This is a genomic window from Chlamydia buteonis, from assembly GCF_900634605.1.
In the GTDB taxonomy this organism is placed as follows: Bacteria; Chlamydiota; Chlamydiia; order Chlamydiales; family Chlamydiaceae; genus Chlamydia; species Chlamydia buteonis.
In genome coordinates this window covers 133,383-364,068 of record NZ_CAAAFM010000002.1, presented here as the reverse complement: position 1 = coordinate 364,068, position 230,686 = coordinate 133,383, and the positions used below count along the sequence as shown (strand labels likewise).

Genomic DNA, 230,686 nt, shown 5'->3' with positions numbered 1-230,686 from the left:
CCATCCAGAAACATCCTGACAATCAGCGTATTAGAATTTTGAGCTCTATAAACCAACTGTTAAACTTAGTAAATAAGGATAGTTGGGGGGCTATATCCACGAAACCTGTAGAAGAGATTCTCCAAGAAAAGAATGCAATTATTCAAGATTTAGGAAAAGCCCGCCAGAAGGTCGAAGAGTGGAGTGAGAAGTATAACACCTTTAAATCTCAAAAGATGACTCTAGTCTTGATGAATGATTTCTCAGAGAACTATGCTACTATAGAGCGTGAAATCGATAAGTTAAAGACATCGCATCATCAAGCTGAGGATGTAACAGACTTTATCCACGGATGTCGTACTTTCTTAGATAAGACCCACAGTGCTCTTGGAGGTGCTAAAGCTCTTCCTACTAAAGAAGATATAGCTGCATGGGCCGAGGAGTTTAAAGCTCTTATGGGGGAGTTGCACTCTATTGTTCCTGAAATTCAGGGTATTGGGCAAAGAATTCAAGTTGAAGGGACAACTACAAGATCCTTGTTATGGCAGGCACTGACCAGTAAGGAGTCTTCATTAAAGACGGCATCTAAGAAGAAGGGATTAGATCTCGTAGCCGCTATTAAATCGAATCAACCGAGACCTCAGGAAAATATCGATGTTTTACTTGATTCAGGTATTGATCATATACAAGCGATCCTTGCGGAGATGGCTCATTTAGAACAATCTTTAAGTTCTCCCAATAACATTGCTGTTGAAGAGGTAATACGTGCGTCTAATCAGCTATTTTCAGTTATGCATGATCCTAGATCTGGTAAGTTAGCAGATTTAGAAACAGTATTGTCATCATATAGTGAACAGGATGTCCCCATAGCGGTTGCAGAACTTGGAGAGATAGTAGAAAGTACTGCTCAAACGGTTAGTGATGCTCAGAGTGTAAGCAAGAGTTTCTGGGAAACACGCAATCAGGACTTAAGCAGTTTCTTGAGTCTGGTACAAAAAATAGCCAGTAAGTGGAACAAAAGACAGGCTGTGGTGATGTTCGCCTTGGGGCTAGGTGTGCTTATCATTAGCTTATCTCTATTGTCTCTGCAAATGGTATGGTTGCCGATAGGTCTTATTGCTACGGCACTGGTCTTACAAATCGTGCCTATGATTTTTGACCGCATCATCGAAAAGAAAACTTTTGATGTGCGTGTAGCATCATTAGCAAAAGATTTACTACCTTCAACAAAGATTCTCCCTTCAGAATTTAACAATCTCGATGTACAGCGTCTTTCTCGAGTTCAAGATATTTTACAACTAGAAGGTTTTGAGTATAGCTGGGCTAGGGAAATAATTCGTGATTTAGATGGAGATCCTTCTAATAAGAAGGACGATTTCAAAAAATCTATCCAAGATCTTAAAAGTTTTTCAAAATCTTTAGATAAAAGGATTCAGAGACGCTTCGGCACCACAGATCTTCAAGGTGTTATAGATCGCAAAAAAGCGTCTGAGGAAACCGTTAGAGTCCAAGCGTCATTAACCTCTGGTCAATGTGAGGCTGTAGATAACATAGGTCGCATTGTTTCGCAACCCATAGATTCTGCTAGAGAAATTGTCTTAGCTCGTGGTCAGCGACGTTTGGATGAGATTACTGTAGAGATCGGTCGACTAGAAGAAGAGGAAAACAAGATAGTAAACTATCGCATGCGTTATGATAGTGAGCTGCTATGTTATCGTCAGCAGGTGTCTTATAAAAATCAGCTACAACAGCGTCTTGAGAATACTAGAGCACAGCTCCCTGAATTAGAACAAACGCTTGTTGAGAGTCAAGGTATGGCGGATGTCCTATCTCAAATAGTGTCTCAAATATCAGATCAGCAAGTCGATGCTAATGAAGTAAAGAGTAGGGTAGATGCTCTTACTCAACTTATGTTTAAAATTGATGACCCAAATGCGTCTGATGATATTGTCAACGAAGCTAAACAGTTATTCGATAACCTAGTTAAAGAATCTGCTGAATCTGGGTATCTGCAGGAGATTCAAAATACATTAGAACTATCTTCTTGCTTAGGGAAAAATGACGTCAGACTTGATCAACACCGTAGGGATCAGCTAGCACGTTTTGAAGTCTCTAGAGCAAGAACTTTAGAAGATTTATCTCAAAGGACGATTGTAGGTGAGCAAGAGCTCCAAGTGCGTAAGAGAGCATTGGATTACTTAGGTATTGGTCACATCTCCCCATTCTTGGAGTTTTCTTCTCCTATTCCCGGTAAAGGATGTTCGCTAGCTCAAGGTGCTCTAGAAGAGCTTCGGCTCTTAAAGCAAAAAATTTCTAACGGAGAAGAAGTTTCTATAGAAGAGTATCGAAAAGCAAAAAGACTACTTTCTTCTTACTTAAGAGTAGAAAGAAACTTATCCCCACTAGCTTGTGGGACGTTGCTAGGAGACGAAAACTTTGTTAGAAGTACACAAATTATAAGAGAAGGAAAATCTCTCCAAGCGGTTGTGGCGGTAAACGCAACCATGGGTAGACACCACTTGTGTTCTTTAGCATTGCAACGTATTGATAGTTGGATAATGAAGAATGTAAATAAGAGAAAAAATACTCGATTAGTTGCCAGTTTACTAGAACATGTCCGTGCTAATGAGAGTTTAGATGGTCAGAATCAGGATCTATTTCGTGATTTGTACGGAAAACTATTGCAACAGCCGAAGTATATTTTGACACGTTTGGTGAAAGACTTCAAAGTCAAAGCACTGACGGTCACACAAAAGATACAAAATGCTAAAGAAATCGAGAAAAAATACGCCATGGCCTCTAGTGTAGTTAGAGAAAAAGATAAGATGTTTGCCCAAGAACGTACTGAATGGGAAAAAGAATTGGAAGCTTTGTCTCAAACTCTTCAAGAGTTACAGGAAAGAAAACGGGCATTAATTCAAGAAAAAGTTGCGCTAAGTAATACGTTATACTCTAGCGATCTCTAGACTTTCTTGGAGTATAGTACAGAGTGGTCAATTTGGAAGAGTTATACTGTATTTAGAAAAGTAGAAAAATGTTTAGATAGAGAGCTCGCTTAATCTATTTTTTCTGCTGCGAATATCCGCAATAGATAGGAGATAAGTTCATGTAACTTGAATTTATGAGTTCTATAGCCGATATAACAATCAGGACGGATAATAAATAATGAATCCGGATTCGCATGATAAAGATTAGCAATCTTTTGATCTTTAGTAACAATTACCTCTAACCATTCACTATACTCTTCTTTAAGAGCTTGCTCTAGATCAGTACGTTCTTTAAAGAAGATTAGCAAGTGTTTGGTACTTTTTAAACGATCTAGTAGATAGCTGCCATTATCAAGTTGAGCATTAATGGCTCGCATTCCAGGACCTGGACCAAGAATTTCTTTATCTTGTGAAGACATCTTAATAATATCGCTATTTTGATATTTTAATGCCTTATGGGGGGGATAGTAATATTCTCCTCCAGAAACATCCAATTGACGGCAACCCTTTAGGAAATAATACATCAGAGCGGGCACATAAAGATTGGAGAATAATAAATTTTTAGCTCGTCCTTGCCTCTTTTCGCTAAGATGAGGAAGAATGTTCCCAACCTCACGTTCTTTAGCTGTTATGAGGTATTTTGAGGCAGCCTTTTTTACCACAGGGATAAGCTTCCATGTTAAATTAAAAGCTGTATGGATATTGGAATTTATTCCTGTAAGATAAGAAAAATTCAGATTATTAGCTAAATTGCCAACAAATAGAAAGTTGTTATGGTCTGCAGGATACTGATGAAAAACAGATTTTATATGGTGATGTTCATCAGTAACAGCAAGATTATAATTATAGAGTAATTTCTGCTTTTGCTTTACTGATAAAGGGTAAGAAATGTTGCTAAGACACAACTGTTTGGTGCCTTTCTTGTGATTATAGAAAACAAAATTCAAGAAACTTTTTGAGCTGGGAACTAGGTGAATATGGCTTTCTTCAAAAGGTTCCCCTTCATCACAATCAACAAAAAGGACTTCTTTTACTTGCTTCCTGGGTTTTAATTGATTTTTAAATAGATCGCGAATGTCAGGATCGCTGTCAGCTTCGCTGGCAATAACCCATTTAGGGTTGTAAATTTCCCGATTTTCGAAATTTTGTGATGTTTTCGTACTCTCAATAAAAATACTATTGTCTACTAAAGTGACAGGACGTGTTCCCCAATGGATGGCTCCACCATTTTCCTCAAACTTACGAATCAGGTGTTTGGTGAACTCTTGATAAGAAGTGGATAAAGCAAACGGAAAACGCGATTCTGATGCTTGATTAAACTTAAACAATACAGTACGTTTTTTCCAGTGATAACGGGCGCCGAAGAGCTTGTGCCCTTTTTCTACGAAATCATCGATTAAACCTGCATTATCTAGAAGTTCTAAAGAAGAGCATGATAAAACAACAGGGAGATCCCTAAAATCTATAAAATCGGGCTCGTCTGCAGAATCCCGATGGTCTATCACTTTTGCAAGAATACCGTGCTGAATGAGCATGTTTGCTAAAATGAGACCTGTGGGGTTGGCGCCTATGACTAATACATCTGTCATATCGATCTCTATGAGTAGAAGACACGAATAAATCCCAGTATAAGGAAAAGGATCTGATGAATCAAGCAGGGAATATTTTTAAAAAAGCTCACAAAGCCATTTCTTTCTGAGAAGTATATTTAGAGATATAAGCCAAAGTCAAAACAGTCTATAGATGGGTGTAGAAGTATTTGACTATATCTTGAATGATTTCCTGCATATGGGGAGACGTGCCTAAATTGTGATCTGTATCTTCATAGATTTTAAACTCTGTATTCCCTGGAGCTGTATTTTTAAATAAGTCTCTTTGAGTTAAAGATACTAAGTTATCTTCGCTACCCTGTAGATGCAAAATAGGGATTCTTGTAGGAAGAGAGTTCAAAACAATATGATCTTGAAGGGAGAGAAAATCTTTAACGTCTTCTTCGCAAACTACTAAGGGTGCAGGGCCAAATCCAAAATCTTTTCCTAGGTTATCAACAATATTCGTATTGTTTTTCACCGACTCATACATTTCTTTAAATAAAATTGCTCCATCAGCAACTGGAGCCCAGAGGCTGATTGCACGAATCTGAAATTGGGAAGGACAGTAAAATCGTGCGAGATGGAAGGCAGTGTGGCACCCTAGAGAGAAGGCTGCAATACCCAGTCTAAAAGGATTAACTTCAGGATACTGTATTACGGTATCAAGAATATCCTCACCATTTTTAAGATAGGTTTTAATAGGCACTTCAGTAGCAATGCCCTCGCTATTTCCGCACCCAGCCATGTCAAAGCGTACACAAGCTATACCCAAATCAACTAGAGCTCGTGCGAGCTTTCTATAAGATCCTGTCAAGCCACCGACTGTACTTCCCCGGAATCCATGAAACAAAATGACAGTAGGATAACCACCTTCAGGCATAGGAGTCATTGGTAGGTGGAGCGTGCCTACAAGGTTATGCTTACCACTTTGTATATTTACAGCTCGGCAGATTTCGTTTTTTGGAGTCTGTGTTCTGTTAATCACAAGCAAGCTATCGGGGATTTCTGGGAACCCGGGGATTTTAATTGATTCAGCTTGAGATGCATTAGCTACTATGAAAAACAAAAAAATAAATGCGAATAGTTTGCTCATTTTAACTAACATGAAAAGCAACCTAATTAAAAGATAATTAAAATAGGGTTTTATATTTTTTTTGTCAATGTCTTGGGTGGGGGCAGAAATATAACAGAAGTTAGTTTTTTTATAGAAAAAAATTTAATGTTTTGCGGGCTTTGATTAGAAGATTCTTGTCTTTTCATTGAGTGAACGATACACTAGCCTCTATTTTGTTTTAAAAAGATCTCTTTGTCAGGATATTATGCGGTACGATCCTAGTTTAATAGAAAAGAAGTGGCAGCAATTTTGGAAGGAGCACAAAAGCTTTAAGGCAGACGAAGCTGCGGATAAGCCTAAATATTATGTATTGGACATGTTCCCCTATCCTTCTGGATCAGGCTTGCATGTCGGACATCTAATAGGTTATACCGCTACAGACATTGTAGCTCGATATAAGAGAGCTAAAGGATTTTCAGTTTTACATCCTATGGGTTGGGATAGTTTTGGCTTGCCTGCAGAACAATATGCAGTTAGAACAGGAACACATCCTAGGGAAACTACAAAAAAAAATATAGAGAATTTTAGAAAGCAACTTTCTGCTATGGGGTTTTCCTATGATGAGGCGAGAGAGTTTGCTACTAGTGACCCCGATTACTATCGTTGGACTCAAAAACTCTTCCTCTTTCTATATAAAAAGGGGCTTGCCTATATGGCAGATATGGCAGTCAACTATTGTGAAGAGTTGGGGACTGTTTTAGCTAATGAAGAAGTAGAGAATGGTTTATCCATAGAGGGAGGGTATCCTGTAGAGCGTAGAATGTTGCGTCAGTGGATTTTACGTATTACAGCTTATTCAGATCAGCTATTGAAGGGTTTAGAGGATTTAGATTGGCCAGAAAATGTTAAACAGCTTCAGAGAAATTGGATAGGGAAGTCAGAAGGTGCTCTGATACGTTTTGAAGTAGATAACAAAAACTTTTTGGAAGTATTTACTACACGTCCCGATACTTTGTGTGGTGTATCGTTTCTAGTCATGTCTCCAGAACATCCTAAGATAAATCAACTAGTCTCTGAGGAACAGCGTAGTGCTGTGGAAAGCTATATTCGCTGTGCGCAAAGTAAAAGCGAACGTGAACGTATAAGTGAGACTAAAGTAAAAAGCGGAGTGTTTATAGGAGCCTATGCTAAGCACCCGATAACAGGTGCTGCTTTACCTATCTGGGTGTCAGATTACGTGATCATGGGATATGGTTCCGGAGTGGTTATGGGTGTCCCTGCTCATGATGAAAGAGATCGAGAGTTTGCTAAAGCATTTGCTCTACCTATTTATGAGGTTCTTGATGAAAATGAACATTGTATCAAAAGTAATCATGGGGATTTTCTTCTAAATGGTCTAGGGGGCAAAGAAGCTAGTGATTATGTGATTGCTTATTTGCAGAAGAGGAATTTGGGAGAAGCTAAAGTTATTTATAAGCTGCGTGATTGGCTATTTTCTCGCCAAAGGTATTGGGGAGAGCCAATTCCTATTATTCATTTTGAAGATGGGACATGTCGTCCTTTAGAAGATGATGAACTTCCTTTACTTCCTCCTGAAATTCAAGACTACCGTCCCAAGGGTTTTGGTCAAGGGCCATTGGCAAATGTAAAAGAGTGGGTAGATATTCATGATGTAAAAACTAATCGTCAGGGAAGACGTGAAACACATACTATGCCTCAGTGGGCAGGATCTTGCTGGTATTATTTACGTTTTTGTGATGCGCATAATTCTCAAGCACCTTGGTCTCATGAAAATGAACGCTACTGGATGCCTGTGGATCTGTATATAGGAGGTGCAGAACACGCGGTTTTGCACTTACTGTATTCCCGCTTTTGGCATCGGGTGTTTTATGAAGCCGGCTTGGTCTCGACTCCAGAACCTTTTAAAAAGTTAATCAATCAAGGTTTAGTTCTTGCTACATCGTATCGGGTTCCTGGTAAGGGTTATGTTTACCCTGAAGATGTTCGAGAAGATAACGGTAAATGGACTACTGCTTCTGGAGAAGAATTAGAAGTCCGTCAGGAAAAGATGTCGAAGTCTAAGTTAAATGGAGTGGATCCTCAAATCCTAATAGATGAGTTCGGTGCTGATGCGTTGCGTATGTATGCTATGTTTTCAGGACCTTTAGATAAAAACAAGCTTTGGTGTAATCACGGCGTTTCAGGCTGCAGACGCTTTTTAAATCGTTTTTATGAGTTAGTAACTTCGTCTGCTGTTCAAGATGTTGACGATCCTAAGGGAATGGCTCTTGCTCACAGATTAGTACATAGGGTTGGGGAAGATATAGAAAAAATGTCTTTAAATACGATACCATCTTCTTTTATGGAATTCATAAATGAATTTGCAAAGCTTGATATTTATCCTAAATCTGCTTTAGCTATGGTCGTGCGAGCTTTAGCTCCTATAGCTCCTCATATCAGTGAGGAGTTGTGGACAGTTTTGGGCTATGCTCCTGGTATAGATAATGCAGGGTGGCCAGAGGTAGACACTAAATATTTAGAAGATCCTTCCGTAACATTTGTAATACAGGTAAATGGAAAGTTAAGAGCGCGTTTAGATATTGATAAGAATACTTCACAAGAAGACATCTTGTCCGCAGCAAGAGAGTCCGTCGCTAAATATCTAGAAGATAAAGAAATTAAAAAAGAAGTTTTTGTTCCTAATAGATTGGTGAATTTCGTTCTATGATCAAAGGTCGACGTACTAAGCTGAATACTTTCCTCTACGATTGTTTTTTAATCTTTGCATTTATGGTGGGGCTTCCTAGGATTCTTTATAAGAGATTCGTGCATGGGAAGTATACCAAGTCATTAGGTATTCGTTTTGGTTTTAAGAAACCAGAAGTTCCGGGAACGGGGCCCGTAGCTTGGTTTCATGGAGCTTCTGTAGGTGAAACAGCTCTTCTTCTTCCCTTAATAAAACAGTTCATGAAAGAGTATCCGGGATGGCGTTGTGTTGTGACTTCTTGTACCGAATCAGGACATGAGAATGCTCACAGGTTGTTTGGACCTATCGGAGTGACAACTTTTCTTTTACCTTTAGATTTAAGCATAATTATTAAACCTGTTGTTCGAGCTATATCACCATCTTTATTAGTTTTTTCTGAGGGAGACTGTTGGCTGAATTTTATTGAAGAGGCCAAAAGTCTAGGCGCTACTGCCGTTATTATTAATGGGAAGCTTTCAGCTAATTCTTGTAAACGGTTCAACATTTTAAAACGTTTCGGTAGGAACTATTTTTCCCCTATAGATGGCTTTTTACTACAAGATGAGCAGCATAAAGCACGTTTTTTGCAGCTGGGTGTTGATAAAGAGAAAATAGAAGTTACCGGAAATATCAAGACTTATACAGAAACAATATCTGAAAATAACACGCGAGGCTATTGGAGAGAAAAATTACAATTAACTCAAGATATGGAATTACTTGTCTTAGGTTCTGTACATCCTAAAGATATTGAGGTTTGGCTTCCTGTAGTTCGTGAATTACGTAGAAATTTAAAAGTTCTTTGGGTACCTCGACATATTGAGAGATCCAAAGAATTAGAAAGTCTCTTAATTAAAGAAAGTATTTCTTATGGTTTGTGGAGTAAAGAAGCTACATTTGCTAAGAATGACGCCATTATCGTAGATGCTATTGGTTGGTTAAAACAATTGTATTCTGCTGCTGATCTTGCTTTTGTAGGTGGTACATTTGATGATAGGATAGGGGGACATAATTTATTAGAGCCGTTACAATGTGGTGTGCCGTTAATTTTTGGCCCGCATATCAAATCCCAGTCAGATTTAGCAGCGCGTCTTTTGTCCATGGGTGCAGGTTGTTGTTTAGACAAGGCAAATATAGTCAAAGTTATCACATTTTTATTAGATCATCCTGAAGAGAGAGCAGCCTATATTCAGAAAGGTGAGATGTTTTTACATGAAGAGAAAGCAGCTTTTGATCGCACCTGGGAATCTTTTAAAAGATATATCCCTTGTACAAAAATATAGATCTTTGCTAAAGTCTCTTATCTATCGCGGGATAGAGTAGTGGTCATCTCGTTGGGCTCATAACCCAAAGGTCGGAGGTTCGAATCCTTCTCCCGCTATTAATTTTACCATCTAGTGTGGCGGTATAGCTCAGATGGTTAGAGCAGCAGAATCATAATCTGCGAGTCGTTGGTTCAAGTCCGACTACCGCTAATTTTCTTCTATAAGCATCTTTTTAGAGAGTAGTTTCTGAAGTGGCCAGATAGTTGCCTTGGCAAAGGTGCTTATTTTTCTCTACTTTTTATTTCCCCATAACAATGTTAGTGGTCGTTGATCTATGAGTCGTTCTTCGCCAAAATATTGTAATGGCCCTGGAAAAGAATACAAATCTTTCATCAAGCAAGTATCACTTTGATTTAAAAGGTATTGAACTTCTGGAGCATTTGGGTTTACAGAATCTGTTTTAATTACAGGTATTTCTTTACCTAAGCGTTGTTCTAGTTGCATCATTTTATATAAAGGAGTAGCACCACCACTCCATTCGTGATAAGGGCGAGCCAGGTTATTGATAGTTACCATATAACCTGTCCGTTGTCTGACAAGGAAAAGAGCGGAAACAATGCCTAATGCTAGTCCGTAATTGGCATCGAAATTTGAAGGGAATCCCGCACGCGATTCATAGCCAAAAAAGTGATTCACAGGTTGGAATTCCATTTTTGGTTCTATTTTTTGGATTTCCTTTTTTATTAGAGCAGCTAAGAGTTCCTCTGTAGCAATTTTAGAGACCCGTACATTTCCATAAGAATCCCTAGCGATTAGTAGTTGCTGAGCAATTTCTGTAGGTAGAGAAGAAAATGTTTTCAAAGACTCTGGAGAAAGTTGTTTATTTACGTTATCAAAGTTTAGGTTGTTGTCTAAAAGCAAAACATTGAGTTCATTGATGAGTTTTTTTGTATCGAATACGTGTTCAAGCAGCCCTTCAGGAATGAGTATCGTGCTATAATTTTTCCCAGATCTGAAACGATTTACTAAGCCCATAGCGATATGTTCACTAAGCTTTTGTAGGGAAATCTTTCTCATAGCGAGATGTTCGCTAATGAGGGTAATATTAGGTAAAGTCTGTAGACCACATTCTAAAGTTGTGTAAGAAGCTTTTTGTCCCATAAGACGGACAAAATGATGGTACTTTTTTATAGATAAAGTGTCTTTTTCTAAATTTCCGATCATTTCTGAATAAATACGACAGGAAGTATGAAATCCTAAAGGTGTCTCAATCCAGAAGTTTTTTAGATCTCCATCAATCGTTTTTGGAACACCGATAATGGGGATATGGCAGTTGTGCTTGAGGAAAAACTCCGCGAGCATTGCTGTATCAGTATTAGAATCATTCCCTCCTATAATCAGTAAACCATCAAGTTTGAGCTTTTTTACAGTAGTAAGAATTGTGCTTTTTTGTTCCTTGGTTTTGATTTTCTCTTTACTTGAAGAGAGCATGTCAAAACCTCCGACATTGTAATAGTCATAAATTACAGAGATATCGAGATCTTTATATAAACCACGTGTTAATCCTAAAGGGCCTTGAATAAACCCAAAAAGTTTAGTTTTAGGGTTAAAGGCGCGCAGTCCTTCGAATAGCCCTATAACAACGTTGTGGCCTCCGGGAGCTTGACCACCAGAAAGTAATACACCAATCTTCAAAGGTTGAGAAGGCTTCGCCTGTCCCTTTTCAATAGTTACTTCAGGGATATTGCATAAATAAGGAATATGTTCTTGAAGATCTTTAGGAACGTAAGGAGATGCTGTAGAGACAGAGTCTACAATATGCAGAGATGTGATATCGTGTAAAAAGCTTAAGGTTTCCGGACGATAGTGCAAACGTTGCAATTCAAAGTAACTTTTATTTACAGAGAGAAGCTCCATAGGTAGTTCCTAGGGAATAAGTTGATGTTTTAACCATTGTACAAGTTCTGACAACAGAGAGCAAGACTGAGGAATATGGTGACCAGTATTGGGATAGACACGCATCTCATAAGGATTTGGTTTGTGACTGATAGCCTCAGAGAAGATCTTCAGGTGATGTAAGGATACGACGGTATCATCTTGTCCTTGCATGTGGAGTATAGATAGGGAATCAGAAAATTTCGGGATTTCCTTAGTTACGTCCATTTCAAGAAATTGAGAACAGAACGTTTTATTGATTCGCATACCTCCATAAAAAATATCTTCTGAAGATGGAGAATGTGTAATCAGGTTATTTGGAAGATTAATAGCTTCTTGTAGCCATACAGCCCCTTGAATGGTCGGTGCCCATACTGCGATGCTTTTTACATAATGTAGGGTAGACATATTTAACAAAGATAAAGTAGCTCCCAATGAAGAACCAAAAACAGCTATATTTTTTGTATCGATATGATTTAAGCCATAGCCATGAGAAATAATTTCATGTGCACTTAAGATATAGTCGCTGAACGAGAAGTCATATGGATTGCCTTCTGCGTCCCCATGTCCCGGAAAATCAACACGTAAAACCGCAATCCCACATTCTGACAATTTTTCGGCAAGATGTACGTGAATGCGTTTAGAACCTATTTTACTTGAGGCTAATCCATGAAGGGTAACGACCAAAGGATAGGGAGGAGAAACCTGTGTAGGTATATGGAGAACACCAAAAGTTGTAATATTATTTAGGATGTTAAATGTAATCACATGACGATGTTCGTGTTTATGGCATGTAGTGCTCATTCAGTTTTACTTTCCCTAGGTTTAAGACGGTATTTATGTGTAAATTTAATTTTTTAAAAAGAATTCGTCGAGAATAAACTCGAATTTCTTATGGTGTCATATTATTTATCGCCAGCGGAAATTAATAATCACAGTCAGGAATTTCCATACATATAGAACACCTTTTTTGCCATTCATTATGATTGAGGAGGAGAGTCAGAGGAGGGAAATGATCGGAATGAGAGTTTGGTGGGGTGTCAATTTGTAATGGTCCTAAAAAACGGTAAGAATCTTCTAGAGCCCATATTTTTCTATATAGTTTAAACTTGATAAAAGCAGGACTGCTAATATCAATTAAACTCTTTTTTATCAGAGGTTTCATAGTTCCGTCCGACTTTTTCTTTGTTGTGAACATCTTTACAATAGGCATAGCGCGTAGCCGCCATTTATCTACAATATTAATAAGTGATTCGATGACAGTGAGGTAGCCGTTGCAGCGGTTATAAGTAAGAACTCCTGCGCCATATCCTAGGGCGTAGCTGTAGGTATTATCGAATTTTGTTGGTAGGCAGGACCTTCCCTCATAACCCAAAAAATGAGAAATCGCATTAAAAGGAACATTTTTAAAATGTTTCTTTAGGTGGTTATCTATGAGGTGGATAAGCAATTTGTCCACACTGATTTTAGATACATAGACGTTCCCGTGAGCATCACGATCGTTAAGGAGTTGTTTAGCGATAGTTTCTGGGAAGCTTTTTAGCAATTTTTGAGATTCACGGGATAGAGAAGAAAATTTATCAGCATGTTCAGGGATTCTTTCGATTTCTTTAACAAGGTTGTTAATCTCAGGGATGAATTCGATAATGCCTTCAGGAATAAGAATTATCCCGTAGTATTTCCCCATGGCGGCTCTATCGGCAATGATAGAACAGACTTTATGGATTATCGTATTTAGAGGAATATTCTTTTCTGCGATTTCTTCTCCTATAAGAGTGATATTTGGATGTGTTTGTAGAGTGCATTCTAAAGCAATGTGCGATGCAGAGCGTCCCATAAGCTTGATAACGTGGTAATGCGCTTTGCAAGATAGTGTATCTCTAGAAATGTTGCTAATAATGGAGGAATAAAATTTTGTTGCTGAATCAAATCCAAAGGTAAGGTCTAAAAATAGGTGTTGAAGATCTCCATCAATAGTTTTAGGAACACCTACAACGCACGTTTTAGGATGATGCTGAGAAAAGTATTCTGCTAGGATAGCAGTTGCTGTATTCGAACCATCACCGCCAATAATTACCAAACCATCAAGGTCTAAAGCTTGTACTGTTTTTAAGCATGCGGCTTTACTTTCTTCAGTGATAATATTTGTTCTTCCTGTGCCTATGCAGTTGAATCCTCCGGAATTTTTGAAACACTCCATGAATTCTTCAGTAATTTCTACTGTATGATTATTTAGAATCCCATCGCCGTTATTAAGAAAGCCAATTAGCGAGCTATCAGGGTGAATTTTCTTTAAGCTGTGAAGTAATCCCCAAATAACATTATGACCTCCGGGAGCAGGACCTCCCGATAGCATTACACCAACTTTTAATGGACGAACAGGTTGGTCAAGAGTTCCTGAAGTAAATTTTAGGTAAGGACTATCATAGGTATTAGGGAAAAGCTTAGCAACGTCGGTATCAAACTTAGGGGAAAATCGTAAATCGTTTGTTGGAATCAAAGAGGGGAATTTTTGTAACTCCCTCGGGAGGGGTGGGGTGCCTGGGATAACTACGTCATTGAGAGCATTGGAGTTCGAGTGCATAACAATTAATGGATACAGTATTTTTCGTAAATTCGCTGTGTTTTTCTTTATCGAATAAGAGGAAACCTTCTAAAAAGAAGGTGTCCTCGCTCGCCGTTTTAGGAATATTTCTTAGATAAGACCGAGAATTTTCCACCACAGGCTGCCGATACCTACCCAAATGGCAATATTGACAACACTTAAAATGAAACCAGATTGCCACCAATCCTTAATAGAAACGAGTTGCGATCCAAAGTATAAGGGTGCCGGTCCCGAACCATAGTGAGTAAGTCCTCCAAACAGATTACTGGAAAAGGCTAGTACTAAACAGGCGAAAATGGGGTTAGTCCCTAAGGCTATGGAAACAGCGAGAAATACAGGAAACATGGCGCCGATGTGTGCTGTATTACTTGCAAATAGGTAATGTGAGTAAAAGTACATCAGGAATAGGATAGGGAAGCCAACTTTCCAAGATAGTCCTGCAACCCCTGCGGCTACGCTATCTCCAATTAGAGGAATGAAACCCAATTGATTTAGAAACGACGCCATCATAATAAGAGCACCGAACCAAATAAATGTTTCCCAGGCAGTTGTATTGGCCATAACATCTTTATGCCAATCTAAAATATTTGTCAGGATAAGCAGTGATAGACCAATTAATGCTGCTGTGGTTGCTGATATTCTTAGCAAGTCTCCAAATGTCCATAGAACAACAAGCAAAATAAAAATCATCAAGATGATCTTTTCTCCTTTTTTCAAGGGGCCCATTTCTTTAAGACGTAATTTTGCTGTGCGAATGGCTTCCTCACAAGATGTAATTGTCGGTGGTTGAAGCTTATAAAGTACCATAGGCATAAGCACTAAACTTAGTAATCCGGGGATGACTGCTGCCTTTGCCCATGTTGCCCAAGTAAGTGCTATGCCCGCATTACTTGCTAAAGCTGCTAATAAAGGGTTGCCGGCCATAGCTGTAAGAAACATGGCGCTGGTAATTACAGAACTTTGATAGGCTACTTTAACTAGGAACGAGCCAATCAGTCTTTCTGTTCCTTTTTCTGCGGAGCTCCCGAAAGATTCTGATAGACCCATAACTACTGGATAGAGAATGCCTCCGGATCGTGCTGTAACACTAGGAATGGCAGGCGCTAATAGAAAATCAGTAATTACCAATCCATAGCTTAATCCCAGAGGATTTTTCCCTAAGATGCTTACAAAAAAGTAAGCAACGCGTTCTCCAAGACCCGTTTTAATAATTCCTTTTGCTATGGAAAATGATAGAAAGACCAACCAAGCTATAGGATCATGAAATCCTGATAGACCTTGTTCTAGGGTTAATGTTTGAGTAAGTAACAGTGTAGAAATCCCGATAATGACTATGGCTCCCATAGGCACAGGCTGTAGGATAATGCCTAAAATTGTCGTTGTGAATACAGCAAATAGATGCCAAGCATTGGGATTTATTGCTTCTGGGTGAGGACAAAACCATATGCCTAAGAGTACGAATGTGAGAAATAAAAGAGACAGGAACCGTTTTTGTTTTTTCACTTGGGACCTCTTTGCGTTATAGTCTGTTGGAAAATCCCGAGAGGGTTTAAGGCTCTATAGGAAAATCTTCGAGCCATTTTTCCATTTCTTCTAGGGTGTCGTTAATGAGTTCTGGTGAGGACAGAAGTTCCTGAAGACAGGACTCAATAGTTTCTTCATTTATGATATTTATTACATCTTCCATGCTTATGAAAGTTATATCTACAAGACCGGCATTAAAAGCTTTGCTAATCGGATAGAATAATTCCCCGGGATACAAAGCACATATAGCAGCAATGAGACTATCCCAAGCAAAAGAACGACTTTTTTCTAATCTATAGTTTAGCAGTTCTCCAAAATAACGGATAGTTGCCTCTCTAGAGATTTTTTTTATTCCCACAAGATGCACAAGACTAGAAATTCCTGCGGCTTTTACATAAGGATTAATACCTGGGGATTCTATGAGCTCTTTAATTAAAGATTCATCGTCACATACGCTTGCAAGGATTCTTGAGAGATCTTCGGTAAGAACGTCACCAGCAATTGCATGAGGCGTGTCATCAGAGTAAGAAAAGAGCTTAATAATTAATGGAAGAGCTCGAGTTTCTCGAAACTGTGCTAGCAAATACATAGCATAAAGATGCCCTTGATAACTACCGTCGTTGATTAATTCTGCCACGCGTTCTGTAGCGTCTTCGAGAATCTGAAGTAGGTAGGGAGTGATTTGTGTATGTTTGACGATCGCAGCTTCTATAGCTTCTCTGGGAAGTATCCCTTCGTCGTAAGCGAGGTCTTCCAAGATATGAGAAATTTCCATCGTCAATGATGCTCCATTCTAACGGCGGTTAGTTTGATTCGTAGCACGCTCAACTTCTTCCTGTCAACGATTTACACGTAATGCCTAAAGGACTCGATAACGATTTTCACATGTTATTGAAAAGTAGATCTTTAGGTGGTTTAGTAAGACTGTTTGTATCCTTGCAATTGTTGCTTTGTAAACATTTAATTTCAGGCAAATCATAAAATGAGTGTGGATCGCAGTATACATAACTTTTCACATACTACAAAGAACTTTAGGTTTTCAGGCAGCCTCTAATTTTTTGTTTGATTTTTAAATGAGTACTTTCTCATGAGCTGTATAGCTGTGGTTACATTCGGTATCTTCTAGAGAAAATAGGGGTATAGCATCTAGAAGTTCTTGAGTTTTTTTATGTTTAGGATCCATGAAAATTTTTTCTCGAGGTGCGTATTCTACAAGAGATCCTTTATCCATAACAGCAATGGTGTCTGCAATATAGTATGCTGCTGACATGTCGTGGGTAATGAATAGAAGGGTGCTTTCACATTGCTGTTTTATTGTTTGGAAAAGTTCTAAGATTAGTGAGTGATTTAGGGTGTCTAGAGCGGATATTGGCTCGTCGCAAATAAGGAGATCAGGCTCACAAACTAAAGCTTTTGCAATTGCTACGCGTTGTTTTTGGCCTCCGCTAAGCTTATAAGGTTTTAATCGTAATACTGATAAAGGTAAGTTAACGAGATGTAAGACACTTAGGATTTTTTCTTTTTGTTTTTCTTTAGAGTAGGTTCCTATGATGTGGAGAGGTTCTAAAATAAGGTCTTCGACACTCATTGTAGGATTTAAGCTTGAGTGTATGTCTTGCCAGACAATTTGTACTGTTTTTGCCTTTGGGGTTTTAGGGTCAACATGAAAGGTAATTGTCCCTTCATTTGGCCGCATTAATCCTAAAATTGCCAAAGCTAGAGAAGACTTTCCTGAACCACTCGCACCGACAACAGTCAGACATTCTCCTTTTTTGAGTTCTAGGTTAATGTCATTGAGAATGACTTGCTTTCTAATTGAAATGGATAGGTTCTTGATGGTAATTAAATTAGTCATATGTTGTCTGCAAAGTATCTGTATTTCTTAAATTTTCGAGCTTCGCTCTTAAAATAGGCGAAGAGCAAGCGGTTAGAGGAATTTTTGATACAGCTTTCAGAAGACGTTTTGTATAGGGGTGCTTTGGAGAAGAGAATATCTCTTTTACACTGCCTGTTTCTACAAGTTGGCCATCTTTAATAATTGCGATGTCATCACAAAGTTCTGTGACTAAAGCCAGATTATGAGTAACTAACAACATGGCGGTATGATGTTCTTTATGCACTTTACGCAATATACGCAATACCTGAGCCTGAGACACAGAATCCAGTGCTGTTGTTGGCTCATCAGCAAGAATAAGCTCTGGAGAGCTCGCTAGAGATATAGCAATTACGGTACGTTGCCGCATGCCCCCGCTTAATTCAAAAGGATAAAGGTGAAAACATCGTTCAGGATTAGGGATGCATACGCTTGTGAGTAATTCTAAAGCTCTTGCATAAGCTTCTTTTTTTGTTATGGGATTGTGTTGTCGCAAGGTTTCTACAATTTGTGCTCCTATACGCATAGATGGCGTAAGAGATCCAATAGCATTTTGCAATACTGTCGCTATTTTCTTCCCCCGGATCTTTTGGAATTTTTTATAGGACAGGGTTTTTAAATTAGTATTTTCAAAGAAGATATTTCCTTCTAAGATTTCACAATTATCTGGAAGGAAACCTAGAATCGCTTTAGTAATTGTTGTCTTTCCTGATCCATTTTCACCAACTAACGCTAAGCTATGCCGTTTTTTAATTGAAAGGCTGAGATTATCTATGAGCAATCTACGTGGATTGTTTGATGCTATCGTAAGATTTTGTATGTTTAGTAAGGTATCAGGCATGAGAATTTTCCTCGATGAATAGTGCTTTTGCTCCTTCCCCGATGAGGTTAAAGCTTATCGAGAGTGTGGTCATGAAAAATGAGGGAAAGAAAAATAACCATGGGTAGTAGTCAATAGCATTGATACCTTCTTTTACCAATGTTCCTAGGCTGGCTTGAGGAGGTTGGATACCTAAGCCTAAAAAACTAATAAACGCTTCTGTATAAATGGCTCCAGGAATAGTGAAGATTAATGTGGAGATAATAGGTGTTAGCGTATTAGGAAGTAAGTGTTTCCTGAGAATATGAAATGTAGAGGCGTTCATAGTCTTTGCGGAAAGTACAAATTCTTTATTTTCTAACAATAAAAATTGTCCATATATAATTCGTGCTATAGGTATCCACCCTGTAAGTGTCATAGCAAGAATCAAAGGAATGATTCCGTGATCAAAAATAACAAGAAGAAGAATGATGACGGGGATTCTAGGAATCGAAAATAAGATTTCTGTAATGCGCATCATGAGGAAAGCAACTTTTTTCCCTGAAGATAATGCTACTGTAGACCAAAACAGTCCTACTAAGACATCGATAAGGGTGGCCGTAACTGCAATAAGAAGGGACAGGCGCAGACCTTGAACCGTTCTTGCTAGCATGCAACGCCCTAGAGAATCGGTTCCAAAAGGAAACATTCTTCCCGGTTGTTTTAGGGTGTGTTCTAAAGATGTCTGTTCATAATTAGGGTAAATCCATGGAAGAAGAACGGCTCCTATGATTAAGGTTGCTAGCAACGAAGCTCCTACCATAAACATGGTATTTCCTTTCATACGTTGCCATAGAGTGGGTTGAGAAGATTTTAAAGGAATGTCCATGAAGTTTTTCAATAGCCTTATTTATTTCTTTCTTTCTTTTAATTTCTGTTTATTCTTCACCTAAATGCTATAGATTTTGTTAGAGATGTTCACTTTCTTGAGAAAAACTCACTTCTTTATCAGCTTCTTTATAGGAATAGCGCAGCTGGGGATCTATCATTGCTTGTATTAGATCTGAAAGTAGGGAAGCTAGCATGAAGAAAGCTCCATAAAATACCGATAATCCTAGAGTTACTGGATAATCGCGCTGTTTAATACTACAGACGAACCATTTTCCTAAACCTGGTATGCAGAAAATATTCTCTATAGCGAATGTTCCTGTCATAACTGTAGTCACAAGAAATGCAGCGTAGGAAATAGTGGGAAACACTGCATAGGGAAGAATGTGTTTAAGTATAACTTTTATTGGAGAGAGTCCTTTAGCATAGGCGAGCAACACATAGTCTTTATTTAAGACTGAAGATACTGATGAGAAAGTTAATTGTGTGATGAAGGCCATCGGTGTTATTGCTAAAGCTAGGGACGGCAAAATAGTGTGGTAGAAATTCCCCCAGCAAGCTATGGGGAAAATGGGGATTTTTACTGCAAAAATATACTGCAGCATTGTGGCTAAAACAAAAGCTGGAATGGAAATTTGTAAAATGGAAGAAAAAAGGATATAGCGCCCTTGTTTTTTCTTTCTTAATGCTGCCAGAGTTCCTAGTGATATTCCTCCGGAAATCGAAAGTAGGAGGCTTTCAAGTCCTAAAATTGCTGATGCTGGAAATGCTGTCGCGATAATGCTCGTTACGCTGCGATCTTTGTAAACAAGGGAATTCCCAAAATCTAAAGTTATTAAAGATTTGAGATAATGAATGTACTGCTGATATAGGGGTTTATTTAATCCGTAGCGAGACTTAAGGATCTGTAGAGTTTCTTGTGATAAGGTGTTGCTACTTTCATCATTAAATGGATCGCCAGGAATGGTTTTCATGACGAGGAAAGTGAGGGTTAGGATAATCCATAAAGAAAGCAAGTTAAATACCAGGCGTTTCTTTATATAACGGAACATTATCTACACCTTTAATGTCATTGATAAGTCAATAAGGATTCATGGTCTAGAACCTTACCTAAGCTCAAATATTATATCTCTGATTTATCGTAGCTTCAATATAAAATAATTCATTGATCCGAGTGGAGAGTCGCTGTTAAGACATTTTTTTTCAAGTTTAAGTCAATATTTTGTTTGACTTAAGTAAAAACCAAAGACGTTTTTTAAACTTATAAGAAGTGAATATTATTTCGAAATCTCTGCTTCTTTCAGGTCAATATGTCCGAGTAATGAGGTGTAGGAGTTTTGAATTTTGGGGTTAGCTGCGTAGGTATATTCAAAATGGTAAAGAGGAATAATAGGAAGATCTTCTTCTATGAGTTCTTCAGCTACGATTTGATCTTTCATGGTTTCATCTTTTGAAAGTAGAGTCGTCAGGACATGATTGTATTGGGCATTTTCCCACTTTGTTAGTGATTTTGTTGGCTCGTCATTTTTAAGGTTGCCGAGAATTGAAAGGAACGATGTTGGCCTTGGATAGTCGGCTATCCATCTTCCGGTGGCTAGGGTAAAGTCTCCGCGACGTCTTTTATCTAAAAAACAATGATATTCCATACCTTGGATAGGGACATGAATCCCTAGAACCTTTTTGATTTGTTGTTGTATCTCTTGAACAATAGCGTTCAGACATGCAGATTCCAAAGGATAAATAATAGATAATTCTGCGATATATTTGAGAGACAGTTCTTTCTCAGCTTCTTTAAAATACGCGCGTGCTAATTCTTTGCGTTCTTCTGGTGATTGATGGGATTGTTTAGGGAGTTTTGATAGTTCTGGCGGTAGGAAATGTTCGGCGACTTTTCCATGGCTGATAAACTGTAATAAGGTAGTTTTATCAATGGCATAGGCTAGGGCTTTTCGTAGTGCTAAGCTATTAGTTGGGCTATGTTTTAGGTTACATATTAGAGCTGTCGTTCCTAGAACGGGATAATTGTGCAACTTATCTTTCGGGATATGATGTTGGTCTTCTTTAGAAATTGGAGAACTCCACGGGGAACCCACCCAGTCAATCAGATTTTTTTGAAGAAGTTGTGTGGCTGTATGTGTATCGGGAACAATTTGGAAAGTGATGGTATCAAGATGCACCGCTTGTTTATCGTGATAAAGGGGATTTTTCTTAATGATCAGTTTGTTTTGAGGTTGGTAATCTTCAATGAGAAAAGGGCCATTAGTGATATTAGGGAGTTTGGTTCCCCTTGAAGCAGAAAATTCCCTGAGGGATTTATGTACAGGGAAGAAAATCGGATAGGCAAGAATTTCTAAAAAGTGGGGAATAGGTTTTTCTAAGGTAATTTCTAATTGCGATGCATTGACTGCGCGAATTCCCAAGGTGTCCACAGGCAGCTGTTTACTCATCACGGCATGCGAATTTTTAATCACACCGAGAAGAAAATTTGAAGAACAGGCTACTTCGAGCTTATGAATTTGTTTTATGGATTCTTCGAAATCATAAGCAGTTACAGGATCTCCATTACTCCATGAAGCCTCTTTAAGATAAAAAGTATAGACTGTTTGGTCGCTAGATATTGTATAATATTGCGCAAGAGCGGGCTCAGGATTAGCCGAACGTTCCCTCACAAGACCTTCATAGAGAGCTTGGGCTATAGAGATATCTTTACTTAAACAAGCACTTCTAGGGTCTAAAGACATAGGATCGTGGCTAATCGCTATTTTTAGAGAGTTCTGGTGTTTAGAAGTATTTGTATAACAACTTGTGCATAGCGGTGAAATTCCCAGAAATAGAATAATCGATAGAATGGGGGTTAGGAATTTGTGCATTGTTTTTGTCGTCTATTTAAAAAGCATGTTTGATGCTTACCCGAGGTTTTCACAATCGGTTTTTATTTTACCCAATTGTGTAATTAGAGTCGCTCTATCAATATATCATCTAATTAAATATCTTAAAACTAGACGTTTGCATTAAATATATTTTAGTTTGTAAGAAATCGTTATAATTTTGTGAAAAAGTTTTTAGAGGCTACGTTATATAGGAAGAACTTCCTCTTCTTTAAGGTTAACATGTCCTAAAAGGTAGATATTGAGGTTTTTGACTTGTGGATGGGCAATGTAAATATAGTTGAAATGATACATAGGGAACACCGGAATATCTTCTTCAATAAGTTTTTCGGCTAGGATTTAATCTTCCTCAGTGAATGTTGACCTATGGTATTTTCCTAGGATTTTGTTAAACTGTTTATTATTCCACCTTCCTAATTGATGGCTCGTCTCTTTATTTTCTGGATTCCCCATTATAGTAAGGAAATTTCTAGCATGGAGGTATTCTGCAATCCATTCTCCTACAGATAGATAAAAATCTCCTTGATTTCTTTTTTCTAAAAAACAAAAGTACTCAATACTTGGAATTGGTATGTGTATACCGAGAACATTTTTAAATTGTTGTTGTAGTGCTTGAACTACGAACGAAAAAATGCTGGATTCTTGAAGGTAAATAAGAGAGAGTTCAGCGAGTTCTTTTTCTGATAGAGTAGATTTTGCTTCTTCAAAGTATTTTTGGGCTTTTTTTCTCGTTGTTCTTTTCCTAGTACTTTTTGATTGTGGATTTCGGATAATTCCGGAGGTAAAAAAGAATGGGTAATTTTTGCTGAGTTGAGTAGAGAAAGGAGGGATTCTTTATCAATAGCATATGCTAAAGCTTTCCTTAGAGCTTTATTTTATAATACACGCATGTTTAGATTATAGATCAGTATAGAAGTTGAGCAAACTGGATGAATGTGTGTGATCTCTTTAGGTGAGTTGTTCAACATTTCTTTCGGGATTTTTGCTATCCATGGATTTCCTAAAACATCAATCAGGTTATTTTTAAATCATTTTTCTGCAGTATGAGAGTCTGATATGATTGTAAAGATTAGAGTATCGATTTTCACTTTGCCTGCATCATAGTAATGTATATTTTTCCGCCATTCTCAGGATCACATGATCGTTAAAAATGCGTTCTCGAATTAAGCCTTCATAAAGGGCTTTTGCTAGAGAAACATCTTTTTTGAGATAAGTACATCTGGGATCTATTGAAACAGAATCATACGATATTCCAATTCTTAAGCATCGACCAGTATTTTATGGAGAATGTCGATGATGAAACTCGTGAGAGCAAACTAGAAAAACAGAGGAAGTAAATTGCATAGTGTTTTCTAAGTCAGTGCACCACGGGATTGCCCTAAAGTTAAATAGTAAATTGGAGTTAGATTACTGCTTAAAAAAATAATTTCTAATTTTTTGATCTGTAAAAAAAGATTTTCTATTTCTTGTTCTGTTTTGGGCGAGGTTTTTAAGGTAAGCGTGCGTATTTAAGATCGACGGCTCCAGAGGCATTATGAATAATTTTTTCTATTGGAGATGTAGTGATGTAATCGTAGCTCATATGGTAGATAGGAATAATCTCTAGGTTTTTAATTAACCTGTCTGCTTGTGGGATTAACGGGGCGTTTGGGTAATAAGCGACTCCTGTTGCCGTAGCTATAGTAAAATCACACATTTGTCGTTTGGTTAGGAAAACATGGTATTCCAATCCTTCAAGAAATAACTCAATACCTACTGATTTACATTGTTCTTTAAGAATTTCTGCAATGCGTTGGCATCGTAAAATATTTGAAGGATAGGTTAGAGTCAGTTTTTCTGTGGGGGTAATGAGTTTTTGCTTTTTGTGTGGGTGCTGTCGAGGGGAGTGCCTAGATAGTGTATAGGCGGGATCTTGGTTGCCCTGTAGAGCATAACCTATAATTTCTTCTCTGTTAATCGCGGCTGCCAATCTATAGCGATTATGAATATGAGATAAAACTGGATCTTTTGTATTAAGTACAAGCCAAAAAGCTCCTTCTACGGGGTAGCAAGTGTAGTGATAGGGAGTATTTTCTTTCAGTTCCTTCGTCAACCCTTGATGCCAGGGTTGCCCTAACCAATGAACTTTCCCACGATTTTGTAACAGGGCTCCGGTATATAAATCCGGAATAACTAATAAGTTAACACAGGAGATAAGGACCTTGTCTTTATCATAGTAGTAAGGATTTTTTTCTAGTAAAAGGCAATGCCCGGGATTGTAAGTTATTAATTGGAAAGGTCCACTAAACATATTCAAATTTTCGGGGTTGAAAACAGAAAATGCTGGGAAAGCTAGTAATTGCAGTAGATTAGAATTTGGGGAATCTAGTGTTAAGGTAATGCTGGATGGTGAGCAGGCTTTAAAATCGATACCTTCAAATGCTTGGTGGTGAGGAGAGCAAGTTTTTGCATGTTGCCATGCTCGAGTAATATCCTGAGATGTGATTGGGGTGCCATTACTCCATAAGGCCTCATGTTTGATAAAGAAAGTATAGGTTTTTTCATCCGCCGATACGGTATAATGACTTGCTAGGGCAAATTCTACTTGATTATGTTTGTGAGGATTTTCTCTTGTAAGTCCTTCGAAAATGAGTTTAGATACAGAAAGATCTAAAGCGCGTTTGGCTTGTTCAGGGGATAAAGATTCCGGGTCGTCATGGATGGCAATCGTAAGGGTTTTTGATGATTTTAAAGCTGTTGAAAAACAGCCTCCTAAAATTGAAGACGTGAATACAACAGCAATCAACCACCATGTGTATTTCATAAAAAAAAGCAAATACCTTCAATGTCGTTTTTTTAAAGGAAAGACACTGTAACTTATTCCACTGCGCCATATTGATTTTATTGAAAATCTTTCAGAAGGATAAGTGGATTGCGGAACTTTCAAAATAGCAGGTTAAGATTTTTTAGTTTTTTGTTCAAAGTAATTTTGTTGATCCCTGAATTTAAATAATTTATATAAGAAAAAAAGATGAAACGAGTGTTAATAATCTGATAAGATTTTGCCATTGTTATGGAGAGGAAAACTTTTGGATAAAATAGCTTCGAATCGGCTTAAGAAAGAGTATGGGGTGAACTTTCTAAAAAGCTGGTGAGAATCAGAGTTGCAGCGATGCTATCGGTTTTGCCTTTTCTTTTTTTTCTACTGAGTCCGCAATCACCTTTTAACATGCGTTCTGCTTGTGCTGAGGAGAGTCGTTCATCCCACAAGATAACTTCAACAGGACAAGATTCTTGAATTAGAGAGGCGAGTTTGATTATATCTTCTTGTAAGACAGATGTATGTCTTTTTTGCATAGGGATGGGATTGCCTAGTACCACAGTAGAAACGTTGCGTTCATGAATAATTCTAACAAGAAGTTTTGCTGTGTCTCCTAGTGTTTTCCCTGTTTCTATAAACCCTATAGGTAGACTAATACATAGGGGATATGCAGCATAGGCTAGACCTATCCGTCTCTCTCCATAATCTACTCCAAGGAAAACTTTTGCCACTTGAGGATTAGACATAAGTTTTATTCCTAGAATGGAGAATTGCAGCTTGGATAAAACCCACAAAGAGAGGGTGAGGAGTGATCAATTTTGAAAGGAATTCTGGGTGAAATTGCACTCCTATCATCCAAGGATGATCTTTGATTTCTACGATTTCGCAAAGTCCTTGTTCTGGGCATATACCGACAATATCTAACCCGTGATCTTTTAATTGTTGTATGTAGTTGAAATTCACTTCATAGCGATGGCGATGGCGCTCCATGATGTTAGATTTTCCATACATCTCATATACTTTACTTCCAGGTGTTAATACGCAGGGATAGGCGCCAAGACGCATCGTGCCTCCTGTAGCGATTAATGAGGCTTGTCCATCCATCATACAGATAATAGGATCGGGTGTATCTTTATCCATTTCTGTAGAGTTAGCCTGTTCTAGATGGAGGACATGACGAGCATACTCAACAACAAGAACTTGCATGCCTAAGCAGATCCCGAAATATGGGATGCCTCTTTCTCTACAGAGCTTGGCTGCAGTAATTTTCCCTTCCCAACCACGAGAACCAAACCCTCCGGGGACCAGGCAACCATCACATAGTTCTAACGTTGCAAGGAAGTAAGGATCATCAGAATCTAAGGGGCAAAGCTCTACTGAACAGTTAAGGCTTAAAGCAGCATGAGTGATTGACTCGAAAACTGATTTATAAGCGTCTTGATGTTGTACGTATTTGCCTACTAAACCGATGCGCACCTTATTTTGAAGAGGATTGCGTAAACGTTTTATTAGCATTTCCCAATCACTTAGATCTTCTTTTTTAGTAAGCAGACCTAATTTCTCTGTAATAAATGAGCAGATCTTTTCTTGAGACAGCATCAAGGGCATTTCGTATATTGAATGTTCCACATCGACAACATTAAAGACTGCATTATTAGGAACATTACAAAATAGGCTGATTTTCTTTTTTACTTCCGAGCTTAGGGGAGCTTCAGATCGACAGAGAATCGCATCGGGAATAATTCCAATGCTACGTAAGCTCTGAACAGAGTGTTGGGTAGGTTTTGTTTTTACCTCGCCTGCCGCTTTTAAATAAGGTACGTAAGTCATATGAATGCTGAAGCAATGCTCGGCATGTTCGTAACGGAATTGTCGGATAGCTTCTAGAAAAGGCAGGGATTCTATGTCTCCAACAGTACCACCGATTTCTACGATTAATACGTCTGGATGATTTTCCCTAGCGCATTCTGAGATAACTTCGATGATTTCGTTAGTGATATGTGGGATAACTTGAACAGTACTTCCTAGATACAACCCGTCGCGTTCTTTTTTAATTACTCGGGCATAGATTTGTCCTGAAGTCGCTGTAGAATATCTGGATAGGGTTACTGAAGAAAAGCGATGATAATGACCTAGATCTAGATCCGTTTCCATTCCGTCGTGAGTAACATAGACCTCACCATGTTCATAAGGATTCATTGTTCCTGGATCGACGTTCAGATAAGGATCCAGTTTTAACATCGCAACTTTAAGGTTTTGTCGCTCTAGTAGCAGAGCGAGAGAGGCTGCGGTTAATCCCTTGCCTAAGGAGGATACAACTCCCCCTGTTAAAAAGATGCACTTGAATGGCATGTTAAATATTCTTCTACTTTATTTATATCTTCAGGATAATCAACTGAGGGGCTCTTAGCTTCCACTACACATACATGAATGGATCCACCGTGTTCTAGTACACGTAGTTGCTCAAGATCTTCAGCTTGGCTTAGAGGAGAAGGGGCGGATGCAATGTAATTGAACAGAGCAGGCCGTCTAAACGCATACACGCCAATGTGAAGATAAATTGGTGTCTCTTTCTTTAAAATGTGTGGAATAGGGCCTCTACTGAAATATAAAGCCTTTCCATTTTTATCGAAAACACATTTTACTTTTTGATTTGTTAAGATTTCATGAGAATCTGTGGTTTTAGCGACAGGAGTCACTATTTGAATTTCTGGATGCTCTTCAAGTTTCCTGACAAGAGCATCAACAACAGTATGACGTAAACAGGGCTCATCCCCTTGGATATTCACTACGATTTCAGCTTCAGGGAAATAACGGGATATTGTTTCTGCCATACGTTCGGTCCCATTAGCACAATCAGGACTGGTCATGACACACTCTCCGCCAAAATCTATAACATGATCCATGATGCGTTGGTTATCAGTAGCCACAACTACTTTATCTAGTGTTTCGCTTTGAATGATATTTTCATAAGTTCTTTGAATTAAAGACTTTCCAAGGATTAGAGCTAAAGGTTTCCCAGGAAATCTGAAGCTTCCCCATCTCGCTGGTAAAACCCCAACCTTCTTACTGACAAATATTTGTTCTTCCATAACCGCAGCAACTCCTTAGTGTCTAAGATGTTTTAACACTTGGGATTATCATCGGGGGTTTTATAAAACACAAGGTTTTTGATGATTTTGATTTTTGGTATTTTATTTATAATAAAAGTAACGGAAGTTATATCATTAAATTAACAAACGTATTTTATTTTTATTATGCTTTCAAAAGTCAGTAAGTTCTTATTAACCGTATTAATATCTCTGCAAACTCTGTGCCCTGCTTCATTAATTGCAGGTGAATCAAAGACAGGTTTTCTCTTTAAAATGAAGAACTGGTTCTCTGATAAGGAGATAAAAGACGGTGATGTGTCTGTTGCTAAGATCAAAGATAGCCTAAATTGGAAACGGTATGACTATACGAAAAGTTGTGGCTTTTCCGCGGAGTTTCCTGGAGACCCCGAACATTCAGGACAGGTCATAGAGATCCCTCAATCAGAACTTACCATACGCTATGATACATACGTTACAGAAACACAATCGGATAACACTGTTTATGTGGTGTCTGTGTGGGAATACCCTGAGAAGGTGGATGTGAGTCGTCCAGAATTAAATCTTCAGGAAGGGTTTTCTGGAATGCTACAAGCTCTTCCAGAATCACAAGTCCTATTTATGCAGGCAAAAGAAATACAGGGACATAAAGCCTTAGAGTTTTGGATATCTTGCGAAGATATTTATTTTAGGGGAATGTTGATTTCGGTTAATCACACGCTATATCAAGTCTTTGTGGTTTATAAAAATAAGAATGCTAAAGCTTTAGATAAAGAATACGAAACGTTCATAAAATCATTTAAGATTACTAAAGTGCGTGAGGCAAGAAATTTAGATTTAAAAAAGAAAATTAGACTTTGAAAAACAAGTGTTGCTCTTTGTTATGAATAAAGATTCATAGAAGGTCTGCTCTTTCGAGTCTAGTTTTTCGCTACCTCTAGGGTCGAAAGAGCTGTCTTCACTTTAAGCTTTTTCATTCTCTTAAACGCTATGTCTTTCTATATGGAGCCAAAATTCTATAAATGGAATTTTATGGTTCTTCGAGTTTTTTTAGCCGCCGTTATTTGTTGTTCCTTTATCTCTTTAAAGGGCAGCTCCTATAGATATTTTTAGTGAGAAACTCGCCCCTTTATATTGTGTAGGTAGGTATTTTATCTTGTCTCTTCCAGAAGTGTCAGAGTCTTCAGACGTTGCGTGTCCTATCCCTTGGTTTGCTAACAGTAAGAAGACAGTTGAAGGAAGGATAACCTATTACTCCGGAGATTATTTTGGCAAATATTTCGTGATGTCTTCTTTTTGGCCCAATAAAGTTTCTGCTGCTGTTATTAGCTGTAATATGATTCTTAATCATCGAGTCGAGCTTATCTTGATCATAGGTACATGTTATTCGTTTTCAGAAACCTGTAGTTTTGGAAATGTTCTGATTTCCCATGGCTATGTTAATTATGATTCTGATGATCGTCCATTTTTCAAAAGATTTGAAATTCCAAATATAAATCAGAGCATGTTTGCTGCCAGAGAAGCATATAGGGAAGCTGAAAAGGCTGTAGGAAGGCGGTTTATTGCTGCGCATAAACGTTCTATAGAGGATTTATTAAAAACACATGGTTATCTCAAACCTATGACATCTACAGAATATGGTATTTCAGAAGGTATCATAGCTACTGGAGAGGCCTTCACTATGTTTAAAAATTATTTTTTTATCTCTTCAAAAACTTCATTCGGAAATTCAAGGTTTTGATAGTGCTGGAGGAGCTATCTCTCAGGTATGTATATGAATTTGATATTCCTTGTTTAGGAGTGCATATTCTTCTACCTCATCCTTGAGAGTCGTCGAGTAATGAAGCTTGGTTACACTTGCAAAGTGAAACTAGTAAATTTTACACGGATTCTCTATTGAAAAGTGTCCTCGAAGAAATCTGTTTAATTCACTAATTCGTTTTTTTCCTAATTCTTTAGTTGAGGTTAAATCTCTTAGTCATTAAGATGATTTTTCTTTTTCGATCACAATAAGAGAAGAATAAGCGGGGACTTAGCTTAGCTGGTAGAGCGTCTGATTTGCATTCAGAAGGTCAGGAGTTCGACTCTCCTAGTCTCCAAACTCGCGGTTATAGCTCAGTTGGTTAGAGCGCGACACTGATAATGTCGAGGTCCCAAGTTCAAGTCTTGGTAACCGCAAGCCGACTTCTCTTTAAACTCTGTGGTTTCTACATGTTAGAAGTCAAAAATCTTAGCTATTCTTATTCTGATAAGCTAATATTTGAAAATGCTTCTTTTACATCTCGTCCAGGAAAGATCACTATTGTTTTAGGTGTGTCTGGGACAGGGAAAACTACGTTATTCCGTTTAATAGCTAATTTCTTATCGCCAGCTGCAGGAGAAATTCTTTGGTTGGGAGAGCCTGTGCAACAAACAGACGTTGCTTATATGCAGCAAAAACAAACGTTGCTCCCTTGGCGAACTGTATTGAAAAATATTCATCTTAATTCTGAATTAGGGGTGAAAAGCAAGCGTTTCCCTATATTCCCTGAAAAGTTGCTTGAGGTAATAGAAAGCTTCAATTTAGGTGATTTATTAGATTGTTATCCCGATGAGCTTTCTGAAGGGCAGAAACAGAGAGTTTCTTTAGCTTGTCAGTGTTTATCTCCAAAGCCGATATTACTTTTAGATGAACCATTTTCTTCACTAGACATTACTACCAAAGAACAGTTGTATCAGTATATTTTAAGATTAGCAAGAAAAGACCGTAAAACGGTAGTTCTTGTTACTCATGATTTTCGTGATGTAGCTTTTCTTGGAGATATATTTTACGTGCTTAAAAATCATGGGCTTATTCCTGTATTTTTTAATGATGTAACGCGTTCTTCCGATAACGTCCATATGCTTATAAAGGATATCCGGGAGTGTCTTTCAACATGACGTCATCGTTATCAGGTTTGCCGAGTTCTGAGTTAAGTTATACCCTACTTTCTTCAGAACAAAAGCTAGCTCTTTATGGTGGTATTCACGCGCACCGTTGCAGGGGCGGCCCTCTTGTCATTATCGCTACAGTTGCCTTCGTCTGTGCCTTGGTGTTTTTATTGATAGGTTCTCTTTTGTTGGGATACCCTCTTCAGGGCTTTTGTTTTGTTTCTGACATATTTCTTCCGTTTATTCTTCCTGCTATTCTTTTATTAGTGCTCATTTCGTTTCCTTTAATTATATATGCTTTTCAGCATCATAAAGAAGCTTTAAGCAAGCATAAAGAATTAGCAGAAAGCAATTACTTACAGATTTTAAATTACTGTAATAGTCAGACAGGAAGGATAAGCAAAAAAGACGTAGCTAGGTTTATAGAATCTGAAGTTCTACTTACTGAATATACGTCTAGATTTTCTTATGTGACGCTATACCAAACTATGAAAGCAATTCCAGAGAAAGATTCTGCGCATTCTTCTTTACATGATGCTCTTATTGCGGAGGGCATAGATCGCGCGAAAGAGGAGATTTATGCAAGCGAATATGACAAAGAGAAACGTGATCGCTTAGAGGCTGAAGAAGAAGAGCGATCTGCAGAGCAAAGACAAGAAGAAGCCTCTTCAGAAGTTCATCCTTTACTAAAGTGATAAACATCACGTTTTACTTTTTCTGTATTATTTTCCCTACTGATAAGAAAATTAAAGCGAGTCCTGTGATTATGGTAGGAATGAGTATCGGAGCGTGTAGGGGAATATGAAAGAAAACAGGAGAAAGTAGGATCGCTGCAGAGAAAATCACACAGAGCCAGCGTAAATGACGAAGACTATCAGCAAAAGATAGAGTGGCAAGAACAATAATGAACCAGCAGCAGATATTCGTATAGTTTCTCAAGTTATCTGTAATAGCCAACTCATCGCTCACTTTGATAAATCCTATGGCCACGCAAATAGAAATCAGAAGATGAATAGGGAAAGAAATTCCCTGAAAAGCTTGCTTGCATGCTTTTATAAAGGGAAGGACGGTGCGCTCTTCCCAAAAGAGGGAATCCTTGTAGTATTCTGATCCAAAGAGAGACACGCGAATAAGTTCGCGCTTTTTACCTAGGAATCGTGCGAGATAGGAAAATGTTGCTCTGAGTTCGTCATAAGCAAAAACAAACGCCAATGCAGGTTGTAGGGTTAGGAATAAGCATAACCAGCAATCTAGAGTGAGTTGTTTAGTTGCAATGGGGATAAAGGTAAGGAGGATAGTAAATAGCAGGGTAATAGCTGTTGCTATGACGACTTTAGGACGTGTATGCCAACGACGTTCTCCTCCTGCTAGAGAGAGTACGATAAGTAAAGAATATGCGGTCATCATCAATGCATAAACAAAGAAGTCACACTCAAAAGTGCTTGTAGATATTCCTAAGGCAGATGCTGTTAAATAGCGCGACTGTAACCAGGATAATAAACTTAATATTAAAACAGCAGCACGACGTCCTCCTGATGAGGGGTTATAGGAAATTCCTTCAGGTAGAGTCGGGCCGACTTCTAGAGCTTCTGGACGTGTAGGGGGAATGCAGACAACAGCAAAGATGGCAAAACCTATAAGAGTATCGTTTGCAAAGACGATAGAAGAGCGTTCAGGAAAACATGGAAAAAGAGAAACCCAAATACCTACAAATACGCCAAACCAAAGCACAGAGCGCTTATAGAAAGAGATACATGCTAAGAGAATCAGTAGGCTGCCGCAGATCCTATTGGAAAGGATAACGTTAGGAGCTTGATAGTTCAGTGTGTTAGGAGTGGATATAAGCAATAATCCTAAAAATGCGGGGAGGATACTTAATTTAAAAAAACGATAACGGAAGTGCTTATAAATATTTTCTAAGGTTTCTTTATCCATGAAAAGAAAAGTAATGTAATTTTTCTTTCTAAATAGAGTGAGTATGATAAAACTAAAAGGTTTTTTATCAATGTAGGCATATCTCAATATGTAAATAAGAGAAGTAGAGGGAGAGGCCAGGGCATCTTGGCATAAAAAATAGTTTTCAATTTTTATTTTTTTATTTTATTTCTGAGTTCTGTGTGAGCCATATAAGATAAGAGAACAGTCATTGAATAAAAAGATATTAGTCATAGTTACCAGCGCTTTTTTCGTACTATGCTTTGGCATAATGGTTTATAAAAAGCAGACGATATTACCTCCAAAAGCTCATATTCCTACAAATGCTAAACATTTCCCAACTCTCGGTAATCTTTATGCACCAATTAATATTACGGTATTTGAAGAACCTTCATGTTTGGCATGTACAGAATTTAGCACCGAAGTTTTCCCCTTATTAAAAAAGAAATATATTGATACAGGTGAGGTATCATTTACGTTAATCCCTGTATGTTTTATTCGAGGTTCTATGCTTGCGGCTCAAGCATTACTTTGTGTTTATTATCATGATCCTCGTCAGCCAGATATAGAAGCTTATATGGAATATTTTCATAGACTGCTTATTTATCCTAAAGAGGAGGGAAAACGTTGGGCAACTCCTGAAGTGTTAACTAAGCTTACTGAGAATTTAAAAACGCATTCCGGGCGGAGCATTAACCCTAAGGGGTTTATGCAATGTATCGATTCTCAACAGTATGAAGAGCAAATTAAAAAGAATAATATTTATGGTTCTCAGGTGCTCGGGGGACAGTTAGCAACACCAACAGCTGTTGTCGGTGATTACTTAATAGAGGATCCCACGTTTGAGGAATTAGAGCGTGTTATTCGACAAATCCGCTACTTACAAGCTACCGAGGAAAACGATGATTAGATTCCTTCGTAATTATGCTTTATATTTTGCGTGGTTAATTTGTTGTATAGGAACAGTAATGAGTATTTATTACAGTTACCTGTTAAACATAGAACCCTGTGTTTTATGCTATTATCAAAGGATTTGTCTATTCCCTTTGTCGATTGTCTTGGGAATCGCGACATATCGTGAAGATAGTTTAGTAAAGATTTACGCTTTGCCTTTATCTATCGTTGGTATGCTAATTGCTGTTTATCAGATTTGCCTACAAGAAATTTCTGGAATGACCATAGATATTTGCGGCCGGGTATCTTGTTCAACAAAGCTGTTTATTTTCGGCTTTATCACCATTCCTATGGCGTCGGCATTGGCATTTTGCGCTATTTCTTGCTTATTGATTTTATCCGGAAATACAAAAAGGTAGATAAAGAGATGGTGGCATGAGAACAGCCTCTTTTCTTATATTTTGTAATTTACAAGAGGGATAATACAGAGAAGAGCATGGAGTTTATACTAGTTCATTAAGTTATTCACGGTTGACAACCTTTTCAAAGTTTTCTCTATTGTTTCTACTCAATCTATTTCTTCAACGCCAGTAGGAGATAGTTCTTGTAAAGCAGTGCCTACGTGATCTACTCGGCTTTGTAACATACCCCACCTACTATATTCTCAAACTGATTAATGTGTCTGTGAACACTCTCTTCATCGTTCTCATCTATATTTCCTATACTTGTGAACAATTGGCCTGTAGCTTGTATCACATTATCTGTTGCGTATGGATCTAGAGAAATGGATACTGTTACAGCCTCTCCTTTAGAAGGATCGCCTTGTATTGTAGTAGAGCATTGATGAATTGTTCTGGATTTATGCTAGATAAATCTAATGTGCTTGTAGGTTTCGTTGCGGTCCAAATCCTCAGACAATGCGGAAGTGGCTTTTTTAATTTCTATGATATTATCTGAGGAAAGAATTCTCCGATGTATTGAAAGATACCATTCAAGGGCTATAGGCTGTGTGCCTCCAATATTACGAACAACACCGGAACGCAATAATGAACAATATTGTGTTGTAGCAGATACAGAAGCTTGATTATTCGGGTATTTATTAATAAACGTAACTATATTCTTACTTTTATATCATGAACGGGAAACACTCGACTCATGGATTGAAGTAATTTCGATTATAAACGTGGTTATTAATCATAAGTTGTTAATCAATAATAACTAAGGGTTTTGACTATTTTAAAAGTCTTTGTTTTTGAGTGTGTTATTGCCCGCAACTAAGTTTGTCAATTAGGTATAATCTGAAATTTTCCCTAGCTTCGCTATTTCTTATATAGATAAAAGGGGGAAGGCATATTGTAAGGATTTGGGCTAGAGCGTTGTAGAGGATTTTCATAATTAGAGTAAGGATTCCTAAATTGCAAATTTCGATAATTGCCATGAGAGTGAAGACAATGTTATCTTTTCGGGTTATCTTCAAAAGTATCTGTAGACCACACATTATAAAGTTTCCCAGCTCCCCGAATGGTTCCTATAATGGGCAAAGCTTTCAGAACTTGAATGATTAGACCATCCGTATCTAAATCGTCTATTTCATCAGAAAATATCCAATCAATAGCTCAGTGTTTTAAACCAAATTGATCAAGGACAAATCCTAGTTTAAAAAGTTTCAGGTAGTTTTGTGTAGCTTGATTAAATTCTGTGTTATCGTGATACGTATTTATCAACATGAGTGACAACTTCCTTATTTGTTATATTTATAATCATATAGAAAAAAGTCGGGCCTTTTGTGAATAAGAAGAGAATGGGGATGACAGCATTCTCTCGTATCTCTTGTATATTTTTATAAGGCAATATGAGACAGGGTCTATTGGAGCTGCGAGCAAAACCTGAAATATAGGGAACGCCACAACAAAGAATATCTATGCAGTATGGTTAGTGAATATTACTTTATTCTTGCTGCTAGATATTGAGAGGCGAATGGTTTATTTCTGTTTATAAATTATTACAATAATCAACATGGTATAATTTTGAATCCGGTGAAAAACAATGCCTAGAGATTTTTCTGGATGTTTGCGAGTCTTGGTTTAACTGGCTAATAGTTTTAGATGTATATTTAGTGTGATTTGTTGAATGTTTTTGTGTTTAGATCAGGGAAAATCTTTCTGGGGAGGGAGTATTGGGAAGAATAGACGAAGCTATTTTGTATATTAGGAATTCGAGGCATTCCAAGAAATAGAAGGCCATAGTCATGGCTACTTTTAGTACTAGAGATACTATACCTAATCCTAGAATTTCTAGTGCTCCAGAGAGAGAGTGGAATAGGATATCTCTGCATCGATCTTTGGGATCTTTGGTGGACCATACACTGTATAATTTTCCTAAGCCTAGCGTATTGCCTATGATGGGGATACAACGGATGAGGAGCTCTTTAATTTCTTCAGCATTGGCTATATTGATTTCCCAATCTATAGTATAGGGCTGCATCTGGGTTTCAGATCTGATGAAGCCATCTTTAAGTAACCAGTGAACATTTTGGTTATCATAAAAGAAATCAGTATTATTTTTATATCTATTAATACAACAATCCATATTTATTAGAACATAGCAGCTTTGTTAAGAATAAAGTGGTTTATTTTGTTGGAAGACTGAGTTTAGGGGTGGTTTTATATTTAGAAAAGTTTGTAAAGGAATTTATGATGATTTTTAATAAAAATCAAATTCCTATTATTTTTTTATTTGAAATGCTCTTAACTTTTTAGAGTTCAGTAAAATAATCCTAAAAAAAAAGAATAGGCTATTAAATAGCATCATTTAAAATTTGTTTGCGGATATTTTTCATGAATTCTTGCATGTAGTGAAGGTTATGAATGGAGGCCCAAATCCCTGCGTTAGGTTCATGAACTTTGAAAAGATGTCGTAGATAGGCTCTAGAGATGTTTGAGGTGCATGTTAGGCATGAGCATTCTGGATCTATAGGGGACAGGTCGTTAGTATAAGCCTGGTTAGCGATTTTGATAGGTCCTTGAGAGGATAGGATTAATCCGTGGCGTGCAGCTTTGGTTGGGTAGGAACTATCGAAAGAATCTATACCAAAACCTACTGTAGCCTGTATGGAAGGGAGGTCTCCTATGCCCAAAAGATGGATGGGACGGTCTTTGGATAAGTAAGAAGTCGTTAGATCGACAATAGGGACCATCTCATTTAGGTTTCGTCCTAGGCTTCCACCAATGGCAAATCCGTCAAAAGGATGATCTTCAACAAATTGACAACCAATTTTTCTTTGATCGGGATCTATGCCTCCGTGGATCACGCCATACATAGACTGGTACCTTGGGTCTTTTTTATGGTAATCTAAGGAGCGTTTTTCCCAGACGTAAGTTCGTGCACATGATGATAGGAAGTATGTTTGTTCGGAGTGAAAAGGTAAAAGCTCGTCTAGAGGAATAATGATATCAGCGCCGAGATCTTTTTGCGCTTGTACTGAGACTTCCGGGGATAGGAAGAGTTTATGGCCATCTCGGTAGGACTTAAACCAAACTCCTTCATCAGTAATATCTAAGATAGATGACGAGCCTTTTTTTTTCCCACAGCTTTTAATTTCTTCTGCTACGGAACCATAAGCAAGACTAAAGATTTGGAATCCTCCAGAATCTGTGATTATGGGGGCATTTCTATTGATGAATTTATGCAAGCCCCCCATAGCTGCGATACCTTGTGTTCCTGGGTGGATCAGAAGGTGGTAGGTATTGCAAAACATTAACTGGATATTACTATGGTCTATAACACCCTTTAGAGCACCATTTGTCGCCACAGGAACAAAAGCAGGGGTATCTATAACTCCATGAGCAGTTTCTATTCTACCTACACGCGCTCGCGATTTTGTAGATTGATGGAGGATATGAAATTTTAGTGCCACGATTAGGAACCTGAAATTGCTTCCCTAAGAAAAAGCAGTTGTTTTCCATCTCATTCGAAAACAGGAAAATAAGCGTATCGGGCTTATATTTTCCTGTAAATAGAATTTGTAGAGTAAGTGGAAAGCTCTTTGCAATGGAGAATATGTGCGCAATTCTTAGATATATAAGAAATTTTAACTAGCTGTTCTATATTGCGTTTTGCTTTCTAAGATATTTTCCAAAGACAACAACTGGCACAGACATGGCAATAACACATATTTTAGTAATTAAAGAAAATAGAATTACATGAGTAAGATTTGCTACGATTCCATAAAGACCAAGGAAAGAAAATAGTAGGGTATCTAGGATTTGAGAAGAAATTAAAGATATGGCTGAGCGGGTTCCGAAAGCTTTATTTTTGAAAAGGGTTTTTAGGTAAGAAAATAGTTTAAGATCTATAATTTGAACGAGGATTACGGTAACTAAAGAAGCTAAGGTTAGTCGTAGCGAGGGTGAAAAAAGCGCTATAAAATGGTTTTGGGTTGTGTCGTTCGGAGAGGGTTTCAGCGCAAGGTGTAATTGCGTTACAAGAAGAAAGGCTATGCTTATTACCCATGAGCTGACCATGGCTTCATTTACTTTCTTTTTCCCATAAACTTCTCTGGAGAAATTTAAGCAAGACAAGATGCCAATCATGTAAACGTCAGCTGAGGTAATTTCTAGATTGCATAGAACAATTTGTTTCAACACAAAAACGTTCATAATTACCGATAGGGTAGCCAACCAGCCCGTTAGCCAGCCTCTACCTTTAGAGGCAAAAAATATACCAGCAAGTACAACAAACACGGTTTGTGCTGTGAAGATCATTTCATTATGCACAACAGAGTCTCCTAGATTTAGTAGAGTTTATAGGCCTAAGGCTCATAGAAAGTATAAATAATAAAAAATCTGACTAAAAATGAGTTAGAAGCATAGAGAAAAGGGATTAATTTGTATCTATTTTGCTTGAAAGTAAGTAGAAAGTGCTCAAGAGTAGAAAGATTTGTCTGATAGTTGCAGGGATTTCTTAGTTGCCAAGCGCAGTATCTCTATTATTGGGTATTGTTATTTTAGATTAACCCTGTTTTCACTCCCACAGAGTAGAGGATACACAACGCTATTTACTTTTGAATTACAGGTATTTTTTTAAAGAATGGCTACTGTAAAAACACGCGACACCCCGGGTCGTGCCTATAACAGGAACAGCGTTTACTAGATCAGGTGTAAAGTTTTCTTTAGTGACTAGCAGCTAGTAGTCACGCGAAGCAACTCGTATAGATAGAGGAGAAAAACATACGCATACATAAGCACTTTTAGGTAGACACGGATGGAATATCCCCTCTATAGCTGTTTATTGGCTAAGTTAGAAATATGCTATACTTTGAAATCGTATGAATTGACGAAATAATGTATAGGATGAGGTGTTCAAATGTAATAAATGTTTTGTAAATACAGCCGACATTGAAGAAATAACTCAAAGGAGACTCTTGATTGCTATTGCTTTGTAAAGTATACAGCTGCTTTGTGGTTGTGTAAAACTTTCTTAATCATCCGCCTCGATAACACTACTCATGTAGCAGCTTCTTCAGGTAGGGAGGATAGAGAATCCCGTCTTCTTATAATGGGATTTAATATTTTCCTGTGAATTCAGATTTATCTAATGCAAGAAGGTTGGGTAAAACACCCAACAAGTTTCTTAGCGGCGTAAAAACCTGCGAAAGCCAATCCAGCAACAGTGGCAATGACAATCACAAGAGCAACGCTTAAGATGATTAGAGCAGCAAGTGTAGCAATTAGCAGCACTAGTAAGGCAGGAGCAAAACCAGCAATCTCGATGGTGCCGAGAATGGTTTGTCTAATCAAGCCTAAGGTTGAATCCTGGCTTCTGTCTTTAACAGAGTAGATACTATAAATACGCGCAAAACCTCGAATCGTGCCTAATACTGGTATAGAGCTTATCAATAAAGAGTTGAGCCCTGCTTTAACAGATGTGAAGTCTATTATTTTAGTAATGCGTCCCTTCAAGCCTTGGCGAGCAAAGGCGCTTTTGATGAGGGTGGGAGAGTTTCTAGTTTTCGCTATAAAATCTGCGGGTGTCGCATAACTATTAATTAACATACTTTCCCCAGAATGTTTTCTGTGGAAGGGCAAATATTTTAACACAGGTGAGGGGAATCAAGCTAGAATTATTTTCTATACATGGAAAATACTGTTTAGTAGGGGGCTCAGAGTGTCGTCCTATGAGAAATTTTTATCAGACGTTAAATTGTTTCGAAGCGAAGTGATTCCGGTAAAAACGTAGTAAAGGACTCATGGGGTGGCGAGGAGTTAACTGCGGCACTGAGTTTAAAATAAAGAAATCGTGAGTATGAACAAAAAGAAACCTCGCTATACGAGAGGTTTCTTCTATAAATGGACTAAATATCTTTTAGTTTATTGATTTGCAGGTGGAATTAAAGAGTTGATAGTTTCCCCGTTTGCAAATACTGTTGTATTAATGTAGTCGGCAGGGAAATCCTTTCCGTAGAGTTCGATAACCTCGTTGGAATTGATCGCATTCCAAATGTCTGAAAAACGTTTTTGTTCAGGTAAAGCATCTTGAGGAGTTAGTAAAGAGGGATTGGTTACGGAGAACATGAATCCTAGGCTATAGACGGTATTTCCATAGATCTGTTTGGATATAACTACTGGTACTAAGCTGTGTTGAGAGTAGTGGTTACATAAAGCAGCAAATGTATCTTGCTCTACGCCATATAAGACCGCAGAAGCATAAGCGTCTTCTTGTTCTCTAGTATCCTGTAACTCGAGAACCATAGCATTAAGATCAGCGTAATTTTTAGACTGATCTTTTTTATCTTTACGTGAATCGTAATTGAAAATGCGTTTTGTTTGCTCAACGCGTACAGCAATACTCCAAGAGGATGTGCCGTGACTTTGGAATACAGAAGGATTCATAAGATCATCGTAAATTACTATAGGAAGATAGTCCATATGTTCAGATAGGTCCCAAGCTGTTTGGATAGTGTCCCAGATAGTGTTGGGGTCTTCGGTACTTAGGAAGGTAGGCGCTGACTGTCTACCTTCTTCAGCTACAGATTTATCATAAGTAAATGCATCATCAGTAACACATCCAGTAATTAAAACAGAAAGGGAAGCTAGACAAAAAGCACCCAATAATCTGATTTTCGATAGGAAGAAGTTTTGTGTTTTCATATCTTCGCCTCATTTGCTATATTTAGTTTAAAAGCAAAAGACCCTAACAACTTACAACTTTGTTGGCGATAAAAAAATATTATACAAAAATAAAAAACGTAGTTCAGATAGTGATATTACGGCGATTTTAAATGATAAGAACAATAGGGGTAGGCATTCTAAACCTTTGATTTTTTTTGTGTTTTCAGCCTATTCATCACCCCTGGCCATGGCCTAGCATTAATTTAACGAACCTCTACCGTGACTTCAGCATCTGTCTCTATTGGTTTGGAATTCCCTACAATATCCGAGGAGGGCTCTGAAGCAGAAAAATCCTGGTTAAGCTGACAAGTCTGAAGTTGGTTTTGTAGTTCTGCTATTTCAGCCTCTCTTTCCTTTAAACGTTTTCTTAGGATGCCTGAGAGGCCCTCTTCTACATTATTTACAAAGAAAAGAACCCCTACGCTTATGAATATAATTCCTATAAGCATTAAAACTGAGGTTAGGACGATTGTTGTTGTATTTAGCAAGCTCAGACCATTAAGAAAGAAAATAGCTACGAAGATTGAAACTACAGTAGAAAAGCCCAAAACAATCAACATAGTGTCTAGAAACAGTCTAAGAGATGAGCGTCGTATAGATGAGTTCCCATCTGTCTTAGAGAGGCTTATAGTTGAAGGAAATGAGGAAAGAGTTTTGTGTTGTGGTGTAGGTACTGGATTTGACATGCCGAATCCCTAATTGGTTTATTAGTTTTGGTCGAACAGAGTATATAAAAATTTTTTTAATCGCAATGAGTCATCTTAATTCTTAAGAATAGAAAACAGTGCCGCTGCATCTAGAAGTAAAGAAAAGATATTTAATCTCATTGGGATACTGATTATCTTCACTTAGATTTTTTAGAATTTCAAAAAATTAGGTGTTATCGTTGTTTCTGCTACTTTGATTGTAGAATATGCCTCGAATGTAAGAGTTGATGCATATTTAGAATTGAAGGTTTTATTTCTATAAATATTTCTGATTTCTTTTAGTAATGTTGTTATATTCTAAATTATAAGAACATAAATAATATTCTTTACATTGAATTAATAAAAATTAACTTGGAGAGAAGTTAGTAGGTTAAGAATCCTCGAATGATATTAATTGCTTGCTTCTTGTGATCAAAGGGGATTTTATGCATAAATCAATAATGTATTTATTTGGGTGCATTTTACTTATTCTTACTGGTTGTTCCGAACCTATTACTTCGTCAAATAGCTCATATAAGCTTGAACAAGTTTTTTGTATTAAACTACCTGTTTCTGATTTTCTATCGTATCCCTGTGCGTACCTACCTTTTCAATATCAGTCTAATGAATATAAAGATCCCAAGGTTGTTCAAAGGGTCGATAATGAATCACGAAGGATTTGGAAGGAGATACATGCAAAAATGCAATTAACAACTCCATATATTCCTATGGTTGTTTATGGAAGTTTAATGAATCCAACTTCAGCGAAAAGTACACTTAAGGAGTACCACCCGCATGCTGTCTGGCTTCACGATTATATTAGAATATATAATTTGGATACTCGTCTCTTAGGAGGTTCTTCTAGATTAACAGATCTTGATGGTAAGGATAACCACGCTGCCCTTAATTTGAAGTATGCTCCAGGGAAGAATTGCAATGGGCTTATTTTGGCTATCGGAGAAGATGATTTTGTTGCTTGTCGTCGTCGTGAAGCGGATTATGACTGTATTCCTGTTGTAGTTTCAGATTACGTTCCTTCAGGGCAATGTACTCACAGGAGCGTAGCGTATGCCTGGATAGCAGGAGATCAAGCTTGCACCGACCATGTGCTTCCTTTAAAGGGATATTATTCTATGATCTGGGAGGGAATAACATCAGATAATGTTAAGGAGAGTTTTGGTGAACACTTTTCTGAGGACTATTTGGAGACAACTTTTTTAGCTGACGGTCGGTCGGTAAAAACAATTCATGATGAATATAAAGAAGCTCCTATTCGTTATTAGTGTTGTCTATAGCACTTAAACTCTGTCATCCTATTTTATTCTGAGAGCTTTTTAAAAGCTCTCAGTTATTCTGTTTAATTGTTTAGTTTTGTGGACTAGAGTTAGGGGAAAATATCTTAGTTTATTGGATTTTTCAGGAATTTTTTGAACCGTTTTGGATACATCTATCGTAATTTCTTATTAGTGAATTTTGCAATAATCCGTTGACATTATTGCAAATAAATACCCCCCTCCCCGCAACTACAATGCTTTTGCTTTTATCTTAGGCAGTCTGTTTTTTTAGTAAGAAGCGTGGGTTCTTTAATCTCTTACCGAATTTGATTATCTTCACTTTGAGAACTATATGTATGAAGCTCTGACTTTTGACGATGTTTTGTTAAAACCTCAGTATTCCGAAGCACTTCCAAAAGAAACTTGTTTATTTTCTTCTGTTTCAGAGTCTTTGTCTTTAGCTATTCCTATTTTGTCTGCTGCACTGGATTCTGTTATGTAGTTCTATGGCTACAGGTATGGCGGTAGCTGGTGGATTAAGTATTGTCATAAAAACATCACTTCAAGTGAGCAAGTTAGTATTGTAAAACAAATAAAAGCGCAAGATTCCTCTTTTGCAGTTGCCTGTGCAGTAGGTATCGGCCAACAAGGTTGGCAAAGAGCGGATGTTTTATTTGAAGCTGGTGTGGATGCTTTAGTAGTCTACACCGCTCATGGACATTCTAGATTTGTGCTCGATACTGCCTTATACCTTAAAAAGAACTATCCTGAAATAATCCACGTAACAACGATCGGAAAAGGCTACACAATGGCTTTATGAGGCAGAAGCCTATTTTCCTAATCTTTTTGTTAGATTGCAATCATCTGGAGCAGAAACTTTACCTCAGTCCGCCCCTACGAAATTAACTCCAGGATATCGTTATGCATATGATAGAGGATTTTGGATATGAAGCTCATGCTGGAGAGGGAACAGTTTTTTTTATATTTAAGCCAAACGTTGCAGTCTTTGCCTGTACAGAGAATAGCACACGGGTTTCAAGCAATTGAACAACTGCAAACTCTCAATCAAATCCAAGAGAAAAAAGTAACACTTGTTATGGCTACTGCTACTAATCTTATACTAGGAGCTTCATTACACCAATATTCAGGGTTAAAAAGGTAGGTAAAACAATGATCGATAGCCTTGATGGTCATCCTTTTTTACGTCATAAGCTTAGTGTAACGTTGAGTTCCGATAATCCTCAAATGTTAGGAACTTCTTTGCAGAATACGATTCTGCTTTTATCTGGATTCCCTTCATATGAAGATTCTGAATTATGTCATGTGAAATCTTCACCAATCACTCTTAAAAAGTCATATACAACTCAATGTAGAGGCAATAGTTTCTTCATTTAAGGATGCGAATATAAAAGCAATCCTTTTAAATCGGGTCCTTGGGTACTTGCTAAAGTTCTATCGTCTAGGCAGGAGAAAAGTGTGGTACTTAAGTTTATGAAAATTGCTTAGGGATAGATATTTTAAATGATAGCGTAGCTACCGAGTCTGTTTCTGATAAATACAAAAATACCTTCGTTTGTTACAAATTGTTTGTTTTTCTGTGATGTATTAATAGGGTGTCTCTTTTAGGGTATACAAGTTTGACCTCTCCTACTTCTGGCTATATTCATGTTTTCGCACTTTGGTTCATCTTTGGTTTTTTCGCAGGACTTCCTTAATTATGATCTTAATGTCTTTCATAAGGGGAATGGATATTTAGAATCCCTAGCTGAGAGGGTGGATAGATTACTTCAATTCCGAGACACGTCTCTAGTTCTTTACATTGATAAGATGAATACTCAGGGACAACTGGTTTATGTTCCAATACAAATTCCGTTATTCTTTAAAGAGAAGTTAAAAACTTTATTTCTGTATTTATGTATTGTTCCGGCACTTATAGCATTGGTTATTAAAGTAATTACTAGGATTGCTTTGTATTTCAAGTATCATGGTTGGGAAAGCTGGTCTGACCAAACAGATATTTTAATGGGGCCTCTTATAAGCTCGTCACAGAATTCACTAGAGAGCGACTGAAGGCTATAGATTTATATTTTTATCAGTTCGAAAAAAGTTGATGAGACTATTTTTCTTTCTTGCAAAGGAATAGAAAACAAATTGTTTTAATCTCCTAAATTTACTGAAGAACAGTTCGAGTAACGTATAGGGTAATTAATAGATCTTAAGTATTGAAAGGACGACATGTCATAACCTGAAATGAATTACGACATGCCGAAAGAAAAGCTGGACTAGTGTTTGGGTTTTTCTAGGATAAAGACAGCATCATTTGGACTGTCTGTTCTAGTTAAAGTATTATGACCATCTCGCATGCTAATATTCGATAAATATTTGTTGCTTGCCGTATGTTTGAGTCGTACTTCATCGCCATCGCGGATGATATTGTCCTTAGTTCTATTGACCTTCTCTATTTCAAACCCACATCTATCTGTATAGTATGAGGTATCCAAGTAACACTCTTGATAGCTGCTATAAAAAGCATTGAAAGCATAATCAACGAACTCTGATCCATACAAACCTCGTCTAACGCTAACTACTCCTATATTACAAAAAGTATTATGTACTATCTTTTGCTGTACTTGATCATTTTCAACTTGGAAGTAAAAAACTAAAGGTATTGCAACAGATTCTTCTTCTACCATTGGGAAAAGGTAAGGGAGAGTAGACCAGTAACCGAGGTAAGGTTCACTGACTATAGAAGAAGAATTCCCTGACCGCAAAATAAATTGAGAAGATCGTAGGGCAATCCCTGAAGTAAATTCTTCGTGTGGTTGCTCCAATTTTGGTTTGTGTTTTCTAAGATACGTGTCAATAGCTTGTTGTAATGCTTGTTTTTTTTCTTGCAGAGAAGCGACGTCAATAGTTGGGAAATACTGAGGGGTAAGGATATCAGTTATAGGAGAAATGGCTATTTTTAAGGGAACAGGGTCTAGAGGCACGCTTTCTGACCAATCTTTGAAATCCAAATGGTCTTCTTGCATTGTTGGTAAAACAGTTCCGCCTAAAAATACAGTTTGAGCCGAGCTAGTTGACGTAAGGGAAGAGTAGCCTGATTCTGTTTTATTTGTGACAGAACCCGTTAAAAGAGAGCTAGCTGCTGCTGTAGATATTGAAATTTCTTCTTTCTCAAGTTTTTGAATTTGTTCGAAACTTATTTTTAATACTTGAAATCCTATTCCACCATATGTCACTGCAGTCGTGTAATGGGTGCCTACGTTAGAAATAAAAGCCTCTAAGTGTTTAGGATCTTTAGTATCAAGAGTTTGTATAATTTGCTGAAATTCTTTATCTATTTTCAAATTTTCTGGGTCTGAGGCACGATCTTGCTGCAGAGTATATAGAGAATGTGAAGCTGTTGTACAGGTTACTGTATTCTTAGAGTTTCGTGTATTTTGCTTTACGAAACCATAGGTGAAGCTAGATGAAAAAGCTGCATCTTTTGTTAGGTCTTGTTCTTCGTCGTCACTTTCTTCGTCATTATTGTTCATGTTTCCTAGGTCAATATGTGCGTGCATTTGAAGGACTAGAAGATTTTTTCAGACTAATTTGGTAAATATGACAGTCATCTAAGCTTTGTTGAAAGCCGGACTTGATTTTTCTAATAGCGTAAGCTTGTTCTGAAACGATACGAAGTTCAGATATTGGTTTACTAATTAAAACGGCAGATATAGTATGACTGCCCACTTGAATTTGGTAATTGAAATTCGCGCTATCCAACCCCTGTAGATCAAGGCGGACATCTCCTTGTGTTAGAATTTGACTTTTAGCTTGATTTCTCCATAAATTGTTAAAGTTTATTTTGTTAATAAGTATTTTAGCATCCCTTTTATATTTTTTAATGATTTCTAAAAGTTTAGGAGAATAGCTCGGGAACAACTGTTTTTTAGTTGCTAAAATTACAGTTTCATTAGCTCCAAAGCTAGTATCAAGTAAATGCGAACTTCCTAAATTAAGAGAAGTATCCGGTAAGCTATAAGGAATATTAATAGTGACTGTAGTAGAAAATTCTTGTGAAAATGATGTTGTTTCTTCGAATATCGATGTGCTCACCGATATGTCTAGGGAAGGTTTCGGAAAGAGTTTAGTCCCTGGTGGGATGCCTAAATGTCCGTCAGAGCTAGGAATTGCCGTATCTTCTGTGAAAGAGTAATCTAGGATATTTATATCGCGTAAGCTATTAAGAATATTTACGGGATCCAAAGTCACGATATCGAGAGCACGTCCTAGGAAAGACACATTTCTCACTAGTTCATAAGAATCTGATTGAGCTACTGGGGGATTGTGAGGGGAGTCATTTTCTAACGTAATTAGAAACTGTATTCCTTTTTGGCTACTAAGTAGTAGAGATGATTTGATGGATTCGACAAGAGCATCTGTGTATGGGTGCTCTGAGAACACGTAGTCTACGATACACGAGGCAACACAATTGAGAATTTTTGGTTCTATAATTTCATAAATCACTCCTTTTTCATGATTCCCTTTGCGATGCAATTGATATTCGCAAGAAGAACTATTTATATCGCAGTCTGCACTGGAGAAATTATGTGCTTGTAAATTTTTTATAAAAATTTCTAGTCTGTTTTTTTTCATCTATTGGAAATAAGGAGGATGCAATAGATGGGAACTTGTCCAAGAGTGTTTGTGTGTCTAATCTCAAATCGAAGGCGGTATAGGGTATTGAGACGTAGTTTTTGTTATTGTGTATAGCATTATCTGGCATATACGATATTTTCAACCTGCGCAAATGAAAAGAGATTTTCTGAATTGTCGAGTATATATTCAACATGTATTTTATTTATAAATTCTAACATTATAACTTTTAAGCGCTTAAATCTTATTCCCTATAAATAAAAAATGATGGTTGTTTTATTTAGTGTTTTTACGGGGTGCATTCTGAAGGTTAGTCCACATCGTGCGATTATCAGAATGGGTTGCCTTAAGCATTTTGGGGCGGCCAGCCTTTGTATCTTTAGCCGCTATTCCATTTAATTATCTGGGAATATTTATGGGCTCAATCAAATGGATTAGCAAGAGCAATGACGAGGTTTTCTCGATATCCTAAGAACATTCCGGACAACCTGAGTATTTAGAGACAAATTTTTCATTGTGTCAGATGTGCCCTTCCGAAAAAGTTCTCGTTCTGAGAAATTTTGTAGGGTAAATGTAATCATCTACATCTTGAAGATTTAAAAAAAATATCATACAATAGTGCGTTGTCAAAGTGTATGTTTCATTGATTGAATGGCTTGGGTTTTTGCGCCCCTCTGTTTTCAAAACCAATGTCTCATAGACGCTGTTTAAAGCATTCGTATTTTTATTTTTCTCCTTCTTACTCGAGGCCTTTTGAGTTGGGGGGGGTATGTCTTTACAATCTGTTTCAATAAATAGTTTATCCACAGTTGTTCAAGCAAGCGAACAGGTACGACCGGAATCTGGTTATTCAGTACAAGGAATAGTAAAAGTGCTGAAGGTATCAGCAATATGTGAGACGATTATTATCTTGTTAGGCATATGCGCGCTGATTGGTATGATTACTTATAGCGTTAGTATCCACTTTATTGTTGTCATAAGTGTAATGCTAGCAATGCTCTTGATTTTCACAATGCCGCTAACATTGGTTCTTATTGGCAAAATAGGGGCATTTGCTAAACCACGAGTTGCTGATAAGATGAGGCATCCAGCAGTAGTTAATAAAGAATCCATCCCTCTCGATCACGGACCTGTAGTCAATAAGGAGGAAAGATTATTAGAACTTTCTGCCAAGTGTGAAGATTATGAAAAGAAAATAAATAGGCTGGGGGCGCTATTCCTTCAGCAGATTAAAGCTTTAGGTCATATGAAGCTAGACTGTGTTATACTAGATTCCTTAGAAAAGGCTATTCATTATAGTTGTCCTTATGAGGCTTCAGAGAAGAGTTATTCTTTGTTTGTTTTCCAACAATCGGTTTTAATAGAAGAGGGAAATATTGCGTCGAAAACACTTTATCAGATAAGTAGTATTCGCGTTTTGAGAGAACTACGTTTAATTATTCTTGGTGTTTTATCCGAAAAGGAAATAGTAGGTTTATTTCTGTTATTTGCTAATAATCCCAGTACAACATACTTTGATATAATTTTAGCTGAGCCTAAGATTATTGCTGTTGAGGCGTTATTACGTTATTGGTTAGGCAGAGTCTTTCCTTATACTCTTCGTTTCTTTTCTCTTGTGGATTTTCAATACAAATTAAAAACAGTATTTTCAAGTTCTTCTTGGATAGAATGTCAGGGGTCGCGATTTTTGAATCAGTTCACTGGATTGATTCCTGCTGTGGCAGCTTTATGGCAAAGAAAAGAGCTGAAGATGGGTAGATTTTGCAATAATTCTAGTTTATCTTGGGGAGATTGGATTCAACTTTCGATCAAGTTTAGTAGACAGGCTTTGCACTATCAAGGTTGTCTAGGGAGCTTATCTGTATTTCAAGAATGGCAGGAAAATGGTTGCGGTTTCGATAATTTGCCTTATCAAGAGGTCAATTTTGTCGTTGAAGAAAGTTTAGGCTCGGGTGTTGTGGCGTATGAAGGCCCAAAGTTTAAGGAAAGAGCCTTGGAGGGAGGTTTGAGAAGTATAAAGGCTTTTCGATCGTGGGTACAGGGGACTGGTGATTTCAACGAAGTTGCTGGAGAAGTAGCCAATATATGTGCCATACGGAAACAGGATAAGAAACATGCTGATCTACAGAAAAAAGAGGATATTCGAGAAACATGGAAGCTTGAGCTTAGTGTAAATCAAGAGTTGCTAGATAAGATTCTTATAGGATTACGTTATTTGTTATCTATGCGTTTTATAGGCGAGAGTCGAGATGTTCGAAGTATGATTCGTGAGGAGCTTGAAGTGTTGGATATTCCTGATTTGACGTTAGATCAGATTGCTGATGGGTAGTGTAATCTTGTATTTGTTAGTTTTCCTTATTGCTTAGGATTCGCTGAAAGAAGTAGCAAGATGATAATCTCTCCTTAATCGTGCTTTGCTTTACGTGAGCACCTAGAAACGGAGGGGCTGCGTTTGATAAAAAAACTAGCGTTTTTACGAATACAATCGTCAAAGGGCCGCTTAGGTGGCCGCTTCTTATTCCCGTTGACTTGTGGGCCTGAACTATTTAAAGTTCGGGTTGTGATCTTGGGCAAGATTTACAAAAAGTCGATTTTACCCAATTTTGGGATGATCTCCTTTCCCCCGCAATAGGTGCCTTGAAATTTAAAATCCTAAGCGACTCCACAGCTAAAAAATCTTAGAGGGCTTAAGCTATTTAAAAATAATTTCTTGTTCCATTAGAGATATGTCTCTCCAGATAGTACAAGTTTTTTAATAAAAATTGGGTTTACCCCAGTTATAAGGACGGATATAGCGGCTCACAGGAATAATTTCCTCATTATATTCGGTAACTAATCTAGATCTTAAGCGTCCTATACAGATAATAGTAGTGATAGCGAATCCTAAGGCGACAGCCACTGAAACTCCAATACTAATAGGAGCAGCAACTATAGATAATCCTCCTAAGGTTCCTAAGGTTACTAAAGCTGCTAAAGACATTAGTGATAAGACGACTATGGCGGTAATAGTCATGACCCTAGATTTCCCTTGTATGCGGGAGGGATATCTCTTCTGGATTTGGTGATATTCAGTAAAGTGGGGAATTTGCTGTTTTGGTCCGAAGTATTTTATGTTCCCTAGAGTTTTTCCGTATCTTGTTCCGTCACCAATACGACATGTGCTATTAAGGTAAGCTCGCACTTGATAGTAGCGGTCGAATAATCTTTGTAATATGCCCAAGCCCGCTTGGTTGTCATTATCTCTCATTTTTGCTACTTCTAACACGTGTTGTGCGCTATTTTTGATATCATCGATATCATCGATAAGCCAACTAGGCAGGGAGAAATGAAGTGTACGAGTAATTTCTTGTAACATTTCTATATCGCTAAGCAAAAACTGTGCGTCACTTGTTGATGAAACAGTATACTCAACAGGTCTTTGTGGTTTGTTAGTTTCTTCGCAGTCGTCACTTAAAACGCAGGCTAATGCTAATAAACCTGTGGTTGCACCAAATAAGCCTAAAGCTCTACTAGCCATTTAATAACCTCTACAAAATCAAGCGATTAATTAAAATATATTATACCTTAATTAATAATTAATTGTGTGTGTTGGTATTAAAAAATAATTTTTTAAGTTTTCTAAACATTGTTTCAATATTTCGGATATTTGTGTCTGCAATGTGTATAAAAACTATCTCAAAAGATAGGCGCATGAATAGGGGGCAGTGAATTGTAAAGATTTACAAATGAATAATAAAGAAGATTATCTAGAACTTATTGGTAGCTTTTTAAGAAAATATATATAATCGATCCTCCTCTAACACGAATTCACTGCTTTATGAGTCTTCCAGAAAAAATTAGCTCGTCCCACTCTTCTCAAAATCAAAGTAAAATTCTTCCTGAAAATTTTTATAACAAAAGTCTTTCCGATTCCTCATCTATTTTTAATAACCACAGCGCAATAACCCTTTACGACTCCTTATTACAACAAGATAACACTACAGAAGATGTTGTTAAAATTGGGGGATTGATTCAGCAGCACATTCATAAGATTATAGAAAAAAAAAGTATAGATTTGGGGGGGGGGGGGGTAACGTCTTCGCATCATACAGGAAACTGGAAGACCTCGCTTTTATACAATGCCTCTCGTCTTCTTGCGCACTTATTTGCCACAACAATACAGCCAGCTAGAATCACACGTTCTACAGTCTTATCTCAGTCAGTCAATGTACAGAAGACACCCTCTATGTCTTCTATCAAAAAATCGGGCACTTCACAAACGGGCAGTGTATCTTTTCCTGCATCGTCATCCTCTCTTACTAAAAAGATAAATAGGTCTAACAACAAAATATCGGAAGAGCACGTGTCTAGAAGAAAGCGTGCAGCAGTAGATTCAAATCAAGGTACAGAACAGAAGTATGATCTTACCGATAAGAATATTATTAGCCGCCTTCAATTAAGTGATGAGCAGGTAAAATCTTGTCAGAAGTCTGTTAATAATTTAAGAAAAGCAACGAATCGTTACCACACTCTTCGTGATAAGAACTCCAGGGCTGGTCAAAGTTTATTAGTTAAGCAAGCAGAGTTTCTGGAAGAAATTCAAAAGAGACTTAAATTGCCTAAGGAGCATCACGCTTCTAAGGTAATGGCAATGATCAAAAATGAGTACAAATCTCATCGAGTAGAAGTAGATAAATTTCTCCACGGGATTTGGGTTGCAGGTTCACCTCCAGATGGCACGCATGAGTATATCAGATCATTCTTAGAGGCATATGATGATTTTACATTTTATCTTTGGGTAGATGAAAAGGCATATGGTGCTGCTAAGTTTACTTCCATTATGAAAAAAATTGCCTTTGATTCGGCAATTACAAAGTTAAGGGAGAGTGTACCTGAATCTGACCAAGCATTCATCAAAAAGTACGATGAATTGAAACAGAAATATGGATCTGAAAAAAATCCTAAACTTCAGAATCAATATCTCGAAGACATACAATCTATGAGAGAGACCTATGTTGGATTGCATAAGAGTGTTAGAGATGCTTTTAATTCCTTCCTTCTTCAACAGACTGTAATTCAACAAGATAATTTTTTTAATTTTTGCACTCTTAGGGGTGTGGACTCTATTTCTGATCAAACACGTATAGACTATCTCGAAAAAGAGCTTCTTCTTCCAAGAGAAGAGGTAGAGGATTATAAGAAGCTGATAGAGAAAAACAAGAAGAAAATCGAAGAGATAGTTTTAAAAGTTAATAAGGATATAGGAGAAAATAGGGTTTTTATTAAGGACATCAAAGAATTAAAATCTATGCATGATAGAACCAATCTCTATAACTACAATACAGAGATGTTCTTACGATGGAATTACGCTGCTGCAACAGATCAAGTCAGAATGTACATGTTGGACGAGATCGGGGGCATCTATACTGACTTAGATATGATGCCAGCTTATTCCGCAGAAGTTAATAAGATAATTCATGATGTGGGAGGAAACATATTTTTTGAAGATCTTTCAATTCGACGTGCTGTATCCCACATCGTATTAAAACTGGTTAATGACAGCTATCAGTCAATTTCTCTAGGTCAGATTGCTCAAGAGTTGGACATATCCAGAATATCGTCAGAAGATAAAACAAAACTTTCTCAACTTGTTGATAAGCTATGGACATTCTCTCAGTCTCATGAAAAGAAAGCCTTTTTTGCAAGAATGTCACCGGACGTAGTTCGTGATTTCATGCCAATTTTACAAAGATATCATAAGTGGACAACAGGATGGAACGTTAGGGGATTAAACGGATTAATGATGTCCCATAAAGGCAGTGGTGTGGTTGAGGATGTTATTAAGGCTCAGAGGCAAGCTTATGCGGAATTGAAAACTTTGAGACAAAACGTTCTCAGTAGTCAATTCTTTAATGGTTTACAAGATCTTTCAGAATTAGATCGTATGTCGGTAGTAGGAGGTGCATTAGTTAAGGATTACCTTGAGAAATCTTTGTTTTTTGATTTTCGTCAGGACTCGATCATTCCTGGTGCAGTTAGTACTCTGGGGATTTCTGGCCCCGACTTAATCATGAAGGAGATGAAAAGGTATTTTCGCTCACAAGGTCCCATAGGAGAGGATTTCCTAGAAAATCAAGGAAGAAAACTAGGGAAAGAGGCTTTCTTAGGGGCATACAACAGGTTGCCGGGGGATACTACTCACTTTGATTGGCTCAATCCTGTAACTATCGGAGCCAATGATGTAACGCCTGCAGACGACAGCACTTGGTGTGGAATCAAAAATCGGGATGCTAGTGATTTATTGTTTTCTGATTCCTCAAAATTAAGTACTAAGCCTGTAAAAAGTATATCTCGGACTACGGTTGATGTGCAAGAATTCACCAAACTATGGTCCGAACATTCAAAAGCTATCTGCTCTGTAGAATTATTACAACGTTTTAACCAAGTTATTGTTAATCCCGAGTTAGACATTGGCACAATTTCTGAGCTAGATGGAGATTTGTCTGTCGCAATGCAAAATTTATCCCAAGACCGAATAGCACAGGAAGGCGTATTTTCTCTACAACTACAATTAGCTGAGCTCGTTCGATCTGTAAAATTTCCAGTATCCAATCAGGTGAATTTCTTTCCTAATGGGCATAGTAATTTTGAGAATGATTTAGAGAAGGCAGTTAAACTATATCTAAACGCTAACCCACAAACCAAAATTGTTCTCTGGGAAAGTCCTTTAAGTGATCGTGTCTTATTCCTTAAGGACATGATTTCTATATCCGAAAGATTATTAGCGATTTCTAATTTTATTGACTCTGTAGATCAATCGCCTCCTTCTTACTCTGAGATTAATCTTTTGACTACGTATGGTGAACTTAAAGCAAAAGAAAGTTTAGATCTCTTATCTCCTTCAGAGCTTGATCGATTTTTATATGTTACAACTCAGATTTCCGAAAACGAAAGATTAAAAAATAAAATTAAGGAGATTGAATACCGAATTGCTTCAGGACATTTGTACAGGGATTATGAAAGGCATTTATCTTCCTGGTTAGGTTTATCAGATAATGAACTTAAGCAAAAAATTCTATCTTTTGCTAAGGACTTATCACAAGATGGCAGCTTGGGTAAGAGTGAGCAGAAAGAACGGGATCATTGGTACATAGAAGTTTGCGAGAAAATATATGAACAGCGTGTTACTGAATCTTCCTCTAGAATAAGGGAATTTATGAAGAAGTTTCAGCAAAATGAACGTGTTGTTTTGGTAAGTATGGATGAACATCTATCTGGTCACCCCCTTTTTGAGAGGATACACAAGGATGGATATGCTTTCAAAGATTTTCAAAACATTGCAAGGTTAATATTAGCAAACTCTGGTGTTTCAGGTGTTTTTTTATCCGAAAGTTCATTACCAGCGCCTTCCAAGGAACTAGTAAATATTATGAAATCGGTTCTTGGAGAGGATTATGATGAGATTAATAATAAGGCGATGCCTCTTATATATGAACTCCTCGCTGAAGATAAGGGCAGTAAAGAAGCTAAACAAGTTCAAGAACGTATACAACAGCAGGGTTTAGCAGAATTAGGGGAAACATTATCACCATACTCTGCTACAGATTTACTTATTCCACCTACTGATAGTAGTGTAACAGCTTTAGGAGTCCGCTATGGGATCGAGTTTGGCAGGGAATCAGAACACACAATGGTGAACATGGCTCCTGGAATTTTTAATCCTGCCGGTTATACTATGGAGTTGTATTTAGAAGCTCTTTACGACATACATAGAGAGATTCATGCAGGATCTTTGACAAAGGAAAAAGTTCAATCTATTCTTCAAGATAAAAGAGCAGACTGTTTTATAAATGAGCAAGGTCTTGATTCTCTAGTTAGATATTCGGACAGTATGTATTACTGTTCCTTAACGGAAGTACATCGGATATTAACAGGACAGTTTTTCTTAGCAGAAGCAACTAAAAAACTAATTGCTGGAGCTCTCCCTGGAATAAGCACAATTATCGATAACGATAAGAACTTAGGGCGACCATTATTAACAGCTATAACATCTTCTCCTGTGGTAAATCCCTATGATTATCGAGGCGTGGGATTAAGCAAAGATGTATTGTCTGCTCCTCATGATGTCCCATCAATACGTTCCATTGTAGAGGGCGCAAAATATACAGCATCGTCTTGGCAGGAGTTTTTCAATACGCATGCAGAAGGTTGGTCAGATTTAGCTAATCGTTTAGGAGGTAAATCAATAGACATTCATCCTCAAACTTTTCTGTACAAAGTAGAGGGGCGCTGTATTGGGATCTCAATGTTATATCTGTTAGCAAAAGATACAGCGTCTTATGGCCTTATCCAAGATAATCTTATGGTGATTTCGTCCTTATATCAGGAAAAGGAAAGTGAAGGGTTACCATTAACAAAAACTGATCGGGACTTGTTAGATAGAATTACTACGTTAATTGACTGGTTACAATTTCAGGGGAACAAATATCTGAAGTCCCCAGACGTTTTCTCTTCCATATCTTGGAGTCTTCTCACATTAAAAGACAAGTTTGAAAAAACACAATTAAAGAGTGTTTTAATTACTACACCTAATCATAGTTTAACTTTGCATAAGCTAGGCGCTGATGTGTATAGGCTTACGGACCCTAATTTTGGACATATTGACTTTCCATCTGTTGAGAAAGCTTTTTATTTTGTAAGCGGAATGATGGAAGAATCTCATGAAATAAAAACACGTTATGGTTTCTCTGATTATATGCGTACTCAAGATCAGATAAAGGTATATGCTCCAAGTGCTGATCTATTTGAAAACACTTTATTCTCCGGAACTAATTTAGGATTAACTTCTAAACACCAGTCCACGACTTTAGAAAAAATGACAGAAAGGGGAAGCGTTGTTATTTCGCAGATTAAAACCTCGTGGCGTACTCTATATCAAATTGGAGGGAGTGTTGATCATCAAAGAATATCAGAGACTACAACTGTAGAAGATCTGATTAGATTGAAGATAGATGGGAATGTTTTAGATAACTATCTCTCTAAGCATGTATTGGATTCAGATACTTCTAGTTTAATTCAAACTGTCTTAAAAACTCATGGTCTAGAACCTGGAACTAAGGGAATTAAAGGAAGAGCTATCATAGATGTACCTAATGAAGTAGCCTCTCTTATCCAGACATCCAAGAACAAAATGGTAAAGATTCGATCCTCTTTGCAGGTAATGCTTAATCTGATTTCTAGGAAACTGAAATCAATATCTGTTACTGATAATGATCGAGCAAAGATCAAAAGTGTGAATATCAATAATGGTGATCTCCTAACGATAGAATTGGAAACCTCTAATCAACAATCCAAAACTATTACGTTTGATGGGGAGACGATGGCTGTTTCATTTAGACGTTTCGGCAGAATGCTTAACGAATTATCTAGCACCGGAGTTATCGATTTGGATTTGGGTATGTCTATAGTTTCTCTCGTTCAATATGCCCGGATGGTAGAACAAGGACAATCTACGGATGCATTAGCACAATTCAACTTAATGATGAATGTTAAGGCAATGTCAGAACTGACATTGGGATCTGTCATTCAAGTAATGGGTAAGAAATTTATCACAGATTCAGGGGTGAATACTTTTAGATTAGAGAGCGCTTTAGCATCTAAATTGCAAACAGTAGCCCAAAAGGTAGGAGGAAGCGCAGGAAGGGCTTTATCGAGTGCAGCTAAGGTGTTAGAACTTCCTGTTTTAGAAACCGTTGCTGGTGTTTGGAATCTTTATAATAGCGTTAGCGTTCTCATGCAAGAAACGTCTTACAGCGAACAAATGGCAGCACGAGTTCAGGTAGCTTTTGACTCTATTTCTCTCGCTCTTACATTATCTGCTGCTGCTACTCCATCTCTAATGTTGGCAGCAGGTCCGATTGCTGCTATTGGTATGGGAGCAGCATCAATTGCACGCAACGTGGCTTATCATGAATCGCGTCATGAGACATGGCTAAAATATAAGGATTTTTTGGAAAAAGGTAGCGAAAATATTGTCGTTAGTCTCCCTGATAGAGGAATACTCGATCTTTCAGGGAATCAGGTTTTAGGAAATGTCTTTTTAGACTTAAGGCAAAATCCACCAGTTCTTACAGGAGATCCTTCATACAATGCAAATAGATATGCAGGTCACCATCGAGAATTAACAGATAGGCAAGTTCGAGATATCCTATGCTATGCTTATAGTATTACACCTACATATGCATTAGCACAAGGACATGCCAATAGCTATTGGCCTAGAAACATTCCTTCCATACCTGAAGGAACTTATACTACAGTCATTTTAGGATATGGTATTCAATATAAAGCTGTTACTGAGGTGATATATCTTTCCAATCAGATTGTGTGGAGAGAGGCTGTTATGGAGCCTGATTCATACTATTACCAGCCCCCTTTAACTCCTGTATCGGAACAAACAAAAATTATAGCAGGGGATTCTCCTCTAACTGTCATACCGGTGCGGCTATTGGATGGAGATTCTAAGGAAACGTTGCAAGCACGTATGGATCAGGCAAAGTCTTATAAGGATTATAAGATCATTATTCAAGGAGGATTAGGAGGATTAGTAGTTCAAATTGGTGGTGCTGGATTTTATGATTTAAAAGGAGATCCAAGAGCAAATAATGTTATCTCATTCCGTGCTATACCACCGCCGTATTCTGTTGTTTTCGACCTTGGGAAAGAGGAACAAGAAGTAAAAATAGTGAAAATTAATGAAAACAGTGAGGACGACCAAGAATACGATATTCTCAAGATTAAGCAAGAAGGTTTTTCAACCATTTTTGGGTCTGAGCGGGGTTACGATACCCTGACAGGGAAAAATAATACGAGCTTTTACCTAGGATTAGGTGGTGGTGCTGTTTACTCTGGATTAGGGACATGTTATTACTATATACCCGATATCCCTCAACATACTTCCATTCTCTTAAATTCTGCATCTACTTTTCATACTATCACTTTAGATAAGAAAATTGATGAGATTAAGATGATGGGAGAAGTTTTAGCTTTAATACCAACTTACCGATCAGACGATCCTACAGCCGGATTACATCTTTATTCTGAAGATAGCCAGACGGATATGTCTGTTTGGATAGGAAAGGTTAAAATACTCTTATTGGATGGAGTGCAAGTAGGATTACTGCGCAAAGAACATAATCGCCTTACTTTTGGAATCACAGGGTGCGATCATAGTAAATGGCAACAACAACACCCAGAAGAGCCTGGGTATCCGGAAAGTATTCTTAAAACTTTGCAAAACCTACCTTGGGAATTTGGTGACGAATTTACCTTGATTCGTAAGGATAGTTCGGTAGTATTTAGTTTTATAAATCAGCAGTTCACCTATTATCCCCATCCATATGCAGATGTTTCAGTCCGTACCAGTTCTCAATATGACGTAGTGGTTGAAGGAGAGGAAGGATGCACTTATCTCATCAAATCTCTTCCGAATATTATGTCGAAAAGTATCAAGATCCGATTAAAAGAAAGTTGGGTGACTTCTGCAATTCTTGATTTATATTCTCTCGTTATTTCTTCTATAGAAGGCAGAGTTCCTGTAAATTTAGATAATAGAGTAGAGCTCACTATTTCGTCTCCTAGATATCACATTCCTGTAATTCTAGAATGGTCAGGAGAAGTGCCTAGAGGAACATTTATAGAAGTTTCCGATGGCGTTCACGGTAATCTAGGAAAATGGTACGACTTGCTGATCAAAGACCGGGGGACTAAGCAATCTCTTTACAGACGGAGTATGCTAGTTTCTGACAGAATAGAAAGTGTAAGGAGTTTAAATGATGGTATTACTCTACTTAATGCCGAGGATGATCAAGGTGATAATCCCATCCAAATTTTAGGCGTAGAAAATAAAGAGGATATGGATTTACAAGTTTCTGGAAGTTTACAGTCAGGAACTTTCATAGGAAGCATGGAAAATTTAAGATGGGTTACTGTGCTTCCTTCCAAAGTATTTAACGTGACTGTTCCTGCACGTAATATTAAATATTTGTCCTTCCAGGGAGGGGCAAAGTCCGGGAAAAACATAGTGTTCTATAGTAAGATCACTCCGTCTGTTATCGAAGCAAGGCGACAACCCGCTGTTCTAATATCGCGAAATCAATGGAGATCTTGTAGTCAGATAGATGTTTACTTTACTTCCTTACGACTAGGAGATTTTATTCGTTATCGCGTGAGTGGTGAACAACAAGGACTTACTAGACAGTTGATGTATGCTCAGCGTTTAGTAAAAATAGAGGGGCGAGATTTTATTTTGAGGTTCTTTTATGTTCGTGGGGGGGATGGAATCGGTAGTATTGATCTGAGGTTTAAGGATTTCTTTAACAAGTCTATGGAGAAAGATAAAAATATAGATGATCAAGATCCATCAATTAATGAGCAGTATAGAGAGCATTTAAACCTACAATTAGGATCAGAAACTTTTAGCTTAGCCATTTTAGCAACTGAATTCTTATCAACCCATCATGTAATTAATTTAGTACATCATAAGAATGTCAAATATCACTTGGAATTCCCATACCCCACTCTTCGGTTCCCCAATACTAATATTTTTGCTTATACGCTAAATCCTGATGATATTTATAGTTCCCCTGAGGATCTTCGTTGGCTACCAATAGACCCCTCTATGAAGAAATACGAACTTACTGGGTTAGCTACACGAGGAGCTTCCTATTACCTAGACCCCGAGTCTGGAGACTTATACTTAACTCGCATAATACTATTTGGGGAAACTAGAACAGAAGCTCTTCTTGTGAAATTCCCTAGATATAAGTGTAAATGGAGGGAGTTTCAGAAAGTAATAGTGACAGGAAGAGATATACTCACTATTGCAAATCGTGAGACCATCTCTCTGTCTGGAACAACGTTTTCCGGTCCTTCTATACAACGTATCCGATTTGATTATGACAAATGGTTGAGAGGAATTTCTAGTCAACCCTCTATTACTTCAATAGAAGTAGGAATAAATTCAAATAACGATCAGGTTGTTCATTATGATTTTATGAAAGGTGGAAAACATCATTCATTTGTCGACGCTGATTTATGGGATTTACGCGATAGGTCCAAACAATCTGTTAGATCCAAGGTGTATGACGATTATTTATTAAAAGAAGCTATTCATCTATGTGAGAGAGAGCAACAATGGACAGTTCCTGAAAGCGTGTTAGAATATGCTGTTGGTTATTATACTCAAGTTGCTTCGACATGGATCAAACACCAAGTAACGGCGGGTATAAAATTATCGTTACCAGCAAATTCTACAACAATATCACTAATAACATCTCAAGGGACGATGTTTACCAAGCAACAAGAACGGTCAGGCTATGCGGTACACTATAGATTAGGTGGACTGCATAAGGTGGCTAAGCATGTTGTTCTAACCCAGATCCCAGGTAAAATGTTATGTAGTATCAAAGCAGACGTTATTATTCTCATACAAAGAGTTGACGAGTCTCAATACAACAATAGGAACATTTATGTGGTTGCTGAGATCATTGGAGAGGATGTGGAAGAGACAAAATTATTTTGATTATTAAAACGGCGTTCCTTTTCTATAACTTTAGCTTTATTAAGATTTTTTTATAAAATTTGTTGATAGAAAAGTATAGTTGGAAATTTACAAACGGGATAAAATATTAGTATATTATTTACTGTAAATAAACGATTTATAGGTCCAGATGAGTATAAATTTCCTTACTTCAATTCGGTTTTCTCAAAGCTGTTTAAATGAAATGGCTCGGGACCAAAAATTTACTGCTTTGGAGAAATTATCCGGACATTTGGATAGTATATTTTTTCAGAGCTCTAAGGGTGTAGAAATAAAATCTGTAGATGCAAACGGAGTCTTGTTTTATGAAAGGATCAAAACAGTTGACTCGTTGGCTTCTCTATGTCTCAAAGCACTTTTGGTCATTCTAGTTGTTCCAGTGGTTATTGCCTTGGTGTTGAAGATTATTGTCAGGCTTTATCTCTACTTAAAATATTCAGGAAAGATGCAAGAACTAGAGGAGCCCGTTGTTCTTCCGATAGAAGTTCCATCTCCCTCTATCTTAACTCGTAAAGAGATTATAGAGGAATTTCTTACACAGCCAGAATTATCTCAGGAACAGCGTGCCCTTTTAATTAAATCCACTGAATTGCTATGCTCTCGAGGCTGCACTAGTAAAGAGGAGTATGAGGAGAGGGGAATCCTGGTTGGTAGTATACCCAGACGCCATACACCTATTGAATTTAGATTAACTGAGATTCCCGGATTCAGTTTTATCCATTACCCCGGTTGCTTACACACATGGGATAACGGTAGTCAAGATATTATTACATCATCGAGTAAAACTTGTGATGTATTACGGCAGAGATTAGATGCCACGGTCAATTTCTTATTAGGTGTACCTGTTAGAAATGATATGACCCAAGAAGAGGTGGAAAATCTTATTAAACAAGGGAGACAAACAAACGCGCTCTTGGGAATAGTTGGTATAGAGACTTTTTCTATACATCAAACTCTGTTTTCTTTAGGGGAACATGTTGGAGTCTTAATAATAAAGGACTTGGTTTAGATAGTCCTATTTTTGTAGTGTGTTATGGTAAAGTTATATTTTTGTACTTCAATATCATTTTCTCCTAAATATAAAGAGAAAAAAATATCTTCGGGGCAGTCGGTGCTCTTAGAAAAAATCATAGAGCGTGTCGATGCTTTTCTTTGTATTTCTGGTTCTGGAATTCAAGTAATAGATCGGGAAAGGAGTGATTTACTCTTTAGGGTGGTTAAGCCTGAGTTTTCTTGCGTGCAAAGTTGTATGAAGATGCTAGGATATCTTTTAGTTGTACCGGTAATTATAGCTCTTGTTGTTAAACTTATTGCACGTATTTTATTATTTAATAAGTATCAGTTCAAACAAGTAGACGATCGTTCTATTGAGATGAGTGATGAACTTTCACAATTATCAGGGACTTCACAACTACAAGAAGTAGTTGCTCCGACAACATTAGTTAATAGACTGGAGGAAGAGATACAGGAAGCTGAGACGGGCGAAAGACGAACAACTATTTCTCAAGAGCTACTAGCAGTTTTTCAAGATAATTTTCCAAAAGTTATAGGGGATTTACTAATAGAGCAACGTCTGAGCTTTGAAGAATTCCAAGTGTTTATAAATAATCTTGTTGATATCAAACGTTCTGATTCATTAAGTATACTACCTCATTCTCTAAATGAAAAACTGGAAAAGTTTGGTGTAGGTAGAATTTTCGAATTTCTTAATATTCGAGATGAGGAATCTCTGGCTCTATGCCAAAATAAGTTCGAGAACGTTCTGCTATCTTATTGCCCCTTTATATGGTTGTCAAGATTCTGTGATGAGTGTGCTCTAGAAAGACATCTTTTTTTCATATCACCTGTTTCTCGATCGGCCTGGGCATCCTGGGCGTCTCTCTCCGCATACTGGGTTTCTCGATTAGGTTTTTCGGATGAGGATACGTCTATTTTTTCTCCTGTTTTCTGGATACTTGCCGAAATGATGTCAGATGCTGAGTACAAGTATCTTGCTTATCATGCAAGCTCAGACAAGTGGGACCAATGTCAAGAAATTGTAGACTCTCTGGTAGTTCGTTATCGTCAATATGTCTGTAATAGCCGAGAACCCGGTATTAGAAATCTTAATCTTGACAAAGAACTTTTTGCAAAACATTTGCTTTTGTTGGCAAAACACGGGTTTTCGTTATCTGGGCTACGTCTTTTGAGATGTCTTACTTTGGAGCAGGTTCTAACTTTACAAGGTTTGACAACGGGATTGTATGGAAATCAGTTATCAAAATGGATGAAGTCCTTTGGAAATGCCATTTATGATCCAAAGTGCCTCCACGCAGTATATTTACCTTGTGATTTCGGTGACAATCCGTCTTTTTCTCAGGAGATACTGTTGCTTACCTGGTCAGAATTAAGAGCACACGGGGTTGGCAAGAGTAATGCAGAGTTTGCTGAATATCTTAGCAGGATCAGTGGCCGTCCGATTGTTATTTCAGATTCTACTTTTGATGAAGCTGAGGAGCGGCAGGTAAGGAAATTTGATTTAGCTACCGGAGAGTGCTTGCTTACTCTGGAACCAAGAGGTGGGTTAGCTTCACGACCTCTAGGATGGACAAACTGGGCCCGGTCTGTTAATTCATCAAAATAACTCAGGCTGCTCGCACCGTTTGCGACTAACGTCTGATAATATTAATTATGTTGAATTAATTAAGGCTAACAGAATCTTAACTCCATAATATAAAGATATTATTGTTAGATGCTTATAGGTTAGATCTTGATTGATAAGGAGATGTTCAGTTACCAGATACAAGTTGGTCCACACACTGTAGTTGCAGTTTTAATAGACCAAGAAGTCTCAGACAATAAAATTATTTTTAAAGCCTTAGTAGGATTTTCTATAACCCCTGCATCTAAAAATACAACCTTCAATTTCTAACTTAATAAAATCTCGATGGTTACAAATTCTTTATTATGGCTTCGGTAACTTCCTTTTGTGTAGGTAGTGTAAGGTATTCTTTACAAGAAAATAATCTAAAACTGTTTCAAGACAGTTATCTCTAATTTCTTCTAGACAAGAAAGTTTGGTTATTAAAATTATTTTAAGTCTTTCCGAAGATTTATGTTATAATAGAAGAGACTTATTATTTGGAAGGAAAGATGCCTTGTCTCATTTTTTCTAACTACTCCAAACCTTCGTTTCTAGAAAAAACTGTTTCTTTTCTAGATTCTTGCTTTTACTTAGGGGGTGAGCAATCCTACATAGTTGCTAGAGATCCTGAGGATAGAGCGTGGTCTATAACCCTTCCTGGCCGTGCTTTGGCAACCTATGAAAAGGTCTTGAAAATTATCGCTGTACTCCTCCTCCCGATTACTCTTATTGCCTTGGCTATAAGATTTCTTTTGTATAGCTATCTCGCTTATAAGCATCGTATTGTCTCCTTGGATTCTTTGGTGCCTAACGATAAAAAGCAACTACTCGTTGTCTATCCTGAACTTTTACAAAATATACGCCACCTTCCCCTTGTTTATGCTTCTTTGCTTATAGAAGACTGTTTCATAACTTTTGATTCTAAAACATCCTCAAAAATAGATAGTATGAGCTTCTGGGTAAATTATCCCAGCTTATCTAGTAAATTAGATCTTTCTGGTATTAAGGTTCCTATATATAAACTCAAGAAAGTTCAAAAAAGCCCATTTGTTAAAGAACAGGCGACAGACTTTTCTATTAACTTTCCCCTGCTTTGCCGAGAAATTTTAAAGACAGAATCCGGAAATATAGTCAGTCAAAAAGGGTTAGAAAAGCTCTCTAGATTATTTTTAGCCTTTATAATTTATATAGCTGAAAAAAAAGAGAACGGTCAAATACAGAGTGTGATTCCCTTAGGGACCCCAGATATGCTATGGGCAAAACTTTTGTTCTTTGATTATTCCGATGAGAATCCTGAAACAAGAGGTTTACTTGGGTCGAGGATATTAAAAGAATTAGAAAGATTAGGCATTCTTTCTAGCTCAGAAGTCCACTTATATACTTTTAGTAAAGTTGTTGTTCACTGGCGCCTCCTTAACTTTTAAGACGAAGTTCTAGTTCATTGTGTGATTAGGTTGATAGGTTTTTTTGCTTGCAGTAAGCAGACAAAATCATGGTTGTATGAAAAATTGTAAGTAACAAAAGACTTTGCCTGACAGCACCCGTTTAAAGCATTATTTAGTAACTTTGGGACGTCACTTTCAATAATTTTAGTTATTCTAAGTGCTTGAAGATTTACTAGCGGTGCTTGTTTTGGATTTTTAATTTTCAGAATAAAATAAATCTATCATGCTAAATTGTATTTTAATCCTTTAGCAACCTTAGACTTTCATATTTTAAGCTGTAAGAACGATAAATTAACTACCCTATTGAGATTGAACTTTCTAAGAAATCATTTTGAAGATAGAAGACCTGAGTCCTTCCCCTAGAGGAACTGTATAAACCTATGAAAAAGAAACCCAACTCAAAGATTCTGAAGACGTTAGTAAAAAATTAGGCAAAGAAACCTATTTTCAACTTGCGTTTAAACCAGCTGACGTGTAAAATATTGCGCTCGTTCCTTTTTTCATCCAAATGGGTAAAGTATGATCAATTTAAGCAGACTATGCAGCTGCCTAAGCCTAACAAAAAATAGTGAAACAAGTCAAGGGGTTTGTCAATCCAAGTCATTGAAAATAAGCCTTGCTGTTCTAGCAGTCGCTATTCCTATAATTCTTATGGTAGTCGGTGGCTTAGGACTGGCTGGAAGTACTAGTTTAGGCTTATTAATTTTCGGTGGTATTTCTCTTGCAGTAGCGTGTTTAGTTTCTGCTACTTCTTTTATCAGATCAAGACAATCTATTCGTATATCAGAAGAATCTGGAAGAACTCTACAACCATGTCCCGAATTAACTGCTGAAGGAAGAGCTGCTTTAGAGAGTGCAATGCGGAAACTTAATGAAGCACGAGATACGTTGCAACAACCCGTCAATTGGGGATATCTTCATGCGCCGACTAATCCCGATATTTCTCCTTTACTTTCTTTAAGATGCAGGAAAAATAATGAGGTTTTACAACTATTACATGTAGATGAAAACGGTCTAGTGGCTTTTCCTGATAATGAAGCGGCTAGCAATCCAGCTCTCACAAATGCAATTACAGAGTTAATGGAACTATCTTTTGCTGTTAGTATTTTATCCCTAAGAGATTTAGAAATATACAGGAGAAGGTTTCCAGAAGTCACTTCAAATTTAGAAGCTTTAGCTAGTCAAAGTTCTTATCATTATCAAACATTTTATCATATGTCACGTTCCTACTCTTTATTAAGACATTTACACATGTATAGCCAAAACGACGTTCCAAATGCAGAAATTAGGAGTAGACAAGCTAGATTCTATCAAGAAGGAACTTCTGAGTCTTACTGGAGGTCTCTATACAATTGCTTCTGCGAGCAGGCTCGTTGGTATATTGGTGATGAACAACAAGCTATTGAAAGAGAAATTCGTTTAATTAAGCATTCAACAGCTGATACTAGTTGTTACAGCTTCCAATACCCTGGAACTACTCCAACTTAAAATTATATCTATTTGATGCTTCTATATAGCGAAGGGCGGGTATTCTGTTAACCAGGATACCTATTTTTTTTAGAATAATTTAATTACTCAAGTATTTGAGAATAGATAGATTCAGGGGTGTCTTTGTCTAAAGTCTACCTACCCGTACAAATACTCCCCGATATACTTCTGTAAATCTTTCAATAATATGGATTTCTGCTAATTGCATAAGTATAGAGCTTATCAAGCTGTTGTTTGTTGTATTAGCAAGACATTCCCAGATTTTCATACTAGATCGAGAGTTAGGAGAATACTCTTCTCTATAAGAAATGAATATTTCTTCGTGACTTGGATGTGCAGGAAATAAAATTTTTTTAATGAATTCAATAGCTAATTTCTAGTTTGATTTCTTTATCAGAGAGACCTCGTAATAGAGGCTTATATCTGTTTTTTGGAATTGTAACTGGATCCAGATCTAGAGATCGGGCAATTTTCTTAATATCTAAATATTGTAACTTATTGTGCGGTTGCTTCTTATAATACATCCTTAAGGAAAGCACTGGGAACTTGTCTTAAAAAGGCAAGACATTACATGTTTTTTACTTTTATCTGCATCTGTAACAGGTAGACTGCTTCCAGCTTCATTCATAATCAGTTGGTATCTATTTTGATAATGCTTAAATACCTAAGGAACTAGGTTTCTTTTTTTCATATCTGCCCGACTGGGTGAATAGATTCGAGAAAATGTTACGGAGTTTAACATGATGTTTTTATATTTTTGGAGGTTCTTATACTTTACGCTCAGGTGTGTCTGTAAGTATTTTTAAAGGTAAAGTGTTAGTTCTTTTAGTTACCGTATCTGCTTGTTTTGCCTTTGTGAATCGATAGATCTAATCAAAGTAAGCCAAACCATGGCCTCGGTATTTTCGTAACTAGACAAGATACAAGATACCTGTAGCAATAAGCTGATCCATAACGCTCTCCCCTAGATATTTTTCTTGAGTCTCTTCAGGTTTATAGAACGTGGATCCGTAGTTTGTTATATTGATTAATTAGGATAACCCCCCCCCCCCCCAGGATAGCTTTGACCGTGCTTATAGAAGACTATCATCTTGCGACCTGCATCGTTTTGAACGACGACTCTTTGGGATATGAAATTTAGGAAGTTCTTCACTAATTGTTTCTTTTCTTGATTAGAATGGAGTTTGTGTGTGATCGGATGTAAATAGAGAGGGGATTGGATATTTAACGTCTTGTCAAGAAATTCTTGGGATAATAGAGAATGTAGATTTTATAGACTTTGGAATTTGGTTGAGCATTCATTCCTTTGAGATATTCTGGAGGCGTGTGTTTAAGTATCGGTGTTAGGACTGTAACGCGTTGTTCTCTTTCCTCAGGCGTAGCTGTTGTGATAGGAATTGCTATAGACCAATGAGTCTAGAGAAGGAATCTCTAGACACAAGAATTATAAAGAATTCCTTAAAATAAGGAGTTGCCTAGGGAAAGAAGATGATCAACATAGTTGATATCATAGTCTGAGTTAATGAATTTAGGATTGTCCAGCATAAATTGATGGAAAGGAATTGTGGAGTGGACGCCTCCAATATGAAATTCTTTCAGAGCACGTTTCATAATAGCTATAGCTTCTTCTCGATTCTTTCCCTTAGAAATCACTTTAGCAATCATAGAATCGTAATAAGGAGGAATAGCATAGCCGCTGTAGCAAGCTCCATCTAGACGTATAGAAGGGCCTGCTGGTGGAAGATAGTAGTCTAAACGCCCTGGAGAAGGTGCGAAATTGTTGCTTGGATCCTCAGCATTAATACGGCATTGTATGACGTGCCCTTTGAAAACAATATTTTTTTGTTTCCAAGTAAGTTTATTCCCCATAGCTACATAAATTTGCTCTTTCAGAAGATCTATGCCTGTAACTTCTTCAGTGATAGTATGCTCTACTTGAATACGCGTATTCATTTCCATGAAATAGAATTTCTTATTTTTATCTAATAAAAATTCTACTGTACCTACAGAGTGGTAGTTTGCACTTCTTGCTAAATCAACCGCGACTTTCCCTACTTTTGCACGGAGTTCTGGGGTAAGTACGGGACTTGGAGTCTCTTCAATGAGTTTTTGCCTACGCCTTTGTACTGTGCAATCTCTTTCTCCTAGATGCACGTAGTTCCCATGTTTATCTCCAAGGATTTGGACTTCTAGATGTCTGGGGTTTTCAATAAACTTCTCAATATAGACATCGGGGTTATTAAATCCTGCCTCTGCTTCTGCTCTTGCTGCTGAAAAAGCTCTGAAAAACTCATCTTTTTCTTTAACAATACGGATACCGCGACCGCCTCCACCAGCAACAGCTTTGATGACTATTGGGAAACCTATCTTCTCTGCAACTTTTAATCCTTCAGCTTCATCCTTAATAATGCCTTCAGAGCCAGGAATTACAGGACATTTCACTTTCTTAGCGAGTTGTTTTGCTGCTATTTTGTCTCCCATTGTCGCTATAGATTCTGAGCTAGGACCAATAAAAGTCAGACCACAGCTTTCGCATATGGAAGCGAAATTAGCATTTTCACTTAAAAAACCATAGCCAGGATGGACAGCATCTGCTCCTGTAATTTCACAAGCAGCGAGAATATTCGATATTTTTAAGTAGGATTTAGCAGCTTGAGGCTCTCCTATACACACAGCTTCGTCTGCTAGTAGCACGTGTAAAGCTTCTTGATCTGCCAGGGAATATACTGCAACTGTGGCCAACCCTAGATCATGACAAGCACGTATAATACGCACCGCAATTTCTCCGCGATTAGCTATTAAGACTTTTTTCATTACTCAGCTTTAACTATACGAAATAACTTAGATCCAAATTGTACTGCGTCACCGTTGGCGATTAGAACTTCAACAACGCGACCGGACATACCAGCTTTAACTTCATTCATAACTTTCATAGCTTCTACGATACAAACAATAGTATCTTCAGAAACGACGTCACCAGGCTTAACAAAAGATGGGGAGTCTGGAGAAGGAGAACTATAAAATGTTCCTACTAATGGAGAGCTAATAAAATCTCCGAGAGCTTGTTGGGATTCAGTTTCTGTTTTTTCAGGAGCAACATCTTTAGCGATTGTTTTATTAGGATCGGTAGGAATAGGACGATCCTGAGAAAAACCTGCAAATAACCTACTATCGTAAAATACGGGTTCTTGATTAGGTTTATCTCCTGTGTCTCTTTCCAATTCAAGCTCTAGCCCTTCACGTTTTATCACAAAACGCTTCATGCTATTACGCCCCATAGCAATCATGAGCTTTTCTATTTGCTTTAAATCCATATTTATTTTCTCTTACCTTCTCAGCCTGAAGTTAGACGCGTTGAATATATTCACACGTACGCGTATCAATTTTTATAATATCCCCAATTTCTATGAAAGGAGGTACTGTAATTTCGATGCCTGTTTCTAATAAAGCTTTTTTTGTGCCACCGGCAATTAAAAGCGAATCCCCGGGGAAATCTGTTTTAGACACCATCAACTCTAAGAAGTGAGGCAACTCTATAGAAAAAACAACATTATCATAAACCAAGGCAGAAACGGTGACCCCTGCTTTTAAGAATAAAAAATTATCCTTCATGATTTCTTTAGTGATATGGATTTTTTCGTAATTTCCCAAATCAAGGAAAAGAAAGTAGTCATCCTCAATATATAGATATTCAAGATTTCTGGATTCAAACTGGGCTTCTTTTATTTCTTGGCCAATTTTAAAATTTCTTTCAACAATGACTTCGGAATCAGCAGCTTTTAACGAAGCTTTGATAAAAGATTCACCTTTATTGCCTGTTACTTTAGAAACCGCCACGACTTTATAAAGACCGTCTTTTGTGGAAATAAACATTCCCACAGAGAGCTGGCTACTTAATACCATGATTTTCTCCTCGAAGTAGCAAAACTTTTTCTTCCATAGTCTGTTCGTTCTTTTCGAATATGTAAGATGCAGCCACTAAAATATCTGCACCCGCTTCACGACATATTTTTGCGGAAGTCTCGTTAATTCCCCCATCAACCTCAATTAAGCAGGAATCTTCTAATCCCATTGTTTTTATTGCCTGTTTTGTAAAGCGAATTTTGTCTGGAATATCCGGAATAAAACCCTGACCACAAAATCCTGGGCGCACGGACATTAATAGTATTACATCACAAAAAGGTAGGAAAGGAGGTATAAATTCTATAGAGGTTTCTGGAGAAAAAGCTAACCCCGCTTGTATTCCACATTTTTTAATATAAGATAACAACTCTTTAAGATCTTCAGAGGCTTCGAAATGTACAATGATACGATCCGCACCTGATTTTACAAACTCCTCTACAAAATCAAACGGCGTGTAGATCATAGCATGCACTTCTAAAAAGATGTCTGTAGATCTATTAATTGCTGCGATGACTCCTGGACCAAAAGTCAGATTGGGTACGAAATGACCATCCATAACATCAATATGAATAAGGTCTGCACCCGATTCTTCTATTCTTTTTGCCTCTGCACCTATGCAAGCAAGGTCTCCTCCCATAATTGAGGGGGCGATTAATGTCTTCTGACGTTGTTGTTTATTCACCTATAGCCTATTGCGAACAGATCAAAATTAAAAGAAGCTTCTTAAGGTGTAACTAGCAAATTATTTATCACACCATATCCTTTAGGATAGGATAACCACAAGAAAAACTTCGGAGAGCATAGATTCTTACATCTTTTGATTAAAATTCCTAGATGTCTTGTTCGATTTAGATGAAAAATAGAGAGTTATTTCTTTTTATCTAGATCATCTAGAAATAATCTTAGGAACCTTTGAAAGGAACAAGGCTAATGCTTGTCTGAAATTATTCAATATTTCCTGTTCGAAAGCGTCTGTTTTTATCTATAAATATCAATTGCTTAACCTTTTGTAAAGAACTTGATTTTATAAACAAGTATAATTAACCTCTGAGAAATTAAATTGTTAACACGGAAATTAAGTTATGACATCAACAGTAGAATCTGCTACAGGCCCTATGCTATTAAGTAACTCCCTGTCTAATCCTGAAGGTCATGTAGAAGATGAACGTACGGTCATACCTATTGCAACTCAATCACCTAGTCCTTCATCACCAGCAGATGCAACTGCTAAAAAGCTAGTAATTCCCGAGGTTAGGGTTTCGATCCTTCAGCGCATCTTCCATCTCATTAAAATTATTGCTGCTGTTTCTTTGTTTGCGGTGGGTATAGCTGCTTTAATTTGCTTGCAATTCGGGGTTGCTGTTTCAACTCTTTCTCTTGTTCTAATGATTGCCATCATGCTCGTTTCGTTTGTCATTGTCATTATGGTAATTCAGGATAGCACACCCTCTCAAGTGACGCGCCGCATGAAACAACAACTTCATCAATTTAGCCAAGAAAACACACGCTTACATCAAGAAGTAGATATTTTAGTATCTGCAAATATTGAGCTTACTAACCAAATTTCAGAACTTAAACAGTTGCATGAGAAGTTGTCTGATTTCGGCAATAAACTTGAAACATGTACTGGAGAATTTGATGAGCTTATCTTAGAGTTTAAGGTTAACTTGGAAACTTTCAAATCTGTAGGTACTCGAGTCGAGACTATGATCTCTCCATTCGAGCGTTTAGCGGTATCGTTAACTGAGATATTCTCTAAAGACGCTGTTAAAAACATAATTGATGCTGTGAGTGCTTTGAGATTGGAAATGGGAATATTAAAAAAACATATAGATGAAAGTCGAGATGTTCTACAACAGCTACAATCTGATGCTCAACTAAGAGAACAGTATTTACTTTACTTAGAACAGCGTAAGCAAGAGTTAGAATCTGTTTGTTTAACTCTATCAGCTTCAATTGAACAATTGCGTAGTTCTACTTCTAACTTACAAGCTGTTGAAAGCCGTATTGTGAGTGCTGTAGGTGAGGATACGAGAGGTGCATCATTGGCCTCGACCGTAGCAAGGGAACATACGGATGTCACGGGAGGGCAAAGTAGTGACCAACATGGTGAATAGGATATACAAAGCTCCCCTAGCATTCCTTTATTAGGAATTATGAGTCGGTTAGAAGGGCGACGCTGCAGAATCGTAAGTTATGATGATCATGGCTTCTCAATATATGAACAGTAATAACAGTCGTTGCATGATTAAAAAAAGCAGATAGCTTCTTCTTGCCTTTTTTTGTGTCTCTGAGTAAGTTCTTTCTCTCATGTCACGATACTTTTCCAATAAAAAGCACCGTTCTTATTCTAAGAAAGAAAATACCAAGTCTACCTCTTGGGAGAGTATAGCTGAAGATTATCATAAGATCGTTCAGAGTGATGGGCATTACTATCATAGGGAAGTTATCCTTCCTAAACTACTTCCTTTACTCGATTTAAAATCAGAAGATGTTTTGGTAGATATCGGTTGTGGTCAGGGGATTTTAGAACGAATGCTCCCTAAGGAATGTGGATATTTAGGTATAGATATCTCCCCTAGTTTGATTTCCATAGCAAGAAAATTGCGAAGATTTCGATCTCATGAATTTATTGTCTCTGATCTTACAAAAAAACTGAGGATAGAGGGTTCCCAATCTTTTTCCATAGCTGTGGCGATTTTATCCCTGCAAAATATGGATGCTCCAGATCGGGCAATTGATAATGTTGCCAGGCTTCTTTGTGGTCGGGGAAGATTCTTTATTGTGTTAAATCATCCTTGTTTTCGTATTCCTAGAGTCTCTTCATGGCATTATGATGAAGATAAAAAGCTATTTTCAAGAAAGATCGACCGCTATCTTTCTAAAATGACTATTCCCATTGTTGCTCATCCGGGGAAAAAGCAGTCAGAATCTTCGATTTCTTTTCACTTTCCCCTAAGTTATTGGACCCAAGCATTATCAAAACATGGGTTCTTTATTAAAAGTATGGAAGAATGGGTATCCCCCAAAAAATCTATAGGAACACGGGCGAAGGCGGAAAACGCTAGTCGCGAAGAGTTTCCACTATTTTTATTGATCTCATGTATTAAAACATATAAGGATTAATAAAATAAAATTTTATTAACTTAGTATTAAATAATCGCTTTTTATTAAAATAAGTAAAAAATGATTATTTGATTTAACTATGTTTCGAAAACTCTCGCTATTTTCAAAAAAAAAAAAGAATCCAAAGTCGGGATTTCGAAATAATCGTATCATCAGGTCTTTCCTATTTGCTCCTAGAGTTTTATTAAGAAATGAGGTTGCTAAGGAAGCTTGTGTTTTGAGTTATTACGGTTTGTTTAGTTGCATACCTATACTTGTCTTTTTCTTAAGGCTATCCCAACATCTTTTTGCAAATCTGGACTGGAAGGAGTGGCTTCTTGTTAGGTTCCCTGATTATAAAGGACCTATCCTGGCGATTATTGAAGCTGCTTATCATTCTACAACGAGTAATATAGGTTTAGTATTGGTAGGAAGCTTCTTTGTCTTTTGTTGGGCAGGGATTCTTATGCTCTTATCTTTAGAAGATGGGTTGAATAAGATTTTTAGAACTGGGTGGACACCTATATCTATTCAGAGATTGATTTCTTATTTAATCATCACCCTAGTTAGCCCAATGATTTTCATTATTGTTTGTGGTTCGTGGATTTACATTACACAAATCATGCCTGTAGATTACGCTAAACTATTTTCTTTAAGCCATTTGATTACTGCGTTATATGTATTTTCACGTCTTACCCCCTATTTTTTTATCTATTTGGCTTTGTTTTGTTGTTATGCGTTCTTGCCGAGAGTTTCTGTACAAAAGACAGCAGCGCTAATTGCTTCCTTAACAGCAGGGACTATCTGGATAATGTTTCAAAAGGTTTTCTTTTGTCTGCAGGTTTACTTATTTAACTACAGCTTTACTTATGGAGCTTTGGTCGCATTACCCTCATTTTTACTTCTTCTTTATCTTTATGCGATGATTTATCTTTTTGGAGGGGCGTTTACTTTTCTCATTCAAAATCAGGGATGCAATTTTATTCTCCCTTCAGAGGAATACCTCCCCAATTGCTATATCAAACTTGTAGTATGTACTTATATTCTTTCCGTGATATCGAAAGATTTTGATCATGCCTCTACACCTCCTACGGCAAAGATTATAGCGAAAAACTCTAAGATTCCCATTGGGGAGATATCCCAATGTTTAGATATTTTAGAAAATGAAGGTTTAATTCTCTCTTATAAGAGAGCATATAAGCCTAATCATAAAATTTCAGGGCTCACTATTAAAGACATAGTTGAGAAACTTCTCCACTTAAAAACATTTAATCAAATCGATCCAGATGCGGCGCTAAGTTTAATACAAAATAGTCTGAGAAATATGTTTGATCAAGTAACGAACAGTCCTTACAACCTAACCCTTACAGATATTGCCGGAAAGATAAAATGAAACTAAGATCCTGGTATAAGACTCTAGGGATAAGCATAAGTCTGGGAATTTTCCTAACTTTTTTCTATTTCCTGCCTTCATTACTTTCTGAAGGATCTGGGAAATACCTTTTTCTATCATTGATTCAGAAAGAAACAGGGCTTTCTTGTGATATTGAAGACTTGAAATTATCTTGGTTAGGGCCTCAGTCTGTTAAGAAGGTTAAAGTTATTGGGAAAAATAAAACAGGAGAATTCTTCTCAGCAGAAAAGATAGAAATTGATGGGTCTTTACTTAGGCTACTTCTTTATAAGCGTCCTAAGGCTATAGCCTTGTCGGGCTGGTCATTGCAAGTTGATGAATCCTTGTCTATAGAACAACCTTCTGTAGGGAATTTAGATCCAGGAGTATTTCTTTCTTATTTAGCCCATAGTTCGATACTTTCAGAACATGGGTCCATAACTATGAAGACAGTTAAAGGGCAAACCTTAGTTCTATCGGGATTTTATGTGGAGAAGACACCCGAGAAGTTGTTGGTTAAAGGTGTTGTTACAGAAGACAACGCCACAGGAAGAGTCTTCATAGAGAGCGTATTCTTACCAAAAGTCAATATCACTGCAGAATTACATTCTGTCCCCGCCTCCTTTTTTAAGCTATTCATAGCCTCGCCTATTGTAGATCGTGTTCTTTCTGAAGAAGATATTATCGATTTACACGCTGCTGCTGCACATAATAACGGTAAGATCCTTATGACAGCAACTGCTCAGGGAAGTCAAATCCAAGCTAAGCTTCAAGGGTATATTCATCAGTCGACTTTCTATATTGTAGAAGGTGGCCCTTCATTTATAGAATTACAGCCAAAAATTGCTTCTTTGTTGTGTTCTGAATTACTTTCTTTCCCTACGAAAATTTCTAGTCAGAATATTCGGGCACATATATCTAATGCTAAAATCCCTTTAGACTTGACTCAATGGAAAAATATAGAAGCCACTCTTCAGGCAAATCTTCCTTTAGTTTCCTTATCTCCTAAGGATCCTAACCTTTCTGTCCAGATGAAAAATTTAGAAGTGAGTATTAAAAAGTCTACTTGCTATACCCATATCCGTGGATCTTCTGTAGCTATATTTGGAGGCGCTGCTCAATCTTACGTGCATGGAATAATGACTATAGATAGTAAAAAACAACGCACGGAATTTCTTCTTCAACAGAATATGCTGCCTCATACATATTTACGAGCCTTATTTCCTAAGCCTTTTTTTATTAATATACCTTTAGAAGTTCCTTACTATTCTTTAGAAATTCGCGGTGAATATAAAAATTCACAATTAAAAGCTGAAGCACACTTAGATAATTCCTTATTGAAAATGGACTGCTTATATTCTGGGACTTTACAATCTCTATTATTTCACGGGAGTGCCACTTATCATCTTGAAGAAAACTGGAGAAGGAAGTTTTCTCAACAGTTTTCTTACGCTGAAGCTACCTTTTCAGGAAAAGTTCAGATAGCGCAAAAGCACCTTTATTTTCCTAAGTTTTCAGGAAAAATCACTGCAGGAGAAAACGAAGTTTTCATACATGCGAAATTTGGAAAGCCTAATGAGCCTATACGTCCTGAGACTTCCTCAACTTTAATACATGGGAAGCTGAGTTCGCTACCCTTAAGCTTGTTTTCCTCCAGGTTAGTTCCTTTACAGCTTACCAAAGCGAGTTTCTCTTTACATACTGATGGAGGACGATCTTTAACTAAAGGAAATCTACAACTCATGATAGAAGATCCTGAAGATCCTCTAGTCCCCCCTTCAAGGATTCTTATTACTGATGTTTTAGTTTCTGTTGTAGATCCTGAAAAAGTGATCGATATTAATAATATTAAAATCCAAAGTACTGGCGAGGTTATTGACTTTCCTATCGATAGGATTCTTAGAATTCAGCAAAAAGAAGCGTGTCTATCTACCTATATTGGACCTACTGGAGATATGACATTTTCCCTATTATATAATCCCAAAGAAGAAGATAGGCTTATTCTTCATTCAGTTTTTAAAACAGAAGCTCTTAAAGGTGATGTGAAACTGATTATGGATGGGTCTTTAACTTTGTCTTCAAAAACTCAAGGGACTCTACAATGGGAAATCACTCCAGAACGTTACTTGGGATTTTTTGAAAAGGCCTCATGTTTTCCTTCATGTACACTACACAGAACCACTATTGCTCGATTGGATATTTATAAGCTTTCTTGTGCTCAGCAAAAATCAGGGCTGTCTTGTCTTTCCTTACTCACAGAAGGCGGTTTTGAAGGATCTTTATCAACAAATCCCATGATTTTCTATGATCATGTTTCGAAGGAAACATTTATCATTAATAACCTTTCAGGATCTATATATTCGAGTAATTTAGATACTAAAGTGCAATATGACTTGCAAGGAAGTTGTCTTGTCCCTAGCCAAGAAAGTAAAACAGCTGCAGAGTTTCTCATAAAAGGTTCTGTAGAACACCTGTTAAATCCCTCAGAAAGGGAATTTGAACAAACTGCAGAGTGGAAGCATATTCCTTCGTCGTTCATTACAGGAATCTTTCCTATTTCTCCTAATGTAAAAACTAAAGTATTATCTCTGGCTGGGCCAAGAATTAACGTAGCTATCAGCCATCATTTCCTAAGGGGGGAGGGACCTATAACTGTAAAGGTAGACTCAACGAATCTCCAAGCTTATATCCCCCTCATTTTAAAGGAACAGTCTATTCTTTTAGAAAATGATCTTGTGGCTACCCTACATATTAATGAAGAAATTAATAAAGCGTTTTTCAAAGAGTTCAACCCATTAATTTCAGGAAATGCGTATTCACAGCATCCTGTCTTACTCCAGGTAAGTAAAGAGAACTTCTATCTTCCAATATCCCCTTACTCATTTGAAGAATTTCGGATACAATCAGCAAGTTTAGACTTTGGGAAAATTTCCATAGCTAATACGGGAACTATGTATGATCTTTTTAAGTTCCTGGATATTGAAGAAAGCAAACAATTCGTTGAGTCATGGTTCACTCCTATATTTTTTTCAGTTCAAAAAGGAACGATTATCTGTAAACGTTTTGATGCTTTAATAGATAATAGAATACGCCTTGCCCTATGGGGTAAAACTGATATGATTAAAGATAGGATTTTTATGACGCTGGGGATCGATCCAGAAGTCATTAAGAAATACTTTCATAATACTTCATTAAAAACTAAAAACTTCTTCCTTATAAAAATTCGTGGGTCGATCTCGTCTCCAGAGGTCGACTGGTCTTCTGCATATGCACGTATTGCCCTATTAAAGAGTTATACTCTTGCTAGTCCATTTAGCACGCTAGCTGATAAACTTTTCTCTTCTTTGGGGGACCCCACTCCTCCACAAACGGTATCACCTTTACCTTGGGAAAAAAAACAAGAGCCCTCAGAATAGAGTGTTTATAATAGAATTAATCTTTCTTTTTTCTTTTATAAATAAACTCTTTATTAATTAAATTGTTTTATTAATATGCGAATTATAATTTATTATTCGCACGAGATAAAACTATGAGAAAAAGAAATTCCTTCTTTAACCCGGTCTCTAATAACACCGAACCTCTAGCTTCTATGATTCAAAAAACTATAACTATGGTAGAAAAGATCAAAGATGATACTAAGGATGCTGTGAACTTAGATCTCAATAAGATTTACACGGATATACAAGACATTAAGACGATTTTAAAAAAGCAAACCAAAGATATAGATTATTTATATACAAAGAAAACTGATGAAAAAGTTCAAGATTTAGAGACAGATATGAGTCTCATGAAGATATCTCTTCATAGTCTTTTAGAAGAATTGAACGATTTAAAGATCCTTATAGAAGAAGGTATTGATGATTCTCTAAGTGATAATAATTACCTTGTTCAGACAGTGTTAATAGAGATCTACCAGAAATTCTTACCTATATCAGGTGGGATGCTCACAGGAAATATAGATATGAATCGTCATACGATCTCAGGTCTTGAAACTCCTAAAAACCCTAAAGATTCTTACGCGGCTTCTGTAGGTTACTTAAGTTCAAAATTGCGCCCTATAGAAGATAAACTTCATGAAACTCATGAAAAGGTCAAAAATCATGACAACTCTATAACTACATTAACTTTTCAAATGATGCCGGTGTCCGGTGGGAAATTTCGTGGTCTTGTAGATATGGATGGTTATAGAATTACAGGATTAGCCAACCCTAAAGAACGCTCTGATGCTATATCTTTAGAATATCTTGAGAAATATTTGGCATCGCAACATCTTTCTGAAGTAACAGAAAAAGCTCTAGTACAACCTCAAACTACGCATACGGAAGCCTATCTTTTTTGTTCTACAGGTCTGAGCCACGAGGTAGAATACCCTTTGCCTCTAGAGCTTCTTTCTCAGGGTATTTTAGGATTTGCTTGGGGAGCAAAAAGCCCAACATTTTCGGGGAAATTCCCTATGAATTCTCTTCAATATTCTTCATCTGATGAAGAGCAAAGCTGTTTTGTACTTGATGATGATGTGCTATATGGTAAGTATCCAGGAATTTATACCTGGGAGCTTACTTTGAAAGCGCTAATCCCCTCAATTTTAGATTATAGCCACCCCTGTATAAAACTTAAGATTTACTACGATTATCCTTCTTGGAACCCAAAGGAAGAGTTGCAAGGAAATATGAGTTCTATAGACGTGCCGCTACATAGCGTGGGAATAACTACGATAGGAGGTTGTAACTATGATATTGTAGAACTCCCCGCTGGAAATGCTCGCGTATTTACTGTTCCTAAACACTGTGGTGGAGTATCCATACATTTAGAGAATGTTAAAGAAGGAGCTTTTGCTGAAGATCTTTATATTATACAAGCAGCATACAGTTGTAGCTGGCGACGTCATTAAATCATGCAACAGCTGCTATAAGCAGCTGTATATCTTACCACTATTTTCCAGAATTCAAGTAGAGATTTAAAGGATGCTCATCATCTAAATCACCATAACGCTTGTCATAGGTGCTTACGATCTCTCCCTGATCTACAAGGTATACCCGATCTAAACATCCTTGCACAAAATGCATATCGTGGGTGGAGATACCTAAGGTCAGATTTTGATCTCTCAAAGATTCCAAAAGACGTTTAAACGCAGAGGTAGAAAAAGGATCCAATGCAGATGTAGGCTCATCAAAAAGGAGGGTACGCTTATCCATGCATAGAGAGCGAACTATAGCCACACGTTGTTTTTGCCCTCCAGAAAGGTGGTGAGGATAGCTATTAGCAATATCTTCGATATCCAAGAATTTTAAAAGATTAAAGGTTTTATCTTTAGCCTCTTCCTTACTTCTATGCTTAACGATCATTTGTGGATGCATGCAGTTATTTAAAACTGTCATGTGAGGAAAAAGCTCTGGTTGTTGAAAAACCAATGCCGGGGATTCCCCTTCAATTGAAATATCACCACTTATAGGTTCTACTAACCCTACAAGTGCTCGTAATATGGTTGTTTTCCCTGAACCACTCTTACCAACAAAAAGAGTAATATGTCCCTCTTCTAAAGAGAATGAAACTTTAGATAAAATATGTTTGTTATTTATGGAATACGCAAGATTTCTAACCTTAACAGTCATACTTCCCTCTTCTCAAGCAACCTAGCTACATAAGAAAACAATGATGTCATAAGCAAATATAAGGCTGCGCAGATACTATACATTTCCATGGGATTGAGTTTACGAGAAACAATGTCCTTACTTACCTTAGTGAGTTCAGGAACTCCTACAACCATCAAAATGCTACTTTCTTTAATCAAGGCAACAAATTCATTTGTTAAAGAAGGTAAGATATTTTTAAAAACCTGTGGATAGATGATATAAAAGAAAATCTGCGACTTTTTGTATCCCAAAACCCTCGCTGATTCCCATTGGCCTACTGATAAGGCATTAATCCCACCGCGGATGTTTTCAGCAAGATAGGCAGAAGAATTGATGCTCAAAGCAATTAATCCCGCCATTAAGGGTGTCGGGTCCAACCTAATTATTGATGGTAAACCGAAGTAAAATATGAGAATTTGAATAAACAGAGGCGTGCCACGGATAACAGTGACATAGAGATTTCCTAGCCATCGCGTGATGCGGGAAGGAAAATAACGCGATGTCATTGTTCCGATAATTAAACCTAAAAAGGAGCCGCAGAGTATGGAAATTCCACTAACAAATAACGTATAACCACAACCACGTAGCAGTACTCTTGCTGTAGCAACCCAATGTTCCATAAATCAGCAACGCATATTTATTTATCATTAAAGCATAATCATGCAATTAATCAGAAAAAACTAGCAAGAAGTTTTCTATATCTTTGGCTATTAAGGAAATCGTTGACTCTGAAATCGGCGTGATAAAAATTGTGTCATCTCCAGCTAAAGTTCCTAAAATACTTTCTGTAAACCTATTGTCAATTAAGCTGGCTATCCATGAAGCAGAACCGGGCACTGTGCGGATAACGATCAAAGAAGAATTATGATGAACAGAAAAGACCAGGTGTTTAATATTTGACTCACCCATAGACGGCGGAAGAGAGTAACGCGCACCTTTTTCTCCCGGGATTTTTATTGCATGGACTTTTCTTAGCCAGCGGGAAACGGAGGATTGTGTCATGGCAATCCCCAATGAAGATAGTTTTTGACAAATTTCTTCCTGAGTGGAAGCCCCTTCTCTGTTTAAAATTTCTTTTAAAGCTTCGTCAACTGCTACATTTTTTTTCATTTTGCCTCTTGAAGTTTTCCTTGCTGATATTCAGAAGACCTCTTTACTATAGAATACTAATTGATATTTTTCTTTGGTTTTTATGCTTACTCTAGGGTTGGAAAGCTCTTGTGATGAGACCGCGTGTGCTTTAGTAGATGCTAACGCGAAAATTGTAGCAAATGTCGTCTCCTCCCAACAAGATCACGTTTCTTATGGAGGCATAGTTCCTGAACTAGCTTCTCGAGCTCATCTTCAAGTTTTCCCTTCTGTGGTGCAGTCTGCTTTAAAGGAGTCGGGAGTTTCTTTAGAAGATATTGATTTGGTTGCAGTCACACATACGCCAGGACTTATAGGTTCTCTAGCTATAGGAGTGAACTTTGCTAAAGGTTTGGCTGTAGGATGTCAGAAACCTATAATTGGAGTAAATCATGTTGAGGCGCATCTTTACGCCGCCTACATGGAAGCAAGCTCAGTGGAATTCCCTGCACTAGGTTTAGTAGTTTCTGGAGCTCACACCGCTATATTTTTGATGGAAGACCCTTTAACTTATAAGTTAATAGGAAAAAGTCGAGATGATGCTATAGGAGAAACTTTCGATAAGGTGGCGCGGTTTTTGGGTTTGCCATATCCCGGAGGGGCTTTAATAGAAAAACTTGCAGTTCATGGATGTGAATCATCCTATCCTTTTTCTCCCTCGAAAGTTCCAGGTTATGATTTGTCTTTTAGTGGATTAAAAACAGCTGTTCTTTATGCAATTAAGGGGAATAATAGTAATCATCGCACTCCACTGCCAGAGCTTTCTGAAACTCAAAAGAACAATATTTCAGCGTCTTTTCAAAAAGCCGCATTCACTAGCATTGCACAAAAACTTCCTAATATTGTAAAAAAATTTTCGTGCAGGTCTATACTTGTTGGAGGGGGAGTAGCAAACAATAAGTATTTCCAAAGCTTGTTAAAAAATGCTCTAGATTTGCCTTTATACTTTCCTTCTTCTAAGTTATGTACAGATAATGCTGCGATGATAGCAGGATTAGGAAGAGAGTTATTTCTCTCAGAAAAAATCACTTTAGGAATTACTCCATGCGCAAGATATCAATGGGAATCTGCTTCGGCTTCCTTATCTCCTCTTCCCTAATGCTTCATGGATGTAAACATTTTCGCCAATCTCAAGACCACCTTTCTATCAACATGAAAGACGACCCGCGTTCTTTAGATCCTCGCGAAGTTCGTCTACTATCTGATATTAATTTAATTAAGCATATTTATGAGGGATTGGTTCAGGAAAATACGCGCACAGGAAATCTAGAACCAGCACTTGCTGAGAGCTACTCCCTTTCCGATGATGGCAAGACCTATACTTTTTATTTAAAGAAGGCATATTGGAGTAATGGAGATCCTTTAACATCAGAAGATTTTATTGCTTCTTGGAAACAAGTTGTAAGCCAAGAAGTTTCGGGTGTTTATAATTTTGCTTTTGATCCTATTAAGAATATTAAGCAAATACAGCAAGGAGCGCTCTCTGAAGAGCATATAGGGTTTCATGCGAAGGATGATCAAACTTTAGTCATTGAATTAGAATCTCCAACCTCACATTTTCTTAAGCTGCTAGCATTACCTATTTTCTTTCCGGTACATAAGGAGCAACGCGAGTTACAACAAACTTTGCCGATTGCGAGTAGTGCCTTTTATCCTAAAAAGATCAAACAAAAACAATGGCTACGTCTTGAAAAAAATCCTTACTACTACAATCAAGAACAAGTAAAAACTCAAGCAATTACCGTACATTTTGTCCCCGACCCAAATACCGCTGCCTTATTGTTTAATCAAGGCAAATTAGATTGGCAAGGTCCTCCTTGGGGAGAACGTATCCCTACAGAAACTCTTGCTCACCTACAGTCTACAGGTAACCTACATTCCTTCGATGTTGCAGGGACTTCCTGGCTAACCTTTAACGTCAATAAATTCCCCCTTAATCACACAAAGTTAAGGAAAGCACTATCTTTAGCCTTAGATAAGGAATCCTTAGTATCCACAATCTTTTTAGATAGAGCAAAGCCTGCACAACATTTGCTCCCAAATAACTTACATACCTACCCAAATTTAGATCTTCCTACGAAAGAACAACGTAAGCATCTTGCCAAGAAACTTTTTAAAGAGGCCTTGGAAGAGCTAAATATTTCAGCAAAGGATTTAGAAAGTCATTCCCTGGTCTTTCCTGCTGGCTCTTCGGCAAGCGCTTTAATGGTACAATTAATTCGCGAACAGTGGAAGGATACCCTTGGGTTTTCTATCCCTATAGTAGGAAAAGAATTTGCACTTTTACAAACAGAACTAGCCTCAGGGCATTTCTCTTTGTCAACTGGAGGATGGTTTGCTGATTTTTCTGATCCTATGGCATTTCTAACCATTTTTGCTCATCCTTCAGGAGTGCCTCCTTATGTAGTGAACCATAAGGATTACATGACTCTTCTCGCCACGATTCAAGAAGAAAGAGATCTCAATAAGCGCCGTGAGTTGATTTCACAAGCATCACTCTATCTAGAAACTTTTCATATCATTGAACCAATCTATCATGATGCGTTTCATTTTGCATTAAACAAAAAGTTATCCAATTTCGACTTTTCCCCTACCGGAGTCGTAGATTTTCGCTACGTTAAAGCCCCTTAATCTTTCAAAGAAACGATGAAAACGTAGAGCAACTTATTAAAATGTTTTTAAGTTACTCTATGACTTATTCTGTATAAATGTCTTTTGGGTTATGTCTCTTTAAAATGTCTGTAGGAAAATAAGTATTTTTCTCCGTAGTTACTTTTATTCTTTTTTTGTTATCCTAAATGTTTTTAGCTATGTCACGAGGTCTCAAAAGTACGATGGAAATGACAAGTAATGAAAATAAAGATGGAGGGAGAACTTTACCCTGTCCCCCCTGTGTGATGGTAATTTTCGGTGCTACAGGCGATCTTACAGCGCGCAAGTTATTTCCAGCATTATACCATCTGATCAAAGAAGGCAGGCTATCTGAAAACTTTGTCTGTGTAGGCTTTGCAAGAAGAAAAAAGAGTCACGAAGAATTTCGTGAAGAAATGAAACAGGCTATACAGAATTTTTCACGTGCTCAAGAACTCGATATCCGTATCTGGGAGGAATTTGAATCGCGTATATTTTATCACCAATCGAACTTTTCTTCTTCGGAAGGCTATGCTTCGTTGAAGGAAAGACTCGAGGAGATTGATAAGCAATATGGAACTCGAGGGAACCGGCTATTTTATTTATCTACACCTCCAGATTATTTCCCTGAAATTATTGAAAATATTAATAAACACAAACTGTTCTATCATGATCAAGGAGAAGGGAAACCTTGGTCACGCGTGATTGTAGAAAAACCTTTTGGTGTAGATTTGCAAAGTGCCAAGGAGTTGCAAAGATACATAGACGATAATTTAGATGAAGGCTCTGTCTATCGTATTGACCATTATTTAGGAAAAGAAACTGTACAAAACATCCTCACGATACGTTTTGCCAATACCTTGTTTGAGTCTTGTTGGAATTCTCAATATATTGATCACGTACAAATTAGCGTTAGCGAATCCATAGGCATAGGCACTCGAGGAAATTTCTTTGAGAAATCAGGGATGCTTCGCGATATGGTGCAAAACCATATGATGCAGCTTTTATGTTTACTTACTATGGAACCCCCCTCCGTATTCAATTCTGAAGAGATAAAAAAAGAAAAAATCAATATCCTTAAGAAAATACGTCCGTTTTCTAAAGATGATGTAATCCGTGGTCAGTACGGCCCTGGAGAAGTCCAAGGAGTTTCTGTTCTTGGCTATCGCGAAGAGGAAAATGTAAGTTCAAATTCTAAGGTAGAGACTTACTTAGCTTTGAAGATGTTTATAGATAACCCCCGTTGGTTAGGAGTGCCTTTCTATCTGCGAGCAGGAAAACGCCTTGCTAAACGCTCTACAGATATTTCTATTATTTTTAAAAAGTCCTACGCGACTTTATTTGAACCCGAATCTTGTCGTATTTGTCCTATAGAAAATGATCTCCTCATTATTCGTATACAACCGGATGAAGGCGTAGCTTTACAATTTAACTGTAAAGTCCCTGGGATGAATAATGTCGTGCGTCCTGTGAAAATGGATTTTCGCTATGACACCTATTTTAAAACAACAGCCCCCGAAGCCTATGAAAGATTGCTTTGTGATTGCATTTTAGGTGATAGGATTCTCTTTACATCTAGTGATGAAGTCATGGCTTCTTGGGAGCTTTTTACACCAATTCTAAAGCAGTGGGAACAAGATTCTTCAGATGTGGTCTTCCCTAATTATGTTGCCGGTTCTGCGGGACCTAAAGAGGCAGATAAATTACTACAAGCCGATGGAAGAAGTTGGCGTCCTTTGTAATATAACTTTATTTTGAGATGATTATGGCAACATTAGTTAACTTTAATGATACAAATAAACTCCTTCTTACGAAAAAAACTGAGCTATTTATTGATCTAGCAAGTAAAGATTGGATAGCAAGTGCAAATAAGTCGATAAAACAAAGAGGGGCTTTTTATGTTGCTCTTTCTGGCGGAAGAACTCCTCTGGAAATCTTTAAGGCAATCGTGATAAATAAAGAGAAACTTTCTGATCCCAGAAAGATCTTTTTATTTTGGGGAGACGAAAGAAATGTTCCTTATACGTCTTCAGAAAGCAATTACGGACAAGCAATGAGTATTCTTCAGGATTTACGTATTCCTGAAGAACAAATTTTCCGTATGGAAATCGAAAATCTTGAGGGTGCTAGGGAGTATCAAGACATTATAGAACGTACAGTTCCTGATACAAGTTTTGATATGATCATGCTCGGTCTTGGTCAAGATGGACATACCTTATCGTTATTCCCGAATACAGAAGCTCTAACAGAAAAGGAGCGCCTTGTCGTTTTTCAAAGAATTCCTCAATTGGATACAGAAAGAATGACCCTTACGCTACCCCTTACATATAAGGCAAAGCATATCGTTGTCTACGTTCAGGGGGAAAATAAGAAAGATATTGTAAGAAGTATCTTTTTTCCTTTAGATAAACAGCGCAAAGCCTATCCTATAGAGCTCATTGGGCAAGAGAAAACTCCCCTGTTTTGGATCCTTGCCCCCGATGCTTATGAATCAAAGGACTTCGACTCGATTTCTTCATTCTATAAACTAGACATTATCTAGTTTATATACCCCATAAGGCGGAATCAGGCAGCAGTTATTGTGCTGAACGGATGGCCTCTTCATAACTTGGAGGAGATTCTGTATAATTGGGATAAGGAGGAGCGCTTGGAGTATTATTTGGGAACGATGCTGGTTGCTGACCTGCACCACGACCCAGTTGCTGTAAATATACGAGTTCTGAGTAGCTCAGCATATTTTCTTCTCGCTGATTCGCAAGACATTGTTGTGCTGTAGTCTGACTAAAGATGTTATGAAGGTACTCTTCAGGATTCAAAGATATTTGATTCGCAACCATAGTGTATAGTGTGGCTTTACTTAAGTGTAAAACAGCATTTTGTTGCTTTTTAGCCATATGAATAGAAGCGATTATAAAACTTACAAAGCTTATAAACAATAAACTCCCTCCAGCAGCACAACAACCAATAATTGCTGCAGAGATCGCAGCCGTTGCTAAAGGTCCTGTGAAGAAAATACCTAGTATAGCTCCCGCGACTAAGGCTAATAATGCAATGGAACAAATAATAGCACACACTAAGTAACCAATTTTAGCGGCTCTATAGTTTTTGTAAGCAGAAGCTAGCTCTTTGTTTGCCTCTAGAGTGACAATAGCAGCAGTTTTTGTTTTAGCTTTTTCTGGAGTGTCAGCATGGAATGAAGATAAATCTAAAGAGATCTCTCGATTAGTTTGTTTCAGTTTAAAAATTTCCTGAGAAGCACTATGAATTTTTATGGAGCTTAAAATGGTTGATCCTAAAGAAGCACCAAAAATCCCTAAAATTAAAGTGGCTAAGATACCCAAGATAAAGGACACAAAAATGGAGTCTGTACTGCCTCCTCCACTACTACTTCCTCGACATAAGCCACATAAGAAACGGATCCAGAGCATGTGTTCTATACAATGGAGTGTGGCGTCCACAGTTGTCATAATGGCAAAGGCGGTCTGTTCATCGGAATCAACACCAGAGGAGAGAGTGGCTCCCGATAAAGCTGCCCTATTTATCGATTCTGAAGTCGCTTCCAGGTGTTGTGTTAAGAAACTATGAACACAAGACCCAGAATCTAAATTTGTGAATCTTAATTTCCCTGTCTCCGTAAAATTTAAAATTGAAAAACGGGCTTCGGTATTAGCAGTCCCCACTTTATTATTTAAAGAACTAGCTGACATAAGCGTACTTTTTTAAACATATTAAACAAATCAATGCAGAATTATAGGTTATTTATAGTTTTAAATCACGACTATTATTCCACTATAACTATGAGTCTTTACAGTTTCTCAATTTTTTAAGATCTTTACCATCGGGCTACATGCTCTAGATAGAGAGGGGAACTTGCCATAAAACTTACAAAAGAATCCAAGCTTCCAATAGCAGCATAGCCATTTTGATCCACTTGATATGTAAGTATCAGTCCGTGAATAATCCCTCCTATGAGAGGAATAAGAACTAGATGCTCAGAGATAATTTCTGTTTTTAGTTTCCTAAAAACTTTACTGAAAGATGTTTCTAGGTTAAGGGAACACATTGCTAGGACTAGGAATTTTAATGTTTTTGCTACTATTTTGATCAGTAAAAAAGCCCAAGATAAAACACTGATAACTACAGAGATGACAGGGAAAGTAATAAGATCAAAAACTACGCACACAGCTTTTGTAGTGCTTGAGAAATCGTTTAGATCTCGTTTCCCAAAAGTTAAATAGCAAGTCATGGTATAACCTCATATTTTATGTATGCTGATTATTGTTTTCTCTATTTCTTCTGTCTTCTTCCATAACCTCTTGATATGTTGGTGGTCGCTCTGAATACGGGGGTGGAACAGGAGAAGTCATGAATTCTCTAGAATAATCAAGGATGGCATGATCAATCTCATTGAAAGATTCGTCGTACTCTGGTTCTGTGCATGGTGGAAAAGTGAGAGGGTCTAAAAATGCACTGTAGTGACTCAAACAGCTCCTAGCTCTAGCTATTAAGGAAGTGACATTATCAGACTCTTCGGTAGATACACGAATTTTGTCACTAATATAAAGACTAAGCAGGGAACGGTGTATAGAATCCACAGCGGCTTGGCGCTGTTTTTTACTATGATGCTCATAAGGAGATGAAAGCAAACCTAATAATAGAAAGGTTAGACTCCCACATCCAAAAGCAGATTCTGTTGGAGATATGAAACACGCGTTAGAGAAAACATCCGTGGAATGAAAAGTAAATACGCATCCCACAATAAATACTATCAATGCGAGTAATGAGATTATGCCTATAACAAGAGAAACGATTTTCCAAGCAAGTAAAGATAATGCGACTTTTCTTGCATGATATAAAGCCGATGCTGAGGCTATATAACCACCCCGTTTAAACGGTGAAATGTTGTTATTCTTATTAAGAAAACTTATGATTTGTCTCTCTTTGCGGTAGAAAAGAAAACTTTTCCTTACCAATAAACAAATCGCGATAACACTTCTTATTACACTACCGAATGTATTTTGATAGATGTTGTTAAGCAAGCTACAGATTGCATGAATGAAAACCAGAAAACGGTGAGGGCTTTCAGAGAAGTCAAAACAGAGACTACTTTGAGGTGGAGAGAAACAAATAAAATAGTCATCAATCAAGTCTGCAGCTGGAACCGGTCTTTGTTGAGTAAAAAGTGTATTAGTAAATGCTGAGATATTATTTATCTTGAGCAAATTATTAATATCTTGATCTTGAGAAGATCCTCCATTTATAAGATGCTCTAAGGGACCATTGCTACGTATTGAAATTCCATAAACAGCTGACTTTTCTCTTGTAATAGAATCAAAAAAATGAAGGATTTGGTTATTAGGAGAAAGATGATCAAGCGGCTCATGCATGGGTTTATAATTCTAATAAGAAGTAAATTAATGAGGAATTATAATTTGACTCCCCTCTTTATTTCAAATTGTTTTAAACCATTACACAACATATTCAGTTATACTTATTAATATTTTATCGCTTAACGATTGCCAAATAGTTGGTGATTTTTCTATTCTTTTCTTAGGATTTTGACTTTTAAAATTTTTATTAGATTTCTGATGCTTATCTAAAGCATAGAGTATAAATTTTAAATTTATCTAAATATCCTATGGTGTAGGTAAAAATTTGCAAGTGGTTATGTTAAAGAATGTTTTTTATATTATTATGGGGCCTCCCGGATCAGGCAAGGGCACACAATCACAGCGTCTTGCTCATCAGTTAAAACTTCCCCACATTAGTTCTGGAGAACTATTTCGTTCTGCTATAGAGTCAGCCTCTCCTTTGGGGATCGAGGCTGCTGAGTATATTAATCAAGGTTTTCTTGTCCCCGATGAAATTGTTTGGGGTATGGTTCAAGAAGCCTTAAGCCAACCCGAGTGTCAGTCTGGATGTATTATTGATGGGTTCCCAAGAACTCTAGGTCAAGCAATTCTTCTGAATGATTTTTTTATGCAATCTCACGCTGATTATCGTGTTATACAATTAGATGTTTCTAACGAAGAGATTATTCGTAGGATTCATTCGCGATTCATATGCCCTTCTTGTAAACACGTATATAATCAAAATCAGGGATTTAGTGAGTGCCCCGCGTGTCAAATTAAATTAGTTCGTCGCTCTGACGATACTCTAGAGGTGATTCATAAGAGACTTGAGGGTTATGAGAAATCTACTTCTCCTTTAATTGACTATTATCAAGAGCTAGGGAAATTAACACGTATTCCTTCTGAGGCATCTCCTGATGACGTTTTTCAAAGTATTGAAGCTTGCATAAAAGCTTAATTTTACTTTTAGATATTCTCCATGTAGGCACATCTTTAATTATGGTTAGGAAAGATGAAACATTATCAACTGTATGCATCTGTTTCGGATCTTTCATCTGCACAAGGAGATTTAGAGACGCAGCTATTGTTTGGAGAGCGCTTACTTGCTGGTAAGCTCTCCTATTATGCCTATTCCCAATTAATCCGTGATCACGATTTTTGGCGCCCCTATCCAGTCAGAAATATATCCTCGCAATCGTCTTTTGCTCTTCTATCTCAATATATTTTACCTAATGCAGTCGTTAAGTCTTTCGATGCTTTTTTAGAACCTTGGCATATCCCTTTGCCCTACGGTTCTCCATTAGCAATAGATTTTCAAGGCAAAGTATCCCTTCCTAAAGAAGTAAAAATTAGAATGAAGCTCCCTCTGGATAAGGAAGTTCCTTGTTGTAATGTGAGCCACGTGCGTTTTTGTAATGAACCGTTCTCTATAGATCTTTTGCTGAAAGAATCTGAAAATTTCTTGGGAATTCCGTATGTTTGGGGAGGACGATGCCTACACCACTCCTTAATAGATTATGGATTAGATTGTTCTGGGTTTTTAAATATTTTATTTCAAGCACATGGATTAAGTATTCCTAGAAATGCTAGAGATCAGTACAAAGATTGTAATCTAGTAGAGTATTTCGAAGATCTCCCTCCAGGAGGTTTTGTTTTCTTAAAAAATGATCAGAACACACAAATCTCCCACGTAATGTTAAAGAAAAGCCAGAAGCATTTGATTCATGCGGTTCAAAAATTGGGAAAGGTTGTTCTTTTTGCTCTAGGAGTAGATATAGAGTTTAAAAAAGACAAGTTTCATACTCTGAGTGCAAAAGGAAAGGCATTTTTTGGAATACCAAAAAAAAGAAAAATTTTCTTCTAGAAAAGAAATAAACTACAGAGTTTTTAGGAAAACCTTTTAGATGAAAATAGAAAAAAGCAAGCGATAAAATTTGATAAGACTCTCGCTTGCTCTTGATAAAATATAACGGCGGACTCTAACGTTTAGAGAATTGGAAGCTTTTACGAGCCTTCTTGTGTCCGTATTTTTTACGTTCTTTCTTTCTAGGATCTCTTGTAAGGAAACCGTGACTTTTTAATTCTTGTTTAGAATCAACATTCTTTTTTAATAAAGCTCTAGCCAATCCTAAGCGTGTTGCAATAACTTGTCCTTGGATTCCACCACCGTTAATACGAATCACTAGATCAAAGTCATTGGAATACCCAAGAACTTTTAATGGGGAAAGGATAGTAACTCTTTGAATTTCCAATGGAAAGTATTCATCAAAGGCTTTTCCATTTACATCGATCTTGCCCGTTCCTGGACGAAGTCGAACGCTAGATACAGCTTGTTTTCTTCTTCCGGTAGCTACTGATTCTTCTATTGTATTTTTTACCACAATTTACCCCAAATTAAACATCTAATACGATCGGCTTCTGAGACTTAAACCCTTGATAACAATCCCCTTTCAGTATTCTTAAGGATTTTAACTGACGCTTGCCTAAACGAGTTTTTGGCATCATACCTTTAATTGCATGCTCGATAATATAAGAGGGTTTTTTAGCTATCATATTTTCAAAAGCAACTTCACGCATTCCTGAAATATATCCCGTGTAATATCGATATATTTTTTGACCTTTCTTCGCACCTGTCAAATGCACTTTTTCTGCATTAATAACGATAACTCCATCACCCATAGCTACGTGAGGCGTATAAGTTACCTTATGCTTACCGCGCAAGATTTTTGCTACCTCTGAAGAAAGCCTTCCCAAGGTTTTACCTGCAGCATCGATAACATACCAAGACTTGTTCTGAGCTTCAGATGCTTTGGCAATGGTTGTTTTCGTGTCTTTTCTTTTTTCCATAGTAATATAACCACCTTATCAGAAGGGGGAATTATAAATTTGTGCAATTTTTTTTCCAAATAAAAAGCAATAAAAGCAATCGATAGATGTATTTCCAAGTGTAAAAGGATCATCTTTTCAAAGGAAAATCAAATCTGTTTTTATGTGCTTGTAGTATTGTAAGGAGGCATTTCTTACTTCAATTTATTACTCATATTAAATGACATTTTACGGTAAAATAAGATAGATTTATTTTTTTGTTTTACATAAAGAGTTTTTGCTCTTCTCTCTCTATTTTTTAAGAATCTTATTTACAATTTCATAAGAAATAAGAAACTCATTATTGCAATAAAGTTTTTAGTAGAACTATTTGGTTGCTATAATGCTCAGATAGAAAACACACCTTGAGTTCAATGCGTGTGCTTACAGATGTCTCGTTATAGGGTTTTTTTAACTCTAATTCATAAGCTTAATCATAATTTTCAAGATCAAAACTAGCGTGTTGTAGGGTGTTTATTATGCCAGGAATTATTTTACATTCCCTTTTTAAAAACGATTGTCGTTGTCATGCTTCCTATTCGTTTGATAAGCGAGTTCAAGATCGTATGACTATAGCCACAGTTATGACTATTATTTCTTCTATCAGTTTGCTACTGGCTCTGATTCCAGCGATTATCATGTCCAATCCTATAGGATTTATTTGGGCTGGGATTTTTGGTAGTATGGCTTTGGCTTTATTTGTTTTTGCAATTCTAACAAACTATTTGAGATCAAACATTCCTAAAGGACTTAAAGAAACATTTAAGGATAAATATCCTCCTATTTTTTGTGATTTTATTGAAAAAAAGCAACTCACTATTCAAGAGATACGACTACTTCTTGATGCTTTAGAACAGGCTAGTCTTGATAGGGACATGTCTTTTCATAAGTATTTAGGCAAATTCACCCAAAAATTAAAAATAGCATTGAATAAATATGGTATTTCGGAGTTTGTAGATGGTCTAGAACAAATCGATCTTGCTTCTTTAGACTTAGTTTTGATTCAACATTGTCCTTTGTATTGGTTAAGAAAGTTTATACAATCAGCCTCAGAAGTTCCTGAGAGAGACTTGACAGGAGCATCTTACGAAGAAATTGCTTCATATTGGTTAGGAAAATCTGGATGTTGTAATAATGCTGGAACCATTTTTTCAGAAAATGTCTATCTTCTTGCTCAGACAGTATCTAAGGAGGATTACGAGAAATTTTCTTTTTATGTTCAAAATAATGATTGGAATAATCAGGAATTAGCTACAGAAAAGCAGCGAGTGGTAGAAGATTGTTTGGAACTAAAGAGGGAGCATAATGAGAATGCCGTGGTTGATGTCACAAGCTTCCTTTCGGGAATTAAAAATACCCTTTTAGAAATCTGTACACATGGAATTTGTTGGGAGCAATTAAATTTGGTTCGTTGTGTGAATCCTGATGATTGGGATTGTTTGTGTGCTCTTGATGGGAATAAACAAAGAATACGAAAGTTTGCTGTTCCCTGTCTTGGAGAAGTTTCGGATGAAAAACATCACTTATATGAACCTATGATTGCTCTTATCACATGGCAGGATATTCGTGAGCTGGGTTTAGATAAGGAAACTCTTTTGAATCAAGAAGTACGTAATCCTGAGGATAGGCTTGCTAATTATTTTACTAGACAAGCGCGCTATCACGGGTCCATTGATTTACTGGGGCAGGAAGTTTTAGAGCGTTTGCCTAGATATACTTTAGACTTTGCAACGGGAGCCAAAACGACGATATCTTAGAAAATTAGTTCTCCGTTTTGTAAAACCCCTTCACGATGACATTGACGTGCGAGTTGCTTATTATGGGTTACAATAAGCACTCCACGTGAATCATGGGATTGAGATAGAAGCAGTTGATGAATGTATTCAGAGGTTTGATTGTCCAAATTACCCGAAGGTTCATCAGCTAGTAAAATTGCGGGATTGTTTATCAGTGCTCTCGCGATTGCTACTCGTTGTTTTTCGCCTCCTGATAGGTTGCAACAGCGAGAGTGTGTTCTATGAGATAAGCCGACAGAGTCTATGAGTTCCAGAGCTTTTTTAAATGCAGAAGATCCTTTAGCGATATTTTGTCTCGCAATGCTTGCAGGCATTAACACATTATTGATTACAGTATCATCTTCCAAGAGGTAGAAATTTTGAAAAATAAAACCGATATATTGGTTTCTAAATGCTGATAAATTGTAGTGTTCTTTTCTTTTTCCTAGAAATAGGAGCTCTCCTGATGATGGTGTATCTAGTGTTCCTAATAGATGAAGGAGAGTGCTTTTCCCATTTCCTGAAGCTCCTGTAATAGCAACTACCTCTCCAGGATATAAGCTAAAGTTCACATTACGTAATATCTCGATGTCTTGATTGCTTTGTAGAACAAGCTTAGACAGATTTTTCGCTTGAATAAGAGGAGGCATAACTATTCCGCTTTTAAAATATCAGAAACATGCATCTTAGCTACTTTTCTTGCTGGTAATGCTCCAGAAATAGCAGCTAACACTAAAGTGCCTAGACCTAATATAAAAATAGTCGGCACATGTATTTCTTGAGGAAGACCTTGACCGAAGAAAGTAGAATTAAACGCTTCTCTGCCTTGTAAGTAACTTAAGCCTTTAGTAATTATTGAGAGATTTTTCATTGTTAAAATAGCCAAAGCTGTTCCAAAAACAACACCGATGCCTCCAGAGAACGCTCCACAGAGACCAAAAATAGCCTTTAAGCTACGAGAAGGAGTCCCCATAGCTTTAAGGATCCCTATTTCTTTCTTCTTATTATTTACTAAGAGAATAGACATAGTTACAACATTTGAACAAGCAACGATCAGGATAATAATGGAGACCAAGAGAAATAGAACTTGATCACTACGTAGTTGATCTAAAATAGGCTTGAAATATTGATAATCATAGAGAGAAGATACTTCCCAATATTCCTGTATACCGGCTTGACTTAAGATAGTTTCAATCTGCTTTTTAATTGGTGTTATCAGTTTACTGTTTGGAAAGAAGACATGTAGGCCATTATGCATGCCGATTCCTGTAGATTCTGAACGTATTTGAGAAGCTAGATCCATATCAATAAATACAATTTTACTTCCCATGGGAGATAAACCAGGATTATAGAAGCCTATGACATATACAGGATGCTTGATTTCTTTCTGAGTTTCTGGGGAGAAAATACTGAGCCCACCCCTATCTCCTACTCGGTACCCCATATCGCGATAATTCACAGGTAAGATAATCGAAGCTCCTCGATAGGTATTTTGCAAGTTTATAAAATCTTGTTCCCAACCTTCGTGAGAGCTATTAAAAGGGTTTAAAATCTCGGAACTATAATCTGTTTGTTCATAGGGAAGAACGCGATTTTTATACACTTCATCAGAAGGATAGGCAATAAATTGAGAAAATGTTCGTGATTCTGATGTGTTAGGATGGGGAATCCTCTCCATCTGTACATAGCCAATACCCTCTTCAAACTCTAAAAGTTGGGTGTGATTTTCCCCTAGATAGGGATTAAGAACTTCAAAAGCGATTTTTACAGGATCCTTTAATTTTCCATCTGAAGTTTTATCTGGTAGGGGGAAGTTTTCTGGTAATGAGTAGTCCAAATTCGGGTCATAGGGATCTATAATAGAGGAAGCAAGCTTCTCTCCTATTGTCTTTGTTGTATACAAAGAAAGGTCAGCATGTCTGTCTATTTGATAGTAATAGGAATCATAATAAACAGATGAAGGAAGGATTTTTATTGGAGAATGAAGCTGGGAAAGATCATGAATCCAACGTTGTTCTAAACCATAGATAACAGAAATAAAAACAATGGATAACCAAGTGACTAAAGAAATAATGCCTATTGAAAATATAGAAACAATGGCAGAAGATAACCTTTTTCTTCTTGGTATTAGATACTTAAAAGCAATTAGAAGTTCTAATTTCATGACCTACTCAACAACTTGAAATAGAAGCTAGCAGGTAAATTAAATCTTTTTACTTAGCTTCTTTGAAAATTACGTGCCTACGCAGTTTTCTATCATATTTTTTGAGTTCTAGTCGACTTGTTGTTTTTCTTTTGTTTTTAACAGTCCAGTATATATCGGAACTTTCAGAACTTTTTAATTTAATGATTTCACGATTCTTACTAGCCATTGATGAATCCTTTTAAGAAAATGATAAATTGCTTATGATACTATATTTATTTTCAAAAAGAATCAAGAAAACTTCCCCATAATTATAAGAGAATCTTCATGTCAACTAAAGAACAGTTTTTTTTTAAAGGGGTAACTTCAAAAAATAAAATTCATTTTATTAGTTTGGGCTGCTCAAGGAACCTTGTAGACAGTGAGGTAATGCTCGGGATTTTATTAAAAGCCGGTTATGAAGCTACCGAACTACTGCAAGAAGCTGATTATTTGATTTTGAATACTTGTGGATTTTTAAAAGCTGCTCGAGATGAATCTACGGATTATCTTCAACGAATAATCAGTGAGAAGAAAGAAACTGCCAAGATTATACTAACCGGTTGCATGGTTTCTAAGCATAAAGAGGAGTTAAAGCCTTGGCTCCCCTATGTACATTATGTTTTAGGTTCTGGAGATGTTGAACATATTTTATCGGCTATAGAATCTAAGGAAAGTGGAGAAAAGTTATCTTCTAAAAGTTATTTAGAAATGGGGGAAATTCCTAGAAAATTATCAACACCGAAGCACTATGCCTATTTGAAAATAGCTGAGGGGTGTCGTAAGCGCTGTGCTTTCTGTATTATTCCTACTATTAAGGGAGGATTAAGAAGTAAACCTTTAGAGCAGGTTATTAAAGAATTTCGCTTGTTGTTAAAAATGGGAGTAAAAGAAGTCATTCTCATTGCTCAAGATTTAGGTGACTATGGTAAAGATCTGTCTAAGGATCGCAAATCTTGCTTAGATAGTGTATTAAGAGAAATGCTTAAGGAGCCAGGGGACTATTGGATCAGAATGCTCTATTTGTATCCTGATGAAGTAGACGATACCATTATTGATCTTATGGAAAAAGATCAGCGCCTACTCCCTTATGTTGATATTCCTCTTCAACACATCAATAATCGGGTATTAAAAAAGATGTTAAGGACAACATCTAGAGAACAAATTTTAGATTTATTAACTAAGTTGCGTGCACGCATTCCCCATGTCTATATTCGTTCGTCATTTATTGTTGGCTTCCCAGGAGAAACTGATGAAGAATTTCAGGAGCTTGTAGATTTCGTTAGAGAAGGATGGATAGATAACTTAGGTATCTTTTCTTATTCTCAAGAAAATGGTTCTTTAGCTGCTGAGATGCCAGACCAAATACCTCAGAGCGTAAAATCAAAGAGATTAAAAATCCTCTCTCAAACACAGAAGAAAAATGTTGAGAAACATAATAAGCAGTTTGTAGGGAAAATTGTGGAAGCTGTTATTGATGGATATCATCCAGATAGTGAACTTTTACTCATAGCTCGTTTTTATGGTCAGGCTCCAGAAGTAGATCCCTGTATTATTGTGAATGAAGCGCGTTTAGTTTCGGGATTTGGAGAACGTTATCTTATCGAAATTACGGAATATGTAGGTTATGACTTGGTAGGTCGAGTTGTGAAAAAAGTGCCCGGAAAATAGTTTCCGGGCAAAAGTTTAGTGTATTTATTCAAAATAAGGCAGTTGCACTACGTTCCAAGAAAATGAAGCTGCCCGCCAACCATACGATAAGTTTTTCAGTATGAAACACCCGTTATTTTTTGCCAAAAATGTAGTTGCAATCCATTCCATAGGTTTAGGCCTGTAGTAACTTGTTCCTGAACAGGTGGATCCTTGTAAAAATGTCTCTTTGCCGTCGACAACCGCGACTAACAAACACTCTCCTCCTATTCCGTTATCCAACCAGCCACCGTGCTTTGACATAATGATACTAATACGGAAAAGTCTAGGATTTTCTGGGGTTGCATGAAAATTCAGATAACAAGAGTTGATCCCTTTGCCTACATACACATCAGAATTCTCTTGTTGTTCAATTGCAGTGTTAAATTTATCCCAAGGAATCCAAGCACCATACTTCACGTCCCCACTGCCTACATGTCCTCCTGAAGTAGCAGAACGCATAGAAACCGCAATTTTATTACTTTGAAAAACATGATAAGGGACATATTGTTGCGGCAATTTTTGACGATTCATGTTAAATTCTTGTTCGCTGCATGAGATTGTATGATTGCTGAGGTTTACTCTGCCAAAGAAGTCTGCTTGATTTTTGGTCCCTGTATCAATATTCATGTCCCCACTAACAAATAGGTCCTGCTTGCAGTTGAGGCTCCCATTGGTGCAGGTTAGGTTTTGAAGGTTAGTGTTTTTGGCTGTTATTGTTTTCGATACTGTTATGGCCTGTTTTTTTTTCTCTTCAGATAGGTCTTTAGAATAGATATTAAAACGAACAAATGTGGGGAAGCTAATATTAGTTTTAGGTGTTGACATATTTTAATCCTCCTCGGGAAATCTTGATGCAAATGGGAACCAAATCACACTTATAGTAGAAAACATGCTCTGTATATGTGCGTTTGTATAGACTCTGACGATAGGTTGCGAAGAGACATCTGAAATAGAGAAAATTGCATACAAGGCCGTGGATGTTCTATCTGTAGGATAATGACCACGAGTGTCTGCTGTGCATAAGTTTTCGAATTGACTACCTTGATCTAGCCTTAAGAATAAATTCACCTCATCATTTCCTGAGTGTTGTCCTCCTATTCTAGTGATTTCAAAAGTGACTTGATAGATTCCTGGAGTTTTAATAACAAGATCCTTACCCTCAACGTAGAAGTAGTTGCGGTACATCAATGTATAATTTTCAATATCTTTTGAAGTTCCGCTTTTTAAATCTAAAATAGAATTTGCAGGAATATTATATGTGCCGCGATGGTCTAACATGCAGGTATAGGCTTGTACAGAGCTTTTTTTATAGTAGTTGAAAGTTAAAGCGTCGCGTTGGGAAAGGGGATCGGAGATATTCCCAACACTCGGATTGTTAGAAGAGGTAATGCTGATGTTCCCATTTAAAACTGTATCCCGTAAAGAAAACCCATTCTTTCCTGAGAGTTTGCTGCCAGCAAAGAAATCACAGTTTGCATTTACGTCATTGGTTACAGTTAATGTACCAGCATCAAAGTCGTCCTCGATATTTAAATTGCCATTAATGTTTAATGTGGAATTGTCTAAGTAGAGGTTTTGGTCTTTAACTCCTGTTGCATTGGGATCAGTTTCTCTAGCTTGATTATTAGGATTATCCGATGTGAATCTAGAAATAGTTTTATCTTTATCATCCATAGCTATTCCTCATTGTCTGGATAGAAAATTATTCCAAAATAAAAAGCACTTAAAACAGCCCAATTACCTACTAGTTGTGCGCTGAATAGATTTTTTTTTATCTTGTCTGTCTTGTTATTATTTGTTATAATCCCATTTGGATCTTCAGCCAGCGTAAGGACATGAAAAGCTGTGGATAAACTTGCAAATCCAGAGTATCCTCCCCCACTATAAATAGTATTGCTACTATAAATAGTGCCTAAACCATTTTTCATATGTACGTCGTCTCCCCAGCCATTATCCCATCCCCACCGTTTATTAATGCCGTAATCTATCATGTAGATGCCTTTGCTTAATAATTGAACCCAGTGGGATCCTGGATATGTAACTCTTTGATTTCCTTTAGAGTAGTCTACAAAGCGTATGTGGGAAAAAATATTTTGCGATTGGTAGACCAGCCTGTTAGATCCTAGGATGGGGACTGGTTGCTTTGCATCAATGTTGATCCTTCCAAACTCATGGAGTGAGCAGAAAAAGTACTCTGGAGAACGTATATAATTTGCCGGTACTGGAGATGACGGGCTTAAGGGTCTAGCAACGTTACTCAATCTATTGCCGTTCAAATTTACAGATACATTGTTGCCAGTTATATTAAGTTTGTTAGCTGAAGTAAGTCCTTCTACGTTTATTTTTCCTGAAAAAGTTGATGTTCCAGGAGGATTTACAACAAAGCTATTAGTGGAATCTATACTTTGAGATCTAACGTCGTCTGTCTGCACATTTCCGGAAGCAACATCACCTTCAAAAGTCGAATCCACAGAAAAATAACAATCATTAGTGTTATTATTAGAAGTAGTCATTTATTATTCCGATTTTTTTCTAATAAAAATCAGATAATAAATTATAGGTCAATTTTTAATCTGTTTAGTTTAATCCTAGTAAAATTAATTAGATTTGATAAATAAAAAATGATAATAAAAAGAAGGAGGAGAAATAAAGAAAATCTTGGGGGTGGCTGGATTTGAACCAACGTATCCGTAAGGAGTCGGATTTACAGTCCGATGCAATTGACCGCTATGCGACACCCCCATAGAATGCTGGAGAAAGGACTTGAACCCTCAACCGTTCGATTACAAATCGAATGCTCTGCCAATTGAGCTACTCCAGCAAAAAATTGGGAACCCTACTGCTTGAAGAGAAAACTTTAGTTAACCAATAGGAAGTCAATTTATACGCTATTGGTTATTTTCTTCCAAGTCAGAATCAGTATTTTCTGAAATACGATAATCTTCTTGGGTAGGAATAAATTCTTCGGTAACAAAGTTTGCTCCTCTACCGGAAGGATCTAAAGACAAGTTTGTATCCATAACTTGGAAATTATGTTTCTTCAATTGTTCAGAAACCAAACGATCTTCTTTAAATTTAGCTTTTTTAATAGTTTTCTTGCCAATGGGAGTTTTATTTTTAGTAATTTCGTAATACTTATCAACCGCTTGCTTTTGTTCGGATGTTATGCTTCCAGAAAGACGTTGGAACAATTGTGTGCAACTATTGCCTGCAACACTTGAATTTACAACTTCTGCAGAAAATTTGAACTTGCCTTCTGAGGTGTAGCGTGCTGGTTGACTATCCTTCTTAAGGCAACATTGCTTATATTTCTTATTAGAACCGCATGGGCATGGATCATTTCTGTTAACTTTTTTTGTCATACAATTCTTCTCAAAGCAAGGCTTTTAAAGGAAAGTTTAAATAAGATAAGGATAAAAACCAATTACAAGTTTTCATAAAAACTAATATTGTATTGCAAGCTTTATTCTATCCTTTTACTATTTTCCTATGTCTATTCTACACCTACACCCTCCGTGGATTAAATCTGGCAAACGTATAGAAAGCTTAGTCCGTAAGGCTTTGTATACCTATTCCATGTTGGAAAATCACAGCAAGATCGTGGTAGCTCTTAGTGGAGGCAAAGACAGCCTTTCTTTGCTTTTAATGCTTAAAGCTATTTCTGGGAGGGGCTTCCCAAAGCTTGATCTTTATGCTGTCAATATCGGAGGGAAATATTCTTGTGGTTCCGAAGTAAGCAAGCAGTATTTAGCTAATATTTGTGATAAGATTCACGTTCCCTATAGTTCGATAAACTCCCCCTATGACCCTGAAGTGCCAGAGTGTTATTCCTGTTCTCAAGTTAGAAGACGTTTACTGTTCCAAGCAGCAAAAGATGTGGGGGCTACTGCCGTAGCTTTTGGTCATCACCGTGATGATGTAGTCCAAACAGCTTTGATGAATCTCTTACATAAAGCAGAATTTGCCGGAATGTTACCAGTTTTAGATATGGTCCACTTTGGTGTTACTATCTTACGCCCCTTAATACTTACCCCTGAATCTTGGATAAGAAAATTCTCTAAGGAAAGTGGATTTGCTCGAGTTACTTGTCGTTGTCCAGTTGTATCTTTAAGAACAAAAACAGAAGCAGCATTAAAGTTATTAGAAGATGTTTTTCCTCAAGCAAGACATAATATTGCTCTCGCTATTGAACAACATGGGTTGTCGAAAGCTCAAAAAAACAAAACTAATTAAACATATTTTTATAGATTAGTCTTACTACTTTAATTATAGTGGGGTTTATTTTTTTTCGGTAATTTTATGCACAAAAGATTAAAGATTCTGTTAACTAATGATGACGGCATTTCCGCTAAAGGAATGAGTCTTTTAGTTGCAAATTTACTAAAAGCAGACTTTGCTGATCTCTATATAATTGCTCCTACTACGGAACAGTCAGGGAAAAGCATGGCATTTTCCTATACACAACCAGTCTCTATAGAAAAGGTTGACTATCCTCAGCCTGTCGCTGGAGCCTGGGCAGTTTCTGGTAGCCCTGTAGATTGCATTAAGCTAGCTTTGGGTGATTTATTCCGCAATGCTTTGCCTGATCTTGTACTATCTGGAATTAATCATGGATCTAATGCAGGAAGAAATATTTTTTATTCTGGAACTGCTGGAGCTGCTATGGAAGCCGTTTTATCGGGTATCCCCTCCATAGCTTTTTCTCAAGAACAACACATTTCTTTCTTTCAGGAAGAAAATGCCCCTGAGATACTCAAGAGACTCTCTTTGTATGCTTTGTCGATGCCTCTCCCAATTTTATCAGGCTTTAATGTAAATTTTCCTGCTAGCGAACATAACGAAGAGTGGAAAGGAATGCGACTTGTGACTACAGGAAAAGAATATGCCTGTGGTATTCCCAAGCTTTTAATTGATGATGGGAAACGTAAGTTCTTTTCTTTAAGTGATTGTCAAATAGTAATGGATGAAGATATTTCCGACGAGTGTCGAACTCTTTTGGAAAATTACATAACCGTGGTTCCTTTACTCGTAAGAAATTCTCCTCTAGCTTTGACTAGCGAAACTGAGTTTCTACAGTTACAAGAAGCCTTTGATAATTTTATGAGCTCTGAATCAGGAGCTACACTCTTTGATTAAACTGATCGAGTCTTTCTTAAGTATTCCTTATTAGAAAATCGGTAGAAAACTATCTCTACCGATCTATTCCATAGATTTTTGAATCTGCTACGATGCAGTTCTAGTTTACTCTAAAAACAAGAGAATTTTTTTAGGAATAAGATTTAGTTCTTCTAACTCCTTTTTTAAATTTATAAATATTTTCTCTAAAGAAACACAGACCATTGTCTTTGTATCTTCGCATTTTCTCAAAATTAGAAATGCTATTGGAAACATCTTAAGGTGTGTCTTTATCGAACTTTTACTTGCAACAACAAGCTTTCTTAATTGTCAGAGTAAAAATGGTTGTGATTAAACTATTTCTTCTGCTAACTTATGACCTAATCTTGTTTGGATGCGTAGCTCAGCGGTTAGAGCACCTGTCTTACACACAGGGGGTCATAGGTTCAAATCCTGTCGTGTCCATTTGCGGGAGTAGTTCAATTGGTTAGAGCACCGCCCTGTCAAGGCGGAAGTTGCGGGTTCAAGCCCCGTCTCTCGCGAACATACAATCAGAGGTTGAAAATGCCCCACGGAACTCGTTTAACGAAGTTTAGCTTTCCTCTGTACTTTTCCAAGACCCTAAGCTGGTTTATTCTTGGAGGGTTTTTAGCTGCCTGTGGAGTTCAAATGGTTTTAGTTCCAAATGAACTTATTGATGGTGGTATCGTAGGTTTATCCCTTATTGCCTCGCATTTTTTTGGTCATAAATATTTGCCGTTTTGCTTAATACTATTCAATCTACCTTTTGTCATTTTAGCCTTTAAACAGATTGGTAAGTATTTTGTAATTCAAATGATGACTGCTGTGATCATTTTTTCATGTGCCCTATGGCTGATTGATTCCTTACCTTTATGGTTTGGATTTAGCCCTATCGTTTTTAAAGGGTCTGAGATGGAAACAGTAGTTTTTGGTGGAGCTATTATAGGGGTAGGTTGCGGTTTGATCATCCGTCATGGAGGATCTACGGATGGTACCGAGATTATGGGTATCATTATAAATAAAAAAAGAGGATATACTGTTGGCCAGGTTATTCTTTTTGCTAACTTTTTTATCTTTGCTTTGGCAGGTATTGTCTATCAGAATTGGCATACGGCATTCGTATCCTTCTTAACTTACGGCATTGCAACGAAAGTTATGGATATGGTAATTCTGGGTCTTGAAGATACAAAATCTGTTACCATTATCACCTCGTCTCCAAGAAAACTGGGTCAAATCCTTATGGAAAACTTGGGAGTTGGTCTTACCTATATTCAAGCCGAGGGTGGCTATTCTGGAGAGCCTAGAAACATTCTTTATATTGTTGTAGAGCGTTTACAGCTTTCACAACTTAAAGAAATCGTTCACAGAGAAGACCCTTATGCTTTTATTGCTATTGAAAATCTTCATGAAGTAATAAATGGTAAACGTACCAATTAGGCTGGGTTGATCCAAATCTTTTCTAACTTGCTCTCTATATCTAGTAAAGAGAGAATTTTTCCGACGATATCGTTATTAATATCTTCAATAGTTTGTGGTTTGAAGTACCACATAGGCATCGGTGGCAAGATTATTGCTCCATTTTGCGACAATTTTAATAAGTTTTCTAAATGGATGGAATGCAACGGACTTTCTCTAGGAACTAAGATCAACTTCCTTCGCTCCTTTAAAGCTACATCAGCAACTCTTCTTAAAAGGTTATCACCTAAGCCTATTGAAATAGCTGCTACTGTAGCCATACTACATGGAACGATAATAGTCCCATCGACATGATAGGACCCAGAGGCCAATTTGCTTTCTATAGACTTGATATTATGTTGGTGAATATACCGATGACTTTCTTTAGGAATTAAAGACAGCAAAGAAGAGGTATCTAATTCATAATAGAGCGTTTTCATTGCTGCTGCAGAAAGAATTACCTCAACATCATGTTGCATTTTAGATAGTTCTTGTATGAGCTTGACGGCTAATACTATTCCTGAAGCTCCTGAAATGCCTACGATATAACGTTTCATTCGTATCCATCTATTATGAAATTAATAAACTTACCATGACGATAAAAAAGGATAAAGCAAGGTAGATGTTTCCCTTAAAAAAGCATCTCTCGAGATTAACATGATTCTTGTCCAATGAGTAATAATTTTTGATGGTTTTCCCAATAACTAATACAGGTAATAGAGACAATACAAGCCCTAATTTATTAAAAGATGCAAGCACGGCCATGGCTACATAAGATAGCAAACTTAGTAGTAAACATACTGAAGCAACACGAATAGCCTGTGCTTTCCCAAAACATGCAGGAATGCTATGGAGCTTTTCTTTCCTATCAAACTCTAAATCTTGAATAGCATAGATAATGTCATTAGCAGCAATGATCATAGCAGCCGTTATTCCCCATAGGGAGGTTATGATAAACATTTTTAAAGAGAGAGGTCTTGAAGATAAAGCATAGAAATTCATAAGAATCGCAAGGTAATAAATAAGACCTAAGATCCAATGACACAAGTAGGTGACACGTTTTGCATAGGCATAAATAATCATAAGTAGAATAGCTAATAAGGCTAGCCAGGAGCATTCTTTACTTAAAAATATACAGGGAACTAGAAAAAATAAGGAGGCAAGTACCGTGATTAATAAAACAAAATTTATCGATAATTTTTTTGCGGGTAACACTCTATAAGTTGTTCTAGGATTTTTCTTATCTATATCACGATCAATTATCTGGTTTACCAGTATGCCTACAGTTCTAGCACATAGAAAAGCACATCCACCTAGGAGTACAGTTGAAAATCCTTTCTCACTGAATCCTAACGCTATCTCAGGGAATGTTAGAGCGAATACCGTAGTCGCAGAAAGAAATAAGGCAGAAAATACAGCGTATTTTATATTTAATAATTGTTTGAAATATTTTATCTGAAAAGAAAACATTTTTAACTGCTCTAGTCTGTAGATAACAAATACATGTCCTAAAATAGGGTTAGAGGTACACGCTAGCGTATAACTAAAATAGAGTAAAGTTTATAAACTAATTCCCCCCCCCTACTATATCTTGATAGTATTTGCTAATTAAATATCCGGGATTATATATAATAATGCATTTTTTTGATAAAATTAGTTTTATAGAATGCGATTTCTTTATTTTTATTTCACATTATTAATGTGTATTTCCCCCAACGTTGGTTTTTCTCAAAATTGGGAGGCTCTGGATATCCACGATTGTGAGCAGATCATTTCCGCTACACAATTTCATCAAGCTCATTGTCCCTGGATCGTTGTGGCTGGCGGACTCTGTCCTACAGATGAAAATTATAAAAAAGCTCAGAATATAGGATATCTATTAGTTAAGAATGGTTACGCTGTGGTTACTGGAGCAGGTCCGGGGATTATGGAAGCTGCTAATGCTGGTGCTGTACTAGCTGAGGGGTCATCTTTAGGATTTATCTTAAAGGGCGAGGAATTGAATGATCATATACCCAAAGAAAATTATTTACAGGTTTCCCATATCTCTCATCGTTTAGAAGGAATGGTTGGCAAAGCTTCTGGATGTGTAGTGTTTCCCGGAGGACTAGGTACCGTAAGTGAATGTTTTTTTGCCCTAGACAACTTCAGATACCTAGAGGTTCCTCATCCTGTTGTTCTTGTAGGCATGCAGTTTTGGGGGCCTTTAGTAGAGTGGATGAAAAACTTACATTATACGCATACATGTCCGGGACATTTATACCTGGTAGATTCATCAGAGGAAGCTGTGGATATCATTGTTTCTCATCACAAGAGCCAATTGTATAGCTTCTCTTCTAACTAAATCCAAACATAGGCAACCATCTGAAAACAGCTTTAGCTATCGTTTAAAAAAAAGAATAGCATATTAGTTTGTTGTGTTTATTAGAATACTCAAACTAATCTTCATTTTTTTTTGTAAATAAAATTAGATTTACATCATTTATAATGAGGTGTTAACATGATTATTTTTAGTGTTTTTTCTTAAACTTATGATTGTTGCTCCTGAAATTCAATTTAAAAATTCAAATAATGAAGTTAAAACTATTTCCATATTAGCAAATAACCTTAATTTCATTAAAAATGAGCGGCAAACTTTTTTAGCAGTTATTGCGGCCCTTGCCCTAGGAACCATTCTTCTTATAGTTGGCATTTGTGTATTGATTCTTCCTTTAGGACTTACTTCGGCACTAAGTATCTCTTTAGGTGTATCAGCAATAGTTATAGGTTCAGCAACTATCGCCTACTGTCTTAAGGTAGTCTATTATCAAAACGCAGTCTGGAGGAAAAATTATCTAGAGATTAGAAATGTTCTCAGGGAACACGGATTGCCTATGCCCCAAGAAAAGAATACAGATCCCATTCTTTCGATTCTCTTCCCCTCTTCTTTAGATACTTTAACATACGGTAGCGTACACTCTATGGGGAAAACAAGAACAGTCATCGCAATGGTGGAAATAGTTCTTGGTATAGGCTGTATAGTTGGTGCTGTAATTTCCCAACTTCTTTTAACTACATGGTTCCGCCCCGGTATCAGTCTAGGTTTGGGTATTACAGGAGCAGCTTTATTTGTTGGAGGAATTCAGGATATACGTGCCTTCAGCTTGAGTGCTCAAGGAATCTCTCATCTCTATTTGATGCAGCGTGAACAGAGAGAACGAAAGGCCGACAAAGAGCTTTCAGAACAAATTGTAGAAAGTGCAAAATCTTGTTCAACTCTATTAGAGAGTAATTTAGAACAAGCAAATCAAAAGAATCTGGATTTACAAACTCAGATTGCCGCACAGAATTTCCAAATTAGTTGTCTTCAAAATCGTATTTCTACTTTAGAAGCTACTCCAATCCCTAAAACCAAAGAAGAATTAACTTCAACCTGGTTCAATACTATTTCTTCATCGATCTCTTCAATCTCACGATTTTTAACTACACCTTCGACAACTCATGATCAGCCTGCTCGCTTATTGGCTATTACCTTTCCTCAACCTATGAATCAGAACATAGAACTTCAAGATGAAACACATCTCCTTTCCTCTGATGACGATGAACATGAAGATCTATTCGAAGATGCTTCAGAAGACATTGCCTCCATGTGATAAGTCTTACTTTTTAGTCAAAAAAAAGTTTTAATTCTTTTAATTATGGTTAAACTTATTATTTGTGTAGTTAACTACTTATTATAAAGATTTATTTAATTTTCTTTTTTCTAAAAAAATAATAATGAATTTGTTAAAATATTACTGATTTTATTATTTTAAGTAGTTTCAGATATGATACCTTCTATATTAAGGTCCTCCTCTCATGAAGAGGCATTGGAAAGGGTTTCTGTATTAAATCGGATATGTCAACACTCTCATGTTAGTCGCAAGACTGTTAGTTTAACCCTTATTGCTGTGGGTATTATTTTAGTTATATCCGGTATTTTACTCTTAACCTTAACGATTACAAGTTTGCCTCCGGCATTTTCTATTGCTTTAGGAGCAACTGTTCTTGCGCTTGGGACGAGTTTGGCTTCCTTTGGAGTGGCTCTCCGTATTCTTAAAAAGCCACAGGATAATGAGGGTGAAGTCGTTTTGGCTACTGAACTTATGAGTATGAAACAAGTAGTCAAACAGAAAACAGAAGAGGTTAACCGATTGCAAGGAGAAGTGAGTGCATCTCAAACACAACTTGCAGAAATTTCTGAAGCACTGACAACTACAAGAGAATTGGGAAGTAACCTTCAAAGTCGTTTAGACGAATCTTCACAGTTACTAATTCAATCTCGTCAAAACTTAGGTGCGGTTGAAGCGCGTCTACAAGCAGCAGAAGAAACTCTTGGTCAAACAGAAGAACGACTTGAAAGATCTCAAGGTGCGTTAGAAGCTGAACGAGCTAAGGTGGGGCACCTAGAGGATACAGTTAAAGATTTAGAGTCTCAACTTCACGAAACATCCGCAAATTTTGATCGATGTATTGTCAGTCACCAAGATGTAATAGAACGGTTTACCAAAGACCATGAGTATGAGGTCTCTAGATTAACACGAATGTTAAATGCAAAAACGGAAGAATTAAACTCAGCTCTAGAAACAATTAGTCAAATACAACGACAGTTATCAGAACCTAACGCTTCGGCTCTATCCCCTTCCTCTCTTAGCCCTTTAAGAAAAAGTAGTTCTACGTTTTCATTAAGTAAGCATGCTGGTAGCCCAACAGAACTTAGCAGTCGCTTTGCTGCCATGTTCACTAGTTTTGGCAGATTGAAAAAGTCCTCCCCTGGAGCCGTTATCCCAACTTCTAGGAGTTCGTCTTCGAGTGATGATCAATCGGAGAGTCAAAGGAATCAAGATAGCGACAACGACACCGAAATGGCTGAAGAGGCTAGCGAAGAATCATAAGATTATTTCTTCTGCATATAGCTATCTCTTAATGAACCCGGGGCGCAATGCTTCGGGTTTTTTTATATATCTAAACAAACATTCCTTCGTTCTTTTTGAAGACTAATAGTCTGATTTAAGAATTGTTGAGCAGATTTCCAGAGTACTTTTTCTGTGGATTCCATGTTTAAATTATCGGATAAAATGCTATGGATATTGGGATGATCTTTAGCTGTAGAACAATCTGGGAAAAACTTTTCTTTTTCATTAGAATAGAAAAAATCTGTTCCTAGGACAAGTTTATCTACAATTCCCAATTTTTCAGCATGATGGATATGTTCTTTTAATCCTTGTAAAGAAGACCCAACAAAGTAATTTACTATATTTAAACCAATAACCCCTCCTCTAGATGCGATTTCTTTTGCATGGGCATCAGTAAGGTTTCTGGGGATATTTTTTACTGATCGAAAGTTAGAGTGGCTAGCAAGAACCTGCATGTTAGGCAGTTTGTCTAAAGTATAGTCTAAAATATCATCGGAGAGTTTATCACAACAATGGCTAAGGTCTATAGGAATAGCCAATTGATTCATAATTTCTAATAAACGTTTCCCATCAGAAGTAAGTTTATAGGGGTCAAAAACTCCTCCGCCAAAACGATTTCTTCCATTCCAGACAATCCCCAAATAAGCAATAGGCCCCATAGAAAATAGATCTAGAAGTTTTATGAATAGCTTACTGAGATGTTGGGAATCAGAACCCAATCCCGAAGCATTTTCTATACTACGAATAATAGAGAGAGTATTTTCCCCAGCGTCATGATTTACGTTATCAGAATCAAAAGTAATTAAACGGATACGGTTATCCGAATCAGGAAGGTGAAAAAATAGTTGATTTTGTGTATCAGCGTTTGGAGAGCTCATGCTATGCTCAGTGAATATAGCACAAACTTGCTTGCTCACTCCCCCAGAGAGTAATTGACTTGGAGAGCAGCGCACGCAAGGATCTTCATAGGAAAAAGTTTCATGAGAAAGAAGGTCGCAGTGCATATCTATGATCATGACATTCACGAAGTGTATGTATAACTATACGGAATTAGATAAGGTATTAGCTCCGGATATGCTGATGTTTCCTGATCGTAGATAAATACCGCAACAGGCTCGACGGATCTGAATGCTTGTCTTAAGGTAGGGTAAAAATCACATGGTTTAGGGTTGTTGCAGATTACACCCTGAAATCGAGAGTTTCTCTCAAGAAAAATTTTTAGAGCATCTTCATCTTTTACTGTATAAATTTGCATATGTTGAGAAAATATGTGGTGCGTGTGTAAGCAAGCATCTATCTTTTCCCCTACAGCGTCTTCAATAACTTGATGAGGAACTATTCCCTCTCGATAGACCTTTAAAGGATCTGCAGAGACTACAGTGGACTCTAGTCCGTAGGAACAGAAGCCTGGAATAACACAAATATCTTCTTGAAAGAAGTCTTCAATCACTTCATTAGAGGTTATTGCTGGAGGGAAATTGGAAATGTTTGCAGAAGTTCCAAGTAGAGGGCCTGCGAGATCGATGAGCTTGTTCACTATAGGAATAGAAAGAATCCTAAATCCTAGTTTCTCTTGGTGAAATCTAGGGTTTTTATGGTCAACGAGCAAAGTCAAAGGCCCCGGTAGGAACTTCTGTGATAACTTAAGTGCATGTGTTGATAATGTACATCCCGAGAATTTTTCAATATCCTCGATAGTATTAACATACATGACCAACGATTTTCCCCTATCTCTGTGTTTTAAATCATAGATTTTCTCTTCGGCATTTGGGTAATTTAATGCTACTCCTAAACCATAAACTGTATCTGTGGGGAAGGCTATAACCTTTCCTTGATCTAAATAATCTGCAGCTTGTTGTAAAAAAAAATCTGGATCCGTAACAGACATAAAAACTCCAGAATTAGCCATTCTCTAATATTTCTCTGCAAAAAACTAAAATGGGTTTTATTTTTTTTTGAGAAGACTTTAGCATAGTCATGTTTCTAAATCCAATTTTTTCAATATAGAATCTATTTCACAAGAAGTATTAAAGTTATTTAAAATAAATGACATTAATCATTTCCCCTATAGAAGAAAAAATTATAAATTTTTCTATATCTTATTGGTTCAAAGAAACCCTTGATCTCTAAAATCAATCCGACTAATTTGGTCTAAATTTTTATTATAAGTTACTTTTGAGAGCATTCATGGAGTATTCATTTTTTCGTCGTAAGTTTGCTGGATTAGATTCCATAGTATGTCCTGGCGATCCTGATGATCCTATTATTATCTTTTGTCATGGCTATGGAGCAGATGCCGACAATTTAGCATTTTTCCCTTCAGCATGTCCTTTTAAAGGAATACGTCCTACATGGGTATTTCCTCATGGTGTTGAACAACTTTCTTATGAATTTGAGGGTGGAAGAGCTTGGTTTCCTTTAGACGTTCCTTTATTTCAGAGCTTGATTTCTAATCCGGATATTACCCCAGAAACAGAAGAACAATACCAAAAATTATTCAATATAGATTTTGAGAGACCAAAAGCAGCTTTAGAAAACCTTATTGAAGAGTTGGATCGTCCGCGATATGACATTATTCTAGGAGGCTTTAGCCAAGGTGCCATGATCACTACTCATCTTATTTTATCTTCAAAAATCCCTTATCGAGGAGCTTTAATTTGTTCTGGCGCATTACTATTAGATAAAGGCTGGGAAAATAATATCAATTTATGTGCTAAGGTTCCTTTTATTCAAAGTCACGGATATCAAGATACTATTTTGCCCTATTACCATGGGGAACGGCTAAACAAGCTCTTATCTTCACATTTACATGGAGAGTTTATTTCTTTTAATGGCGGGCATGAAATTCCTGCTCTTGTTTTACAAAAAATGCAGGAAACTGTTCCCTTATGGACAAGTACGTTCAATTAATATCGAAGAACGATGATTCAGTGATGCAAGTTGTAAGGCTACCCATTCCATGCAGCTTGTCGCTGATGAAGAGTTATCTAAAGCTTGATAGGCTTTTTCTATAATCACAAGCACCTTTTCAAGAGGAAGTATAGGCAGATTAAGAATACCTTTAGCGTATTGAGGATAAGTCATAGCACTTGCACTTATATTTAAAGAAAGCATAAATCTATCTCTAAATAATGTTAAAAGAACTTCTAAAAGGTATTTAGCTTTATCTCTGAGCACTTGTTTATCTGTATCTGCACTACCTTTAACTATTTTGCCTACTTCTGTAATACTCATTTGTCCTGAGGCATACTTGAGTAGATATGCGATTTCTTCTTCATTAGGGTTTGTCTTTTCTTGTCCTTGAATATGTATAGATAAACTTCGTGAATGAATCGTTGCTGGTATACGTTGAAGTTTTGCAGATGTCAGTATGATTACACTGTGAGATGGAGCCTCTTCGAGGACTTTTAAAAATACAGAGATCGCAGGTAAAGTCATACGATCTACTTCATGAATAATATAAATCTTATAGTAGCCTTCATATGGAAGTATTGCGATCTGTTTTTTGATGTCCCTAGGAATCTCTATAGAATGCAATCTTCCCTTTCCAGAAGGCAGAAACTCTTGAATATCAGGATGTATTTTTTGGGAAATCTTATACTGTGCTTCAGGAGTATCTTTTAGCAGAATATGAGAGGCTAAGTTATAAGCATATTGAGAAAGAATAGATAACGAACTTCCGTGCAATAAAATAGCATGGGATACCTTATCTTGACTAATGTTATCAAGTAAAGCTTCCCAAGGTTCATTAGTTATCTTTCCTTCTATTTGCATAAGGCTAATTCTGTATAAGCGGTCATAACTTTGTTAAGCGATTCCTCTATAGGTTGTCTAGCATCTAAAACAAGATAGCTGTCAGGACGTGACTCGGCAAGAGATAAAAAACCTTCGCGAATTTTCGTGTGATAAGCTAAAGACTTATTTTCAAACTTGTCAAAAGATTTTTGTTGTTGTTTTCTTTTTAGTCCTTCATCAGCAGGAATATCTAAAAGGCAGGTAAGATTTGGAAGAATTTTTTTTTGTCCTATAACACAATGACAGAGATTTGTCACATATTCCTTACCTAGCCCTCCAACTATTCCTTGATAGACAATTGTAGAATCATGGAACCTGTCACATACCACAATTTTCCCTAATTCTAAAGCTGGTAGTATTTTTTCAGTTATGTGTTGCGCACGTGCTGCAAGAAATAAAAAAAGCTCCGTATAAGGAGAAAACTCTATTGTAGAGGGTTCTAAAATCCAATTGCGTACTCGTTCCCCTAAGGAGGATCCTCCAGGTTCTCTAGTCGCTACAACGGCTTTCCCCTCAGCCATAAGCTTATCTTTTAGAAGTTTTGTTAAAGAGCTTTTTCCTGACCCTTCACATCCTTCAATCACTATAAACATGGCTGTATTCCTTTATACTTGTGGTGAGGCACTCTCTTCTTCAATATTTGTCAGAGTCTCATCTGCATTTAATGAGAGTTTTTCCATTGCAACAAGGGTATCACCCTCTTTAACATGAACTAAGCGTACACCTTGAGTAGACCTTCCCATCACACGTACATCCTGCATGTTAATACGAATAGCCTGTCCTTGTGCTGACATGAGTAAGATACTATCGTGATCTGTCACAGAAATTGCTCCAAGAACATCTCCATTTCTCTCATTGATAAGAATAGAACGTACTCCTACCCCCCCTCGATTAGTTTCTCGGAAATCTTCTACTTGAGAGCGTTTACCAAAGCCATTATCGCAGACAACAAGAACAGATTGATCATCTCTAACAATTTGACAAGCAACTACACGATCTTTTTCATTTTTCAATGAAACTCCACGTACTCCACGTGCTGTTCTTCCCATAGGTCGCACCTTATGATGAGGAAAGCGTACAGCCATCCCCAATCTCGTGAATAGCATGACCTTTTCTTCTTCGCTAGTAATATGCGCAGCAGCAATAAGCTCATCACCATCATCTATTTCTAGAGCGCGAATACCTTTCTTTCTAGGATTGCTGAAAGCATCAAGAGCTACTTTTTTGACTACACCGTGTTTGGTTGCTAAGAATAAGAATCCAGCATTTTCAAAATTCTTAATATTAAGAACAGCTGCTAATTGTTCTCCAGGACGAATACCTTCAAGAAAGTTGATGATCGGTTTACCCTTAGCTCGTCTTTCCCCTTCTGGCAATTGCCATACTTTCAACCAATAACATTGTCCAAAATTGGTGAAAATAAGTAGGTAGTCTTTTGTTGATGCTGAATATACTGCCTTTAAAAAGTCCGAACCTTTCTTCATGTCAAATCCGGAAACACCATGACCACCGCGTTTCTGTTCTCTAAAGACTTTTATAGGCATTCTTTTTACGTAGTCATCTCCTGATATTGTAATAATCACAGGTTCGTTGGTGATAATATCTTCGATATCACGAATGTCATCGGCATCAAATTCTATCGTAGTTCTACGAGGAGTTTTATGAAGCTTTTGAAGCTCTTGAAGTTCATTTCTAATGATATCTTTTACTAAACCTTCATCAGCAAGAACACGTTTGTAGTAAGCAATTTTATTTACTAACTCATCATATTCTTTTTGAATTTTCTCAGCTTCCAATCCGGTAAGTTGGTATAAACGCAACTCAAGAATAGCAATGGACTGATGTTCAGTAAATCCGAACTTTTCAATCAATTGATGCTTAGCGTGTTCTTTACTATCACTATTACGGATTGTGTGTACAACATCGTCTAAACAAGAAAGAGCTTTTAAGAAACCTTCAAGGATATGGGCACGTGCTTCAGCTTTATTTAACTCATAACGAGTTCTCCTGCGGATTACCTCTGTACGGTGGCGCACCCATGCAGAAATCATTCTATGAATATTCATTGTCCTTGGAAGATTTTTATCCAAGGCGAGCATATTTGCTCCGAAAGTTACTTGAATATCAGTAAATTTATAGAGACGGTTGATAACAACTTCAGATGACTCTCCCTTCTTAAGCTCGAGAACAACACGGATACCATCTTTATCTGATTCATCTCGAACATCGGAAATACCTGATAAAGTCTTATCGTTAACAAGATCAGCAATTTGTTCGATTAATCTCGATTTGTTTACATTGTAGGGCATCTCTGTAAGAATGATATTCTCGCGATGCTTATCCGTGTTCTCTTCTACATGAAGACGTGCACGAACTTTTATCTTTCCTCTTCCTGTATAGTAGGTAGAGCGGATACCCTCACTACCACAAATCAATCCCCCTGTGGGGAAATCTGGTCCCGGCATTACTTCTAAGATTTCTTCTATAGAAGCGTCAGGCTTACTCAACACCAATAGCGTGGCTTCTATTAACTCTCCGAGGTTATGAGGAGGTATATTTGTTGCCATACCTACAGCAATACCAGAGGAACCATTACAAAGAAGATTAGGAAACTTCGAAGGAAAAACAACAGGTTCGTGCTTAGTTTCGTCATAGTTGGATACCATATCTACAGTATCCTTATCTAAATCTTCCATTAGGAAGATCGCGCTATGGGTTAAACGGGCTTCCGTATAACGCATAGCAGCCGCAGGGTCCCCATCAATAGAGCCGAAGTTTCCTTGACCATCGACTAGTGGATAACGCATCGCCCAATTTTGAGCCATACGCACTAACGTAGGATAAATAACACTCTCTCCATGAGGATGGTAATCTCCGGAAGTATCACCGCAAATTTTAGCGCATTTACGATGCTTCGCACCAGGAGTGAGGTTTAACTGCTTCATCGCATAAAGAATACGTCTTTGCGAAGGTTTCAAACCATCCCTGACATCAGGAAGCGCCCGAGAAATAATTACCGACATAGAGTAACGAAGGTAACTTTCCTTCATTTCTTCTTCTAGATTTTTAGGGACAATGATTTCTTCTTTGTTCAACATAGTGATAACCGTCTCCTAAATATCCAAATTATTCATCTTAACTGATAGAGCGTGATTTTCAATGAATTCTCTTCTTGGAGGCACCTCTTCTCCCATAAGCATAGTGAAGATATGATCTGCCTCAACAGCATCTTTCAATGACACACGAACTAAAGTTCTCTGTTCTGGATTCATAGTTGTATCCCAAAGCTGATCAGCATTCATCTCTCCAAGACCTTTATAACGCTGAATTTCTATACCTTTTCTTCCAAGGGCTTTGAGATGATCGATAACCTCTTTTAAAGTATAACAAGTATAAGGCAGCGTTTTTGAATCTTCATTAGTTATCACCATTTCAGAATCTTTCGGATTGAGATAATGGCGAATATCTAAACCATAGTCTCGCAATTCCTCTTGAATTTCTGCAAAGATCGATGTTTTATATAATTCAATAACCTTAATAGAATCCGAATCTTCTCTAGACAACATCTCTTCTTCTTTTTCCTCAAAAGAATAGAAATAGCGTCCACATTGCTTCCCGCTTTGCGGAGGGCTATAATATAAAGGATAGCCTGTAGTTTCCTTACGCATTTCTAAAAATTCAGAAAAAGGAACAGCTTTTTTCTCTAAAGCAACGATAAAGTTTTCTACGTTTAAGATAAGCTTGACAAAGCTGTCCAAAGCTTCTCCACTTATTTCACGATCTCCGTTTTTAAACACCAGTTTACTGTCACAACTTCCTAAAGTTAATAGATAATCATCCATTTCCTTTTCTGAAAGAATGTAACGGAAATCTTTTTTCTTGCTTACTTTGTATAAAGGAGGCTGAGCTATATAGACACATTCATTTTCAATTAATGCTGTCATATGGCGATAGAAGAATGTTAATAGCAGAGTACGAATATGGGAGCCATCAACATCTGCATCTGTCATGATAATTATACGTCGATAGCGTAGCTTACTTAAATTAAAATTATCAGATCCGATACCGCAACCTAAAGCTGCAATGATTGTTCCTATTTCTTGGTTTTGGAAGATCTTTTGCAAACGAGCTTTTTCAACGTTTAAGATCTTACCTCGGATAGGTAAAATAGCCTGAAAACGACGGTCTCTACCTTGCTTAGCAGATCCTCCAGCAGAATCCCCCTCCACAATGTACATTTCACATTTTGCAGGATCTTTTTCCAAACAGTCAATAAGCTTTCCAGGAAGTCGTGCGCTATCTAAAGCACTTTTCCTTAATGTCAGTTCCCTTGCCTTCTTTGCTGCCTCTCTAGCCTGAGCTGCAATGAAAACCTTTTCAACGATCATCTTCGCAATTTGCGGGTTCTCATCAAAGAATATTGTTAGTGCTTCTCCAGTGATCTGTTGTGATACAGAGCCTACATCACTATTTCCTAGTTTCTGCTTAGTTTGCCCTTCAAACTGAGGATTAGGAACCTTAACAGAAACTACAGCAGTTAGTCCTTCCCGAATGTCTTCTCCCGTTAACGAGATCTTATCATTCTTGGCTAAATTATGAGCTTTAATATAGGCATTAAGTACACGAGTTAATGCTGTAGAAAATCCTGTAAGGTGAGTTCCTCCTTGACGTGTAGGAATATTATTTGCATATGAATAAATTAATTCAGAGTATCCAGAATTCCATTGAAGAGCCGCCTCAAATTCAATATCACCATCATCTCCAGTTCGACTGCTTGAAATATAAATTGGTTCTGGAAAAAGACTTTCTTTATTTTGGTTTAAATAACTAACGAAGGATTGGATACCTCCTTCGTAGAAAAAGACAACTTTATCAAAACTGACGTCGCGATCATCTTCAAAAATGATCGTTACACCACGATTCAAAAATGCAAGTTCTCGTAATCTTTTAATTAAGATAGAGCGATCAAAAACACATGAAGAAAAGATCTTATTATCCGGGTAGAAAGTAATTTCTGTCCCCTGCTTATTAGTAGCTCCTAAAAACTGCAAACTAGTTAAAGGAACACCTCTAGAAAACTCCATCTGATAAGCTTGCTTATCTTTGTATACTGTAGCTACTAATTTTTCAGCCAGAGCGTTAACGCAAGAAACTCCAACACCATGTAAGCCTCCTGATACTTTATAGCTGTCCTTATCAAATTTCCCTCCAGCATGCAGTACCGTGAGAACAACCTCTAATGCGGAAACATCCCTACCTTGTTTTTTAGATTCCTTTTCATGAGTCTGAATTGGAATACCTCGACCATTGTCAGAGATAGTAATCCCACCATCCTCTAAAATTCTTACATGGATTTCCGAACAATAACCCGCCATGGCTTCGTCGATACTGTTATCTACCACCTCATACACTAAGTGATGAAGCCCTGTGATCCCAGTATCTCCTATGTACATTCCAGGACGCTCACGAACGGCTTGAAGCCCTTCTAAAACAGTGATAGCTGAGGCGTCATAATTTTTTTCTTTTGCGTCCATACATTATCCTAACAAAAACTGTATTTCCTTGATCTTAACGTGAGGAACTACTTGATGCAAACGAGCAATTAAACGACTTTGATGCATTTGCTTTAGCGAAGCATATAAAGAAGAATTATAAATCTTTACTAATAGAATATGATCCTTAAATCCTAAAGCTTGGAACATTCCATTATACTTGGTTCCCAACATTTCATTCCATGCTTCTATTACTTCTTTAGGATTAGCAGCAATAATGTGCTCTATTTTCTTCAAATATCCGTTCAAGTAATGCTTTGCATGCTTAATTGTAGAGGCTGTTTTTTTAGAGTTTTTTGCTCTGAGTGACTCTCGATTCTTAAGGAAAGGAAACATAAAACACCTAAAAGAAATACAACATAAATGTCTAATCATACGTTGCATTAAAAGAATGCCTTATATCCAGCAACATGAAAAAAGTCAATACGGCTTTAAGAGTTCTTTTGGCCGTCTTTTATAAATAACAACATGACTTTATTCATGTCGTGTTCTTAATAAAAATGAAACAAGAATTAGATGAGATGTCTCAAAAGAAAGAAATATTTGATGCGTGCTGACTCTTCAAGATCATTCTCTAACCTTATGATGAACTCTTAGAACTATTTTACTTACCATTTCTGTTAACAACTCAAACCTATTTGATTTTTGTTGAAAACCTTCGTTATATTGACGGAATCTTAATGAAGAAAAGTATTTTATCACTCCCAAAGTAACGGCAACTAGAGACAACAGTGCCATCAACACAACACAGAAATAACAAACTCTAGAATTGTGAAAACAACTCCTAAACCTAGACACTCAACAACACTTTTAAAATAATGCCCTATTGCATAGGGTAGTACATCCTATACTTTGCACCTAAATCCTCAATAATACCCTGAGACCCTCCCGTATTCGATCCAAACATTTTATTATATTGAGCAACTGTAGATATCCGCTTCGCTCCAATGTATATTCCAACTACAGGAATTGAACCTAGTAAGTTCATTTTTTAAGTTAGTTGGGTGTAGAGAACATTCAAAAGGAGAACTGAAAGGATCTTTAGGACTGAAAACTACAGTACCCAACATAAATCTGACTTGATTTCACATAAATTTCTAATAATCAAAAGAAAGATGGTAAAAATTTTTCAAAAAAATTCAAGAAAATCGTTTCCTAATATGCCTTAAACCTACTAGGAACGGGGTAGTTTAACTCTTACTTAAGCCATCCATATGCGTCACTGGAGTAAAAAGATCCCTTTATATTTCGCATCAAAGAAATCCTTTACAGAACTGCCTTGCAATAGCTGTTGTAGTTTATGCATTCTTGAGTCGTCCATATCTTCTGCACGTATTACAACAACATTGGTGTATTTGGAGGCATGGACATCTTCCAGGTATAGACTGTTTTTATATGGATAGATTCCCCCTGCAGTGGCGAAGTTCCCTGGAATAACTGCAGCATCAACATCTGGTAAAGAAGATACTAATAAAGGTGCTGCAATTTCTATAATAGTAACCTTTTTCCCTCCACAACCAAAGACATCTTTTGCGGTGATATCTAGATGAGAAGCTTCTTTATAACTAATCAAATTGCAGTCTTGCAATAAGTCTAGCGCTCGTTGTTCGTTTGTTCTATCTATAGGAACCGCTATACGTAGCTGTTCCTTGACTTTAAGCTCTTCGAGAGACTGGATTTTACTAGAATATAAACCCATAGGTTCTAAATGTACTTTAGCCAAAACAACAAGTTTTCCTTCGCATTGGTACCGAGCACACTCATCTTTTAAGAAATCCTCATGTTGAAAATAATTTGCATCTATTTGCTTATCTAAAAGCAAACGGTTAGGTACACGATAATCATCTATAGGAAGTATTTTGAATTGCAATCCAAGGGATTTAGCCTCTTTTTCCAAACTATAAAGAAGCTCTGCGTGTGGTGTAGGACTTGCAGCAATCCGCAAAACCTCTTCTGAATTCTTGCGACAACCTGTTAAAGAGATGGCTAAAGCAAGTAGCGAGAGTATTTTGATTTTTTTCATAAAATCCCTCGATGTTGTAATATACGCCGACCAAAAGTATCTCCCAAAATTCGAATACCTTCAATGAAAAATAAGGTGATAATCAAGACAGATAGCGTAACTGAAAAATCAAAACGATAATAACCATACTGCAGTAAAATCTGTCCCAATCCCCCTCCTCCAACAAATCCTGCAAAAGTAGAGCAAGCAATCAAATGGACAAATAGGTTTTTTAACGAAAAAATTAGCTGGGGGAGAATTTCTGGGAAAAGTATATCTTTTAGTATTTTTATTTTAGGTATTCCTAGAACAATAGCAGGCTCAACACAAGTTAACGCCCCGGTACGCAATGCTTCGGAAACAAAAGAAGCAACTAAAGGTAGAGCGCCAAAAGTCAAAGGAACTATTGATGCTGTAGCCCCTAAAGAAGTCCCTACTATCCAACGTGTTATCGGAAATAAAATAACGATTAAAATAGCAAAAGGAATAGCTGTAAGAAAACTTAAAACAATAGAAACAACTGAATGAAAACCCTTCATTGGCTTTAAGCCATAGGAAGCCGTTATGAATAATGCCAACCCTAAAAGCCCACCAAGTATTGAAGAGAAAAAGAAAGAAGCGGCTACCATATATAAAGTACTGCCTGTTTCTTTAACTAACATATAAATCATGTCTATTTGCATATCTATAATACCGCTATCTTGACTTCTGGAACTGCTTTACTATAACCCCTTTCTCTCTAAGAGAACTTTTTGCCCAATCTCTTTGTTCTTTTTCTCCGGATAAAGCAACAATAAGGAAACCCAAGGGAGTTTTACGAAAGAGATTTATATCACCAGAGAGGATATTCATAGAGATCCCTCCACTCTGGATTAGTTGACTGATCATTCCTTGAACTGCCAACCCTTTCGGAAAGCCTAATCTTAAAATTTCTTCATTCTCTCCATATTCATAAATTCCCTTCGCAATTGAATGCATATGAAAAAGTTCTTCCGTAATCGTGCTATGGGGATTTAAGAAAAGTTTCTCAGTAGGACCTAATTCTGCTATGCTTCCCTGATGCATAACTAAAGTCTGGCAACAGAGTTTTTTCATGATTTCGATTTCATGAGAGACGAATACTTGTGTGATACACCTTTCTTCATTCAACTGCAACAATTTATCCGCAACATCCTCTGTTGATCTAGGGTCCAAAGCGGAAGTGATTTCATCACAAAGCAAAACCGTAGGATCAGAAACAATAGCTATGGCAATCGCTACTTTTTGTTTCTGTCCCCCACTTAATCTACTTGGGTATGCGTGTTTTTTTTCGTAGAGATTAAAAAAATGCAAAGCATCATCAACCTTCTCTTCGATGAGAGAGTTTGTCATCTCTGGACAACGAACCTTCAGGGGATACGCAATATTTTCAAACACTGTTTTTGCTAAAAATAAGCCACAACTCTGAGAAACATAGGCAACACGCTTAGCAAAGGCTGTGCGAGAAATTTTTTCTATCGGGCTAGAAGTATGGAAACCAGCTATAGAGATTGATCCAGAAGTTGGCGCTATAAGAAAATCAAGACAACGCAATAAAGTGCTTTTCCCAGAACCACTATGACCAATGATTCCAACAATTTCACCAGGATACACAGAGAAAGAGATATCGTTTAGAATACGATGGTTCGCTATTTCCTTGTTTAATTGTTTCACAGAAATGATGGGAGAGTTTTGATTAAACACAAAGAAAACCTAAAAACAAGATATGCTGGTAAATCTATAATAGATCAGCCTTTATGTTTAAAGTATAAAAAGTAAGTGGAAATTAATTTATAAACTCCCGTATTCCACAAACTTCCTGTTAATAAAGTAACAGAAATATGTGTTATAATAAAAGTTGAGGAAGAATAGCTCCCGCTATTTTTCTAGATTCAATGAGACGCAACAAATCGCGTTCAGAAATTCCTAAAGCTGAGCGTAAACCATTAATTTGTTTATGGGTAAATAATCCTAGGGAATATCCTCCTAAAATTAATGTAGAAATTACAGAAGCTATAGCAGCCTTACCAGCATAAGGAAGATAAGCTTTCAGACGAGTTTGTAATTTTGGTGCACCACGACTAGCTTGTAAAACACAGAAAATTTTAGATGTTGATGTAGGTGGATGCTGACGCAAGAAATCTGTCGCTTCTGCGTATGCTGAACTTAGTTGAGGATCGGGGCCAGCGCCGAAACTATAAGCTAATCCTGAAATGCCTGATGGTAAGTGATCACCTAATCTCTCAAAAATTCTTTGAAACTCTCTCATAAGTGTGCTGTCTTGTCCGGATTGGTTGCTTTCAGCTAAATCTCCCATTACTGTGATTGCACGCAAATTATAAGGGTCAATACTCTCAAATGGTATATCAACAGCAGCCTGTAGATTGGGTATAGTCTTGCCACGCGCATTTATATCATGGATCCGCATAATGGCTTTGATGCTTGGATCGTTTCTCCCATGTATAAATACTAAAGCCCCAATAATATTTCCAGAATTCAACATTTCTAAAACCAACATCTTATCTTGTTGAGATAGAGGTAATTTTTCTACTGACCCCACAACATTCGTAGAGAGATTCTGGTTGCATAGACACCATCCCGACAGCAACACATTCAAACTTATCAAAGATGCTGTATAAGCCGATTGTTGGTTTAATGTCTTTAATAACCGAATAAGATCAAAGAGGGTTGCTGCATTCTGCGAATTTATGAGGGTATCATTTAGCCAGAAAGCTCCCCAAAGATCACTGGAAAATGCTGCTTTGGCATTACAAGTAATGGACAAAATAGAGTGATTATCCGCACTAAACAACGGAATTGTAGACATGGTTAGCAAGTCTCTAACACTCACAGGCGTTTCTCCCCGAATTAACTTGTTCCATATGTCCCTTATTCCTCTACAAAAAACAGAAAAGGATTTAGTAGCTTTACTATGTTCTTTTTTATACCTAGGGTGTTCTTCTATAGAAGGATGTCGCCCACCTGCTTGGGCAATATCCAGGAGGCGCATTAGATTGGATTGAAATAGAGCGTCAACATTCATGCTTTCCATATCAGGAGAGGTGGCGCCAGAAGTAGATGGTTGTTCCCCATGAACTAGGGTCGAAACTCTTTCAGGAGAAACCGCCGGTTCTTCACCTACTGTTGACGCAGAAGTTCCTTCTTCAGACAGATCTTCAGTCACAACCTCTGTACCAACTAAATCCTCAGTTTGTGTCGGGGAAGATAAAGGTGATGGAAGAGACAAAGAGGGTGTGGAGGTAGAAGCAGGTGATGTTGCAATGATCGAATTCGAGCTAGAGGTTGTGGATACTTGATTAGAAACTAATAAAGAAGCTGGTTGTAGTGATCTTAATCCATATCTTGGCAGTTGTGTGATCCTTTGCGGCTCTACAGTGTGTAAAAAATCTAAGGAGAAATTAAAGAAGGTGTTCCTTAACTCTTTCGAGGCTTCAGAAAGCTCAAAAAATATTTTCCTAATTTTAAGGAAATAAATAGCAAAAGATATCAAGGATATTGCTGTTGTACCCACAAGAACTAACCCTAGTACTAAGGTAAAAGCAACAGGAGCCCCAGGAATTAGTTGAAGAATAAGAATAGCTAACAACAAGATAGCTGCAATCACAGCCGAAATCAAACTAATAATTTGAGACTGTCTTATTTTACATGCAGTATCCTTCCCGCTAGGAACGATAGAAACTAGTTCAGAAGAGACATCATGAATAGATTGATTCGTAGTAGTGTTAGCTCGAAGATGAGCATTAATTGAGGGTTGTGACATTTAATTTCACTCTGAAATAAAGAAGGTGCTACTCCATTTTAAATGTTTAAAGATTTTAAAAAGTATAATTTTTTCTCTTTTTAATGATTGTTTTATAAAGATTCTTGACAAATCTTACTCATTAACCCCAAACTAACCTTTGTTACCACTTAAGGAGACTATATTTGTATGTCGAAGATATATGATTTGTTAGGAGACGACGCAGAAGAATTATTAAAACACAAATGCAAACATATCCTCAAAGAAAATCTTACACTTCCCTCACCAGATTTTATCGATAAAGTTTTTTCTTATTCTGACAGAAACAACCTTGTATTAAGATCCTTACAGTCGATGTTTTCCCATGGAAGGTTGGGTAATACAGGATACCTCTCAATTCTTCCCGTAGACCAGGGAGTAGAACATACCGCGGGGGCATCTTTTTCTCCCAACCCCATCTATTTTGATCCCGAAAACATTATTCGCTTAGCGATTGAGGGGGGATGTTCTGCTGTAGCCTCTTCCTATGGAGTTTTAAGCTTACTTTCAAGAAAATACGCTCATAAAATTCCTTTTATGTTGAAGCTCAATCACAATGAGCTATTATCCTATCCAACAACCTACCATCAGATTTTCTTTAGTCAGGTAGAAAATGCGTATAATATGGGTGCTGTTGCAGTTGGAGCAACCGTTTATTTTGGTTCTGAGACATCTTCAGAGGAGATAACCGCGGTTTCTCGAGCTTTTGCACGAGCTAGAGAACTAGGATTGGCCACAGTATTGTGGTGTTATTTAAGAAATCCCCACTTTATCACTAATAACGTCGACTATCATACAGCTGCTGATTTGACCGGTCAGGCCGATCATTTAGGAGCAACTTTAGGTGCTGATATCGTAAAACAAAAACTACCTACATGCCAAGGTGGTTTTAAAGCTATTAAATTTAGTAAGACGGATGATAAAGTATATTCCGAACTCTCCTCGGATCATCCAATTGACCTGTGTCGTTATCAGGTGCTTAATAGCTACTGTGGTAAGGTAGGACTAATTAATTCCGGAGGTCCCTCTGGGAAAGATGACTTTGTAGAGGCGGTAAAAACTGCTGTGATTAACAAACGAGCTGGAGGTATGGGGCTCATTTTGGGAAGAAAGGCTTTCCAAAGACCTATGACCGAAGGCATACAACTATTAAATTTAATTCAAGATATTTACTTAGACCCGAGTATTACAATAGCGTAATCTAAAGAAGGCTCTTATGCACACCCATTCAAAACCCTCAAAACCTTTAGGCACTTTTACTGTTGGAATGTTGTCTCTAGCAGTAGTGATCAGTTTAAGGAACCTACCTCTAACAGCAAAACACGGCTTATCCACTCTTTTCTTCTATGCATTAGCTGTAGCTTGTTTTATGATCCCTTATGCTCTTATTTCTGCGGAATTAGCATCATTTAAACCTCAAGGAATTTATATTTGGACTCGTGATGCCTTAGGAAAATGGTGGGGATTCTTCTCAATATGGATGCAATGGTTCCATAATATGACTTGGTACCCAGCAATGCTTGCATTTATTGCTAGTACTCTGGTGTATAAAATTAATCCAGATCTAGCTCACAATAAAATTTATCTGGCTACTGTTATCCTGGCTGGATTTTGGGGTTTAACCTTCTTTAATTTCTTCGGGATTAGTACATCAGCGTTGTTCAGTTCGGTCTGTGTTATCATAGGAACTTTGATTCCAGGTGCTATTTTAGTAACTTTGGCTATTTTCTGGATTCTATCTGGTAATCCTATAGCCATTTCCCTTTCATGGGGGGATCTAATTCCTGATATTCACGGTATGTCTTCTTTTGTATTGCTAGCAGGGATGCTTTTAGCCCTATGTGGATTAGAAGCTAATGCTAACCTTGCCTCTGACATGGTCAACCCTAGAAAGAATTACCCGAAAGCCGTGTTTATTGGAGCAATTTGTACATTAGCTATCTTAGTTTTAGGATCTCTTTCGATAGCCATTGTCATTCCAAAAGAAGAAATCAGTTTGGTTTCAGGTCTTGTTAAGGCATTTTCTTTATTCTTTGACAAATATAAGCTTTCTTGGATGACAAGCATTGTTGTAGTTATGACCATCGCAGGATCTTTGGGAGAACTTAACGCGTGGATGTTCGCAGGAACTAAGGGCTTATTCGTCTCCACACAAAATGACTGTCTTCCTAGAATGTTTAAAAAAGTAAACTCAAAGAATGTCCCTACAAACCTCATGTTATTTCAAGCTATTGTAGTCACTGTATTCACCTTGATATTCCTGTGTCTAGACTCAGCAGATTTAGCGTACTGGATCCTTAGTGCTTTAAGTATACAAATGTATTTAGCAATGTACATTTGCCTATTTATTTCAGGTCCTCTCTTACGTATTAAAGAGCCCAAAGCTCAACGGCTCTATTCAGTTCCTGGAAAATTTTTTGGTATCTGCCTACTTTCAATCTCAGGAATACTTTCTTGTGTATTTGCTTTATGGATTAGCTTCTTACCTCCGCAAGAAGTCACGCAATTATCTGGAGCTTGTAAAATAGGCTACTCCGCCTTTTTATTATTAGCCTTCTCAATAAATTGTATGATACCTTTTGGCATCTACTACGCTCATAAAAAATTCATTAAATAAATCTAAAAGGATACACAAAAGCAGTACCTTAAATGCTTTTTTAAGGACTGCCTTTTGTGTTTCTTAATCACAGAAAATCCGTCTTTCCCAAAAGCTTGAGAATAAATTAAGACATCTACTCGGCGAATAAATGTGGGAATAAAACTTCTAAAAAACGATTTGAAGAAATCACGGAGATCAAATCTCTAAAACTCAAACCTAAGTGATTCGCCATAACACTGAGTTCTCGTTCGTTCGCTATTCCTACAGCAAATAAACCTGCAATTATAGGCTCTATTAAAGATTTCCAATAACCTATAGGCATTGCCTTAGTTAGTAATCCTTGGATAAAACTTTGATATTTAGCATGGCTATGGAGCAGTTCTATAAGAAAAAAGGGATTCGCTATTAAACTGCAATAATTTTCCATAATAAACTGATTTAAATCGTATATACCCTTTAGATTCCTGGCTAAAGCAAACTTAAATTTCCAAGAAGAGCATAAAGGTAAATTCAAACAAAAAGTCATTCTCAAATTAAGGTTATCTATCAGTTCACGTAATGAAGGATCATTTTGCATATACTCATCAGAGTTCATACTATTTTGTATGTTATAACATTTTCTAGCAGCTAGAGCATGTATGGATGTGTTTAAAAAATCAGCAAATCTAGTACGTAATTCTGGTTTGGCTCTAGAGAAAATTAGTTGAATGAAATTTCCTTCCTCTAAATAAGCACGGTCCTTCAAAGTAAGAAGTTGAGAGTTATAACCTTCAAGAATTTCTATGCAGGGCTCCCCCAAATATAAACCGTAAAGCCAAAGATTAAACGTTTGTAAAGCTCTAGAAATATAAGTAGTATTATCGTGATTGGCATTCCAAGATTCAACAACATCTATAAACTTCTTAAGGAGGAAATTATTAATCTCTGGTTTCTCAAGAATAAGGACAATAAAATCTACAAAAGAATGCTGCATTAAAAGTTCGCTCCACACTTGCAAACAATAACACAATGAAGTCTCTTGATCTCTAGAACGTAATAAGGGAATAAACAAATCATTGATTTCCCTAATGATGCCCTGTATTAAGTTTCCTGATTCCCTCCTACAATGCATAATAGCATTAGTAAAGGTCTTGGCAAAACTTATAAAAGAAGCCTGTAGCCTTTCTACTCGCTCAGAAATATTGTCTCTATAAGAAGGATTGTTGCGATAAAATGTTCCAGTAATAAATACCTGCTCAGGAGTGCCTACTGATAATGTTTGGATCTCTGTTTCTTGTACTTCCTCTGGAACGGTTAAGTTCAATAATGTTTGTAAAAAAGTTTGTTCATCTTCAGAAAATTCCAGTTCGTTAGAAAGAGCAATCTTGTGAAAGATCCTCTTCTCTGCGTTTAAAATAAAAACAAGAACCAAACCTATCAAACACACTGCTGTAATCGCACTAGAAAAACAGATAAGAGCTATTGAAGAGGTAAGGACATTAGAGCCAACAAGTAAAACACCTAGAATAGCAAGGACAACAGTAATAGAGAAAATGACGACCATAATTACGGCATCTCTAGCAACACACCGCTGGTATGCTTGAGTATCTAAAAGTAGATCTGAGGAATCTTTTTTAGAGTGTAACAGAAGTACTGAAGAAATAAGAACCTTATGAAGTTGATCAACCAATATAGAAGAACTATTAACTGAAGAAACAAAAGTTCAAGAAACCTGTTATTAAGAAGAATATCACCATAGACATAATATCGTTTAATGCCGTGACAATAGGCCCTGAAGCTAAAGCTGGGTCTACCCCTAATTTCACAAAGAAAAACGGGGAAAGAACGCCTAAAGTAGTCGCTGTTAATGATGCTCCTAAAACACCTGCTGCTACAGTAACCCCAAGCTGTAATCCTCCTCCAGAAAAAAGATTCATCCCTATGAATCCCATAAGATAAACAACAATCCCGCAAAGAATTCCTAAAGCTACGCCAGTTAATAAACCAATACTCATCTCTTTAAATATGGTTTCTCTACGTCTTCCGAATGAAAGAGTCCCTGTAGCCATGCTACGCACTAAAATCGTACTACATTGAACACCGACATTCCCAGACATTCCATTAATTAAAGGAATAAAGAAAATAACTAAAGCTAGCAATGATGGGGCTATCTTTTGAAAATAGGCCATCACTGAAGCACTGACTAGTCCAGCACAAAGAGTAACTAATAACCAAGGAGCTCTCAGTAAAAATCTCTGAACAACATGACAACTATGGTACCCTACATCTTCTGTTGTTCCCGCCATGCGAGCTATAGTTTCATCGGCGATATCTTCAATAGCTTCTACAACATCTTCATATGTAATCGCGCCTATTAAAAAGTTCTCTTCGTCAACAACCGGTAAAGCAGCAATTTTATAACGTTCTACTAGATCAACAACTTCTTCTCGAGTTGCATCAGGTAAAACTTTATGCTCTACTTGACTCATAATCTGTTTTAAAGAGATTTCAGGAGGATTAATTATTAGACTTCTATCGGTAACTACACCTTGAAGCTCTCCTTTAAAATCCAAAACAAATACCAGCCGGGTTAAATCTATGCCTGGATTATTTCTAATACAAGCGGAAACATCTTTTACTGTCGTTTCCATCAAAAAAGCAAAAAACTCATTCGTCATGAGCCGCCCTGCTGTATTCCGACCGTGTTTTTGTAAATCACGAATTTTTAACGCCTTTTTAGAATCTATCAATTCTAAAATTCTACGGTATCGTCGATCAGGAATATCATCTAATACCCATACAGCCTCATCTGGAGGCATCTGATCAATCAATGCACATACTTCTATATCAGTCAATTTACGAAAAATAGCCCAACGAGAAGCTGAGTCTGTATTAATAATAAAAGCAACTCGAGATGCTATACATGATAGATTTTTATAAAGAATAGCGCGTGAATCTGGTGGTAAACAAGAAACAGCATAAGCTAAGTCTATAGGATTATATTCACTAACAATCTTGGAAAGATCGTGGGAATGTATATCCGTAGATAAACAAGTAAACGCTTTCTCTAACTTAAAACTTAGCTCATCATCCAAATGGCTAGTTTTTGAATCCATTAAGTTTCCTGAACCAAGAGCTGCGTCTAGTTTCTCTTCGCCTCTGTTTTGTTCGCCCACCATAGTTTACCTCTTTGATTAGCCACAACTTCATGAAACTCGTGCCCCGCTCGCAAATTTGCTAAACACGGATCATTTAACCACCGCGATTCTGTAATTTTAAAACCAAAATCAACAGAGCGCATTACCATGGCCCAAGCCTGACCTATCTCTTTTTTAACAGCATAAAACTTACCCAGAGTGTAATAAGCTTCGCTACACCCTAAGGCAACTGCCTGTTCTAAATATAGCCTAACTAATTCCTCAGATTCCAAACAACGTCGTTTCCAAAATAAAAATAGCCACGCCTCTCCTAATAAGAGTAGTAAGTCCTCTTGATCAGGACATTCATCTATTAACGAATTTAAAATAACTAAAGCCTGTTCAACCAAAGACTCATCTTCTAATAGTTTCCCTTTTCCTAAGAGAGTAGACGCAATAATGATCTTAGCCCTAAAAGACCGTTTATCTTCATCTATACCGGATAATAAAGTATAAGCCTGATCATAATATTCAAGAGACTCTTGAAGATCTGCTAATAAATAACAAGAATGCCCCCACAATTCCAAAATTTCTATTCGATGCGTAAAATCCCAAGCCTTACGATAGTATAGTAAAGATTCTTCTAAATAAATTTCCTTATAAGCAAGATCTGTTGTTGCTTCAGCTAAACATTTTAAAGCTAAGCCTCTATCACTCCAAAATAAAAATACTTCAGGACGCAAAGAACATAACCTCTTCATAATATCAACAGCTTTATGCAACAATCTCACACTTTTTTTTCTTACCCCCCAAGCAAAATATACATCAAAAAGCTTCTGCCACCCGTTGATATTTTCTGCATCCCATTCAATACAAGATTTAAAACAAGATGCAGCAGCTGCAAAACTCGCATCGTCACTAAAATATAAAGCTGAACAAAGCTGTACCACCCCTAACGCTTGAATTAAATGACTATTCCCGGGGAAAGCTCTCATTGCGGCAACTAATCGCGTACGGCTTTCTCTCAATAGATTTGGTTCGTCTAAATACAACCCAAGGACCGCTATTCCCTTGGCAAGAAGAGATGATAAAATAATCGGGTCTGCTCCTTTTTTCTGTGCAGAAGCAAGCTTATCCAACCCCATTTCTATGTGCTTCATGTTGCTATTAAGCCAACCGGAACGAATCAACAATTCCCCCCATAACACCCACAGCTCAGCAATATGAGGATATGCTTGCACTGTTTGATACAATATCCTATTCGCCTGGTAGAAATGCTCTTTTTCATAAGTCAGATCGAATAATCTTACTACTGCTAAAGCATAGTTATAGCGATAGTTCTCATGAGCAGCGCTATCAATATGACGATTAAAGCTAAGAAAAATAGCCTTAGACAAGTGATCTATAGCTTGTTCTATATAGGAAGACTTTCCCAATTCCAGGCCGAAAAATTGCAAACATTCGGCATAATCCGCGTGAGCACTTGCTCGATTTGGAACCAGGCTTAATACCTTAGAAAAACATTGAGAGCTTCGTATAAGAGCTTCTCTTTCTTTGCTTCTACAATATAACGTTAGGTAAGATTTTCCTACAGTTTCATATACATAAGCAGTTGCTAAATAAGAAACTTCTTCGTGTTTTTCTCCGCAACAAAAATGCTCCCAACCTAACCTATCATTCAAATGAGGATGAATCTTGAGTAACTGTTCTAGAACATGAAAATCTTTAAAGACCTGATCAAAGAATTTAGTGTCACCAGTTAAAGAAAATAATTCAAAATTCGCGCACACTTTAGCAGAACACAAAGATAGTCTATCCGAAGAGCTAATGCCTAATTTTTTAAATAAGATATCTATGTATGCTAAAACATCGACCAACATCCGAGAATTTTTCTTATTCACCCCATACTTCATCCCATAGAAAATTACTATTTTTAAGACTACTATATGATCTCGAGAAAGCATCAATAGGCTCTCTGATAAAGATAAATAGCCCTCAGCAATCTCTGAAGAACCTTCAAGGTCTACTAACTCGGAAATAAGGAAATTTATGAATGCCGCTGGACAACCGAATTCGGGGATTATATCGGATTCTCCTTGGAAATTTTTAGAAGAAATGAAAGGTAAGGATGATCCCATCTTGTGACTGCTGTACTATCATATTCTCTCCTCATACAACTTAGAGGACACCATAAAAGATTGAGTTTCTATCCCTAGAGGATACAACTCCAAGTTATACTACTGTTGAAGGTTTTCTGAGACAAAAAGCTTAGAATTTCAAAACTAATATACCTAGATAGTAAACGTAAAAGTGTCCGACAGAAAAACTTTGAGATTAGTTTAACGCATTTAAGTTTTTCATCAAAAATATTTTAGACGGGAGTTTAAAAGAAAACTGACTAGACCAATTTTTTAAACTCTACATTGTTAGCATCTCCCAATTACTCATCATTATTACTTTTTTTCAACTTCAGGAGCAGGAATAACAGCTATTCCTGGATAAATAGGTAGATTCTCTTGATAGTACTGCACCGATGTATGAGCACCTGAAACAATCTGTCCTTGTCTAAATAAAAACATACCAATAGGTTGAAAACATCCCATTAGGTAATAACTGAATTGTCCTAATCCTTGTCGTGTACCTCCTCCTTCAAATTTAAAATTATGTTGAGGAACTGCCAACCACAAGCCACGAGAACGAATCACATCATTATTCCAAGCTCTTTCAACACAACTATAAGCAACTCGCCCTCCTAAAGGATTCAACAAGCCGTAAAAGACTGCCATCATTGAAGCTGTGCCATAAAAAGGAGCCTTCAGAAAGTTAACAAGAGATCTAGCCATTTCTCGAACTATATCCTTGAAAATAAAGCGATCTTCTTCAGAGACATCAGCTTTAGAAAAATATTGTATGACCATTTGCAAAAGTATGTAAAAAGGAATTACTATAAATCTGATCAAATTATAAACTATTTTAATCAAAACAAGAAAAGGAGCTGCTATTAAAGGAAATACAAAGGTTGGGATTCTATAATCTATACCATCTGGATAAAAATATACCAATGCCACTCCAGAACTATTTTTATCCAAAGTTGACAAATCTATATGACTTTCTTGAATTCTTTTGTGAATGCGTTCTTTTTCTTCAGCTTTAGGTTTGCAATATTGACATATTGGCATCGGGGCCCAAATCCTATTCCCAAAAGGTTTGATTACTGATCCTGCAAGAACATCTACTTTATTGCTAATCCTATACAAGACATACATTCCACCTGTGAGTAAAATAGTGGGAATAGCTACAGCTACAACAACCGAAACCCATGTCATGACAAAAGCTTGAATTTGTAAAGTTCCAAGAAGCATAGCTAATAAAACTAAAGTTATCAGCACAGATACAGCAATTACGGCAACACGTGTTTGGTGGTTTACCTGATATCTCTCTAATTCCGAATGCTTGCTAGAGTTTTTGATAATCTTGGACTCAAACACATTTTTCCAATTGGTTTCGTCCGGAAAGTGGTTAGGTCCAACAGGAGCTAATCTTCGGTTAACTGAGGGCAAATTAAAACAAGACATGTTACACTTTAAAAAAAGTTTTATTTTATTTTATTTCAAAGAAAAGAAATTCTCGAATCACTATACTCTCATTACACTTTTATTAAAAATTTTTTAGTGCCAATCATGAGAAAGAAAATCGCGAAATCGAACTACAACCTCTTATTATTAGGAAGTATGTTAGTAGGATTGGTTCTCGCTTCCCTTAATTTCCCCTTGATATTTCAAAGTGCAGAGATTGTATCAGGAATTTTTCTAAAGTTGTTAAAATTTTTAAGTCTTCCTCTAGTGTTTTTTGCTATTGGCTCTACGATCACATCAATTAAAAATTTTCAAATAATGTTGTCCCTGGGCAGCAAAGTTCTCTATTACACGCTTCTTACTACTATTATATCTGCTACGATTGGTTTAGGACTATTTATCATCATCTACCCTGTTATGCCGTTAGAAGAAGCTGCGGGATCTGCTTCAGCCACTTGCTCAACGGGATACCTTAAGGTCTTAGCAAATACCATTCCTGGGAACATTCTTGAGCCATTTTTAGACAATAATGTTATCTCTGCGACATTTTTAGCTGCTTTATTAGGGATTTCCTCTCTCTTCCTCTCTGAAAAAGAAAAAAATTTCACTCAAACACTATTCTCAGCGTTTTTTTCTATTCTTCTCAATATTGCTAAAGGGATACTGAAATTACTTATCCCAGCCACCATGGCTTTTTCCATTCTGTTCTACAAGGAAGTCACTCACAGCCAAGATAACTTGGTGATTTTTAGTAAATATCTCCTTTGTGTAATAGGAGCGAACTTAATTCAGGGGTGTATTGTCCTTCCATGGCTTTTGAAAGCCAATAAGCTTTCACCTATCAAAATAGCTAAAAGCATGTCTCCTGCATTAATTACAGCCTTCTTTTCAAAGTCCTCTGCGTCTACATTACCTTTAACAATGGAATTAGCTGAGGAAGAACTCAAAATCAAACCATCATTATCAAGACTTGCCTTTCCTCTATGTTCTGTAATTAACATGAATGGTTGTGCAGCCTTTATCTTGATTACCGTGCTCTTTGTTGCGATATCCAATGGTGTTAGTTTTTCTATTTTCTCAATGATTGGTTGGATCTTTATTGCGACGCTATGTGCTATTGGAAATGCAGGGGTACCTATGGGATGCTTTTTCCTAGCCTCCTCTCTGATTACTTCAATGCAAATTCCCCTACATTTATTAGGATTAATCCTTCCTTTCTATACCATCTTAGACATGGTTGAAACATCTTTAAATGTCTGGTCTGATTGTTGTGTTGTAAGTATGACAAACAAACACTTTTCAGATAAGTTTATTGAATTAGAGTAAATGTAATGAGCAAACATCGAACCCATTTTTCTTCTAGACTAGGCTTTATTTTCTCCATGATGGGAATAGCCGTTGGTGCTGGCAATATCTGGCGTTTTCCTAGAATTGCAGCACAAAATGGCAATGGTGCCTTTATTTTAATTTGGCTTCTTTTTTTATTTATCTGGTCTATTCCTCTCATTATCATAGAGCTTTCTCTAGGAAAATTAACAAAAAAAGCTCCAATAGGCACTCTAATTAAAACAGCAGGTCCAAAATATGCCTGGTTGGGAGGCTTTATTACTTTAGTAACAACGTGTATTCTAGCTTATTACTCGAATATTGTTGGGTGGGGTCTGAGCTATTTCTACTACTCTATTTCCGGAAAAATTTATGCTGGGAATGACTTTTCTCAATTGTGGGAAATACACTATCAAAGCCTTTCCCCTCTATTCTTTCATTTCCTGTCTCTGTTTTTAGCTTATATGATCATTCGTAAGGGCATTGTACAAGGCATTGAGAAATGCAACAAAATTCTTATCCCCTCGTTCTTTGCTTGCACTCTAGTTCTACTCCTAAGAGCTATTACACTTCCTAACGCCATGCAAGGGATCAAGCAGCTCTTTAGCCTAGATTTTACCTCATTATCTAGCTACAAATTGTGGTTAGAAGCTCTAACCCAAAATGCCTGGGATACAGGGGCTGGTTGGGGATTACTCCTAGTATATTCAGGATTTGCCTCAAAAAAAACTGGTGTGGTCAGCAACGGAGCTCTTACAGCAATATCTAATAACCTCGTTTCCCTAATTATGGGGGTCATTGTATTTGCTACGTGCGCTTCATTGGACACTTTAGGCACAACGCAATTACAACAAGGTGCAGGCTCATCCAGTATAGGCATAGCTTTTGTCTATCTTCCAGAATTGTTTACCCGAGTTCCAGGCTCTGCCTATCTACCTGGTATTTTCAGTTCTATATTCTTCCTGGCTTTTGCTATGGCCGCTCTTTCATCAATGATTTCAATGCTGTTTTTGTTCTCGCAAACACTCTCAGAGTTCGGCGTCAAAAAACACATAGCAGAGTTATCCGCCACAATTATCGCCTTTATTCTTGGTGTGCCATCTTCTTTAAGTCTGGCAGTATTTGCTAACCAAGACACTGTCTGGGGGATAGGATTAATTATCAATGGTCTTATTTTTATCTATGCAGCAATAAATTACGGGCTACCACATTTAAAAAAGAAAATTATTAACGCTGTTCCTGGGGATATACACCTCAATAAATCTTTTGATTATATGATAAAATATTTACTTCCTATCGAGGGGGCTACTTTACTGTGTTGGTATTTTTACGAAGGGCTTTTCCCTGAAGACGGCGATTGGTGGAATCCTATATCTGTTTACAGTCTTTCTAGTTTGATTTTACAATGGTCTATAGGATTAGTTATTTTATGGTCTTTAAATAAAAAACTTTTTAAATGTTTTTCCTTATATAACTTAGACAATTAAAAGCTTATGTCTTGATATATTCTGTTCTTTAAGATATAGTGTTTTAAGTTTTGTTATTTTTCTCAAAGCAGAGTAAGGAAGCATATGTCAACAACACCATTGTCGTCATCCAGTCAATCCCACGATCAAGAAGGTTTAAATAGAGTCTTACTAAGCTTTGACGGAAGAATTAAGGCATTAGATAATCGAGTGAAGAAAATCGAGGAGAGAATTAGCTTTTTAGATAGATCTGCTTCTCAAGCTGTTGCCACAGGAAATAACGTGGCTAGTAATATGGTTCTTTTAAAAGATGAAGTAGACAGTCTAAAAGGATGTTTAAGTACAATCACAGAGCTATTATTCGAATCGCGCGCAGATCGCAAGACGGGATCCTCTCATCCAGAAGATGACGCCACTTACATAATAGGTGCCACGCCTCCCTCCACTTGCTCTAAACTTGCGGCAGTGGCATTAACACTTTTGGCTCTTATTGCTATCACAATGCTTATTATTTGTATCGTTTCTGTTTGCGGAGGCTTCCCTCTATTTATTTCTCTACTTAATATGTATACAGTCGGTGCCTGTATATCTCTACCTATTATCTCATGTGCATCGGTTTCCGTAATGATTCTTTGCACAATATCTATTACTTCTTTACTAAGAAGCAGACCAGCAATCTACATGGTAAACAATTCTCAAATAGAAGCTTGATTATTATAAAAGAATACTTGGGAGAAGTTAGACATTATGACCTCTGTAAGAACCGATTTAAATACAACCGAAACATCGCTAACTCCATTAAGTGCACATGAAATTTTAGCACAGTTATCTACTATTCAGGCGACTATATCAGGTCTACAGCAGCAATGTTCATCGGGATGGCCTCACGTTCCGGGCTCAACTTCTGGAACAGTAGATCAACAAAGCTATCTGATGCGTATTATGCAATCGCATATGGCAAATACTTCTGCAGTCGTTTCTGAACTTAGAACCGAAGTTGCTGCAATCAAGACAAAACTACATGGGTTATCTTCCCCTGCCGGCGTTTGCAGTGGTCCTATGGCTTTATCAGCATTTCTTCTAGCCATCTCTTTAGTTGCTATTATCATTATTGTTTTAGCTTCCTTAGGTCTCGCTGGTGTACTCCCTCAAGTTGCAGCCATTTTAGTTAATACAGCAAACTCTATCTGGGCTATTGTTAGCGCCTCAATAGTTACGGTAATCTGCCTAATTAGTGTGCTTTGCGTTTCATTAATTCGTCATCACAAACCCTTGCCTATTGAAACTAGATTAACAGGGAATTAAAAAAAATAAATTGTATAAAATTTATTATTGTTTAATCATTTGGACTCACCTTGAAATTAATTAATTCCATCAGTTAATATATTATTTTCTTAGGTGGGTTTGCCATGCAAAAAGCCCTTCGTTTGTTACTGAATCTGCATCATGGAGAAGAGAGGAGAGCCCTTCTATTTTTATCTTTAGGGTTAATTTGGGGAATAGGTTGTTACGGTTCACTAGCATTAAGTGAAGGGCTTTTTCTCGAAAATGTAGGGACAGAAGGTCTCCCCGCCATTTATTTAGGCTCATCATCCATTCTATGTCTTCTCTCTTCACTTATTCTTTATAATCTATTCAAAAAAAGAGTTGCTCCAAAGACATTATTTTTACTCCCCATAACCAACATCATTGTATGCAACCTCTATCTTTTTTGTTACGCAGTAACATATAGTCAAATTCCCTCAACACCACTACTGATTTATCGCATGCTCACATGGAGCTCTATAACATTAGCTTATACAAATTTCTGGGGATTTGTAGATCAATTCTTTAATATTCAAGATGCTAAAAGACATTTCAGCATATTCAATGCTATCATATTTTTAGGGGACGCTATTGGTTCCGGCATTGTTAACCGAATTCAATACATCGGGATTGAAAGAATTCTGGTACTCTTTGTTGTGATTCTGTTAAGTTGCTACCCCATTGTGCATTACGTATCTAAATCTCTAAAGGAATTATCCGAAGACCACGATCATTTTCTAGACACTGGTCATCCTCCTTCTGCTTCAAAAGCTTTTAAACTCTGTTTAAAGGATAGCTACACCTTCTATTTACTATGTTTTTATTTCTTAATGCAGCTACTCGCTATCGCAACAGAGTTTAACTACTTAAAAATCTTCGAACATCACTTCGCGGAGGGGGACACATATGAACTTACAGCACATATCACAAAGTGGTCATCTTGGATTTCTTTAACAAACATGTGCTTCGCTCTGTTTGCCTACAGCAGGATTGTAAAGAATATGGGCGTGAACAATATTATCCTTTTTGCCCCTCTATGCTTTACTAGCCTATTTTTCTGTTGGTCACTTAAAACCTCACTTGGAATTGCCACCATCGGTATGGTAGCTCGTGAAGGATTGACTTATGCTTTAGATGATAATAACCTACAATTGCTGATTTATGGGGTTCCTAACAGCATTCGAAATCAGATCAGAATTGCGATAGAGTGCTTTATTGAGCCTGTAGGCATGTTCGTTTGGGCTCTCTTATGTTTTGCTATTTCCTACCAATATACAGTTTGCCTTGTTATATCCCTTATCACAGTCGTCTTAGCTTGTTTATTAAGGTCATACTACGCCAAAGCCATTTTAAGAAACTTATCGTCTCAAGCTATTCATCTGAAAAAAAACATGCTGGAATGGATAAAATCTATGACTTTAAAAGAGAAGAGGCAAACAGAACTGTTGCTACTCACTCATCTAAAGCATCAACATGAAAAACATCAAATCTTTGCTTTCCAACATTTGCTAAATCTTGGTAGTCGTAGTGTCCTCCCTAGTTTATTAGCTCATATGAATAAGCTTAGCTTGCCGAGCAAGCTAAAGACTATGGAAATGCTAAAGAATAGTCTCTGGGCAAGAGATTTTCTTACTCTAGAGCTTCTAAAACGATGGTCAACGACTACACCACACCCTTCAATTGCTGCCGGGATACATCTCTATTTTGCAGAACATGACTTATTAGGCATCTCTGATATTTCCGAAGACCTTTATGATGAACCCGGTGATAAATTATTTGCCGCAATTCTTACAGTTCGCCGACAAGAAATCTGTGGACAATATCGTGATATTGCAGATGCACGTCTTAAAGAACTCCTCACCTCTACAGATTCTCAAGTAGTATCCATTGGACTTTCTATTTTAACCCTAGAAAAAAATCCTGATAATTTCTCTACTTTGGTCGAATTTCTAGACAACACGAATAACGAGATTTTTATTCAAACATGTAAGGCTCTACAAGCATCCGTTAAAACCATACACAAGCCTTATTGTAAGAAATTACTACAAGTACTAAGACACCATCTTCATAACGAGGAAGCCTGTTACTATCTATTGAAAACAATTAGTATTATTTTAGATGCTTCATTAGTTAAAGAATTCCTAATAACCACATCATTATTAAAAAGCACCTCTAGGAAACACGCTGAGTCGATTATTATAGGATTACCTAAAGAAACAGCTACCTCATTCCTTCAGATTCTTTCTGATAATAACATACACAACCGTTGTCGTATTCTTGCTGCCAAAGCACTTTGTAAAATTGATAACAAACTCTTTAAGAAACACGCTTATAAAATCGTAAAATCTAAAGCTTTAAAAGCAATTTTTTATGATTATCATAAAAATTATATTCAAAAATCCTATCCTAAATACAACCTCAGCTTATTAGTTAATACCTTAGAATCAAATTATCAATCTGAAGTGAACTTCATGTTTGAATTTCTCGGTATTTTAGGATCTGTAGAACACTCTGATATACTTATAAGAGCCCTAACAGGAAAAAATAAAAAAGCACAAGCACAAGCACTAGAATCTCTAGAAAAAAATTGCGAGGATTATTTATTTGCTCTACTTGATCCCTTCATTAATAACCCAGGAAAACGTAGTGAAAAATACTATCTAAAATGTGGGGTTATTCCTTTAACATTAAAAGAGTTATTGAATATGATGGAAAATTCTCCTTCATATTTAAGTAAACTTACAGCCAGACAGTTAAAGGAAGAATTAGCAAATTGCGACGCTGATTTTCAACCAGTGCCACCGTATTTGACTTTAGATGAAGAGCATACAAATCACAATAAAGATGACTCTGACAATCTAGTTTCTTTCTTTACTATTTAGCCAGGAGTCTCTTGATGAATTTAATTGACCGCGCCTTCCTTCTAAAGAAAAATCCTATATTTAATTCTTTAGATATGGACATCCTCCTTGCGATTTCAGATAAAACCGAAATCATGATCTTTAAACCCGGAGTAAAAATATTTTCTACAGAAGAACCAAGTTTCAGCTTATACATTATAGTAGAAGGTTACGTCAAAATTACCGATAACAACTCATCCTTATCTGTTACAATTTCATCACAAGAGTGCTTTGGAGAAGAAAGTCTATTCAGCAACAAACCCAGAGAATATAATGCGGAAGCAATAACTCAAGTTCGCACCCTCATTTTAAGTAAGGGGCAATTTCTGAGCATTGTTGAAGAATGCCCTTCGGTAGCTTTATCGCTTCTAGAGCTATATGCTAAGCAAATTACTTTTAGACATCCCATCTCATAAAAGACAATCTAAAATGCCCTCAAGAATGCATTAAGAAAACGTTTATGTAAAGCAAAAATAAAAGAAATGGTGCGCTATTTTAGTGGAAAATTATGCACTAAGGATACAAACGCACCTCAAAAGGAGTAGTCAACTACTAACCCTGACGTGTTTTAATATATGCGAGAACGTCGCCTACAGTACGTAATTTTTCTGCATCTTGTTCTGAAATTTCAAAGTTAAACTTTTCTTCCAAAGTCATAATCAACTCTGTTAAGTCTAAACTATCAGCATTAAGATCTTCAATAAATGAAGAATTCTCATTTACTTCACTTGGATCTACCCCAAGCTGCTCCACAATAATTGACTTTACATCATCTTCTAAACTCATTGCTATATCCTTATGTTTTATCTACACAATTACCTAAAATTTACTAAAAAGAGAAAAACAACCAGTATCACAAAAATCTAATTTTTCAATCTAGATTGTTTGCAACCTATTTAGTATGTCATACCTCCATCAACACTCACTACCTGAGAAGTTATATAAGAAGATAAGGGTGAAGCAAGAAATAGTGCTACGTTAGCAATTTCTTCAGGGAAACCCATTCTCCCCATAGGAACATTTTTTAACCATTCAGTTTTTAAATTATCATTTAATACCCTAGTCATGTCAGTATCAATACACCCGGGAGCTATGCAGTTCACTCTAATGTTTCTTGCAGCAACTTCTTTAGCTAAAGCTCTACTAAACCCTATAATACCAGCTTTGGCAGCTGCGTAATTGGTCTGTCCTGGACTCCCCATTAAACCAACAACTGAACTAATGTTAATTATAGACCCAGAACGAGCTTTAATCATGGGACGAATCACACTAGAACATACATAGTATAGGGAATTTAAATTAGTGTTAATAACAGCAGACCACTCTTCTTCAGACATACGTATTAAAAGATTATCTCGAGTAATCCCCGCATTATTTACTAAAATATCAATATTACCATGTTCTGTAATAAAATTCTGAACGGCATCTTTTACAGATTGACTCTTACTAACATCAACTTTAGCAAAAGTAGCGGGTCTTCCTATTTTCGATAATTCTTGAGCAGCTTGCTTACCACCCTCGTCATTTATTCCCCAAATCTCAACGTCCGCACCTTGCTCTATAAAAAGCTTACTAATAGCAAATCCTATACCTCTAGATCCCCCTGTAACGATCACTTTCTTTCCCAACAATACACCATTCATATATCTATAGCCCTGATAAAAAATTATTAATGCTTTCTACTGTACCTAAACTTTTAATAGGTTTATTTAATCCTATAGAACGATTCAATCCAGCAAGAACTTTACCCGGACCAAGCTCTAAAAATTCATCAACTTCTAAATCTATTTTAGAACAACTTTGATACCATAACGTGGGGGAAGTCATTTGCTTGATCAAACACTGAAGAATTTCATCATTATTCCTTAGAAAGTTGGCTGTAACATTAGATACAAAAGAGATTTCAGAACTATTCATATTCAAATTATATAAGTAAGGCGCCAACTCATCTTCAGCTAACTGCATCAGTGGGGTATGAAAAGCACCGAATACTTTTAGTAGCATCACCCTTTTGGCTCCTAAATCTGTAAACAATTTAATAGCTTCTTCTATTTTTTCTCTTAGACCAGCAATAACTAGTTGTTTAGGAGCATTGTAATTGGCAACCCAAATCCCATCTCCTAAACTTTCTAAATTCTGCTCAACAATGTCTGCTGTCAATCCCAAAACTGCTGCCATAGCACCAGGACTTTGTTGACAAGCCTGATTCATAAATTGAGCACGTTTACTAATAATATTAAAGCCATCAACTGAAGAAATGCGTCCAGAAGCCACTAGAGCAGTATACTCTCCCAGGCTTAAACCTGTAACCGCTGCAGGGGTTATAGAAGTTCTTGAAGATAAAATTTCAACTACAGCTAAACTATGTAAGTATATTGCTAGTTGGCTATATGCAGTTTCAAGCAACTTCTCTTCAGGCCCATTAAACATAATTGAGGATAAAGAAAATCCTAAAGTTTCATCAGCCAAAGCAAACACTTTTGCTGCTTCTGGATAGTTTTCTACTAAATCTTTACCCATACCAACATATTGACTACCTTGACCTGGAAATAAAAATCCTATTTTTTTCGTCATTTAACTTTCTACCTGTTGTAAAACAACTGCTCCCCAGGATAACCCTCCTCCAAAAGCAACTAGAAGCAAGTATTCTCCAGAATGAATTATATGCGATTGCAATAACTCATCAAGAGCTATGCATACAGAAGAAGCAGCTGTATTTCCATACTTACACAAAGTCTTAAATACTTTACCTTCATCTATTTCAAAACGTTTAGCTATAGCGTCAATAATTCTTTCGTTTGCTTGATGAGGGACCAACCAGTCTATGTCGCTTTCTTCAATTCCAGCGCCAGCAATACAAGTTTTAGCCGCGGACTCCATACGTCTTACTGCGTGTTTAAATACTTCTTTCCCTTCCATAAAAATAAAATGCTTACCCGCTTCTAGAGTCTCTTTGGAAGCAGGAACACGACTCCCCCCAGCAGGTAGACTCAATAGATCGGCTACGCTTCCGTCTGCTCCTAAATTCACATTAGTGATTTCTAAAGCGCCAGGACGACTCTCTCCAATAATACAGGCAGAACCACCATCCCCAAAAAGAACACAGGTATTTCTATCCTTATAATTTACAAAAGAAGAGAGTTTATCTGCTGCGATAAGCAAAACATTATTATACATCCCCGATTCAACATAAGCTTTAGCTACTGATAAACCATATAAATAACCGGTACAAGCAGCCATACAATCAAATGCTGGAACGTCTTTTATTCCCAAATAAGCTTGAGCCAAGGCTGCGCTTGAAGGGAAAATATAATCCGGGGCTGATGTAGAAAAAATAATACATTCTATTTGGTCTTTAGTTAGACCTGCTTTTTGTATCGCTCTTTCAGCAGCTTTAGCCCCCATTATGGATGTATATTCATTAGCTGCCGCGATACGCCTTTCTTTAATTCCGGTTCTTGTTACTATCCATTCATCCGAAGTGTCAACCATCTGTTCGAGATCAGAATTAGATAGAATTTTTTCGGGCAAATAAGAACCTGTAGCCCATATAGATGCCTTTCTTGTTTTTTTCACGCATAACCATAAATAAAGAAAAAAGCTAGTATACTATTCAAAGAGTTTATACCCTAACTTTTATTTTAAGTATTTAAGCCCTTTCTGCCGCCCTGAGATGCAATAAAAAATTATAGATTGCCAAAATGCTAAAGTATCCTGACTATTTATCCAAACTAATCTCTTTTCTTAGAAAACTCCCTGGAATAGGATTTAAAACAGCAGAAAAACTAGCTTTCGAACTATTAGATTGGGATAAGGATCAATTAGAATCTATGGGGAAAGCTTTTTCGGAACTCTCTGCTGCACGCAGTCATTGTCCCACTTGTTTTTGCTTGAAAAGTCACCCAGAAAGTCTTTGCTCATTTTGTCAAAACAATCGAGACACGTCTATATTGTGTATCGTAGCAACTCCTAAAGATGTTTTTGCTTTAGAACGCTCTCAAATTTTCAAAGGTCACTATTATGTCTTAGGAGCCTTATTATCGCCAATAACGGGAAAACATATTGATGCAGGGAGAATGCATTTACTAAAACAACGTATAGAATTTTTAAAACCGAAAGAAATTATTCTAGCTTTAGACGCCACTCTAGAAGGAGATGCTACGGCTCTTTTCTTAAAACAAGAGCTTTCTCATTCCTCTAAATCTATTTCTCGTTTGGCTCTAGGTTTGCCAATAGGATTGTCTTTTGATTATATAGACCCCGGAACACTTGCTAGAGCCTTTTCCGGAAGAAACCCATATTAAACTTGAAATAAAACCTTTGCACTTTTATTTTTTTTGGTTATAAAAACATAAGTATCTCTAGAAGCACTGTTAATGTTTAAGATAGTAAGATCTTGTTAAAAAACATCCTAGTCCTTATTTTTGTGCTTACTTCAATAAACAAGTTTTTCTGCCTAGGGGAAATTCTTTCGAATGTTCATGATGCGAAATAAAGTTATTCTGCGGTGTACCGTTTTGGCGCTAATCCATGCTCCATTAGCTCTAGCAGCTACGGAAACGGTTAAGGAAGGATACACACTAGTTGAATCCATTACGATTACAACTGAAGGTGAAAATTCTTTAAACAAACATCCTCTACCGAAATTAAAAACGAAAAGTGGCTCTTTGTTTTCTCAAGCAGATTTTGATGAAGACCTACGCAATCTATCTAAGGATTACGATAGAGTAGAACCAAAAGTTGATTTTTCTAATGGCAAAACTACTATTTCTTTGCTTCTTGTCGCCAAGCCATGCATTCGAAAAATTTCTATCATAGGGAATGAAGCCATACCCTCTCATAAGATTCTTAAAACTCTACAAATCTACGAAAATGATATATTTGATAGAGAAAAGTTCTTAAAAAATTTTGATGAGCTTAGAGTTTACTACCTTAAACGCGGTTTTTTTGAATCGCAACTCTGTTATGAATTAGATCATAATGAACACAGGGGTTACATTGATATCCTTATCCAGATTCAAGAAGGTCCTTGTGGTAAAATTAAAAAATTAGAAATTTCTGGTCTCAATAGATGTGAAAAAGCTGATGTCAAAGAACTGATTCTGACTAAACAGTATTCAAAAACTACCAGTTGGTTTACGGGAAATGGTCTATATCATCCTGACATTGTTGAACAAGACTCGTTTGCCATCATCAATTACTTACATAATCTAGGCTATGCTGATGCAATAGTTACTCCCAGACGTGAAGTAGACGAATTTGGAAATATCGTACTCTACATGGATGTCGAGAAAGGCCCACTTTATACTTTAGGTCACGTACATATTCAAGGATTTGATGTGCTGCCTAAACGTCTTGTAGAAAAACAATTATCTGCGGGTCCTAATGATATTTACTGCCCCGAAAACATATGGGAAGGCGCACAAAAAATTAAGAATACTTATGCAAAGTATGGTTACATTAACACTAATGTTGACGTAACATTTTCGCCTCATGCGTCACGTCCTGTTTACGACGTAACTTACCAGGTAAGTGAAGGATCTCCTTACAAAGTTGGTTTAATCAAAATTACGGGAAATACTCATACAAAACATGATGTGATTTTACACGAAAGTAGCCTATTCCCAGGGGATACTTTCAACAGATTAAAACTTGAAGATACTGAGCAACGCCTCAGAAATACTGGTTACTTCCAAAGTGTCAGTGTATACACTGCACGTTCTCAATTGGATCCATTAGACAATGCTGAAGAATATCGTGATATCTTCATAGAAGTTAAAGAAACTACAACAGGAAACTTAGGATTATTTTTAGGTTTTAGCTCTTTAGACAATTTATTTGGAGGAATCGAGCTTTCTGAAAGCAATTTTGATCTTTTAGGTGTCGGACATTTGTTCTCTAAAGGTTTTAAATGTCTAAGAGGTGGCGGAGAGTATTTATTCTTAAAAGCAAACTTTGGGGATAAAGTCACCGATTATACTCTTAAATGGACAAAGCCTCACTTTTTAAATACACCGTGGATTCTAGGTGTCGAACTTGATAAGTCTATTAATAGAGCTCTTTCTAAGGATTATTCCGTTGAGACTTATGGTGGAAATGTCAGTACTACGTATATCTTAAATCAACAATTAAAATATGGTATCTATTACCGGGGCACACAAACTAGCTTATATAAGAAGAAACAAGATCAAGCTGGGCCAGATCTTGCTGCTAATAAAGGCTTTATATCCGCTGCCGGTGTAAATTTAAATTACGATTCTGTAAATAACCCTAGAAACCCTACCACAGGTATACGTAGTAGCATAAATTTCGAAGTTTCTGGTCTCGGTGGTGCCTACCACTTTACAAAGCTCTCTTTAAACAGTTCAATTTATCGAAAGCTAACAAAAAAAGTGGTTTTGAAAATCAAAGGAGAAGCTCAATTCCTTAAACCTTTCGGTGATACGACTATAGCAGGCATCCCTATTAGTGAACGCTTTTTCTTGGGTGGAGAAACCACTGTTCGGGGATATAAACCATTTATCATTGGTCCTAAGTTTTCTCCTACAGAACCTCAAGGGGGGTTATCTTCTCTCCTACTTACTGAAGAGTTTCAGTATCCTTTAATTAATCAACCTAACGTGAGTGCTTTTGTCTTCCTAGATTCAGGATTTATTGGACTTAAAGAATATACTATCCGTTTGAAAGATCTTTGTGGAAGCGCTGGCTTGGGTCTACGCTTTGACGTAATGAACAACGTTCCAGTTATGTTAGGATTTGGTTGGCCATTCCGCCCTACAGAAATGTTTGAGGGCGAAAAAATCGATGTTTCACAACGGTTCTTCTTTGCTTTAGGAGGCGTCTTCTAAGTATAGCTGTGAAAGAAAGTAGCAAAGCTCTAAATCTTTGGTTGTCTTCAGAGAGAGCTTTTGCTAATCTAAAGCTCTTCATCTCTTAGATATTATAAAGGTTAATATGAAAAAATCATTAAGCTCTGTAAGCTCTGTTTTTCTAACTTTTCTAACTTTAGTAGGTATGCAGCAAGTTTTTGCTGACGAAAGCTCTAGCAAGGGTGGCTTAGGCGTTGTGAGTTTGAAGCGTTGTTTAGAAGAATCTGCTTTTGGGAAAAAAGAAACAGAAGAGCTAGAAAACATGAAACAACAGTTCTCAAAAAATTCTGAAAAAATGGAAGAAGAACTGTCGTCACTTTATAATAAATTACAAGACGAAGATTATATGGAGAGTCTCTCTACTTCAGCTGCTGAAGAATTAAGAAAAAAGTTTGAGGACCTTTCCGCAGAATATAATGCTTTACAATCGCAATACTACCAAATATTGAACCAAACCAATATGAAAAGAGTTCAAAAACTCATACAAGAAGTAAAAAAGGCTTCTGCAAAAGTAAGGGAAAAAACAGGTTTGTACGCGATCTTGAACGATGAAGTGGTTCTATCCATTGATGCTAGTGCTGATAAAACTGATGAGATTATCAAAATTCTTGATGAATCTTTCAAAAACAACTAAGATACCTCAAGAACCAAGGAGTTTTGTATGCCTCAAGAGCTGGTCTATACTCTTCAACAGTTAGCAGGCTTATTAAAAGTTGAAGTTCAAGGAAATACAGAAACTCCTATTTCTGGTGTTGAAGAGATAAGTGCAGCTAAAGCTCACCATGTAACTTTTCTTGACAATGAAAAATATGCTCGTTTTATAAAGATTACTGAAGCTGGGGCTATTATTTTATCAAAGGCTCAAGCTCAAAAGTACGGTCATTTAAATAAAAATTTTCTTATAGTCTCGGAATTTCCTTCTATAGCTTTTCAAAAATGCATCGAATTATTCATTTCTCCTGTTGAGTCAGGGTTCCCAGGAATTCATCCTACAGCTATTATTCATCCAACAGCATCCATAGGTAAAGATGTTTGTATAGAGCCCTATGCTGTTATATGCCAACACGCATGTATTGGAGATTCTACCTATATTGGAACTGGTAGTGTTATAGGTGCGTATTCTACTCTTGGAGAGCATTGCTTCATACATCCTAGAGTAGTAATTCGTGAACGTGTAGAGATGGGTAAGCGTGTGATCATTCAACCTGGTGCTATTATCGGTTCATGTGGTTTTGGTTACATTACCAATGCTTTTGGCCGGCATAAACATCTCAAGCATTTAGGGAAAGTGATTATCGAAGATGATGTTGAAATAGGAGCAAATACTACCATAGATAGGGGTCGTTTCAAAAATAGCGTCATACGTGAAGGCACCAAAATTGACAATCAAGTGCAAATAGCTCACCATGTGGAAGTTGGGAAACATAGTATGATTGTTGCTCAAGCAGGAATCGCTGGTTCTACAAAAATTGGTAACCATGTGATTATTGGAGGGCAAACAGGAATTACGGGTCACATTTCAATAACAGACCATGTAATTATGATGGCTCAAACAGGAGTTACTAAATCTATAAGCTCTCCTGGTATCTATGGAGGAGCTCCTGCTCGTCCATATCAAGAAATCCATCGTCAAGTTGCTAAAATCCGTAGTCTACCTAAATTAGAAGAACGTTTAGGAATGTTAGAAGAAAAGGTTAAGGGATTATCTGCGCAATCTAAAGAATTACAAATAACCCCTTAATAGAATTATAAATATACAGCCTTAAAGCGTCTTTTTAAGGTGAGAATTTTTATCACGCTTTTATTGACAATTGCTGGGCTTACTTGGCCTGTAGTAATTAATTGAGTTAGTGCTTTAATTCCCTTCTTAAGCTCTCTAAGACTAGAAAAAGTAAAGCACTCGACTCCGTGGTTTAATGCTTTTATCGTATGCTCCACATTCGTCAACATGGAACATCCCATAAATTTCAATCTTGAGAAGTCTACGTCAATAGCTAAACCTCGTATAGTGTTTGCTAAGCTGTAACGTAAAGCTATAGGACTAGGTGTGATTGTTGTAGGAGAAAAATCACAGTGATGTAATTTTCCTTGTATATTACCTGAATATTTTAGTCCCCTGACCAATTCAGAATAGTTGGTCATATCCATACTGACTATTTCTTGAAAGATTAACGAAATCATAACTCCATAATCTTTAAGTAGCTCTCCTAAACCAATTCCTAACTCATACAGATTTTTGCAGTCCATTAAAGATAAATCCCGCTCCAATAAATAAAATTCTAAGCTATGAGGAATAGTACACCCCAAAAGTAAAGGAATTATCTGAGACCTATTGAAATCACGAATATACCTACATTGCTTTTCAAAAGAACCACAAGAAAATAATATTCCTCCTAAACCATAGTTCTGTTCAATCTGTTCAACTGAAGTTACAAAATTTCCCCACTCTATTCCACAAGAGGGAAGATAAAAAAATAATTGAGCTAACTTCTTATCCATGGAAGTAAGTAGAGAAAATAGCTCTTTTGTTTCCTCTAACTCCTCGTTTTTATAGGGCATCCATTGAGTTTTTTTTAAATAGTTACTAGCATTTTCTCTCCCACGTTCAAATTCTTGAGCAGAGGCAACTACCCGTTTAGTTATAGTTAATAATTTTTTCTTGAGTTCATTATCTTTCTTATTGTTGTTGTCACTGGGAGATTTTGGATCTCTCATGACACCATCTACCTGTTCCACATAAAAATGATTCTGACGATTTAGTCTGCTAAAAACGTCCATGTGTCCACAGTCCTTTACTTCTTGGTCAGAAATACACAAATGGGAAGATATTAAAGATTTTTCTTTTTTTAAAAAACTTAATTACTTTTTTGGTCTTGTCTTTTCAAATCCATGACTTTATAATAGAGTGAACTTAATCCTTGACGCAACTCTCGTATCAAGACATGCCCGACGCTTTTCATTACAATATCGCCTCTAAAGAATCTAATGAGGCAACCGTAAAAAACATTATTGATATATACGGCTCCCCTCGTTGTTTAGAACTCTTGAAATACATGTTACTAATTCGTGAGTTTGAAACACGAGGAGAAGAGGCTTATTTGGAAGGTTTAGTTGGTGGTTTTTACCACTCCTATAGTGGTCAAGAAGCGGTTGCTACCGCAGCATTGGCTAATACAGGATTAGATCAATGGTTTTTCTCTTCCTACCGTTGTCACGCTCTTGCCATATTACTGAATATCCCCCTTCGCTCCCTTGCAGCAGAATTACTAGGGAAAGAAACTGGTTGCGCATTAGGTCGAGGCGGGTCTATGCATATGTGTGGTCCGAATTTCCCTGGAGGATTTGGAATCGTAGGAGGTCAAATCCCCCTAGCCGCCGGAGCAGCATTCGCTATCAAATATCGGTGTGAAGATAAGATCTCCCTAGGATTCATTGGAGATGGAGCGGTTGCTCAAGGAGTATTTCACGAAACATTAAATTTTACTGCTCTACACGATCTACCTTTAATGCTTATTATAGAAAATAATGGCTGGGGCATGGGGACTGCCCTCCATCGTGCTATTGCAAAACAACCGATAGGAGAATCCCAAGGGAGTTCTTACGGTATACGCTCATTCACTTTAAACGGTTTTGACCTTTTCAATTGTCTTTTAGGCTTTAAAGAAGCTTATGAGTACATGCAAAAGACGCGACTTCCAGTCATTGTTGAATGCTTATGTTCTCGATTTAGAGGACACTCCATTTCTGATCCCAACCTTTATAGAAGTAAAGAAGAAATGCAATGCCTTATAAAAAAAGATCCTATTGTTTTCGCTAAAAAATGGCTAATCAACTTGGGAGTAATCTCAGAAGAAAGTTTTCAAGCATTACGTCAGGAATGTAAGAATGAGGTTGTAAAAGCTTTTACTGAAGCAAAATCAGATCCAGAACCAACGATTGCTACATTAGAAGAAGGTGTGTATGCCTAAATATGTTACATTAGAAATCCGAGAAGCTATTAGAGAAGCTATTGATGAAGAGATGGCGAGGGATCCTAATGTATGTATACTAGGAGAAGAAGTCGCTGAATATAATGGTGCTTATAAAGTTACAAAAGGCCTTTTAAATAAGTGGTCGTCATCAAGAGTTATTGATACACCAATTAGTGAAGCGGCATTCACCGGAATAGGGATTGGAGCGGCATTAACTGGTCTGCGTCCAATTATAGAATTTATGAGTTGGAATTTTTCTTTAGTAGCTGCAGATCAGATTATTTCACACGCTGCAAAAATGCATTATATGACTGGGGGAATGTTTTCAGTTCCGATAGTATTTCGTGGTCCTAATGGGGCTGCAGCACAAGTATCTTGTCAGCACTCTCATTGTGTTGAGACACTATATGCGAATATCCCTGGTTTGATTGTTATTTCTCCATCGAATTCTTATGACGCTAAAGGACTATTAAAATCTGCTATTAGAAATGATAATCCTGTTCTCTTCTTAGAAAATGAGTTGGAGTATAATCTCAAATGCGAAGTCCCAGTCGAAGAATACTTAGTCCCTATTGGGAAGTCTCGGGTTGTAGAAGAGGGAAAAGATTTAACAATTATCACCTACGGTAGAATGGTTTCTATTGTAAAACAAGCTGTAAAAGTTGCGAAACAGCGTTACGGTCTTTCTATAGAAATTCTTGATCTACGCACAATTAAGCCACTAGATATCTCTGGAATATTTTCTTCAGTAAAGAAAACAGGAAATTGTATAGTTGTAGAAGAGGGTCATTACTTTGCAGGGATCTCTGCGGAAATCATTACTGAAATTACAGAACATGTTTTTGATTACCTAGATAGTCCTCCTTTAAGAGTGTGCCAAAGAGAAACTCCTATGCCGTACAACAAGATATTAGAGCAAGCAACTCTGCCCAATGCGAATCGTATTTTAGACACTATCGAAAAAATCATGAGGTAAATTTGTGATTTCTCTATTAAAAATGCCAAAACTTTCTCCAACCATGGAAGTAGGAACAATCGTAAAATGGCATAAGAACAATGGCGATAAGATAGAGTTTGGTGATGTTCTCTTAGAAGTATCAACAGATAAGGCTGTACTAGAACACACGGCAACTGAAGAGGGCTGGTTCCGGGACTGTCTTGTTAAAGAGGGAACAAAAGTAGAAATAGGCACGCCTATAGCTGTCGTATCTTCTGAAAAGGATGAGTGTTTTAACTTAGATACTATCCTTCCTAAAACTCCTGAGACAGAACTTTCTATAGAAAATGTTCAACTAGTGGAAGAAGAAGTAACGAAAGTACAACCATACGTTGCCCCGACGCAGCTAGCCTTTCGATTTAAACCTGAACCTCCTCTTTCTAAACCTTTATCTTTAAAAGTAGACTCTTCAAAGTCACCCGTTTCTCCCCTAGCTAAACGTGTAGCGAAGGAAAAAAACCTTGATATTTCTGGAATCAAAGGTAGTGGTCCTGGCGGACGTATTGTTGAAAAAGACCTTGATAAAGCTCCTACCAAAGGTATTGCAGGTTTTGGTTACCCAGAATCTCCTGATGTGCATCCTGGATCATATCACGAAGAAACTCTTTCTCCTATTCGAGATATCATTGCACAGAGGCTACAAGCTGCGAAAGCCTCTATTCCTCATTTTTATGTAACACAAAAAGTTTATGCTTCGCCGTTACTCTCCTTACTTAAAGAACTACAAATCCAAGGAATTAAGCTGTCTATTAATGACTGTATTGTTCGTGCTTGCGCCTTAGCTTTAAAAGAATTTCCTGAAGTAAATTCAGGTTTCAATAGCGTCGATAATAAAATTGTACGTTTTGAAACTATAGATATTTCGATAGCTGTGGCTATTTCTGATGGAGTGATCACTCCTATTGTACGCTGTGCTGACCGCAAGAACATAGGTATGATTTCTGCCGAGATTAAACACTTAGCTTCTAAAGCTAAATCTCAATCTTTAAAAGAGGAAGAGTATAAAGGCGGGTCTTTCTGTGTTTCCAATTTAGGCATGACGGGAATTACAGCGTTCACAGCAATTATCAATCCCCCTCAAGCAGCTATTCTTGCTGTAGGTAGTGTTCAGGAAGAACCTATAGTTATCAATGGAGAAATTATAGTTGGGTCTACATGTATATTCACATTATCTATAGATCACCGTGTAATTGACGGATATCCTGCAGCAATGTTTATGAAGCGATTGCAGAAAATTTTAGAAGCTCCTTCTGTCCTTTTATTAAATTAAAAGTTTCGCGTTTTTCGACAACAAAAAGCGTTGCTAATAAAAGTCATTCATTTTTGAGTAGCAACGCTTTTTTCTTAAGATTTATGATTAATAGGAACATCCCATATATCTCTGGCATAGTCAGCAATAGCTCTATCACTAGAGAAAAAGCCCATACCGCCTACGTTATATATCGATTTCTTTACCCATTCTTCTGTGTGTTGGAATAAGGTAGCCGCAGATTCATGAACTTTAATGTACGATTCTAAATCTGCTAAAACAAAGAATGGGTCACCTTCATATAATAATCTATGTACTATGGGCTTGAATAGGTCTTTGTCTGAAGTGTTGAAAAATCCTTGATCTAGTAATTTTAACACATGAGCAATCTTGGGATTGTTATTACATATAGCCTGTGGGTAATACTCTCGCCTTATTTTGGCTATTTCTTCCTCTAACAAACCGAAAATGAACATATTGTCCCTACCAATATATTCCGACATTTCTATGTTTGCTCCATCCATGGTTCCTATTGTTAGGGAACCGTTTAAAGCAAATTTCATATTTCCCGTTCCGGAAGCTTCCATACCTGCTGTAGAGATCTGCTCAGAGATATCAGAAGCAGGCATAATCATCTCAGACATCGTCACTCGATAATTTGGAAGGAAGAGAACTTTTAAGACTTCATTCACCTGAGGATCGTTATTTACACAATCGGCGACGCTATTGATAAGTTTAATGACTAACTTAGCAAAAGCATATCCTGGAGCCGCTTTTCCAGCAAAAATTACTGTTGTTGGGACTATACTCGAAGATACATTCTCCTTAAGATCATTATAAAGATAAATAACCCTAAGAATATTCATTAACTGCCGTTTATATTCATGAATACGCTTTACATGAAAATCAAACATAGAGGAGGGATCTATATTCTCTCCGATTTCTTTTTTAAGTTTTAATGCAAAATCCTGCTTATTATTAAGCTTAATTTTATGCCACTGTTCTCGAAAACTCGCGTCATCAGCAAAGGGTATCACCTTGTGAATTTGAGAGAGATCCGTAATATGAGCACTCCCTATCGTTTGATCTAATAATGCATTCAAGCGAGGATTACATAAGGCGAGCCAACGTCTTGGAGTAATCCCATTAGTTACGTTAATAAATTTATCAGGGAAAAACTCTACGAAATCTTTAAATAATGTTGTTTTTATAAGATGAGAGTGAAAAGCAGAGACACCATTAACTTTAGACGAACCCACAACAGCTAAACTTGCCATATTGACATGTTTATCACTACCTTCCTCAATAATAGACAATGCTCGACGCTTATCGTTATCTCCAGGAAATCTCTGAGAAACCTTCTCCAACCATCGAGAATTAATCTCATAAATAATCTCTAAATGTCTAGGCAATAGCCTTGAAAAGAGATCTATAGACCAACGCTCTAATGCTTCAGGTAATATCGTATGATTTGTATAATTGAATATGCGGGTGGTCATATCCCAAGCGGTATCCCAGGGGAGTTCTTCCCTATCAACCAAGATATGCATCATTTCAGCTATTCCTAATGCAGGATGGGTATCATTAAGCTGCACAGCTACTTTATTAGGGAGATTATCCAAAGAAATATGTATTTTCGTATATCTACGAAGAATATCTTGGATTGTTGCAGAAACTAAAAAGTACTCTTGCTTTAACCGCAGCTCTTGCCCCTCAGAAATAGAATCATTAGGGTATAATACTCTGGAAATGTTCTCTACTAATGCAATATCTTCTATGGCGCGAATATAATTCCCATGATTAAAGTAATTAAACTCAAATCCATGTGGAGATTGTGCTTGCCACAAACGCAAGGTATTTACAGTATCTATACCGTATCCTGGGATAGGTACATCATAAGCCATGGCTAGTACTTCTTGAGTGTCTACAAGATCAGCAACTTCTTTTCCTCGAGCATCCGTATAATGAATTACTCTACCGTAAAAGCGAACAGGATAGAGATATTCTCCCCTACATATTTCCCAAGGGTTACCGTAACGCAACCATTCATCAGGGGCTTCTACTTGATAACCATTTACAATTTTCTGATCAAAGATACCATAATCGTAGCGGATACCATATCCATAAGCAGGAATTCCCAAGGTTGCCATGGAATCTAAATAACACGCTGCAAGTCGTCCTAATCCACCATTCCCTAATCCTGCATCTGCTTCCATTTGTATTAAAGTATCGAAATCATAATTCAATGCTTCTAATGCATTGCGAACAAGATCTAGCATTCCTAAATTCAGAAGATTGCTTTTTAAACTTCTACCAAGTAGAAATTCCATAGAAATATAGTAAACACGCTTAACATCTTGTTCGTAGTAACTATTCTGAGTTGTTAGCCAACCTTTAGCTAACCACTCCATTACAGTCTTTGAAACTGCTGTAAATATATCTCTTGCTGAAGCAGATTCTGGAGATTGTACTACCCCAAAATACAGACGATTTAAAATCGCCTGCTTCATCGTTTCTACATTTACCAAATTCTTATCAAAATTCATAAGTCTCCGAATCAAGGAATAAGCAGGAAGTGATTTTTGTATTTCCATAAGAGAAATCAAAAAAAAAAGAAAGAACTTAGAAGGAAGATATCTTGAAACAAAAGGAGTATGAAACAAATCTCTATAAAAAATTAAAATCGGAATCAAAACATGGAAAATATTCTGAGAGTAAAAATCAGAGATCCTAATTAGGCGTATTCAAATTGATCTGAAAATAGTAAACTGCTAAACATGTCTTATATTTTTGATAATTAAGCAACTTATGACCTCAGCACATGCATTTGGAGCGTTCTCTGGACGAGCAAATAGAAATGTCTTTACTCTGAGCGATTTTAAGAGCTCCGATTCTACAAGGTATCAAAGACCCAGAACCTCTCAAGACCCAGTAAGCATAACTCGCCCCCATATTGATAGGCATCCTAAATGCCACATGATTCAGCATACAGCTCTTTGGGTAACTTTAGGAGTAGTCTCTTTATTTTCGATTAGCTTGTTATTAACAAGTGGCTATTGCGCAACGCCTACAATTTTAGTAGCGCTCATTGTACAGATTATTTTGACAATAGTTTCTATAGCATGTTTGATTATCAAGTACACTCTGCGGAAAAAGTTAGTTTAGGCTAGCAAGGGATTTCTTCTTCGGGGAAGAACTCAAGACTTTTATACGCTGAAGTTAAATACTTCATTAAGTCTTGCGTAGCAATACTAATGTCGTGCCCCCCTTCTTCTACTTTTTGAGAAATAGCACGTATTGATGAAATGACTGTTGAATGATCTCTAGAAAATACATCCCCTATCCTTACATAAGATAAAGACAATTTCTGCCGACATAAATACATAGCGACCTGTCTAGGCAATACATACTCTCGAGATTGTGAACGCCCTAAAATACTCTCTGGAGACACTCCATAATACTTAGCAACAGCGCGCACAATTCCCGAAGGAGTTAAACGCACACTTTCCGCAGCCTCTAATACATCGTGTAAGAGAGATTGTATATCATCTTCATAGAGCAGCTGCTGAGCCAATTTCTTATAAGCAACACGTTTTGAAAGCAGAGTTAACGCATGCAATAACGTTTTCATATTTGAAGATAATGCATGAATTAAGAAGTCCAAAGCTGAGTCTTCTATGCGGATAGATAATTGCTCTGTTTGTCGCATAAGAAAACTTCTTAATCCCTCTTTCGTTAAAGGATGAATAGGAACAGCTACTCCCCATTCAAAACGACTAATTAAGCGTTCTTCCATTGCTTTTAAGTCTGCAGGAGCATACGCCGATGAGATAACAATCAACTTACCTTCTGTTTGCAAGGAATTAAAAGTATGGAAAAACTCTTCCTGCGTAGCTCCTTTACCTGAGAATACTTCTATGTCCTCTATAAATAAAGCATCGACATTACGGTAAAAAGAACGAAATCTCTGCATTTCTCCAGAACGTATTGCTGAAACTAAATGTTCAGTAAATAAATCTGAAGCAACGTAAAGAATCTTACCCCCGGATTCCCGGAGAACATTTACAGCAGCTTGCATTAAATGGGTTTTCCCAGACCCCTCTGGTCCAAAAAGATAAATGGGGTTAAAAGGGAAGCCTGTAGCATCTTCTGAAGGTTTTGTAAACTCCTGTAAAATACGAAACGGTAAGTCATTTTCAGGAGTCACAAGAAAATTAGCGAAAGTCATCTCAGGATTGACATTGCCATACTGCATAGTAAAGTAGGCAGTTTTTTCCTGCTGCATCTGCTTTTCTTTATAGAAGGGAGTAGTTTTATCAAGGGAAGTAACGTGAACACGAATTAATTTCCCGTTATTATTAACTAAACTTGTTTTTACTTTGTGGCGTATATGCTCCTCAAACCAAGTCACTTGAAAAGAGTCTTTAGCTTCAAGATACAAATTACACGCATCAAAGCATAGGACTTTTAACGACCTTAACCATTTGTCTACAGTACTCGTACCGATTTCTTTTTCTTGTAGCAAAAGAAAGTCTTCCCACGCCCGCATAAAACTATCTCATCTAAATAGTTTTCTTATATTTTTTTTAGTATAAAAAAGCTTTTTTTTCAGTTGTTACCTTTGTTTTTTCTTATTAACAGTGATCTCATTTTTAAGATGCTGCCTGTCCAAAATCTTATTAGTAACCCACTGCTGAATCAATCCAAGAAGCATAGAGGAAAACCAATAAATATTTAAACCTGAAGGGAAATTATAAAACATGAAGGTAAACAAAAGAGCCATCATAGTCCCCATTGCTTCCTGTTGTTTTTGTTGATCTGTAACAGGTCCTTTTTTCTTCAAAGCTGAAAGCTTTTGCTGAATGAACATTACAATCCCCAACAGGATAGGAAGAAGATGAAATTCATTGCCAATAAACCAAACTGGTGTAGTCCAAGAGAATAAAACATCTGGAGCCGTCAAATTATCAATCCATCCTGGAATGAAAGAGGCACCACGAAGAAGGAACGAGGATTTTAATAAATCAAACATAGCTATAAGAAAAGGCAATTGAATCAATAAAGGCAAACAGCCTGTTATAGGATTCACCTTATTTGTCTTATATAAAGCCATCACTTCCATTTGTGCTCGCTTAGGCTCTTTCTTATACTTTTGCTGAATTTCCTGGATATAAGGAGACAGCTTTTGCATACGTCTCATAGAACGTATAGACCAAGCATTTAAAGGATATAATAATAATTTTAAAAACACTGTAAGCAGAATAATAGACCCCCCCCAAGAGCCCGTTATCATTTTGAAAAACTTCATAATGATAAAAAGTAAAGCTGCAAAAGGCTCGGTAATAAAAGCGAATAATCCTCGGAAAGTTATACAATCAAGATACTGGGGGTTTTCACCTTTAGGATTTGTATATGCCCGATCTAAAGCTCTTAAAGTAGGTTCTGCTAAAGGTCCGGCGTAAACAAGAAAACGATAAGTTCCTTCTTCTTTGGGTAAAGGAAGCAAGGTTTCATATCCCGGGTATTTAGAAGCAGGATATGCTTGATTTTTAGGATATAGCAGGGATAAACGTGTAGGAACAGAATTTCCAGAAACATATGCAGCAGCATATCCAGCAGGTATATCTGTGAGTGGGGATAAAATAATACCGAAATATCCATTAGAATTGAGTATCCATTGAGGATATATTCCACTACGCAAAGATAATGGATCTTTAGACTTAGGTAGTTTCACCTTATCCAACTGCCCTTTATTCTTCTTAATCACGCGGTATTTAATAGCAGGACTAAATGTATTGGACATAATTTCAACTTCGGGAACACCCGAAGTTATCCATATATCGTCACTAGAACGATTTAAACCAACAGCAACCTCAAAAGCATAAGGTTGTTGCTCAGGCAATTTATAAGTTTTCTTAATAGAGCCATCGTTGCTCTCTAATTCCAATACATTACTATTGAAGACAGAAACTCGATATCCAGAAGTTACTGGGTTGACAAGGTCTCTACCCGAAACAATATTTAAAGCATGATAACTAGCAGGCGTGCGTTTCTTCGAGTCGGAAAGAATCCCCCTACGCAATAAGGGATAATATCCTCCTATAGTATTAGAGACTGTTTGGTTATTTGATCCTACAGAAGGCAAACCAGGAAAAGAAGCCTCACTAGGAACTTGAGATTTCAAATCTCTATCAAAACCAATTTCATTAACTATACTCTTACTATCCTCTGAAGAGAAAGGAAGGTTAATGCCTTCTATAGCACCACTCTCTTGAGAAATAACTAGCTGCATATATTCATTAGACAGAACAAAATATTGCCCAGAATTCGTGTCTGTATTTGTTTCACGAGAATTGCTAAAAATAGAAGCTTGAGTAATTGGAAGATCTAAAGATTCTAATCTTTCTTCTTTAGAATTATAAATACCTAAAGGTAGGTATTCATTACCTGACCTCCAGAACACTAAAGAAGTTCCGTAAACTTGACTATCTTTGTTATAGACCTTACCTTCATCCTGCTTGTATTGACCTAAGAAAACTATAGGTTCTTGATTATTACGAAACTCAACGACTAAAACAGGAAGAGCTTCGCTGGTTACAGGGAGAAATACCTTTCCCGTATTTGAAGGCACTGTTGATTCACCTGTCTCACCATACAAAGCAACGTGAATATTATCACAAGCTGTTGTCTCTTCTATAAAATCCCAACGAGATCCAGAAGAATAAACTGCACTTGCTGAATTCCCTTGATTCAATAGGAGTAGCCTATTTCCAACACGCACTGCATAATGATTCTTATTTACTTCTTCATCTAGGCATGTTGTCCAGGGAGAAACACCTAGTCCCATAGACTTTGTTGCTGCAAGCACTTGTTCTGAAATTGTTTTTTGTTTCTCTGTAAGAGCTTTGCAAGAGCGAAAATCATTATAACCAAAAAAGATTTGGCATCCAACAAAAGCCATGCCAACTAAAGAAACAAACAACAATGAACGTTTATTCATCTGTTAAACTCTGAAAAATTAAACTAAAAAGCTAAAATACCATAGTATCTATTTATCTCCCATAAGAGATTCCTAAAATACGTATGAAATTCTTTCTATTTTGCTGATGAAATCGAAGTCTTATCTTTCTTATTTTTAAGAAAACATACTACTCCTAAAGATAGACCGAGTACAAACAAAGGCAAGGACAGTATTTGGCCCATTGTTAACCAACTATCAGGCCCTATAACTTTACCCTGGTGGCTTTTAAAAAACTCAGCAACAAAACGAATTAAAGATATACCTATTAATCCCAAGGAGGTGGCCCATCCAGAGCCTAAACGAAAATAACGTTTATAACTTAAGAAGAACAGAATTGTAGAAAGCAATAAATAACTAACTCCTTCATACAACTGTACTGGATGCGTAGGAACACCCAACATGCCTTGAGTAGGAGATGAAAAAATAATCCCCCAAGGAAGATTGGTCGGTGTTCCTATAATTTCTTGGTTCATAAAATTTCCAATACGAATCATAAAAGCTGCACATCCGAATACAGACGCACAAAGATCACAAAGAAACAAAAAGGTTAATATGGGAAGTTTTTTTCTATATATCCAAGAGAATATGATTACCCATAGAATTAAGCCTACCATACCTCCGTGACTTGCTAGTCCCCCATTCCACACTTTGAAAATCTCTTGAGGATTTTTGAGATAAAAATTGCCTCCATAAAATAAAATATAAGCTATACGTGATCCAGGAATGATAAATAACAGAGAATATAAAGCGAAGTTCTCCAAAGCTACACGAAGTTGTCCCTTAGAAAATCTTGCTTCATCTTCTTCAGTATAGGAAGATAGCGCGAGATAAATACCCAAGATAGAGGTAAGCAAAATCCCCACAGAAAAACATAGACCATACCAAGACACTCGGAGAGGCCAGCTTTCTGAATTCCATAAAAATTTTGAATGATTCCAGTATATCGCTGATAAGAAGATTCGCATTATTCAATCCAAAAATAGAAAAAAAATATAAAATCGGTATAGAATGGTTAAATTGCAACAAGCAAAAGCATATGACTAGTAATAAAAATCACCTACTTATTTGTCTCCCTGGGATACTCTGGTTATCAGGAGGAATTAAATTGCTTTTAAAAGCCTCCACGATTGTTTACCAACCAGATTTGTCTTTCAAAATCCTTATCCTACTAGCTATGGGGGCGTGGTTTGTTGCATCTTTAAAATACCGATTTTTATTATTAAAATCTGTATCCTCTCAAAACGACCTGTCTAACCAATTACTCTTGGGAAGCATTTCAAAAAAAGTTTACTTAAGAAAGTCGTTTTTTTCTAAACGCTTTTTAGTCATGGCTACAATGATTGTTGTATCTCTATTACTACGTAGATGTATTGATAATCCGGCCATTTTATTCTTCATTCGTTCGACTATAGGGTATGCTCTTATAAAAACAGCTCTGACCTACTTCGCTAAATCCCCAAAAAACCAATTAGAAAGCCTTTAACTATAGATTTCCATTATGCAAATTACACATATAGGAACTGATATTATTGAAATTTCCCGAATTCGGAAAGCGATAAAAACACATAATCAAAGAATGCTTAATAAAATCTTCACAAAAAAGGAACAGGTGTATTGTTTAAGACTAATAGATCCTTGCCCTTCTTTAGCAGCTAGGTTTGCAGGGAAAGAAGCTGTAGCTAAAGCCCTAGGATCTGGAATAGGAAAGATTGTTGGTTGGAAAGATATAGAGATCCTTAAAATATCAAAACACCCCGAAGTCTTTTTACCAGAAAGAGTGTATCAAAAATTAGGAATCTCCAAAGTCTTATTATCAATCAGCCATAGTCGTGAGTACGCCACAGCTATGGCAATAGCTTTAATTTAAGAAACGTTCGGCTTCTAAAGCAGCCATACACCCACTTCCCGCAGCCGTGATTGCTTGTCTATAATGTTTATCCTGAACATCCCCCGCAGCAAATACTCCTGGAATAGAGGTTCTGCAAGTACCCGGTTCAGTAATAATGTATCCATATTCGTCTAAAGCTAGCTGGCCACTTAAAAAATCAGTATTCGGCTTATGTCCTATGGCAAAAAATACGCCTCCTGCATCACGAGAAGAAATCTCTTTAGAAACATTGTTTAAAATATCAACAGAACGAACAAAGGTATCTCCGGAAATTTTTACTATTTCACTATTCCAAAGGAAAGAGATCTTTTCATTAGACTCCGCCTTTTTTACCATCGCTTTAGAAGCTCTTAACGTGTCCCTTCTATGTACCACAAAAACACGCCTTCCATACCGAGTCAGAAAAATTGCTTCTTCTAAGGCAGAATCTCCACCACCAATAACATACAAGTCTTTATTTTTAAAAATAGGAGAGGCTCCGTCACACACGGCACAAGCTGTAACACCTTTTTGCCAGAATTCGTTGTCAGATGCTCCGGGAATTTCTAACCGCTTTGCAGAAGCTCCCGTTGCTATAATACACGTGTCACAGGTATATTTTTCTTCATTGGACATTACTACAAAAGGACGTATAGTGAAATCCACTGAAGTAACATCTTTTGGAAGAATTTGAGCTCCAAAACGACTAGACTGGGATTTCATATTATCCATTAATTTTGGACCTAGTATGCCTTCAGGGAATCCAGGGAAATTTTCTACTTCAGTAGTAGTCATTAATTGACCACCGGAAACACCGGAAAAAAAGCCCTCGAATAAAATAGGACTTAAAAGTGCTCTTGAAGCATAAATCGCTGCAGTATAACCTGCAGGGCCAGAGCCAACAATAATTACTTTAGCGTGAGTCATTTATTTTTACCCTACCGAATAATTTTAGAAATAAATCTAAAACAAATAAAAAATTTTAAAGCAACAAATTAGAATAAAAAAACTGCTGCAAGGGAGATCTTGCCTTTTTTAAGGTTTATATTTACACTATCTTTTTTGACTTTGTAGTTTTTAGGAGAATAACATTAAATGCCAAAACAATCCGAATACACTTGGGGATCCAAAAAAATTCTTGATACTATAGATTGCCTCTCGGAAGACGTTGTTGAATTCAAAGATCTTCTCTGCTCAACACATGGAATTACTTCAAGCGATGAGGAACCTACCAGTGAGATACAACCTGGCGCCATCCTAAAAGGTACTGTAGTTGATATCAATAAGGACTTCGTAGTCGTTGACGTTGGTTTGAAATCCGAAGGGGTCATTCCAATGTCAGAATTCATAGAATCCTCTGAAGGCTTAGTTCTTGGTGCTGAAGTAGAGGTATACTTAGACCAAACTGAAGATGAAGAAGGAAAGGTTGTTTTATCCAGAGAAAAAGCTACTCGCCAAAGACAATGGGAACACATTTTAGCTCACTGTGAAGAAGGTTCTATTGTCAAGGGACAAATTATACGCAAAGTCAAAGGTGGTCTCATTGTTGATATTGGGATGGAAGCTTTCTTGCCCGGTTCTCAAATTGACAATAAGAAAATTAAGAACTTAGATGATTATGTAGGCAAAGTCTGCGAATTCAAAATCTTGAAAATCAACATTGATAGAAGAAATGTTGTTGTTTCAAGAAGAGAACTCTTAGAAGCTGAACGAATTTCTAAAAAAGCAGAACTTATTGAACAAATCACTATTGGCGAACGCCGTAAAGGTATCGTTAAAAACATTACAGATTTTGGTGTATTCTTAGATCTAGATGGCATCGATGGTCTCCTCCATATTACAGATATGACATGGAAACGCATTCGTCATCCATCCGAAATGGTAGAACTCAATCAAGAACTCGAAGTTGTGATTCTTAGCGTTGATAAAGAAAAAGGTCGCGTTGCCCTTGGTCTTAAACAAAAAGAACACAATCCGTGGGAAGATATCGAGAAGAAATATCCTCCAGGGAAACGTATTACTGGTAAAATTGTTAAACTTCTCCCCTACGGAGCCTTTATCGAAATTGAAGAAGGTATTGAAGGATTAATTCACGTCTCTGAAATGTCTTGGGTTAAAAATGTTGTTGATCCTAGTGAAGTAGTCAACAAAGGTGATGAAGTTGAAGCTATCGTTTTATCCATTCAAAAAGAAGAAGGTAAAATTTCTTTAGGTCTAAAACAAACAGAACACAATCCGTGGGATAACATCGAAGAGAAATATCCTATTGGTTTACACGTACGTGCAGAAATTAAAAATCTTACAAATTACGGCGCCTTTGTTGAACTGGAGCCGGGTATTGAAGGTTTAATTCATATCTCTGACATGAGTTGGATTAAAAAGGTATCCCACCCTTCAGAACTCTTCAAAAAAGGTAGTATTGTTGAAGCTGTTATTCTCTCAGTAGATAAAGAAAGCAAAAAAATCACTCTAGGAGTCAAACAGTTAAGTTCAAATCCTTGGAATGAAATTGAAGAAATGTTCCCCACAGGAAGCGTTATTTCTGGAGTTGTAACTAAAATTACAGCATTCGGAGCATTTGTAGAACTACAAAATGGTATAGAAGGTCTGATTCACGTTTCAGAGCTCTCTGAAAAGCCTTTTTCAAAAATTGAAGATATTATCTCAATAGGCGATTCAGTATCTGCAAAAGTTATCAAACTGGATCCTGATCATAAAAAGGTATCTCTTTCTGTGAAAGAATACTTAGCTGATAAACAGTACGATCAAACAGATACAGATATAGATGATTTGGACTTAGAAGATTTAGTTAGTTCAGATAAAAAGAAAAAAGGGAAATAATATTACTTAAAAGGTTGAGCTTATGTTGTATAACATAAGCTTGCCTTGGTTTAGCACTCTGTCTGTTTCCTTACTTATAAGAGGAGTATAATGAATAAAGATCTTGTAGCTATTTTTGACTACATGGAGAAGGAAAAAGGAATTCAACGCCCTGTTATCATAGGAGCTATTGAATCGGCCTTAAAAATTGCAGCGAAAAAAACACTAAGAGATGATGCTAACGTTTCTGTAAATATTAATCCTAAAACTGGTGATATAGAAGTTTTCTGTGAAAAAGAAATCGTAGAAGTATGTGAGAATCCCAGTAAAGAGATTCCTTTAGACAAAGCTAGAGAATACGATCCTGAATGCGAAATTGGGCAGTACATGGACGTTCCCTTTGTTTCTGAGCATTTTGGAAGAATTGCTGCTCACGCCGCCCGACAAATTATCGGTCAGAAACTACGCCATGCAGAAAGAGATGTTATCTACGAAGAGTATCGACATAGGGTCAATGAAATTCTTTCTGGGGTCGTCAAGCGATTTGCGAAAGGATCAAACTTAATCATAGATTTAGGGAAGGTTGAAGGTCTCCTACCAGCTCGTTGTTATCCTAAAACAGAAAAGCATAAAGTTGGTGATAAGATTTATGCTCTGTTATACGAGGTGCAGGAATCAGAAAATGGGGGTGCTGAAGTTATCCTGAGCCGTAGCCATCCTGAATTTGTTAAGCAACTTTTCTTGCAAGAAGTTCCAGAATTAGAAGAAGGCTCTGTAGAAATTGTTAAAATTGCTCGTGAAGCAGGCTACAGAACTAAAATAGCTGTAAGTTCATCCGATCCAAAAACAGATCCTGTGGGCGCTTTTGTTGGAATGAGAGGTTCTCGAGTGAAAAATATCATTCGAGAATTAAACGACGAAAAAATAGATATTGTAAACTATTCTCCTGTGACCACAGAATTGTTGCAAAATTTGCTTTGCCCCATAGAAATTCAAAAGATTGCAATTTTAGAAGATGACAAAGTTATTGCTATAGTCGTTCAGGATGCTGATTACGCAACCGTAATTGGTAAGCGAGGAATCAATGCTCGTTTGATTAGTCAAATCTTAGACTATGAACTCGAAGTTCAACGTATGAGCGAATATAATAAACTATTAGAAATTCAACGCCTACAGTTAGCGGAATTTGATAGCCCTCTATTAGATGAGCCGCTAGAAATGGAAGGCATTAGTAAGTTGGTTGTCCAGAATCTTGTACACGCAGGATACGACACGATCAGAAAGGTATTATTAGCCAGTGCTAATGATCTTGCTTCTGTTCCTGGAATCAGTTTAGAACTTGCTTATAAGATCCTTGAGCAAGTCAGCAAATATGGAGAAGGCAAAGTTGACGAAAAACCTAAAATTGAAGATTAAAAACGCTCAATTAACGAAAGCTGCTGGATTAGATAAGTTAAAGCAAAAATTAGCTCAGGCAGGATCTTCAGACATAAAAAGCTCTTCAGAAAAGCCTGCGACTAAGGTTCCTGAAAAGGTTCCTAAAGAAAAAGTCGTGAAGAAAAAGAGTGTTATAGATTCTAGTGTACCTACGATAACTGAGCATGTTTCTACTGAAACTTCTCCACGCAGAATTCGAGCTAAAAATCGTTCATCTTTTGCGTCTGAAGATTCAACCATTCCTTCTCCTGTTTCAGTAGATGCCGACTCTACTGAGTTCTCCCCTCCTGTTATAGAAGAAGTGGCTTCTTCTCTTGAGTCCGAGCCGGAGATTGTAGAGCCAACTCCCCCTTCTATAGTAGAAGAACCTGAAACAATTATTAAGGAGCCCACTCCTCCAAAGAAAGAATCTGAAGCAGTAGTTAAAAAGGAACCTCCTAAAAATGTTGTTTCTATCAAGTCGAATTTCGGGCCTACTGGAAAACATATTAATCATTTGTTAGCGAAGACTTTTAAAGCTCCTAAAAAACAAGATAAGCCTACGCCTAAAGAACGCACAGGAACAGTTCAGGCAAAGCCTCAGCAATCTCCTGAAACTTCTAGTGATAAACAACATTCTCCAAACAATCGACAGTCTCAACCTTTTTATCGTAGGGATACGTCAAAGAGACCTGGATCTGATTTTAGAGATCGTTCGAAAAAGGATGACAGTCCTAAGGCGTTTACAGGTAGAGATCGTTATGGATTAAACGACAGTAGCGATGACGATAAGTGGAGAAAAAAACGTGTTCAAAAAACTAAAAAACACTATGACGAACACTCAGTACAGCGCCCTACCTATATTAAGGTACCTCTGCCTATCACGATTAAAGATCTTGCTGCAGAAATGAAGCTTAAAGCTTCTGAACTGATCCAAAAAATGTTTATTCATGGTATGACTTACGTTGTAAACGACGTATTAGATAACGAAACAACGGTACAATTTATTGGATTAGAATTTGGTTGTACTATTGATATCGATTCATCAGAACAAGATAAGCTCTGTATCGAAAGTAATACTGTTAAAGAAGAAATACAAGAGACAGATCCAAGTCAATTAATCATTCGTCCTCCTATCGTAGCTTTTATGGGCCATGTGGATCACGGAAAAACTACTTTAATTGACTCGCTAAGAAAAAGTAACGTGGCAGCAGCAGAAGCTGGGGCTATTACACAACATATGGGAGCATTCTGTTGTTCTACACCTGTTGGAAATATTACTATCTTGGATACTCCTGGCCACGAAGCCTTTTCTGCAATGAGAGCTCGAGGTGCGGAAGTTTGCGATATCGTTGTGCTTGTAGTTGCCGGGGATGAAGGAATCAAAGAACAAACTTTGGAAGCCGTCAAACACGCTCGTGCGGCAAACATCACTATTGTTGTAGCAATCAATAAGTGTGATAAACCGAATTTCAATGCAGATACTGTTTATAGACAACTTTCTGAAATCAACCTATTGCCAGAGGCATGGGGAGGTACAACTGTAACAATTAATACCTCTGCAAAAACAGGCGAAGGTTTATCTGAGCTTTTAGAAATGCTTGCTCTACAAGCGGAAGTTTTAGAACTAAAAGCGAATCCAGCTGCTCGTGCTCGTGGAATTGTTATCGAATCCGAGCTACACAAAGGTTTAGGTGCAGTAGCAACTATTTTAGTGCAAAATGGCACCCTACATCTTGGTGAGGCATTAGTTTTCAATGATTGTTATGGCAAAGTTAAAACAATGCATAACGAACATAACCAGCTAATGATATCGGCTAGTCCTTCTGTCCCAGCTTTAATCACAGGGCTATCTAGTATGCCGAAGGCAGGTGATCCTTTTGTTGTCGTTAAAAACGAAAAAACAGCTAAGGAAATTATTAATGCTAGAATTGCCGGCCAACAGAAATTTGCTTTGCAAAAGAAACGTCCTAATTTTGATGCTATGCTGCAAAATAAAAAGATCCTTAAACTTATTATCAAAGCTGATGTTCAAGGGTCTATTGAAGCTTTGGCCTGTTCTATCTTAAAAATTATTTCTGATAAAGTGAGTGCCGAAATTCTTTATAGTAGCGTTGGAGAAATTTCTGAGTCAGATATTCGTTTGGCTGCAGCATCTAAAGCTGTTATTATTGGTTTCCATACGGGCATAGAAAGCCACGCGGAATCTCTAATCAAAAACTTAGGAGTAAAGGTGCATTTGTTTAATATTATCTACCATGCTGTAGATGCTGTTAAAGAAATGATGACAGCGTTACTCGATCCTATTGCTGAAGAGAGGAACCTTGGTTCTGCTGAAATCAAAGAGACCTTTAAGTCATCACAATTAGGTACAATTTACGGTTGCTTGGTTTCCGAAGGTGTAATGACTAGAAATCAAAAAGTACGTGTTGTACGCAATAACGAAGTTCTTTGGAAAGGTAACTTGTCTTCACTAAAACGTATTAAAGAAGACGTTAAAGAAGTTAAAAAAGGGCTTGAGTGTGGTATTTTATTAGAAGGATATCAGAATGCTCAGGTAGGTGATATTCTACAATGTTACGAAGTGATCTATCATCCACAAAAGCTTTAGAATATTATGACTGAAAATAGACGCATAAAAAAGGTTAATTCATTATTGCGCGAAGCGATTGCAAATGTAATTTTAAAAGATGTGAAACATCCTAAAATTTCTAATCGTTGGATTACGGTTACTAGGGTATGTTTATCTAAAGATTTACATTCTGCTCGTGTCTATGTTTCAATTATGCCACATGAAAATACATCAACAGAAACTTTAGAAGCGTTAAAAGCATCAGCAAGGTACATTGCTTATAAGGCTTCTAAAGGCGTCGTACTTAAGTATTTTCCCGAGATAAACTTTTATCTTGAAGATATTTTTTCTCCCCAGGATCATATAGAAAACTTGCTCTGGAAAATACGAGAACAAGATAAAAATTAGTACCATCCGTTAGAAAGATCTAAACATTGACGACATCATTATGGAACTTGCTACAGAACTTAAAGAAGGTATTCTTCTAATAGATAAGCCTCAAGGAAGGACCTCGTTTAGTCTCATTCGTACTCTAACAAAATTGATCGGTGTAAAAAAAATCGGTCACGCAGGCACTTTGGATCCCTTTGCTACAGGTGTGATGGTCATGTTGATCGGCCGTAGGTTCACTCGCCTTTCAGATGTCTTATTATTTGAAGATAAAGAATATGCAGCAGTTGCTCACCTAGGGACAACTACAGATTCTTATGATTGTGATGGCAAGATTGTAGGTAGGTCAAAAAAGATCCCCACCCATGAAGAAATTCTAGAGGCCTCGCAGTATTTTCAGGGGCAAATTCAACAAATTCCTCCAATGTTTTCTGCAAAAAAAGTTAACGGAAAAAAGCTTTATGAATATGCCCGAAAGGGGTTATCAATAGAGCGTTGCCAATCTACGGTTCAAGTGAGCTTACAAATTACAAGATATGAATATCCCCTGCTACATTTTTCTATACAATGTAGCAAAGGAACTTACATTCGTAGTATTGCTCATGAACTAGGAAACATGTTAGGCTGTGGAGCTTATTTGGAAGAACTTAGACGTTTGCGTAGTGGTAGTTTTTCTATAGACCAATGTATTGATGGATGTCTTTTAGACTGTCCTGACTTTGATATATCTCCTTACCTAAGAGATTTTAATGGAAATATTCTATAGTTTGACACCGACTCCCCTCTCTGTGGATTCTATAACTATAGGTTTTTTTGATGGTTGTCATCTAGGTCACAAGAAATTACTCACTGTTTTATCTTCCTATCCAGGATTATCAGGAGTGATTACTTTTGACTTACATCCTCAGGCGGTTTTACAATCACCCACTCTCAAGTTAATTACAAGTACAAAAGAACGCCTTCTACTTCTGGAAAGTTTTCCTATAGACTACTTGTGTATTCTTTCCTTTACACAAAAGTTTGCTAATCAATCTGCCGAAAGCTTCATACGTTCCCTGCATCAAACATTAAGATGTAGACGTTTAATCTTGGGGTATGACTCTAGATTGGGCAAGGGGGGGGAAGGCAACGCTACAACGCTACAACCTCTGGCCGATTCTCTAGGAATAGAAATTATAGAAGTCGCTCCCTATAAGATAGATCAAGAGATTGTGTCTAGCAAAAGAATTCGTCAGTTTTTAATGCTAGGTGATTTAGATAACGCTAATCGCTATTTAGGGCACTCATATAAATATGTTGGGACAATCGAGGCTGGTTATGGTTTGGGAACCCAGTTAGGGGTTGCTACAATTAATCTCCCTCAGGAACAATGTCTGCTTCCGCACGGAGTATATGCATGCGAAATAGAATATCACACCACACTCTATCAAGGGATTATGAATCTTGGAAAGGCTCCTACAGTGGGAAGAAATTCATTATGTTTAGAAGCGCATCTTTTTGACTTCTCCGGGAACTTATATGGCGAGACAGTTTCTGTAATCCCTAAGAAATTTATCCGCAAAGAAAGAAAATTCTCTTCTAGAGCAATGTTGTCTCAAGCAATTCAAAAGGATATAGACAGTGCAAAAGTATTCTTCTCTACTAATTATGCAAGAAAAGCATAATATCACCATCCTGCACAATGTAGTCTCTACCCTCTGCTCGCAATTTGCCAGCTTCGCGGACTCCAGTACGGCTTTCATAGGTTATCATATCTTCAAGAGTAACGACTTCCGCTCGGATAAACCCTTTTTGGATATCGGTGTGAATTTGGCCTGCAGCTTCCGCAGCTGTAGATCCTATAGGAATAGTCCAAGCCCTAGTTTCTTGTGGTCCAGTTGTAAAATAAGAAATCAATCCAAGTGTATGGTAAGCAGCGCGAACTAATCGATTTAATCCCGATTCTTTTAGCCCCAAACTATTTAAAAAGTCTTGCCGGTCTTCTATAGGAAGCGACATGATTTCTTCTTCTAGCTGTACACAAATAGGAACAACACGAGCATTTTCCTTTCTAGCAATTTCTTGAACAACAGCGACATAATTATTATGCATAGTTGCTATTGAATCCTCGCCTATATTAGCTATATACAACATAGGCTTTGCCGTTAAAAAGGGATAAGGTTTTAGTTGTATCTGCTCTTCAGAAGATAAATTTAAAGTGCGAACGGGTTGACCACTTTCTAAATGTTTAATCACTCTATCAAGTAAAGGTAAAACAATCCCTAGGTCTTTCTTACCCTTAGCTTGTTTCTCTAATTTGCTATGAATACTTGTTGCCGAAGAAAAATCAGAAAAAATCAATTCTAAATTTATTACGGAAATGTCATCACTAGGATCTATCTTTCCCGATACATGAGTAACATCATCATTATCAAAACAACGAACAACGTGAGCTATAGCATGAGTCTCTCGAATATGAGAAAGAAACCTATTTCCTAATCCAGCTCCGTCTGCAGCTCCCCTCACCAAACCAGCAATATCAACAAATTTCATATCGGCATAGATAACCTTCTGACTCTGACTCATCTTAGCTAAAATATCTAAACGGTTATCAATAACCGGAACAATACCGATATTCGGATCAATTGTGCAAAAGGGATAGTTACAAGAAGCTACTTGCGCTCCAGTAAGCGCGTTAAATAACCCAGACTTACCTACATTGGGAAGTCCTACGATGCCACATTCTGTATGCCCCATATGTTATCTTTTGTAGCTATTTTTAATATTACCTTTAGTAGGGAAGAATTCCCACAAACATTGAATCGTTGACTCGATGCTCGTGGGAGCTTGCACTCGGTTTGTTAGTACTTTGAACCCAGCACCTTTAGTGTGATCACTAAAGACAATATAGGAATCAAAGTTTCCTGACTAATATTTTCTTAGCAACTTACTATGAGATCTTTCTAGATCTTACCTGAAAAAAACCTTGTTTCACGACTATAGAAAAATATAATAATTAAGGTTCATCCCTTAGGCTTCTCTCTTGTGAAAAACACGCTTATAGGGTAATTTGCAGATTATTCCTATTTAATGCTATTTATCTAACTGTGGCCAAGCAATGGGTGAAAAAACAGAAAAGGCAACCCCAAAGCGTCTTAGAGATGCGAGGAAAAAAGGCCAGGTAGCAAAATCTCAAGATTTTCCTTCCGCGGTTACCTTTATTGTTTCCATGTTCACAACCTTCTATCTATCATCGTTTTTTGCCAAACATCTTGGTAGTTTTCTTGTTTCTATTTTTAAAGAAGCACCTATAAATCATGATCCCAGATTGACGTTATACTATTTACATAACTGTTTAACTTTAATTTTAACCACTTCTTTACCTCTACTTGGAGCTGTAGGGTTTGTTGGGATTCTTGTGGGATTTCTTGTTGTAGGTCCGACCTTTTCTACAGAGGTTTTTAAACCAGATTTAAAAAAATTCAATCCTATTGAAAACCTGAAACAAAAATTTAAAATAAAGACTTTAATTGAGTTATTAAAGTCTATTTTGAAAATTTTCGGTGCTGCTTTGATCTTGTATGTCACATTGAAAAACCGCATACCATTAATCATTGAGACTGCAGGAGTCTCGCCAATTGTCATTGCCATTATCTTTAAAGAGATACTTTATAAGGCAGTCACGTCCATTGGTATTTTTTTCTTAGTCGTTGCTGTTCTCGACTTAGTGTATCAAAGAAAGAACTTTGCTAAAGAACTAAAAATGGAAAAGTTTGAGGTTAAACAGGAATTTAAGGATACAGAAGGTAATCCAGAAATTAAGGGACGCCGCCGTCAAATCGCCCAAGAAATAGCCTACGAAGATACCTCCTCTCAAATTAAACATGCAAGTGCGGTTGTTTCAAACCCTAAGGATATCGCTGTAGCTATCGGTTATATGCCGGAAAAATATAAAGCTCCATGGATTATTGCTATGGGAATTAATTTGCGTGCAAAAAGAATCATCACAGAAGCTGAAAAGTATGGTATTCCTATTATGAGGAATGTGCCGTTAGCGCATCAGCTTTGGGATGAAGGAAAAGAGTTGAAGTTTATTCCAGAATCGACGTATGAAGCCATTGGAGAAATCCTTCTCTACATCACTTCCCTTAATGCACAAAACCCTAATAATAAAAACATTAACCAACCCGATAATCTATAATGAATAAGCTACTCAATTTTGTCAGTAGAACCTTTGGGGGAGATGCAGCCCTAAATATGATCAACAAATCGAGTGACCTCATCCTTGCCTTATGGATGATTGGTGTCGTTTTGATGATCATCTTGCCCCTACCTCCGACTGTTGTCGACTTGATGATCACTATCAATTTAGCTGTTTCTGTCTTCCTATTGATGGTGGCTTTGTATATTCCTAGCGCCCTACAATTATCGGTTTTCCCCTCACTACTCCTAATCACAACGATGTTTCGATTAGGCATTAACATCTCTTCCTCAAGACAGATTCTTCTTAAAGCTTATGCCGGTCACGTCATTCAAGCTTTCGGAGACTTCGTAGTTGGAGGGAACTATGTTGTTGGATTTATTATCTTCTTAATTATTACAATTATTCAATTTATCGTTGTTACCAAGGGTGCTGAGCGTGTTGCTGAAGTAGCTGCAAGATTCCGATTAGATGCTATGCCTGGTAAGCAAATGGCTATTGATGCTGACTTGCGTGCTGGAATGATTGATGCACAACAAGCACGCGATAAACGAGGCATGATTCAAAAGGAAAGTGAACTCTATGGAGCCATGGACGGTGCCATGAAGTTCATTAAAGGGGACGTTATCGCAGGTATTGTGATCTCGTTAATTAACATTGTTGGTGGTTTGACTATTGGCGTGGCTATGCATGGCATGGACCTAGCTCAGGCTGCTCATGTATACACTCTATTATCTATCGGTGATGGTTTAGTTTCTCAGATTCCTTCACTACTTATTTCCTTAACTGCTGGTATCGTTACCACTCGAGTTTCTAGTGATAAAAACACGAACTTAGGTAAAGAGATTTCCTCTCAGTTAGTTAAAGAACCTAGAGCTCTTCTCTTAGCCTCTGCAGCAACTTTAGGTGTAGGCTTTTTTAAAGGGTTCCCACTTTGGTCATTCTCAATACTATCTTTTATCTTTGGTCTTCTTGGTGTTATCCTGCTTGCGAAGAAAAATAGTGCTTCCAAACAAGGGGCCTCTGGAGCATCAACAACAGTAGGAGCTGCTGCAGACGGAGCAGCAACAGCTGGTGATAACCCGGATGACTACTCTTTAACGTTGCCAGTAATTTTAGAATTAGGAAAAGACTTATCTAAGTTGATTCAACAAAGAACGAAGTCCGGTCAAAGTTTCGTTGACGATATGATCCCGAAAATGCGTCAAGCTCTGTATCAAGACATTGGTATTCGTTATCCAGGAATTCATGTGCGCACCGACTCTCCTTCTCTAGAGGGTTATGATTATATGATTCTTCTTAATGAAGTTCCCTACGTTCGAGGGAAAATTCCTGCAAACCATGTGTTGACTAATGAAGTTGAAGAAAATCTTAAGAGATACAATCTACCTTTTCTTACTTATAAAAATGCTGCGGGCCTCCCTTCTGCTTGGGTTAGTGACGATGCTAAAGCTATTTTAGAAAAAGCAGCTATTAAATATTGGACACCTTTAGAAGTGATTATTCTTCATCTGTCTTACTTCTTCCATAGAAGCTCTCAAGAGTTCTTAGGAATTCAAGAGGTACGCTCTATGATTGAATTTATGGAACGCTCGTTCCCAGATCTTGTTAAAGAAGTGACGCGACTTATCCCTCTGCAAAAGCTTACTGAAATTTTCAAACGTTTAGTCCAAGAGCAGATCTCTATCAAAGACCTACGCACAATTTTAGAATCCTTAAGTGAATGGGCTCAAACCGAAAAAGATACTGTATTGCTAACAGAATACGTACGTTCTTCTCTTAAACTTTATATTAGTTTTAAATTTTCCCAAGGACAATCTGCGATCTCAGTTTATTTACTCGATCCAGAAATTGAAGAGATGATCCGTGGAGCAATTAAACAAACCTCTGCAGGATCTTATCTTGCTTTGGATCCTGATTCAGTAAACCTAATCTTAAAATCTATGAGAAATACAATTACGCCAACTCCTCCAGGAGGTCAGCCTCCTGTGCTGTTGACAGCAATTGACGTAAGACGATATGTAAGGAAATTAATAGAAACAGAATTCCCTGATATCGCTGTGATTTCTTACCAAGAGATTCTCCCAGAGATTCGCATCCAGCCATTAGGAAGAATTCAGATTTTCTAATCTGTCATTAAAGAGGACATATGGCAGCATCTGGAGGAGCCGGAGGCCTAGGTGGTGCACAAGCTGTTGATGTTGCGCAAGTACAAGCTGCAGCAGCAAAAGCCGATGCCCAAGAAGTTGTAGCTAGTCAAGAGCAATCTGACATCAGCATGATTCGGGATTCTCAGGATTTAACGAATCCTCAGGCAGCAACCCGCACTAAGAAAAAAGAAGAGAAATTTCAAACTTTAGAATCCAGAAGAAAAGGTGCCGCGCAAACAGAAAAAAAATCTGAAAGTACTGGAGATAAATCTGATACAGATCTTGCTGATAAATATACCGAAAACAATGCAGAAATTTCAGGTCAAGATTTACGCAGTATCAGAGATGCTTTAGATGATGATTCTTCTGAAGAAGACATCTTAGACCTTGTAAAATCTAAATTTTCTGATCCTGCCCTTCAAGGTATTGCCTTAGATTACCTAGTCCAAACAACACCAGCGTCTCAAGGTGCTTTGAAAGACTCTTTAATCAAAGCACAACAAACTCACATGCAACAGAATCGACAAGCTGTTGTTGGTGGTAAAAATATTCTATTTGCCTCGCAAGAGTATGCCAATATTTTACAAACATCTGCTCCAGGATTGCGTGCTCTCTATCTTCAAGTTACCTCAGATTTTCATACATGTGAGCAATTACTTCAGATGTTACAGACACGCTATAACTATGAAGAAATGGGGACTGTATCTTCTTTTATTCTTAAAGGGATGTCTGCGGATTTAAAATCAGAAGGATCTTCTGTTTCACCCATAAAATTACAGGTGATGATGTCAGAAACTCGCAATCTTCAAGCTGTGATTACTGGTTATAGTTTTTTCCAGGATAAATTCCCTAATGTTATGGCATCTTTAAAAGCTGATGGGGTGTCTATCCCTGAAGATCTCAAATTTGATAAAGTTGCTGATACCTTCTTTAAGTTAATCAACGATAAATTCGCTACAGCTTCAAAAATGGAACGAGGAGTTCGTGATCTTGTTGGTAATGATACTGAAGCTATTACTGGGATACTTAACCTTTTCTTTACTGCCCTAAGAGGAACTTCATCGAGATTGTTTTCTTCAGCAGAAAAGCGTCAAGAATTAGGTACTATGATGGCGAATGCCTTGGATTCTGTGAATACCCATAACGAAGATTACCCAAAATCTACAGACTTCCCAAAACCTTATCCTTGGTCTTAATTTTTACGGATTAGCATGCAAAATCAGTTTGAACAACTTTTGGAATCTCTAGGTACAAAATTAAACACATCTTTAGTTCCTGATAAAAACCATGCGTGTTTAATTCGCTTTAGTAATACTCAAGTTCCTGTACAACTCGAAGAAGATGGTACTTCCGGAGACATTGCCGTAGGCACAATCCTTGGGACTCTACCAGAAAATGTATTCCGCGAACGTATTTTTAAAGCTGCTCTTTCTGTAAATGCTTCCCCACAATCTAATATTAAAGGCATACTTGGTTATGGAGAGATTTCACAACAGCTTTACTTATCCGACGTTTTAAATATGAATTATCTAAATGGAGAGAAGCTCTTCCACTATTTAAACCTTTTTTCAATGCATGCAAAAATTTGGATAGCAGCTTTAGAAACAGGCAATCTTCCTGATCTACATGTCCTAGGCATGTATCATTTATAATGGTAGGTTGGTCTAAATATGTACGCTCGTATAATTTATGACGCCATTTTCTAAAGCTTTACGCTATATTCAAGACTCGCCAGCTAAGCATAGCTGGAAACCTTTAGGAACCATGCCCAAGCATGGAATTTGTGTTCCGTTATTTTCTCTACATACAAAAAATAGCTGCGGCATTGGTGAATTCTTAGACCTCCTTTCGCTGATTTCTTGGTGCCAAAAACATAAGTTACAGATCATACAGATTCTTCCTATTAACGATAGCGGTGAAGATAGTAGCCCTTACAACAGCATATCTTCAGTCGCTCTCAATCCTCTTTATCTTTCCTTAGCAAGCCTTCCCCATGCTCAGTCTATTCCCCATGCTCAGTCTAAGTTAAAGACAATGCAAGCACTATCTAAACTTCCTTATGTGCACTACCCACAAGTCAAAGTCGCAAAATGGGAATTTCTTCATGACTACTATCAGTACATAGTAAAAATTGGTGCGTTAAAAGATGAAGAGTTTTTGATCTTTTGTGAAAAAGAAAAACATTGGCTACGTCCCTATACGGTATTCCGTTCTATAAAATACTATCTCAAAGGAGCTCCAATAAATAACTGGGCAAAAGCCTATACGGATATGACAAACTTCTCAAAATTTGAGAAACAATTCCAAAAAGAGTGTGAGTTTTTCTCCTATCTCCAATTCCTATGCTTTCAGCAAATGTCTCAAGTAAAATCCTGTGCTGATGATCATCAGATTCTACTTAAAGGAGATCTTCCTATTCTCATTAGTAAGGATAGTTGTGATGTTTGGTACTATAGACAATTCTTTTCCTCATCAGGATCGGCAGGCGCTCCTCCCGATATTTACAATATCGAAGGACAAAATTGGCACCTCCCTGTTTATAATATGGACAATTTAGCCAAAGATAATTACACCTGGTGGAAAGCACGTCTCCGTTACGCCGAGAATTTCTACTCTCTATACAGGCTTGATCATATTGTAGGATTCTTTCGTCTATGGGTATGGGACTCTTCAGGCAATGGAAAGTTTCAACCAGAAGATTCTAATGAATATATTAGCCAAGGCACAGACATACTTAAACAAATACTACGCGCATCCCGCATGCTCCCTATAGGAGAAGATTTAGGAAGTGTTCCTGCTGATATAAAACAAACCTTGTTAAAACTAGGCATATGTGGCACACGCATTCCTCGATGGGAACGTAATTGGGAAGGTGATGGGAGTTTCATTCCCTTAGATCAATACTCCCCACTATCAGTAACCTCATTATCCACTCATGATTCGGATACACTTGCTCTTTGGTGGCGACATGCCCCAAAAGAAGCTCAAAAATTTGCAAAATTTTTGGGAATATTTTTTACTCCTGTCCTCTCAGAGGAAGATCAAAAACATATCCTAAAAGTCTCTCACAAAACATCATCCATTTTTCATATCAACTTAATTAACGATTACCTCGCACTTTGCCCTGATTTAGTATCTGACAACCTAAAATATGAACGCATAAATATACCGGGAACAATATCAAAAAATAATTGGGTATATAGAATCAAACCTTCCATGGAAGAAATAGTAGCTCATGATGCATTCAATGCGAATCTCTCTGATATATTTGCTGATCTTTAAACAACGAATCTTACTATTCTAAGTGAAATCAAGATTTTCTTATTAAGTTGCTATAATTAAAATTTTTTGAAGAAAAAATCTTTCGGATATATCAGAAAATGTCTAACATAGATTCTTTTCAATTATATATGTCTTATTCTTGCGATAACGACGAAGTTAATGTAGGGAAATCATGTCAAGAAAGTGTCCACTTACTGGGAAAAGACCTCGCCGTGGCAATAGCTACACCATCCGAGGTATTGCAAAAAAGAAAAAAGGAATCGGTCTGAAAGTTACAGGGAAAACTCCACGTCGTTTCTTCCCTAATATGGTTACCAAGAGACTTTGGTCTACCGAAGAAAACAAATTTCTTAAACTTAAGATCTCCGCTTCTGCCTTGCGCCTTATCGACAAGCTTGGCTTAGAAAAAGTAATAGCAAGAGCTAAAAACAAAGGTCTGTGATCTTTACAAATAAAGGGGAATAGCCATGTCTTCATTAAGACACTTTGTTTCCCTTTTACGTTCGCAGCATGATCTTATAGATATCTTTGCTCCTGTAGATCCTTATTTAGAGCTCCCTGAAATTCATCGTAGGGTTATTCAAAACCAAGGCCCAGCTCTTTTATTTCATAATGTCCAAGGGTCCTCTTTTCCCGTTCTTACGAACCTATTTGGAACCCAGAAACGTGTAGACCTAATCTTTTCCAAAGTTCCTAAAGATATAGTATCTCAAGTTATTCATTTGCTGTCTTCCCCGCCTAAGTTATCTCAATTATGGGAAAAACGTCGGCTGTTATTTCGTTGTTTATCTTTAGGCTTACGTAGGCCATGTTTCTCTAAGCTGCCTCATTATAAAATGTCTTCTGTTGATTTAGATCGATTGCCTATGCTTACAAGCTGGCCTGAAGATGGCGGAGCTTTTCTCACCCTTCCTCTAGTCTATACCGAGTCTCCTAGTTCCAAAGTACCGAATTTAGGTATGTATCGAATGCAAAGATTCGATAAAAATACTTTAGGTTTGCATTTCCAAATCCAAAAAGGCGGGGGGATGCATTTTTATGAAGCAGAGCTAAAAAAGGAAAATCTTCCAGTTACCGTATTTCTATCAGGCAATCCCTTTTTAATACTTTCTGCAATAGCACCCTTGCCAGAGAATGTCTCAGAATTACTCTTTTGTACGTTTTTACAAGGATCAAAATTACTCTATAAAAAGGATCCTGACACTAGCCACCCCCTACTTTACGACTCTGAGTTCATCTTAACCGGCGAGGGTATTTGTGGTGAACGCAAGCCCGAAGGTCCCTTCGGAGATCATTTCGGCTATTATAGCCTTCAACACGACTTTCCAATTTTTAAATGTAAAAAAATCTACCACAAAAAAAATGCTATTTATCCCGCGACAATTGTTGGTAAACCCTATCAAGAAGATTTCTATCTAGGAAATAAGATTCAGGAATACCTATCCCCACTATTTCCAATAGTCATGCCGGGAGTACGCCAATTAAAAAGCTATGGTGAAGCTGGATTTCATGCAATAACAGCTGCTATCGTTAAGGAGCGGTATTGGAAAGAATCCCTGACCACTGCTTTAAGGATTCTTGGAGAAGGACAGTTGTCCTTAACAAAATTCCTTATGGTCACAGACCACCATGTAGATCTTGAGAACTTCCCGAAATTCCTTGAAGTACTATTATCTCGCATGGTCCCTTCACGGGATTTGATTATCTTTTCAGAAACAGCGAACGATACTCTAGACTATACAGGACCTGAACTGAACAAAGGTTCTAAAGCAATTTTCATGGGAATAGGCGCAGAAATTCGTGATCTCCCACATAAATATCGTGGGACCTCTATTCCCCACATTACAGACATAGGAACTTTCTGTTCTGGATGTCTCGTTCTAGAAACTTCCTCAGAACAATTCTCCATAGATGAAATCCTGCATAACCAAAACTTACAATCCTGGCCCTTTGTTGTGCTTACAGAGAATCTACAAGAAATACTAGCAAGCCCTAAAAGCTTTTTATGGAAGACATTTACACGCGTAGCTCCTGCTACAGACCTTCACGTACGTTTCAATAAGATCACTAATCACAGACCAAACTACACTTTCCCGATCCTTCTAAACTCAATGATGAAATCCCACTATCCTAAAGAAGTTGAAGCTGATGAGAAAACTATGAAAAAAGTTTCCTACCGTTGGAGGGAATATTTTCCCTAAATATCTATCTAATTTATTTTTTCTAATTTTTATTAAATTTTCTTTAAAAATAGTGATTTTTTTTGATACAAATTTTATTAAAAAAATTTAAAAAAACAAACTAAATCTAATTATATCTATGCTAAAGAAAACAAAATTAAAATTAAAAATCGCTATAACTTTAGGAATAATTTTATTGTTTGGAGTCCTTACAAAATCTCAACCTCCTGATACTTTCCAAACATTTCTTGCTTTACGTGAACCTGTAATTTATTCAAAACAGTGTGGGGATAACTCTCTTAAAGTGATATGCGATGCTATTGATTCCGCAAAGGAAAGTTTATTTCTTCGTATTTATCGTCTTAGTGCTCCTGAAGTTATTAAAAGTCTTGCCAATCAAGCGAACTCTCAATGCAATGTTGCGATCCACTATGAAAAAATGGCAAAAGTTCAAGAGTTCCCAAAAAACCACAATGTCACCTTAGTGAACCACCCCAAAGAAGAAAGAAAACTTATGCATCAAAAAGCTCTAGCTATAGATGACAAACATGCCTGGTTAGGTTCAGCAAACTATACCCATGTATCGTTTCTTGAAGATAGTAATCTTATCATTGGGTTAAAGAGCAAAGAACTTTGTCAACATATTAAAAATGAGTCTTCAGGAGAGTGTGTTATTCAAGGACAGAAAGCTCAATATTTTTCCTTGCCCGGAGATCAAGGGAAAGCTTTATCCGCGGTATTGCAAACAATAAGAACCGCTAAAAAAACAATACGTATAGCAATGTTTGCTTTAACCTACCTCCCCATTTTTAATGAGCTTGACGAAGCGCAAAAACGTGGCGTGAAAGTGAAAATTTTAATTGATAAGGATTTTAAGAAATTATCAACAACACGACTACAGACGTTGAAAGACTCTAAATTAACATTGTATACAAAAACAACCCGGCATCGCCTACATCATAAGTTTGCTGTTATAGATCAAAATACCTTAATAACCGGGTCTGTGAACTGGTCAGAATCTGGGTTTTGCTCCAATTCAGAAGATATGCTGATTCTTAACAACCTTACAAAGAAACAAATCAATAAACTTAATAGAATTTGGAAAGATTTAGAAAAACAAAGTACCCTATCATATCCACCGATTAATAATAAGGAAACTAAGATAGTTAAACTACCTAAAGAAAAATGTGCGGCTTAACTATCCTCATCCTTACCCCAGAACAATAGAGAAGCCATATCCAATACACCTCTATTGCGAGCAATAACCCAAGCCTCTGCGGCATTAGCAATCGCTTGAGCTGCTGATGCCCCTATTTTTATCGGTTTTTTACTACCAGCTATGTCAAAAGACTTTTCACTAAGCTCTTCTTCCTTTTCTTCTAAACCTGCATTTTTCAATCTCTTAAAGTCTAAATCCACATTGCATAATTGAGATAATAGAACTTTTGCTTGTTTACGATTGAGTATTTTAAAGCGATGTTTTCTCTTTTTTTCCTCTTTTTCTTTATCAGCAATAGCTAACAAAGCCAAACGCATAGCTTCATTCTTAGCTATTTCATCGGAAATCTTCTGATTCAATGGTATATTGCTGTGTGGATCTTTCTGTGCTCCCTGAGGAGGAAATGCACCATAAGGATCAAAGGGTATTATGCGCATTTTAATCTCCCTAATCTATATCCGTAGGTTTGCCTTTTTCATCTCTATTGGAAAAACGCCTATTATCTTGATTCTGTCCTGAAAAACCTCCCCCCGATCCTCCTCCATCATCATGAACAGAAGCTGCTTCGGGTTTTCCTTGCACCCCAAGACGTGATGAAGAAGCAAAAGGTTGCGGTGCACGAAAAATTAGCGGCGGGTCTATAGCTACGTTACGATATTGATAAATTAAAGGATCCGGAGGTGCTCCAGGACCTTTTCGCTTTTCTACTTGGTGTTTATATTCAGATAAAGAACGCGGCAAAGGTGCTAATAAAGATATTCCCTGATGCGCAGGGAATAAATACGCAGAACTTATCGTATCATATCCCGTTAATTCTGCTGAAGCTTCATATTTTGGAGAGGAATTTTCTTCTGGAATAGGTAACAATACTGCATCGGTATTTGATAAAACAGAAAAACTCGCGGTTCCATCCTTACTCAAGTTTGGAATATAATCCTCGGGAAAGGGATTCCCAGGAAAACGGTAACGACTTTCACTATGATCAATTGATAATGAAGAAGCTTCTACAATATTTCTAGATCGATCTATGGAAGAAAAATCCATATGTTGTTGATTTTTAGAGATGCCCATAGGAACATGCTCAGATTTATTGTTATAACTCTGTGCAACTATTCCAGAAAATTTTGGAGGGGGAAAACTTGTGCTTCCATCAGACCAAGAGGTGCCAAAAGGCACATAAACAGAAGCAGGAACACCTGAAGAAAGTAGGCTTTCCATCATTTTTGCTAAGGCAAGCTGATCCTTTAAAAGATCTTCACGACTTTCTTTCTTCTCAGCTTCTTTAGCTGAAGTCTCTAAAATCCCCGATCCCTCTAAATCTAGATCTTCGACTCTTCCTGCATCACGACCTGAATCAATAATTTTGGTATTTTTTGAGCCTTCGCCCCTCATATCTGTACTCAAACTACGATTCTCCAGATCTGATAAATCAATAATCCCTTCATTACCAACCGAAGACGCCCTACGTAACAAAGACGAAGTCTCTATATTGGGATCTAATACAGTGCTGATCATCTCTCCACCCAAACGATTTATTGTCCAAGCGGTAATCGTAGATTCCGTTACTGATGTTCTAGCTGTATGAAATGCACCGAAAGAAACTACAGCAGAGGTTTCTGAAGCGCTAATATCATCTCTTGGAATCGAAAGTAAAGGTAATGATGTAGAGCGAAACGATTCTAGTGAAAGCATAGAAATGTCTGATGAAGAGTCACTTATTCCCGATGCATCAAGGTAAAACCCTTGCATCTCCGGTGAAATGCGATTCCCTTTCTTACTGACCATCTCCATATCACTAGGAAGCATAGATCTCCCCTCTCCACCCGCTTCTGCTCTACGAGCAGAAACTCTAGAAGCTCTCGTACCAAAACCAGAAAGAAAACCTTGAACACTCGCACGAACTTTAGAAAAAGCACCCCGTAATTTTGACTTAGGGGAGGATGAAGCCTGTTCTTGGGCTTTTCGATACTTTCCCTTATTGATCTGCAACTCTGTTTCATAATTTGCACTAGCCCCAGATTGGATCATAGCCTCCTGCTTCTTAACAGAGGCTTCCTTAGTTTCGGAAAACACAGATTCTTTGGGTCCCGATAACGACTCAGGCTGTTTCCCCATAATAGCAGGATCCCATTTATCAGGGCCCGGAGGAGAAATACTGCTGTTTCCAGAAATTGCCATAATTTATTCTCAGAATTTAAAAAAAACACCCATTAGTTATGCTTTAATTTTAAAATAAAAAATAATTAATTCAAAAAAAAGAACTTAGGGAGAAATTAAAAGAAAAAAAAACGCAAGGTGTCACCACCTTGCGAAAAAACCTAAAGAATAAGGAAGAGGGAAAAGAGCGGGTAGATGCAAGAAAGTGCATCGCTAGCGTTCCAGGAAGGTAGTAATACCAAACTGTCTAGCAATATTAAGATTGTGGAGATCTTAATATTGCTACAGCTTCTGGAGCGCACAAATTAGCCCAGGCCACCCTGTCCTTAATCACGGGTTTGTCCCGTTCTGCAAGTTTTTATTAGCTTTTGATATCCAGTCTTATAGTTTTATTGAATACCTTACGAAATTATTAATATCAGTAAAAACGAAACCATCCTGATAGTTAAAAATTAAAACATGATTAGAATCATGAGATTGCTTATCTAATAGGGAACGCACTAAAGTATCATACTCCTCTGCACGATGACGAAGCTGCTCTTGATCTTTGGAAATAAGGAACTTGGATTTCTTTTCTTTCAATTTTTTAGGTCTATTCAGAAGCTTCTCTGTCTTTTTCTGAATCACTCGAGACAAATCTCTTCGGTTTCTTTTCTTCTTTGTCCCACTCATAGAAATAATAATTTTCTAATCTTACTTATAAATTAATTTTATTTAGAAAAAATTTATTAAACAAATAAATTAAATTGAAATTAACGAAAGATATTAATTAATAAGACGTTCGCAAAACAAATAAGAATAATAAAGAAAATTTTAAGAAAGTAAGAGCCAACAATTTCGAATCTTGTTATGAATGTTAGTAACCCACTCTATATCGACTTATGGACCGGTTAATATCTCTTCAGTGTTTACTCCTCTCTATATTGAGTTTTTTTATATGTCCTCAATACACCCCTCACTTATGCCCTATTTTCTTTGCGCCCTATCTTGTAGCGAATTTCTATAGACTATCGAAAGAAAGGGTCTTAATCCACGCATTGATTATCGGTCTGTTTTGCGACATAGGTTCCTCTTATCTATTTGGAATTCATGCATTTTTATATGTTATTACCTCCTCTCTTCTTCATAAAATGCATACGATCTTCCTGAAAGATAGGTGGTTATCGATACCGATTATTAATTCTATGTTCGCTTTGACATTCTCTTGCTTTTCCTATCCGACACTCGCCTTCTTTAACTATAAAATTCTTTGGAACTTCTCCACTCTTCTATTAGATGTGAAATATGCCTTCACTATAGATTTCCTCTATAGCGGAATAATTTACCTACTACCATGTACAATAACTCAAGGAATCCTTAAGATGAGAGGCTTCTTAAGGAGTCGCTCATGTTATTAAAAGGTACACCCGTTGCCGAGCGGGTCTTAGAAAAAATCAAACAAGAAATCTCCAATAGTTCGACCCCACCAGGCCTCGCTGTAGTACTGATAGGTAATGATCCAGCATCTGAGGTTTACGTCGGAATGAAAGTGAAAAAGGCTACAGATTTAGGCATGGTGTCTAAAGCACATAGATTGCCTTCTGATGCCACCTTAACCGATATTCTTAAACTTATTGAAAGACTAAACAATGATCCTACGATTCATGGTATCTTAGTACAGATACCCTTACCTAAACATTTAGATAGTAATGCCATTATTCAAGCAATTTCTCCGGAGAAAGACGTAGATGGCCTTCATCCTATAAATATGGGAAAACTCCTACTAGGACAGCTTGGAGGATTCGCTCCTTGTACCCCTGCAGGAATTATTGAGCTGCTCCACTATTATGAAATTCCTCTTCTTGGGCGTCATGTTGCCGTTGTTGGGAGAAGCAATATTGTGGGTAAGCCGCTTGCTGCTATGTTAATGCAAAAACATCCTTCGACTAATGCCACGGTAACTTTACTTCATAGCCAATCGCAAAACCTTACAGAAATTTTAAAAACAGCAGATATCGTCATTGCTGCTGTCGGCGTTCCCCTATTCATTAAAGAAAGTATGGTCTCTTCAAATACTGTTATTATTGATGTCGGGACATCACGAGTCACAGCAAATAATGATAGAGGTTATACACTAGTTGGAGATGTCGATTTTAATAATGTGGTCACAAAATGCAAGGCAATCTCTCCTGTCCCCGGAGGCGTGGGACCAATGACTGTTGCTATGCTAATGAAAAACACATGGGAAAGTTATCAAAAATTCTCCTCATAGTTCTTTTATCTTACGTCTTTCAAGGATGTTCGCCACCTCTCACCTCTTTTGAAGGGGAGAGAATGACCATGCCTTACCGTATTATTGTAGGACAACACTTAACACGCCAAGAGACTGCTGAATTAAAAAATGAAATCGATGCAGTCTTTAAAGTAATTGATACTGTCTATAATAACTGGAATAGCGAGTCAGAACTTTCTAAAATCAACCGGTCTCCTGCCGGCGTAGCAATTCCCCTGTCTAACGAATTGTTCGTATTCTTAAAAGAAATAGATAGATTTTACCACATATCCGGAGGAAGATTTGATCCCACCCTTGGACCGCTAAAAAATCTATGGTTGCTTCATCTTAAACAACACTCTCTTCCTAACGAACAAACTTGGAAATCCTACTACAAAAATGTCGGTTGGAAACACATTACTTTAGACTTAACCAACAAAACCATCACCAAAAAACATCCCAATGTACAACTAGATCTTTGCGGCGCTGTAAAAGGTTTTGCCGTTGATTGTCTACTAGAAATCTGTCTACGTTTTTGTAATAATAACTATGTAGAATGGGGAGGGGAAATCAAAATTTCTGGCAACCACCCAACCGGACGACCTTGGCGTATAGCGTCTTCAGCAACCCCACAAATCATAGAAATCAATAATGCAGCTGTAGCCACAAGCGGAAACTACTACCAGCAATGGTCTGTAAATGGTAAAATTTATACACATATTCTAGATCCTCATACAGGGAAGCCCCTAGAACTACATGACTACCCCATAATATCGGCTACTGTTATTCATCCTAGTTGTGCTTATGCTGATGCCATGGCCACAGTACTGATGACATTTGCAACAAAAAAAGAAGCTTTAGCTTGGGCAGAAGAAAATAATATCCAAGCCTTTGTTAACGATAACGCTTCATAGCGGCTTCTATTTCTCTTTGTTTCTCTCTTCCTATGATTGTTTGTCGCTTATCATGAGATTTTTTACCACGGCAACAACCTAAACGAACTTTTACGTAACCACGAGAAAGAAACATCCCAAGAGGAATAATTGTTACCCCTTTTTGAGCGACCTTAACTTCTAATTTGTGAATCTCGTATCTATGAAGAAGAAGCTTACGCTTTCTTCGTTCTTCATGATTATAGATATTCCCAAAACGGTATGGAGCGATGCTGGCATTCAATAACCACGCCTCACCTTTAGAGATAGCCACATAGGCATCACCAAGATTTCCACCGTGATCACGCAACGACTTTATTTCCGTTCCGGTAAGAACAATCCCAGCTTGTAAAGATTCCAAAACCTCGTAATTATGGAAGGCTTTGCGGTTAGAAACAATTTCCTTACTGGCCATAATTTTACCATTACCCAACCTAGACAGTTGGAGGAAAGTATAACAAAAAAAACAATTTTCTTTCTTGAACTTAACAAGTCCCTATCCTAGAAAATTCCTAGCAAATATCTAGAAGACCATAAAATCACTTTATAGTAATATCCTGCTTTATCCCAGGAAGATCTCTCAATAAGATCCTGAGGGTCCCCTATCCTCTGGGGGCTAGATTGGATTTAATGACTTACAGTTGTAGGAAAATATGAAGTTCGTCGTATCCCGAAATGAGTTAGGAAATCTTATAAAAAAAATCCAAAGTGTTGTTCCTCAAAACACTCCTATCCCTGTGCTCACCCACGTGCTTATTGAAACATGCAATGACGAGCTTGTTTTCACCGCGACAGATCTTACAGTAAGCACTCGTTGTGTTGCTCAAGCAAAAGTTTATGAGTCTGGGGCTATCTCTATTCCTTCTAAAAGATTTTTCCAATTAGTGAAGGAGTTAACAGAGGCTAATCTCGAGATCTCGGCAACCACCGGAGAAATGGCAAAAATTACCTCGGGTTCTTCGTGTTTCCGTTTACTTAGTATGGGGAAAGAGGACTTTCCTATGCTTCCCGACATCCAAAATTCCGTAAGATTTACTCTCCCTGCAGAACAGCTAAAAGAAATGTTACAACGCACATCGTTTGCTGTTTCTCGAGAAGAAAGCCGTTATGTTCTTACAGGGGTTTTATTAACTATTGCGAACGGTACCGCTACTGTAGTTGGCACTGATGGGAAACGTCTAGCAAAAACTGACATCGAAGTCTCTTTAGATAAAAGCTTTACTGGTGATTATATTATCCCTATTAAAGCTGTTGAAGAAATCATTAAGCTCTGTTCTGAAGACTCTGAAGCTTCTATTTTCTTAGACCAGGCAAAAATTGCTGTCGAGTGCGGCAATACATTGCTAATTACTAAATTACTTGCTGGAGAGTTTCCCGACTTCTCTCCTGTTATTTCCACAGAAAGTAGTGTTTTACTAGATCTTCACAGAGAAGAGCTTATCACTCTATTAAAACAAGTAGCTCTATTTACTAACGAATCCTCACACTCTGTGAAATTCACTTTTACTCCTGGAGAACTCACCCTAACAGCAAACTGTACAAAAGTGGGCGAGGGCAAAGTTAGCATGGCAGTAAACTATTCTGGAGAATTATTAGAAATCGCGTTCAATCCTTTCTTCTTCCTTGATATTTTGAAACATAGTAAGGATGAGTTAGTTCGACTAGGTATTTCTGACTCTTATAATCCTGGAATTATTACAGATTCTACACGTAGCCTATTTGTTATTATGCCTATGAGATTGCATGATGATTAATGAATATTCTTTCCTTACGCCTTAAGAACTTTAGAAACTATAAAGAAGCTGAGGTTTCTTTATCCCCAAATGTGAATTATATTTTTGGAGAAAATGCTCAGGGAAAGACTAATCTTATTGAAGCTCTCTATGTATTATCTCTAGGTAGATCATTCCGCACTTCTCATCTTACAGAAGCCATTTTTTTTGGCTCTTCGTATTTCTTTTTAGAAATGACCTTCGAGAAAGATGGCGTTCCCCACACGCTTTCTACCTATGTAGACAAACACGGGAAAAAAATCCTTTGCGATCAATCTCCTATAAAAACCCTATCACAATTGATAGGCATGATACCTATAGTCCTATTTTCCTCAAAAGATCGTTGCTTAATTGCTGGAGCTCCTTCAGATCGGAGATTATTTCTTAACTTACTTTTATCGCAGTGTGATCCACAATATAAACACTCATTGTCCTATTATCACCGAGCTCTATTACAAAGAAATACCCTACTTAAAACTAAGCAAACCTCTACATTATCAGTTTGGGATGAGCAACTTGCCACTCTAGGATCTTATCTATGCCTTAGTCGATATACTTGCTGCACACAACTAAATCAATTCATTCAAAAACTATGGAATAATTCTCTATCAGAACGTTTACTTATAAAATTTAAAAGCTCTTTAATTAAACAATGTAAGATTTCTCAAGAAGCTGTTAAAAATGAACTCCATAAACAACTAACAGCTTCTTTATATCGTGATTTAGAATTAGGCAATACTTCAGTAGGCCCTCATCGTGAAGACTTTACTTTAATGATTAATGATCTTCCTGTAGCACAATTTTCTAGTGAAGGACAAAAACATAGTCTACTTGCTGTTCTTAAACTTGCAGAATCTCTATATATAAAAAGCATACACAACGTATATCCCTTATTCTGTATGGATGATATTCATGCAGGATTGGATAATCAGAGAATCTCTCAGTTATTAGGATTAACATCCTCTCTCGGGCAAACCCTAATAACCTCAACAACCCTCCCTCATCAAACATTATCTGAAACTAATAGGATATTTTCAGTTAATCAAGCACAAATATCTATTCATTCGCACGCAATTATTAAACAGTGATTTTTTTATTAACTAATAATTAATGTCTTGATCATTTTTTAAAAAACTTAATTAAACACGCTGGTTTTTAATAAAAAACTTATTAAAATGATTATATCGGTGTGCAAATGAATAAATTATTATTAATTTTACTATTTTTAATATCTGGAACGTCTATTTTAGCGGATACCTCTATAATTCAAACACTTCCTTCAGGAATTGGTGGAATAAGAGAAACATCTCAACAAAAAGAATCCGTAATCTGCGTTCACGCATTTTTAAGATCTTACAGGTCATTAAAACCTATTGGTAATGTCTTAGAAAAAGAGAATTACGACGTATTCATCTGGAACTATGAAACTCGAAAATTTACACTAGAAAAACATGCCGATCATCTGGTTAAACTAATTAAAAAGATTGCAGAACTCAAGCCAGGAGTCCCTATTAACTTTGTAACACATTCTATAGGAGGCGTTATTGTTCGAGTAGCCCTGGCAAAACCAGATTGCCCTCAAGAAGCAAAGTGTGGAAAAGCTATACTGATGGCCCCTCCAAATGCCGGGTCGACATTAGCAAGACGTTACAGATCCTTAGCAATTGTACAGTTCATTTTTGGAGGTAAATTAGGTAGGCAGTTACTCACCTACTGTCCAAGAAAAATGCTTGATGTGGGTAAGCTCCCTTCAACTGTAGAGGTTCTTGTACTTAGTGGGAATAAACGCAGTAAGTTTCTTCCTTTCCGTTTAGAATGCGAAAATGACGGAAAAGTGTGCACTGTTGAGACTCGCTTAGACACTCCACATAAAGGCTATGTAATTAACACCAATCACACCTATATCATCACAAATAAGAAATCTATTTTCCTAATGAGAGAATTTCTAAAATACGGAAGCAAAACTGCAGCTATAGAACAAGTTCCAGAGGAAATAGAACTCCAGGTAAAGGAAGATAAACAAAAAAGCTCTAGGTTGAATACAAGCAAAAACAAAGATATTTATGTTATCCATTGTTTTGGCTCTCATCCTTATAACCTTTATGGATTTCCAAAAAGCTGGAAACCTAACTCACTGCAAAAAAGCGAAACAAATCCTGAAACGTTAGAAAAATAAAGAAGGCTATTAATAATAAAGAAAATGGAATTAACATCCTCTCAATAAGTTTCATACTCAAACGCCGTCTTGTGATCATTTCCCATAGGCAAAGTACAATATAGCCTCCATCTAATACAGGAATTGGAAGAAGATTCAAAACAGCTAGGTTGATACTTACTAGACCTATCCAAAACAAAGCTTCTGAAATTCCTAACGACCACCCCTTATGTAACATATGAACAATCCCTACAGGTCCTGATAACCATTGAGGATTCAGTCGGCCTACAACTAATGCTTTCATAGTACGCAAACTATCCTTAGAAATATCCACAATTAAGACATCTGGCCTAGGATTATACTTCACAGTCATATCCTTTAAAGGAATCCCTAAAGATAACCTTTGTTTTTCCATTTCTATTCTATCGAGATAGTAACGCTGTTGATCTTGATTCTTGAATCTCTTCGCCATTTCACGACGCTTATTCAAAAGATCATCGGAATAAATGCTAACCCAAGGCTTAGGCTGAACTGGAGGTAATAACCGATATTGTCCCGATTCACGTACTTCTTGAGCGCTTCCTATAGAATTAATAATCGCTAATAAATCCTGAGCATTGTAGGAATGAATAAACCGCTTATCCGCAAGGGAAGAATCCACATCCTCTAATTGCTCAGGAGTCATTTTCTGAACAATAATAGATACCTTATGATTCTGAACTAAACGTAAAATATCTGTGCTTCCACTAACGGGAGTACCATCTATAGCAAGAATACGATCTCCCAATTCCAGTTTTTCTTTCATAGAAGGAAATGGAGATTCTGGGTCGATGGGTTGTAATTCCCCTTCCACATAGCCGTAGCTATTAATCACATATGGTAAAGTATATAAAGAAGACCATTTACCCTTAATCCCAGCTTCATACTGATTATCGATAAGTTCATTCCTTACATAAGGAGAAAGGTACAGTGTACTGACTAATATTCTAGGAATACGTACTGAAAATTCCTTATTGTGACGAGAAACCTTAACAAAAGCATAAGCCTCATTTAGCATCTGTGAAACTTGCATTGGGGAAAACAATATTTCCCCATCCATCCATACTAAGCGATCACCTGGAAGCATATTCGCCGAATATAGAGGAGATTCCTTTGAAATAGGCTCCTGATGACGGTATAAAAGATAGCTAGCTCCTGCTAAAGGAATACCATTTTTATTAACATCGAATTCTGTATTGAAAGCAAAATCATGAAAAGTTTCCGAAAGATATCCAGGGTGCACTCCCGTAAATGACAAATGCCCGTCTAATAAAGCTGAAGTAATAGCATCTTTATCTGAGTAATAAGGCTTACCATTACACGTAAGAATCTCATCACCAAGAGCCAAACCTTTCTCTTTTAAAATAGGATTTACCCAACCAACAATACGAGAATACTCTGAGTATGCTTTATTTCTCCCTCCAGAAATATATAAGGCACCAAAAGCTACAAAAGCTAATAAAACATTAGCTATAGGACCAGCAGCAAGGACGAAGATTCTTTTCCATGGAGACTTACTGAAAAAACCCTGAGGTATGTCATAAACCAAGTCAGGGTCTACATCCACACCTTTTTCTCTTTTGTCCATGCCTTTGATTCGGACATATCCCCCAAATGGGAAAATACCTATACGATACTCTATATTGCCAATCTTCTTTTTATATAAAGTTGGACCAAAACCAATACTAAAACTCTCCACAGCCATGCCTACAGACTTGGCTGCCAGTAAATGACCTAATTCATGAACCAATACTAAAACCCCCAAAGCAAGGGCTGCAAGAATGAAATATATTATTGTCATATACGTACCAGGTTATATCTCTTGAGCAAGGGCTCGAGCTTCTTTATCAACAGAAAAGACATCATCTAACGAGGTGCACGAAGAAACCCTATGATTTTTCATAAGTCTTGTTAACTTATCTAAAATATCGCACCAAGCAATTTCTTTTTTCAAAAATCTTTGAACTAAGATCTCATTAGCAGCGTTAAAAAATGGTCCTAAGGATCCTTTATCTTTTAATACTTGTCTCGCCAAACCAATGCTTGGGAAACGCTCCTCATCTATAGGAAAAAATTCTAATGTTTGTTTGACAGAAAAATCCATTCCTTTATGAGGTGCTGGACAGCGTTTCGGGGTTGTTAATACATGTTGTATGGGGAAAAGCATACTAGGAGGATTCATTACAGAAAGCACCGTTCCGTCTTCAAACTCTACCATACCATGAATTAAACTTTGAGGATGAATTACAGCATCTATCTCTGCATGTTCTAATCCAAATAACCAATACGCCTCTATTATTTCTAAGCCTTTATTTACCAATGTTGAAGAATCTACGGTAATCTTAGCTCCCATATTCCATATAGGATGCTTCAATACATCCTGAATAGTTACACGGGTTAATTCTTCTTTAGATTTGTACAATAAAGGACCTCCAGAAGCTGTTAAAAATAACTTTCTGACTTCCGAGGTATCTCTCCCTTCCAAACACTGATATAAAGCATTATGCTCACTATCTATTGGCAAAATCCTAGTTTGATATTGCTTAGCAAATTCGTTGATTACTTCTCCTGCAGAAACCAAAACTTCTTTATTTGCTAATGCTAGGGTTTTCCCTGACCTCATGGCGGCAACAATTGCGGGTAAAGCGACTATCCCCGAGGATGCAGCAACAATAGTGTCTATTTCTTTAGCTGTAGCAGCAGCTAGCAATCCTTCCTCACCAAAAAATGCTTGAACTTTGGGGAACTCCTTGCGAATTTCAAAATATAGCTGTTCATCGTATACAGAAACTATAGAAGGAGAAAATTCTCGAATTTGTTCAAAAAATAGATCTCTATTATTACCGTACGAAGCAAGCGCAACCACATTGAATAAATGAGGAAGCGAGCGAATGATTGCTAAAGTCTGCTGTCCCACACTTCCTGTGGATCCAAAAATAGCTAAATGTTTCAAATAGTAACCTTAACAAATTAAAAAAATCATAACTCTTAGGTTAGAGAGTTGTCAATTCTGTATTCTTACTATCTTTTGAATAAAACTTTTTATAAGCCAGCTTCTTGCCATAATGAAATAAACAAACGACGACGTAGAAAGCCATTAGTATAAACACTGAAATACCAGAAGTTGACAATCCTACACCGTAGGATGTTAAAATTGCTCTAGAACAAGCAGGAGCAAGTAATGCAGTCAAAGCTCCAAAAATCAAAGACCAAAAAAGCATTCCACGTACGGAAACAACAAACACTTTAGCTATGAGCCCTGGAATTAATAAAAATGCTAAAGCCATTAAAACTCCAACAGCTTTAAATGCTCCTACCAAACTCGCTGACAATTGCAAAATAATCAAGTAGTCTATGATTTTCACAGGAATCCCTAAAGAAAAGGAAAATACAGAATCAAAAGAAACACAAACGAAACTACGAAATCCAACCAAAGAAACAATCAGATTAATGCAAAGGATTGTATATACAGGGAAAATATCACCTCGAGTTAAAGAATCTGCATTACCTAGAATAAGTTCTGTGCCTATGTGAGCATTACGTGTTAGAAACACTAAAAGAAGCAAACTCATTGAAAACAATAAAGAAAATACCAAGGCGGTACTTGCTTCTTCTGAGACACGAAAAATATTTCTTATAAAATAAATAAGAAAACCTGTAAGTAAAGCCGTTGAAACTGAAGCTAGGGTAAGAGTTCCTAACGACAATGCTGTTAACTGGTGAGTAAATAAACAAATACTCACAAGTCCAAATAATACTGTATGAGAAACAGCATTGGCATACATCGCCATTTTCTTCAAAACCAAAAAGGTACCTACAAATGCTCCTGAAAGAGCAATTGCTAAAAATATGATAACCTGAATGTCATCTATAAATAAATGGCCCCGAAATAGTTCTCCAGAGAAAGTTCTTGAAAAAAAGACCTGGAGAAATTGCACAAAAGACACCCCATGATATGGGGAAAACGCTCCTATCATAGTTCCTCCATAGTCTGCGGTTTTTCCGGAATTAACTTATCGTGGGGATCATAATGCGGGTTATCCAATATTTCTGTAATGGCATAATCCAATTCATCTGTTAGGACATGCTCCATTTCTTCTGCAAATCCATGCACCTCTTCTTCTTTAAATTCTAAAGAGCGTACGAGATAGCATTCCCATAATCTGTGAGCTCGCACTAATTTTTTTGCTCTACTCCTTCCCTTACCACTAAGACTCCAACGATAATCTTGACACTTTACCAAACCCTGACATTCAAGCAACCACATTCTAAACCTGGGGAAAGGCTTGGGGCCAAAATATTCTTGGTATTTGTGAGAACAAACAAAATCCCGTGCCCCCACTTCCATAAGCTGATCTTCTAACAAGTACCAAAATACTTTGAGTAAATGCTCTTGGTTCTTTGAAAATGCAAAGCGTTTTCTACGTATGTATCGCGTTACCCACCCAGATTTAGGAGAGAGGATTAAACAAAGAAAAGTTAAACAGCCTGATATAACAACAACAAGAGGGCCTGTAGGAAAAGTAATCACACCTCCATGTCCTGAAACATAGCAAGTGAAAGCTACCGAAATGTAACTTCCAAGAGCACCACATATCCCCCCAAATAAACAAGAAAGAAGAAAAATAATACTTAATCTATCAGACAATTGACGAGCTGCTAGAGGAGGGGCTACGAACATGGAAGAAATCAATATGATACCCACGGAACGCACACCGCTTACAATAACTAAAGAAATGAATATTAGAATAACACTTCCAGAAACACGCGTACTCAAACCACAAGTAGAGGCGTAATCTTTGTCAAAAATGGTAACGATAATCTGACGATACCACCACCATAACGTCGTTATAGATAGAACAAAAACAAAAGCTGCTAGTTTAGCCTCTACATAACCTAAAGTAGCTGCCTGACCATATAAATAAGCATTAATACGATTATATAACAAAGGACAGCAATCTTTCACATAGCTTGTCAAAATAACGCCTAGGCCAAAAAAAACAACAAGAACAAAACATAAAGAAGCATCTTTATGCACCCGGAGAGTTTTTTCTAAAAATACTATAATCCAATAACCAGAAATAGCTGCAAGACAGCCAAAAATAATAACTAACAGTATAGAGTCCGTAAAAAAAGAGACTTTGCAACTTAATAAAGCCCCCAAAAGTAATCCTGGATAAGAAGCATGAGAGAGACTCTCACTTAAAAGGGGCTGCCTACCTATAAGCAAAAGAGTCCCCCATAAAGCCGTTGTCATGCAAATTAAAGTAACCGCTAAAAAGCTTGATAAAAAAATAGAGTCGATAAAAATGCAATTGAGCATCTAATACGTTCCTTGTTGCTTCCCTCTAGACAATTTAAGAGTGCGATCCAATAGTTCTAACTCACAACCATAAGCTTGGAAAATGTTTTTATTAGTTAAACATTCTTCAACCGGTCCGGAACAAATAAGATGTTTATTCAACAAGATGATATGGTCAAATAATTGACGCACATGACTAAGATCATGGTGAACGACAACAACCGTGCGTCCTTGCTCTTGCAGCTCTCGCAGAACATCTACTACAGTCTGATATGAAGCCATATCTATAGCAGAAAATAATTCATCCATAAGATAAAGATCTGCTTTTTGCATAAGAGCTCGAGCTAAGAACGCTCTCTGTTGCTGACCTCCTGAAAGCTTCCCTATTTGCCGATTTGCTAAATCAGATAAACCCACCCTCTCTAAAATATTGTACGCTTCCTTACGGTCATCTGCTGTAATTCTTCCCCACATACCTTTGTACCCATAGCACCCCATAAGCACTAGATCTAGAACTGTCATTGGAAAATCCCAATCCACGCTTGCTCTTTGAGGCATATAAGCAACACGTTGATGTACTTTTTTAAACTTATTTCCAAAAAACAAAGTATGACCGGTGGAAGGTCGGATTAATCCAAGAGAAGCTTTTAAAAGCGTACTCTTCCCAGCACCATTAGGTCCTAAAACTGCTGTCAATGTTCCCTTCCTTAACAAGAAGGAAACGTGGCATAAAACATCTGAATGATCATAGTTCACACATAGGTTATGAACTGACCAAGCAATTTCATATTGTCTACTCAAGAAACAGTTCCTCCTAACTCTTCAGTAATTGTGCAAACATTGTGCTTAAAAGTATCCAAGTAATTATGTTTGACATTATCACTATATAAAGGACGACTCGCCAATCGGATGTTATGTCCCTTCTTCAAAGACGAAGCGATTTTTTTAAGTGCGTCTTGATTCAAGGTATCTTCAGGGAATATAACAGTAACATTATGCTCATGAATATAATCTACAACGAGCATAATATCCCGAATGCTAATTTGAGCCTCAGGGGATATACCTTCAGGAGAAATACATCTCTTACTCCAAACATTATTTGCGACTTCTTCTGGTGTTGCTAAGTAACGCCTTGTAAAATAGCTGAATGCGTTATGACCAGAAACTAAATATCTTGATTCTTCAGGTACTGTCAATAAACAACGCTTAGCCCAAGAATCTAGCTCCAACATTTCTTCTACCAACTCTTTAGAATTGGAAGTAAACTCTTGTTCATACTCCGGGAATTCACTAATTAAAGCTCGGGTCACCTCTTTAGCTCCTTCTGCCCAAATGCTCATATCTGTCCAAATATGAGGGTCATAAAAACCATCTTCTTCCAAAGGAGCGAATACTCCTTTAGATAGTAAGCGCGATCCAATACTTACAGTCTTAGGATTTCCTTCCAGATGTTTGCGTAAGCTTGCTGTATGTTCTAATCCAAGGCCATTACAGAAAATAATCCGGCTCATAGCCATTTTATCTTCGTCACCTTTAACCATCTCATATGCATGGGGATCTATTGATCCATCAATTAAAACAATGGGGCAAAGCTTATCTCCTACAATTCTAGCTACACAATCATGTATCATTCGATTCATAGACAATACGTAAATTCTGTTATCATCATTGCGCACTTTAGAAGAAGAGCATCCGGAAACAATAAAAACTAAAACTAAGCAGATTAACAGTTTTACTCTTTTGATCAGACGTGACAACAACATATCCCTCCTTTTCGGAAGATTATTTTCAAAAATTTAACAAAGTCAGAACAATGAAAGCCATAAGGTATACAAAATGCGGAAAAAAATCTCGTTATTTATTTAGAATAATCTGAAGAATTAATAAGAGGAACAATGAAAAGAAATCAGAAAAATGATTCTTCTCCTCTTATGAGGTTTTATAAAAGAAATAAAATATGTTTCATGAGAATGAAAAGGCTTTTAATTATAGGAAGTAAATGTTACAGCTAAAGACTTCTTGTCCTTATGATTGTTTCTTTTAAAGTTATTTATGAAACAAAACGATCTTTTCCAGGAAAATAACATTGCGAAAAAAAGCAAAATCGAAGATAAATTACGTCTCTAAATAAACAGAACTTTAATTTTATTTTTCTAAACGTTAAATCGAAAGTATGCCAAATTCTTTCTTATAAAATTTGTAAAGTAAACATCGATTAATTTTTATGAAGATTTAGCAAGTTATCAAGGTGGGTTTCATGGCCGTAGAACAGTCGAATATAAATGAAGAAGTAGAAAAACTGATCTTAAAAGCTATTAGAAAGGTCTGCGGGGATAAAGAAAACGATTTATGTCGCTATCTTCCAGGACCAAGTGGTGGCTATATGCACCATTTTACATTAAAAAAAATGAAAAGCGCCGCCCCCGAGCAATTTCTAAAAATGCTAAAAACATTTATTTTAGAATCTGATTCACCACGAGCCATTAACCCAAAACCTCGAGCTCCTAGAGGCTCTAAAAAGCGCAGAGACTTTATTAATTTTACCAAGACTGACATAGAACGCGTTTTAGAATTAGCGAGACAAGTAGGAGATAAAGATCTTTTAGCACGATTTAGCCCAAAAAAACCTCTCCCCTCTTTAAAAAGAGAGCTTATTCGTTCTATCCGCAATGGTATCGTTAGTGTTGAGCTATGGAACGCCTATGTGGAGGCAGTAAGAACCAATTCTTCAAGTCTAGATTCTTCTCAGTCTTTTGTTTAAAAGACTTTATAATCGGCTAAATAAAGTTAATATTTTAGCCGATTTGCTCTAGTCTCTCGAGTACTCTAAAAATCCTTTAAGCTCCTTATCTTGTTTTCTCTTGTCAATAGAGAAAGAAAATGGTATGCTAAAAGGCTAAAAATATTAAATTTTAATTGTTTTAAAGACTAAACCATTAATAACTTATAAATTAATAATTAAGCTATTTCAGAGGGTAAATATGACACAAACAGCGGAAAAACCTTTTGGAAAATTGCGTTCTTTTCTTTGGCCAATACACATGCATGAGCTAAAGAAGGTACTGCCAATGTTCCTAATGTTCTTCTGTATTGCGTTCAACTACACCGTATTGCGTGATACAAAAGACACTCTTATCGTAACGGCCCCCGGATCTGGTGCAGAGGCTATACCTTTCATCAAACTATGGCTTGTCGTTCCTTGCGCTGTTGTCTTCATGCTTATCTACGCCAAATTAAGCAACATTTTAAGCAAGCCAGCCCTCTTTTACACAGTTATTGCCCCATTTCTCCTATTTTTCGCTTTATTTCCTACAGTAATTTACCCATTCCGTCATATTTTACATCCAACGGATTTTGCTGATAAATTACAGGCCATCCTTCCTCAAGGATTAATGGGCTGCGTTGCAATGCTTAGAAACTGGACTTTTGCTGCATTTTATGTGCTTTCTGAACTATGGGGAAGCGTTATGCTTTCTTTAATGTTCTGGGGTTTCGCTAACGAAATTACTAAAATCAGCGAAGCTAAGCGTTTTTACGCTTTATTTGGAGTTGGCGCTAACGTAGCCTTACTAGCTTCTGGCCGTTCTATTATTTGGGCTTCTAAGCTCCGCGCTAGTGCTACAGGCAATACGGATCCTTGGGGTCTGTCTCTTTACCTATTAATGAGCATGGTTGTTATTTCCGGCGGTATTATTATTCTATGCTACTGGTGGATGAATAAGTATGTTCTTACCGACCCTAGATTCTATGATCCTAAAGAGTTAAACAAAGCTAAGAAATCAAAGCCAAAAATGACCATGAAAGAAAGCTTTGCTTACCTCGCAAGATCTCCTTACATGTTGTTATTAGCCCTCCTTGTTATTTGCTACGGTATTTGTATTAACCTCGTAGAAGTGACTTGGAAGAGCCAGTTGAAAATGCAATACCCGAATGCTAATGAGTATAGCGAATTCATGGGTAATTTCTCATTCTGGACTGGTGTTGTCTCCGTAATCGTTATGTTGTTTATCGGCGGTAACGTTATCCGTAAATTCGGTTGGTTAACAGGAGCTCTTGTTACACCAGTTATGGTATTGTTAACAGGTGTCTTTTTCTTTGTTTTAGTTATCTTTAGAGATCAAGCTTCTGGAATCGTAGCGATGTTTGGAACCACACCATTAATGCTTGCCGTTATGGTTGGTGCTGTCCAAAACATTCTATCTAAATCCACCAAGTACGCTCTCTTTGATGCGACTAAAGAAATGGCCTACATTCCATTAGACCAGGAACAAAAAGTTAAAGGAAAGGCTGCTATTGACGTAGTTGCCGCGCGTTTCGGTAAATCCGGAGGTTCTTTAATCCAACAAGGTCTCTTAGTAGTTTGCGGAAGCATTGGAGCTATGACACCTTACCTAGCAGCAGCACTCTTTGTGATTATTGCAGTATGGCTAGTCTCTGCTACCAAACTAAACAAATTATTCTTAATTCAATCTGCTCTCAAAGAACAAGAGCTTGCAGGAGAAGAAGCTGCTGTTTCCACAGACGCTGCAGGATCCCCATCAATTCAGGGAACCCCTGCTGTTGAGAACGCTTCTTCATAAGATTCAATATTAGAGATCTTAACAAAAATCCTCACTTGGAAACAGGTGAGGATTTTTTTTGTCTTTAAAAATTGTAAAAAAGTTTAATGATAACCTTCATCATCCCTATTTAGATAAGCTTCTTCTATATCTTCTAATTTTTCATAAAATTTCATACGGTGATTAAAATAGTAATGGATAGTCTTCCAAGCTTGACTTGTTTTTTGATTTATCAGGCTTTTGTATCGGGAACATTTTTACATTCAGAATAAGTTGCTAAAGCAATATTAGACTCATACCTAAGACTATTTTCATTAATCAAATCTCCTAAAAAAGACCTTGCTAGTATGCGCATACCTCCATTAGTAGCAGATCGGTCTACCCAACATAAAAACTGCCAAGAAGCAAGCGATGTTGATCGAATAAGTTATAGTTGCTTCCAAGACATGCCATGTAAACATATTCGAAAAAGAAGGTTATTCATACTCTCCTCTGTAAATTCTACACCTAGTTCAGAGAACACCCTCATCTTCTCCTTGTCGCTCACGTATCTGCCATAGTCTCTTTGAGCACTAATTAATAATCTATCTGCTATAACCGCTACCTCTTGGAGAGGCCCTAAGTATTATTTTCTAGGTGATTCATTAGGCAAGAGTATTCTTCTTATTCGTTCAATTCTTGAACCACTCCCTAAAAGATTGAAGAAGGAAAATCGTGGTTTGTTCAGTTCCTGATGTAATAGGTGGACGTATTGAATCTAATTCACAAAACCAATAGATTCCAGAATACCAGAGATTGTATTTTTCTAAATTTTCTCTTAACTATATAAAACGCTTCATTCAATATAGAGGGAAATTTTCTATTAATAAGTTATTTAAGCTTGAAAGGTGTTGTCCGTTAATTTCTCTGTTTAAATTATCAAAACCAAAATCGTCAAAAATCTTCCTTAATTGAGGAGATAGTTTACATAGATTATTTCGAATTGATGTGTCATGAGATGCTCTACAATCATGCATATAGATTAATAACTCCCTAAAATTAGCAAGTTTTAAGTCTTGCGTAGTTACTAAATCAACAAATACCTTACGAAATTCTGATTTAATTACACAACGAACTCCAAAAGGAATATGATCGTATTTAGGTTGAGAATATTTAATGATAACCTGAGCTGTAACAAGCGATAAAATAAACCAGCCCATGCCTCTACATAGTAGTGAGATAATGATATTTATAGATGAAGGTAATATCGATAAAAAATAAGACCTGAAATAATAAATACAAGACTCAAAATAATTAGTATTATTATTCGAGATGTTGTTGGTCTCTTTATTTGCATGTATCGACAAACTATTTCTTCCTTTGGAAGTGTTAGAGAGTCAAAAAGATTGGAAGCTTGCATATGTCATACTAAATAAAAAACAAGATTATAATTATAAATGCCACATATTTATAATATACTCCGGTTAAAAACGATAAAACGTATAAACTACAAACACAACAGCTATTCTATTTTTGATTTCTGAAACAAATTAAACTCACCTTCTTGCATTTCAGTTCTAGTAATATTGACAACTAACGATACTCAGTCTAACATGGCTCTCTCTGAAATTGACAAGACCCATCCTGTATTTTGAAAGAGTATAAGCTAGAAAACATTCGAAACTTTTCTATTATTGCGCATATTGACCACGGAAAATCTACAATTGCTGACCGCTTACTTGAAAGTACAAGTACAGTCGAGCAAAGAGAAATGCGTGAGCAGCTTCTTGATTCCATGGATCTAGAAAGAGAGCGTGGTATCACAATCAAAGCGCACCCGGTGACTATGTATTATAAATACAATGGGGAAGTTTATCAGCTTAACCTTATAGACACTCCTGGCCACGTGGATTTTTCTTATGAAGTATCACGATCCTTAGCTGCCTGTGAGGGAGCTCTTTTAATTGTTGACGCAGCTCAAGGTGTGCAAGCGCAAAGTTTAGCTAACGTTTATCTAGCCTTAGAACGTGACTTGGAGATCATTCCTATTTTAAATAAGATTGATTTACCAGCAGCAAACCCTGAAAAAATCCGAAAACAAATAGAAGATTACATAGGGTTAGATACTACACATGCGATCGCCTGCTCAGCAAAAACTGGGGAAGGAATTTCTGAAATTCTTGAAGCAATTGTTGAATTAATCCCCCCACCTAAATCTCCTGAAGCAACTGAATTAAAAGCTTTGATTTTTGATTCTCACTATGACCCTTATGTAGGTATCATGGTGTATGTCCGTGTGATTAGCGGAGAAATTAAAAAAGGTGATCGCATTACCTTTATGGCAATAAAAGGATCATCATTTGAGGTATTAGGCATAGGAGCTTTTCTTCCCGAAGCAACGTTAATTGAGGGATCTTTACGAGCAGGTCAGGTAGGTTATTTTATAGCCAACTTGAAAAAAGTTAAGGATGTAAAAATTGGTGATACTGTAACTACAGTAAAACATCCTGCTAAGGTGCCTTTAGAGGGATTCAAAGAAATCAATCCTGTAGTATTTGCTGGTATCTATCCTATTGATTCTTCAGATTTTGATGCTTTAAAAGACGCTTTAAGCCGTTTACAACTTAACGATTCTGCTTTAACAATCGAACAAGAAAGCAGCCATTCTTTAGGCTTTGGTTTTCGCTGTGGGTTTTTAGGACTACTGCATTTAGAGATCGTTTTTGAAAGGATCATCCGAGAATTTGACATCGACATTATTGCTACAGCCCCAAGTGTAATTTATAAGGTTATCTTAAAAAATGGCAAAACTTTGTTCATAGATAATCCTACAGCCTATCCAGATCCCTCGATTATAGAACACATGGAAGAGCCTTGGGTACATGTCAATATCATTACACCACAAGAGTACTTAAGTAGTATTATGAATCTATGTTTGGATAAACGTGGTATATGCTTAAAAACAGAAATGTTAGATCAACACAGGTTAGTGCTTTCTTATGATCTTCCTTTAAATGAAATTGTCTCTGATTTTAACGATAAATTAAAATCTGTAACTAAGGGTTATGGATCTTTTGATTATCGTTTGGGAGATTACCGTAAAGGATCTATCATCAAACTTGAAATCCTAATCAATGATGAACCTGTTGATGCTTTTTCTTGCCTTGTACATAGAGATAAAGCTGAAGCACGCGGAAGAAGTATCTGTGAAAAGCTTGTTGATGTTATTCCTCAACAACTTTTTAAAATTCCTATCCAAGCTGCTATCAATAAAAAAGTAATTGCTAGGGAAACAATTCGCGCTCTTTCTAAGAATGTGACTGCAAAGTGTTACGGCGGTGATATCACGAGAAAACGTAAACTCTGGGAAAAACAGAAAAAGGGTAAAAAGCGGATGAAGGAATTTGGGAAAGTCTCTATTCCAAACACGGCTTTTATTGAAGTTCTCAAAATAGATTAGCAAGCTTTAAAGATGCATTAAAATGCCCTTCCAATAAGGAGGCTTAGGGTTTTTACTTTATATATTCCCCTGGATTCTACTCTAGACACGTAGAATCGACCAAAAAAAAGCTGTGTTGTAAGTTATCCCTAAAGATAACAAGAGAGTTGCACAAAAAATAAACTTAGGTCAACGCTCTCGTATTTTCTCAAATTATTTTACGATAGTTGTTGTTTTTGCCCCTATCCAATCTGTATGATAGAATTCCCCTCGAGGTCTATCCTTACGTTCATAAGTATGGGCTCCGAAATAGTCTCTTAATCCTTGAGCTAAAGCTATTGAAGAGTCTTTTGTTCGATAACCATCATAAAATGTCAATGCAGCTGCCAAACAAGGAATGGGATATCCTGAACCCACACCATAGGCAACTGTTCTTCGCCAACCTGGTTCGGAATTTTGTAATACAGTCTTGAAATAGGTTTGTAAAATTAACGAAGGAGCTTCCGGTTCATTTTCGAAACCTTTATGGATAGCATCTAGAAAAACACTTTGGATAATGCATCCCCCTCTCCACAATAAGGCTAACTCTCCAAAATTTAAATTCCATTGATGCTCTTCAGATGTTTGTTTCAATAACATGAATCCTTGAGCATAACTTATGATTTTCGAAGCGTATAGCGCTTGAAAAACATCTTCAATAAAAAGATGGGGGTCTCTAGGTTTTTCAAAAACGATAGGAACACCCGGAAGTTCTTGAGCAGCTCGCTCACGAATAGTTTTCCAAGAAGAAAGGAAGCGAGCTAATACAGATTCGATAATTAGCGAAAGGGGAACGCCTGAATCAATAGCATCAATAGCAGTCCAACGCCCTGTTCCTTTTTGTCCAGCAACATCTAAAATGGTATCAATAACTGGGGAGCCATTGGGGTCTTTTAAAGAGAGAACTTCCACAGAAATTCTCATCAGGTAACTTTCTAATTCACGTGTATTCCATTCAGCAAAAATAGCTGATACAGCTTCAGGAGATATATCCAAACGTGCTCTTAATAAGCCATAAGCCTCACAAATTAACTGTATGTCCCCATATTCTATGCCATTATGTACAGTTTTTACATAATGTCCTGCGCCTCCGGGGCCAACCCAGCAGCAGCAAGGGTTCCCGTTAACCTTAGCAGAAATACCTTGGAAGATAGGTGCTATTGCCGGCCAGGCATCACTATTCCCTCCTGGCATAATAGAAGGTCCATAACGAGCGCCCTCTTCTCCTCCAGAGATGCCCATACCTATGAATAATATGCCTTTTTCCTTAAGATCACGGCATCGTCTTTCTGAATCTTTATAATAACTATTACCTCCATCGATGATAATATCACCAGCTTCAAGATAAGGTAGCAGCAAATCAATACTTTGATCCACAGGAGTTCCTGCTTTAATCATCAGCATGATTTTTCTAGGACGTTTTAAAGAACGCACGAAAGATTCTAATTTTTCGTGTCCTTGAAGTTTTGGGCTTTGAGAATGTTCTTGAAGAAACTCTTGAGTTTTCTCTGGACTCCGATTATAGACAGACACAGAGAAACCATGGTCGATCATATTCAACACAAGATTTTTCCCCATTACAGCTAAACCAATTAGCCCAATATCCGCATCTGATTTCTTTGCCACCAATTCTCCTCCACACTTAAATTAGACGCAAAACTAGTTTTTTCTTCTTTCCCTGTGCTAATAAAACATATTGATCGAAACACACCTGAGTTTCTTCAAAAACACTTTGTTCATTCTCAATAGGTTCACTATTCACATAGAGACCTTTCTGCTCGATCAATCTTCTAGCTTCTCCTTTAGAACCACAGACCCCTAATTCAACAAAAAGATCTATCCACCGTTTGCCGAGTGCCTGTGTTCCTTCTAAAGAGACTCCCTGGCCCATAGCAATAAGATCTTGAAAATCCTTCTCAGAAACTGAAGATACTTTACCAGGATGTATACTTTGTGTGACTATCTGAGCTTCTCTTAGTCCATCTTCACCGTGTATAGAAGTTACTATAGTTTCGGCAACAAACTTTTTCACAGCTAATGGATCTAATAAAAATTTTTGATCTAGATCAAAAATTTCTTCATTACTCAATAAAGTTAATGTACGTGCTACTTTAGGCACTTCTTGATCTGGTAGCCTTAAAAAGTACTGATATAACTCATAGGCAGATGTTAGCTTAGGATCTAACCAAATCGTTCCTGACTCTGTCTTCCCAATCTTCTTACCTTGGCTATTCGTTAACAATGGATAAGTCAAACCATAAGCCTGTCCCAATCCACGACGACGAATATAATCAATTCCTGAAGTAATATTTCCCCATTGATCACTTCCTCCGCATTGCAAACGTACCCCATACTTCTCAAAGAGATAAGCAAAATCATATGATTGCAAAAGCATGTAGCTAAATTCAGTATAGCTAATGCCCTCTTCAGACTGAACACGCTGTTTGACCGTATCCTTACCCAGCATAGCGCCTAGTCTAAAATGCTTCCCTACGTCTCGCAGGAAATCTATCATAGTAGTTTCTTTAAACCAATCCATGTTATTCACTATTTGCAATCCGGGTAAATAGTGAGAGAGACATTCTGAGAGTTTCTGGCTATTATAGGCGACTTGGCTTTCCTCAAGTAGGGTACGTTCTATGCTTTTCCCTGAGGGGTCTCCTATCATTCCGGTAGCAGAACCTACAAGAGCCACAGGAGTGATACCAAAGCTAGCCATCCTACGCAAAAAGCATATCCCTATCCAATGTCCTATATGAAGAGCAGGAGCTGTAGGATCAAATCCAAGATAGGCAGAGACTGGGGCGCTTACGCTATCTAATCCTGAGGAAAAATCTTCGAGAATTCCCCGATCTTGCAAGTGTTTTATAAAATCCCGCATCGCAATAACAAAAAATCTTAATAATTGAAAGACTATCTTAACGATCAGTACTCTTATATGCAAGATTCCTTAGGAATTTACTCTAGAAAAAATAAACGGATAAAAAATCTATTTTAATTTAAAATAGATTAGTTCTTTTACGTAAAGGTATTTTAATAATGATAAGCCCAACTTTAGAAAATACTTCTTTTATCGGCCGTTTACCAAACAAAGCAGCGAATTTTGTTCACTCCACAATTTTTTCTCGTATTATTTCTGTAGCTCTTATTACTCTAGCTATTATAGCAACAGTAGGGAGTTGTGTGGCAATGATACTTACTTTGAACCTTTGGTTCGCATTACTAAGTGTTGTTGGGGGAATCTTATTAGCTCTTGGAATTATGAGCATCTTCACGTGGACTGTGAAACAACAAGCAGAGAGAATTCCTTAAAGAAAAGCAGATAAAGCGGCTCGGAGTTTGATAAGGGCTTTGGAATGAATCTGGGATACTCGTGATTCGCTAACTCCTAGAATCTTTCCAATTTCCTTAAGAACTAGCTCTTCATAGTAATATAGAGCCATCACCTTTCTTTCTTTCTCTTCTAGGCCCTCTATAGCACTTGCTAAAAATGAAGAAAACTCCTTTTTGTCAACAATGTCGTACCCTGTTTCTGCTCTTTCATCAGCAATTCGTTCTTCTAGAGCTACACCAGATTCACCTTCAGATAATGAGGGTCTTTCCTCGTTTAAAGAAATAATCAATGCGGGCCGTGCTGAAGCAAACCAGCAAGAAAGCTCTTGTTGAGAAATTTGGAAATACTCACAAAGATCACCATCAGTAGGCTCTCTCCCTAGTGACAGACGCAAGGCATCCATAGCATCAGCAAGCTTATTTGCCTTTTGATGTACGCTTCTTGGCACCCAATCTTGCTTCCTTAAATCATCGATTATCGCTGCTTTAATTAAAAATAAAGCATACCCCTCAAAACGACGACTTTTCTCAGGATTAAAGCGTTCTACAGCGCGAACTAACCCCTCAACTCCAGAAGCATAAAGATCCTCGGTTTTGACATGGGAAGGCATACCCGAAATCAAGCGATGAACTACACACTTGACTAAATGCAGGTAAAAATCAATCAGAGTATCTCGATACTCGATTTCTTGAGTTTCCCAATACAGTTCCCAGATCTCAGAAATGTTTTGCGTGTTTTGTGTTTTCACAAATTTTTTTCTTCAATAATTATTTTAAGATTAAATAAAAAAATTATTTTAAACAACAATCTAATTGAAATAATTTATTCATTTTAATTAGATTAATTTCACAATTAAAGCGTCAAAACTTCGTCTGAGACTGATCCCAACAAAGAAATTGGGATTTCTTCTGGAAGTTCGTTATGTGATAAAACAAGTAGGTCTGGAAAGTGAGGTTCTATCATTTTCCTTAATTCAAAACGTGATTCACATCCTGTAATGATAGCGCGGAAGTCACCTCCTTCCGACTGCTTTAAAAGATTCTGCACTTGGTGAATAACCTTATCACACATTAATGGATTAGATTTTGAATATAAATCACCTATCATTCGTTCTACATGAGAGTCTACGGTGATGACCTCTAAAGAATTTTGCTTATCCCAGAGGGCTCTTCCTATATGTTTCCCTAGGTATTTTCTAATTTTCTCGGCTAATACCTCTAGGCTTTCTTCTGGGGATCCATATAACGCTATTGCCTCCAACATCTTAGGGAATAACCTCAAAGATACGCGTTCTTTAACCAGAGATTTTATTAAAAAGAGTAGGGAATTTTCAGAAATTTTCTTTGGAATAATCTCATCAATAGAGATCCCTAAAACATTGTGGGCCTCTCTTATAAGAATTCTAATATACTTTCCATGAATTGCCTCTGGGACTAGATTTCTTAATATTGGCAAAAGATAAAGTAATGAAACTTCTTTCAGATAGAAATGCTGACCAAAACAACTCAAAGACGCTTGTTTCTCACAATAAAAAATCCTTATCTCTTGGTGCAGAAATACTCCTGTTTCGTTGAAGATTTCTTCTCGTGCTTGGTTATATAGCTCCTGAGGATTCTCTCCTAAATAATCTGTAGGAAGATAAAGGCGGATATGTTGGAATTGTTCAGATATAATCTCACGATCCTGAATATTTACGGATTGTTTATGCATAACGAACAATGCAATTACAAAAGCAATAACAGGAGCTTTAGGAGTGCCTGGGATAAACAATAGAGAGGCAAATAAAAGAGCTATCGTTCGAAAATGAAGTCGTGCCTGTGCGTAATAATCTATCATATACTCAAGGAGAGATGCTTTTTGCCCGACCTTGGAGATCAAGGTAGCCGCAGCACACGATGTGATTAGTGCAGGCACCTGACTTACTAAAGAGTCTCCTACCACAGTTAGCCATAAACTTTCTGGCTCTCCACCTAAAGAATAGGAAAAATAGGCAGCCGCTATAGAATTTACAATGAGTAAAATACAGCTAACAACGGCGTCTCCTTTTACAAAGCGAAATACTCCCTCCATAGAAGAAAAAAAATCACTTTCTTCGAAAAGATCTTGTTTTTGTTTTTCAACATCTATCCCGGAGGCCCTTCCGGATAAGAGATCAGCATCTAGAGACATTTGCTTGCCTGGAAGTGCTTCTAACACAAATCTTGCTCGGACTTCTGCGACTCTTTCTGATCCTTTAGCAATGACAAGAAAATTTACTAAAAAAAATAAACAGCAAGCAGCAACTCCTGCCCCTAAACTCCCTAAGGAAAAAAAATTCCCTAAAGAAAAAATCATTGGCGACGCCCAACCAGAGGACAAAATCAATCGAGTTGAAGCAAGATTTAATCCCAAACGAAATAAACAAAGGTATAAAAATAACGCAGGGAATAACCTAGCTTCAAGGCTTGATTTTAAAGAAAACACCCAAAATACAAGGGTTAGCGATAGGATAAAGTTGATACACAAGCCGGTATCTAAAAGTATCTGAGGTAAAGGAATCAAAAAAGAAAGAAGAATACTTAGAGGAATGAGAGCCACTCTCCATAATTTCTCTTGTTTGCTTGTCACCAAGCGCCTCCCTTATGAGACTCTCTTATTTTCTTCAATAACGACAAAAAAGATATATCTTCAAGCAAAACTCGTAGGTCAAACATTCACGAATTTTAATTTATGTTTATCTTGTAGACTATTTTATTCTGTGCTAACGTCTTTATTTCTTAGAGACATTTGCTCGGAGTATAGCGCAGCCTGGTTAGCGCGGTTGCTTTGGGAGCAATAGGTCGGGGGTTCGAATCCCTCTACTCCGAATTGTTAGTCTCTTTAGTAAAAGATTTTCAGGAAATCACAAATGGCAAAATTGATCGTTGCATCCGAAGACGAAGTACAAGAGTTTGAACTCAAAGATGGTTCTAGCATCGCAGAGCCTTGTGAATCTTCAGGGGTTCCTTTTGCATGTACAGAAGGTGTGTGCGGAACTTGTGTTATCGAAGTTATAGAAGGAAAAGAGAATCTTTCTAGTTTCACTGAAGAGGAAAAAGACTTTCTTGGGGAGACTCAAGATTCTAACGAACGCCTAGCTTGTCAGTGTAAAATTAACGGTGGTTGCGTTAAAGTTACTTTTTAAACTCTGTCTCTTTAAAAAATTACAAACGCTAAGATATTTACTTATCCTTGGTTGTGTGTGTATATAGAGTTTTCCTTAGAGGGAAGAAATCTTGAAAAAAATCCCTATGCTCTAAGCCAAGAATGTTTTAAAATATTAATAGTTTTTAGTTTTAAAAAAAATTAATATTTTATGTCTCAACCTATCAATAGTTATGAGTCGTCTCAGTTTGTTTCTCGGGCTTCTACAGCACCATGCAATAGAAATTGTATTCCAGTCCTAGCAACAATAGCAGGTTTGGCCTTTGTTGGAGCTGTAACAACTCTTGCTTTGGCTATTGTTTTTTCGATGCCGACCTTGTCTGCCGCAGTAGTAATCTTCTCTATAATGGCTGTGGCATGTTGTATTCTTCTCAAAAGAAGATCAGAAATATCCACGCCAGACCTTTCCCCACCTCTTTCTTTCCAACCAGAAGATCTATCAACACCGGAGCACTCTCCTCCTCCCTCTCCAATATTCCATGATCTTCAGGATGTACCAGGATCTCCAACTCCCCGACCTCGGGTTCTGCCTACAGCTGCAGCGGTTCCTTTGCAAACTGTCCCGAACCCTAGGGAATTACTTGAAAGTTTGACAAAACTCCAATTCCGACAAGCTATCAATACCCCTCAATTTGATCCTATCGACTCAAATACCACTTTCTCGGGATGGCAGGTCCCTAATACTGAAACAGTACTTGTCTCTACATGCGGCGACATTACCAAACCTAGATTCCTCACAAGAGATCTCACCCCTATGCTAGTAAATGCCGCTAACGATACTATGTACAGATTTGGCGGAGGAACTAATCATGCCTTTACCCAAGCAGTAAGTTATCAAGGATGGCAAAATTCCACCGAAGGCAAAACATGTTTAAATATTGGCGAATGTACTGCGGGTAAGTGGATAAATATAAACGGTACAACCAATGACGGGGACTCGTCGGCTCCAGCATTACTAGCACAACTTTTAGGACCAACAGCTAATCAGCTGAATAATGACGCACTCAGATGCTATGAGACCGTAACCACAGCCTACGAAAATTGTTTAGCTAAAGCTGTGGAAAAAGGTGCCAAATATGTTCAGTTACCCCTTATCTCATCCAGTATTTTCGCTCCTTCAGCAAATCTATCAGGAGGCACAGTGCGAGCTAAATGGATAGAAGCTATTAAAGCGGCCTTAGTAACTGCTGTTACGAATTTTGCTAGGCAAAATCCAAATTCTCAAATGATTGTTGTTGTCACAGATATCGCTAATCCTCCCTTAGGCTAACATAAGATAACATTGTCATGGATCTACAACAAGTATGTGTTATAGATCCATGGTGTCATCTTATAACACCAAGATCCTTTCCTTCTTATTGCTCCTAGAAGCAAAATCTCTTGATATTTTGTTATAGAAAACTTGCTAACGTTGTTTTTATATTTCTACCTATAAGTACTTGAATAAACGTACACCAGGGCTTGTAAGGCACATTTAAGATGAACTATAACAGCTCAACTTCTGAATAAAATCCAAGTTGCCAACTTTGTTGTATTATCTTTAAAATTGAGAAAATCTTTGTCTCTACTTCAAGCTTAGTATTTTTTAATGATATCGCGAAGACTGCTCAAAAATTAAAGCATCCTTCTTTACAATAATATGATATCCGATCTCACTGCTGCATCTTTCGAATACATACAATCCTATCCTGAAATATCCCCCCAAAAAAGTAGCATAGCATCAAGAATCCTTCCTATTATTACTATGCTTGTCTTCGCTTACCTAGCTATACTCGCAGCTATTATTTCTTCTGTAGTTACAGGAATATTACCTCTGTTCTCTATTTGTGGCTTCGCACTTCCTCTTCTTCTTGCATCTCTATTTCTTCTTAGGAACGCCTCTCAACAGAAACCGCAAAAAAAAGATGTGACACCTCTTCCAGATGCGCCACTCTTAATTGAAATCAATGAAAACACAAAGCATACAAAAATTTTAGAGCAGTTCTGTGAAGTAGTTAATACCTGGAATACCTTACCGCGCATCTTTGGAGAAACTACCCCTTCCCTATTAAATAAGGTTTGGAAAATTAACAACTCAAAAACAGTTCTCTTTGCGACTACAGGAACTATTTATTCCCCACGTATTCATTGCTGTTGCAATCTCATGATCGTATTAGAACGGAATACGCAACTTTCAAACTTAGGAACTTTAAACATCTCTTACGAAATTCCTATAGAGATGCAGGAAAGTCAATGCGTCTCCATGCCATGGGAAAACTCCGATGGCTCTAGCAACAAGAAACAACTAGGATTACCTAATTTCCTAGGCATCATTCAGGAGCCTAATCCCGAACTCTATAATCACAATCCCGTTATTGCCTTTGCCCTAGCAAAAGCTGCCTATACTAACTGCCTAAACGAGGCTATCAGACAGGATGTGGACATGATTCAAATTCCCCTAATTTCCACTGCACCTACTCAACTCTCCTCAAATCCTCAAGCAGCGGCTGATTGGAGAGCTGCTATACAAACAGGTTTGGTTGCCGCATTAATCAATTTTGCAACCTCACAGCCTGAAACCATTATGAACGTCGTTATTGTTAGTTCCCCAGGATTAGGACTTCCGTTGTGAAATATTAAATATTGTAAACTACTTATTTCCAACGGATAATAAATAATATTAAATAAAACTATTACTTTCATTTAAAAAATATTTATAATTTTAATTATGTCAGATGAAAAAATTTCTTCGGGTAATAATCCATTACCCCCACAACAACTATTTAATTTAAATCCTAAGCAGAGATTCCCCGTAAAAAGTTATCTGAATAGGGTTTTATATAACCCAAACACTCGAGAGACTACTCGAAAAGTGCTTGCGATCATAGGCGGACTTGCTTTAGCTGGCGGAATTGCTTGCGGGATTACTCTCGGAGTCCTTGGAGCCCCCGGCTTAGTGATTGCTACAGCTATTGGCGTTACCTTAGGAACTATTTTATTAGGAGCCTCCATTGCGCTTCTACCAAACAAGATGAAAAAAGATATTAGGGGAAAAATAAAAAACGTTTTAGAAGCAAATAGGTCTTATGACTTCCTGTCTACCGATCTTGCCAACTCTTTAAAAGCAAATTTTAAAGAAAGCTCATCACTACCCAAAAATATGCAAGCCCCTGGAGTTGAAGATATCGACGTCTTCACAGCAAAAAACAACGCCCAAGTCAAGCTAGTAACTTTTACAACTCCATCATTCCTATCTTCTATTACTGATCACGGCAAAGGTGTATCGCGGGTTTGTTTCATACCTCCAGAAGCAAATCTGACTCATCCCAAAACTATTCGGAATGGTTCTTTAGATTTATTTAAAATAGAAATCGGAAATCGTGGTTGGAATACAAATTTAGCAGAATTTGCCAAAACACCTAAAACACCTGCAGGATGGTCACGCAGTTCTTGGAGCGACATCGCAGAATATTCGACAGATGACAGTCCTCAATACCTAATTAGTGTGTGGAACCCCTTCGGAAATTACCCAAAAACGGCTAATGAACAACTAGAACACACACGCCACCCTCTTTATGGGAGGAAAAGTTTTGATAGTCAAAAAGAAATGTTTGTCCGTTTCTTTAAATCACTAGTGGCTAGTGGTGTTCATAGTATTAGCATTTATGGAAACGATCTTTTGTTCCCTAAAAATCATCTTGATGCCCCCTATATTGACATATTTGCACCACTTGATAGTGACTTTGAAAGTAGAGTTGCCACAGCACTATCCTCAGCCTTAGCTGAAATAGCACGAGACTCCAAGAGTAACCTAACTGTTTGTCTCTATGGTATAGGAGGTAACCCTCTACACAAACCCAAACCTTTATCTCACAATCAAAGTGATATTGATGATTTTGAAGAAGACAATTAAGGTCTTCTTCTTAAAAGGAGCACAACCTCCATCTTTTTTGATTTTTTCTCAAAGAATGGTTGTGCTGCCCTAGAATTCTATAAGTCCTTCAACATAAGTTTTTTACCACAATTAAAACGACGACTTTAAAAACAAAAACATGATTGCAAAACTTAAGTTTTTATTTTCTTCTAAAAAACTTCTTTACTGAATCTATATTTTTATTTTTGATGAATACTCTCAAATGGTCTAAAATTTATTTGCGCTTTTCTTTTAAAGCGCTTTTTGGCCCTATTTATAGTAGCCATTGTAGAATTATTTTAGGTTTTTATGATTAATCCCCCCGCCCAAAAACAAGCTGCTAGACGTTACACGCACTCTGTCAAAATTGGGAATCTTTATGTAGGTAGCGACCACTCGATAAAAACACAATCAATGACAACAACACCTACAGCGGATGTTAATGCTACGGTTGCGCAAATTTGTGCCTTAGTAGAAGCTAGGTGTGAAATTGTTCGTGTTACTGTACAAGGGATGAAAGAAGCTCAGGCATGCGAACATATAAAAGAACGTTTGATTGCCTTAGGAATGGATGTCCCCCTTGTAGCTGATATACATTTCTTTCCTCAAGCAGCGATGCATGTCGCAGATTTTGTAGATAAAGTCCGTATTAACCCAGGAAACTTCGTTGATAAACGCCACATGTTCACTGGGAAAACATATACAGATAAACACTATGCGGATAGCCTTCTTCGATTAGAAGAAAAATTCTCTCCTCTTGTTGAAAAATGCAAGCGTCTAGGGAAAGCAATGAGAATTGGAGTGAATCACGGATCTCTTTCCGAACGTGTTATGCAACGTTATGGCGATACCATTGAGGGTATGGTTGTTTCAGCACTTGAGTATATTGAAATATGTGAAAAGCTTGATTATCATGATGTTGTTTTCTCTATGAAATCTAGCAACCCTAAAGTGATGGTTGCTGCGTACCGCCAGTTAGCTAAAGATCTTGATGCCCGTGGCTGGCATTATCCTCTACATCTAGGGGTTACTGAAGCAGGAATGGGAATGGATGGAATTATCAAATCCGCTGTTGGCATAGGGACTCTTCTCACAGAAGGTTTAGGTGATACCATTCGTTGTTCTTTAACAGGGTGTCCGACAGAAGAAATCCCTGTTTGTGAAAGTTTATTAAGACATACAGCGACATACCTTAGTCTTCCTAAGAGAAATAACCCTTTTGCTTTAGAAAATTCTGAAAGTTTCGTCAATGCTGCCAGGAAAATCACAAAAACAACCCCCTGGGGATCTGTCTATGGTGTTTTTATTAAACTGAATGAAGATCATATCCTAAGTACCACAGTTGAACATCTACTTGAGCAGTTAGGAATCAACCCTACAAATGGGAAAAAAGATTTCACAGCTCCTGATGGTGTGGTTGTGCCGAAAAGTTTTATCGGCACTTCGATTCTTGAAAAATTAGAACAGCATTTAATTATTTTCCATCATCATGAAGTTCCCTGCCTTTATGATTATAACAAAGAGATTTGGAATCAGGAGGAAGTATTAAGTTCGCCTTTCGTGCACTTTCACGCCTCACCTCCGTTTATTCACAGTACAAGAGGGTTCTTTGAAAAGAAACAATGTGAGCAACAACCTGTAAAGTTGGTATTTTCAAAAGATCTCGATGATGAATGTGAAGCAGCAGTTGCTATAGCTACAGAATTCGGAGCACTACTCCTTGATGGTTTAGGAGAAGCTGTAATTTTGGATCTTCCTAATATTCCACTTACCGTAGTTCGAGAAATTGCCTTCGGCACCTTACAAAGTGCTGGCGTACGTTTAGTAAAAACCGAGTACATCTCATGTCCTGGATGCGGAAGAACTCTCTTTGACCTTCCTGAAGTGACAAAACGTATTCACGACAAAACAAAACATCTTGTAGGATTAAAAATTGCCGTTATGGGATGTATTGTTAACGGCCCAGGAGAAATGGCAGATGCTGATTTTGGATTTGTAGGATCTAAAACCGGCATGATCGATCTCTATGTAAAACACACATGCGTGAAAGCGCATATCCCTATGGAAAAAGCTGAAGAAGAGCTTGTGCATCTTCTGCAAGAACATGGTGTATGGAAAGATCCTGAATGAGACATTTTTATCTATGGCACAATCTACTACCCCAGATAACCACCTAAATATACTAACTTTCCCAGAACTCTCTCACCTCCCCCTACGTCATGGATTGTTCCCTAAACAAACAGATGCAGAAGGCTACGTCTATGTTCCTAAAAATGATGAGATCCGTAAAGCTCTAGGTGCTGAACGTTTTTGTGATCTCCATCAAGTGCATAGCACAAGTTTACGTCATGCTACATATACAACCCCTTCAGGATGCCCTGCTGACGGATTGTATACTCATGATCCTCTGCTTTCTCTGCACATCCGACATTCTGACTGCCAACCAGCAATTTTTTATGATCCAGAAAATCATGTCGTTGCTAATGTACATTGTGGATGGCGAGGACTTGTTGGAAATATCTACGCGGTAACTGTAGCTACATTAAAACGTGTATATAACTCCTGTCCCCAAGATTTAATTGTTGTTATAGGTCCTTCTCTAGGCCCTGATTTTGCTATTTATCCCGATTATAGAGAGCTTTTTCCTCCGAGCTTTTTTGCCTTCATGCCAAAGGAAAATCATTTGGACTTCCGTGCGGTAGCGAGAAAACAGTTGCTGGACCTTGGAATCTCAAGTTCTAAAATTACGATTTCTGAAAGGTGTACATATACCGAACATGAGATTTTCTTCTCTTCTCGGTACCGCAACTACTATTCAGAACCTAACGTGATAGATACACCTATAAAAAAGAACAACGTCACTGCTGTTCTTCTTCTTCCTAGATGATCCTATTATTTTAAAAATCAAGTAACCTTTCTGGTTGTTCTATAGCATCTTTGATCTTGATAAGAAAACCAACCGCCTCTTTACCATCAATGATACGATGGTCATAGCTAAAGGCAACATACATCATGTCCGCAATGGCGATTGTATTATCGATCACTACAGGGCGCTTTTCTATTTTGTGCATTCCCAATATTCCCACCTGCGGAGGATTGATAATAGGCGTAGAAAGTAAGGAACCATAAACCCCACCATTTGTAATAGTGAAACTTCCTCCTTCTAACTCCGGAAGAGAAATTAAACCATCTCGAGCTCTATTTGCCAAATCTGCAAGTTTCATTTCAATGTCACCACTAGAGAGTTTATCGCACTCACGAATCACTGGGACAACAAGACCACGTTCTGTTCCTACAGCAATGGAAATATCGTAATACTGGCGATAAACAATATCATCGCCATCAATATACGCATTTATACGAGGATAAACCTTCAGCGCTTCAATAACAGCTTTTATGAAAAAGGACATCAAACCTAGTTTCACATTATAGCGAGAAGAAAAGGCCTCTTGTTTTTCCTTCCGAAGTTTCATCAGAGGGGTCATATGAATCTCATTGAATGTTGTTAACATTGCTGATTCATGAAGAGCTGTAACTAAACGTCGAGAAATCGTTTTGCGTATTGATGACATACGCTCACGAACCTCATTTTTGGCTCCAGAACGTTGTGGTTCTTCTTGCATTTTCTCACGTAAAGGAACAAATGTCTTTCCCTCAGCAGGAGGATTGTGAACTGTAGACCTCGGGAAACAAATGATCTCGGCATCTACTGTCTCCTCTACTGGAGTTTCAGAAACAGATTCATTAGCATCATAGATCTTAGCAACAATTCCACCGACGGCAACAACATCTCCTTCAGCGACAGACCAAACAATCCTTCCAGATATAGGAGCATAGATAAGCTGATTTACCTTCTCGCTTTCGATCTCCATAATACCTTGATTCTCCTGAACCAGACTCTCTGAAGTCACTAAAAGAGAAGCTATTGTTACTTCGCTTATGGATTCAGCGACATTTGGAATGCGTACTTCTGTGATCATACATTACCTAAAGAAAACAATGTTTCCATTAATGTTAAAAATTCTTGTTGGCTAAGACGTGCAGAACCCGTAGCTGTTGAACTACTTCTTGGTCTGCTAACGCACTTTAATTTTTTAGGGAAAATCTCTTCAGTAGCCATGAAAATATAATCATAAGCACCCATATTCTGTGGTTCTTCTTGAAGCCAAACGTAATGATCGACTTTAGAATACTTGCCAATCAAGGAAAGAAGATCTTCGAGATATAAAGGATACAAACTCTCAATACGCAAACAAGAAAAGTCTTTCTTACGTTCTTGAGGTAAGGCACCTTTAAAATCATAATATACTTTTCCAGAACACAATACTAATACCTTAGCATCATAATTGGGTTCGGCATCTTCAAGGATAGGACGAAACCCTCCTGGCTCAGTAAACTCATCAATAAAGCTTGTACATTCAGGATGCCGCAAAAGCATTTTTGGAGTGAAGATCACCAGGGGTAAAGATAAATCTCGTTTTGTATGTTCACGCAGGATACGGAAATATTGTACCGGAGTAGAAGGAATCACAACTTGAAAATTCCAATTCGCAGCAAGCTGTAAATACCTTTCTATACGCGCTGAAGAGTGTTCTGGTCCCTGCCCTTCGTAGCCATGAGGAAGAAGAACAACAAGATCAGAGTGCAGATCCCATTTTTGAATCGCAGATGAAATATACTGATCAAAAATAATCTGCGCTCCATTGGAAAAATCTCCAAATTGCGCTTCCCATAAAACAAGAGTACGCTCTGCTTGCTGAGCATAACCATATTCGAAGCCTAGAACAGCATATTCGGACAATGGCGAATTATAAATATCTACAGAGCCTTGATCAGGAGATAAATGATACAAAGGTGTGTAAGTATCTCCAGATTTGATATCGCTCCATAATAAATGTCGCTGGCTAAAGGTCCCACGAATAGCATCTTGTCCCGAAAGACGTAGGGAAAATTTCTCGATCAATAAAGAAGCAAAAGCAAGCTCTTCAGCCATCCCCCAATCAAAGCCAATTTCTCCTTTAGCCATTTTCATTCTCTTATCAAGCAGAGCTTTTACCTTAGGATGGGGCGTAAAGTTTTCGGGAAGACCACACAATTTAGAACTTATATGAAATACCGTATCACGTGTTAAGGATACATCGATATCATTTATTAATAACTCACCGAGATCCATACGATCGCAATGACGACAATCTCTTTTAGAGAGTTGGTGATTTTCTTCTTGCTTTAATGATTGGAATTCTACGTTGAGAACATCCTGAACGCCTTTTTCAAGTTTCTTCAAACTATCTTCAGAGATTTCTTCACGATAGTTATCTAATAAATACTTCTTATAAATCTCTCGAATGGTAAGCTTTTTCTTAATTTCATCGTAGAGCAGAGGTGCTGTTATCGAAGGGTCGTCACTTTCATTATGACCGTATTTACGATAACAGCATAAATCGATAATTACGTCACAACTAAATTCTTCACGTACCTTCAGGGAATACTCTATAGCCTGCAAACAAGCGACAACGTCCTCAGCATTTACACGAAATACCGGAATGCCCAACATCTTAGCAATATCTGTACAGTAAGGCGTGGAGCGCGATTCTCTAGGCTGAGCAGTAAATCCTATATGGTTGTTTACAACGATGTGTAACGTTCCCCCTGTGGAATACCCAGGGATCTGACTTAATTGTAAAGTCTCATACACAACTCCTTGTCCTGAAAATGCGGCATCGCCATGAACAAGAATCGCTAAACAAGAATGTTCCTTACCAGAATCTAGTTGATGTTGCAAAGCTGCCACAACACCTTCAACAACGGGATCCACTGCCTCTAAATGGCTAGGATTTGGCAACATTACGAATGTCACTTCCTCACCATTTTTACCAAGAGATCTAGATACATATCCCTTGTGATACTTCACATCACCAACTGTATCTAAACCTCGAGATGTAGGATTATCCTCAAATTCCATAAAAACTTGGGAATAAGGCTTTCCTAAAACATTAGTCAAAACATTCAAACGCCCACGGTGAGCCATACCAAGAATATAACTTGTGATATTTTGAGTAACACCATAGCGAACAAGATGTTCAAGCATGGAGACCAAACTTTCACAACCTTCTAAGGAGAACCTTTTCTGCCCTGTAAATTTTATTTGCAGAAACTCTTCAAAAAAGGTTGCCTTACATATATCTTGATAGGAACGCAAAAGCTCTTCTGGAGACCTTTGAGGAGGCTTACTCTCCATGAGCTTCCATACATACTCTTGCAATTGAGGAGAACACGCAAGGGTTTCTACAGAGATACTACGACAGTAAAAGTTTTTTAACGCTTGGATTAAATCACGCGCAGGAACTTTAGGCTGAGGGAGGAGACCTAAAGAAGGGACAATTTCATTAAGATCTATATTCTTGATCTTTTCTTGAATTAAAGGAGAAGGATTAACGGAAGTTAAGGGAGAAATCTGACTTTGTAAATAACCATAATAACGGTATATCATACAAAGAAACTGAGCTTTCTTTTCTTGCAGAGCAGCGTATGCTTCTTCATTTCCGGAAGAAGCTGAAGCAGCGCCCTCCTGACCTAATTGATATCCTTCAAAAAAATATTTCCATGAAGGATCCAAGGTTTCATGATTTAGAAATTTTTGAAACATAGCCTCGATCCAATCCATATCCGAAGAATGGACTTGTCCAGCAAACTCTGAATCCATATGATGTTTGTTCTCGATAGATGCGATCTGAATTTCGTTTCATAGCAAATTTTTATTTTTCAAAAAAAACAATCTTTGTTTTTTTTCTATAGTTGAAAAAAAGCAAAGGATACATTACACCTGCTCTCTAGAATACAGGATGGTGCCCACTAGATGAAAAGTGAACGTTTAAAAAAACTCGAATCTGAATTACGTGACTTAACCCAGTGGATGCAATTGGGTTTGGTTCCTAAAAAAGAAATCGACCGTCACAAAGAAGAAATGCGCTCTTTAGAAAACAAAATCCATGAGGAGAAGGAGCGTTTGCAACTGCTAAAAGAAAGCGGTGAAGTTGAAGAGTTTGTTACTCCAAGACGCAGTCCTGCAAAAACCGTATATCCTGACGGGCCAAGCATGTCCGATATCGAGTTTGTTGAAGCTACAGAAACTGAAATTGATATTGACCCCGGTGAAACTGTAGAAATCGAACTTCATGATGAAGATCGAGAAGAAGGCGCTGTAGAAATTGATTACTCATATGACGACGATGAGGATCCGTTTAGCGACCGAAATCGTTGGAGACGTGGGGGCATTGTTGACCCCGATGCTAATGAATGGTAAATCGCCCTTAGCCCTTTATATCCATTTTCCTTTCTGTTCAAAGAAATGCCATTACTGTAGCTTTTATACGATTCCCTACAACTCTGAATCGATAAGTCTGTATTGTAATGCTATTCTTCAAGAGGGTTTGCAAAAACTTTCTACAATTAAGGACACGCATTTCATAGATACTGTATTTCTTGGTGGAGGAACACCCTCATTAATTCCTCCACAAAACCTCCACAACATCATTAAAACACTCGCTCCCGATGCTCAAGAAATCACCCTAGAGGCTAATCCCGAAGACCTTTCTGAATTTTATTTAAGAGAACTGATTCTCACTTCTGTTAATAGGATTAGCATTGGCGCACAAACTTTTCATGATCCCCTTCTGAAAGCTCTAGGGAGGATCCACTCCTCAGCAGCATCTATAGATGCTGTACACCGCTGTCATGAACATGGATATAACAATATCTCCGTGGATCTTATTTACGGTCTTCCAACACAATCCCTAGCAGATTTTATAGCTGATCTTCATCAGGCTCTTACTCTTCCTATTTCGCATATCTCTCTTTATAATCTAACCCTAGACCCCCATACATCTTTTTATAAGCACCGTCGTATTCTAGCTCCCTCTATTGCTAATGATGACATACTTGCCACTATGAGCCTATCTGCTGAAGAACTCCTTACCTCACGTGGATTTTCTCGTTATGAACTCGCCTCTTATGCCAAATCTGAAGCTCAATCAAAACATAATCTTTATTATTGGACAGATAAACCATTTTTAGGCTTAGGAGTTTCTGCCTCACAATATATTAATAAGGTGCGGTCAAAAAATTTCTCAAGAATCTCTCAGTATCTACGTGCGGTACGTAAAAATCTTCCTGTTCATGAATCTACAGAGAGCTTGCCAGAAAAAGAACGAATCAAAGAAGCGCTAGCTCTAAGATTACGTCTTACCAAAGGAGCTAGATGGAAAGATTTCCCTGCCATATTAATGGAGTCTCTTGCCTCCCTTCCTCTCATTAAAGAACTCTTCGATCGCAATAACGAATTTTTATTCTTAAATAAACAAGGTCGTTTATTTCATGATACTATTGCTGAAGAGATCATGAATATTTCTTTTTAATTTTAATAATAATTAACAACTGTTATTGGATTTATTAAAAAGACAATTAATTGTTATTAAAAATATGAAAGACAAAACAGATAATAACGAACTCAATGATTTCTCATTAGAAAATATCACAAGCAGAGTGCGAGCAAGAGCAGAGACTAACCCAGCTCTATTTACTCTAACGGGATCAACAATCACATCAACAAAACCCATTGATATGAATAGCCAAAATATTAGTGGGGTAGCTGATCCTAAACAAAATTCCGATGCCGTATCCCTAGGCTATTTACAATCCAACTACGTGTCAAAGACTGACCCGAATTCAGGGTACTTATCTACACAAGGTGGGACCATGTCAGGAAACATTAATATGAACGGGAACTCAATTATAAATGTGAAGATGCCTGAACAAAGCGAAACATTAAGGTCTTTAAACCCATCAGCTGCAGCAACCGTAGGCTATGTTATGAGTACAGCAGATACAGTAACAAATAATCCTCAAATTAATGAAGCAGTACAGAAAATTTCAGATGTATCCGGAAAAGTCAGTATAATTGAAGCCGCTTTAGGAATACCGCCGAGTCAAGAAAAACCACCAGAAGAAGAACAACCACCAGTTGAAGAACCTGCTCCGGATACTTCGCTATTTGTAAAAATCTCTGGTAGCACCATGTCAGGTGATTTAGACATGACAAACCACACAGTTAAAAATGTCAAAACCCCAACAGATTCTAATCCTAAAGATGCTGCTAATGTTGAGTATGTGCAATCTAAAATCACTACACCACAAATTGGTTTTTTAGGGAATACAATCACTGGACAAACACAAGTTACCGACTATTTTAACTGGAAAACAACTACTTCCCCTCCACTACCACTGGCTCCGAGTCAAGCGACCCCAGCTGTACCTGTTTCGGATCCAGATGGATCACCAACGACGCCTGCTCCCAATGTGCCCAAACCAGTACTTCCCCAACCGATAAGGATGGACTCCACTCCAGGTAGCCAACCGGGAGCAGACGAACCAGACGGAACAGAAGAACCGACAAAAACTGATAATGTAACCAGCACACCAATATCAGATAAGTACTTAAAAATTGAAGAGTCTGATACACAAACAATCAAAGTGTTATGTCCTGGGATTTTAATACTATCTGCAACAGCTAATTGGAGTGGTAACACTGCCGCAAATATTAGTGTTATATTAAATCCATCTACACAGGAAACAGAAAGATCAAGATTGGATAATAAAACTGCTGAAAGCGATACTGTAGTCTACACTGTCTCAGCTTTACAATCGGGACAGAACTTATTCTTTCAGATGCCCGTTCAACAACCTTCTGATCTCAAACTTAAACTTAATTCTACAACAAATGGCACTCCTGCCCGTGCTGGAGCAAAAAACCTAAACGCCTCTTCATGGTCGTGGCAAACGACTTTACTTCCGTCCAATTTCCAAACAGCTAGCATATAGTTGCTGTTCTAAAATAAGGCTAAGTTTATCACTTAGCCTTATTCATAATTTAATAGGCAGCTCCTATAAAAGTCACAGTCCAAGTGCGTTGAGAAACCTCTGGAGTAGACGAAATCTCAAAAATTAAGTCTGTTGATACTGATGCTCGATCACCAGGAACAAAAATATAAGTCTTTCCTATCAAGCTAGAGTTCGAATTCCCCGTCACTTTATAACACTCTTGTTTTTCTCCTCCTTGGGGTTGAAGGGATAACGCGCAACTAACCTCCACAGATTTAGCAGGCGGTGGAATAGGAGGGGTTGTTTGAGTAAAGTCATAGAGAAAAGAAACACAATAAACACCTCTGCGCAATAGCGTAATGCTATTTTCATCTTTAGTCTGGATATATAGCTCAGAATTTTTAGATTTATCATAACCTGTGGATGATGACCCATTAGAAGCACCTTGTTTTAAACAGACAAACGGTATGTCCATACCCGACCAATTTGGATATGAATTATTGCCACTTGTTAAACTCTTTAACGTTTCTGTTATATCGCCTACAGCAACAATTCTTTGAAGATCATCCTTTGAAGTTCCTGTAGAAATAGCTCCTAAAGCAGCCGTTGTTTTATTTTTTGGATTTTCTGATATCAAAAGATTAGTAATGGTAGGTTCTGGTGTTGTTGGCGATCCTTGTTCACTTTTTTGAAATCCCAAATCTCCCTGCATAGAATTCCCACCAGCACGCACTAACCACTTCGCCTCTTGGGGTTTTTTAAGAGTTACATCAGGTTGTATTCCTGTATCCCCAAGAGTAGGTGTTCCTAGATCTTGAATAATTTTATCCAAACCATTTGCAGATGTAAGTTGATTGATACGATTAATAAGATCGGTTACCTTGTGAGCAAGAGTACCTATATCCTCTTCTACCATACCAACAGACGCAATATCGGTAGAGTTCACAAAAGTGGTTTTATACGAAGTAGGTAGACCAACTACAGTATAAGAAGATCCCATGTCGATATCACCAATCATTAATCCTCCGGTACTTCTTAAAAAGGCTCCCGTCGTAGTGATATCTCCTTTTTGCAGGTAATCACTGAGGTCACTTTTTAAAGCAATACTCCCATTAGGGGCAGGGTCATTATTACCTCTGACTATGTTTGTAATTCTTTGATTGGAAACGTTCCATGGTTGACGCATGACATTCTTACTCGTGCCATTACTATCATTAACACAAGAAAATAGAATTTTCTCATCTGGAATCACGTTCTGATTTTCAACAACCTCATTCTCATTATTGGAAGTTTCGTTTAATTCCTCAGGAGTAGTAGCACTAGAATACTGCGTTTTTATATTTTTAATTATATTTTTCATTTTTTAATTTATTAAAAACTTCTATTGATCAATTTCAAACACCAAATAGAACAAAACATTATTTTAAAGTATAAAAATTATTTTATAATAAAAATCTCGACGGATTTACAGAGGACAAGCTAAGGTATAGTGATCGAAAAACATGGAGAGTGTTGTGCCGCAACAAAGCATTATGTCAACGATCGTAAATTTGATCTTTTTTCTATCACCGTCTATACCCGTATTAATTTTTTATAGAATGTTATTCAAAGGAGAACCCTTAGCCCCTAAGAAACATTTTAGAAAGTACAAGAATCTTCTATTCCTATGTGCGTTTATTATCATTGCTACGCCTATCTTATGGAATGTGCTGTACATCGTAGCCATGGCCTCTGGAAAAATCAGAATACGAAAGACTGTGCCTTCTATGGATCCAGGATACATAAAATTGATGGGGACACCGATTCTTGTCTTATTTATTTGGTCATTAATAGAACCATTTATTCTTTGTAAGAAAATGCGTAAGATTAAAAATCACTACGCAAAACTAGCGAAAGAAGCAGAAAATGCTTCTGTGAAAACTGAACAACCTCCTGCTGTGAAGTGCTGCTCAGGACACTCCTGCTGTAGCAACATCTCAGATATATAGGAAGCATGTATTGAGGAATCTTAAACCAAGATTCCTCTTAAAATTCTCCATCGATTTATCTTGGAGTGTGAAAGAGAAAAATCGTAGGTGTCTTCGTAATTTTTTGCGTCACCTCATCGAGATCTTTAGATTGTAACCACACGTCTACGGATCTTGTAGAAACAAATTCTTGATCACCAGTAAGATCTATGCCTACGCATAGATCAGCATGACCCGGTAAAACTTCTAATAACGCTTGAAATGTATGAACATTACGGTAAGGTGTTTCTATACATATTTGTGTATGTTGTTTTCTGGATCCGCTCTTTATACACCGTTCCCTATCCCTAGAATTTTGCGGAAGATAACCCAAAAAAGAAAAGTTTTGTCCTGGCAAACCTGATAACATTAAGGCCAATGTTATAGAACATGGACCTGAAAATGCTTGAATGGACAAATTAAGAGCGCGAGCACGACGTACGAGTCCTGCTCCTGGGTCTGCTATACAGGGGAGGCCCGAGTCAGAAACCAATCCCCAGCTTTCTTTTTTTTTTACAATAGGCTCAAGATAAAAATCCCAAGCCTTTACAGACCGTGCGTTCTTACTTAATACTGCTATAGGAAACTTGTGTGTTTCCTGAACTTTCCATAAACTCAGGAAAGTACGACCACCACGATCACTCTCTGCAATTAAACCTTGGAGTTTAGGGATAACTTCACTTATACCCGCAGGTAAAAGATCCACTCGTCGATTTCCTAAAGTATTTGGGAAAATATACAAAGTCATGTACTTGTCATCCTAATCAGCAAAGTTTCCATAGCTATTATAGAATCTTGAGTATTATTCTTGATAATACTCTCAGCATAAAATAAATAACTCAAAGCTTGATAGAGCCGTTCTTTCCCATAGGCAATAAAAAAGCGATGTTTCCTATCCTCTGTTTCTTCTTCTAAACTACGTAAGCCGTACAAACACTGCCCACGAAGAAAAGCTATTAATCCCAAAGGTTCTTCCCCATGTTCATGCAACAAAGCGTGAAGTATTGCTTGACTTGCAGAAGTATTCCTTTGAAGTACAACATCGCGTAATTTCCATAGAGATACCTGCTCTTGTTTCACGACAAAGTTTTCAATATCGTTGTACTCTAGAACTTGCTTTTTCCCTAAACAGCAAAGCAACTTATGAAATTCCCCAAGAAGATTATGCATTTCCACTTGGGGTAATTTCTTAATAAATACTGAAGCCAAGGCTAAAGAACAGGAAATGCCTAAAAGGGAAGCTTTTTGAGATAGGAGGATAGCCATACGCTTCTCCACATCAGACTGCCATTCACCAAATAACGATAAGAACACTGCAGAAAGAAGCTCCTTCCGCAAAGACTGGAAAAACGACTGCTTAGTGGTAAATAACATTAAGGTAAGATGAGGATTAGGATTTCTAGCATAGCGAGCTAGAAAATCACGCGTTTGCTGGGATAGCTTCTCTGCTTGGAAAACGGAAACAACTTCTTTAGAGGAAAATAACCCATAAGATTCCGTCCACTTTGACAAGTCGGTAATTGTTAATCCCAAAGCATCAACTTCCTGAACTTTCCCAGGAATAAGCAATTCTACACACACTCGCCGATCTTCTTCAGAATTTGAGCCAATGACTGTGAGGTGCGGAGCCTTTTCCTTGTAGAATTTGGAAAAATCTTGGAAGCAAGTGTAGTCTTGCATCTCCTAAACCTCCTAGCACAGATAAGGGTAGAGACTTAGTATACCCATTACGAATCTAACTGTACAGAGAGAGTCGATAGAATCCTCGGTATAAACAAAAAAACGGTAAGAGATCTTCTATATCCTCTTACCGTTCTCCATCGCCTAACGAAATGAGTTCCTATCGAGAAACGAGTTTCATTAATTGTTGACGCCAGCCATGAGCTGTACGAACACGGCTTTTAGAACCACAGCGTCTTTTTGCTGAAGAAGCGCATACACGTTGGCAAGAAGCTGTGTGTTTGTGATGCTTATGGCATGACATAGCAGGTTTTGCTACTGATTTTCTACCAGCAGGCTTACGAGCTGCCTTTCTAACCGCAGGCTTGCGAGCAGTAGTCGTTTTGGCGGCTGTCTTACGAACTGCCTTTCTAACCGCAGGCTTTCTAGTAGCAGTCTTCTTAGCAGTAGCTTTTTTAGCTACAGTCTTGCGAGCAGTAGTCTTTTTAGCAGCTGTCTTACGAACTGCCTTTCTAACCGCAGGCTTTCTAATAGCAGTCTTCTTAGCAGTAGCTTTTTTAGCTACAGTCTTGCGAGCAGTAGTCTTTTTAGCAGCTGTCTTACGAACTGC

The 230,686-nt window shown here is 37.3% G+C and carries 183 protein-coding genes, 9 tRNA genes and 6 pseudogenes (2 of these 198 only partly in view); 98 read left to right on the top strand and 100 right to left on the bottom strand.

Annotated features, from left to right (window positions below):
- Positions 1 to 2,945, top strand: partial view of a hypothetical protein gene (locus tag E1N70_RS05060; protein ID WP_131744434.1) — the 3' portion only. 1,465 nt of this gene lie to the left of the window's left edge; only the last 2,945 of its 4,410 coding nucleotides appear in the window; the start codon falls outside the window, past its left edge; the stop codon is at positions 2,943 to 2,945.
- Positions 2,946 to 3,034: 89 nt separating this feature from the next.
- Here E1N70_RS05060 and E1N70_RS05055 read toward each other — a convergent pair whose 3' ends face one another.
- Positions 3,035 to 4,555, bottom strand: coding sequence for an FAD-dependent oxidoreductase (locus E1N70_RS05055; protein ID WP_131744433.1), 1,521 nt, complete (start codon positions 4,553 to 4,555; stop codon positions 3,035 to 3,037).
- A 148-nt stretch (positions 4,556 to 4,703) separates the two neighbouring features.
- Positions 4,704 to 5,651, bottom strand: a complete 948-nt coding sequence (locus E1N70_RS05050; RefSeq protein WP_131744448.1) for an alpha/beta hydrolase — start codon at positions 5,649 to 5,651, stop codon at positions 4,704 to 4,706.
- 226 nt (positions 5,652 to 5,877) lie between these two features.
- On the opposite strand from E1N70_RS05050, the gene leuS reads away from it, so the two are divergent.
- The 4 genes from leuS to E1N70_RS05030 all read left to right on the top strand — a co-directional run bounded on the left by leuS (position 5,878) and on the right by E1N70_RS05030 (position 9,830).
- Positions 5,878 to 8,340 carry a leucine--tRNA ligase gene (leuS, locus tag E1N70_RS05045; RefSeq protein WP_131744432.1) on the top strand — a complete coding sequence of 821 codons (2,463 nt, stop codon included), beginning with the start codon at positions 5,878 to 5,880 and terminating at the stop codon, positions 8,338 to 8,340.
- Complete coding sequence (waaA, locus tag E1N70_RS05040) at positions 8,337 to 9,638, top strand: lipid IV(A) 3-deoxy-D-manno-octulosonic acid transferase (protein WP_131744431.1); 1,302 nt, start codon at positions 8,337 to 8,339, stop codon at positions 9,636 to 9,638. Before leuS ends, waaA begins: the two co-directional genes overlap by 4 nt.
- 25 nt (positions 9,639 to 9,663) lie before the next feature.
- Positions 9,664 to 9,736, top strand: a tRNA-Met gene (locus E1N70_RS05035).
- 20 nt (positions 9,737 to 9,756) lie between these two features.
- Positions 9,757 to 9,830 (top strand) — tRNA-Met (locus tag E1N70_RS05030).
- An 81-nt stretch (positions 9,831 to 9,911) separates the two neighbouring features.
- Here the strand turns inward: E1N70_RS05030 and E1N70_RS05025 are convergent.
- From E1N70_RS05025 to kdsB, 15 genes are all read right to left on the bottom strand, one after another.
- Complete coding sequence (locus tag E1N70_RS05025; protein WP_131744430.1) at positions 9,912 to 11,537, bottom strand: diphosphate--fructose-6-phosphate 1-phosphotransferase; 1,626 nt, start codon at positions 11,535 to 11,537, stop codon at positions 9,912 to 9,914.
- A 9-nt stretch (positions 11,538 to 11,546) separates the two neighbouring features.
- Positions 11,547 to 12,359, bottom strand: a complete 813-nt coding sequence (locus E1N70_RS05020) for an alpha/beta hydrolase (RefSeq protein WP_131744429.1) — start codon at positions 12,357 to 12,359, stop codon at positions 11,547 to 11,549.
- A 121-nt stretch (positions 12,360 to 12,480) separates the two neighbouring features.
- On the bottom strand, positions 12,481 to 14,139 hold the full coding sequence (locus E1N70_RS05015; RefSeq protein WP_131744428.1) for a diphosphate--fructose-6-phosphate 1-phosphotransferase: 1,659 nt from the start codon (positions 14,137 to 14,139) through the stop codon (positions 12,481 to 12,483).
- 111 nt (positions 14,140 to 14,250) lie between these two features.
- Positions 14,251 to 15,663 carry an anion permease gene (locus E1N70_RS05010; protein WP_131744427.1) on the bottom strand — a complete coding sequence of 471 codons (1,413 nt, stop codon included), beginning with the start codon at positions 15,661 to 15,663 and terminating at the stop codon, positions 14,251 to 14,253.
- A gap of 46 nt (positions 15,664 to 15,709) precedes the next feature.
- Entirely contained in the window at positions 15,710 to 16,465 is a 756-nt protein-coding gene (locus tag E1N70_RS05005) for a DUF1186 domain-containing protein (protein ID WP_165478217.1), read from the bottom strand.
- 288 nt (positions 16,466 to 16,753) lie between these two features.
- Positions 16,754 to 17,539 (bottom strand): ABC transporter ATP-binding protein, encoded by a 786-nt coding sequence (locus tag E1N70_RS05000; protein ID WP_131744425.1) that lies wholly within the window; start codon positions 17,537 to 17,539, stop codon positions 16,754 to 16,756.
- Complete coding sequence (locus tag E1N70_RS04995) at positions 17,532 to 18,398, bottom strand: ABC transporter ATP-binding protein (RefSeq protein ID WP_131744424.1); 867 nt, start codon at positions 18,396 to 18,398, stop codon at positions 17,532 to 17,534. Before E1N70_RS04995 ends, E1N70_RS05000 begins: the two co-directional genes overlap by 8 nt.
- The gene (locus tag E1N70_RS04990; protein WP_131744423.1) at positions 18,391 to 19,245 is read right to left on the bottom strand and encodes an ABC transporter permease; all 855 of its coding nucleotides are present in this window, start codon (positions 19,243 to 19,245) and stop codon (positions 18,391 to 18,393) included. The genes E1N70_RS04995 and E1N70_RS04990 overlap by 8 nt, the downstream gene beginning before the upstream one ends.
- A 79-nt stretch (positions 19,246 to 19,324) precedes the next feature.
- Positions 19,325 to 20,296, bottom strand: a complete 972-nt coding sequence (locus E1N70_RS04985; protein WP_131744422.1) for an ABC transporter permease — start codon at positions 20,294 to 20,296, stop codon at positions 19,325 to 19,327.
- Between the two features lie 225 nt (positions 20,297 to 20,521).
- Complete coding sequence (locus E1N70_RS04980; protein WP_131744421.1) at positions 20,522 to 22,114, bottom strand: peptide ABC transporter substrate-binding protein; 1,593 nt, start codon at positions 22,112 to 22,114, stop codon at positions 20,522 to 20,524.
- A gap of 357 nt (positions 22,115 to 22,471) precedes the next feature.
- Positions 22,472 to 22,903 (bottom strand): ABC transporter substrate-binding protein, encoded by a 432-nt coding sequence (locus tag E1N70_RS05285; protein WP_244201117.1) that lies wholly within the window; start codon positions 22,901 to 22,903, stop codon positions 22,472 to 22,474.
- 718 nt (positions 22,904 to 23,621) lie between these two features.
- The gene (locus tag E1N70_RS04970) at positions 23,622 to 24,935 is read right to left on the bottom strand and encodes an ABC transporter substrate-binding protein (protein ID WP_131744420.1); all 1,314 of its coding nucleotides are present in this window, start codon (positions 24,933 to 24,935) and stop codon (positions 23,622 to 23,624) included.
- A 290-nt stretch (positions 24,936 to 25,225) separates the two neighbouring features.
- A complete protein-coding gene (gene ruvX / locus E1N70_RS04960; RefSeq protein WP_131744419.1) occupies positions 25,226 to 25,678 on the bottom strand; it encodes a Holliday junction resolvase RuvX in 453 nt (150 codons plus the stop codon).
- The gene (locus E1N70_RS04955; RefSeq protein ID WP_131744418.1) at positions 25,671 to 27,284 is read right to left on the bottom strand and encodes a CTP synthase; all 1,614 of its coding nucleotides are present in this window, start codon (positions 27,282 to 27,284) and stop codon (positions 25,671 to 25,673) included. Before E1N70_RS04955 ends, ruvX begins: the two co-directional genes overlap by 8 nt.
- Entirely contained in the window at positions 27,260 to 28,024 is a 765-nt protein-coding gene (gene kdsB, locus E1N70_RS04950) for a 3-deoxy-manno-octulosonate cytidylyltransferase (RefSeq protein WP_131744417.1), read from the bottom strand. Before kdsB ends, E1N70_RS04955 begins: the two co-directional genes overlap by 25 nt.
- A 165-nt stretch (positions 28,025 to 28,189) precedes the next feature.
- Here kdsB and E1N70_RS04945 point away from each other — a divergent pair, with 165 nt between their 5' ends.
- The 6 genes and pseudogenes from E1N70_RS04945 (at position 28,190) to E1N70_RS04920 (ending at position 31,626) form a co-directional block, all read left to right on the top strand.
- Positions 28,190 to 28,882 carry a hypothetical protein gene (locus tag E1N70_RS04945; protein WP_131744416.1) on the top strand — a complete coding sequence of 231 codons (693 nt, stop codon included), beginning with the start codon at positions 28,190 to 28,192 and terminating at the stop codon, positions 28,880 to 28,882.
- Positions 28,883 to 29,053: 171 nt separating this feature from the next.
- Positions 29,054 to 29,956, top strand: a pseudogene (locus E1N70_RS04940) (5'-methylthioadenosine/S-adenosylhomocysteine nucleosidase family protein).
- Between the two features lie 91 nt (positions 29,957 to 30,047).
- A tRNA-Ala gene (locus E1N70_RS04935) sits at positions 30,048 to 30,120 on the top strand.
- Positions 30,121 to 30,125: 5 nt separating this feature from the next.
- Positions 30,126 to 30,199 (top strand) — tRNA-Ile (locus E1N70_RS04930).
- 33 nt (positions 30,200 to 30,232) lie between these two features.
- A complete protein-coding gene (locus tag E1N70_RS04925; protein WP_131744447.1) occupies positions 30,233 to 30,940 on the top strand; it encodes an ABC transporter ATP-binding protein in 708 nt (235 codons plus the stop codon).
- The gene (locus tag E1N70_RS04920; protein WP_420836555.1) at positions 30,937 to 31,626 is read left to right on the top strand and encodes a hypothetical protein; all 690 of its coding nucleotides are present in this window, start codon (positions 30,937 to 30,939) and stop codon (positions 31,624 to 31,626) included. The genes E1N70_RS04925 and E1N70_RS04920 overlap by 4 nt, the downstream gene beginning before the upstream one ends.
- 13 nt (positions 31,627 to 31,639) lie before the next feature.
- On the opposite strand, the gene E1N70_RS04915 is transcribed toward E1N70_RS04920, so the two are convergent.
- Entirely contained in the window at positions 31,640 to 32,866 is a 1,227-nt protein-coding gene (locus tag E1N70_RS04915; RefSeq protein WP_208638317.1) for an SPW repeat domain-containing protein, read from the bottom strand.
- A 271-nt stretch (positions 32,867 to 33,137) separates the two neighbouring features.
- Between E1N70_RS04915 and E1N70_RS04910 the strand changes: the two genes are divergently transcribed.
- The gene (locus tag E1N70_RS04910; RefSeq protein WP_208638316.1) at positions 33,138 to 33,776 is read left to right on the top strand and encodes a DsbA family protein; all 639 of its coding nucleotides are present in this window, start codon (positions 33,138 to 33,140) and stop codon (positions 33,774 to 33,776) included.
- A complete protein-coding gene (locus E1N70_RS04905; RefSeq protein ID WP_131744413.1) occupies positions 33,769 to 34,179 on the top strand; it encodes a disulfide formation protein in 411 nt (136 codons plus the stop codon). The genes E1N70_RS04910 and E1N70_RS04905 overlap by 8 nt, the downstream gene beginning before the upstream one ends.
- A gap of 842 nt (positions 34,180 to 35,021) precedes the next feature.
- On the opposite strand, the pseudogene E1N70_RS05270 reads toward E1N70_RS04905, so the two are convergent.
- The 7 genes and pseudogenes from E1N70_RS05270 to E1N70_RS04865 all read right to left on the bottom strand — a co-directional run bounded on the left by E1N70_RS05270 (position 35,022) and on the right by E1N70_RS04865 (position 41,615).
- A pseudogene (locus E1N70_RS05270) lies at positions 35,022 to 35,487 on the bottom strand (hypothetical protein).
- 415 nt (positions 35,488 to 35,902) lie between these two features.
- On the bottom strand, positions 35,903 to 36,349 hold the full coding sequence (locus E1N70_RS04890; protein WP_131744412.1) for a hypothetical protein: 447 nt from the start codon (positions 36,347 to 36,349) through the stop codon (positions 35,903 to 35,905).
- A 208-nt stretch (positions 36,350 to 36,557) separates the two neighbouring features.
- Positions 36,558 to 37,676 (bottom strand): tRNA guanosine(34) transglycosylase Tgt, encoded by a 1,119-nt coding sequence (gene tgt, locus E1N70_RS04885; protein WP_131744411.1) that lies wholly within the window; start codon positions 37,674 to 37,676, stop codon positions 36,558 to 36,560.
- Between the two features lie 187 nt (positions 37,677 to 37,863).
- Positions 37,864 to 38,535 carry a queuosine precursor transporter gene (locus E1N70_RS04880; RefSeq protein WP_131744410.1) on the bottom strand — a complete coding sequence of 224 codons (672 nt, stop codon included), beginning with the start codon at positions 38,533 to 38,535 and terminating at the stop codon, positions 37,864 to 37,866.
- 813 nt (positions 38,536 to 39,348) lie between these two features.
- Positions 39,349 to 39,813, bottom strand: coding sequence for a hypothetical protein (locus E1N70_RS04875; RefSeq protein ID WP_131744409.1), 465 nt, complete (start codon positions 39,811 to 39,813; stop codon positions 39,349 to 39,351).
- Between the two features lie 315 nt (positions 39,814 to 40,128).
- Complete coding sequence (locus E1N70_RS04870; RefSeq protein WP_131744408.1) at positions 40,129 to 40,908, bottom strand: hypothetical protein; 780 nt, start codon at positions 40,906 to 40,908, stop codon at positions 40,129 to 40,131.
- A gap of 224 nt (positions 40,909 to 41,132) precedes the next feature.
- Complete coding sequence (locus tag E1N70_RS04865) at positions 41,133 to 41,615, bottom strand: hypothetical protein (RefSeq protein WP_131744407.1); 483 nt, start codon at positions 41,613 to 41,615, stop codon at positions 41,133 to 41,135.
- A gap of 446 nt (positions 41,616 to 42,061) precedes the next feature.
- On the opposite strand from E1N70_RS04865, the gene E1N70_RS04860 reads away from it, so the two are divergent.
- The 4 genes and pseudogenes from E1N70_RS04860 to E1N70_RS04840 all read left to right on the top strand — a co-directional run bounded on the left by E1N70_RS04860 (position 42,062) and on the right by E1N70_RS04840 (position 44,959).
- On the top strand, positions 42,062 to 42,898 hold the full coding sequence (locus E1N70_RS04860; RefSeq protein WP_131744406.1) for a gamma-glutamylcyclotransferase: 837 nt from the start codon (positions 42,062 to 42,064) through the stop codon (positions 42,896 to 42,898).
- A gap of 343 nt (positions 42,899 to 43,241) precedes the next feature.
- A pseudogene (locus E1N70_RS04855) lies at positions 43,242 to 43,709 on the top strand (IMP dehydrogenase).
- Positions 43,675 to 44,384, top strand: a pseudogene (locus E1N70_RS05220) (amidohydrolase family protein); the annotation flags it as partial. The pseudogenes E1N70_RS04855 and E1N70_RS05220, both read left to right, overlap by 35 nt.
- A 170-nt stretch (positions 44,385 to 44,554) precedes the next feature.
- The gene (locus tag E1N70_RS04840; RefSeq protein ID WP_131744405.1) at positions 44,555 to 44,959 is read left to right on the top strand and encodes a hypothetical protein; all 405 of its coding nucleotides are present in this window, start codon (positions 44,555 to 44,557) and stop codon (positions 44,957 to 44,959) included.
- Between the two features lie 212 nt (positions 44,960 to 45,171).
- On the opposite strand, the gene E1N70_RS05215 is transcribed toward E1N70_RS04840, so the two are convergent.
- Both E1N70_RS05215 and E1N70_RS05210 read right to left on the bottom strand, forming a co-directional pair.
- Positions 45,172 to 46,455: an MAC/perforin domain-containing protein gene (locus E1N70_RS05215; RefSeq protein WP_244201113.1), complete on the bottom strand. Its 1,284-nt coding sequence runs from the start codon at positions 46,453 to 46,455 to the stop codon at positions 45,172 to 45,174.
- Positions 46,439 to 47,530 carry a hypothetical protein gene (locus E1N70_RS05210; RefSeq protein WP_244201112.1) on the bottom strand — a complete coding sequence of 364 codons (1,092 nt, stop codon included), beginning with the start codon at positions 47,528 to 47,530 and terminating at the stop codon, positions 46,439 to 46,441. Before E1N70_RS05210 ends, E1N70_RS05215 begins: the two co-directional genes overlap by 17 nt.
- A 769-nt stretch (positions 47,531 to 48,299) precedes the next feature.
- On the opposite strand from E1N70_RS05210, the gene E1N70_RS04830 reads away from it, so the two are divergent.
- Complete coding sequence (locus E1N70_RS04830) at positions 48,300 to 49,859, top strand: hypothetical protein (RefSeq protein WP_131744404.1); 1,560 nt, start codon at positions 48,300 to 48,302, stop codon at positions 49,857 to 49,859.
- A 423-nt stretch (positions 49,860 to 50,282) separates the two neighbouring features.
- Here the strand turns inward: E1N70_RS04830 and E1N70_RS04825 are convergent, their stop codons facing one another.
- Positions 50,283 to 51,047, bottom strand: a complete 765-nt coding sequence (locus E1N70_RS04825) for a hypothetical protein (protein ID WP_131744403.1) — start codon at positions 51,045 to 51,047, stop codon at positions 50,283 to 50,285.
- A 300-nt stretch (positions 51,048 to 51,347) separates the two neighbouring features.
- Between E1N70_RS04825 and E1N70_RS04820 the strand changes: the two genes are divergently transcribed.
- From E1N70_RS04820 to E1N70_RS04800, 5 genes are all read left to right on the top strand, one after another.
- The gene (locus E1N70_RS04820; protein WP_131744402.1) at positions 51,348 to 61,088 is read left to right on the top strand and encodes a LifA/Efa1-related large cytotoxin; all 9,741 of its coding nucleotides are present in this window, start codon (positions 51,348 to 51,350) and stop codon (positions 61,086 to 61,088) included.
- 148 nt (positions 61,089 to 61,236) lie between these two features.
- The gene (locus tag E1N70_RS04815) at positions 61,237 to 62,115 is read left to right on the top strand and encodes an adherence factor (protein ID WP_131744401.1); all 879 of its coding nucleotides are present in this window, start codon (positions 61,237 to 61,239) and stop codon (positions 62,113 to 62,115) included.
- Positions 62,116 to 62,139: 24 nt separating this feature from the next.
- Positions 62,140 to 63,729 (top strand): DUF1389 domain-containing protein, encoded by a 1,590-nt coding sequence (locus E1N70_RS04810; protein ID WP_131744400.1) that lies wholly within the window; start codon positions 62,140 to 62,142, stop codon positions 63,727 to 63,729.
- Between the two features lie 509 nt (positions 63,730 to 64,238).
- Positions 64,239 to 65,153 (top strand): DUF648 domain-containing protein, encoded by a 915-nt coding sequence (locus E1N70_RS04805; protein WP_131744399.1) that lies wholly within the window; start codon positions 64,239 to 64,241, stop codon positions 65,151 to 65,153.
- Positions 65,154 to 65,693: 540 nt separating this feature from the next.
- Entirely contained in the window at positions 65,694 to 66,662 is a 969-nt protein-coding gene (locus E1N70_RS04800; RefSeq protein ID WP_131744398.1) for a hypothetical protein, read from the top strand.
- Positions 66,663 to 66,789: 127 nt separating this feature from the next.
- Here the strand turns inward: E1N70_RS04800 and E1N70_RS05205 are convergent, their stop codons facing one another.
- The 5 genes from E1N70_RS05205 to rpe form a co-directional block, all read right to left on the bottom strand.
- Positions 66,790 to 66,930 (bottom strand): hypothetical protein, encoded by a 141-nt coding sequence (locus E1N70_RS05205; protein ID WP_244201111.1) that lies wholly within the window; start codon positions 66,928 to 66,930, stop codon positions 66,790 to 66,792.
- 1,190 nt (positions 66,931 to 68,120) lie between these two features.
- The gene (accC, locus tag E1N70_RS04785) at positions 68,121 to 69,476 is read right to left on the bottom strand and encodes an acetyl-CoA carboxylase biotin carboxylase subunit (protein WP_131744397.1); all 1,356 of its coding nucleotides are present in this window, start codon (positions 69,474 to 69,476) and stop codon (positions 68,121 to 68,123) included.
- Complete coding sequence (accB, locus tag E1N70_RS04780; RefSeq protein WP_131744396.1) at positions 69,476 to 69,976, bottom strand: acetyl-CoA carboxylase biotin carboxyl carrier protein; 501 nt, start codon at positions 69,974 to 69,976, stop codon at positions 69,476 to 69,478. Before accB ends, accC begins: the two co-directional genes overlap by 1 nt.
- 31 nt (positions 69,977 to 70,007) lie before the next feature.
- Positions 70,008 to 70,565, bottom strand: coding sequence for an elongation factor P (locus E1N70_RS04775; RefSeq protein ID WP_131744395.1), 558 nt, complete (start codon positions 70,563 to 70,565; stop codon positions 70,008 to 70,010).
- Complete coding sequence (gene rpe / locus E1N70_RS04770; protein ID WP_131744394.1) at positions 70,552 to 71,247, bottom strand: ribulose-phosphate 3-epimerase; 696 nt, start codon at positions 71,245 to 71,247, stop codon at positions 70,552 to 70,554. Before rpe ends, E1N70_RS04775 begins: the two co-directional genes overlap by 14 nt.
- A gap of 400 nt (positions 71,248 to 71,647) precedes the next feature.
- Between rpe and E1N70_RS04765 the strand changes: the two genes are divergently transcribed.
- The 5 genes from E1N70_RS04765 (at position 71,648) to E1N70_RS04745 (ending at position 79,954) form a co-directional block, all read left to right on the top strand.
- Positions 71,648 to 72,682, top strand: coding sequence for a hypothetical protein (locus E1N70_RS04765; protein WP_244201110.1), 1,035 nt, complete (start codon positions 71,648 to 71,650; stop codon positions 72,680 to 72,682).
- 193 nt (positions 72,683 to 72,875) lie between these two features.
- A complete protein-coding gene (locus tag E1N70_RS04760; RefSeq protein ID WP_131744393.1) occupies positions 72,876 to 73,691 on the top strand; it encodes a class I SAM-dependent methyltransferase in 816 nt (271 codons plus the stop codon).
- Positions 73,692 to 73,770: 79 nt separating this feature from the next.
- Complete coding sequence (locus E1N70_RS04755; RefSeq protein ID WP_131744392.1) at positions 73,771 to 75,063, top strand: YihY/virulence factor BrkB family protein; 1,293 nt, start codon at positions 73,771 to 73,773, stop codon at positions 75,061 to 75,063.
- Positions 75,060 to 78,479 (top strand): hypothetical protein, encoded by a 3,420-nt coding sequence (locus tag E1N70_RS04750; RefSeq protein ID WP_131744391.1) that lies wholly within the window; start codon positions 75,060 to 75,062, stop codon positions 78,477 to 78,479. The genes E1N70_RS04755 and E1N70_RS04750 overlap by 4 nt, the downstream gene beginning before the upstream one ends.
- Before the next feature lie 113 nt (positions 78,480 to 78,592).
- Complete coding sequence (locus E1N70_RS04745) at positions 78,593 to 79,954, top strand: hypothetical protein (RefSeq protein ID WP_131744390.1); 1,362 nt, start codon at positions 78,593 to 78,595, stop codon at positions 79,952 to 79,954.
- A 40-nt stretch (positions 79,955 to 79,994) separates the two neighbouring features.
- Here the strand turns inward: E1N70_RS04745 and E1N70_RS04740 are convergent, their stop codons facing one another.
- Genes E1N70_RS04740 through argR form a run of 3 tightly spaced genes read right to left on the bottom strand, consistent with a single transcriptional unit; the run spans position 79,995 to position 81,806 of the window.
- The gene (locus E1N70_RS04740) at positions 79,995 to 80,675 is read right to left on the bottom strand and encodes an ATP-binding cassette domain-containing protein (protein WP_131744389.1); all 681 of its coding nucleotides are present in this window, start codon (positions 80,673 to 80,675) and stop codon (positions 79,995 to 79,997) included.
- Positions 80,672 to 81,316 carry an amino acid ABC transporter permease gene (locus E1N70_RS04735; RefSeq protein ID WP_131744388.1) on the bottom strand — a complete coding sequence of 215 codons (645 nt, stop codon included), beginning with the start codon at positions 81,314 to 81,316 and terminating at the stop codon, positions 80,672 to 80,674. The genes E1N70_RS04740 and E1N70_RS04735 overlap by 4 nt, the downstream gene beginning before the upstream one ends.
- A 46-nt stretch (positions 81,317 to 81,362) precedes the next feature.
- Entirely contained in the window at positions 81,363 to 81,806 is a 444-nt protein-coding gene (gene argR / locus E1N70_RS04730; protein WP_131744387.1) for an arginine repressor, read from the bottom strand.
- An 82-nt stretch (positions 81,807 to 81,888) separates the two neighbouring features.
- On the opposite strand from argR, the gene tsaD reads away from it, so the two are divergent.
- The 4 genes from tsaD (at position 81,889) to pgl (ending at position 86,997) form a co-directional block, all read left to right on the top strand.
- The gene (gene tsaD, locus E1N70_RS04725; protein ID WP_131744386.1) at positions 81,889 to 82,923 is read left to right on the top strand and encodes a tRNA (adenosine(37)-N6)-threonylcarbamoyltransferase complex transferase subunit TsaD; all 1,035 of its coding nucleotides are present in this window, start codon (positions 81,889 to 81,891) and stop codon (positions 82,921 to 82,923) included.
- Complete coding sequence (locus tag E1N70_RS04720) at positions 82,869 to 84,455, top strand: peptide ABC transporter substrate-binding protein (protein ID WP_131744385.1); 1,587 nt, start codon at positions 82,869 to 82,871, stop codon at positions 84,453 to 84,455. The genes tsaD and E1N70_RS04720 overlap by 55 nt, the downstream gene beginning before the upstream one ends.
- A 203-nt stretch (positions 84,456 to 84,658) precedes the next feature.
- The gene (gene zwf / locus E1N70_RS04715) at positions 84,659 to 86,197 is read left to right on the top strand and encodes a glucose-6-phosphate dehydrogenase (protein ID WP_131744384.1); all 1,539 of its coding nucleotides are present in this window, start codon (positions 84,659 to 84,661) and stop codon (positions 86,195 to 86,197) included.
- Positions 86,198 to 86,220: 23 nt separating this feature from the next.
- The gene (gene pgl, locus E1N70_RS04710) at positions 86,221 to 86,997 is read left to right on the top strand and encodes a 6-phosphogluconolactonase (protein WP_131744383.1); all 777 of its coding nucleotides are present in this window, start codon (positions 86,221 to 86,223) and stop codon (positions 86,995 to 86,997) included.
- A gap of 34 nt (positions 86,998 to 87,031) precedes the next feature.
- Here pgl and garD (E1N70_RS04705) read toward each other — a convergent pair whose 3' ends face one another.
- From garD (E1N70_RS04705) to garD (E1N70_RS04695), 3 genes are all read right to left on the bottom strand, one after another.
- Positions 87,032 to 88,162 (bottom strand): inclusion membrane protein GarD, encoded by a 1,131-nt coding sequence (gene garD / locus E1N70_RS04705; RefSeq protein ID WP_131744382.1) that lies wholly within the window; start codon positions 88,160 to 88,162, stop codon positions 87,032 to 87,034.
- Positions 88,163 to 88,287: 125 nt separating this feature from the next.
- Complete coding sequence (locus E1N70_RS04700) at positions 88,288 to 88,701, bottom strand: hypothetical protein (protein WP_131744381.1); 414 nt, start codon at positions 88,699 to 88,701, stop codon at positions 88,288 to 88,290.
- Between the two features lie 16 nt (positions 88,702 to 88,717).
- Positions 88,718 to 89,842 carry an inclusion membrane protein GarD gene (garD, locus tag E1N70_RS04695; RefSeq protein ID WP_131744380.1) on the bottom strand — a complete coding sequence of 375 codons (1,125 nt, stop codon included), beginning with the start codon at positions 89,840 to 89,842 and terminating at the stop codon, positions 88,718 to 88,720.
- A gap of 280 nt (positions 89,843 to 90,122) precedes the next feature.
- Here garD (E1N70_RS04695) and E1N70_RS04690 point away from each other — a divergent pair, with 280 nt between their 5' ends.
- The gene (locus E1N70_RS04690) at positions 90,123 to 90,764 is read left to right on the top strand and encodes an adenylate kinase (protein ID WP_131744379.1); all 642 of its coding nucleotides are present in this window, start codon (positions 90,123 to 90,125) and stop codon (positions 90,762 to 90,764) included.
- Between the two features lie 54 nt (positions 90,765 to 90,818).
- Positions 90,819 to 91,670 carry a C40 family peptidase gene (locus E1N70_RS04685; protein ID WP_131744378.1) on the top strand — a complete coding sequence of 284 codons (852 nt, stop codon included), beginning with the start codon at positions 90,819 to 90,821 and terminating at the stop codon, positions 91,668 to 91,670.
- A 115-nt stretch (positions 91,671 to 91,785) separates the two neighbouring features.
- Here E1N70_RS04685 and rpsI read toward each other — a convergent pair whose 3' ends face one another.
- Together rpsI and rplM are read right to left on the bottom strand one after the other, a co-directional pair.
- Complete coding sequence (gene rpsI / locus E1N70_RS04680; protein WP_011097135.1) at positions 91,786 to 92,187, bottom strand: 30S ribosomal protein S9; 402 nt, start codon at positions 92,185 to 92,187, stop codon at positions 91,786 to 91,788.
- Between the two features lie 13 nt (positions 92,188 to 92,200).
- Complete coding sequence (rplM, locus tag E1N70_RS04675) at positions 92,201 to 92,653, bottom strand: 50S ribosomal protein L13 (RefSeq protein WP_131744377.1); 453 nt, start codon at positions 92,651 to 92,653, stop codon at positions 92,201 to 92,203.
- 497 nt (positions 92,654 to 93,150) lie between these two features.
- Here rplM and E1N70_RS04670 point away from each other — a divergent pair, with 497 nt between their 5' ends.
- A complete protein-coding gene (locus E1N70_RS04670; protein ID WP_131744376.1) occupies positions 93,151 to 94,428 on the top strand; it encodes a DUF1389 domain-containing protein in 1,278 nt (425 codons plus the stop codon).
- On the opposite strand, the gene E1N70_RS04665 is transcribed toward E1N70_RS04670, so the two are convergent.
- The 3 genes from E1N70_RS04665 to rpmG are packed head-to-tail and all read right to left on the bottom strand — an operon-like array spanning position 94,425 to position 96,818.
- Positions 94,425 to 95,096, bottom strand: a complete 672-nt coding sequence (locus tag E1N70_RS04665; RefSeq protein WP_131744375.1) for an ABC transporter ATP-binding protein — start codon at positions 95,094 to 95,096, stop codon at positions 94,425 to 94,427. The two genes, E1N70_RS04670 and E1N70_RS04665, sit on opposite strands and share 4 nt — an antisense overlap.
- 2 nt (positions 95,097 to 95,098) lie before the next feature.
- A complete protein-coding gene (locus E1N70_RS04660) occupies positions 95,099 to 96,610 on the bottom strand; it encodes an ABC transporter permease (RefSeq protein ID WP_131744374.1) in 1,512 nt (503 codons plus the stop codon).
- 49 nt (positions 96,611 to 96,659) lie between these two features.
- Positions 96,660 to 96,818 (bottom strand): 50S ribosomal protein L33, encoded by a 159-nt coding sequence (rpmG, locus tag E1N70_RS04655; protein ID WP_131744373.1) that lies wholly within the window; start codon positions 96,816 to 96,818, stop codon positions 96,660 to 96,662.
- Positions 96,819 to 96,916: 98 nt separating this feature from the next.
- Here rpmG and rimO point away from each other — a divergent pair, with 98 nt between their 5' ends.
- Complete coding sequence (gene rimO / locus E1N70_RS04650) at positions 96,917 to 98,299, top strand: 30S ribosomal protein S12 methylthiotransferase RimO (RefSeq protein ID WP_131744372.1); 1,383 nt, start codon at positions 96,917 to 96,919, stop codon at positions 98,297 to 98,299.
- A 24-nt stretch (positions 98,300 to 98,323) separates the two neighbouring features.
- On the opposite strand, the gene E1N70_RS04645 is transcribed toward rimO, so the two are convergent.
- From E1N70_RS04645 to E1N70_RS04620, 6 genes are all read right to left on the bottom strand, one after another.
- Entirely contained in the window at positions 98,324 to 99,145 is an 822-nt protein-coding gene (locus E1N70_RS04645) for a hypothetical protein (RefSeq protein ID WP_131744371.1), read from the bottom strand.
- Between the two features lie 3 nt (positions 99,146 to 99,148).
- Positions 99,149 to 99,994 carry a hypothetical protein gene (locus E1N70_RS04640; protein WP_131744370.1) on the bottom strand — a complete coding sequence of 282 codons (846 nt, stop codon included), beginning with the start codon at positions 99,992 to 99,994 and terminating at the stop codon, positions 99,149 to 99,151.
- Positions 99,995 to 99,996: 2 nt separating this feature from the next.
- The gene (locus tag E1N70_RS04635) at positions 99,997 to 100,833 is read right to left on the bottom strand and encodes a hypothetical protein (protein WP_131744369.1); all 837 of its coding nucleotides are present in this window, start codon (positions 100,831 to 100,833) and stop codon (positions 99,997 to 99,999) included.
- 146 nt (positions 100,834 to 100,979) lie between these two features.
- Positions 100,980 to 101,062, bottom strand: a tRNA-Tyr gene (locus E1N70_RS04630).
- 6 nt (positions 101,063 to 101,068) lie between these two features.
- A tRNA-Thr gene (locus tag E1N70_RS04625) sits at positions 101,069 to 101,141 on the bottom strand.
- 67 nt (positions 101,142 to 101,208) lie between these two features.
- Positions 101,209 to 101,682, bottom strand: a complete 474-nt coding sequence (locus tag E1N70_RS04620) for a YecA family protein (protein WP_131744368.1) — start codon at positions 101,680 to 101,682, stop codon at positions 101,209 to 101,211.
- Positions 101,683 to 101,809: 127 nt separating this feature from the next.
- Between E1N70_RS04620 and E1N70_RS04615 the strand changes: the two genes are divergently transcribed.
- From E1N70_RS04615 to E1N70_RS04595, 5 genes are all read left to right on the top strand, one after another.
- Positions 101,810 to 102,553 carry a tRNA 2-thiocytidine biosynthesis TtcA family protein gene (locus E1N70_RS04615; protein ID WP_131744367.1) on the top strand — a complete coding sequence of 248 codons (744 nt, stop codon included), beginning with the start codon at positions 101,810 to 101,812 and terminating at the stop codon, positions 102,551 to 102,553.
- A 66-nt stretch (positions 102,554 to 102,619) separates the two neighbouring features.
- Entirely contained in the window at positions 102,620 to 103,456 is an 837-nt protein-coding gene (gene surE / locus E1N70_RS04610) for a 5'/3'-nucleotidase SurE (protein WP_131744366.1), read from the top strand.
- Positions 103,457 to 103,827: 371 nt separating this feature from the next.
- Positions 103,828 to 103,900: transfer RNA gene (locus tag E1N70_RS04605), tRNA-Val, on the top strand.
- Between the two features lie 3 nt (positions 103,901 to 103,903).
- Positions 103,904 to 103,977 (top strand) — tRNA-Asp (locus E1N70_RS04600).
- A gap of 22 nt (positions 103,978 to 103,999) precedes the next feature.
- Positions 104,000 to 104,893, top strand: coding sequence for a YitT family protein (locus E1N70_RS04595; RefSeq protein WP_131744365.1), 894 nt, complete (start codon positions 104,000 to 104,002; stop codon positions 104,891 to 104,893).
- Here the strand turns inward: E1N70_RS04595 and E1N70_RS04590 are convergent.
- Together E1N70_RS04590 and E1N70_RS04585 are read right to left on the bottom strand one after the other, a co-directional pair.
- Complete coding sequence (locus E1N70_RS04590; RefSeq protein WP_131744364.1) at positions 104,890 to 105,468, bottom strand: flavin prenyltransferase UbiX; 579 nt, start codon at positions 105,466 to 105,468, stop codon at positions 104,890 to 104,892. The genes E1N70_RS04595 and E1N70_RS04590 overlap by 4 nt on opposite strands.
- A gap of 13 nt (positions 105,469 to 105,481) precedes the next feature.
- A complete protein-coding gene (locus E1N70_RS04585) occupies positions 105,482 to 106,381 on the bottom strand; it encodes a UbiA-like polyprenyltransferase (protein ID WP_131744363.1) in 900 nt (299 codons plus the stop codon).
- Positions 106,382 to 106,610: 229 nt separating this feature from the next.
- Between E1N70_RS04585 and E1N70_RS04580 the strand changes: the two genes are divergently transcribed.
- From E1N70_RS04580 to E1N70_RS04570, 3 genes are all read left to right on the top strand, one after another.
- Positions 106,611 to 107,255: an LOG family protein gene (locus E1N70_RS04580; protein WP_131744362.1), complete on the top strand. Its 645-nt coding sequence runs from the start codon at positions 106,611 to 106,613 to the stop codon at positions 107,253 to 107,255.
- Between the two features lie 187 nt (positions 107,256 to 107,442).
- Positions 107,443 to 108,543 carry a CPSIT_0556 family inclusion membrane protein gene (locus E1N70_RS04575; protein WP_131744361.1) on the top strand — a complete coding sequence of 367 codons (1,101 nt, stop codon included), beginning with the start codon at positions 107,443 to 107,445 and terminating at the stop codon, positions 108,541 to 108,543.
- A gap of 174 nt (positions 108,544 to 108,717) precedes the next feature.
- Positions 108,718 to 109,824, top strand: coding sequence for an IncA family protein (locus E1N70_RS04570; RefSeq protein WP_131744360.1), 1,107 nt, complete (start codon positions 108,718 to 108,720; stop codon positions 109,822 to 109,824).
- 62 nt (positions 109,825 to 109,886) lie between these two features.
- On the opposite strand, the gene E1N70_RS04565 is transcribed toward E1N70_RS04570, so the two are convergent.
- Entirely contained in the window at positions 109,887 to 110,861 is a 975-nt protein-coding gene (locus E1N70_RS04565; RefSeq protein ID WP_208638315.1) for a membrane dipeptidase, read from the bottom strand.
- 5 nt (positions 110,862 to 110,866) lie between these two features.
- Positions 110,867 to 111,733 carry an L-threonylcarbamoyladenylate synthase gene (locus tag E1N70_RS04560; protein ID WP_131744445.1) on the bottom strand — a complete coding sequence of 289 codons (867 nt, stop codon included), beginning with the start codon at positions 111,731 to 111,733 and terminating at the stop codon, positions 110,867 to 110,869.
- Positions 111,734 to 112,032: 299 nt separating this feature from the next.
- Here E1N70_RS04560 and E1N70_RS04555 point away from each other — a divergent pair, with 299 nt between their 5' ends.
- On the top strand, positions 112,033 to 112,755 hold the full coding sequence (locus E1N70_RS04555) for an alpha/beta hydrolase family protein (protein WP_131744358.1): 723 nt from the start codon (positions 112,033 to 112,035) through the stop codon (positions 112,753 to 112,755).
- Here E1N70_RS04555 and E1N70_RS04550 read toward each other — a convergent pair.
- From E1N70_RS04550 to E1N70_RS04505, 9 genes are all read right to left on the bottom strand, one after another.
- Positions 112,732 to 113,619, bottom strand: coding sequence for a DNA polymerase III subunit delta' (locus E1N70_RS04550; protein WP_131744357.1), 888 nt, complete (start codon positions 113,617 to 113,619; stop codon positions 112,732 to 112,734). The genes E1N70_RS04555 and E1N70_RS04550 overlap by 24 nt on opposite strands.
- Positions 113,610 to 114,233: a dTMP kinase gene (tmk, locus tag E1N70_RS04545; protein WP_131744356.1), complete on the bottom strand. Its 624-nt coding sequence runs from the start codon at positions 114,231 to 114,233 to the stop codon at positions 113,610 to 113,612. The genes E1N70_RS04550 and tmk overlap by 10 nt, the downstream gene beginning before the upstream one ends.
- A gap of 12 nt (positions 114,234 to 114,245) precedes the next feature.
- Entirely contained in the window at positions 114,246 to 116,738 is a 2,493-nt protein-coding gene (gyrA, locus tag E1N70_RS04540; protein ID WP_131744355.1) for a DNA topoisomerase (ATP-hydrolyzing) subunit A, read from the bottom strand.
- A 15-nt stretch (positions 116,739 to 116,753) separates the two neighbouring features.
- Positions 116,754 to 119,174: a DNA topoisomerase (ATP-hydrolyzing) subunit B gene (gyrB, locus tag E1N70_RS04535; RefSeq protein ID WP_131744354.1), complete on the bottom strand. Its 2,421-nt coding sequence runs from the start codon at positions 119,172 to 119,174 to the stop codon at positions 116,754 to 116,756.
- A 3-nt stretch (positions 119,175 to 119,177) separates the two neighbouring features.
- Entirely contained in the window at positions 119,178 to 119,528 is a 351-nt protein-coding gene (locus E1N70_RS04530; protein ID WP_131744353.1) for a DciA family protein, read from the bottom strand.
- A gap of 883 nt (positions 119,529 to 120,411) precedes the next feature.
- Positions 120,412 to 121,215, bottom strand: coding sequence for a MetQ/NlpA family ABC transporter substrate-binding protein (locus tag E1N70_RS04520; protein ID WP_131744352.1), 804 nt, complete (start codon positions 121,213 to 121,215; stop codon positions 120,412 to 120,414).
- Complete coding sequence (locus E1N70_RS04515) at positions 121,212 to 121,877, bottom strand: ABC transporter permease subunit (protein ID WP_131744351.1); 666 nt, start codon at positions 121,875 to 121,877, stop codon at positions 121,212 to 121,214. The genes E1N70_RS04520 and E1N70_RS04515 overlap by 4 nt, the downstream gene beginning before the upstream one ends.
- 13 nt (positions 121,878 to 121,890) lie before the next feature.
- Positions 121,891 to 122,916, bottom strand: coding sequence for a methionine ABC transporter ATP-binding protein (locus E1N70_RS04510; protein ID WP_131744350.1), 1,026 nt, complete (start codon positions 122,914 to 122,916; stop codon positions 121,891 to 121,893).
- 142 nt (positions 122,917 to 123,058) lie between these two features.
- The gene (locus E1N70_RS04505) at positions 123,059 to 124,993 is read right to left on the bottom strand and encodes a CT214 family putative inclusion membrane protein (RefSeq protein ID WP_131744349.1); all 1,935 of its coding nucleotides are present in this window, start codon (positions 124,991 to 124,993) and stop codon (positions 123,059 to 123,061) included.
- Between the two features lie 168 nt (positions 124,994 to 125,161).
- On the opposite strand from E1N70_RS04505, the gene E1N70_RS04500 reads away from it, so the two are divergent.
- Both E1N70_RS04500 and E1N70_RS04495 read left to right on the top strand, forming a co-directional pair.
- Positions 125,162 to 126,211 (top strand): class I fructose-bisphosphate aldolase, encoded by a 1,050-nt coding sequence (locus tag E1N70_RS04500; RefSeq protein ID WP_131744348.1) that lies wholly within the window; start codon positions 125,162 to 125,164, stop codon positions 126,209 to 126,211.
- Positions 126,212 to 126,227: 16 nt separating this feature from the next.
- Positions 126,228 to 127,628, top strand: a complete 1,401-nt coding sequence (locus E1N70_RS04495) for an amino acid permease (RefSeq protein ID WP_131744347.1) — start codon at positions 126,228 to 126,230, stop codon at positions 127,626 to 127,628.
- Positions 127,629 to 127,743: 115 nt separating this feature from the next.
- Here E1N70_RS04495 and E1N70_RS04490 read toward each other — a convergent pair whose 3' ends face one another.
- The 4 genes and pseudogenes from E1N70_RS04490 to E1N70_RS04475 form a co-directional block, all read right to left on the bottom strand.
- The gene (locus E1N70_RS04490; protein ID WP_131744444.1) at positions 127,744 to 129,153 is read right to left on the bottom strand and encodes a CT214 family putative inclusion membrane protein; all 1,410 of its coding nucleotides are present in this window, start codon (positions 129,151 to 129,153) and stop codon (positions 127,744 to 127,746) included.
- A 139-nt stretch (positions 129,154 to 129,292) separates the two neighbouring features.
- Positions 129,293 to 130,705, bottom strand: coding sequence for a magnesium transporter (gene mgtE / locus E1N70_RS04485; protein WP_006343173.1), 1,413 nt, complete (start codon positions 130,703 to 130,705; stop codon positions 129,293 to 129,295).
- A 26-nt stretch (positions 130,706 to 130,731) separates the two neighbouring features.
- The gene (locus E1N70_RS04480) at positions 130,732 to 132,864 is read right to left on the bottom strand and encodes a hypothetical protein (protein WP_131744346.1); all 2,133 of its coding nucleotides are present in this window, start codon (positions 132,862 to 132,864) and stop codon (positions 130,732 to 130,734) included.
- Between the two features lie 302 nt (positions 132,865 to 133,166).
- A pseudogene (locus E1N70_RS04475) lies at positions 133,167 to 134,301 on the bottom strand (hypothetical protein).
- 105 nt (positions 134,302 to 134,406) lie between these two features.
- Here E1N70_RS04475 and E1N70_RS04470 point away from each other — a divergent pair.
- From E1N70_RS04470 to E1N70_RS04445, 6 genes are all read left to right on the top strand, one after another.
- Positions 134,407 to 135,627: a dicarboxylate/amino acid:cation symporter gene (locus E1N70_RS04470; RefSeq protein WP_131744344.1), complete on the top strand. Its 1,221-nt coding sequence runs from the start codon at positions 134,407 to 134,409 to the stop codon at positions 135,625 to 135,627.
- A 5-nt stretch (positions 135,628 to 135,632) separates the two neighbouring features.
- Positions 135,633 to 137,114 (top strand): sodium-dependent transporter, encoded by a 1,482-nt coding sequence (locus tag E1N70_RS04465; RefSeq protein ID WP_131744343.1) that lies wholly within the window; start codon positions 135,633 to 135,635, stop codon positions 137,112 to 137,114.
- Between the two features lie 84 nt (positions 137,115 to 137,198).
- Positions 137,199 to 137,804 (top strand): inclusion membrane protein IncB, encoded by a 606-nt coding sequence (incB, locus tag E1N70_RS04460; RefSeq protein ID WP_131744342.1) that lies wholly within the window; start codon positions 137,199 to 137,201, stop codon positions 137,802 to 137,804.
- Between the two features lie 36 nt (positions 137,805 to 137,840).
- Complete coding sequence (locus E1N70_RS04455) at positions 137,841 to 138,398, top strand: hypothetical protein (protein ID WP_131744341.1); 558 nt, start codon at positions 137,841 to 137,843, stop codon at positions 138,396 to 138,398.
- A 104-nt stretch (positions 138,399 to 138,502) separates the two neighbouring features.
- A complete protein-coding gene (locus E1N70_RS04450; RefSeq protein WP_131744340.1) occupies positions 138,503 to 141,280 on the top strand; it encodes a hypothetical protein in 2,778 nt (925 codons plus the stop codon).
- Between the two features lie 14 nt (positions 141,281 to 141,294).
- Positions 141,295 to 141,714, top strand: coding sequence for a cyclic nucleotide-binding domain-containing protein (locus E1N70_RS04445; protein WP_131744339.1), 420 nt, complete (start codon positions 141,295 to 141,297; stop codon positions 141,712 to 141,714).
- A gap of 136 nt (positions 141,715 to 141,850) precedes the next feature.
- On the opposite strand, the gene acpP is transcribed toward E1N70_RS04445, so the two are convergent.
- The 4 genes from acpP to fabH all read right to left on the bottom strand — a co-directional run bounded on the left by acpP (position 141,851) and on the right by fabH (position 144,874).
- Positions 141,851 to 142,084 (bottom strand): acyl carrier protein, encoded by a 234-nt coding sequence (gene acpP / locus E1N70_RS04440; protein ID WP_131744338.1) that lies wholly within the window; start codon positions 142,082 to 142,084, stop codon positions 141,851 to 141,853.
- Between the two features lie 110 nt (positions 142,085 to 142,194).
- The gene (fabG, locus tag E1N70_RS04435) at positions 142,195 to 142,941 is read right to left on the bottom strand and encodes a 3-oxoacyl-ACP reductase FabG (RefSeq protein ID WP_131744337.1); all 747 of its coding nucleotides are present in this window, start codon (positions 142,939 to 142,941) and stop codon (positions 142,195 to 142,197) included.
- Positions 142,942 to 142,945: 4 nt separating this feature from the next.
- Complete coding sequence (gene fabD / locus E1N70_RS04430) at positions 142,946 to 143,872, bottom strand: ACP S-malonyltransferase (protein ID WP_131744336.1); 927 nt, start codon at positions 143,870 to 143,872, stop codon at positions 142,946 to 142,948.
- Positions 143,873 to 144,874: a ketoacyl-ACP synthase III gene (fabH, locus tag E1N70_RS04425; RefSeq protein WP_131744335.1), complete on the bottom strand. Its 1,002-nt coding sequence runs from the start codon at positions 144,872 to 144,874 to the stop codon at positions 143,873 to 143,875.
- 125 nt (positions 144,875 to 144,999) lie between these two features.
- Between fabH and recR the strand changes: the two genes are divergently transcribed.
- From recR to lpxD, 4 genes are all read left to right on the top strand, one after another.
- Complete coding sequence (gene recR / locus E1N70_RS04420; RefSeq protein ID WP_131744334.1) at positions 145,000 to 145,602, top strand: recombination mediator RecR; 603 nt, start codon at positions 145,000 to 145,002, stop codon at positions 145,600 to 145,602.
- A 171-nt stretch (positions 145,603 to 145,773) separates the two neighbouring features.
- Positions 145,774 to 148,146 (top strand): outer membrane protein assembly factor BamA, encoded by a 2,373-nt coding sequence (gene bamA / locus E1N70_RS04415; protein WP_131744333.1) that lies wholly within the window; start codon positions 145,774 to 145,776, stop codon positions 148,144 to 148,146.
- 106 nt (positions 148,147 to 148,252) lie between these two features.
- The gene (locus E1N70_RS04410; RefSeq protein WP_131744332.1) at positions 148,253 to 148,801 is read left to right on the top strand and encodes an OmpH family outer membrane protein; all 549 of its coding nucleotides are present in this window, start codon (positions 148,253 to 148,255) and stop codon (positions 148,799 to 148,801) included.
- A gap of 27 nt (positions 148,802 to 148,828) precedes the next feature.
- Positions 148,829 to 149,908 (top strand): UDP-3-O-(3-hydroxymyristoyl)glucosamine N-acyltransferase, encoded by a 1,080-nt coding sequence (gene lpxD / locus E1N70_RS04405; RefSeq protein WP_131744331.1) that lies wholly within the window; start codon positions 148,829 to 148,831, stop codon positions 149,906 to 149,908.
- 5 nt (positions 149,909 to 149,913) lie between these two features.
- Here the strand turns inward: lpxD and E1N70_RS04400 are convergent, their stop codons facing one another.
- Positions 149,914 to 150,945, bottom strand: coding sequence for a hypothetical protein (locus E1N70_RS04400; protein WP_131744330.1), 1,032 nt, complete (start codon positions 150,943 to 150,945; stop codon positions 149,914 to 149,916).
- A 164-nt stretch (positions 150,946 to 151,109) separates the two neighbouring features.
- Between E1N70_RS04400 and pdhA the strand changes: the two genes are divergently transcribed.
- The 3 genes from pdhA to E1N70_RS04385 are packed head-to-tail and all read left to right on the top strand — an operon-like array spanning position 151,110 to position 154,405.
- Positions 151,110 to 152,135: a pyruvate dehydrogenase (acetyl-transferring) E1 component subunit alpha gene (pdhA, locus tag E1N70_RS04395; protein ID WP_131744329.1), complete on the top strand. Its 1,026-nt coding sequence runs from the start codon at positions 151,110 to 151,112 to the stop codon at positions 152,133 to 152,135.
- Positions 152,128 to 153,114 carry an alpha-ketoacid dehydrogenase subunit beta gene (locus E1N70_RS04390; protein ID WP_131744328.1) on the top strand — a complete coding sequence of 329 codons (987 nt, stop codon included), beginning with the start codon at positions 152,128 to 152,130 and terminating at the stop codon, positions 153,112 to 153,114. The genes pdhA and E1N70_RS04390 overlap by 8 nt, the downstream gene beginning before the upstream one ends.
- Positions 153,115 to 153,118: 4 nt before the next feature.
- Positions 153,119 to 154,405, top strand: coding sequence for a pyruvate dehydrogenase complex dihydrolipoamide acetyltransferase (locus tag E1N70_RS04385; protein WP_131744327.1), 1,287 nt, complete (start codon positions 153,119 to 153,121; stop codon positions 154,403 to 154,405).
- A 74-nt stretch (positions 154,406 to 154,479) separates the two neighbouring features.
- Here E1N70_RS04385 and E1N70_RS04380 read toward each other — a convergent pair whose 3' ends face one another.
- Positions 154,480 to 156,930 carry a glycogen/starch/alpha-glucan phosphorylase gene (locus E1N70_RS04380; RefSeq protein ID WP_165478216.1) on the bottom strand — a complete coding sequence of 817 codons (2,451 nt, stop codon included), beginning with the start codon at positions 156,928 to 156,930 and terminating at the stop codon, positions 154,480 to 154,482.
- Positions 156,931 to 157,192: 262 nt separating this feature from the next.
- On the opposite strand from E1N70_RS04380, the gene E1N70_RS04375 reads away from it, so the two are divergent.
- Positions 157,193 to 157,549, top strand: coding sequence for a hypothetical protein (locus E1N70_RS04375; protein WP_131744325.1), 357 nt, complete (start codon positions 157,193 to 157,195; stop codon positions 157,547 to 157,549).
- A 1-nt stretch (position 157,550) separates the two neighbouring features.
- Here the strand turns inward: E1N70_RS04375 and dnaA are convergent, their stop codons facing one another.
- The 3 genes from dnaA to E1N70_RS04360 all read right to left on the bottom strand — a co-directional run bounded on the left by dnaA (position 157,551) and on the right by E1N70_RS04360 (position 162,370).
- A complete protein-coding gene (dnaA, locus tag E1N70_RS04370) occupies positions 157,551 to 158,933 on the bottom strand; it encodes a chromosomal replication initiator protein DnaA (RefSeq protein WP_131744324.1) in 1,383 nt (460 codons plus the stop codon).
- 66 nt (positions 158,934 to 158,999) lie between these two features.
- Positions 159,000 to 161,384, bottom strand: coding sequence for a membrane protein insertase YidC (gene yidC, locus E1N70_RS04365; RefSeq protein ID WP_131744323.1), 2,385 nt, complete (start codon positions 161,382 to 161,384; stop codon positions 159,000 to 159,002).
- A gap of 95 nt (positions 161,385 to 161,479) precedes the next feature.
- Complete coding sequence (locus E1N70_RS04360) at positions 161,480 to 162,370, bottom strand: prolipoprotein diacylglyceryl transferase (protein WP_131744322.1); 891 nt, start codon at positions 162,368 to 162,370, stop codon at positions 161,480 to 161,482.
- 71 nt (positions 162,371 to 162,441) lie between these two features.
- Between E1N70_RS04360 and E1N70_RS04355 the strand changes: the two genes are divergently transcribed.
- Together E1N70_RS04355 and acpS are read left to right on the top strand one after the other, a co-directional pair.
- Positions 162,442 to 162,888, top strand: a complete 447-nt coding sequence (locus E1N70_RS04355; RefSeq protein ID WP_131744321.1) for a hypothetical protein — start codon at positions 162,442 to 162,444, stop codon at positions 162,886 to 162,888.
- A 15-nt stretch (positions 162,889 to 162,903) separates the two neighbouring features.
- Complete coding sequence (gene acpS, locus E1N70_RS04350; RefSeq protein ID WP_131744320.1) at positions 162,904 to 163,272, top strand: holo-ACP synthase; 369 nt, start codon at positions 162,904 to 162,906, stop codon at positions 163,270 to 163,272.
- On the opposite strand, the gene trxB is transcribed toward acpS, so the two are convergent.
- Positions 163,264 to 164,199: a thioredoxin-disulfide reductase gene (trxB, locus tag E1N70_RS04345; protein WP_131744319.1), complete on the bottom strand. Its 936-nt coding sequence runs from the start codon at positions 164,197 to 164,199 to the stop codon at positions 163,264 to 163,266. The genes acpS and trxB overlap by 9 nt on opposite strands.
- Before the next feature lie 168 nt (positions 164,200 to 164,367).
- On the opposite strand from trxB, the gene rpsA reads away from it, so the two are divergent.
- The 6 genes from rpsA (at position 164,368) to E1N70_RS04315 (ending at position 172,134) form a co-directional block, all read left to right on the top strand.
- Positions 164,368 to 166,113 carry a 30S ribosomal protein S1 gene (gene rpsA, locus E1N70_RS04340; protein ID WP_131744318.1) on the top strand — a complete coding sequence of 582 codons (1,746 nt, stop codon included), beginning with the start codon at positions 164,368 to 164,370 and terminating at the stop codon, positions 166,111 to 166,113.
- A 90-nt stretch (positions 166,114 to 166,203) separates the two neighbouring features.
- Complete coding sequence (nusA, locus tag E1N70_RS04335) at positions 166,204 to 167,508, top strand: transcription termination factor NusA (RefSeq protein WP_006343144.1); 1,305 nt, start codon at positions 166,204 to 166,206, stop codon at positions 167,506 to 167,508.
- On the top strand, positions 167,465 to 170,119 hold the full coding sequence (gene infB, locus E1N70_RS04330; RefSeq protein WP_131744317.1) for a translation initiation factor IF-2: 2,655 nt from the start codon (positions 167,465 to 167,467) through the stop codon (positions 170,117 to 170,119). Before nusA ends, infB begins: the two co-directional genes overlap by 44 nt.
- Before the next feature lie 6 nt (positions 170,120 to 170,125).
- Positions 170,126 to 170,488, top strand: a complete 363-nt coding sequence (rbfA, locus tag E1N70_RS04325; protein ID WP_006344094.1) for a 30S ribosome-binding factor RbfA — start codon at positions 170,126 to 170,128, stop codon at positions 170,486 to 170,488.
- A gap of 40 nt (positions 170,489 to 170,528) precedes the next feature.
- A complete protein-coding gene (truB, locus tag E1N70_RS04320) occupies positions 170,529 to 171,236 on the top strand; it encodes a tRNA pseudouridine(55) synthase TruB (RefSeq protein WP_131744316.1) in 708 nt (235 codons plus the stop codon).
- A complete protein-coding gene (locus E1N70_RS04315; protein WP_131744315.1) occupies positions 171,220 to 172,134 on the top strand; it encodes a bifunctional riboflavin kinase/FAD synthetase in 915 nt (304 codons plus the stop codon). The genes truB and E1N70_RS04315 overlap by 17 nt, the downstream gene beginning before the upstream one ends.
- Here the strand turns inward: E1N70_RS04315 and ychF are convergent.
- Positions 172,112 to 173,206 (bottom strand): redox-regulated ATPase YchF, encoded by a 1,095-nt coding sequence (ychF, locus tag E1N70_RS04310; RefSeq protein ID WP_131744314.1) that lies wholly within the window; start codon positions 173,204 to 173,206, stop codon positions 172,112 to 172,114. The two genes, E1N70_RS04315 and ychF, sit on opposite strands and share 23 nt — an antisense overlap.
- Before the next feature lie 361 nt (positions 173,207 to 173,567).
- On the opposite strand from ychF, the gene sctU reads away from it, so the two are divergent.
- From sctU to E1N70_RS04270, 8 genes are all read left to right on the top strand, one after another.
- Positions 173,568 to 174,650, top strand: a complete 1,083-nt coding sequence (gene sctU / locus E1N70_RS04305; RefSeq protein WP_131744313.1) for a type III secretion system export apparatus subunit SctU — start codon at positions 173,568 to 173,570, stop codon at positions 174,648 to 174,650.
- Positions 174,650 to 176,779 (top strand): type III secretion system export apparatus subunit SctV, encoded by a 2,130-nt coding sequence (sctV, locus tag E1N70_RS04300; RefSeq protein ID WP_131744312.1) that lies wholly within the window; start codon positions 174,650 to 174,652, stop codon positions 176,777 to 176,779. The genes sctU and sctV overlap by 1 nt, the downstream gene beginning before the upstream one ends.
- 20 nt (positions 176,780 to 176,799) lie before the next feature.
- Positions 176,800 to 177,996, top strand: coding sequence for a type III secretion system gatekeeper subunit SctW (sctW, locus tag E1N70_RS04295; RefSeq protein ID WP_131744311.1), 1,197 nt, complete (start codon positions 176,800 to 176,802; stop codon positions 177,994 to 177,996).
- A 15-nt stretch (positions 177,997 to 178,011) separates the two neighbouring features.
- The gene (locus E1N70_RS04290; RefSeq protein WP_131744310.1) at positions 178,012 to 178,452 is read left to right on the top strand and encodes a CesT family type III secretion system chaperone; all 441 of its coding nucleotides are present in this window, start codon (positions 178,012 to 178,014) and stop codon (positions 178,450 to 178,452) included.
- 37 nt (positions 178,453 to 178,489) lie between these two features.
- Positions 178,490 to 180,082 carry a 4-alpha-glucanotransferase gene (locus E1N70_RS04285; RefSeq protein ID WP_131744309.1) on the top strand — a complete coding sequence of 531 codons (1,593 nt, stop codon included), beginning with the start codon at positions 178,490 to 178,492 and terminating at the stop codon, positions 180,080 to 180,082.
- 172 nt (positions 180,083 to 180,254) lie between these two features.
- On the top strand, positions 180,255 to 180,524 hold the full coding sequence (gene rpmB / locus E1N70_RS04280; protein WP_014946633.1) for a 50S ribosomal protein L28: 270 nt from the start codon (positions 180,255 to 180,257) through the stop codon (positions 180,522 to 180,524).
- A 25-nt stretch (positions 180,525 to 180,549) separates the two neighbouring features.
- Positions 180,550 to 182,283, top strand: a complete 1,734-nt coding sequence (locus E1N70_RS04275; RefSeq protein ID WP_131744308.1) for a menaquinone biosynthesis decarboxylase — start codon at positions 180,550 to 180,552, stop codon at positions 182,281 to 182,283.
- A gap of 118 nt (positions 182,284 to 182,401) precedes the next feature.
- Complete coding sequence (locus tag E1N70_RS04270; protein ID WP_131744307.1) at positions 182,402 to 183,460, top strand: phospholipase D-like domain-containing protein; 1,059 nt, start codon at positions 182,402 to 182,404, stop codon at positions 183,458 to 183,460.
- On the opposite strand, the gene E1N70_RS04265 is transcribed toward E1N70_RS04270, so the two are convergent.
- From E1N70_RS04265 to ltuB, 3 genes are all read right to left on the bottom strand, one after another.
- Positions 183,457 to 183,918, bottom strand: a complete 462-nt coding sequence (locus tag E1N70_RS04265) for a hypothetical protein (protein ID WP_131744306.1) — start codon at positions 183,916 to 183,918, stop codon at positions 183,457 to 183,459. The two genes, E1N70_RS04270 and E1N70_RS04265, sit on opposite strands and share 4 nt — an antisense overlap.
- Before the next feature lie 10 nt (positions 183,919 to 183,928).
- Positions 183,929 to 185,659 (bottom strand): hypothetical protein, encoded by a 1,731-nt coding sequence (locus E1N70_RS04260; protein ID WP_131744305.1) that lies wholly within the window; start codon positions 185,657 to 185,659, stop codon positions 183,929 to 183,931.
- Positions 185,660 to 186,019: 360 nt separating this feature from the next.
- The gene (gene ltuB / locus E1N70_RS04255; RefSeq protein ID WP_131744304.1) at positions 186,020 to 186,310 is read right to left on the bottom strand and encodes a late transcription unit protein LtuB; all 291 of its coding nucleotides are present in this window, start codon (positions 186,308 to 186,310) and stop codon (positions 186,020 to 186,022) included.
- Between the two features lie 209 nt (positions 186,311 to 186,519).
- Here ltuB and mreD point away from each other — a divergent pair, with 209 nt between their 5' ends.
- Genes mreD through E1N70_RS04240 form a run of 3 tightly spaced genes read left to right on the top strand, consistent with a single transcriptional unit; the run spans position 186,520 to position 188,803 of the window.
- Positions 186,520 to 187,035: a rod shape-determining protein MreD gene (gene mreD / locus E1N70_RS04250; protein ID WP_131744303.1), complete on the top strand. Its 516-nt coding sequence runs from the start codon at positions 186,520 to 186,522 to the stop codon at positions 187,033 to 187,035.
- Positions 187,026 to 187,889, top strand: coding sequence for a bifunctional methylenetetrahydrofolate dehydrogenase/methenyltetrahydrofolate cyclohydrolase FolD (gene folD / locus E1N70_RS04245; RefSeq protein ID WP_131744302.1), 864 nt, complete (start codon positions 187,026 to 187,028; stop codon positions 187,887 to 187,889). Before mreD ends, folD begins: the two co-directional genes overlap by 10 nt.
- Positions 187,859 to 188,803: an FAD:protein FMN transferase gene (locus E1N70_RS04240; protein ID WP_131744301.1), complete on the top strand. Its 945-nt coding sequence runs from the start codon at positions 187,859 to 187,861 to the stop codon at positions 188,801 to 188,803. The genes folD and E1N70_RS04240 overlap by 31 nt, the downstream gene beginning before the upstream one ends.
- Here E1N70_RS04240 and smpB read toward each other — a convergent pair.
- A complete protein-coding gene (gene smpB / locus E1N70_RS04235; protein ID WP_131744300.1) occupies positions 188,784 to 189,236 on the bottom strand; it encodes an SsrA-binding protein SmpB in 453 nt (150 codons plus the stop codon). The two genes, E1N70_RS04240 and smpB, sit on opposite strands and share 20 nt — an antisense overlap.
- A 238-nt stretch (positions 189,237 to 189,474) precedes the next feature.
- On the opposite strand from smpB, the gene dnaN reads away from it, so the two are divergent.
- The 3 genes from dnaN to E1N70_RS04220 all read left to right on the top strand — a co-directional run bounded on the left by dnaN (position 189,475) and on the right by E1N70_RS04220 (position 192,769).
- Positions 189,475 to 190,575, top strand: a complete 1,101-nt coding sequence (gene dnaN, locus E1N70_RS04230) for a DNA polymerase III subunit beta (RefSeq protein WP_131744299.1) — start codon at positions 189,475 to 189,477, stop codon at positions 190,573 to 190,575.
- Positions 190,575 to 191,681 carry a DNA replication/repair protein RecF gene (recF, locus tag E1N70_RS04225; protein ID WP_131744298.1) on the top strand — a complete coding sequence of 369 codons (1,107 nt, stop codon included), beginning with the start codon at positions 190,575 to 190,577 and terminating at the stop codon, positions 191,679 to 191,681. Before dnaN ends, recF begins: the two co-directional genes overlap by 1 nt.
- Positions 191,682 to 191,788: 107 nt before the next feature.
- A complete protein-coding gene (locus tag E1N70_RS04220; protein ID WP_131744297.1) occupies positions 191,789 to 192,769 on the top strand; it encodes an esterase/lipase family protein in 981 nt (326 codons plus the stop codon).
- Here the strand turns inward: E1N70_RS04220 and E1N70_RS04215 are convergent.
- Genes E1N70_RS04215 through E1N70_RS04190 form a run of 6 tightly spaced genes read right to left on the bottom strand, consistent with a single transcriptional unit; the run spans position 192,720 to position 199,852 of the window.
- A complete protein-coding gene (locus tag E1N70_RS04215) occupies positions 192,720 to 194,588 on the bottom strand; it encodes a site-2 protease family protein (RefSeq protein WP_131744296.1) in 1,869 nt (622 codons plus the stop codon). The genes E1N70_RS04220 and E1N70_RS04215 overlap by 50 nt on opposite strands.
- Before the next feature lie 12 nt (positions 194,589 to 194,600).
- On the bottom strand, positions 194,601 to 195,740 hold the full coding sequence (dxr, locus tag E1N70_RS04210) for a 1-deoxy-D-xylulose-5-phosphate reductoisomerase (protein ID WP_131744295.1): 1,140 nt from the start codon (positions 195,738 to 195,740) through the stop codon (positions 194,601 to 194,603).
- Positions 195,741 to 195,780: 40 nt separating this feature from the next.
- Complete coding sequence (locus E1N70_RS04205; protein ID WP_131744294.1) at positions 195,781 to 196,764, bottom strand: metal ABC transporter permease; 984 nt, start codon at positions 196,762 to 196,764, stop codon at positions 195,781 to 195,783.
- Positions 196,761 to 198,110, bottom strand: a complete 1,350-nt coding sequence (locus tag E1N70_RS04200) for a metal ABC transporter permease (RefSeq protein ID WP_131744293.1) — start codon at positions 198,108 to 198,110, stop codon at positions 196,761 to 196,763. The genes E1N70_RS04205 and E1N70_RS04200 overlap by 4 nt, the downstream gene beginning before the upstream one ends.
- Positions 198,111 to 198,890: a metal ABC transporter ATP-binding protein gene (locus E1N70_RS04195; RefSeq protein ID WP_131744292.1), complete on the bottom strand. Its 780-nt coding sequence runs from the start codon at positions 198,888 to 198,890 to the stop codon at positions 198,111 to 198,113. It abuts the gene before it with no gap.
- Positions 198,887 to 199,852: a metal ABC transporter solute-binding protein, Zn/Mn family gene (locus E1N70_RS04190; RefSeq protein WP_131744291.1), complete on the bottom strand. Its 966-nt coding sequence runs from the start codon at positions 199,850 to 199,852 to the stop codon at positions 198,887 to 198,889. The genes E1N70_RS04195 and E1N70_RS04190 overlap by 4 nt, the downstream gene beginning before the upstream one ends.
- A gap of 494 nt (positions 199,853 to 200,346) precedes the next feature.
- Between E1N70_RS04190 and ddbA the strand changes: the two genes are divergently transcribed.
- Both ddbA and npt1 read left to right on the top strand, forming a co-directional pair.
- Complete coding sequence (gene ddbA, locus E1N70_RS04185) at positions 200,347 to 200,850, top strand: DNA binding protein DdbA (protein ID WP_131744290.1); 504 nt, start codon at positions 200,347 to 200,349, stop codon at positions 200,848 to 200,850.
- A gap of 220 nt (positions 200,851 to 201,070) precedes the next feature.
- The gene (npt1, locus tag E1N70_RS04180) at positions 201,071 to 202,669 is read left to right on the top strand and encodes an NTP/NDP exchange transporter Npt1 (protein ID WP_131744289.1); all 1,599 of its coding nucleotides are present in this window, start codon (positions 201,071 to 201,073) and stop codon (positions 202,667 to 202,669) included.
- A 211-nt stretch (positions 202,670 to 202,880) separates the two neighbouring features.
- Here the strand turns inward: npt1 and E1N70_RS05200 are convergent.
- Positions 202,881 to 203,195 (bottom strand): annotated as a pseudogene (locus E1N70_RS05200) (DUF1389 domain-containing protein).
- A gap of 292 nt (positions 203,196 to 203,487) precedes the next feature.
- Positions 203,488 to 203,847, bottom strand: coding sequence for a DUF1389 domain-containing protein (locus E1N70_RS05195; RefSeq protein WP_244201109.1), 360 nt, complete (start codon positions 203,845 to 203,847; stop codon positions 203,488 to 203,490).
- Between the two features lie 431 nt (positions 203,848 to 204,278).
- Between E1N70_RS05195 and lepA the strand changes: the two genes are divergently transcribed.
- Complete coding sequence (gene lepA / locus E1N70_RS04170; RefSeq protein WP_131744288.1) at positions 204,279 to 206,087, top strand: translation elongation factor 4; 1,809 nt, start codon at positions 204,279 to 204,281, stop codon at positions 206,085 to 206,087.
- Positions 206,088 to 206,279: 192 nt separating this feature from the next.
- On the opposite strand, the gene gnd is transcribed toward lepA, so the two are convergent.
- Together gnd and tyrS are read right to left on the bottom strand one after the other, a co-directional pair.
- The gene (gene gnd, locus E1N70_RS04165) at positions 206,280 to 207,731 is read right to left on the bottom strand and encodes a decarboxylating NADP(+)-dependent phosphogluconate dehydrogenase (protein WP_208638314.1); all 1,452 of its coding nucleotides are present in this window, start codon (positions 207,729 to 207,731) and stop codon (positions 206,280 to 206,282) included.
- A gap of 16 nt (positions 207,732 to 207,747) precedes the next feature.
- Positions 207,748 to 208,986: a tyrosine--tRNA ligase gene (gene tyrS / locus E1N70_RS04160; protein ID WP_131744286.1), complete on the bottom strand. Its 1,239-nt coding sequence runs from the start codon at positions 208,984 to 208,986 to the stop codon at positions 207,748 to 207,750.
- A 158-nt stretch (positions 208,987 to 209,144) separates the two neighbouring features.
- Between tyrS and E1N70_RS04155 the strand changes: the two genes are divergently transcribed.
- Complete coding sequence (locus E1N70_RS04155; RefSeq protein WP_131744285.1) at positions 209,145 to 209,417, top strand: hypothetical protein; 273 nt, start codon at positions 209,145 to 209,147, stop codon at positions 209,415 to 209,417.
- On the opposite strand, the gene E1N70_RS04150 is transcribed toward E1N70_RS04155, so the two are convergent.
- Both E1N70_RS04150 and E1N70_RS04145 read right to left on the bottom strand, forming a co-directional pair.
- Positions 209,414 to 210,187, bottom strand: a complete 774-nt coding sequence (locus tag E1N70_RS04150; RefSeq protein ID WP_131744284.1) for a FliA/WhiG family RNA polymerase sigma factor — start codon at positions 210,185 to 210,187, stop codon at positions 209,414 to 209,416. The two genes, E1N70_RS04155 and E1N70_RS04150, sit on opposite strands and share 4 nt — an antisense overlap.
- 104 nt (positions 210,188 to 210,291) lie before the next feature.
- Entirely contained in the window at positions 210,292 to 212,046 is a 1,755-nt protein-coding gene (locus E1N70_RS04145; RefSeq protein WP_208638313.1) for an EscV/YscV/HrcV family type III secretion system export apparatus protein, read from the bottom strand.
- A gap of 164 nt (positions 212,047 to 212,210) precedes the next feature.
- Between E1N70_RS04145 and E1N70_RS04140 the strand changes: the two genes are divergently transcribed.
- The 7 genes from E1N70_RS04140 to pgeF all read left to right on the top strand — a co-directional run bounded on the left by E1N70_RS04140 (position 212,211) and on the right by pgeF (position 219,401).
- Positions 212,211 to 212,285 (top strand) — tRNA-Pro (locus tag E1N70_RS04140).
- A 41-nt stretch (positions 212,286 to 212,326) separates the two neighbouring features.
- Positions 212,327 to 212,602 carry a 2Fe-2S iron-sulfur cluster-binding protein gene (locus E1N70_RS04135; RefSeq protein ID WP_131744282.1) on the top strand — a complete coding sequence of 92 codons (276 nt, stop codon included), beginning with the start codon at positions 212,327 to 212,329 and terminating at the stop codon, positions 212,600 to 212,602.
- 171 nt (positions 212,603 to 212,773) lie between these two features.
- Positions 212,774 to 213,892, top strand: a complete 1,119-nt coding sequence (locus tag E1N70_RS04130; protein ID WP_131744281.1) for a macro domain-containing protein — start codon at positions 212,774 to 212,776, stop codon at positions 213,890 to 213,892.
- A 369-nt stretch (positions 213,893 to 214,261) separates the two neighbouring features.
- The gene (locus tag E1N70_RS04125; RefSeq protein ID WP_131744280.1) at positions 214,262 to 215,233 is read left to right on the top strand and encodes a macro domain-containing protein; all 972 of its coding nucleotides are present in this window, start codon (positions 214,262 to 214,264) and stop codon (positions 215,231 to 215,233) included.
- Between the two features lie 96 nt (positions 215,234 to 215,329).
- Positions 215,330 to 216,514 carry a DoxX family protein gene (locus tag E1N70_RS04120; RefSeq protein WP_131744279.1) on the top strand — a complete coding sequence of 395 codons (1,185 nt, stop codon included), beginning with the start codon at positions 215,330 to 215,332 and terminating at the stop codon, positions 216,512 to 216,514.
- Positions 216,515 to 216,823: 309 nt separating this feature from the next.
- Entirely contained in the window at positions 216,824 to 218,644 is a 1,821-nt protein-coding gene (locus E1N70_RS04115; protein ID WP_131744278.1) for a 4-hydroxy-3-methylbut-2-en-1-yl diphosphate synthase, read from the top strand.
- Between the two features lie 13 nt (positions 218,645 to 218,657).
- Positions 218,658 to 219,401 carry a peptidoglycan editing factor PgeF gene (gene pgeF / locus E1N70_RS04110; protein ID WP_131744277.1) on the top strand — a complete coding sequence of 248 codons (744 nt, stop codon included), beginning with the start codon at positions 218,658 to 218,660 and terminating at the stop codon, positions 219,399 to 219,401.
- A 10-nt stretch (positions 219,402 to 219,411) separates the two neighbouring features.
- On the opposite strand, the gene sucB is transcribed toward pgeF, so the two are convergent.
- Positions 219,412 to 220,494 carry a dihydrolipoyllysine-residue succinyltransferase gene (gene sucB, locus E1N70_RS04105; protein WP_131744276.1) on the bottom strand — a complete coding sequence of 361 codons (1,083 nt, stop codon included), beginning with the start codon at positions 220,492 to 220,494 and terminating at the stop codon, positions 219,412 to 219,414.
- Positions 220,491 to 223,217 carry a 2-oxoglutarate dehydrogenase E1 component gene (locus tag E1N70_RS04100; protein ID WP_131744275.1) on the bottom strand — a complete coding sequence of 909 codons (2,727 nt, stop codon included), beginning with the start codon at positions 223,215 to 223,217 and terminating at the stop codon, positions 220,491 to 220,493. Before E1N70_RS04100 ends, sucB begins: the two co-directional genes overlap by 4 nt.
- Positions 223,218 to 223,370: 153 nt before the next feature.
- Here E1N70_RS04100 and E1N70_RS04095 point away from each other — a divergent pair, with 153 nt between their 5' ends.
- From E1N70_RS04095 to E1N70_RS04085, 3 genes are all read left to right on the top strand, one after another.
- Positions 223,371 to 223,817 carry a hypothetical protein gene (locus E1N70_RS04095; RefSeq protein ID WP_131744274.1) on the top strand — a complete coding sequence of 149 codons (447 nt, stop codon included), beginning with the start codon at positions 223,371 to 223,373 and terminating at the stop codon, positions 223,815 to 223,817.
- On the top strand, positions 223,807 to 224,928 hold the full coding sequence (hemW, locus tag E1N70_RS04090) for a radical SAM family heme chaperone HemW (protein WP_131744273.1): 1,122 nt from the start codon (positions 223,807 to 223,809) through the stop codon (positions 224,926 to 224,928). The genes E1N70_RS04095 and hemW overlap by 11 nt, the downstream gene beginning before the upstream one ends.
- 64 nt (positions 224,929 to 224,992) lie before the next feature.
- The gene (locus E1N70_RS04085; RefSeq protein WP_131744272.1) at positions 224,993 to 226,390 is read left to right on the top strand and encodes a hypothetical protein; all 1,398 of its coding nucleotides are present in this window, start codon (positions 224,993 to 224,995) and stop codon (positions 226,388 to 226,390) included.
- Between the two features lie 49 nt (positions 226,391 to 226,439).
- Here E1N70_RS04085 and E1N70_RS04080 read toward each other — a convergent pair whose 3' ends face one another.
- Complete coding sequence (locus tag E1N70_RS04080; RefSeq protein ID WP_131744271.1) at positions 226,440 to 227,750, bottom strand: hydrolase; 1,311 nt, start codon at positions 227,748 to 227,750, stop codon at positions 226,440 to 226,442.
- Positions 227,751 to 227,892: 142 nt separating this feature from the next.
- On the opposite strand from E1N70_RS04080, the gene E1N70_RS05130 reads away from it, so the two are divergent.
- Positions 227,893 to 228,378 (top strand): hypothetical protein, encoded by a 486-nt coding sequence (locus E1N70_RS05130; protein ID WP_165478215.1) that lies wholly within the window; start codon positions 227,893 to 227,895, stop codon positions 228,376 to 228,378.
- Positions 228,379 to 228,433: 55 nt separating this feature from the next.
- On the opposite strand, the gene E1N70_RS04070 is transcribed toward E1N70_RS05130, so the two are convergent.
- The 3 genes from E1N70_RS04070 to hctB all read right to left on the bottom strand — a co-directional run.
- Positions 228,434 to 229,144 (bottom strand): SAM-dependent methyltransferase, encoded by a 711-nt coding sequence (locus E1N70_RS04070; RefSeq protein ID WP_131744270.1) that lies wholly within the window; start codon positions 229,142 to 229,144, stop codon positions 228,434 to 228,436.
- Positions 229,141 to 230,076, bottom strand: a complete 936-nt coding sequence (locus tag E1N70_RS04065; protein WP_131744269.1) for a DNA polymerase III subunit delta — start codon at positions 230,074 to 230,076, stop codon at positions 229,141 to 229,143. The genes E1N70_RS04070 and E1N70_RS04065 overlap by 4 nt, the downstream gene beginning before the upstream one ends.
- Before the next feature lie 160 nt (positions 230,077 to 230,236).
- A protein-coding gene (gene hctB / locus E1N70_RS04060; protein WP_131744268.1) for a histone H1-like DNA-binding protein Hc2 crosses the window boundary here: on the bottom strand, positions 230,237 to 230,686 show its 3' portion. 204 nt of this gene lie beyond the right edge of the window; 450 of the gene's 654 nt are visible here — the last part of the coding sequence; the start codon falls outside the window, past its right edge — the gene reads right to left on this strand; it ends in the stop codon at positions 230,237 to 230,239.

Excerpts from the sequence above, each read along its gene's own strand:
- E1N70_RS05055 (WP_131744433.1), bottom strand. The coding sequence starts at position 4,555 with ATGACAGATGTATTAGTCATAGGCGCCAACCCCACAGGTCTCATTTTA.
- E1N70_RS05050 (WP_131744448.1), bottom strand. The coding sequence starts at position 5,651 with ATGAGCAAACTATTCGCATTTATTTTTTTGTTTTTCATAGTAGCTAAT.
- leuS (WP_131744432.1), top strand. The coding sequence starts at position 5,878 with ATGCGGTACGATCCTAGTTTAATAGAAAAGAAGTGGCAGCAATTTTGG.
- waaA (WP_131744431.1), top strand. The coding sequence starts at position 8,337 with ATGATCAAAGGTCGACGTACTAAGCTGAATACTTTCCTCTACGATTGT.
- E1N70_RS05025 (WP_131744430.1), bottom strand. The coding sequence starts at position 11,537 with ATGGAGCTTCTCTCTGTAAATAAAAGTTACTTTGAATTGCAACGTTTG.
- E1N70_RS05020 (WP_131744429.1), bottom strand. The coding sequence starts at position 12,359 with ATGAGCACTACATGCCATAAACACGAACATCGTCATGTGATTACATTT.
- E1N70_RS05015 (WP_131744428.1), bottom strand. The coding sequence starts at position 14,139 with ATGCACTCGAACTCCAATGCTCTCAATGACGTAGTTATCCCAGGCACC.
- E1N70_RS05000 (WP_131744425.1), bottom strand. The coding sequence starts at position 17,539 with ATGACTAATTTAATTACCATCAAGAACCTATCCATTTCAATTAGAAAG.
- E1N70_RS04995 (WP_131744424.1), bottom strand. The coding sequence starts at position 18,398 with ATGCCTGATACCTTACTAAACATACAAAATCTTACGATAGCATCAAAC.
- E1N70_RS04990 (WP_131744423.1), bottom strand. The coding sequence starts at position 19,245 with ATGGACATTCCTTTAAAATCTTCTCAACCCACTCTATGGCAACGTATG.
- E1N70_RS04985 (WP_131744422.1), bottom strand. The coding sequence starts at position 20,296 with ATGTTCCGTTATATAAAGAAACGCCTGGTATTTAACTTGCTTTCTTTA.
- E1N70_RS04980 (WP_131744421.1), bottom strand. The coding sequence starts at position 22,114 with ATGCACAAATTCCTAACCCCCATTCTATCGATTATTCTATTTCTGGGA.
- E1N70_RS04970 (WP_131744420.1), bottom strand. The coding sequence starts at position 24,935 with ATGAAATACACATGGTGGTTGATTGCTGTTGTATTCACGTCTTCAATT.
- ruvX (WP_131744419.1), bottom strand. The coding sequence starts at position 25,678 with ATGTCTAATCCTCAAGTGGCAAAAGTTTTCCTTGGAGTAGATTATGGA.
- E1N70_RS04955 (WP_131744418.1), bottom strand. The coding sequence starts at position 27,284 with ATGCCATTCAAGTGCATCTTTTTAACAGGGGGAGTTGTATCCTCCTTA.
- kdsB (WP_131744417.1), bottom strand. The coding sequence starts at position 28,024 with ATGGAAGAACAAATATTTGTCAGTAAGAAGGTTGGGGTTTTACCAGCG.
- E1N70_RS04945 (WP_131744416.1), top strand. The coding sequence starts at position 28,190 with ATGCTTTCAAAAGTCAGTAAGTTCTTATTAACCGTATTAATATCTCTG.
- E1N70_RS04925 (WP_131744447.1), top strand. The coding sequence starts at position 30,233 with ATGTTAGAAGTCAAAAATCTTAGCTATTCTTATTCTGATAAGCTAATA.
- E1N70_RS04920 (WP_420836555.1), top strand. The coding sequence starts at position 30,937 with ATGACGTCATCGTTATCAGGTTTGCCGAGTTCTGAGTTAAGTTATACC.
- E1N70_RS04915 (WP_208638317.1), bottom strand. The coding sequence starts at position 32,866 with ATGGATAAAGAAACCTTAGAAAATATTTATAAGCACTTCCGTTATCGT.
- E1N70_RS04910 (WP_208638316.1), top strand. The coding sequence starts at position 33,138 with ATGGTTTATAAAAAGCAGACGATATTACCTCCAAAAGCTCATATTCCT.
- E1N70_RS04905 (WP_131744413.1), top strand. The coding sequence starts at position 33,769 with ATGATTAGATTCCTTCGTAATTATGCTTTATATTTTGCGTGGTTAATT.
- E1N70_RS04890 (WP_131744412.1), bottom strand. The coding sequence starts at position 36,349 with ATGGATTGTTGTATTAATAGATATAAAAATAATACTGATTTCTTTTAT.
- E1N70_RS04875 (WP_131744409.1), bottom strand. The coding sequence starts at position 39,813 with ATGTTAATTAATAGTTATGCGACACCCGCAGATTTTATAGCGAAAACT.
- E1N70_RS04870 (WP_131744408.1), bottom strand. The coding sequence starts at position 40,908 with ATGAAAACACAAAACTTCTTCCTATCGAAAATCAGATTATTGGGTGCT.
- E1N70_RS04865 (WP_131744407.1), bottom strand. The coding sequence starts at position 41,615 with ATGTCAAATCCAGTACCTACACCACAACACAAAACTCTTTCCTCATTT.
- E1N70_RS04860 (WP_131744406.1), top strand. The coding sequence starts at position 42,062 with ATGCATAAATCAATAATGTATTTATTTGGGTGCATTTTACTTATTCTT.
- E1N70_RS04840 (WP_131744405.1), top strand. The coding sequence starts at position 44,555 with ATGTTTTCGCACTTTGGTTCATCTTTGGTTTTTTCGCAGGACTTCCTT.
- E1N70_RS05215 (WP_244201113.1), bottom strand. The coding sequence starts at position 46,455 with ATGCACGCACATATTGACCTAGGAAACATGAACAATAATGACGAAGAA.
- E1N70_RS05210 (WP_244201112.1), bottom strand. The coding sequence starts at position 47,530 with ATGAAAAAAAACAGACTAGAAATTTTTATAAAAAATTTACAAGCACAT.
- E1N70_RS04830 (WP_131744404.1), top strand. The coding sequence starts at position 48,300 with ATGTCTTTACAATCTGTTTCAATAAATAGTTTATCCACAGTTGTTCAA.
- E1N70_RS04825 (WP_131744403.1), bottom strand. The coding sequence starts at position 51,047 with ATGGCTAGTAGAGCTTTAGGCTTATTTGGTGCAACCACAGGTTTATTA.
- E1N70_RS04820 (WP_131744402.1), top strand. The coding sequence starts at position 51,348 with ATGAGTCTTCCAGAAAAAATTAGCTCGTCCCACTCTTCTCAAAATCAA.
- E1N70_RS04815 (WP_131744401.1), top strand. The coding sequence starts at position 61,237 with ATGAGTATAAATTTCCTTACTTCAATTCGGTTTTCTCAAAGCTGTTTA.
- E1N70_RS04810 (WP_131744400.1), top strand. The coding sequence starts at position 62,140 with ATGGTAAAGTTATATTTTTGTACTTCAATATCATTTTCTCCTAAATAT.
- E1N70_RS04805 (WP_131744399.1), top strand. The coding sequence starts at position 64,239 with ATGCCTTGTCTCATTTTTTCTAACTACTCCAAACCTTCGTTTCTAGAA.
- E1N70_RS04800 (WP_131744398.1), top strand. The coding sequence starts at position 65,694 with ATGATCAATTTAAGCAGACTATGCAGCTGCCTAAGCCTAACAAAAAAT.
- E1N70_RS05205 (WP_244201111.1), bottom strand. The coding sequence starts at position 66,930 with ATGAAAATCTGGGAATGTCTTGCTAATACAACAAACAACAGCTTGATA.
- accC (WP_131744397.1), bottom strand. The coding sequence starts at position 69,476 with ATGAAAAAAGTCTTAATAGCTAATCGCGGAGAAATTGCGGTGCGTATT.
- accB (WP_131744396.1), bottom strand. The coding sequence starts at position 69,976 with ATGGATTTAAAGCAAATAGAAAAGCTCATGATTGCTATGGGGCGTAAT.
- E1N70_RS04775 (WP_131744395.1), bottom strand. The coding sequence starts at position 70,565 with ATGGTATTAAGTAGCCAGCTCTCTGTGGGAATGTTTATTTCCACAAAA.
- E1N70_RS04765 (WP_244201110.1), top strand. The coding sequence starts at position 71,648 with ATGACATCAACAGTAGAATCTGCTACAGGCCCTATGCTATTAAGTAAC.
- E1N70_RS04760 (WP_131744393.1), top strand. The coding sequence starts at position 72,876 with ATGTCACGATACTTTTCCAATAAAAAGCACCGTTCTTATTCTAAGAAA.
- E1N70_RS04755 (WP_131744392.1), top strand. The coding sequence starts at position 73,771 with ATGTTTCGAAAACTCTCGCTATTTTCAAAAAAAAAAAAGAATCCAAAG.
- E1N70_RS04750 (WP_131744391.1), top strand. The coding sequence starts at position 75,060 with ATGAAACTAAGATCCTGGTATAAGACTCTAGGGATAAGCATAAGTCTG.
- E1N70_RS04745 (WP_131744390.1), top strand. The coding sequence starts at position 78,593 with ATGAGAAAAAGAAATTCCTTCTTTAACCCGGTCTCTAATAACACCGAA.
- E1N70_RS04740 (WP_131744389.1), bottom strand. The coding sequence starts at position 80,675 with ATGACTGTTAAGGTTAGAAATCTTGCGTATTCCATAAATAACAAACAT.
- E1N70_RS04735 (WP_131744388.1), bottom strand. The coding sequence starts at position 81,316 with ATGGAACATTGGGTTGCTACAGCAAGAGTACTGCTACGTGGTTGTGGT.
- argR (WP_131744387.1), bottom strand. The coding sequence starts at position 81,806 with ATGAAAAAAAATGTAGCAGTTGACGAAGCTTTAAAAGAAATTTTAAAC.
- tsaD (WP_131744386.1), top strand. The coding sequence starts at position 81,889 with ATGCTTACTCTAGGGTTGGAAAGCTCTTGTGATGAGACCGCGTGTGCT.
- E1N70_RS04720 (WP_131744385.1), top strand. The coding sequence starts at position 82,869 with ATGCGCAAGATATCAATGGGAATCTGCTTCGGCTTCCTTATCTCCTCT.
- zwf (WP_131744384.1), top strand. The coding sequence starts at position 84,659 with ATGGAAATGACAAGTAATGAAAATAAAGATGGAGGGAGAACTTTACCC.
- pgl (WP_131744383.1), top strand. The coding sequence starts at position 86,221 with ATGGCAACATTAGTTAACTTTAATGATACAAATAAACTCCTTCTTACG.
- garD (WP_131744382.1), bottom strand. The coding sequence starts at position 88,162 with ATGTCAGCTAGTTCTTTAAATAATAAAGTGGGGACTGCTAATACCGAA.
- E1N70_RS04700 (WP_131744381.1), bottom strand. The coding sequence starts at position 88,701 with ATGACTTGCTATTTAACTTTTGGGAAACGAGATCTAAACGATTTCTCA.
- garD (WP_131744380.1), bottom strand. The coding sequence starts at position 89,842 with ATGCATGAGCCGCTTGATCATCTTTCTCCTAATAACCAAATCCTTCAT.
- E1N70_RS04690 (WP_131744379.1), top strand. The coding sequence starts at position 90,123 with ATGTTAAAGAATGTTTTTTATATTATTATGGGGCCTCCCGGATCAGGC.
- E1N70_RS04685 (WP_131744378.1), top strand. The coding sequence starts at position 90,819 with ATGAAACATTATCAACTGTATGCATCTGTTTCGGATCTTTCATCTGCA.
- rplM (WP_131744377.1), bottom strand. The coding sequence starts at position 92,653 with ATGGAAAAAAGAAAAGACACGAAAACAACCATTGCCAAAGCATCTGAA.
- E1N70_RS04670 (WP_131744376.1), top strand. The coding sequence starts at position 93,151 with ATGCCAGGAATTATTTTACATTCCCTTTTTAAAAACGATTGTCGTTGT.
- E1N70_RS04665 (WP_131744375.1), bottom strand. The coding sequence starts at position 95,096 with ATGCCTCCTCTTATTCAAGCGAAAAATCTGTCTAAGCTTGTTCTACAA.
- E1N70_RS04660 (WP_131744374.1), bottom strand. The coding sequence starts at position 96,610 with ATGAAATTAGAACTTCTAATTGCTTTTAAGTATCTAATACCAAGAAGA.
- rpmG (WP_131744373.1), bottom strand. The coding sequence starts at position 96,818 with ATGGCTAGTAAGAATCGTGAAATCATTAAATTAAAAAGTTCTGAAAGT.
- rimO (WP_131744372.1), top strand. The coding sequence starts at position 96,917 with ATGTCAACTAAAGAACAGTTTTTTTTTAAAGGGGTAACTTCAAAAAAT.
- E1N70_RS04645 (WP_131744371.1), bottom strand. The coding sequence starts at position 99,145 with ATGTCAACACCTAAAACTAATATTAGCTTCCCCACATTTGTTCGTTTT.
- E1N70_RS04640 (WP_131744370.1), bottom strand. The coding sequence starts at position 99,994 with ATGGATGATAAAGATAAAACTATTTCTAGATTCACATCGGATAATCCT.
- E1N70_RS04635 (WP_131744369.1), bottom strand. The coding sequence starts at position 100,833 with ATGACTACTTCTAATAATAACACTAATGATTGTTATTTTTCTGTGGAT.
- E1N70_RS04620 (WP_131744368.1), bottom strand. The coding sequence starts at position 101,682 with ATGACAAAAAAAGTTAACAGAAATGATCCATGCCCATGCGGTTCTAAT.
- E1N70_RS04615 (WP_131744367.1), top strand. The coding sequence starts at position 101,810 with ATGTCTATTCTACACCTACACCCTCCGTGGATTAAATCTGGCAAACGT.
- surE (WP_131744366.1), top strand. The coding sequence starts at position 102,620 with ATGCACAAAAGATTAAAGATTCTGTTAACTAATGATGACGGCATTTCC.
- E1N70_RS04595 (WP_131744365.1), top strand. The coding sequence starts at position 104,000 with ATGCCCCACGGAACTCGTTTAACGAAGTTTAGCTTTCCTCTGTACTTT.
- E1N70_RS04590 (WP_131744364.1), bottom strand. The coding sequence starts at position 105,468 with ATGAAACGTTATATCGTAGGCATTTCAGGAGCTTCAGGAATAGTATTA.
- E1N70_RS04585 (WP_131744363.1), bottom strand. The coding sequence starts at position 106,381 with ATGTTTTCTTTTCAGATAAAATATTTCAAACAATTATTAAATATAAAA.
- E1N70_RS04580 (WP_131744362.1), top strand. The coding sequence starts at position 106,611 with ATGTGTATTTCCCCCAACGTTGGTTTTTCTCAAAATTGGGAGGCTCTG.
- E1N70_RS04575 (WP_131744361.1), top strand. The coding sequence starts at position 107,443 with ATGATTGTTGCTCCTGAAATTCAATTTAAAAATTCAAATAATGAAGTT.
- E1N70_RS04570 (WP_131744360.1), top strand. The coding sequence starts at position 108,718 with ATGATACCTTCTATATTAAGGTCCTCCTCTCATGAAGAGGCATTGGAA.
- E1N70_RS04565 (WP_208638315.1), bottom strand. The coding sequence starts at position 110,861 with ATGATCATAGATATGCACTGCGACCTTCTTTCTCATGAAACTTTTTCC.
- E1N70_RS04560 (WP_131744445.1), bottom strand. The coding sequence starts at position 111,733 with ATGTCTGTTACGGATCCAGATTTTTTTTTACAACAAGCTGCAGATTAT.
- E1N70_RS04555 (WP_131744358.1), top strand. The coding sequence starts at position 112,033 with ATGGAGTATTCATTTTTTCGTCGTAAGTTTGCTGGATTAGATTCCATA.
- E1N70_RS04550 (WP_131744357.1), bottom strand. The coding sequence starts at position 113,619 with ATGCAAATAGAAGGAAAGATAACTAATGAACCTTGGGAAGCTTTACTT.
- tmk (WP_131744356.1), bottom strand. The coding sequence starts at position 114,233 with ATGTTTATAGTGATTGAAGGATGTGAAGGGTCAGGAAAAAGCTCTTTA.
- gyrA (WP_131744355.1), bottom strand. The coding sequence starts at position 116,738 with ATGTTGAACAAAGAAGAAATCATTGTCCCTAAAAATCTAGAAGAAGAA.
- gyrB (WP_131744354.1), bottom strand. The coding sequence starts at position 119,174 with ATGGACGCAAAAGAAAAAAATTATGACGCCTCAGCTATCACTGTTTTA.
- E1N70_RS04530 (WP_131744353.1), bottom strand. The coding sequence starts at position 119,528 with ATGTTTCCTTTCCTTAAGAATCGAGAGTCACTCAGAGCAAAAAACTCT.
- E1N70_RS04520 (WP_131744352.1), bottom strand. The coding sequence starts at position 121,215 with ATGAAAAAAATCAAAATACTCTCGCTACTTGCTTTAGCCATCTCTTTA.
- E1N70_RS04515 (WP_131744351.1), bottom strand. The coding sequence starts at position 121,877 with ATGCAAATAGACATGATTTATATGTTAGTTAAAGAAACAGGCAGTACT.
- E1N70_RS04505 (WP_131744349.1), bottom strand. The coding sequence starts at position 124,993 with ATGTCACAACCCTCAATTAATGCTCATCTTCGAGCTAACACTACTACG.
- E1N70_RS04500 (WP_131744348.1), top strand. The coding sequence starts at position 125,162 with ATGTCGAAGATATATGATTTGTTAGGAGACGACGCAGAAGAATTATTA.
- E1N70_RS04495 (WP_131744347.1), top strand. The coding sequence starts at position 126,228 with ATGCACACCCATTCAAAACCCTCAAAACCTTTAGGCACTTTTACTGTT.
- E1N70_RS04490 (WP_131744444.1), bottom strand. The coding sequence starts at position 129,153 with ATGGTCGTCATTTTCTCTATTACTGTTGTCCTTGCTATTCTAGGTGTT.
- mgtE (WP_006343173.1), bottom strand. The coding sequence starts at position 130,705 with ATGGATTCAAAAACTAGCCATTTGGATGATGAGCTAAGTTTTAAGTTA.
- E1N70_RS04480 (WP_131744346.1), bottom strand. The coding sequence starts at position 132,864 with ATGGGATCATCCTTACCTTTCATTTCTTCTAAAAATTTCCAAGGAGAA.
- E1N70_RS04470 (WP_131744344.1), top strand. The coding sequence starts at position 134,407 with ATGAGAAAGAAAATCGCGAAATCGAACTACAACCTCTTATTATTAGGA.
- E1N70_RS04465 (WP_131744343.1), top strand. The coding sequence starts at position 135,633 with ATGAGCAAACATCGAACCCATTTTTCTTCTAGACTAGGCTTTATTTTC.
- incB (WP_131744342.1), top strand. The coding sequence starts at position 137,199 with ATGTCAACAACACCATTGTCGTCATCCAGTCAATCCCACGATCAAGAA.
- E1N70_RS04455 (WP_131744341.1), top strand. The coding sequence starts at position 137,841 with ATGACCTCTGTAAGAACCGATTTAAATACAACCGAAACATCGCTAACT.
- E1N70_RS04450 (WP_131744340.1), top strand. The coding sequence starts at position 138,503 with ATGCAAAAAGCCCTTCGTTTGTTACTGAATCTGCATCATGGAGAAGAG.
- E1N70_RS04445 (WP_131744339.1), top strand. The coding sequence starts at position 141,295 with ATGAATTTAATTGACCGCGCCTTCCTTCTAAAGAAAAATCCTATATTT.
- acpP (WP_131744338.1), bottom strand. The coding sequence starts at position 142,084 with ATGAGTTTAGAAGATGATGTAAAGTCAATTATTGTGGAGCAGCTTGGG.
- fabG (WP_131744337.1), bottom strand. The coding sequence starts at position 142,941 with ATGAATGGTGTATTGTTGGGAAAGAAAGTGATCGTTACAGGGGGATCT.
- fabD (WP_131744336.1), bottom strand. The coding sequence starts at position 143,872 with ATGACGAAAAAAATAGGATTTTTATTTCCAGGTCAAGGTAGTCAATAT.
- recR (WP_131744334.1), top strand. The coding sequence starts at position 145,000 with ATGCTAAAGTATCCTGACTATTTATCCAAACTAATCTCTTTTCTTAGA.
- bamA (WP_131744333.1), top strand. The coding sequence starts at position 145,774 with ATGTTCATGATGCGAAATAAAGTTATTCTGCGGTGTACCGTTTTGGCG.
- E1N70_RS04410 (WP_131744332.1), top strand. The coding sequence starts at position 148,253 with ATGAAAAAATCATTAAGCTCTGTAAGCTCTGTTTTTCTAACTTTTCTA.
- lpxD (WP_131744331.1), top strand. The coding sequence starts at position 148,829 with ATGCCTCAAGAGCTGGTCTATACTCTTCAACAGTTAGCAGGCTTATTA.
- E1N70_RS04400 (WP_131744330.1), bottom strand. The coding sequence starts at position 150,945 with ATGGACGTTTTTAGCAGACTAAATCGTCAGAATCATTTTTATGTGGAA.
- pdhA (WP_131744329.1), top strand. The coding sequence starts at position 151,110 with ATGCCCGACGCTTTTCATTACAATATCGCCTCTAAAGAATCTAATGAG.
- E1N70_RS04390 (WP_131744328.1), top strand. The coding sequence starts at position 152,128 with ATGCCTAAATATGTTACATTAGAAATCCGAGAAGCTATTAGAGAAGCT.
- E1N70_RS04380 (WP_165478216.1), bottom strand. The coding sequence starts at position 156,930 with ATGAATTTTGATAAGAATTTGGTAAATGTAGAAACGATGAAGCAGGCG.
- E1N70_RS04375 (WP_131744325.1), top strand. The coding sequence starts at position 157,193 with ATGACCTCAGCACATGCATTTGGAGCGTTCTCTGGACGAGCAAATAGA.
- dnaA (WP_131744324.1), bottom strand. The coding sequence starts at position 158,933 with ATGCGGGCGTGGGAAGACTTTCTTTTGCTACAAGAAAAAGAAATCGGT.
- yidC (WP_131744323.1), bottom strand. The coding sequence starts at position 161,384 with ATGAATAAACGTTCATTGTTGTTTGTTTCTTTAGTTGGCATGGCTTTT.
- E1N70_RS04360 (WP_131744322.1), bottom strand. The coding sequence starts at position 162,370 with ATGCGAATCTTCTTATCAGCGATATACTGGAATCATTCAAAATTTTTA.
- E1N70_RS04355 (WP_131744321.1), top strand. The coding sequence starts at position 162,442 with ATGACTAGTAATAAAAATCACCTACTTATTTGTCTCCCTGGGATACTC.
- acpS (WP_131744320.1), top strand. The coding sequence starts at position 162,904 with ATGCAAATTACACATATAGGAACTGATATTATTGAAATTTCCCGAATT.
- trxB (WP_131744319.1), bottom strand. The coding sequence starts at position 164,199 with ATGACTCACGCTAAAGTAATTATTGTTGGCTCTGGCCCTGCAGGTTAT.
- rpsA (WP_131744318.1), top strand. The coding sequence starts at position 164,368 with ATGCCAAAACAATCCGAATACACTTGGGGATCCAAAAAAATTCTTGAT.
- nusA (WP_006343144.1), top strand. The coding sequence starts at position 166,204 with ATGAATAAAGATCTTGTAGCTATTTTTGACTACATGGAGAAGGAAAAA.
- infB (WP_131744317.1), top strand. The coding sequence starts at position 167,465 with ATGGAGAAGGCAAAGTTGACGAAAAACCTAAAATTGAAGATTAAAAAC.
- rbfA (WP_006344094.1), top strand. The coding sequence starts at position 170,126 with ATGACTGAAAATAGACGCATAAAAAAGGTTAATTCATTATTGCGCGAA.
- truB (WP_131744316.1), top strand. The coding sequence starts at position 170,529 with ATGGAACTTGCTACAGAACTTAAAGAAGGTATTCTTCTAATAGATAAG.
- E1N70_RS04315 (WP_131744315.1), top strand. The coding sequence starts at position 171,220 with ATGGAAATATTCTATAGTTTGACACCGACTCCCCTCTCTGTGGATTCT.
- ychF (WP_131744314.1), bottom strand. The coding sequence starts at position 173,206 with ATGGGGCATACAGAATGTGGCATCGTAGGACTTCCCAATGTAGGTAAG.
- sctU (WP_131744313.1), top strand. The coding sequence starts at position 173,568 with ATGGGTGAAAAAACAGAAAAGGCAACCCCAAAGCGTCTTAGAGATGCG.
- sctV (WP_131744312.1), top strand. The coding sequence starts at position 174,650 with ATGAATAAGCTACTCAATTTTGTCAGTAGAACCTTTGGGGGAGATGCA.
- sctW (WP_131744311.1), top strand. The coding sequence starts at position 176,800 with ATGGCAGCATCTGGAGGAGCCGGAGGCCTAGGTGGTGCACAAGCTGTT.
- E1N70_RS04290 (WP_131744310.1), top strand. The coding sequence starts at position 178,012 with ATGCAAAATCAGTTTGAACAACTTTTGGAATCTCTAGGTACAAAATTA.
- E1N70_RS04285 (WP_131744309.1), top strand. The coding sequence starts at position 178,490 with ATGACGCCATTTTCTAAAGCTTTACGCTATATTCAAGACTCGCCAGCT.
- rpmB (WP_014946633.1), top strand. The coding sequence starts at position 180,255 with ATGTCAAGAAAGTGTCCACTTACTGGGAAAAGACCTCGCCGTGGCAAT.
- E1N70_RS04275 (WP_131744308.1), top strand. The coding sequence starts at position 180,550 with ATGTCTTCATTAAGACACTTTGTTTCCCTTTTACGTTCGCAGCATGAT.
- E1N70_RS04270 (WP_131744307.1), top strand. The coding sequence starts at position 182,402 with ATGCTAAAGAAAACAAAATTAAAATTAAAAATCGCTATAACTTTAGGA.
- E1N70_RS04265 (WP_131744306.1), bottom strand. The coding sequence starts at position 183,918 with ATGCGCATAATACCCTTTGATCCTTATGGTGCATTTCCTCCTCAGGGA.
- E1N70_RS04260 (WP_131744305.1), bottom strand. The coding sequence starts at position 185,659 with ATGGCAATTTCTGGAAACAGCAGTATTTCTCCTCCGGGCCCTGATAAA.
- ltuB (WP_131744304.1), bottom strand. The coding sequence starts at position 186,310 with ATGAGTGGGACAAAGAAGAAAAGAAACCGAAGAGATTTGTCTCGAGTG.
- mreD (WP_131744303.1), top strand. The coding sequence starts at position 186,520 with ATGGACCGGTTAATATCTCTTCAGTGTTTACTCCTCTCTATATTGAGT.
- folD (WP_131744302.1), top strand. The coding sequence starts at position 187,026 with ATGTTATTAAAAGGTACACCCGTTGCCGAGCGGGTCTTAGAAAAAATC.
- E1N70_RS04240 (WP_131744301.1), top strand. The coding sequence starts at position 187,859 with ATGGGAAAGTTATCAAAAATTCTCCTCATAGTTCTTTTATCTTACGTC.
- smpB (WP_131744300.1), bottom strand. The coding sequence starts at position 189,236 with ATGGCCAGTAAGGAAATTGTTTCTAACCGCAAAGCCTTCCATAATTAC.
- dnaN (WP_131744299.1), top strand. The coding sequence starts at position 189,475 with ATGAAGTTCGTCGTATCCCGAAATGAGTTAGGAAATCTTATAAAAAAA.
- recF (WP_131744298.1), top strand. The coding sequence starts at position 190,575 with ATGAATATTCTTTCCTTACGCCTTAAGAACTTTAGAAACTATAAAGAA.
- E1N70_RS04220 (WP_131744297.1), top strand. The coding sequence starts at position 191,789 with ATGAATAAATTATTATTAATTTTACTATTTTTAATATCTGGAACGTCT.
- E1N70_RS04215 (WP_131744296.1), bottom strand. The coding sequence starts at position 194,588 with ATGACAATAATATATTTCATTCTTGCAGCCCTTGCTTTGGGGGTTTTA.
- E1N70_RS04205 (WP_131744294.1), bottom strand. The coding sequence starts at position 196,764 with ATGATAGGAGCGTTTTCCCCATATCATGGGGTGTCTTTTGTGCAATTT.
- E1N70_RS04200 (WP_131744293.1), bottom strand. The coding sequence starts at position 198,110 with ATGCTCAATTGCATTTTTATCGACTCTATTTTTTTATCAAGCTTTTTA.
- E1N70_RS04190 (WP_131744291.1), bottom strand. The coding sequence starts at position 199,852 with ATGTTGTTGTCACGTCTGATCAAAAGAGTAAAACTGTTAATCTGCTTA.
- ddbA (WP_131744290.1), top strand. The coding sequence starts at position 200,347 with ATGGCCGTAGAACAGTCGAATATAAATGAAGAAGTAGAAAAACTGATC.
- npt1 (WP_131744289.1), top strand. The coding sequence starts at position 201,071 with ATGACACAAACAGCGGAAAAACCTTTTGGAAAATTGCGTTCTTTTCTT.
- E1N70_RS05195 (WP_244201109.1), bottom strand. The coding sequence starts at position 203,847 with ATGGGCTGGTTTATTTTATCGCTTGTTACAGCTCAGGTTATCATTAAA.
- tyrS (WP_131744286.1), bottom strand. The coding sequence starts at position 208,986 with ATGCGGGATTTTATAAAACACTTGCAAGATCGGGGAATTCTCGAAGAT.
- E1N70_RS04155 (WP_131744285.1), top strand. The coding sequence starts at position 209,145 with ATGATAAGCCCAACTTTAGAAAATACTTCTTTTATCGGCCGTTTACCA.
- E1N70_RS04135 (WP_131744282.1), top strand. The coding sequence starts at position 212,327 with ATGGCAAAATTGATCGTTGCATCCGAAGACGAAGTACAAGAGTTTGAA.
- E1N70_RS04130 (WP_131744281.1), top strand. The coding sequence starts at position 212,774 with ATGTCTCAACCTATCAATAGTTATGAGTCGTCTCAGTTTGTTTCTCGG.
- E1N70_RS04125 (WP_131744280.1), top strand. The coding sequence starts at position 214,262 with ATGATATCCGATCTCACTGCTGCATCTTTCGAATACATACAATCCTAT.
- E1N70_RS04120 (WP_131744279.1), top strand. The coding sequence starts at position 215,330 with ATGTCAGATGAAAAAATTTCTTCGGGTAATAATCCATTACCCCCACAA.
- E1N70_RS04115 (WP_131744278.1), top strand. The coding sequence starts at position 216,824 with ATGATTAATCCCCCCGCCCAAAAACAAGCTGCTAGACGTTACACGCAC.
- pgeF (WP_131744277.1), top strand. The coding sequence starts at position 218,658 with ATGGCACAATCTACTACCCCAGATAACCACCTAAATATACTAACTTTC.
- sucB (WP_131744276.1), bottom strand. The coding sequence starts at position 220,494 with ATGATCACAGAAGTACGCATTCCAAATGTCGCTGAATCCATAAGCGAA.
- E1N70_RS04100 (WP_131744275.1), bottom strand. The coding sequence starts at position 223,217 with ATGGATTCAGAGTTTGCTGGACAAGTCCATTCTTCGGATATGGATTGG.
- E1N70_RS04095 (WP_131744274.1), top strand. The coding sequence starts at position 223,371 with ATGAAAAGTGAACGTTTAAAAAAACTCGAATCTGAATTACGTGACTTA.
- hemW (WP_131744273.1), top strand. The coding sequence starts at position 223,807 with ATGAATGGTAAATCGCCCTTAGCCCTTTATATCCATTTTCCTTTCTGT.
- E1N70_RS04085 (WP_131744272.1), top strand. The coding sequence starts at position 224,993 with ATGAAAGACAAAACAGATAATAACGAACTCAATGATTTCTCATTAGAA.
- E1N70_RS04080 (WP_131744271.1), bottom strand. The coding sequence starts at position 227,750 with ATGAAAAATATAATTAAAAATATAAAAACGCAGTATTCTAGTGCTACT.
- E1N70_RS05130 (WP_165478215.1), top strand. The coding sequence starts at position 227,893 with ATGGAGAGTGTTGTGCCGCAACAAAGCATTATGTCAACGATCGTAAAT.
- E1N70_RS04070 (WP_131744270.1), bottom strand. The coding sequence starts at position 229,144 with ATGACTTTGTATATTTTCCCAAATACTTTAGGAAATCGACGAGTGGAT.
- E1N70_RS04065 (WP_131744269.1), bottom strand. The coding sequence starts at position 230,076 with ATGCAAGACTACACTTGCTTCCAAGATTTTTCCAAATTCTACAAGGAA.